Origin of the sequence: Luteibacter sp. 22Crub2.1, from assembly GCF_900167995.1 — a bacterium.
GTDB classification, from domain to species: domain Bacteria; phylum Pseudomonadota; class Gammaproteobacteria; order Xanthomonadales; family Rhodanobacteraceae; genus Luteibacter; species Luteibacter mycovicinus.
The window spans coordinates 1-228,508 of record NZ_FUYT01000002.1; the positions used below are offsets into that span (position 1 = coordinate 1).

Annotated in this window: 208 protein-coding genes, 1 tRNA gene, 1 other RNA gene, 1 pseudogene and 3 riboswitches (1 of these 214 cut by a window edge); of the genes and pseudogenes, 120 read left to right on the forward strand and 91 right to left on the reverse strand. The window is 65.4% G+C overall.

Going from position 1 to position 228,508, the window contains the following annotated elements; all coding sequences use genetic code 11:
- From B5X73_RS01810 to B5X73_RS01825, 4 genes are all read left to right on the forward strand, one after another.
- A partial coding sequence (locus tag B5X73_RS01810) for an integrase core domain-containing protein (RefSeq protein WP_139382622.1) occupies positions 1-290 on the forward strand: 290 nt, incomplete at its 5' end.
- A gap of 301 nt (positions 291-591) precedes the next feature.
- Positions 592-1,029 (forward strand): hypothetical protein, encoded by a 438-nt coding sequence (locus B5X73_RS01815; RefSeq protein WP_254857199.1) that lies wholly within the window; start codon positions 592-594, stop codon positions 1,027-1,029.
- Between the two features lie 26 nt (positions 1,030-1,055).
- Entirely contained in the window at positions 1,056-1,496 is a 441-nt protein-coding gene (locus tag B5X73_RS01820; RefSeq protein WP_079520347.1) for a hypothetical protein, read from the forward strand.
- A 255-nt stretch (positions 1,497-1,751) separates the two neighbouring features.
- Positions 1,752-2,201 (forward strand): hypothetical protein, encoded by a 450-nt coding sequence (locus B5X73_RS01825; protein ID WP_079520348.1) that lies wholly within the window; start codon positions 1,752-1,754, stop codon positions 2,199-2,201.
- Positions 2,202-2,250: 49 nt separating this feature from the next.
- On the opposite strand, the gene B5X73_RS01830 is transcribed toward B5X73_RS01825, so the two are convergent.
- Entirely contained in the window at positions 2,251-3,204 is a 954-nt protein-coding gene (locus B5X73_RS01830; protein WP_176167686.1) for an MASE1 domain-containing protein, read from the reverse strand.
- 182 nt (positions 3,205-3,386) lie between these two features.
- On the opposite strand from B5X73_RS01830, the gene B5X73_RS01835 reads away from it, so the two are divergent.
- The 3 genes from B5X73_RS01835 to pnuC all read left to right on the forward strand — a co-directional run bounded on the left by B5X73_RS01835 (position 3,387) and on the right by pnuC (position 7,449).
- Positions 3,387-4,520, forward strand: a complete 1,134-nt coding sequence (locus tag B5X73_RS01835) for a phosphotransferase enzyme family protein (RefSeq protein ID WP_079520350.1) — start codon at positions 3,387-3,389, stop codon at positions 4,518-4,520.
- Between the two features lie 21 nt (positions 4,521-4,541).
- A riboswitch (TPP riboswitch) is annotated at positions 4,542-4,638 on the forward strand.
- Positions 4,639-4,694: 56 nt separating this feature from the next.
- Positions 4,695-6,878, forward strand: a complete 2,184-nt coding sequence (locus tag B5X73_RS01840) for a TonB-dependent siderophore receptor (protein ID WP_079520351.1) — start codon at positions 4,695-4,697, stop codon at positions 6,876-6,878.
- Position 6,879: 1 nt separating this feature from the next.
- Positions 6,880-7,449: a nicotinamide riboside transporter PnuC gene (gene pnuC, locus B5X73_RS01845; RefSeq protein ID WP_036117052.1), complete on the forward strand. Its 570-nt coding sequence runs from the start codon at positions 6,880-6,882 to the stop codon at positions 7,447-7,449.
- A 21-nt stretch (positions 7,450-7,470) separates the two neighbouring features.
- Here the strand turns inward: pnuC and pssA are convergent, their stop codons facing one another.
- The 7 genes from pssA to B5X73_RS01880 form a co-directional block, all read right to left on the reverse strand.
- Positions 7,471-8,091, reverse strand: a complete 621-nt coding sequence (gene pssA, locus B5X73_RS01850) for a CDP-diacylglycerol--serine O-phosphatidyltransferase (protein ID WP_079520352.1) — start codon at positions 8,089-8,091, stop codon at positions 7,471-7,473.
- A 239-nt stretch (positions 8,092-8,330) separates the two neighbouring features.
- A complete protein-coding gene (locus B5X73_RS01855) occupies positions 8,331-9,251 on the reverse strand; it encodes a hypothetical protein (protein ID WP_079520353.1) in 921 nt (306 codons plus the stop codon).
- A gap of 65 nt (positions 9,252-9,316) precedes the next feature.
- A complete protein-coding gene (locus tag B5X73_RS01860; protein WP_079520354.1) occupies positions 9,317-10,399 on the reverse strand; it encodes a DNA topoisomerase IB in 1,083 nt (360 codons plus the stop codon).
- A 48-nt stretch (positions 10,400-10,447) separates the two neighbouring features.
- The gene (locus B5X73_RS01865; RefSeq protein WP_079520355.1) at positions 10,448-11,617 is read right to left on the reverse strand and encodes a class I SAM-dependent rRNA methyltransferase; all 1,170 of its coding nucleotides are present in this window, start codon (positions 11,615-11,617) and stop codon (positions 10,448-10,450) included.
- Between the two features lie 19 nt (positions 11,618-11,636).
- Positions 11,637-12,080 carry a hypothetical protein gene (locus B5X73_RS01870; protein ID WP_036110047.1) on the reverse strand — a complete coding sequence of 148 codons (444 nt, stop codon included), beginning with the start codon at positions 12,078-12,080 and terminating at the stop codon, positions 11,637-11,639.
- Between the two features lie 32 nt (positions 12,081-12,112).
- Positions 12,113-13,057 (reverse strand): serine/threonine protein kinase, encoded by a 945-nt coding sequence (locus B5X73_RS01875; RefSeq protein ID WP_079520356.1) that lies wholly within the window; start codon positions 13,055-13,057, stop codon positions 12,113-12,115.
- Positions 13,054-13,506, reverse strand: coding sequence for a hotdog fold thioesterase (locus tag B5X73_RS01880; protein ID WP_079520357.1), 453 nt, complete (start codon positions 13,504-13,506; stop codon positions 13,054-13,056). The genes B5X73_RS01875 and B5X73_RS01880 overlap by 4 nt, the downstream gene beginning before the upstream one ends.
- A gap of 15 nt (positions 13,507-13,521) precedes the next feature.
- Between B5X73_RS01880 and B5X73_RS01885 the strand changes: the two genes are divergently transcribed.
- Positions 13,522-14,610, forward strand: a complete 1,089-nt coding sequence (locus B5X73_RS01885) for a 2Fe-2S iron-sulfur cluster-binding protein (RefSeq protein ID WP_079520358.1) — start codon at positions 13,522-13,524, stop codon at positions 14,608-14,610.
- Positions 14,611-14,705: 95 nt separating this feature from the next.
- Here B5X73_RS01885 and B5X73_RS01890 read toward each other — a convergent pair whose 3' ends face one another.
- From B5X73_RS01890 to B5X73_RS01900, 3 genes are read right to left on the reverse strand one after another with little or no spacing between them, the layout of a single operon-like run.
- Positions 14,706-15,152 (reverse strand): rhodanese-like domain-containing protein, encoded by a 447-nt coding sequence (locus B5X73_RS01890; RefSeq protein WP_036110059.1) that lies wholly within the window; start codon positions 15,150-15,152, stop codon positions 14,706-14,708.
- A gap of 47 nt (positions 15,153-15,199) precedes the next feature.
- A complete protein-coding gene (locus tag B5X73_RS01895; protein ID WP_079520359.1) occupies positions 15,200-15,613 on the reverse strand; it encodes a hypothetical protein in 414 nt (137 codons plus the stop codon).
- A 29-nt stretch (positions 15,614-15,642) separates the two neighbouring features.
- Positions 15,643-16,107: a YiiD C-terminal domain-containing protein gene (locus B5X73_RS01900; RefSeq protein WP_079520360.1), complete on the reverse strand. Its 465-nt coding sequence runs from the start codon at positions 16,105-16,107 to the stop codon at positions 15,643-15,645.
- Between the two features lie 121 nt (positions 16,108-16,228).
- Here B5X73_RS01900 and B5X73_RS01905 point away from each other — a divergent pair, with 121 nt between their 5' ends.
- Genes B5X73_RS01905 through B5X73_RS01915 form a run of 3 tightly spaced genes read left to right on the forward strand, consistent with a single transcriptional unit; the run spans position 16,229 to position 19,468 of the window.
- Positions 16,229-16,999 carry a uroporphyrinogen-III synthase gene (locus B5X73_RS01905; protein ID WP_254857200.1) on the forward strand — a complete coding sequence of 257 codons (771 nt, stop codon included), beginning with the start codon at positions 16,229-16,231 and terminating at the stop codon, positions 16,997-16,999.
- Between the two features lie 46 nt (positions 17,000-17,045).
- Positions 17,046-18,218 carry a uroporphyrinogen-III C-methyltransferase gene (locus B5X73_RS01910; protein ID WP_079520541.1) on the forward strand — a complete coding sequence of 391 codons (1,173 nt, stop codon included), beginning with the start codon at positions 17,046-17,048 and terminating at the stop codon, positions 18,216-18,218.
- Positions 18,215-19,468 (forward strand): heme biosynthesis HemY N-terminal domain-containing protein, encoded by a 1,254-nt coding sequence (locus B5X73_RS01915; RefSeq protein WP_079520362.1) that lies wholly within the window; start codon positions 18,215-18,217, stop codon positions 19,466-19,468. The genes B5X73_RS01910 and B5X73_RS01915 overlap by 4 nt, the downstream gene beginning before the upstream one ends.
- Here B5X73_RS01915 and B5X73_RS01920 read toward each other — a convergent pair whose 3' ends face one another.
- The 6 genes from B5X73_RS01920 to polA form a co-directional block, all read right to left on the reverse strand.
- On the reverse strand, positions 19,469-20,614 hold the full coding sequence (locus tag B5X73_RS01920; RefSeq protein ID WP_079520363.1) for a hypothetical protein: 1,146 nt from the start codon (positions 20,612-20,614) through the stop codon (positions 19,469-19,471).
- The gene (locus B5X73_RS01925) at positions 20,611-21,528 is read right to left on the reverse strand and encodes a J domain-containing protein (RefSeq protein ID WP_079520364.1); all 918 of its coding nucleotides are present in this window, start codon (positions 21,526-21,528) and stop codon (positions 20,611-20,613) included. The genes B5X73_RS01920 and B5X73_RS01925 overlap by 4 nt, the downstream gene beginning before the upstream one ends.
- A gap of 5 nt (positions 21,529-21,533) precedes the next feature.
- A complete protein-coding gene (locus B5X73_RS01930) occupies positions 21,534-23,249 on the reverse strand; it encodes a molecular chaperone HscC (RefSeq protein ID WP_079520365.1) in 1,716 nt (571 codons plus the stop codon).
- A 67-nt stretch (positions 23,250-23,316) separates the two neighbouring features.
- Positions 23,317-25,524, reverse strand: a complete 2,208-nt coding sequence (gene uvrD / locus B5X73_RS01935) for a DNA helicase II (RefSeq protein WP_079520366.1) — start codon at positions 25,522-25,524, stop codon at positions 23,317-23,319.
- 46 nt (positions 25,525-25,570) lie between these two features.
- Entirely contained in the window at positions 25,571-25,789 is a 219-nt protein-coding gene (locus tag B5X73_RS01940) for a hypothetical protein (RefSeq protein WP_079520367.1), read from the reverse strand.
- A gap of 400 nt (positions 25,790-26,189) precedes the next feature.
- Entirely contained in the window at positions 26,190-28,940 is a 2,751-nt protein-coding gene (polA, locus tag B5X73_RS01945; RefSeq protein ID WP_079520368.1) for a DNA polymerase I, read from the reverse strand.
- 109 nt (positions 28,941-29,049) lie between these two features.
- Here polA and B5X73_RS01950 point away from each other — a divergent pair, with 109 nt between their 5' ends.
- Complete coding sequence (locus B5X73_RS01950) at positions 29,050-29,583, forward strand: DUF2782 domain-containing protein (protein WP_036110089.1); 534 nt, start codon at positions 29,050-29,052, stop codon at positions 29,581-29,583.
- A gap of 47 nt (positions 29,584-29,630) precedes the next feature.
- Here the strand turns inward: B5X73_RS01950 and B5X73_RS01955 are convergent, their stop codons facing one another.
- The gene (locus B5X73_RS01955) at positions 29,631-30,329 is read right to left on the reverse strand and encodes a glutathione S-transferase (protein WP_079520370.1); all 699 of its coding nucleotides are present in this window, start codon (positions 30,327-30,329) and stop codon (positions 29,631-29,633) included.
- Positions 30,330-30,374: 45 nt separating this feature from the next.
- Complete coding sequence (locus B5X73_RS01960; protein ID WP_079520371.1) at positions 30,375-31,265, reverse strand: LysR family transcriptional regulator; 891 nt, start codon at positions 31,263-31,265, stop codon at positions 30,375-30,377.
- 96 nt (positions 31,266-31,361) lie between these two features.
- Between B5X73_RS01960 and B5X73_RS01965 the strand changes: the two genes are divergently transcribed.
- Positions 31,362-32,351, forward strand: a complete 990-nt coding sequence (locus tag B5X73_RS01965) for a bile acid:sodium symporter family protein (protein WP_079520372.1) — start codon at positions 31,362-31,364, stop codon at positions 32,349-32,351.
- Between the two features lie 45 nt (positions 32,352-32,396).
- Here B5X73_RS01965 and purH read toward each other — a convergent pair whose 3' ends face one another.
- From purH to B5X73_RS01980, 3 genes are all read right to left on the reverse strand, one after another.
- A complete protein-coding gene (gene purH, locus B5X73_RS01970) occupies positions 32,397-33,986 on the reverse strand; it encodes a bifunctional phosphoribosylaminoimidazolecarboxamide formyltransferase/IMP cyclohydrolase (RefSeq protein WP_079520373.1) in 1,590 nt (529 codons plus the stop codon).
- 71 nt (positions 33,987-34,057) lie between these two features.
- Positions 34,058-34,291 (reverse strand): helix-turn-helix domain-containing protein, encoded by a 234-nt coding sequence (locus B5X73_RS01975; protein WP_051943271.1) that lies wholly within the window; start codon positions 34,289-34,291, stop codon positions 34,058-34,060.
- A gap of 223 nt (positions 34,292-34,514) precedes the next feature.
- Positions 34,515-35,321, reverse strand: coding sequence for a zinc-ribbon and DUF3426 domain-containing protein (locus B5X73_RS01980; RefSeq protein ID WP_079520374.1), 807 nt, complete (start codon positions 35,319-35,321; stop codon positions 34,515-34,517).
- A gap of 62 nt (positions 35,322-35,383) precedes the next feature.
- Here B5X73_RS01980 and prmA point away from each other — a divergent pair, with 62 nt between their 5' ends.
- The gene (prmA, locus tag B5X73_RS01985) at positions 35,384-36,283 is read left to right on the forward strand and encodes a 50S ribosomal protein L11 methyltransferase (RefSeq protein WP_036110103.1); all 900 of its coding nucleotides are present in this window, start codon (positions 35,384-35,386) and stop codon (positions 36,281-36,283) included.
- A gap of 96 nt (positions 36,284-36,379) precedes the next feature.
- Here the strand turns inward: prmA and accC are convergent, their stop codons facing one another.
- From accC to B5X73_RS02015, 6 genes are all read right to left on the reverse strand, one after another.
- Positions 36,380-37,744: an acetyl-CoA carboxylase biotin carboxylase subunit gene (gene accC / locus B5X73_RS01990; RefSeq protein ID WP_036110106.1), complete on the reverse strand. Its 1,365-nt coding sequence runs from the start codon at positions 37,742-37,744 to the stop codon at positions 36,380-36,382.
- Positions 37,745-37,754: 10 nt separating this feature from the next.
- Entirely contained in the window at positions 37,755-38,225 is a 471-nt protein-coding gene (gene accB, locus B5X73_RS01995) for an acetyl-CoA carboxylase biotin carboxyl carrier protein (RefSeq protein WP_036110111.1), read from the reverse strand.
- A gap of 61 nt (positions 38,226-38,286) precedes the next feature.
- A complete protein-coding gene (gene aroQ, locus B5X73_RS02000; RefSeq protein WP_036110114.1) occupies positions 38,287-38,736 on the reverse strand; it encodes a type II 3-dehydroquinate dehydratase in 450 nt (149 codons plus the stop codon).
- A 137-nt stretch (positions 38,737-38,873) separates the two neighbouring features.
- Positions 38,874-39,428, reverse strand: a complete 555-nt coding sequence (locus B5X73_RS02005) for a DUF1415 domain-containing protein (protein WP_079520375.1) — start codon at positions 39,426-39,428, stop codon at positions 38,874-38,876.
- 20 nt (positions 39,429-39,448) lie between these two features.
- Entirely contained in the window at positions 39,449-39,982 is a 534-nt protein-coding gene (locus tag B5X73_RS02010; protein WP_079520376.1) for a TlpA family protein disulfide reductase, read from the reverse strand.
- Positions 39,979-42,216: a protein-disulfide reductase DsbD family protein gene (locus tag B5X73_RS02015; RefSeq protein WP_079520377.1), complete on the reverse strand. Its 2,238-nt coding sequence runs from the start codon at positions 42,214-42,216 to the stop codon at positions 39,979-39,981. The genes B5X73_RS02010 and B5X73_RS02015 overlap by 4 nt, the downstream gene beginning before the upstream one ends.
- 242 nt (positions 42,217-42,458) lie before the next feature.
- On the opposite strand from B5X73_RS02015, the gene B5X73_RS02020 reads away from it, so the two are divergent.
- Both B5X73_RS02020 and groL read left to right on the forward strand, forming a co-directional pair.
- Positions 42,459-42,752 carry a co-chaperone GroES gene (locus tag B5X73_RS02020; protein WP_036110126.1) on the forward strand — a complete coding sequence of 98 codons (294 nt, stop codon included), beginning with the start codon at positions 42,459-42,461 and terminating at the stop codon, positions 42,750-42,752.
- Between the two features lie 60 nt (positions 42,753-42,812).
- On the forward strand, positions 42,813-44,456 hold the full coding sequence (groL, locus tag B5X73_RS02025; protein ID WP_036110129.1) for a chaperonin GroEL: 1,644 nt from the start codon (positions 42,813-42,815) through the stop codon (positions 44,454-44,456).
- Positions 44,457-44,545: 89 nt separating this feature from the next.
- Here groL and B5X73_RS21235 read toward each other — a convergent pair whose 3' ends face one another.
- Together B5X73_RS21235 and B5X73_RS02035 are read right to left on the reverse strand one after the other, a co-directional pair.
- Positions 44,546-45,553 carry a hypothetical protein gene (locus B5X73_RS21235; RefSeq protein WP_079520378.1) on the reverse strand — a complete coding sequence of 336 codons (1,008 nt, stop codon included), beginning with the start codon at positions 45,551-45,553 and terminating at the stop codon, positions 44,546-44,548.
- 201 nt (positions 45,554-45,754) lie between these two features.
- Entirely contained in the window at positions 45,755-47,647 is a 1,893-nt protein-coding gene (locus B5X73_RS02035) for an LTA synthase family protein (RefSeq protein ID WP_079520379.1), read from the reverse strand.
- 177 nt (positions 47,648-47,824) lie between these two features.
- Between B5X73_RS02035 and glnE the strand changes: the two genes are divergently transcribed.
- The 4 genes from glnE to B5X73_RS02055 all read left to right on the forward strand — a co-directional run bounded on the left by glnE (position 47,825) and on the right by B5X73_RS02055 (position 53,588).
- Positions 47,825-50,710, forward strand: coding sequence for a bifunctional [glutamate--ammonia ligase]-adenylyl-L-tyrosine phosphorylase/[glutamate--ammonia-ligase] adenylyltransferase (glnE, locus tag B5X73_RS02040; protein WP_079520380.1), 2,886 nt, complete (start codon positions 47,825-47,827; stop codon positions 50,708-50,710).
- Positions 50,711-50,759: 49 nt separating this feature from the next.
- Positions 50,760-51,692: a nucleoside hydrolase gene (locus tag B5X73_RS02045; protein WP_079520381.1), complete on the forward strand. Its 933-nt coding sequence runs from the start codon at positions 50,760-50,762 to the stop codon at positions 51,690-51,692.
- 88 nt (positions 51,693-51,780) lie between these two features.
- Complete coding sequence (locus B5X73_RS02050; protein ID WP_036110142.1) at positions 51,781-52,026, forward strand: type B 50S ribosomal protein L31; 246 nt, start codon at positions 51,781-51,783, stop codon at positions 52,024-52,026.
- A 266-nt stretch (positions 52,027-52,292) separates the two neighbouring features.
- Positions 52,293-53,588 carry a citrate synthase gene (locus tag B5X73_RS02055; RefSeq protein ID WP_036110144.1) on the forward strand — a complete coding sequence of 432 codons (1,296 nt, stop codon included), beginning with the start codon at positions 52,293-52,295 and terminating at the stop codon, positions 53,586-53,588.
- Between the two features lie 129 nt (positions 53,589-53,717).
- On the opposite strand, the gene B5X73_RS02060 is transcribed toward B5X73_RS02055, so the two are convergent.
- Positions 53,718-54,374 carry a hypothetical protein gene (locus tag B5X73_RS02060; RefSeq protein WP_043696081.1) on the reverse strand — a complete coding sequence of 219 codons (657 nt, stop codon included), beginning with the start codon at positions 54,372-54,374 and terminating at the stop codon, positions 53,718-53,720.
- A 34-nt stretch (positions 54,375-54,408) separates the two neighbouring features.
- Positions 54,409-56,985, reverse strand: a complete 2,577-nt coding sequence (locus B5X73_RS02065) for a penicillin-binding protein 1A (protein ID WP_036110149.1) — start codon at positions 56,983-56,985, stop codon at positions 54,409-54,411.
- Between the two features lie 235 nt (positions 56,986-57,220).
- On the opposite strand from B5X73_RS02065, the gene B5X73_RS02070 reads away from it, so the two are divergent.
- The 11 genes from B5X73_RS02070 to B5X73_RS02120 all read left to right on the forward strand — a co-directional run bounded on the left by B5X73_RS02070 (position 57,221) and on the right by B5X73_RS02120 (position 69,630).
- Complete coding sequence (locus B5X73_RS02070; RefSeq protein WP_036110152.1) at positions 57,221-58,279, forward strand: pilus assembly protein PilM; 1,059 nt, start codon at positions 57,221-57,223, stop codon at positions 58,277-58,279.
- Positions 58,279-59,025 carry a PilN domain-containing protein gene (locus B5X73_RS02075; RefSeq protein ID WP_079520382.1) on the forward strand — a complete coding sequence of 249 codons (747 nt, stop codon included), beginning with the start codon at positions 58,279-58,281 and terminating at the stop codon, positions 59,023-59,025. The genes B5X73_RS02070 and B5X73_RS02075 overlap by 1 nt, the downstream gene beginning before the upstream one ends.
- Positions 59,022-59,672: a type IV pilus inner membrane component PilO gene (gene pilO, locus B5X73_RS02080; protein ID WP_036110159.1), complete on the forward strand. Its 651-nt coding sequence runs from the start codon at positions 59,022-59,024 to the stop codon at positions 59,670-59,672. The genes B5X73_RS02075 and pilO overlap by 4 nt, the downstream gene beginning before the upstream one ends.
- On the forward strand, positions 59,672-60,199 hold the full coding sequence (locus B5X73_RS02085) for a pilus assembly protein PilP (RefSeq protein ID WP_036110163.1): 528 nt from the start codon (positions 59,672-59,674) through the stop codon (positions 60,197-60,199). Before pilO ends, B5X73_RS02085 begins: the two co-directional genes overlap by 1 nt.
- 19 nt (positions 60,200-60,218) lie before the next feature.
- Entirely contained in the window at positions 60,219-62,498 is a 2,280-nt protein-coding gene (locus tag B5X73_RS02090) for a type IV pilus secretin PilQ (RefSeq protein ID WP_079520542.1), read from the forward strand.
- A gap of 139 nt (positions 62,499-62,637) precedes the next feature.
- Positions 62,638-63,630 (forward strand): AAA family ATPase, encoded by a 993-nt coding sequence (locus B5X73_RS02095; RefSeq protein WP_036110165.1) that lies wholly within the window; start codon positions 62,638-62,640, stop codon positions 63,628-63,630.
- Positions 63,627-64,547: a DUF58 domain-containing protein gene (locus tag B5X73_RS02100; RefSeq protein ID WP_079520383.1), complete on the forward strand. Its 921-nt coding sequence runs from the start codon at positions 63,627-63,629 to the stop codon at positions 64,545-64,547. The genes B5X73_RS02095 and B5X73_RS02100 overlap by 4 nt, the downstream gene beginning before the upstream one ends.
- Positions 64,548-64,567: 20 nt before the next feature.
- The gene (locus B5X73_RS02105) at positions 64,568-65,056 is read left to right on the forward strand and encodes a DUF4381 domain-containing protein (protein WP_176167687.1); all 489 of its coding nucleotides are present in this window, start codon (positions 64,568-64,570) and stop codon (positions 65,054-65,056) included.
- Complete coding sequence (locus B5X73_RS02110) at positions 65,049-66,029, forward strand: VWA domain-containing protein (protein ID WP_043698355.1); 981 nt, start codon at positions 65,049-65,051, stop codon at positions 66,027-66,029. Before B5X73_RS02105 ends, B5X73_RS02110 begins: the two co-directional genes overlap by 8 nt.
- The gene (locus tag B5X73_RS02115; RefSeq protein WP_079520385.1) at positions 66,026-67,948 is read left to right on the forward strand and encodes a tetratricopeptide repeat protein; all 1,923 of its coding nucleotides are present in this window, start codon (positions 66,026-66,028) and stop codon (positions 67,946-67,948) included. Before B5X73_RS02110 ends, B5X73_RS02115 begins: the two co-directional genes overlap by 4 nt.
- A gap of 2 nt (positions 67,949-67,950) precedes the next feature.
- Complete coding sequence (locus B5X73_RS02120) at positions 67,951-69,630, forward strand: BatD family protein (RefSeq protein ID WP_176167688.1); 1,680 nt, start codon at positions 67,951-67,953, stop codon at positions 69,628-69,630.
- On the opposite strand, the gene B5X73_RS02125 is transcribed toward B5X73_RS02120, so the two are convergent.
- The gene (locus tag B5X73_RS02125) at positions 69,627-70,139 is read right to left on the reverse strand and encodes an O-acetyl-ADP-ribose deacetylase (protein ID WP_079520387.1); all 513 of its coding nucleotides are present in this window, start codon (positions 70,137-70,139) and stop codon (positions 69,627-69,629) included. The genes B5X73_RS02120 and B5X73_RS02125 overlap by 4 nt on opposite strands.
- 77 nt (positions 70,140-70,216) lie before the next feature.
- Between B5X73_RS02125 and B5X73_RS02130 the strand changes: the two genes are divergently transcribed.
- The 3 genes from B5X73_RS02130 to B5X73_RS02140 all read left to right on the forward strand — a co-directional run bounded on the left by B5X73_RS02130 (position 70,217) and on the right by B5X73_RS02140 (position 75,025).
- A complete protein-coding gene (locus B5X73_RS02130; protein ID WP_036110181.1) occupies positions 70,217-70,678 on the forward strand; it encodes a MarR family winged helix-turn-helix transcriptional regulator in 462 nt (153 codons plus the stop codon).
- A gap of 121 nt (positions 70,679-70,799) precedes the next feature.
- Positions 70,800-71,927, forward strand: coding sequence for an efflux RND transporter periplasmic adaptor subunit (locus tag B5X73_RS02135; RefSeq protein ID WP_079520388.1), 1,128 nt, complete (start codon positions 70,800-70,802; stop codon positions 71,925-71,927).
- Positions 71,924-75,025 carry an efflux RND transporter permease subunit gene (locus B5X73_RS02140; protein WP_079520389.1) on the forward strand — a complete coding sequence of 1,034 codons (3,102 nt, stop codon included), beginning with the start codon at positions 71,924-71,926 and terminating at the stop codon, positions 75,023-75,025. Before B5X73_RS02135 ends, B5X73_RS02140 begins: the two co-directional genes overlap by 4 nt.
- Before the next feature lie 33 nt (positions 75,026-75,058).
- On the opposite strand, the gene B5X73_RS02145 is transcribed toward B5X73_RS02140, so the two are convergent.
- The 3 genes from B5X73_RS02145 to B5X73_RS02155 form a co-directional block, all read right to left on the reverse strand.
- Entirely contained in the window at positions 75,059-76,501 is a 1,443-nt protein-coding gene (locus tag B5X73_RS02145; protein ID WP_043696059.1) for a M20/M25/M40 family metallo-hydrolase, read from the reverse strand.
- A gap of 107 nt (positions 76,502-76,608) precedes the next feature.
- The gene (locus B5X73_RS02150; RefSeq protein WP_079520543.1) at positions 76,609-77,979 is read right to left on the reverse strand and encodes an ATP-binding protein; all 1,371 of its coding nucleotides are present in this window, start codon (positions 77,977-77,979) and stop codon (positions 76,609-76,611) included.
- A gap of 44 nt (positions 77,980-78,023) precedes the next feature.
- Positions 78,024-78,737 carry a response regulator gene (locus tag B5X73_RS02155; RefSeq protein WP_036117065.1) on the reverse strand — a complete coding sequence of 238 codons (714 nt, stop codon included), beginning with the start codon at positions 78,735-78,737 and terminating at the stop codon, positions 78,024-78,026.
- Between the two features lie 146 nt (positions 78,738-78,883).
- On the opposite strand from B5X73_RS02155, the gene B5X73_RS02160 reads away from it, so the two are divergent.
- The 3 genes from B5X73_RS02160 (at position 78,884) to B5X73_RS02170 (ending at position 83,377) form a co-directional block, all read left to right on the forward strand.
- Positions 78,884-79,183, forward strand: coding sequence for a hypothetical protein (locus B5X73_RS02160; RefSeq protein ID WP_051943277.1), 300 nt, complete (start codon positions 78,884-78,886; stop codon positions 79,181-79,183).
- A 23-nt stretch (positions 79,184-79,206) separates the two neighbouring features.
- On the forward strand, positions 79,207-80,193 hold the full coding sequence (locus B5X73_RS02165) for a helix-turn-helix domain-containing protein (RefSeq protein ID WP_043696054.1): 987 nt from the start codon (positions 79,207-79,209) through the stop codon (positions 80,191-80,193).
- Between the two features lie 187 nt (positions 80,194-80,380).
- The gene (locus B5X73_RS02170; protein WP_079520391.1) at positions 80,381-83,377 is read left to right on the forward strand and encodes an outer membrane beta-barrel protein; all 2,997 of its coding nucleotides are present in this window, start codon (positions 80,381-80,383) and stop codon (positions 83,375-83,377) included.
- 186 nt (positions 83,378-83,563) lie between these two features.
- On the opposite strand, the gene mscL is transcribed toward B5X73_RS02170, so the two are convergent.
- A complete protein-coding gene (gene mscL, locus B5X73_RS02175) occupies positions 83,564-83,974 on the reverse strand; it encodes a large-conductance mechanosensitive channel protein MscL (RefSeq protein ID WP_036110199.1) in 411 nt (136 codons plus the stop codon).
- Between the two features lie 73 nt (positions 83,975-84,047).
- On the reverse strand, positions 84,048-84,734 hold the full coding sequence (locus B5X73_RS02180) for a fumarylacetoacetate hydrolase family protein (protein WP_036110202.1): 687 nt from the start codon (positions 84,732-84,734) through the stop codon (positions 84,048-84,050).
- A 122-nt stretch (positions 84,735-84,856) separates the two neighbouring features.
- Here B5X73_RS02180 and B5X73_RS02185 point away from each other — a divergent pair, with 122 nt between their 5' ends.
- From B5X73_RS02185 to B5X73_RS02200, 4 genes are read left to right on the forward strand one after another with little or no spacing between them, the layout of a single operon-like run.
- Positions 84,857-86,113 (forward strand): efflux RND transporter periplasmic adaptor subunit, encoded by a 1,257-nt coding sequence (locus B5X73_RS02185; RefSeq protein WP_079520392.1) that lies wholly within the window; start codon positions 84,857-84,859, stop codon positions 86,111-86,113.
- Between the two features lie 20 nt (positions 86,114-86,133).
- Positions 86,134-86,820, forward strand: a complete 687-nt coding sequence (locus B5X73_RS02190; protein ID WP_079520393.1) for an ABC transporter ATP-binding protein — start codon at positions 86,134-86,136, stop codon at positions 86,818-86,820.
- A gap of 14 nt (positions 86,821-86,834) precedes the next feature.
- A complete protein-coding gene (locus B5X73_RS02195; RefSeq protein ID WP_079520394.1) occupies positions 86,835-88,001 on the forward strand; it encodes an ABC transporter permease in 1,167 nt (388 codons plus the stop codon).
- 11 nt (positions 88,002-88,012) lie between these two features.
- Positions 88,013-89,335, forward strand: a complete 1,323-nt coding sequence (locus tag B5X73_RS02200) for an ABC transporter permease (protein ID WP_176167690.1) — start codon at positions 88,013-88,015, stop codon at positions 89,333-89,335.
- 4 nt (positions 89,336-89,339) lie between these two features.
- Here the strand turns inward: B5X73_RS02200 and B5X73_RS02205 are convergent, their stop codons facing one another.
- From B5X73_RS02205 to B5X73_RS02220, 4 genes are all read right to left on the reverse strand, one after another.
- Complete coding sequence (locus B5X73_RS02205; protein ID WP_139382623.1) at positions 89,340-89,609, reverse strand: hypothetical protein; 270 nt, start codon at positions 89,607-89,609, stop codon at positions 89,340-89,342.
- A 122-nt stretch (positions 89,610-89,731) separates the two neighbouring features.
- Entirely contained in the window at positions 89,732-90,646 is a 915-nt protein-coding gene (gene yedA / locus B5X73_RS02210) for a drug/metabolite exporter YedA (RefSeq protein WP_079520396.1), read from the reverse strand.
- Positions 90,647-90,740: 94 nt separating this feature from the next.
- The gene (locus tag B5X73_RS02215) at positions 90,741-91,619 is read right to left on the reverse strand and encodes a methylated-DNA--[protein]-cysteine S-methyltransferase (protein ID WP_079520397.1); all 879 of its coding nucleotides are present in this window, start codon (positions 91,617-91,619) and stop codon (positions 90,741-90,743) included.
- 73 nt (positions 91,620-91,692) lie between these two features.
- Positions 91,693-91,980 carry a hypothetical protein gene (locus B5X73_RS02220; protein ID WP_079520398.1) on the reverse strand — a complete coding sequence of 96 codons (288 nt, stop codon included), beginning with the start codon at positions 91,978-91,980 and terminating at the stop codon, positions 91,693-91,695.
- 79 nt (positions 91,981-92,059) lie between these two features.
- Here B5X73_RS02220 and B5X73_RS02225 point away from each other — a divergent pair, with 79 nt between their 5' ends.
- Complete coding sequence (locus tag B5X73_RS02225) at positions 92,060-92,401, forward strand: Rieske (2Fe-2S) protein (RefSeq protein ID WP_079520399.1); 342 nt, start codon at positions 92,060-92,062, stop codon at positions 92,399-92,401.
- Positions 92,402-92,427: 26 nt separating this feature from the next.
- Here the strand turns inward: B5X73_RS02225 and B5X73_RS02230 are convergent, their stop codons facing one another.
- The 6 genes from B5X73_RS02230 to B5X73_RS02255 all read right to left on the reverse strand — a co-directional run bounded on the left by B5X73_RS02230 (position 92,428) and on the right by B5X73_RS02255 (position 98,707).
- Complete coding sequence (locus B5X73_RS02230) at positions 92,428-94,245, reverse strand: SLC13 family permease (RefSeq protein WP_079520400.1); 1,818 nt, start codon at positions 94,243-94,245, stop codon at positions 92,428-92,430.
- Between the two features lie 196 nt (positions 94,246-94,441).
- Positions 94,442-96,175 carry a ubiquinone-dependent pyruvate dehydrogenase gene (poxB, locus tag B5X73_RS02235; protein WP_079520401.1) on the reverse strand — a complete coding sequence of 578 codons (1,734 nt, stop codon included), beginning with the start codon at positions 96,173-96,175 and terminating at the stop codon, positions 94,442-94,444.
- Between the two features lie 60 nt (positions 96,176-96,235).
- Entirely contained in the window at positions 96,236-96,952 is a 717-nt protein-coding gene (trmB, locus tag B5X73_RS02240) for a tRNA (guanosine(46)-N7)-methyltransferase TrmB (protein ID WP_079520402.1), read from the reverse strand.
- Positions 96,953-96,954: 2 nt separating this feature from the next.
- Positions 96,955-97,755, reverse strand: a complete 801-nt coding sequence (locus B5X73_RS02245; protein ID WP_036110236.1) for a thiazole synthase — start codon at positions 97,753-97,755, stop codon at positions 96,955-96,957.
- Between the two features lie 27 nt (positions 97,756-97,782).
- Complete coding sequence (gene thiS / locus B5X73_RS02250) at positions 97,783-97,983, reverse strand: sulfur carrier protein ThiS (RefSeq protein ID WP_079520403.1); 201 nt, start codon at positions 97,981-97,983, stop codon at positions 97,783-97,785.
- A 19-nt stretch (positions 97,984-98,002) separates the two neighbouring features.
- A complete protein-coding gene (locus tag B5X73_RS02255) occupies positions 98,003-98,707 on the reverse strand; it encodes a hypothetical protein (RefSeq protein WP_079520404.1) in 705 nt (234 codons plus the stop codon).
- Between the two features lie 135 nt (positions 98,708-98,842).
- Between B5X73_RS02255 and B5X73_RS02260 the strand changes: the two genes are divergently transcribed.
- The 3 genes from B5X73_RS02260 (at position 98,843) to B5X73_RS02270 (ending at position 100,581) form a co-directional block, all read left to right on the forward strand.
- Positions 98,843-98,916 (forward strand) — tRNA-Gly (locus B5X73_RS02260).
- Positions 98,917-98,968: 52 nt separating this feature from the next.
- Positions 98,969-100,297: a hypothetical protein gene (locus tag B5X73_RS02265; protein ID WP_079520405.1), complete on the forward strand. Its 1,329-nt coding sequence runs from the start codon at positions 98,969-98,971 to the stop codon at positions 100,295-100,297.
- Positions 100,298-100,341: 44 nt separating this feature from the next.
- Positions 100,342-100,581, forward strand: a complete 240-nt coding sequence (locus B5X73_RS02270; protein WP_139382624.1) for a hypothetical protein — start codon at positions 100,342-100,344, stop codon at positions 100,579-100,581.
- A gap of 3 nt (positions 100,582-100,584) precedes the next feature.
- Here the strand turns inward: B5X73_RS02270 and B5X73_RS02275 are convergent, their stop codons facing one another.
- Entirely contained in the window at positions 100,585-101,304 is a 720-nt protein-coding gene (locus B5X73_RS02275) for a FadR/GntR family transcriptional regulator (RefSeq protein WP_079520407.1), read from the reverse strand.
- Positions 101,305-101,353: 49 nt separating this feature from the next.
- Here B5X73_RS02275 and B5X73_RS02280 point away from each other — a divergent pair, with 49 nt between their 5' ends.
- The gene (locus B5X73_RS02280; RefSeq protein ID WP_217699730.1) at positions 101,354-102,319 is read left to right on the forward strand and encodes a hypothetical protein; all 966 of its coding nucleotides are present in this window, start codon (positions 101,354-101,356) and stop codon (positions 102,317-102,319) included.
- A 48-nt stretch (positions 102,320-102,367) separates the two neighbouring features.
- Here B5X73_RS02280 and B5X73_RS02285 read toward each other — a convergent pair whose 3' ends face one another.
- The 5 genes from B5X73_RS02285 to B5X73_RS02305 all read right to left on the reverse strand — a co-directional run bounded on the left by B5X73_RS02285 (position 102,368) and on the right by B5X73_RS02305 (position 106,181).
- Positions 102,368-103,396, reverse strand: a complete 1,029-nt coding sequence (locus tag B5X73_RS02285) for an aldo/keto reductase (protein ID WP_079520409.1) — start codon at positions 103,394-103,396, stop codon at positions 102,368-102,370.
- Between the two features lie 3 nt (positions 103,397-103,399).
- Positions 103,400-104,023 (reverse strand): hypothetical protein, encoded by a 624-nt coding sequence (locus B5X73_RS02290; RefSeq protein ID WP_079520410.1) that lies wholly within the window; start codon positions 104,021-104,023, stop codon positions 103,400-103,402.
- A 170-nt stretch (positions 104,024-104,193) separates the two neighbouring features.
- A complete protein-coding gene (locus tag B5X73_RS02295; RefSeq protein WP_079520411.1) occupies positions 104,194-104,700 on the reverse strand; it encodes a demethoxyubiquinone hydroxylase family protein in 507 nt (168 codons plus the stop codon).
- A 37-nt stretch (positions 104,701-104,737) separates the two neighbouring features.
- Positions 104,738-105,352 (reverse strand): TetR/AcrR family transcriptional regulator, encoded by a 615-nt coding sequence (locus tag B5X73_RS02300; RefSeq protein ID WP_079520412.1) that lies wholly within the window; start codon positions 105,350-105,352, stop codon positions 104,738-104,740.
- Positions 105,353-105,395: 43 nt separating this feature from the next.
- Positions 105,396-106,181, reverse strand: a complete 786-nt coding sequence (locus B5X73_RS02305; RefSeq protein WP_079520413.1) for an aldo/keto reductase — start codon at positions 106,179-106,181, stop codon at positions 105,396-105,398.
- Between the two features lie 108 nt (positions 106,182-106,289).
- Here B5X73_RS02305 and B5X73_RS02310 point away from each other — a divergent pair, with 108 nt between their 5' ends.
- The 3 genes from B5X73_RS02310 to B5X73_RS02320 are packed head-to-tail and all read left to right on the forward strand — an operon-like array spanning position 106,290 to position 107,762.
- Positions 106,290-106,595 carry a putative quinol monooxygenase gene (locus B5X73_RS02310; protein WP_079520414.1) on the forward strand — a complete coding sequence of 102 codons (306 nt, stop codon included), beginning with the start codon at positions 106,290-106,292 and terminating at the stop codon, positions 106,593-106,595.
- Positions 106,576-107,337 carry an SDR family NAD(P)-dependent oxidoreductase gene (locus B5X73_RS02315; protein WP_217699731.1) on the forward strand — a complete coding sequence of 254 codons (762 nt, stop codon included), beginning with the start codon at positions 106,576-106,578 and terminating at the stop codon, positions 107,335-107,337. The genes B5X73_RS02310 and B5X73_RS02315 overlap by 20 nt, the downstream gene beginning before the upstream one ends.
- A gap of 11 nt (positions 107,338-107,348) precedes the next feature.
- On the forward strand, positions 107,349-107,762 hold the full coding sequence (locus B5X73_RS02320; RefSeq protein WP_079520416.1) for a GlcG/HbpS family heme-binding protein: 414 nt from the start codon (positions 107,349-107,351) through the stop codon (positions 107,760-107,762).
- 17 nt (positions 107,763-107,779) lie between these two features.
- Here B5X73_RS02320 and B5X73_RS02325 read toward each other — a convergent pair whose 3' ends face one another.
- Positions 107,780-108,394: a hypothetical protein gene (locus tag B5X73_RS02325; RefSeq protein ID WP_079520417.1), complete on the reverse strand. Its 615-nt coding sequence runs from the start codon at positions 108,392-108,394 to the stop codon at positions 107,780-107,782.
- A gap of 85 nt (positions 108,395-108,479) precedes the next feature.
- On the opposite strand from B5X73_RS02325, the gene B5X73_RS02330 reads away from it, so the two are divergent.
- Positions 108,480-109,226, forward strand: a complete 747-nt coding sequence (locus B5X73_RS02330) for a siderophore-interacting protein (protein WP_079520418.1) — start codon at positions 108,480-108,482, stop codon at positions 109,224-109,226.
- Here B5X73_RS02330 and B5X73_RS02335 read toward each other — a convergent pair.
- The 4 genes from B5X73_RS02335 to B5X73_RS02350 form a co-directional block, all read right to left on the reverse strand.
- Positions 109,216-109,932, reverse strand: coding sequence for a FadR/GntR family transcriptional regulator (locus B5X73_RS02335; protein WP_090352744.1), 717 nt, complete (start codon positions 109,930-109,932; stop codon positions 109,216-109,218). The genes B5X73_RS02330 and B5X73_RS02335 overlap by 11 nt on opposite strands.
- An 83-nt stretch (positions 109,933-110,015) precedes the next feature.
- Positions 110,016-111,377, reverse strand: coding sequence for a metal-dependent hydrolase family protein (locus tag B5X73_RS02340; protein WP_079520420.1), 1,362 nt, complete (start codon positions 111,375-111,377; stop codon positions 110,016-110,018).
- 18 nt (positions 111,378-111,395) lie between these two features.
- On the reverse strand, positions 111,396-112,175 hold the full coding sequence (locus B5X73_RS02345; RefSeq protein ID WP_079520421.1) for an alpha/beta fold hydrolase: 780 nt from the start codon (positions 112,173-112,175) through the stop codon (positions 111,396-111,398).
- On the reverse strand, positions 112,172-113,245 hold the full coding sequence (locus tag B5X73_RS02350; RefSeq protein WP_254857201.1) for a fumarylacetoacetate hydrolase family protein: 1,074 nt from the start codon (positions 113,243-113,245) through the stop codon (positions 112,172-112,174). Before B5X73_RS02350 ends, B5X73_RS02345 begins: the two co-directional genes overlap by 4 nt.
- 124 nt (positions 113,246-113,369) lie before the next feature.
- On the opposite strand from B5X73_RS02350, the gene B5X73_RS02355 reads away from it, so the two are divergent.
- A complete protein-coding gene (locus B5X73_RS02355; protein WP_176167691.1) occupies positions 113,370-116,072 on the forward strand; it encodes a beta-glucosidase H in 2,703 nt (900 codons plus the stop codon).
- 123 nt (positions 116,073-116,195) lie between these two features.
- Here B5X73_RS02355 and B5X73_RS02360 read toward each other — a convergent pair whose 3' ends face one another.
- Complete coding sequence (locus B5X73_RS02360; RefSeq protein ID WP_079520424.1) at positions 116,196-116,915, reverse strand: SDR family oxidoreductase; 720 nt, start codon at positions 116,913-116,915, stop codon at positions 116,196-116,198.
- 22 nt (positions 116,916-116,937) lie between these two features.
- Positions 116,938-118,206, reverse strand: a complete 1,269-nt coding sequence (locus B5X73_RS02365) for an MFS transporter (RefSeq protein WP_176167692.1) — start codon at positions 118,204-118,206, stop codon at positions 116,938-116,940.
- Between B5X73_RS02365 and B5X73_RS02370 the strand changes: the two genes are divergently transcribed.
- The 3 genes from B5X73_RS02370 (at position 118,205) to B5X73_RS02390 (ending at position 122,097) form a co-directional block, all read left to right on the forward strand.
- On the forward strand, positions 118,205-119,089 hold the full coding sequence (locus B5X73_RS02370; protein WP_176167693.1) for a LysR family transcriptional regulator: 885 nt from the start codon (positions 118,205-118,207) through the stop codon (positions 119,087-119,089). The two genes, B5X73_RS02365 and B5X73_RS02370, sit on opposite strands and share 2 nt — an antisense overlap.
- A 272-nt stretch (positions 119,090-119,361) precedes the next feature.
- Positions 119,362-120,255 (forward strand): alpha/beta hydrolase, encoded by an 894-nt coding sequence (locus B5X73_RS02375; protein ID WP_176167694.1) that lies wholly within the window; start codon positions 119,362-119,364, stop codon positions 120,253-120,255.
- A gap of 1,350 nt (positions 120,256-121,605) precedes the next feature.
- The gene (locus B5X73_RS02390; protein ID WP_079520429.1) at positions 121,606-122,097 is read left to right on the forward strand and encodes a DUF4265 domain-containing protein; all 492 of its coding nucleotides are present in this window, start codon (positions 121,606-121,608) and stop codon (positions 122,095-122,097) included.
- Between the two features lie 70 nt (positions 122,098-122,167).
- Here B5X73_RS02390 and B5X73_RS02395 read toward each other — a convergent pair whose 3' ends face one another.
- Positions 122,168-122,398, reverse strand: coding sequence for an AMP-binding enzyme (locus B5X73_RS02395; RefSeq protein WP_036110247.1), 231 nt, complete (start codon positions 122,396-122,398; stop codon positions 122,168-122,170).
- Positions 122,399-122,496: 98 nt separating this feature from the next.
- On the opposite strand from B5X73_RS02395, the gene B5X73_RS02400 reads away from it, so the two are divergent.
- The 8 genes from B5X73_RS02400 (at position 122,497) to B5X73_RS02435 (ending at position 132,057) form a co-directional block, all read left to right on the forward strand.
- Positions 122,497-122,700: a hypothetical protein gene (locus B5X73_RS02400; protein WP_139382625.1), complete on the forward strand. Its 204-nt coding sequence runs from the start codon at positions 122,497-122,499 to the stop codon at positions 122,698-122,700.
- A 221-nt stretch (positions 122,701-122,921) separates the two neighbouring features.
- On the forward strand, positions 122,922-123,587 hold the full coding sequence (locus tag B5X73_RS02405) for a response regulator (RefSeq protein WP_043695902.1): 666 nt from the start codon (positions 122,922-122,924) through the stop codon (positions 123,585-123,587).
- On the forward strand, positions 123,584-124,996 hold the full coding sequence (locus B5X73_RS02410) for an ATP-binding protein (protein ID WP_079520432.1): 1,413 nt from the start codon (positions 123,584-123,586) through the stop codon (positions 124,994-124,996). Before B5X73_RS02405 ends, B5X73_RS02410 begins: the two co-directional genes overlap by 4 nt.
- A 188-nt stretch (positions 124,997-125,184) precedes the next feature.
- A complete protein-coding gene (locus tag B5X73_RS02415) occupies positions 125,185-128,424 on the forward strand; it encodes an efflux RND transporter permease subunit (protein WP_079520433.1) in 3,240 nt (1,079 codons plus the stop codon).
- Positions 128,414-129,601: an efflux RND transporter periplasmic adaptor subunit gene (locus B5X73_RS02420; protein ID WP_079520434.1), complete on the forward strand. Its 1,188-nt coding sequence runs from the start codon at positions 128,414-128,416 to the stop codon at positions 129,599-129,601. Before B5X73_RS02415 ends, B5X73_RS02420 begins: the two co-directional genes overlap by 11 nt.
- Entirely contained in the window at positions 129,585-131,048 is a 1,464-nt protein-coding gene (locus tag B5X73_RS02425; protein ID WP_079520435.1) for an efflux transporter outer membrane subunit, read from the forward strand. Before B5X73_RS02420 ends, B5X73_RS02425 begins: the two co-directional genes overlap by 17 nt.
- A gap of 74 nt (positions 131,049-131,122) precedes the next feature.
- Positions 131,123-131,632 carry a hypothetical protein gene (locus B5X73_RS02430; protein WP_079520436.1) on the forward strand — a complete coding sequence of 170 codons (510 nt, stop codon included), beginning with the start codon at positions 131,123-131,125 and terminating at the stop codon, positions 131,630-131,632.
- Between the two features lie 122 nt (positions 131,633-131,754).
- Positions 131,755-132,057: a hypothetical protein gene (locus tag B5X73_RS02435; RefSeq protein ID WP_079520437.1), complete on the forward strand. Its 303-nt coding sequence runs from the start codon at positions 131,755-131,757 to the stop codon at positions 132,055-132,057.
- A 212-nt stretch (positions 132,058-132,269) separates the two neighbouring features.
- Here the strand turns inward: B5X73_RS02435 and B5X73_RS02440 are convergent, their stop codons facing one another.
- The 6 genes from B5X73_RS02440 to B5X73_RS02465 all read right to left on the reverse strand — a co-directional run bounded on the left by B5X73_RS02440 (position 132,270) and on the right by B5X73_RS02465 (position 136,592).
- The gene (locus B5X73_RS02440) at positions 132,270-132,578 is read right to left on the reverse strand and encodes a hypothetical protein (RefSeq protein WP_139382626.1); all 309 of its coding nucleotides are present in this window, start codon (positions 132,576-132,578) and stop codon (positions 132,270-132,272) included.
- Between the two features lie 137 nt (positions 132,579-132,715).
- Positions 132,716-132,910 carry a lysozyme inhibitor LprI family protein gene (locus tag B5X73_RS02445; protein WP_079520439.1) on the reverse strand — a complete coding sequence of 65 codons (195 nt, stop codon included), beginning with the start codon at positions 132,908-132,910 and terminating at the stop codon, positions 132,716-132,718.
- Positions 132,911-132,971: 61 nt separating this feature from the next.
- Entirely contained in the window at positions 132,972-133,391 is a 420-nt protein-coding gene (locus B5X73_RS02450) for a DUF6326 family protein (protein ID WP_079520440.1), read from the reverse strand.
- Positions 133,392-133,403: 12 nt separating this feature from the next.
- Positions 133,404-134,123 carry a DUF4386 domain-containing protein gene (locus B5X73_RS02455; RefSeq protein ID WP_079520441.1) on the reverse strand — a complete coding sequence of 240 codons (720 nt, stop codon included), beginning with the start codon at positions 134,121-134,123 and terminating at the stop codon, positions 133,404-133,406.
- A 267-nt stretch (positions 134,124-134,390) separates the two neighbouring features.
- The gene (locus tag B5X73_RS02460) at positions 134,391-135,512 is read right to left on the reverse strand and encodes a fatty acid desaturase family protein (protein WP_079520442.1); all 1,122 of its coding nucleotides are present in this window, start codon (positions 135,510-135,512) and stop codon (positions 134,391-134,393) included.
- Positions 135,513-135,521: 9 nt separating this feature from the next.
- Complete coding sequence (locus tag B5X73_RS02465; RefSeq protein WP_079520443.1) at positions 135,522-136,592, reverse strand: ferredoxin reductase; 1,071 nt, start codon at positions 136,590-136,592, stop codon at positions 135,522-135,524.
- A gap of 93 nt (positions 136,593-136,685) precedes the next feature.
- Between B5X73_RS02465 and fabR the strand changes: the two genes are divergently transcribed.
- From fabR to B5X73_RS02490, 5 genes are all read left to right on the forward strand, one after another.
- Positions 136,686-137,339 (forward strand): HTH-type transcriptional repressor FabR, encoded by a 654-nt coding sequence (gene fabR, locus B5X73_RS02470; RefSeq protein WP_079520444.1) that lies wholly within the window; start codon positions 136,686-136,688, stop codon positions 137,337-137,339.
- A gap of 39 nt (positions 137,340-137,378) precedes the next feature.
- Complete coding sequence (locus B5X73_RS20530; protein ID WP_090352727.1) at positions 137,379-138,185, forward strand: hypothetical protein; 807 nt, start codon at positions 137,379-137,381, stop codon at positions 138,183-138,185.
- Positions 138,186-138,231: 46 nt separating this feature from the next.
- Positions 138,232-138,687 (forward strand): hemerythrin domain-containing protein, encoded by a 456-nt coding sequence (locus B5X73_RS02480; protein ID WP_036110294.1) that lies wholly within the window; start codon positions 138,232-138,234, stop codon positions 138,685-138,687.
- A gap of 111 nt (positions 138,688-138,798) precedes the next feature.
- Positions 138,799-139,995 (forward strand): Na+/H+ antiporter NhaA, encoded by a 1,197-nt coding sequence (gene nhaA, locus B5X73_RS02485; RefSeq protein ID WP_254857203.1) that lies wholly within the window; start codon positions 138,799-138,801, stop codon positions 139,993-139,995.
- A gap of 67 nt (positions 139,996-140,062) precedes the next feature.
- Positions 140,063-140,839, forward strand: a complete 777-nt coding sequence (locus tag B5X73_RS02490) for an HAD-IIA family hydrolase (protein WP_036110295.1) — start codon at positions 140,063-140,065, stop codon at positions 140,837-140,839.
- Positions 140,840-140,844: 5 nt separating this feature from the next.
- Here B5X73_RS02490 and B5X73_RS02495 read toward each other — a convergent pair whose 3' ends face one another.
- Positions 140,845-141,969, reverse strand: coding sequence for a Gfo/Idh/MocA family protein (locus B5X73_RS02495; RefSeq protein ID WP_079520445.1), 1,125 nt, complete (start codon positions 141,967-141,969; stop codon positions 140,845-140,847).
- A gap of 162 nt (positions 141,970-142,131) precedes the next feature.
- On the opposite strand from B5X73_RS02495, the gene B5X73_RS02500 reads away from it, so the two are divergent.
- The 5 genes and pseudogenes from B5X73_RS02500 to B5X73_RS02520 all read left to right on the forward strand — a co-directional run bounded on the left by B5X73_RS02500 (position 142,132) and on the right by B5X73_RS02520 (position 145,564).
- Entirely contained in the window at positions 142,132-143,310 is a 1,179-nt protein-coding gene (locus tag B5X73_RS02500; RefSeq protein ID WP_079520446.1) for a sensor histidine kinase, read from the forward strand.
- Between the two features lie 114 nt (positions 143,311-143,424).
- A pseudogene (locus B5X73_RS02505) lies at positions 143,425-143,628 on the forward strand (alkylphosphonate utilization protein); the annotation flags it as partial.
- A gap of 96 nt (positions 143,629-143,724) precedes the next feature.
- Complete coding sequence (locus B5X73_RS02510) at positions 143,725-144,507, forward strand: CPBP family intramembrane glutamic endopeptidase (protein ID WP_079520447.1); 783 nt, start codon at positions 143,725-143,727, stop codon at positions 144,505-144,507.
- Between the two features lie 176 nt (positions 144,508-144,683).
- Positions 144,684-144,965, forward strand: coding sequence for a hypothetical protein (locus B5X73_RS02515; protein WP_139382627.1), 282 nt, complete (start codon positions 144,684-144,686; stop codon positions 144,963-144,965).
- Entirely contained in the window at positions 144,962-145,564 is a 603-nt protein-coding gene (locus tag B5X73_RS02520) for a hypothetical protein (RefSeq protein WP_079520448.1), read from the forward strand. The genes B5X73_RS02515 and B5X73_RS02520 overlap by 4 nt, the downstream gene beginning before the upstream one ends.
- A gap of 21 nt (positions 145,565-145,585) precedes the next feature.
- Here B5X73_RS02520 and B5X73_RS02525 read toward each other — a convergent pair whose 3' ends face one another.
- A complete protein-coding gene (locus tag B5X73_RS02525; protein WP_079520449.1) occupies positions 145,586-147,454 on the reverse strand; it encodes a DUF1302 domain-containing protein in 1,869 nt (622 codons plus the stop codon).
- Between the two features lie 134 nt (positions 147,455-147,588).
- Between B5X73_RS02525 and B5X73_RS02530 the strand changes: the two genes are divergently transcribed.
- The 10 genes from B5X73_RS02530 to B5X73_RS02575 all read left to right on the forward strand — a co-directional run bounded on the left by B5X73_RS02530 (position 147,589) and on the right by B5X73_RS02575 (position 158,957).
- A complete protein-coding gene (locus tag B5X73_RS02530; protein WP_043695878.1) occupies positions 147,589-148,896 on the forward strand; it encodes an MFS transporter in 1,308 nt (435 codons plus the stop codon).
- A 186-nt stretch (positions 148,897-149,082) separates the two neighbouring features.
- A complete protein-coding gene (locus B5X73_RS02535; RefSeq protein WP_036110314.1) occupies positions 149,083-149,532 on the forward strand; it encodes an ATP-dependent zinc protease family protein in 450 nt (149 codons plus the stop codon).
- On the forward strand, positions 149,529-150,464 hold the full coding sequence (rimK, locus tag B5X73_RS02540; protein ID WP_051943297.1) for a 30S ribosomal protein S6--L-glutamate ligase: 936 nt from the start codon (positions 149,529-149,531) through the stop codon (positions 150,462-150,464). The genes B5X73_RS02535 and rimK overlap by 4 nt, the downstream gene beginning before the upstream one ends.
- 195 nt (positions 150,465-150,659) lie before the next feature.
- Positions 150,660-151,346, forward strand: a complete 687-nt coding sequence (locus B5X73_RS02545; RefSeq protein ID WP_036110317.1) for a response regulator transcription factor — start codon at positions 150,660-150,662, stop codon at positions 151,344-151,346.
- Positions 151,330-152,613: a sensor histidine kinase gene (locus B5X73_RS02550; RefSeq protein WP_036110319.1), complete on the forward strand. Its 1,284-nt coding sequence runs from the start codon at positions 151,330-151,332 to the stop codon at positions 152,611-152,613. Before B5X73_RS02545 ends, B5X73_RS02550 begins: the two co-directional genes overlap by 17 nt.
- Before the next feature lie 287 nt (positions 152,614-152,900).
- Positions 152,901-153,107: a hypothetical protein gene (locus tag B5X73_RS02555; protein ID WP_079520450.1), complete on the forward strand. Its 207-nt coding sequence runs from the start codon at positions 152,901-152,903 to the stop codon at positions 153,105-153,107.
- A gap of 21 nt (positions 153,108-153,128) precedes the next feature.
- Complete coding sequence (locus tag B5X73_RS20535) at positions 153,129-154,025, forward strand: hypothetical protein (RefSeq protein ID WP_139382629.1); 897 nt, start codon at positions 153,129-153,131, stop codon at positions 154,023-154,025.
- Between the two features lie 212 nt (positions 154,026-154,237).
- The gene (locus B5X73_RS02565; RefSeq protein ID WP_079520546.1) at positions 154,238-156,550 is read left to right on the forward strand and encodes a TonB-dependent receptor; all 2,313 of its coding nucleotides are present in this window, start codon (positions 154,238-154,240) and stop codon (positions 156,548-156,550) included.
- Positions 156,550-158,070 (forward strand): esterase-like activity of phytase family protein, encoded by a 1,521-nt coding sequence (locus B5X73_RS02570; RefSeq protein ID WP_139382630.1) that lies wholly within the window; start codon positions 156,550-156,552, stop codon positions 158,068-158,070. The genes B5X73_RS02565 and B5X73_RS02570 overlap by 1 nt, the downstream gene beginning before the upstream one ends.
- Before the next feature lie 11 nt (positions 158,071-158,081).
- On the forward strand, positions 158,082-158,957 hold the full coding sequence (locus tag B5X73_RS02575) for a hypothetical protein (RefSeq protein ID WP_079520452.1): 876 nt from the start codon (positions 158,082-158,084) through the stop codon (positions 158,955-158,957).
- Positions 158,958-159,017: 60 nt separating this feature from the next.
- On the opposite strand, the gene B5X73_RS02580 is transcribed toward B5X73_RS02575, so the two are convergent.
- Positions 159,018-159,935, reverse strand: coding sequence for a branched-chain amino acid transaminase (locus B5X73_RS02580; RefSeq protein WP_036110328.1), 918 nt, complete (start codon positions 159,933-159,935; stop codon positions 159,018-159,020).
- An 85-nt stretch (positions 159,936-160,020) separates the two neighbouring features.
- Positions 160,021-160,539 (reverse strand): DUF4124 domain-containing protein, encoded by a 519-nt coding sequence (locus tag B5X73_RS20875; protein WP_079520453.1) that lies wholly within the window; start codon positions 160,537-160,539, stop codon positions 160,021-160,023.
- Positions 160,540-160,671: 132 nt separating this feature from the next.
- Between B5X73_RS20875 and B5X73_RS02590 the strand changes: the two genes are divergently transcribed.
- Entirely contained in the window at positions 160,672-161,460 is a 789-nt protein-coding gene (locus B5X73_RS02590) for a glycosyltransferase family 2 protein (protein ID WP_139382632.1), read from the forward strand.
- A 3-nt stretch (positions 161,461-161,463) separates the two neighbouring features.
- Here the strand turns inward: B5X73_RS02590 and B5X73_RS02595 are convergent, their stop codons facing one another.
- The 3 genes from B5X73_RS02595 to metF all read right to left on the reverse strand — a co-directional run bounded on the left by B5X73_RS02595 (position 161,464) and on the right by metF (position 163,982).
- Positions 161,464-162,501: a CDP-glycerol glycerophosphotransferase family protein gene (locus B5X73_RS02595; protein WP_079520454.1), complete on the reverse strand. Its 1,038-nt coding sequence runs from the start codon at positions 162,499-162,501 to the stop codon at positions 161,464-161,466.
- Between the two features lie 342 nt (positions 162,502-162,843).
- The gene (locus B5X73_RS21240; protein ID WP_254857204.1) at positions 162,844-163,026 is read right to left on the reverse strand and encodes a hypothetical protein; all 183 of its coding nucleotides are present in this window, start codon (positions 163,024-163,026) and stop codon (positions 162,844-162,846) included.
- 134 nt (positions 163,027-163,160) lie between these two features.
- On the reverse strand, positions 163,161-163,982 hold the full coding sequence (metF, locus tag B5X73_RS02605) for a methylenetetrahydrofolate reductase [NAD(P)H] (RefSeq protein ID WP_079520456.1): 822 nt from the start codon (positions 163,980-163,982) through the stop codon (positions 163,161-163,163).
- 129 nt (positions 163,983-164,111) lie between these two features.
- Between metF and B5X73_RS02610 the strand changes: the two genes are divergently transcribed.
- Positions 164,112-164,603: a DUF4232 domain-containing protein gene (locus tag B5X73_RS02610; RefSeq protein WP_176167699.1), complete on the forward strand. Its 492-nt coding sequence runs from the start codon at positions 164,112-164,114 to the stop codon at positions 164,601-164,603.
- A 52-nt stretch (positions 164,604-164,655) separates the two neighbouring features.
- Here the strand turns inward: B5X73_RS02610 and ahcY are convergent, their stop codons facing one another.
- A complete protein-coding gene (gene ahcY, locus B5X73_RS02615) occupies positions 164,656-166,086 on the reverse strand; it encodes an adenosylhomocysteinase (RefSeq protein WP_079520458.1) in 1,431 nt (476 codons plus the stop codon).
- Positions 166,087-166,105: 19 nt separating this feature from the next.
- Positions 166,106-166,187: riboswitch (S-adenosyl-L-homocysteine riboswitch) on the reverse strand.
- A 95-nt stretch (positions 166,188-166,282) separates the two neighbouring features.
- On the opposite strand from ahcY, the gene ppc reads away from it, so the two are divergent.
- Complete coding sequence (gene ppc, locus B5X73_RS02620) at positions 166,283-168,988, forward strand: phosphoenolpyruvate carboxylase (protein WP_079520459.1); 2,706 nt, start codon at positions 166,283-166,285, stop codon at positions 168,986-168,988.
- A 63-nt stretch (positions 168,989-169,051) separates the two neighbouring features.
- Here ppc and B5X73_RS02625 read toward each other — a convergent pair whose 3' ends face one another.
- The 3 genes from B5X73_RS02625 to B5X73_RS02635 are packed head-to-tail and all read right to left on the reverse strand — an operon-like array spanning position 169,052 to position 173,214.
- Complete coding sequence (locus B5X73_RS02625) at positions 169,052-170,932, reverse strand: ATP-binding cassette domain-containing protein (protein ID WP_079520460.1); 1,881 nt, start codon at positions 170,930-170,932, stop codon at positions 169,052-169,054.
- 35 nt (positions 170,933-170,967) lie between these two features.
- Positions 170,968-172,011 carry an aldose epimerase family protein gene (locus B5X73_RS02630; protein WP_079520461.1) on the reverse strand — a complete coding sequence of 348 codons (1,044 nt, stop codon included), beginning with the start codon at positions 172,009-172,011 and terminating at the stop codon, positions 170,968-170,970.
- A 27-nt stretch (positions 172,012-172,038) separates the two neighbouring features.
- The gene (locus tag B5X73_RS02635) at positions 172,039-173,214 is read right to left on the reverse strand and encodes a XylR family transcriptional regulator (RefSeq protein WP_079520462.1); all 1,176 of its coding nucleotides are present in this window, start codon (positions 173,212-173,214) and stop codon (positions 172,039-172,041) included.
- A gap of 153 nt (positions 173,215-173,367) precedes the next feature.
- On the opposite strand from B5X73_RS02635, the gene xylA reads away from it, so the two are divergent.
- The 6 genes from xylA to B5X73_RS20545 are packed head-to-tail and all read left to right on the forward strand — an operon-like array spanning position 173,368 to position 180,194.
- Positions 173,368-174,684 (forward strand): xylose isomerase, encoded by a 1,317-nt coding sequence (xylA, locus tag B5X73_RS02640; RefSeq protein WP_036110348.1) that lies wholly within the window; start codon positions 173,368-173,370, stop codon positions 174,682-174,684.
- Between the two features lie 16 nt (positions 174,685-174,700).
- Positions 174,701-176,182, forward strand: a complete 1,482-nt coding sequence (gene xylB, locus B5X73_RS02645) for a xylulokinase (protein WP_343124636.1) — start codon at positions 174,701-174,703, stop codon at positions 176,180-176,182.
- Positions 176,183-176,234: 52 nt separating this feature from the next.
- The gene (gene xylF / locus B5X73_RS02650) at positions 176,235-177,248 is read left to right on the forward strand and encodes a D-xylose ABC transporter substrate-binding protein (protein WP_254857205.1); all 1,014 of its coding nucleotides are present in this window, start codon (positions 176,235-176,237) and stop codon (positions 177,246-177,248) included.
- A gap of 51 nt (positions 177,249-177,299) precedes the next feature.
- Positions 177,300-178,847: a xylose ABC transporter ATP-binding protein gene (locus B5X73_RS02655; RefSeq protein WP_036110353.1), complete on the forward strand. Its 1,548-nt coding sequence runs from the start codon at positions 177,300-177,302 to the stop codon at positions 178,845-178,847.
- Positions 178,848-178,887: 40 nt separating this feature from the next.
- Positions 178,888-180,033 (forward strand): sugar ABC transporter permease, encoded by a 1,146-nt coding sequence (locus tag B5X73_RS02660; RefSeq protein ID WP_079520464.1) that lies wholly within the window; start codon positions 178,888-178,890, stop codon positions 180,031-180,033.
- Between the two features lie 11 nt (positions 180,034-180,044).
- Entirely contained in the window at positions 180,045-180,194 is a 150-nt protein-coding gene (locus B5X73_RS20545; protein ID WP_217699732.1) for a hypothetical protein, read from the forward strand.
- A 126-nt stretch (positions 180,195-180,320) separates the two neighbouring features.
- On the opposite strand, the gene B5X73_RS02665 is transcribed toward B5X73_RS20545, so the two are convergent.
- The 3 genes from B5X73_RS02665 to metE form a co-directional block, all read right to left on the reverse strand.
- Positions 180,321-180,863 (reverse strand): DUF4142 domain-containing protein, encoded by a 543-nt coding sequence (locus B5X73_RS02665; protein ID WP_051943305.1) that lies wholly within the window; start codon positions 180,861-180,863, stop codon positions 180,321-180,323.
- Positions 180,864-181,007: 144 nt separating this feature from the next.
- Positions 181,008-182,228, reverse strand: coding sequence for a methionine adenosyltransferase (gene metK, locus B5X73_RS02670; RefSeq protein ID WP_036110358.1), 1,221 nt, complete (start codon positions 182,226-182,228; stop codon positions 181,008-181,010).
- Between the two features lie 275 nt (positions 182,229-182,503).
- Complete coding sequence (metE, locus tag B5X73_RS02675) at positions 182,504-184,795, reverse strand: 5-methyltetrahydropteroyltriglutamate--homocysteine S-methyltransferase (RefSeq protein WP_079520465.1); 2,292 nt, start codon at positions 184,793-184,795, stop codon at positions 182,504-182,506.
- Positions 184,796-184,989: 194 nt separating this feature from the next.
- Positions 184,990-185,207, reverse strand: a riboswitch (cobalamin riboswitch).
- 90 nt (positions 185,208-185,297) lie between these two features.
- Here metE and B5X73_RS02680 point away from each other — a divergent pair.
- On the forward strand, positions 185,298-186,581 hold the full coding sequence (locus B5X73_RS02680) for a glycosyltransferase (protein WP_079520466.1): 1,284 nt from the start codon (positions 185,298-185,300) through the stop codon (positions 186,579-186,581).
- Positions 186,582-186,715: 134 nt separating this feature from the next.
- On the opposite strand, the gene B5X73_RS02685 is transcribed toward B5X73_RS02680, so the two are convergent.
- Positions 186,716-187,696, reverse strand: coding sequence for an aldo/keto reductase (locus tag B5X73_RS02685; RefSeq protein ID WP_043695848.1), 981 nt, complete (start codon positions 187,694-187,696; stop codon positions 186,716-186,718).
- Positions 187,697-187,833: 137 nt separating this feature from the next.
- On the opposite strand from B5X73_RS02685, the gene B5X73_RS02690 reads away from it, so the two are divergent.
- From B5X73_RS02690 to B5X73_RS02710, 5 genes are all read left to right on the forward strand, one after another.
- A complete protein-coding gene (locus B5X73_RS02690) occupies positions 187,834-190,221 on the forward strand; it encodes a membrane-bound PQQ-dependent dehydrogenase, glucose/quinate/shikimate family (RefSeq protein ID WP_079520467.1) in 2,388 nt (795 codons plus the stop codon).
- A 542-nt stretch (positions 190,222-190,763) separates the two neighbouring features.
- Entirely contained in the window at positions 190,764-192,839 is a 2,076-nt protein-coding gene (fusA, locus tag B5X73_RS02695; protein WP_079520468.1) for an elongation factor G, read from the forward strand.
- Between the two features lie 154 nt (positions 192,840-192,993).
- Complete coding sequence (locus tag B5X73_RS02700) at positions 192,994-194,190, forward strand: molybdopterin molybdotransferase MoeA (RefSeq protein ID WP_079520469.1); 1,197 nt, start codon at positions 192,994-192,996, stop codon at positions 194,188-194,190.
- Positions 194,187-194,720 (forward strand): molybdenum cofactor guanylyltransferase, encoded by a 534-nt coding sequence (locus B5X73_RS02705; protein ID WP_254857206.1) that lies wholly within the window; start codon positions 194,187-194,189, stop codon positions 194,718-194,720. Before B5X73_RS02700 ends, B5X73_RS02705 begins: the two co-directional genes overlap by 4 nt.
- Positions 194,717-195,055 (forward strand): hypothetical protein, encoded by a 339-nt coding sequence (locus B5X73_RS02710; protein WP_139382633.1) that lies wholly within the window; start codon positions 194,717-194,719, stop codon positions 195,053-195,055. The genes B5X73_RS02705 and B5X73_RS02710 overlap by 4 nt, the downstream gene beginning before the upstream one ends.
- A 28-nt stretch (positions 195,056-195,083) precedes the next feature.
- On the opposite strand, the gene fdhD is transcribed toward B5X73_RS02710, so the two are convergent.
- Positions 195,084-195,848 (reverse strand): formate dehydrogenase accessory sulfurtransferase FdhD, encoded by a 765-nt coding sequence (gene fdhD, locus B5X73_RS02715; RefSeq protein WP_254857207.1) that lies wholly within the window; start codon positions 195,846-195,848, stop codon positions 195,084-195,086.
- Between the two features lie 34 nt (positions 195,849-195,882).
- Positions 195,883-198,222: an FdhF/YdeP family oxidoreductase gene (locus tag B5X73_RS02720; RefSeq protein ID WP_079520471.1), complete on the reverse strand. Its 2,340-nt coding sequence runs from the start codon at positions 198,220-198,222 to the stop codon at positions 195,883-195,885.
- 159 nt (positions 198,223-198,381) lie between these two features.
- On the opposite strand from B5X73_RS02720, the gene B5X73_RS02725 reads away from it, so the two are divergent.
- The 8 genes from B5X73_RS02725 to B5X73_RS02760 all read left to right on the forward strand — a co-directional run bounded on the left by B5X73_RS02725 (position 198,382) and on the right by B5X73_RS02760 (position 206,716).
- A complete protein-coding gene (locus B5X73_RS02725) occupies positions 198,382-199,386 on the forward strand; it encodes a glycoside hydrolase family 15 protein (protein ID WP_139382634.1) in 1,005 nt (334 codons plus the stop codon).
- A 166-nt stretch (positions 199,387-199,552) separates the two neighbouring features.
- A complete protein-coding gene (locus B5X73_RS02730; protein ID WP_079520473.1) occupies positions 199,553-200,905 on the forward strand; it encodes a carbohydrate porin in 1,353 nt (450 codons plus the stop codon).
- A 46-nt stretch (positions 200,906-200,951) separates the two neighbouring features.
- On the forward strand, positions 200,952-201,878 hold the full coding sequence (locus B5X73_RS02735) for a LysR substrate-binding domain-containing protein (RefSeq protein WP_217699733.1): 927 nt from the start codon (positions 200,952-200,954) through the stop codon (positions 201,876-201,878).
- Positions 201,879-202,015: 137 nt separating this feature from the next.
- On the forward strand, positions 202,016-203,098 hold the full coding sequence (locus B5X73_RS02740) for a 4-oxalomesaconate tautomerase (protein ID WP_079520474.1): 1,083 nt from the start codon (positions 202,016-202,018) through the stop codon (positions 203,096-203,098).
- A 21-nt stretch (positions 203,099-203,119) separates the two neighbouring features.
- Positions 203,120-203,842, forward strand: a complete 723-nt coding sequence (locus tag B5X73_RS02745) for a PIG-L deacetylase family protein (protein WP_303048751.1) — start codon at positions 203,120-203,122, stop codon at positions 203,840-203,842.
- On the forward strand, positions 203,839-204,531 hold the full coding sequence (locus B5X73_RS02750; RefSeq protein ID WP_079520476.1) for a 4-carboxy-4-hydroxy-2-oxoadipate aldolase/oxaloacetate decarboxylase: 693 nt from the start codon (positions 203,839-203,841) through the stop codon (positions 204,529-204,531). The genes B5X73_RS02745 and B5X73_RS02750 overlap by 4 nt, the downstream gene beginning before the upstream one ends.
- A 4-nt stretch (positions 204,532-204,535) precedes the next feature.
- Positions 204,536-205,405 carry an amidohydrolase family protein gene (locus B5X73_RS02755; protein ID WP_079520477.1) on the forward strand — a complete coding sequence of 290 codons (870 nt, stop codon included), beginning with the start codon at positions 204,536-204,538 and terminating at the stop codon, positions 205,403-205,405.
- 18 nt (positions 205,406-205,423) lie between these two features.
- A complete protein-coding gene (locus B5X73_RS02760; RefSeq protein ID WP_079520478.1) occupies positions 205,424-206,716 on the forward strand; it encodes a dicarboxylate/amino acid:cation symporter in 1,293 nt (430 codons plus the stop codon).
- Positions 206,717-206,810: 94 nt separating this feature from the next.
- Here the strand turns inward: B5X73_RS02760 and dusB are convergent, their stop codons facing one another.
- Complete coding sequence (gene dusB / locus B5X73_RS02765) at positions 206,811-207,797, reverse strand: tRNA dihydrouridine synthase DusB (RefSeq protein WP_079520479.1); 987 nt, start codon at positions 207,795-207,797, stop codon at positions 206,811-206,813.
- A gap of 152 nt (positions 207,798-207,949) precedes the next feature.
- Between dusB and B5X73_RS02770 the strand changes: the two genes are divergently transcribed.
- Entirely contained in the window at positions 207,950-208,150 is a 201-nt protein-coding gene (locus B5X73_RS02770; protein ID WP_079520480.1) for a hypothetical protein, read from the forward strand.
- Positions 208,151-208,268: 118 nt separating this feature from the next.
- Positions 208,269-209,495 (forward strand): GGDEF domain-containing protein, encoded by a 1,227-nt coding sequence (locus B5X73_RS02775; protein ID WP_079520481.1) that lies wholly within the window; start codon positions 208,269-208,271, stop codon positions 209,493-209,495.
- 7 nt (positions 209,496-209,502) lie between these two features.
- Here the strand turns inward: B5X73_RS02775 and B5X73_RS02780 are convergent, their stop codons facing one another.
- Complete coding sequence (locus B5X73_RS02780) at positions 209,503-209,778, reverse strand: CsbD family protein (protein WP_079520482.1); 276 nt, start codon at positions 209,776-209,778, stop codon at positions 209,503-209,505.
- 155 nt (positions 209,779-209,933) lie between these two features.
- Between B5X73_RS02780 and B5X73_RS02785 the strand changes: the two genes are divergently transcribed.
- The 5 genes from B5X73_RS02785 to B5X73_RS02805 are packed head-to-tail and all read left to right on the forward strand — an operon-like array spanning position 209,934 to position 216,247.
- Entirely contained in the window at positions 209,934-212,537 is a 2,604-nt protein-coding gene (locus tag B5X73_RS02785) for a glycoside hydrolase family 31 protein (protein WP_079520483.1), read from the forward strand.
- A gap of 2 nt (positions 212,538-212,539) precedes the next feature.
- A complete protein-coding gene (locus B5X73_RS02790; RefSeq protein WP_254857208.1) occupies positions 212,540-213,451 on the forward strand; it encodes a glycine betaine ABC transporter substrate-binding protein in 912 nt (303 codons plus the stop codon).
- Entirely contained in the window at positions 213,448-214,611 is a 1,164-nt protein-coding gene (locus B5X73_RS02795) for an ABC transporter permease (protein WP_079520485.1), read from the forward strand. Before B5X73_RS02790 ends, B5X73_RS02795 begins: the two co-directional genes overlap by 4 nt.
- Entirely contained in the window at positions 214,608-215,537 is a 930-nt protein-coding gene (locus B5X73_RS02800) for an ABC transporter ATP-binding protein (protein ID WP_079520486.1), read from the forward strand. Before B5X73_RS02795 ends, B5X73_RS02800 begins: the two co-directional genes overlap by 4 nt.
- The gene (locus tag B5X73_RS02805) at positions 215,534-216,247 is read left to right on the forward strand and encodes an ABC transporter permease (protein ID WP_079520487.1); all 714 of its coding nucleotides are present in this window, start codon (positions 215,534-215,536) and stop codon (positions 216,245-216,247) included. The genes B5X73_RS02800 and B5X73_RS02805 overlap by 4 nt, the downstream gene beginning before the upstream one ends.
- A gap of 23 nt (positions 216,248-216,270) precedes the next feature.
- On the opposite strand, the gene B5X73_RS02810 is transcribed toward B5X73_RS02805, so the two are convergent.
- Positions 216,271-218,322 (reverse strand): M13 family metallopeptidase, encoded by a 2,052-nt coding sequence (locus B5X73_RS02810; RefSeq protein ID WP_079520488.1) that lies wholly within the window; start codon positions 218,320-218,322, stop codon positions 216,271-216,273.
- Positions 218,323-218,546: 224 nt separating this feature from the next.
- Between B5X73_RS02810 and B5X73_RS02815 the strand changes: the two genes are divergently transcribed.
- The 3 genes from B5X73_RS02815 (at position 218,547) to B5X73_RS02825 (ending at position 222,916) form a co-directional block, all read left to right on the forward strand.
- The gene (locus B5X73_RS02815; RefSeq protein WP_043695798.1) at positions 218,547-219,323 is read left to right on the forward strand and encodes an iron-containing redox enzyme family protein; all 777 of its coding nucleotides are present in this window, start codon (positions 218,547-218,549) and stop codon (positions 219,321-219,323) included.
- Between the two features lie 58 nt (positions 219,324-219,381).
- A complete protein-coding gene (locus tag B5X73_RS02820; protein ID WP_079520489.1) occupies positions 219,382-222,123 on the forward strand; it encodes a putative bifunctional diguanylate cyclase/phosphodiesterase in 2,742 nt (913 codons plus the stop codon).
- Between the two features lie 118 nt (positions 222,124-222,241).
- Positions 222,242-222,916: an HAD family hydrolase gene (locus B5X73_RS02825; RefSeq protein ID WP_139382636.1), complete on the forward strand. Its 675-nt coding sequence runs from the start codon at positions 222,242-222,244 to the stop codon at positions 222,914-222,916.
- A gap of 22 nt (positions 222,917-222,938) precedes the next feature.
- Here B5X73_RS02825 and B5X73_RS02830 read toward each other — a convergent pair whose 3' ends face one another.
- The 3 genes from B5X73_RS02830 to rsmI form a co-directional block, all read right to left on the reverse strand.
- The gene (locus B5X73_RS02830; protein WP_036110437.1) at positions 222,939-223,307 is read right to left on the reverse strand and encodes a YraN family protein; all 369 of its coding nucleotides are present in this window, start codon (positions 223,305-223,307) and stop codon (positions 222,939-222,941) included.
- A gap of 29 nt (positions 223,308-223,336) precedes the next feature.
- Positions 223,337-225,139 (reverse strand): penicillin-binding protein activator, encoded by a 1,803-nt coding sequence (locus tag B5X73_RS02835; RefSeq protein WP_079520491.1) that lies wholly within the window; start codon positions 225,137-225,139, stop codon positions 223,337-223,339.
- Between the two features lie 98 nt (positions 225,140-225,237).
- Complete coding sequence (gene rsmI, locus B5X73_RS02840) at positions 225,238-226,065, reverse strand: 16S rRNA (cytidine(1402)-2'-O)-methyltransferase (RefSeq protein WP_079520492.1); 828 nt, start codon at positions 226,063-226,065, stop codon at positions 225,238-225,240.
- A gap of 62 nt (positions 226,066-226,127) precedes the next feature.
- Here rsmI and rnpB point away from each other — a divergent pair.
- The 5 genes from rnpB to B5X73_RS02865 form a co-directional block, all read left to right on the forward strand.
- Positions 226,128-226,494, forward strand: an RNA gene (gene rnpB / locus B5X73_RS02845) — RNase P RNA component class A.
- A gap of 326 nt (positions 226,495-226,820) precedes the next feature.
- A complete protein-coding gene (mraZ, locus tag B5X73_RS02850) occupies positions 226,821-227,267 on the forward strand; it encodes a division/cell wall cluster transcriptional repressor MraZ (protein WP_036110446.1) in 447 nt (148 codons plus the stop codon).
- A gap of 47 nt (positions 227,268-227,314) precedes the next feature.
- Positions 227,315-228,238 (forward strand): 16S rRNA (cytosine(1402)-N(4))-methyltransferase RsmH, encoded by a 924-nt coding sequence (rsmH, locus tag B5X73_RS02855; RefSeq protein ID WP_043695785.1) that lies wholly within the window; start codon positions 227,315-227,317, stop codon positions 228,236-228,238.
- The gene (ftsL, locus tag B5X73_RS02860) at positions 228,235-228,507 is read left to right on the forward strand and encodes a cell division protein FtsL (protein ID WP_079520493.1); all 273 of its coding nucleotides are present in this window, start codon (positions 228,235-228,237) and stop codon (positions 228,505-228,507) included. The genes rsmH and ftsL overlap by 4 nt, the downstream gene beginning before the upstream one ends.
- Positions 228,504-228,508: the beginning of a peptidoglycan D,D-transpeptidase FtsI family protein gene (locus B5X73_RS02865; RefSeq protein WP_079520494.1), read on the forward strand. 1,804 nt of this gene lie beyond the right edge of the window; 5 of the gene's 1,809 nt are visible here — the first part of the coding sequence; it begins with the start codon at positions 228,504-228,506; its stop codon lies beyond the right edge, outside the window. Before ftsL ends, B5X73_RS02865 begins: the two co-directional genes overlap by 4 nt.

Here is a 228,508-nt window from a genome sequence, read left to right on the forward strand (position 1 = left end):
TCGTCGCCCTCGCACTCGCGGAGTGGGCAGAACGCAACGGCATCAAACCCGACTTTATCGAACCCGGAAGGCCGATGCAGAACGGCTTTATCGAGCGCTTCAACGGCAGCTTCCGGCGTGGCGTTCTGGACATGCATGTCTTCCGAAACCTGAGCGAGGTACGCGAGCAGGCCGAGACTTGGCTTGCCGATTACAACGGTGAGATCCCTCACGACAGTCTCGGTGGCCTGACGCCTGCCGAATTCAGGCAGCAGAACGATCCGGCCGCCTCGGGTTATGGTTGGAACTAATTAACGGGGAGTCGACACTCCCAGCCACCACTGAAAAGCCCTCGAGAAATCGGGGGCTTTTCTTTTTGCGTGCTGCTGTATGGCATTTGGAAATAGTCGCGCTATCATGCGGCGTCGGACGTCAGGGGCAGGGGAGACGTCGACGCGATCGGTCACTGCCAGGCGGTGACCCTACGTTGCGTCGGATATTCCACGGAAGGGCGATGGGGTGATCGTCGCATCCGGATACGAGGTTCCTGACATCGCGACGCCCTCGGGGCGGTGCCGCGAGGGATGCCTTCGTCTTCAAAGGATCTGAATCGTGCGCGCCTTCATTATCGCTATTCCGGCCTTGTGTGGCCTTATGCTTCCCGTGGCGTCGATGGCACAGGCCTACGACAGGGGTTCCTCCGAAGTGGCCGACAGCTGGATCGGCCATGACTCCAGCGAATTGCTGGTGCAGTGGCCGGTGGATAGCGGATTCACGACCTGGGAAGTCTCCGGGACGGACGAAACCGCCTACTCGTACAACTTCGGAACGGAAGCGTATTCGTATAACGATACCACCTGGGCCCCCGTGGGTCAGGTCGGCAACACGCTGGTCATGGGCAGCAATACGACCCACCACGAAGTCGCCGCCCAGCACCATTGCACTATTACGTTCTACGCGAATGCCAAGGGCATCATCAGCCGCTACGAATACGACGGCGTGAAATGCCGGCCGTATGTCAAAAGCTGGGGACGCCCCAAGAACCGTTGATCCGCTCCCGACAAACAAGGTGATTTATGAAATGGATGCTCACCGCCGCACTGGCGGTCACTTCTCTCGCTCCCATCGCTGCCTTGCACGCACAGTCCGTGCGCCTCGGTACGATCGTCGACATGCAGCCGATCGACAATCGTGGCAAGGATGAGAGCGAGACGCACAAGCTCGGTCGTCACTGGGGCGCCACGCTCGGCAACATCGTCGGCATAAAGACGGCGCAGGCGGGCGGTGGCAGTTACGCAGGCAATGCCGCAGCCCAGGTGGCGCCGGCGGTCGGCGACAAGGTGGGTGGCGACCTTGCCGGTGAAGGTCCGGCAGCCCACTACATGGTTAAGCTGCAGATGGACGATGGCAAGGTGGTGTCGACGGTGCAGACCGGTCAGGCGATGCATAGCCTGCATAGCGGTGACAAGGTGGCCGTCAGTGGCAGCGGCGGCAACATGACGCTGTCCGCGGATTAATCGCCTGGCGACGTATGACGAAGACCCGCCCTCGTGGCGGGTTTTTTTGTGCGTGAGATCCTCACCATCGTGAACCAAGGCATGCCGCGAGGTGAGGCGACACGACAGCTGTGAGCGTAATCGGCAGCCGCCCGACAGGGGCCTCTGGCGATGGGCGAAAGTGGATAAATCGGTCATGGCACTGCCCTGACCGAGTCGCAGGATCTGTAGCGCACAGCGCCCAGACTTGCTCCACACAGCCCAGGAGGATCCACCATGCGCAGCTTTGCCCGCTCTACGCTCGCTTGCCTCGTCGTCGCTTCGCTCGGCCTCGGGGCCGCTCACGCACAGACCGCTCTGTCGGGACTGGGTCAGTCCTGGCCGAACACGACCGACGTCAGCGCCAGCCCCAACTACCACGTCTATGTCTTCCAGCGCGGAACGACCCGGTATATCCAGGTCAACGACGCGAGCGGGAAGGTGCGCGGTGCGGTCGCCCGCACGCCTTACGCGCTGGTGGGTACGCCGGTCGGTTCCGACGCGTCCGGCGTCTCCACGCCGGACGAACCGTTGAACACCCCGGCCAGTGGAACGTCGGAGACCGTCTATAACGACGGCACCGTCGAGGTGAAGGCCGCCACGCAGCCGGATGGAACCGTGCGTATTACGGCTCGTCTTGCCGGCGAATGCCCCACGGTGCGTGACTGCAATGGTCACGGTCCGTGATCGAGCACGAGGGAAAGACCGGGGCGTCGTTCCGCCTGGAACCTTTCGGTCAGCGCTGACTGGGTTCCCGGCAGGCGCCTTTCAGTACCACCGGGTGGTTCGCCGCGATGCGGCGAGCCACTCGTACACCGAACAGCAGGGACGTGAAGATCACCAGCGACAGCACGACCTGCGCCTGGATCATCAGCGGCTCCGTCAGGAACGACGATGTCGATGCGAGAGCGATGCTCGCGAGCATGCCGGCCACCGCGCTGCCGTGCCAGCCGTGCCGCCAGGTCAGCAGGATGACGGGAACCGCCATCGCCATGCGTACGCTCTGCAGCGCGGCGGTACCCTCGACGACCTGTGACGCGAGGAAGATCAGGATCGCGAGCGAGGGTACGACGATCAGCAGCGTATCTCGTGCCAGCGGGCTGGACCGCACGGCTTGCCAGGTGACGATGCCACCGGGCAGGGCAGCCATGCGCTCGCGCATCGCCATGATGGTCGGCGTCAGCGTAAGCGCGCCCAGGTATTGACCCAGGAAATAAATCAGGAAGTCCTGGACTTCGACCACGGGATTGGGCGACCCGTCGCCCATCTGCACGATCGACAGCGTAAAGGTGCTGGCACCGCCGCCAATGAGGGCGCAGGCAAGCGTCGCCACCATGATCATGTTCATGTTGATCTGGCCGTCGGCGCGACGCAGGTCCGCATGACGCCGGATCCATATCACCGCCGGCATGCACAGGCCGATCGTCGGGATCGAGACGAGGCAGGCCCAGAGCACGCCGAACGCGTGCGCATGCAGCGCAGCCATTTCAGCGACGGGCAGGGTTTCGCCGACCGCGAGCGCGGGCCAGAAGCGACAGGGAACAAGCAGCAGGCAGGCCAGGCGCAGGCCGGCCGGGAGCATCCAGTGCGAAAATGAAAAGTTGCGCGTGAGCTCGTAGCAGGCGGCATACGCGCCCGCGACGGCGACATAGCGCCCCCAGACCAACGGATCCTTGTTCAGTGCACGCACATTCGACCCCTTTTGCCTCCCGGGTGGCCGATCGGAGCAGTCGGTAGCGACGCTTTCCGCTCTCGGCATGCCTAGTTTGAAGGGTTATCGGCCCGCTCGCCATCGAATAAACGGCGAATTGGTAAATTTGCCGATTTCGCGCGCGGGTGAGACGAGCATGGCGGGTTCGATACACTGGCGGAATGAGCGACGAAGTCCACTTTTCCCACGGCCTCGCGGGCGACCAGCAGGCGCCGGACTGGCCGCCGCTGGCGGAAAACGAGGTGGCGTCGCTGCTCGACGGCTATCCCTCGCTGAAGGGGCCGTACGCCATCGTCTGGCACAGTCCGCGTCCGCTCTCGGCAGCGGCACGCGTCACCACCGCAGGTGGCGAGGTCTTCGTCAAACGGCACCACATGAGCCTGCGCGACGAGCGGACGCTGGCCGAAGAACATCGCTTCGCGGCGCACCTGCGGGCCGGCGGTATCCCCGTGCCGCACATCCTCGCTGACGCGACCGGCCGCTCCTCGGTGTCCAGGGGCGACTGGGTCTACGAAGTGCATCGCTCCGCGACCGGGAACGATGTCTACCGCGATGCGTTTTCGTGGTCGCCCGCGGGCGGCGCCGCGCACGCGCATGCCGCGGGTGCGATGCTCGCGCGGCTGCACCTTGCGGCGGAAGGCTACGACGCGCCGCAGCGGGGGACCCACCTGCTGGTCGCCCGTGCCGAGATGCTCTCGGCGTCCGACCCCCTCTCGGTACTGGCCGGACAGCTGCCCGGACGGCCGGCGCTCGCCGCCTATCTGAGCGAGCGCGACTGGCGCGACGACGTGGGTGCGGTTCTCGGCCCTTGGACGCAGGCTGCGGCCCTGGCCGTAGCGCGACAAACGCCTTTGTGGACTCACGGCGACTGGCACGTTTCCAACCTCTGCTGGAGCGACGCGAGCGATGCGGGACGAATCACCGACGTGCTGGACTTCGGCCTGTCCGCGCGCACGTTCGCACTGTTCGACCTGGCTACGGCGATCGAGCGGAACGCCATCGCGTGGCTCGACATCCAACAGGGCGGGATTGCCCGTATCGATCTGGCTCTCGGCCTGCTCGACGGCTATCGGTCCGTCCGGCCGCTCGCTCCGGCGGACTTGGCCGCGCTTGCCGATGTCCTTCCAGTCGTCCACGTGGATTTCGCCCTCTCCGAAGTGCAGTATTTCGAAGGCATCACGCGGCGCCGCGATCACGCCGACGTGGCCTATCGGACCTTCCTGCTGGGCCATGCCCGCTGGTTCGCCGGGACCGAAGGGCAGGGACTGCTCGACGCCCTCCGTCACGCTCGCTGACATTTCGTGCTTCAATAGGCGTTCTAGAAGCGGGGGTGCCCGGCATACGCCGGGCTGAGAGAGTCCCTTGGAACCTGACCCGGTTAGTACCGGCGTAGGGAGCTTGCAGAACCACAAACGCCCTGTCGGGCGGCGTGGTTCGCCGTCGCTTCGTCCGTGAACCCGAAGACGACGATGACTCTTGCCCGTACCCCGCTCGCCCTGGCCCTGCTCGCCCTTGCTCCGCTGGCCCAGGCCTCGGACGACCATGCCGCCCCGCAGCAGCAGGCCCGCACCCTGCCGACCATCGACGTGCACGCGTCGGCGACCGACGGCTACCACGCCGCGGACTCGCAGCTGGACGCCTTCGGCAGCTTCGGCAGCGCGGCGCTGCACGACACGCCGGCTGCCATCACCGTGATCACCCGCGCACAGATCGACGATCGCCAGCCGCGCACGCTCAGCGAGCTGGTGCGCGGAGACGCGGCGATCAACGACAACTACGCGCCGGCGGGTTACTACCAGGACGTATCCATCCGCGGTTTTCCGCTGGATCTCGCGACAGGCTTTCGCTTCAACGGCATGATGATGTCCGCGGAGCAGCTGCAGGCGCTGGAGGGTAAGGAGCGCGTCGAAGTACTGAAGGGTCTCGGCGGTCTCGAGGCGGGCGTGGTCGAGCCGGGTGGCCTGGTCAATTACGTCAGCAAGCGTCCAGCCGAGGTGCACAACCTCACGCTCGGCACCGACTCGCACGGCTCGAGCTACGAAGCGCTCGACCTTGGCACATGGTTTACCCCGTCGTTCGGCGTGCGGGTGAATGCCGCCAACGAAAAGACGCACGGTGCCATCGAACACACCGACGGGCGTCGCAGCTTTTTGTCGCTCGGCGCGGACTGGAAAATCAACGAACAGGCGACCTTGCTCCTCGACACCGACTATCAGACCAGCGGTGGCAATTCCGCATCGGGTTATCAGCTGCTCGGTGGAACGGCGATTCCGGCGCACCCGAGTCGCACCCGACTGCTCGGCTACCAGCCCTGGCAACGACCGGTAGGTATCCATTCGAGCAACACCTCGCTGCGCTTCAACTACCGCTTCAGCGACACATGGAACGCGCAGGTGTCGGTGGGTCACAGCCATACGGTGATCGACGACAACGTCGCGTTCGCCTATGGGTGCTTCTACGCCGAGTCGTGCGCATCGGGTGCCACACCCGGTTACTTCTTCGCACCGAACGGTGACTACGACGTCTATGACTACCGCAGCCCCGATGACACGCGTCAGAACGACGAGGTGCGTGGCGTGGTCACGGGCAGCTTCGCCACCGGTGCGCTCGATCACGAGATCAACCTCGGCGCCAGCGCGTTCCGTCGCACGGTCGACCAGCGTCCTTACGTCTACGACTATGTCGGCACGGCCAACATCGATGATCGCGTCGTGCCCGTTTTCGACCCGTCGCCGAACCAGCCCGGCGCGTCCGTGCGTCGCCTGACCAGCTGGCAGCGCACGTTGTTCGCGATCGATCGCATCCACATGGGTGAGCAGTGGCAGGTTCTGGCCGGCGCGCGCCTGGTCAAGCTGGACGAGCGCGCTTACGACGACACCGGCGCACTCGAGCGCGACACACGTGAGACGAAGACGCTGCCGCAGGCAGCGGTGCTGTGGCAGCCGACAACGCCGCTGACGACGTACCTGAGTTACGGCGAAGGCATCTCGCTCGGTCGAGAAGCGCCTTACTGGACCTCCAACGGCGGCACGACGCTCGCACCGCTGCATTCGCGCCAGGTCGAGGCGGGTGTGAAATATGCCGTGAGCGATGTGCTCGACCTGCAGGCCGCCTTGTATCGCATCCGTCAGTCGTATCAGTTTGCACGTGCGGATGACACAGCCGAAGGCTTCACCTTTGTCCAGCAGGGACAGGAGGTGCATACGGGCGTCGAGTTGAACGTTGCCGGGCAGGTCACCGACCGGCTGCGTATCACGGCGAGCGCCAATGCGATCCGCGCGCGTGCGGAAAATACCGGCGCGCCGTCTTATGAAGACCACCAGGTAGTCAACGTGCCGCGCTGGCGTACCGCCGTCTATGCCGACTACAGCCTGCCCTTCGTTCAGGGACTCGCCGTGCTGGGCGGCTGGCGTTACGCGAGCAGCAATGTGGCGACGCCGGACGGCGCCACGCGCGTGCCCGGCTACCATGTGTTCGATGCCGGGCTTCGTTACGCGACCACCGTGAGCGGCCATGCGATGACATGGCGTCTGAATGTCGATAACGTCTTCAATCGCTTCTACTGGCGCGACACGGGTACCTCGGGCGGCGACGCCTACCTGTTCCCCGGCATGCCGCGCCTGGCCCGCCTTTCGGTGACCTATGAACTTTGAGCTGTCGTGGTTCGAACTGGCGGCCGCGCTGGTGAGCGCAGCCGCCGTGTGGCTCACGGCGCGACGCAGTCCGTGGTGCTGGCCGGTGGGGCTGGTTTCCGTCATCGCCTACGCGTGGATCTTCGTCGACGCCAGGCTCTATTCCGACACGCTGCTACAGATCGCTTTCGCCCTGTTGATCCTCTACGGCTGGCATCGCTGGCGACGCAATCTGGATGGGAGCGGTCACGTCCGCGTCGCCGATCTGGATGGTCGGAGTGCGTTTACACACCTCGCGGTCGGCGCGGCGGCGGCACTGGCCCTCGGTTACGCGATGCATCGCTGGACCGACGCCTCCCTGCCGTGGCTCGATGCCGGGCTCACCGCGTTCAGCCTCGTCGCGCAATGGTGGCAGGCAAGACGACACGTCGCTGCGTGGTGGCTCTGGATCGTCGTCGACGTGCTCTACGTCGGTGAATACATCTACAAGGCACTGCCGGTCACGGCCGTGTTGTACGCGGGATTCGTGGTGCTGGCGGTGATCGGCCTGCGCGCGTGGCGCCGTCAACCGGCGCGGCCGGTCACGGCCTGAGCAAGGTTGGCGCCTGCCCGCTCAAAGCTTCGGAATGCGGGTGCGGCTGACCATCAGCGCGCCGGAGACCGCGAACATCAGGGCCAGCGGATGCAGGCCCAGCGTGGCGATCTGGACGCTGCCGAGCCACATCCGTTCGTGCAGGGCGCCGGTGGCCGACGCGGCGCAGAGCACCGCGACCAGGACGATCGAGGTCGGAATGGGCGTGCCCTCGAAGTGCGTCACCTTGCCTTCCTCGTTCGCGTGGGCTTCGGCGGTGACGTTGTAGCGGGCCAGGCGGGACACGCCGCAACAGACGAACATCAGCAGGATGGCGCGGTCCAGTCCGCCCTGCATACCGCAGCCGTAGCCGATGACGGCGGGGGCGACGCCGAACGAGATGACGTCCGCCAGCGAGTCCAGTTCGCGACCCATGAGCGACGCGCGCTGGCGCCAGCGCGCGATCCGTCCGTCCAGCACGTCGAAAATCAGTGCCAGCAACACCAGCCCCGATGCCATGTAGAGGTGCCAGACGCCACCTTCCTGCAGGTAGGTCATGGTCGAGAACAGGGCGCCCACGCCGCTGGCGGCGTTGCCCAGCGTGAACCAGTCGGCCAGCGCGAAGTCGCGGATCATGGAAAACGGTCGCGGTTTCGTGGTCATCGGCTCGCTCGGCGGGGTGAAGACGACAGTTTACAAGGCACGACAGTCGGGGCGACGTGGAGAGGCGGTCGCTTGCGATCCGCGCGATTTTTCAGAATTCTTCTATATGCCAAAGCGGCAACGACCGTCATGCTGTCTGTGTCGCCGCCGGTGGCGGGTCGGCTCAAGGATTTGAGAACGACTCGCCACGGTGACCGACAGCGGCCGGGCGTGGGACGCGTCCCGGCCGCTTCTTCCGATCAGTGTCGCGGCGCGGCACCCCAGTCCTCGGGCCCGAAGCGTAAGTGCAGCACCGCGCGCACACTGTCGTCACCCGGCGGCTTGTAGTTGAGTGACGTGCAGCCCGTGGCGAGCTGCCGACGCGCGGCAACCGCCATCGCCCTGGTCATCTGCGTGGCGTACGTGGCACCACCCGCCTTCGACATGCTGATGGCGATGCCGAAACCGTCCGGGCTCACGCTGTCGGTGAAATCCGCCGGGGCGGTCTGCCCGCTCGGCAGCGCCATGATGTCCATCTTCTTGCCGCAGCCGCCCACACTGACGATATCGACGCCGTCGAGCAGGTTGCCGATGAACTTGTCGGCGCGCTCTGCCAGGGAATCGACCGCGTCCACCGTCGTGCTCAGGCGAATCTTGACGAAGTACAGCTTGCGGTAGAACAGGTAGGCGCGCGAGGTCAGCATGTCCTGCTGCGCATCGAATACGATCGGCAGGAACCGCCCCTCGAGTTTCTTCCCACCCGCCAGCGACGCCGTATAGGGAGCCTCGTCTCCCCACCACACGTTGCGGTAGATCTGCTGGCGCTCGGCGAAGTCGACCGATTCGCGGAAGTCGTCCGCGGCCTGTTTCAGCATCTTCGACGAATCGCCTTCGCCGGCGGGGTAGATGAACACGTCGGCGATGATCCAGTCCGCGCCATCGATGTGATAGCGCAGCGAGACGCCGGCGGCGATGTCACCTTCATCCGCGTAGTTCTTCACCGCCGCGAGCGTCGCGCCTGGGAGTCGTTTCGGCGCGACGATCCACGTGTCGTCGACGACGCCACGGTGGCTCTGCGCATCGGGGAGGGCGAAAGGGGGCGCGGCGGGCGCCTCCTGGGCCAGCGCACCGGACACGGTCGCCAGACCGAACATGACGGGAAACACCTTCCACCGCGACATCGTCAAACCAACCTCTGGAAAATGGAACGCGAACCCCGTGTGCGCACTATAGCCATCCGCATGCGTCAGCGGGAGCGGGCGGACGCACGAAGGCGCCGTCGCAGAAAAGCCAGGGTCAGCGCTTCCAACTTGCGCGGTGCATGGAGGCCGGTAGGTGGCACATGCCGATGAAGTTCGCCGACGAGCCACCCCTCGAACACCTCGGGGTGAATGTAAGACGCGCGGCAGACCGCAGGCGTATTGCCGAGCACGGAAGCTACCTGTTTTACGGCACCCGCCAGCGTCGCGCGTAAAGCCGCTTGACCGCCCTTGTCCGGTAACGGCGTTGCCGCCAGCGTGGCGACGGCATGCACGGTACCGCCCCAGGTACGGAAATCCTTCGCGGTGAATTCGCCCCCCGTCACCCTGCGCAGGTAGTCGTTGACCATGCCCGAATCCACAGGCTGGCGGTTGCCCTCGTCGTCGAGGTACTGAAAGACGCGCTGGCCGGGCAGCTCCTGCACGCGGCGCACGATCTTCACCAGCCGACGGTCGTCCAGCTCCACGTCGCGCCACTGGCCGCTCTTGCCGCGGAAGTGGAACTCGATGCGCCCCTTATGGACGGCTACATGTCGCGAGCGAAGGGTGGTCAGGCCGAACGAGTTGTTCTGTTTCGCGTAGGTGTCGTTGCCCACGCGGATCATCGTTTCCTCGAGCAGGCTGACGATCAGGGCCAGCACCTTGTCGCGTGGCAACCCCGGCAGGGCCAGGTCCTTGCTAAGGCGACGTCGCAGGGCCGGAAGTACCTTGCCGAACTCCATGACGCGCTCGAACTTGCCGCGATCGCGGACGTTGCGCCACTTCGCGTGATAACGGTACTGCTTGCGTGCGCGAGCGTCGCGTCCCGTGGCCTGCAGGTGGCCGCGTTCGTTCGGGCAGATCCAGACGCGGGTGTACGCCGGGGGGATGGCCAGGGCACGGATCCTGGCAAGCACGTCCTCGTCGGTGATCCGTTTGCCGTCGGCGTCGAGGTAAGAAAACGCCCGCCCGCGCTTGCATCGGGTGATGCCCGCGTCGGTGTCGCAGACATACACCAGGCCCGCCGCTTTCGCGTGGGCCTGTTCGGCGGTGACGACCACGAGGGCGTCGGTAGGCGGCTTCCTGGACATGGCCCGGAGTGTGGGCCAGCGGGCGATCAAGGCCCGGTGAACGCCTCGTCAGCCCACGCGACAGAACACCGCCTTGAGGTAGCGGTTCTCGGGGACGTTGCTGGCTACGGGATGGTCCGCGCCGGCACCGTCCACGTGAAGGACCTGCAGTTCGCGGCCCGCGTTGAGGGCGACGCGACGGATCATCTCGAGGAAATCGTCCTCGCCGACCAGGCCCGTGCACGAGCAGGTCAGCAGGATGCCGCCCGGCGCGAGCACGTCGAGCGCCGTGCGGTTCATCGCGAAGTACTTCTTCAGCGCGTTGATGACCTGGTTGCGGTCGCGGGTGAGCTTGGGCGGATCGAGCACGATCGCGTCCCAGGTGTCGCCACGGTCGATCGCGGCGCGCAGCCATTCGAAGACGTCGCCCTGCTCGAACGTGGCCTCGACGCCGTTCATGCGCGCGTTTTCACGGGCGACCTCCAGGATGGCGGCGTCCGCGTCCACACCGGTGGCCTCGCGGGCGCCGGCCTTCATCGCGTGCACGGCGAAGCCGCCGGCGTTGCAGCACAGGTCGAGCACGCGGCGGCCACGCGCCAGCTGCGCGAAGCGGCGACGGTTGTCGCGCTGGTCGGCGAAGAAGCCGGTCTTGTGACCCAGGCCCGGCGCCGCATGGAAGGACAGGCCGTGTTCGTGCACATCGACCGCGGCCGGCGCGTCGTTGGAGCGGACGTCGAAGGACTCCTGGCGCTGCACGTGCTGCTCGGCGAACCAGTACAGCGAGGCGCCCGGGAAGTGCTTCTGCAGTTCGGCGTGGATGGCGTCGCGGAAGCGCCACATGCCGGCGGCGAAATATTCGACCACCAGGTGATTGGCGTAACGGTCGACGACGAGGCCGGAAAGGCCGTCGCCTTCGCTGTGCACGACACGCCAGGCGTCGCTGACCTCGTCCAGACGGAGCAGTTCGCGGCGCAGTTCGACGGCGCGCGCGATGCGGGCGGCAATCCAGCCCTCGTCGATCGACTGGTCCGCGTCGGTGGTGAGCAGGCGCAGGGCCACGCGGGCGTGGCCATTCCAGAAACCCCGCCCGATAAAGCGACCCCGGGCATCGTGTACGTCGACGACGGTGCCGGGGGGCAGGCGGTCGTCGGGTTTGACGATCTGGGCCGACCAGACCCACGGATGGCCGGGGACGCGGTCGTTTTTGAGGCGGATGACGGGCAGGGCTGGCGTATTCATCCGCCCATGATACCGGGGCTCAGCGGCCGAAGCGCAGCACCAGCCAGGAAACGAGGGCCAGCAGGTTGATTCCCAGATGCGCGGCAGACGGGCCGCCGAGGGCGAGCAGCCAGCCATGCTCCGCGATCGCCCAGTCGAAACCCAGGTGCGGCGAGCGCTGCAGGGTGACCGAGAGATTGGCGAAGGCGCCGCTGGACAGCGCATAGCTGAACATCGGGGTGGCGATCAGCGGGGCCTGGAGGAACTGGGCCCAGATCGACATCTGCGTGCCGCGACCGTCGTTACTCGCCAGCAGAACGCCGGCGACGAGGATGAAGCCGAAAAGCAGCACGCCCAGTACGGCGACGATGGCATCGACACCGCTGAAGCGTCCGTTGAGCAGACGCTCGAACTGATGGACCAGACCGAACAGGCCGCCGGCGATTTCGAACACGGCGATGATGCGGGTGAAGAAGGAATTCAAAGCGGTCTCCACGAGAAAGCGAAAAGATGTGATTAAAGGTCGTCGGCGATGTCGTGCAGATCGGCGATGTGCTGCTCCCACCAGCGAGGCTCGGCCGCGAAGGGAAACGCGGCGGGGAAAGCCGGGTCGTGCCAGCGCTCGGCGATCCAGCCGGCGTAATGCACCTGGCGCATCGCGCGCAGTGCGGGCACCAGCGCCAGCTCCGTCGGGTCGAAGTCGCGAAACTGGCCGTAGCCTTCGAGCAAGGCATCCATCATGGCGTCGTCGCCCGCCAGCATCCACAGATCCTGCACGGCCGGTCCCATGCGCGCGTCGTCCAGGTCGACGAAGTGCGGGCCGGCGTCGGTCCACAGGACGTTGCCCGGATGGCAGTCGCCGTGCAGGCGGATGCGGTGAACCGGTCCGACCGCTTCGATGCGGTTCGCCACGGCGTCGTCCACGCGCGACGCGGCGTTGCGATACGCATCGAAAAGATGCGCGGGCAGCAGGTCGGAACCCAGCGCGGCGCGCATCGGCGTGTCGATCATCGTCGCCCGGTCGAGCGTGGTACGGGCACGAAACGGCTGGCGCGCACCGATCGCATGCATGCGACCGAGCAACCGCCCCAGCCATTCGAGCTGGTCCGCCGATTCGAGCGATGGCGCGCGGCCACCCCGGCGCGGATACACGGCGTAGCGATAACCCTCATGGCGCAGCATCGTCCGGCCATCGAAGGCGAGAGGCGCGACCATCGGCAGTTCCGCCGCGGCGAGCTCGAGGGCGAACGCGTGCTCTTCCTCGATAGCCGCGTCGGTCCAGCGGCCCGGGCGATAGAACTTGGCCACCACGAAACCACCGTCGTCCAGGCCGACCTGAAACACGCGGTTCTCGTAGCTGTTGAGCGTCAACAGGCGGCCATCGCTCCAGGTGCCGGTGGCGTCCACGGCGGCCAGCACGACATCCGGCGACAGGGCGGCGTACGGCGCGCTTTCGCTCACGGGCGCAGGTTCCCCGGCGCGCCACCCGGCGATGGAATCACCGCCATGGTCAGGCGCGAGAGGCAGACCAGCTTGCCCTGTTCCTCTTCGATGCGGATTTCCCAGACCTGTGTGGTGCGACCCAGATGCAGGGCTTTGGCTGTGCCCGTGACGATGCCGCCGCGCACGCCGCGGATATGGTTGGCATTGATGTCGAGGCCGACGGCGACTTCTTTCTCGACGTCCAGCGTCAGCAGGGCGGCGGAGCTGCCGAGCGTCTCGGCCAGCACGACGGAGGCACCGCCGTGCAGGAGACCGAACGGTTGCTGCGTGCGCTGATCGACAGGCATGGTGCCGCGCAGCCAGTCGTCGCCGAAGTCGGTGAAGCGGATGTCGAGGGTCTCCATCATCGTGCCCCGGCTCCAGCCGTTGACGCGAGCGAGGTCGATGGGGTTTTTCCAGATGGCCATACGTGGGGTCGTCCCATGAGCAAGCCATCATTGTCCTACAATGCGCAGGTGCCCACCGTAACCCTGACATCGTCCGGCAAGCGATTCGATGCCGAGACCGACGAAACCGTACTCGAAGCCGCCCAGCGGGCGGGTATCGCGCTGCCGTACTCCTGCCGTGGCGGTGTGTGCGGCAGCTGCAAGGCCACCCTGGTCGAAGGCGACTGCGCCTACCCGCGCAATCCGCCCATGGCGTTGTCGGCGTCGGAGAGCGAGCACCACGCGATCCTGCTCTGCCAGGCCGTGCCGCAAGGCGACATCGCCATTCGCGCGCGCGAGATCGCCTCCGTCGAGGACATTCCGCATCGTCGTGTCGAAACGGAGGTGGTCGAGCGTCGCCTCCTCGCACCCGATGTCGTAGGCATCTGGCTGCGTCCTCTACAGGGCGACCGGCTGAACTGGCTGCCAGGTCAGTACCTGGATGTGATCCTCGAGGACGGCAAGCATCGCCCGTTCTCGATCGCCAGCGGCCCCCGCCGCGACGGGCTCATCGAACTGCACGTGCGTCACGTCCCCGGCGGCGGCTTCACGTCGTGGGTGTACGAGTCGCTGAGAGTCGGCGATCGCCTCGCGATCGAAGCGCCCCTGGGGACCTTCGTGCCGCGCGAGGATTCCGAGCGCCCCATGCTGTTCATGGCCGGCGGTACGGGCTTCGCGCCCGTGAAGGCCATCGTCGAACACTTCATCGCGCTGGGCACGCGCCGTCCCATGCATATCTACTGGGGCGCGCGGATCGCCGCGGATCTTTACCTGCTCGACCTTGCGCGCTCATGGGCCAGCAAGGTGCCGAACATCACCTTCACGCCGGTGCTGTCCGATCCGGACGAAGCGCAGGCCGGTGGGTTGCGCGAGGGGCTGGTCCACAACGCGTTGCTGGCCGACCATCCGGACCTGACGGGCGTGGAGCTCTACATGAGCGGGCCGCCGGCCATGATCGCGGCGGGCCGGGACTTCTTTGTCGAGGCCGGTCTTCCGGAAGACCGGCTGTATTTCGACTCGTTCGATCTGGCGCCGGATGTGCTCGATGCGATCCTGCGCGGGCGCGCGGGGATCCACGGTCTCTAGCGGTCCCCGGGGGGCTCTAGGGGGGGGGGGGGGGGGGGGGGGCTCCAGGGACTTCCGGCGCTTTCGCAGGTCTGGATCGCGCGCGGCGCGCGCTCCTACCGTTTGCCTTTCGCTGTCGGCAACTGGGCTGCCTGCCAGCCGTAGGTGCCGCCTTCCAGCACGAACACCCTGGCGAAGCCCGCCTTGATCAGGCGGTTGGCCGCCTTGCCGACGCCACGCCCGTCCTTGTCGACCAGCACGACCGGAAGCTCCTTCGCCTTGCTCAGGTCCTTCTGGGTTTCAGGGTCGAACTGGCTCATCGCGACGTTCTTTGCGCCCGGAATGTGGGCCTTCTCGAAGTCGGCGCTGGCCGACAGGTCGACGATGAGCGGGGTGTCGCGGTTGATCAGCTGGGTGAGCCCGGCCGGCGTCAGGCTCTTCCACTTGCGGAACAGCACGCTGACTTCGCCCGCGATCAGGGCGATCAGGATGACCACGAAAAGCGCGACCAGCGCGCCATGGTTGCTCACGAACTGGGGCAACTTCTGCAAAACGTCGTTCATCGGGTCTTCCGCGTGCCAGTAGGGCTAAACGCTCGATTATAGCGGCTTCACTGCGGTGTGAAGTTCGGCAGGCCAGTCATCAGGCGCCACTTCTTCTTTTCGCGGTCGTAGTGCCAGCGCTGGCGGTCGAGGACGGTCCGCTCCGCCTGCGTGTTGATGTTGACCACGCTGATCTGGACCAGCTGGACGACATCGTCCGGGCCGTCGGGCCGCGGGCCGCCGCCCTCGTCGTAGCCGGTCACCCGCAGCTGGGCCAGCCGGCTCATTTCGACCTGGCTGACCGGGTGCTCCTCGGCGTAATCCGGATCGATATAGATCTGCGCGCCGGTGAAATCGCCCCAGCGGATCGAGCCCGCGTAGTTCATCAGGGTGCTGTTGAGCGCCTGGTTACGAATGTCCGTGGCGCAGCCGGTGAGGGTCGCGAGCACGAGCACGAGGGAGGACAGGGCGAGTCGGCGCATGGCAGGGTCCGTTGAGGCGTCGGCGGGCATTATGCCCGGCGTTTCGCCACGAAGCGCGCGTCCATGCTGGCAAGCGGTTTGCCGTTGCCGCCGGGGACGACGCAGGTGAAGTCGGCGCGGGCCCTGCCGCGGCCGTCCAGCATCGCGAAAAAGGAGCTCCAGCGTGCGCCGGGCGCCAGACTGGCCTCCGCGCGCAGGTCGGTCCAGACCGGATCCAGGTAGCGCACCGTCGAATCCGCCACGAAGACATCGCAGTCGCTGCCACGACGGCGCAGCATGGCCTCGACCAGGCTCCAGCAGGCCAGGGTCATCAGGGTGACCAGGCTGCCGCCGAACGCACAGGCCTTGTCGTTGATGTTGGGGGCGAGCGGGGCGGTCATGACGAGGCGTTCGCCATCGAACTCGGCGAGGTGCACCCGCATGGCCTGCGCGAGGGGGATGCCGTCGAGGATGAAGCGCTCGAGGCTGGCGAGATCGTCGGGTATCGAAGTCATAAGCGGTCAAGTCTACGAGGCGAGGTAATCCGTTCGCATCCGTATGGCGCCCCAACCTTCGGCATTGGTGACGCGGCCCTCATCTTTCTATGCTGGCGTATCACTCGCAGGATGCTTTCACGTGAGCCGTACCCACCCGCTTCGCAACGTCACGGTCGTGATTACCCGGCCCGCAGGCACGGCTGGCCCGATGAGCCGTCGTGTACGCAAGCTCGGCGGCATTCCGGTGAGCGTGCCCGGCCTCTCGTTGCGCGCCACGGAGGATGCGAGCGCCGTCGATGCCGATCTGCGCCGTGCGCTCGAGGGCGATATCCTGATTTTCACCAGTCCTGCCGCCGTGCGTTTCGCCGCCGACGTGCTGCCGCTGGCCACGCGCGCCGTGGTGATCGCCGTCGGGCGCGGCACGGCGCGTGCCCTGCGTACCGCGAACCTGCCCGATGCGCGCTTCCCAGAAACGTCTCAGAACAGCGAGGGTGTGCTCGATCTTCCCGAGCTGGCGGACATCCAGGGCCGCTGTGTGGCCCTGATCGGCGCCGCAGGCGGGCGCGGGCTGCTCCGCGAGCAACTCGTGGCACGGGGCGCCCTCCTGGCGGAGATCCACGTCTATCACCGGGTGGCGCCCCGGCTGGATCGTCGGCACATCGACCCGCTCCTCAAGCTCACGCGCCGCTCCGCCGTCCTGCTTTCCAGCGCCGAGGCGCTCGACCATCTGCACCGCGCCCTGATCGCTCCCGCCTGGCGCCGCCTGATCCAGGCGGTGGCCGTCGTCAGCAGTGAGCGGCTGCGCGATATCGCCGTGCAGGTCGGTTTCGAACGCGTGGTGGTGGCCGCCTCGGCGCTACCGGGCGACCTCCTCGCGGCCGCAAGCCAGGTGTCGTTCACGCGCCGTTGAGGGATGTGTTCCATGCGTTGGCGTACGGCCTGTTAGCATGCGGCCCATGACGACCGAGACCCCACCGACCGATTCCGTCCCGGCGCAGCCGGCCCCGGCCGCCGCGCCTCCGACCGCCCGTGCGCAACGGTCGCGCGACCCCGCTCCACGCCGTGGGGGTGGCGCGCTTGCCGTTGCCATCCTGCTCTCGCTGGCCGCGCTCGGCGCGGCGGGTTACACCGGCTGGACCGTCTGGAACATGCGCCAGGATCTGGGCGCGGCGAACGGTCTGCGCGGGCAGGTGGACACGCTGCAGGCCGCCGTCGACGGTCTGCGCGACGACAACGCCAATCTTCGTCGCCGGGTCGGTGACGCCGATGGCGTGAATCGTTCCGCACGCGAAGAGATGCTAGGCGTGTCCGAGCGTACGAAGAACCTCGAGGATGCGGTAGCCAATCTGTCCGAGCGCAGCCTGAGCGGTCATGACGCGATGCTGCTCGACGAAGCCGAATCGCTGCTGCGCATGGCGAAGGAACGCTTCGCCCTGTTCGGCGACGCCAATGGCGCGCTGTCTGCTTACGACCTTGCCGACAAGACGCTGGCGTCGGTTAACGACAGTGCGTTCTCCGCGGTACGGCAGAACGTGGCCGCCGAACGCGAAGCGCTCAACGGCATCGCTCCGCCTGCACGGGCCAGCGATCTGGCGGCACTGGCCGACCTGCGTGCACAGATCCCGACGCTGCCGCTGACGAGCACCGACGCGAAGAACGACACGGCTCAGGATCGCGATTTCTGGCAGCGTGCCGGCGACGCGCTGGGCAGCATCGTCAAGGTCAGTCACGACGACGGCACCCCGCTGGGTCTGGCCGACGACCGCATCGCACGCGAACTGGCCGCGCTGGATGTGGCTCATGCGGAATCGGCCGTGCTTGCCTACGACGACGTCGGTCGCCATGCTGCGCTCAAGCGCGTGGATGCCACGCTGGCCGCCCGCTTCGATCCGGCTTCGCCCGCCGTGCAGGCTGCGCGTTCGCGCATCGCGGCGCTGCTGGCCAGTCAGGCGAAGGGGCAGGAGCCTAAGCTCGGCGCCGCGCTCGCGGAACTGCGCAACCTGCGTTCCGTGCATGCGCTGAAGGGTGGCGACACCAACAGTGGTCCCGCCCATGCGGCCAGCGCGTCCGCGCCTGCGGCACCGGCCGTTCCGTCGAGCGCCGCTCCGGCGCCGAAGGCCACGCCATGAAGCTCTGGCGCTGGATTGTCGGTCTCATTCTCGTCGCGGTGATCGCCGCGTTCGCATGGCACTGGGTCGCCGACGATCCCGGCTATGTACTGATCCACCTGCGCGGCACCAACGTGCAGATGACGGTGGTGACCGCCGTCGTGATCCTGTTGCTGGCATGGGCGGCGATCACCGCGCTCGTGGCGCTGATCCGCTGGCCGTTCGGGGCGATGACGCGTCGTCATCGCAACCTCAGTCGCCGCCGTCTCTCCGATGGCCTCGTCTCGCTGATCGAAGGTCGTCACGGCGAAGCCGAGCGCGACCTCAACCGCGCGGCGCGTTACCCCTCCGTTCGCGGTCCCGCCCTGCTCGCCGCCGCCGAAGCCGCCGAGCGTCACGGCGAGTCGACCCGAGCGCTGGAAACACTCGACCAGGCCGCGCAGGAAACGCCGCGTGCCGCCCGCGTGTTGCGTGCCCGCCTGTTGCGTCGTGCTGGCAAGCCGGCCGACGCCGCCACCTTGCTGGCGCCCGAAGCCAACAGCGGTGCGCTCACGCCCGCGGGCTGGATCGAATTTGCCGAAGCCTCGCTCGCCTCGGGTGACGCACGCGGCGCGGTCCGCGCGATCGAACCCCTGCAGAAGAGCGGCGAGTTCGGCTCGCGTGCCTTTGCCGAACTGGAATCGCGCATCGTCACGGCGTATATCGCCAGCGCGCCGGACGGCGCGGCACTGGCCGCGTTGTGGTCGCAGCTGCCGAAGGGGCAGCGTCGCCTGCCCGCGGCCGTGGACGCGTATGCGCGCCAGGCGGCGCGTCACGGTCAGATCATGGCGGCGATGGACGAGATCGAGACGTCACTGCGTCGCGAATGGTCGCCGACGCTGGTCGCCACCTATGGCGGCATGGGTGCGGAAGATATCGATCAGCGCCTGCGCAAGGCGGAGGCCTGGATCGACACGCATCCGAACGATGCGGCACTGCTTACGGCAGTCGGCCGCATGTGCGTTCGCGTGCGTCTGTGGGGCAAGGCGAAGCCGCTGCTGGAGCGCGCGCTGGCCATCGAGCCCAGCGTCGCCGCCTGGGAAGCGCTTGGCGACGTCTACGTCGGCGAAGAGAATCCCGCCATTGCCCAGCGTTGCTATCGCAACGCGCTGGCACTGGCGCGCGGCGAGGTCACCGAGGCACTGCCCGAGATCCGTACGGGACGTATCGATACGCGTGTCACGGCGGTGGAAGAGCGTGACCAGCACGGGGTGCCGCGTTTGTCGCCGTGATCAGCGACCGGGCGCTGGCGGATGCCAGTGCCCGGCTCTGGCGCAGCGGTCCGCACGTGTCTTGAGGCGTTCCGCCTCCACAGATGCCCTTCCGGCCAACGCGTCAGGCGCATCGAGTTCCAGATAGAGATCGGCACACTGGCGTGGCGTATCCGCCGGTAATGGCGTCGGGTCGTACGGCACGGAAGGTTTGTCTGCGAACCCGTTAAAGACCAGATGTCCGATGCCTACGCACATCGACATGACCAGCACCGCCAGCCACGAGGACGACCTGCCTCGTGCGCGTTCGCGGGCACGGGCGACCCTGGCCGGTAGAAAGGCCGAATCGGGCAACGCCATGCGCCTGTACATGTCCTGGGAGGATGGCGACTGCGCGTCGAACATGGATTGCCATGCTTGCAGCGTGTCATGCGACAGGTGCAGGCCGAGCCACGCCGGATAGCTCTCGCGGAGCCTTGCCACCTCAGGCCAGTGTCGCAGCAGCGATGTGTCCAGCGACGTCTCGGCACGGGCGAAGACCGCGAGCCATCCATGGCGCTGGTCGGTACCCAGCTCGTTCCACGCATCGCGTTCGGACAGCACCTTCTCGACCCACTGGCCCCGTTCGCCCAGCGCGGCAAGATGGCCCACCTCGTGCCAGTGGAACTGCTCTTCCGCCGCCGCGAAGACGTTTACCCGATGGCCGATACGCTGCAGCGCGACCAGATCGATCAGGTGTTCCTCGTACAGGCCCGGCGCATCGATGTATTGCTTGCGCACCTCCGCCAGCGAAGCAGCCAGGAGCGCGGCCACCTGCCCGGCGCCGTGGGTACCGACCCCGGCGGCGAAATCCATGGCCAGCGCCAGCGTGTTGTCCGTCACGGGGGGATGGTCGGGGGATGCCCCGGCGGTCACTTCTTCCGGCTCACGGGCGTCGTACCGGAGCGCCCCGACGTCCGTCGACACGGCGAGGGTCGGCTCGCTTGCTCCCGCCTCGCACCACGCCCGGGCCGCTTCGTACGCTTCGCGCAGCCTGCCGAAACCGGCGGGATCCGTTTCGGGATCGATCTGACGGAGCGCGGCGGCGTACGCGCGACGGACGGCGACCGGGTCCGCATACCCCGGCAACCCGAGCACCTGCAGATGCCACGGGGTTCCCGCGGTCACTTCATCCATCCGAGCTGGCGAAAGATGGCGACGGCGATGCGGACCGCCATGCCGAAGTAGAAGAGCCAGGCAAGTCCGCCAGTGAAACGCTCCCTGATCCAGCTCCACCACGCCGCCGGTGCCGCACCGCGCTCCGCCTTGCGTTCGAGCTTGCGACGACGCGCCGGCGGCAAGGCCGCAAACGCCTCGCGCCAGGCCTCGAGCACCTCGTTCGTGACGCGAAGTGACAGGTAGGTTCGATACGTACCGAGATATCGGGCGATCAGGGGCCATGCGGCGACCACGTGGGGCGCCCGCACGTCGTCCTCGCGTGTGGCGGCGCGAATCGCGTCGAAAACCCGCTCCTGCACGCGTTCCGGCAGTGCCTTCCATCCGGTCTCCTGGACGAGCACGTGTTCGACCCAGCGCCCGTGATCGCCCAGCTCGGCGAGACGGCCGACCTCGTTCCAGTGGAATTCCTGCGTCGCCGCAGCGAAGACTTCATCGCGCCTGGTCAAATCCTGCCCGGCGATCGCGGCGATCAGCAGCACTTCGAACCAGGCCGGCGCATCGACGTGGCCGCGTACGGTCTGCGTCACGCGATACAGAAGCACACGCGCGCCGGTGCCAGGCTCCGCGACAAGGCTGCCCGCAAAGGACGACAAGGCAGCGCTCGCTTCGTCCCGGGGGTCGAGGCTGGCTGTCGCGGGTGTCGGCGGAACATCGTCCGTCACCGCGTGCTGGCGCGGAACGTCGGCGCCCGCGCCGTCGCGATACCACGCCTGCGCCTCTTCATACGCCTCGCGCAGCGTCGCAAAGGCCGCTGGCTCCCGCGCCGGATCGATGGCCTTCAGGCGCGTGGCATACGCGCGCCGGATGGCGCGCTCATCGGCGTCGGGATCGATGCCCAGCACGGCGAAGAAGGATGATTCCATAACGGTCAGACCGCCGGATCCGGCATGAGGTAATGGTCACGTTCGACGCTGTCGATCGCCTCGCGGAACGCGGCCGCGTCGCGTGCGATCAGTCGCGGATCCTGCGTGGCGAGCGTCTGTTCAAAGCGGAGAATGACGTCGCCGAGACGATCGCGCAGATCGCCCAGCGATTGCTCGTACATGCGTTCCGCCCGCGCGAGCAGCGTCCTGTTTTCCAGGGTGTCGCGGGGATGGATCTTCAGCTCGGACAGCGCGGCAAGGCGACGGGCGACTTCGGCGGGTTGCATGTGCGTATCGCCGCTCTCGATCACGAGCTGCTCGACCTTGCCCGTCGCGACGACGGTGACCTCCACCTCGAGCAGGCCGTTGACGTCGTAGGTGAAGCGAACATCCACACCGTCGGCGTGTCCGGGGCCTGGCTCCAGCGGCAAGGTCAGTTCACCCAGTGAGATGTTATCGCGCACCATGCGCGACTCGCCCTGATACACACCGATCCGGATCTGTTTCTGCTGTGGTGTCAGCGGTACGAAACGCTGTACACGACTCACCGGCACCACCGTGTTGCGCTCGATCACCGGCGCATAGAAGCCGGCGGCCTGGGCGCCGTTCTCGATCCGTCGCGACACTTCCGTACCCAGCGTGTACGGGCATACATCGGTCATTACCGTCTCGTCGAGCGCCTTGTCCTTCATTTTCAGGCCCGCCTGCACGGCGGCGCCGAGCACGACCACCTCGTCGGGAGGGTGACCGACCGCGGGGAAACGCCCGAACATGCGTGTCGCCAGCGCACGAATCATCGGCATGCGTGTGGCACCGCCGGCCAGCACCACGTTGTCCAGGTCCGCGGCGCGAATGCGCGCGTCACGCAACGCACGCTCGATCGGGCGCCACAGGCGGTTCAGAAGAGGCTGGGCGAGCTTCTCGAACGCGTCCCCGTCGAGCGCCACGGCTACGGTCTGGTCACGCCAGGCGATCTCGAAGCGCGCCTTTCCCTGCGTACTCAGCTCACGCTTGGCGACTTCCGCCCGTGCCGCGAGGCGCTGCATGAACCTTGCATCGTCGCGTGCGGCTTGCGGAATACCCTCGACGAAAGCGAGATCGGCAATCAGTGTGGCGAAATCCTCGCCACCCAGCATGTTGTCACCCGCGCTGGCGCGCACTTCCATGACACCTTCGAACATCTCCAGAATCGACACGTCGAAGGTGCCGCCGCCCAGGTCGAAGACCAGAAACTGGGTCTCGCCGCCGGCGTCATGCAAGCCATAAGCGAGCGCCGCGGCCGTAGGCTCGTTGAGCAACCGCTCGACCTTCAGCCCGGCGAGTTCACCGGCGACACGCGTGGCTTTGCGCTGTGCATCGGAGAAATACGCCGGCACGGTGATGATGGCCTCGGTGACCGGCTGGCCGAGGAACGCTTCGGCATCCGCTTTCAGTGAACGCAGGACCAGGGCGGAAAGTTCTTCCGGGCGATAGTCGCGATCGGCCAGGCGTACGGTCCGGGCACTGCCCATGTACCGCTTGAAAAGGGATGCCGTGCGCTGCGGGTGGGTCTGCAGGCGTTCGCGTGCCGCCGCGCCGACGAGGACGCTGCCGTCGTCATCGATGCCGACGCACGAAGGCGTCAGCACGCCGCCCAGCGCATTCGGAATGAGGCGCGGCGCGCCATCGATCCACGCGGCGACGAGACTGTTCGTGGTTCCCAGGTCGATCCCGACGATCATGCCTTTCTTCCCTTGCCTGCATGAGCCGCGTAGTCGTCCATGCCAGGCGATCGGCGTTGGAGCCCCCTTACAACGCGGTCAGATTGGCATAAGCGTAAACCAACCACTTGCTCCCGGCATCCTCGAAATTCACCTGGACGCGCATATGCGCACCGGCGCCTTCGGCACTGACGATGGTGCCCTCGCCGAACTTGGGGTGGCTGACCCGCTGTCCCAGGCGAATCGGCGAGGCTTCCTCGAGCGATGAACTGCCGGCGTAACGGTCCGCATACGCCGGGCGGGACACCTGCACCCGCGGGCGCAGCTCATCGATCAGCTCGGGCGGGATCTCGCCAAGGAAGCGCGATGGTCGGGCGAGGATCTCGGTGCCGTGCATGCGGCGCGATTCCGCATGCGACAGGAACAGGCGCTCGCGGGCGCGCGTGATGCCCACATACGCCAGGCGTCGTTCTTCCTCGAGGCGATTTTCTTCCTCCGTGGAGCGCTGGCTCGGGAACAGGCCTTCCTCCATGCCGACGAGGAACACCACCGGGAATTCCAGGCCCTTGGCCGAATGCAGGGTCATCAGCTGGACGCAGTCGTCCCAGGCTTCGCCCTGACCTTCGCCCGCCTCGAGCGCGGCGTGTGACAGGAAGGCGGACAGCTCGTTGAGCCCGGCATCCACATCTTCCGGTGTCATCTCGAAGCGGCTGGCCACGTTGACCAGCTCGTCCAGGTTCTCGACCCGGGCCTCCCCGTTGCCGCGCTTGTCGTTTTCGTAGAAGTCGCGCAGACCGGTATGCAGGATGGCGTGTTCGATCTGCTCAGCGAGGTCGAGCGCGGTGGGGGTGTCGTCGCCGCTGACGTTGTCGTGACCGCCGAAGGTACGAGCCAGGTTATCGATGAGCCCGATGAAGGCCTTCAGTGCGTTTTTCGCCCGGCCCGCCAGCGAACCGATCGAGGCTTCGGTGAGTGTGGATTCCCACATCGAGCTGCCATCGCTGCGGGCGCGGCGGCGCAGTTCGTCGAGCGTGCGGTCGCCGATGCCGCGAGGCGGCGTGTTCACCGCGCGCTCGAAGGCGGCGTCGTCATGACGGTTGGAGGCGAGGCGCAGATAGGCCAGCGCGTCCTTGATTTCGGCGCGCTCAAAGAAGCGCAGGCCGCCATACACGCGGTAAGGCGTATCGCGCTGGATGAGCTGTTCTTCGAAGTTGCGCGACTGCGCGTTGGAGCGGTAGAGAATGGCGCAGTCGCGGGCATTGCCGTGCTCCGCGATGTGCTCGCGGATACGTTCGACCACGAAGCGTGCTTCGTCCTGTTCGTTGTACGCCGCATACAGCGCGATGCGCTCGCCTTCGCCGCCGTCGGTCCACAACTGCTTGCCCAGGCGTCCGCCGTTACGGGCGATCACCGCGTTGGCGGCGTTGAGGATGGTCGAGGTGGAGCGGTAGTTCTGCTCGAGGCGGATGGTCCTGGCGCCCTGAAAATCGCGCAGGAACTGCTGCACGTTTTCCACCTTTGCGCCGCGCCAGCCGTAGATCGCCTGATCGTCGTCGCCGACCACGAAGACCTGCCCCGTGTTGCCGGCGAGCACGCGGATCCACGCGTACTGCAGCGTGTTGGTGTCCTGGAACTCGTCGATCAGCAGGTAGCGCCAGCGATCCTGGTAGTGCTTGAGTACCTGCGGGTCCTTCAGCCAGAGCTCGTGCGCGCGCAGCAGCAACTCGGCGAAGTCGACCAGGCCGGCGCGCTGGCACTGCTGCTCGTACGCCTTGTAGACCTCGACGAACGTGCGCGTGACCGGATGGTCGCGGTGCTCGATGCTGTCCGGACGCTTGCCCTCGTCTTTCCAGTTGTTGATCTGCCAGGCGGCCTGACGCGGCGGGAAACGCGCCTCGTCCAGCCCCATGCCGGCAATCACCCGCTTGATCAGCCGTTGCTGGTCGTCGGAGTCGAGGATCTGAAAGCCCTCGACCAGCCCGGCCTCGCGCCAGTGACGGCGGAGCAGGCGGTGGGCGATGCCGTGGAAGGTGCCGACGGTAAGCCCCTGCGTACCGCCAGGGATGATCCCGTCCAGGCGCGAGCGCATTTCGCCCGCCGCCTTATTGGTGAAGGTGACCGCCAGGATCGCCCAGGGCGGCACGCGTTCGACCTGGGTCAGCCAGCCGATGCGGTTGATCAGGACGCGGGTCTTGCCGGAGCCGGCGCCCGCGAGGATCAGATAATGGCCGGGCGGGGCGCTGACAGCCTCACGCTGGGCGTCGTTCAGATCGTCGAGAAGGTGGGAGACATCCATCCGCCCATTGTAGCGGCTGGGCTCCCACCTTGGCCCGACGGGGCGATCAGCGCTTCTGCGCGATGCCCGCGACAGCGACGATGCCGCCGATCACGATCCCGGCGATGCCCACCCACTGCGGGATGGACTTGTTATGGGTCGCTTCGATCTTGGCCGGTCCCAGCGACGCGACGGTGTCGGTCTTCTGATAGCTGCCGCCGCCGACGGTGATCCAGATACCTGCCGCGACAAGGATAATGCCAACGACAATCAGGCCTGCACGCATGTTTGATTCCTCCCGGTTCGATGTGGGCGGGAGGATGCGTTGACGGATGTGAGGGCGACGTGGGGAGAGCCGGTTTCCGCAAAAAAAACCCCGGAGGCCAGGGGAGCCTCCGGGGCGGGGTGGATGACCGGGCCCAGGGGAAGACCGGGTCGTCCTGAGGTGATCCCAGGGAGGTGGGATCCACCGATGGGACGCCGTTGCGTGCGTCCGAAGATATAGACGCGCGAACGAGGAGAAAGTTGCAACGGATCGCGAAAAAAAGTCAGCCCGTATTTATGGGCTGACTTATCAACGAGTTGCCGTCATTCAATATGAACGACAAAACGGAAATCTTACGTTTGGACGGCCGCGTGATTCCGAAAACGACCAGGAGCGCCGCGGTACGACGCTTGGTACACCCTCAGTGCGCCTCGTCCCAGTTGGCTCCGACGCCGATGTCGACCTGTAACGGCACGCTGAGCGATGCCGCACCGGTCATGTGCTTCTCGATGCCGGCGCGGATCTCGTCAACGGCGTCCTCGCGAACCTCGAAGACCAGTTCATCGTGCACCTGCATCAGCAGGCGGACATCGTCGCGGCCTTCGATCCAGCCCGATACCGCGATCATCGCGCGCTTGATGATGTCGGCGGCGGTTCCCTGCATCGGCGCGTTGATGGCGGCGCGCTCGGCACCGGCGCGAAACGCCTGATTGCGCGAGTTCAGATTGTCCAGGTACAGGCGGCGGCCGAACAACGTCTGCACGTAGCCGTCGCGATGCGCCTGTTCGCGGGTCGTGTCCATGAACGTGCGGACGCCGGGATAGCGCGAGAAGTAGCGACCCATGTAATCGGATGCTTCGCCTCGATCGACGCCGAGCTGCTTCGCGAGCCCGAAAGCGCTCATGCCGTACATCAGGCCGAAGTTGATCGCCTTCGCCGCGCGGCGCTGGTTGGTGGTGACCTCATCGGCCGGTACGCCGAAGACTTCCGCCGCGGTGGCACGGTGGACGTCGCCACCCTCCCGGAATGCGCGAACCAGACCCTCGTCGCTGGACAGGTGCGCCATGATGCGCAGCTCGATCTGGGAGTAGTCGGCCGCGACGATGCGCCATCCCGGCGGCGCGACGAAGGCCTGGCGGATGCGCCGGCCTTCCTCGGTGCGCACCGGAATGTTCTGCAGATTCGGGTCCGACGAGCTGATGCGGCCTGTAGCGACCGCGCCCTGGTGGTAGCTGGTGTGTACGCGGCCCGTACGCGGGTTGACGATGCCGGCGAGCTTGTCGGTGTACGTCGAGCGCAGCTTGGCGAGGCCACGGTACTCGAGGATGATGCGGGGCAGTTCGTGCGTTTCGGCGATCGCTTCGAGCGCTTCCTCGTTGGTCGAGGGCTGGCCGGTCGGCGTCTTCACCTTCGCCGCGAGACCGAGCTCGTCGAACAGTACGGCCTGCAGCTGCTTCGGTGAGTCGAGGTTGAACTCGTGACCGGCCGACGCGTGCGCGACGCTCTGCAATTCAAGCATGCGCTTGCCGAGCTGCTGGCTCTGCAGGCGCAGCACGTGCGCATCGATCAGCACGCCGGTGCGCTCCATCTTCGCCAGTACGGGGACGAGTGGCACCTCGATGTCCTGATAGACGTCACGCAGCGACGGCTCGGCTTCGAGCTTCGGCCACAGCGCATGGTGCAGGCGCAGCGTGATGTCGGCGTCTTCCGCGGCGTAGCGGCAGGCCGTGTCGCAGTCCACCTGCGAAAACGGAATCTGCTTCGCGCCCTTGCCGGCGACCTGTTCGTACTTGATCGTCGTGTAGCCGAGGTAACGCTGGGCCAGCGAGTCCATGTCATGGCGCGTGGCGGTGGCGTTGAAGATGTACGACTCCAGCATGGTGTCGTGCGCCAGGCCCTGCACGTCGATACCGTAGTGCGACAGGACGTTGATGTCGTACTTGCCGTGCTGACCGACCTTGCGGCGCTTCGGATCTTCGAGGACCGGTTTCAGCGCGCTGAGCACATGATCTCTCGGCAGCTGCGTCGGCGCGCCGGGATAATCGTGGGCCAGCGGGATATACGCGGCTTTGCCGGGTTCCACGGCAAGCGACACGCCGACGATCTCCGCCATCATCGCGTCGATGCTGGTGGTCTCGGTATCGAAGGCGATCAGCGTCGCGGTTTCGAGCTTCTCCAGCCATGCGGCGAGGCGGTCTTCGGTGAGGACCAGTTCGTATTCGCCGGGGTGGGACAGCGAGATATCCGGTGCGGCGACCACGGGAGCGGCCGACGTCGCCGGCGCGGCGGAACCCGCCGCGGAAACCGGAGCCCTGGCCGGCGCGTCGGTGCCTGCATCGAGGTCTTTCAGCGCCGCCTTGAAGTCATAGCGAGCATAAAGCTCCCGCAGTGCGTCGACATCGCGATCGCGCATCGACAGGTCGACCGGCGCTAATTCCAGCGGCACATCGGTACGGATCGTCACCAGCTCGCGGGATAGCGGCAGGCGCGGGATGGCCGCGCGCAGGTTCTCGCCGATCTTGCCGCCGATCTTGTCGGCATTCGCAAGCAGCGCATCGAGGTTGCCGTACTCGCCCAGCCATTTCGCCGCCGTCTTCGGGCCGCACTTTTCCACACCCGGAACGTTGTCGATGCTGTCGCCCATGAGGGTGAGATAATCGACGATCTGCTCGGGACGAACGCCGAACTTGGCGAAGACGCCGTCGGCATCCATGGTGGTGTTGGTCATCGTGTTGATCAGCAGCGTGTGCTTGCCGACCATCTGCGCGAAATCCTTGTCGCCGGTGGAGATGATCGTATCGATGCCCTGCTCGGCCGCCTGGCGGGCGAGGGTGCCGATCACGTCGTCGGCTTCGACACCGGTCACGCAAAGGATGGGAAAGCCCAGTGCGCCGACGATTTTCATCATCGGTTCGACCTGCGCGCGCAGGTCGTCCGGCATCGACGGGCGGTTGGCCTTGTACTCCGGGTACAGATCGTCGCGGAAGGTACGTCCCGGTGCGTCGCAGACGAAGGCGACGTAGTCGGAACCGGCCTTCATGGTCGTGCGCAGCATGTTGACGATACCGAACAGCGCGCCCGTGGGCTCGCCGAAAGCATTGGTCAGGGGAGGCAGCGCGTGGAACGCGCGATACAGGTACGAGGACCCGTCGATGAGCGTGAGTGTAGGCATCCCCGGATTCTCTCACGGTCGGTCGCGCAGGGTTCGTCATGGTCGATCGTTCACGTGGAAACAGGGTGGCGCCTTGCTATCCTCGTTCCCCCGCCTGGAGAGATTCCCCATGAACCGCTCGTCTGTCCTCGTCGCCGCGCTCGCCCTCGTCCTGGCGCTGCCCGCCGCCGCGCAAACCGCCACGGATCCGAAGTTCGCCCCCCTTCCGCCGCCACCGGGGCTGAACGATCCGGGCGTCAAGCCGGGTGAAGCGGACCGCTCGGGGCAGAAGCCCGTCGACCGGCCGGTGACCTACGACGAGGCCCAGGACGGCAAGTCGACGCCGGCCACCTCGGACGCCCAGGGCGTTCGCTCGCCGGTCGACCTGCCGACCATGCAGGACAGGGGCGCCGTCGACGCCCGCGGCCAGCAGGCACCTCAGGTGACCGTGCGCAATCAGGACAATGGCGACCGCGTTGAGGAATACCGTACGGGTGGCAAGCTGTTCATGGTCGTCGTGACGCCCAAGAACGGCGTGCCGCAGACGTATATGGCCGACCCGGACGGCAAGCTGCACAACGACCCCAAGAACGGCCCCGTGAACCCGGTTTACTACAAGGTCTACGAGTGGGGCGCCGCGCCGAAGCCCGCCGGTTCGAACTGACGGGTTGAATGGGTGCCCGCCGTGGCAGGCGGGCTCCTGCCCGAAGCTCAGTCATCCAGTTCGGGGTAATGCCGGAAGATGCCGTTGGTGTTGAACGGCACACGGCGTTCCGACGCCAGATAGGCGGCGATATTCGGCCGGTCGGCTACGCGTTTCGCCAGGTCCCTCAGCAGCGGTACTTTCTGCTTCGCCAGCGCTTTGGGAAACGCGTACTCCAGTCCCGCCATAATCTGGAACAGCGACAGGTCCACGTACGAGTGCTCGCGCAGCGGAAACCTGCCGCCGCCGCGTTCGAGCGACTTCTCGAAGTAACCCAGGAATTTCGGGATGCGGTGCTCGCGGAAATCCTTCGCGCGCTTCTTCGCCTCGTCGCGCTGGTCTTCGTAGTACAGCTCGTTGGAAACCGGGTGATGCGTATCGTGCACTTCGGCCACGAAGTCGGTGACGGTCAGTTCCAGCTGGTGCGCATGCAGTCGCTTCGACTCGCCTTCCGGCACCAGCCCATGGCGCGGCCCGAGGTACTGCAGAATGTTGGCGACCTGCGCGATCACGAGGCGCCCGGACTTCAGGAAGGGTGGAGCGAAGGGCAGGGCGCCCTCCCGATCGCCGCTCAGAAACGGCATGATCGCGTCGTCGCCCTCGATGCGCGCGACGTCGGCGTATTCGGCGCCCGCATCCTCGAGACACAGACGAACGAACTCGCCGCGCCCCTGCAGTCCCGTCCAGTAATAAAGCTGGTAGCTCATCGACCGACCTCCTGCCACAAAGCGCGAAGGGTGCGCCCGCCGCGTTCAAGCCAGCGTGAGCGCGATGTCGCGGAACGTTTCCCAGACCGTCTGCGCAGGCGGCGACAACGATCGCGCCCGGCGACGAACCAGCGTGACTTCACGGCTCAGCTCCGGCGTCAGGCGTATCGCCACCAGGCCCGGCCGCAACGCATCCAGCGACAGCCGTGGTGTGACCGTCACACCGAGACCCGCTTCGACCATACGGAACGCGGTATGCGGGTGCCCCACTTCGAGTGTCACGTGCATCGGGATGTCGTGTGAGGTGAACGCGGCATCGATGATCCGCCGGCTGCCGGAGGCATGGTCGAGCAGGATCAGCGGCTGATCTTCGAGGGCCTCCCACGGCACGATCGGCATCGAGGCCATCGGATGATCGCTGCGGCACACGACGTCGAAAGGATCGCGAAGAATCGTCTCCGCGTCGAACTCTTCCACGGTCGCCGGTTCCACCGTCAGGCCGAAGTCGATCTCGCCGCCCCGCACCGCGTCCAGTACCTGGGTCTGGTTCTGGTCGCGCAGAACGATTTCCAGCGACGGGTGCCCGATCGCGCAGCGGGCGATGCATAAGGGCACCAGGCCGGCCGACAGCGTCGGTACCGCCGCGATTCGTACGCGCCCGCGCAGAGGATCCGCCTGGGTGCGGGCATGGGCGAGGACCCCGTCGAGCTCATCGAGGACGCGCGCCAGGGCCTGCTCGAGATAGCGGCCGGCTTCGGTCGGCACGACCTCGCGCGTGCTCCGGTCGAAGAGGCGGACGTCGAGCTCGCCCTCGAGGTCGGCCACGAGGCGGCTGACGGCCGGCTGCGTGAGATGCAGGGTCTCCGCTGCGCGTCGGAAATGCCGGTGGCTGGCGACGGCCAGGAACGCCCGGAGCTGTCGCAGGGAGACATTCATGCGATTAATGTATCACTGAATCAGATAAAACGAATTGCCTTATCAACCGGTTGAAGCTGCAATAGGTGCCATTCCCGCTGCCCCTGTGTCGCCCCCATGCGCCGCTTTCTCCCCGATGGTTTCACCCTTTCGCTGATCGCCACCGTCCTGCTGGCCAGCCTGCTGCCTTGCAGGGGCGAGGCCGCCGCCGTCTTCGAGGTGGTCACCGACCTCGCCATCGCCCTGTTGTTCTTCCTGCACGGCGCGAAGCTGTCGCGTGAGGCCGTGGTCGCCGGGATGACCAACTGGCGGCTGCACCTCACGGTGCTGGCCAGCACCTTCCTGCTGTTCCCGCTGCTCGGCCTGGTATTGAAGCCGGTACTGTCGCCGCTGGTCTCACCCGATCTGTACCTGGGCATCCTGTTTCTGTGCACGCTTCCCTCGACGGTGCAGTCGTCCATCGCATTCACGTCGATCGCGCGCGGCAATGTGCCGGCCGCGATCGTATCGGCGTCGGCATCGAGCCTGCTGGGTATCTTCATCACGCCGTTGCTGGTCGGCCTGATGATCGCGGGTACCGGGCAGGGCGGCCTGTCGTGGCACTCGGTGGGCGCCATCGTCATGCAACTGTTCGTGCCCTTCGTCGCCGGCCAGATCGCGCAGCGCTGGATCGGCGGCTGGGTACGCAAACACGCGAAGCTGCTGACTTATGTCGACCGCGGATCGATCCTGCTCGTGGTGTATACGGCTTTCAGTGCCGCCGTGTTGCAGGGGCTCTGGCATCAGTTGCCGGTGCCGGTGCTCGCCGGCCTGATCGTGGTGAACATCGTGCTGCTGGCCTGCGCGCTGCTGGTCACGCGTTACGGTGCGCGAGCATTGGGCTTTGCGACGGAGGATGAGATCACGATCGTGTTCTGCGGCTCAAAGAAGAGCCTGGCCTCGGGCGTGCCGATGGCGAAGGTGTTGTTCGCCGGGCATCCGCTGGGACTGATCGTATTGCCGATCATGCTGTTTCATCAGATCCAGCTGATGACGTGTGCGGTACTGGCGCGGCGTTATGCGATGCGGCGGGTTGAATCGCCGGCAGGGCTGGCTTCTACAAGGTAACGGGTTCCCTGCAGGAGCCAGCGCTGCTGGCGAAAGCACGCGACCTCAGTGCCTGAAGTGGCGAACGCCGGTAAACACCATCGCCATATCGTGCTCATCCGCCGCGGCGATCACTTCGTTATCGCGCATCGATCCGCCCGGCTGGATCACCGCACGAATACCGGCGGCGGCCGCCGCGTCGATGCCGTCGCGGAACGGGAAGAACGCATCCGACGCCATGGCGCTGCCCGGCACGACGAGGCCTGCTTCTTCGGCCTTAAGGCCTGCGATCTTCGCGCTCACCACGCGGCTCATCTGGCCCGCGCCGATGCCGACCGTGCGGTTGTCCTTCGCGTAGACGATCGCGTTCGACTTGACCATCTTGGCGACGCGCCAGGCGAACAGGAGGTCGTCGAGTTCGGCGGCGCTGGGCTGGCGCTTGCTGACGACCTTGAGTTCGTCGCGCTGCACCTGCCGATGGTCCGCCGTCTGCACCAGCAGGCCGGAGCCCACGCGCTTGATGTCGTGCGTATTGCGACCGTCACCGGGCGGAATTTCCAGCACGCGCACGTTGGCTTTCTTCGTGGCTTCTTCCACCGCGCCCGCATCCACGGACGGTGCAATCAGCACTTCGACGAACTGCCGCTTGAGGATGACCTTCGCGGTCTCCGCGTCGAGCGGGCGGTTGAAGGCGATGATGCCGCCGAACGCCGAGGTCGGGTCGGTCGCGTAGGCGAGTTCGTAGGCGGCGAGCGGGTCCGCCGCGACGGCGACGCCGCAGGGATTGGCATGCTTGACGATGACGCAGGCGGGGGCGTCGAACTGGCGCACGCATTCCCACGCCGCATCGGCGTCGGCGATGTTGTTGAACGAGAGTTCCTTGCCCTGCAACTGGCGGAACGTCGCGAGCGTGCCCGCTGCCGGATACAGGTCGCGATAGAACGCGCCGGCCTGATGGGGATTCTCGCCATAGCGAAGATCCATCACCTTCACGAAGCGTCCGTTGGACTGCTCCGGAAATTCCGCGCGCGAGGAGACCGCGGTGTGCGAGTCGTCAAGCGAAACGCCGGAGAGGTAGTCGCTGATCGCCGCGTCGTAGTTCGATACGCGATTGAACGCGGCGACGGACAGCTTGAATCGTGTGGCGCGCGACAGGCCACCCTTGCCTTCGATTTCCGCGAGCGCATCGTCGTACTGCGCCGGATCGGTCAGTACGCCGACGTGGTTCCAGTTCTTCGCGGCGGCGCGAAGCATGGCCGGTCCGCCGATATCGATATTTTCGATCGCATCGTCCAGCGAGCACGCGGGATCGGCCACGGTGCGCTCGAACGGGTACAGGTTGAGCACGAGAAGATCGATCGGCAGGATGCCATGCTCGGCCATGACGGCGTCGTCGGTACCGCGACGACCCAGCAGCCCGCCATGCACGCGCGGGTGGAGCGTCTTCACGCGGCCGGCCATGATTTCGGGGAAGCCGGTGAGGTCGCCGACGTCCCGCACGGGGATGCCCGCGTCGCGCAGCGCCTTCGCCGAGCCGCCGGTGGAAAGGATTTCGATGTTCGCGGCCGCGAGGCGGCGGGCGAGTTCCGTCAGGCCCTGCTTGTCGGAAACGCTGACGAGCGCGCGGCGGACGGGAACGAGGTCGGGCGTGGACATGGGCACTTCCGGGGCGGAAAGCGCTCCATTATAGCCGCCCGGACGTCCGTGCGGCCCCGGGACGGATTGCCTCAGGAAATGCCGTGGGCGGCCAGCTTCTTGCGCAGGGTGGCACGGTTGATGCCGAGAGCGACCGCGGCACGGCTCTGGTTGCCATCGTGGAAGGCGAGCACTTCGCGCAGGAGGGGGCCTTCGACTTCACGGATGACCAGGGCGTGGAGGCCTTCGCCGCCTTCGGTGTCACCGATGTCGGCGAGATAGCGACGAACCGTACGGCTGACACATTCGCTGAGGGCACTCTGCATGGAGGTCTCGTTGGCGGCCTCACCAGCAGCAAGTCTCACAGCGTTCAAGGCATTCCCCTCTCACAGGCCGGGACGCAGGGCCCCGGTCGGTTCTTATTCGGTATGGTCGCTTGGAATGCGACTTGGACACGCCGTGAACGGGGTCTGGAGTCGCGAAGGGAACCGAGTGTACTCGTCCCGGACCGGGAAGTGCAGGCTTGCAAAAAGAAATTTTTTCGCACGCTCATTCGAACGAGAAGGCGAAAGCGACCGCCCGCTGGCCCGGGTCTTGCACCTCGAAGACCATGGCGGTGGTCGCGCCGCCCGGCAGGCCCCGCTCGCGCACGCCCGTGTCGCCGACATAGTCCTCGGGCTGGAAACGCCGCATCGCCAGGCGCTGCCCGTCAGCGTCGGACAGTACGATGGTGACCACGGGGTAGGGCTGCGCGAACGACGCATCGTTGCGCACGCTGGCGGTGATCAGGAGGCCGTCGCGTACGGAGGGATGCTGCTCCACATCGCGCGCCATCAGGCGCAGCTGTGACGGCGCCGGGACCAGCGGCAGGTGACAGCCGACCATGGCGCAGCCGGCGGCAACCACCGGGCCTACGGTGGGATCGGCGATCAGGGAGTCGCGCTTCGCCCAGGCCAGCTGCGCGCCCAGGCCGAGCAGCAAGGCTACGCACACCACGGTCCACGCGGCCGTGTGCCAGGAGCGCCGGCGCTTCCTCGCGAACCCGGGGGTGAAGGTGAGCTTCGAAAAATCTTCGGCGGCCCCGGAGTCATCGCCGACGGGCGCGTCGTCTTCCACAGGAGGTTCGTCGATAACCGGACGCGGACGGAAGACCGCCACCTCGGCCAGCGGCGGCGTCTGGTCGAGCGCGTGCTCCGCAAGGCGGGTGAACGGCTCGGGCGGGAGCTGCGCGGCGAGGGTACCCAGCGCGTTGAAAACCGTGTCGCAGTGGCTGCAACGCACGCAGCCGCACGCCGGGACGAGCGTCTCGGCTTCCAGCTTGTAGACAGTCAGGCACTCGGGACACTGCGTATACATCGTTCGATCATAACGTGCGCGCCCGGTAGAATTGTCCTCCCGACCAACGATCTGGCCCTCCGATGCCCTGGCTCGAACTCTCCCTGACGATCCGCGCCGCCGAACAGCCGCGTGTCGAAGCCGCGCTCGAAGACCTCGGCGCGCTGTCGATCACTCTGCAGGACGCCGATGCCGAAACTCCCGACGAAGAAGCGATCTTCGAGCCGGGCGTCGGTGAGCTTCCGCTGTGGAACCAGATCGTGCTCAACGCGCTGTTCGACGCGGAAGCCGATCGCCGCGGTCTCACCGCCGCCATTGCCGACGACCTCCCCTTCATCGAACCCGCGCAGATCGTGTGGCGCGACGTGGGCGATCAGGACTGGACGCGTGTCTGGATGGATGACTTCAAGCCGATGCCGTTCGGCCGCCGCCTGTGGGTCTATCCGTCGAACATCGATCCGCCCGCCGACGGCGACATCGTGGTCGTTCGCCTCGATCCAGGCCTCGCCTTCGGCACCGGTACACATCCGACGACGGCGATGTGTCTGGAGTGGCTGGACGGCCAGCAGATGGCCGGCAAGCTGGTGCTCGACTATGGCTGCGGCTCGGGCATTCTCGCCATTGCCGCGCTGAAGCTTGGCGCGGCGCGCGCGGTCGGTATCGACAACGACCCGCAGGCGATCGTGTCGTCGCACGACAACGCGGAACGTAACGAGGTGCGCGACGATCTGGCCGTCTATCTCCCGGGTGAGGCGCCAGCCGAACTCGCCGATGTGCTGGTGGCGAATATCCTCGCCGGTCCGCTCGGCGAGCTGGCGCCGGTCTTTGCCGCCGCCGTGAAGCCGGGTGCGCCGTTCGCGCTGTCGGGCATCCTGATCGGGCAGCACGAGGAACTGCTCACGCGTTACGCGGAGTGGTTCGACGATCTCGACGTGCGCACGCTGGAGGACTGGGTACGGATCAGTGGGCGACGCAAGGCGTAAGCGCCGGAACGCCGCTTTGTGAGATCGGACCGCTGGTCTGAGCGGGGCGCGATGCCTCATTAAAAAAAACCCCGCTTCGAGGCGGGGTTCTTTTTTTTACGCGGCTGGCGGCGTTTCTTTCTGTTCCGCCATGCGTTTTTCCAGGTAGTGGATGTTCTGTCCGCCCTGCTGGAAGCCGATGTCGGCCATGATCCGCTGCTGCAGCGGGATGTTGCACTTCACGCCCTCGATCACCGTCTCGTTCAGCGCCATGCGCATACGTGCGATGGCGGTGGCACGGTCCGGACCGTGCACGATGATCTTGCCGATCATCGAGTCGTAGTTCGGCGGGATGCGGTAGCCGTCGTACAGGTGAGTGTCCACGCGCACGCCGGGGCCACCCGGGGCCTCGAAACGCTTCACCGTGCCGGGGCTCGGCATGAAGGTGTCGGGATCTTCCGCGTTCACACGGCACTCGATGGCGTGGCCGGTGAGCACGATGTCTTCCTGACGGATCGAGAGCTTCTCACCGCCGGCGATCAGCAGCTGTTCGCGGACCAGGTCGATGCCGGTCACCAGTTCCGTCACCGGATGCTCCACCTGGATACGGGTGTTCATCTCGATGAAGTAGAAGCGGCCGTTCTCGAACAGGAACTCGAACGTACCCGCGCCGCGGTAACCGATGCGGAGGCAGGCGTCGACGCAGACCTTGCCGATCTCGGCGCGCATCTCCGGCGTGATGCCCGGTGCCGGCGCCTCTTCCACGACCTTCTGGTGACGGCGCTGCATGGAGCAGTCGCGTTCGCCGAGGTGGATGGCGTTGCCCTGGCCATCGGCGAGTACCTGGATTTCCACGTGGCGCGGATTTTCCAGGAACTTCTCCATGTAGACCTGATCGTTGCTGAAAGCCGCCTTGGCTTCCTGCTTGGTCATCACGATGGAGCTGGCAAGGTGCGGTTCGGTGCGCACGACGCGCATGCCGCGACCGCCGCCGCCGCCGGCCGCCTTGATGATGACGGGATAGCCGATCTCACGGGCGATGCGGATGTTTTCTTCGACATCGTCGCCCAGCGGGCCGCCCGAACCGGGCACGCACGGCACGCCGGCGGCCTTCATGGCACGGATCGCCTCGACCTTGTCACCCATCAGGCGGATGACGTCGGCCGTGGGGCCGATGAAGACGAAACCGGACTCCTCGACCTGCTCGGCGAAATTCGCGTTCTCCGAGAGGAAGCCGTAACCCGGGTGGATCGCGGCGGCGTCGGTGATCTCGGCCGCGGCGATGATGCGCGGGATGTTGAGGTAGCTGTCGACCGAGGGACCCGGGCCGATGCACACCGATTCGTCGGCCAGGCCGACGTGCTTCAGATTGCGGTCCACGGTGGAGTGCACCGCGACCGTCTTGATGCCGAGCGCGTGGCATGCGCGCAGCACGCGCAGCGCGATTTCGCCGCGGTTAGCGATGACGACCTTCTCGAGCATGGGTCTGGCCTCAGGCGATGACGAACATCGGTTCGTCGAATTCGACCGGCTGACCGTTCTCGATCAGCACGGCGACGACGGTACCGGCCACATCGGCCTCGATCTGGTTGAACATCTTCATGGCTTCGATGATGCCGAGCGTCTCACCGGCCTTGACCTGCTGGCCGACGACGGCGAACGCCGGTGCGCCCGGGGTCGAAGCGGAGTAGAACGTGCCGACCATCGGCGCCTTCACCACGTGACCGGCCGGAAGGCCGGACTCGGCGGGCGCCGCCGCGGGTGCCGAGGCAGCCGCGGCCGGTGCCGCTGCCGCGGGAGCGGCGGCCGCCGGAGCCGGCGCCGCATACATCGGCTGAGCGACCGCGGTGCCCTTCGGCACGCGGGACAGACGGACGACTTCTTCGCCTTCCTTGATTTCCAGCTCGGCGAGGTTGGATTCCTCGAGCAGGTCGATGAGCTTCTTGATCTTGCGCAGGTCCATGGGGCAACCCTTAGTCGGTGGTGGAGGTGCGGGCGCCGTCTGGCGCGCCGCGAAGGGGAATTCAGGCGGCGGGCACGGCCAGCCGGAGAAGTGCGGCTTCGAGCGCCAGGCGGTAGCTGTCGCCGCCGAAACCGCAGATCACGCCCGCGGCGATGTCGGACACATAGGAGTGGTGCCGGAACGCTTCACGCGCGTGCGGATTGGACAGGTGGATCTCGATGAACGGGATTGCCACGCCGGCCAGCGCGTCGCGCAGGGCGATCGAGGTATGCGTGAAGGCGGCGGGGTTGATCAGGATCCAGGCCACGCCTTCGTCGCGGGCCTGATGCACCCGGGCGATCAGCTCATGCTCGGCATTGGACTGGAACCAGCTCAGGTCGTGCCCGGCCGCCTGTGCGCGGCCCTGCAGCGAGCTGTTGATGTCGGCGAGCGTCTCGCGCCCGTAGACCGACGGCTCGCGAACGCCGAGGAGATTGAGGTTGGGTCCATGAAGGACAAGGATCCTGGCCACGCTTCACCTGTGCCGTAGGTCCGGAAATCCGGAACGCCGCGCAGTGTGCGCCTGTCCCCCGGACTTGTCCAGTTCGGTGAAGATCGACGCAGTTCGCTGGAGATCGCGACTTTCCACACGCTCCCGTATGGTCTTGGCTAGGGCTCGGGGAACAATGCCCGCCATCCGTCGTGCCCCAGCTTGTCCAGTGTGGCCATGTTGGCCTCGAAAATACTGGCCGCCTCCGGAAACGCGGCGACCGCCCGGTCGATGCTGGCTTCGCGCAGCAGGTGCAGGGTCGGGAACGGCGACCGGTTGGTGTAATTGGTGATGTCGTCCGGTGCGGTGCCCTCGAACTGAAAGTCCGGATGAAAGCTGGCCACCTGGATCTCGCCATCCAGCGAGAGCTCGGCGACCGTTTCGTCGGCGATCTCCAGGAATTCGTTGAAGTCCATGAAGTCGCCGAGGACGCGCGGGTGAATCAACAGCGTGGTGTCGATCGTCTCCGGATCGCTGTCCCGCAGGCGTTTGAGTTCCCGCACCAGATCGTCATGCAGTTGCAGGGGCTGCTCCGCCTCGCTGACGACGAAGCGGATCTGGCCCTTCCTGTGCACGGCCTTGGCGAACGGGCACAGATTGAGGCCGATGACGGCACGTTCGAGCCAGCGACGGGTCGCATCGATCGCCTGGTCGTCTGAAAGCGGGGCATCCATGGTGAAGTTCTCCGGGAGATCTAAGGCGCGAGCCATTCGTCGATCTCGGCCGCGCTGAAGCCGCCGAGTTTGCGCCGCAGGATACGCCCGTCGTCGCCGATGAGGATGCTGTAGGGCAGAACCCGCCGCGTATTGCCGAAGGAGAGCGAGCTGCCGGGGGCGTCGCTGTCGACCAGCAGCACGGGGTAGTTCACCGGGCGCCCGGCGAGATAGCGTGCCGCGTCGGCGTCGGTGTCCTCGGCCACGCCCAGAATGGCGACCGTGCGACCGTGGTCGCGGTCCGAGGCGGCGCTCAGGAGTGGCATCTCACGCCGGCAAGGGGCGCACCACGAAGCCCAGAAGTTGATCAGCACGCGCCTGCCTCGCCATTCGGACAGGCGATGGGGCGTGCCATCGATAGCGACGTAGGTGACGTCGGGCGCCACATCGCCCACCTCGGCCACCGTCATCCCGTCCGGGGGCGACGGATTGGCGCGGCGGTGCTCGACATACAGGCCGGCCGTGGCCCCGGCGATCGCCAGGGCCACGATCCAGAAGGTCGGGCCGCGTGTCACGAGCCGGGCGCGGTATCGAGCGCCTTCGCCACGCCGTCGTAGGTCAGGACGGTGGACAGCTTCCTGCCGTCGCCGCCACCCTTCGGATAGACGACGTACAACGGCACGCCTACCGAGTGGAACTGCTCCAGATACGCGGCGATGGGCGCATTGACGTCGGTCCAGTCACCCTTCATGTAGACGGTGCCCGTGCGCTTGAGCAGGTCTCTGAACGCGTCGGTGTCCAGCACGGCCTTTTCGTTGGCCTTGCAGGTGATGCACCAGTCGGCGGTCATGTCGACCAGTACCGGCGTGCCCGCGGCACGAAGTTCCGCGAGCTTGGCGGCCGAGTAAGGCACCGAGCCGTCGCTGGCCGTGGCGGTGGTCGTTGCGGCGGGAAGTCCATGCACCGTCCACAGCGCGGCCATGGCGCCGACAGCCAGTACGGCGGTGAAGACCCATGAGAGCGCGCTACGACGGCTGCGGCCGTACCACCACAGCGCCATCGCCAGCAGTACGCCGCCTGCCAGCACCAGCGCCGTCGCGTCGGCACCACGCTGCTTGGTGAGTACCCACAACAGCCACACCGCGGTGAGGTACATCGGGAAGGCCAGTGCCTGCTTCAGCGTTTCCATCCAGCGGCCGGGGCGCGGCAACAGGCGGGCGACGGCCGGCACGAAGCCGATGAGCAGGAAGGGCAGGGCAAGGCCCAGGCCGAGTGCCAGGAAGATCAGGAAGGCGATCGCCACCGGTGCCGCGAAGGCGAAGGCGATAGCCGAACCCATGAACGGCGCGGTGCACGGGCTGGCGACCACCACGGCCAGCACGCCCGTGAAGAAATCGCCCGAGGCGCCGGAGCGCGAGGCGAGGCCGCTGCCGATGTTGCCCAGCGAACCGCCGATCTCGAACACGCCCGACATCGACAGGCCCACGGCGAGCATGACGTAGACCAGCAGGCCGATGGCGACCGGCTGCTGGAACTGGGCGCCCCACTGGATCCCGTGGCCGGCGGCACGGATGCCGACGATGATCACGCCGAGCGCGGCGAAGGCGACGAGCACGCCGGCGGTGTACCAGAGCGCGTGCTTGCGCGCGGCAGCGGGGCTTTCGCCACTCTCCAGCACCGTGATCGCCTTCAGCGACAGCACGGGCAGGACGCAGGGCATGAGGTTGAGCACCAGGCCGCCCAGCAGGGCGAGTCCGATCGCGGCGATGAAGCCGACCGGCGCATCGGAGGCGGCGGGCGTCAGGCCGGCTGGCGGCGGGGTGGGCGCCACCTCGGCCGGGGCGCTGGCCGGAGGCGCCTCGGTGGCGCCGCCGATCGTGGCCGCGTGGGTGGCGAGATCGATGCTCACCCGGCGGGTCATTACCGGGTAGCAGATGCCGTTCTCGAGGCAACCCTGATAGGCCACGTCGACATCGACCTTGCCGCTCTTGCCCGCGCCGGTGAGCGGCACCGGCACTTCGACCTGGTCGAAATAGACGATGGTGTCGCCGAAGTGCTCATCGTGATGGGCGGTGCCACTCGGCCAGTCGGGCTCGCCCGCGCTGACGCCGGCAGGCGAGACCACCTTGATTTCGGTCTTGTCGCGGTAGAGGTAATAGTCCTTCGGCATCGTCCAGCGCAGCAGCAGGCTGTCGCCGCCCTTGACCAGCGCCTCGAAACGGAAGGCCTGGTCGGCGGGCAGTGCCTGGGCTTCGGTACCCGGCAGCGAAGCCGGCGCCCCCAGCAGCGAAGCGCCGCCGGCAGCGGCTGGCGGCGCGCTGGCGGGTGCCGCGGCCGGGATGGTCGACGGGCCACCGATCGTGAGCTTCAGGTGCTCGGTGTTCGGCGGGTAGCAGATCTTCGGCTCGACCTCGTGGCAGCCCTGGTACTGGACGTCGAGCGCGAGCGTCTTCGTCGCGGCGTCGGCGAGCGTATAGGGCACGGTCGCCTCGATCTCGCCGTGGTAGATCTCCACGTCGCCGAGGTATTCGTCGTGCTTTTTGAGGCCGTCCGGGAGGGTCGGCTGGCCCAGCGTGGCGCCGGCGTCCGCCGCCTTGATCCTGATCCGGCCGCGGTAGAGGTAATAGTCGGGCGCGATGGTCCAGTGCAGCCTGACCGAACCGGGCTGGCTCGCGTCGGAGGTGAGATGGAAGGCCTGGGTGACCGGCAGCAGGTCGTCTTCGGGATCCTGCGCGAAGGCCGGGGAAACGGCGAGCAACAGGCCGAGGGAGGCGACGAGGTTCCGCGCGAGGCGGGATAGCGGCGACATGGGGCTCTCCAGTAAGGCGTTGGTCATTATGACCGGGCAAACTCCAGCTGGCTTGCATCGGCGCCGGATGCTTTTTTGCACCGCGGCCCTTGAACGGTCCGCCGCCGCCGCCATCTGTCGACCATCCAGATAGTTCTTCCGATCCCGGGGCTGTTCTGGCTAAAATTCTGGCACTCACCCTGGGCAAGTGCTAACAGGGTGGCCTAAATTCCTTTCCCGTCAAACACATGTTTGGAGAAGTCATGAGCAAACTGCGCCCGCTGCACGATCGCGTCATCGTCAAGCGTCTCGAAGAAGAGCGCGTCTCGGCCGGTGGCATCGTCATCCCCGACAGCGCCACCGAGAAGCCCACCCGCGGCAAGGTCATCGCCGCCGGTACCGGCCTGCTGCTCGCCAGCGGCCAGCTCCGCCCCATGGGCGTGAAGGAAGGCGACGTGGTCCTGTTCGGCAAGTACGCCGGTCAGGAAATCAAGGTCGACGGCGAAGAGCTGGTCTTCCTGAAGGAAGACGACATCGTGGCGGTTCTGGAAGGCTGAGCCCCGGCTCGCCCCGTTCTCCCGACTTTCTCTACCTAACTATTCAAGGATTCAACGATCATGGCATCTAAAGAAGTCCGCTTCGGCGAAGACGTCCGCGCCCGCATGCTGAAGGGTGTCAACACCCTCGCCAACGCGGTGAAGGTCACCCTGGGTCCGAAGGGCCGCAACGTCGTGCTCGAGAAGAGCTTCGGCGTCCCGACCGTCACCAAGGACGGCGTCTCGGTCGCGAAGGAAATCGAGCTCGCCGACAAGTACGAGAACATCGGCGCGCAGATCGTGAAGGAAGCCGCCTCGAAGACCTCCGACGTGGCCGGTGACGGCACCACGACCGCGACCGTCCTCGCCCAGGCGTTCATCCAGGAAGGCCTCAAGGCCGTTGCCGCCGGCATCAACCCGATGGACCTCAAGCGCGGTATCGACCAGGCCGTCTCGGCCGCCGTCGGCGAGCTGAAGAAGCTGTCCAACCCGACCGCCGACGACAAGGCGATCGCCCAGGTCGGTACGATCTCGGCCAACTCCGATGCCAACATCGGTGACATCATCGCCACGGCGATGGGCAAGGTCGGCAAGGAAGGCGTGATCACGGTCGAAGAAGGTTCGGGCCTCGAGAACGAACTCGACGTCGTCGAAGGCATGCAGTTCGATCGCGGCTACCTGTCGCCGTACTTCATCAACAACCAGCAGTCGCAGCAGGTTGAGCTGGACGACCCGTTCATCCTCATCCACGACAAGAAGATCTCGAACGTCCGTGAGCTGCTCCCGGTGCTCGAGGCTGTCGCCAAGGCCGCCAAGCCGCTGCTGATCGTCGCCGAGGAAGTCGAGGGCGAAGCCCTGGCCACGCTCGTCGTCAACACGATCCGTGGCATCGTCAAGGTCGCCGCCGTCAAGGCGCCGGGTTTCGGCGATCGTCGCAAGGCCATCCTGGAAGACATCGCCCAGCTGACGGGCGGCACGGTCATCTCCGAGGAAGTGGGTCTGGCTCTGGACAAGGCCACCATCAACGACCTGGGTCGCGCCAAGCGCGTCGTGATCACGAAGGAAAACACCACGATCATCGACGGTGCCGGCGATGCCGAAGGCATCCAGTCGCGCATCAAGCAGATCAAGGCGCAGATCGAAGAGACCTCGTCGGATTATGACCGTGAGAAGCTGCAGGAGCGCGTTGCCAAGCTTGCCGGCGGTGTTGCCGTCATCAAGGTCGGCGCGGCGACGGAAGTCGAGATGAAGGAAAAGAAGGCCCGCGTCGAAGACGCCCTGCACGCCACGCGCGCAGCCGTCGAAGAAGGCGTGGTCCCGGGCGGCGGCGTCGCCCTGATCCGTGCACTCAAGGCGCTCGAAGGCCTCAAGGGCAAGAACACGGACCAGGATCTCGGCATCGCGATCACCCGTCGCACGCTCGAGGCTCCGCTGCGCGCCATCGTCACCAACGCCGGTGAAGAAGCGTCGGTCATCGTCAACCAGGTCAAGGCCGGTGAAGGTAACTTCGGTTACAACGCCGCCACCGGTGAGTTCGGTGACATGATCGCCTTCGGCATCCTGGACCCGACCAAGGTCACGCGTTCGGCCCTGCAGTTCGCGGCCTCGGTCGCCGGCTCGATCATCACGACCGAAGCGGCCGTGACCGAAGTGCCGAAGAAGGACGACGGCGCCGGCCACGGTGCCCCGGGTGGCATGGGCGGCATGGGTGGCATGGACTTCTAAGTCCCCGCCTTCCGGCTCGCTGTACGAAAGAGGCCCCGCTTGCGGGGCCTCTTTTTTTTGCTTCGATGTGAGTCAGCGCCGTTGGCGGTTCAGTACGCGATGGTCGCCGATGTCGGCGTCGTGCTCAGTCCGTAATTGCACTGCGGATCGATGCCCGACGTATCGCTACCCTGCCACGGCGGTGACGCTACGCGCTGGTTGTTGCGGTCGTAGACCTCGATGTCATGGAAGGTGATCGGTCCTCCGGGATACTGCCCGCACGTCGCGACGCTGTACACCTCGAGCACACCACCAAAGACCCAGGTCAGATCCGCATACGGATTGGTCGTCAGCGAGCTGGTCTGGCCCGTGGTCGTGTTGCGCGAGTCGATCTTCCACGTCGAACAGGCTTCGCCCGCCGCGCATGTGGAGTACGTATCGCCCACGACGTTGTCACCCGCGCTTGCCGGTATCGGATCGCTGTGGAACGTCGTGCCGTCGACACAGCAGTTCCAGCTCGCCAGCGTCCACGCCTTGTCGCCGTAACCGTTCCAGCCAAGCACGGGCTGAAGGATGGACTGCACGTTGGGCAACTGTTCCAGGCCAGGGAAGAAATAGATCACCTGGTCGCTCTGCGTCGTCGGCGCACCGGGCACCGTCCACGTGGCCACGATGCGACCGATGGGCGTGCTGCTCGCGTAGTTTGCCGACTGCACCCAGCCGCTCTGCGCCGGTGGCGGCGTCGCCGCGGACCGTAGCGTATGGCGGCCGTCCGCTTCGACGCGTTCGCCCTGCAACGTGAAATTGGCCTTGCCGCAGGTAGCGGCTTTCTCCGTCATGCCCGAGGCACGTTTAATCAGACCGTTTTTCTGAAGCTGATCGCCTGCATGCACGGTGGCGACGCAGTCGGGTGAGAAATAACCATTGGGTGTGACGACGTAATCGTCCGGAACGCCCGCGGGCTTCGCGGTGGCCGGCATGGCGCCGACGCGGGTGAGTTGAAGCGTAGGCGCTGCCTGCGACGTATCCGCCGCGCTGGCGCTCAGCGTTACGGAGAACATGGCCGCGATGATGCCCGCGCGCGCCACAACCCTGCCGATTGAAGCGAACCTCTTCATGCGTACGACTCCTGCGTTGGAAGGATATCGTCCATGTGCCGCCGACCGGATGATCGACGTGCGTCCCCCAGGCTCCTTTGCACTACGACGAGTGCAGAGCCACGCTAACAGTGCGGTGACAGGTATTTTGTGACGCAGGCGCTATTTGAATGACAAATAGCTACGTATGCCATTTTTGCGCACGAAACCTTCAGCGGCGGCCTATTGTCCCGCGCCGGACGCCGCGGCTTCTTCGGCTTCACCGGCCTGACGAGCGACCAGGTTCGGATCGGGCTGCGCGTATTTCGCCACCAGGGGGTCGAGTTTCCGCTTCATGCGCAGCAACGCGACGTTGCGCATCGAGGTGTCGGTGAATTTCAGGCCGGCGTCTTCAGGCGCTTCCCTCGCATCGGGTGCGTGTGTCAGGGCCGCCAGTTGTCCACCGACGACCTGCGTCAGCGCAAAGTACGCATCGTCATGCACGCCAGCCTGTTCCAGCAGTTTCCCCGGCAGCATCCACGATGCCAGATCGGTCTTTACCGGAGCGGGGCCGTCCTCGTGTGCGTCGATCAGAATGTACGGCACGGTCTGAGTCAGCATGTCGCGACCGTTCGTGAAGCCGGCCTTGGCGTAAGTCTCGGTCAATGCGGGCAGGTGGTCGCCGTAAAACAGCAGGAGCGTCGGACGCTCGCGCTGCTTCAGGAGCTCGGCGAGGCGTCCGAGCTCGGCGTCCGCGTGACGCATGTGATAGATGTAATTGCGCAGCTGCAGCTTGGCATCATCGCTGATGCCATCCGGCACGGGAATGGCGTCGCGCTCCTTCGTGTCGATGTTCACCGATTTGTCGTAGGGCCCATGCGCCTCCATACTGATGGCGAAGACGAACCGGGGCGGCCCGTCGTTCTTCAGCTGGCTCATGATTTCGTCGGTCATGGCGCTGTCGGCCATGTATTCGCCGTCCTTGCGGAAGCCCTTCGGGAAATCGGGCTGCGAAACGAAGCGATCGAAACCCAGCGATCTGAAGGCGGCCGTGCGGTTCCAGAAGCCGGCGTCGTTGCCATGCACGGCGATGGTTTCGTAGCCGTGCGAGCGCAGTACGCGAACCATGCCCGGCATGACACCGGCCTGCATCTGCAGATACGGGAATTGCATGGTCGGGAAGTAGCGCAGCGACAAGCCGGTCAGGACTTCGAATTCGGTGCGGATGGTGCCGCCGCCAAAGGTCGGTACGTGCAGCTGGCCCGTGCTGGCATGCTCGGCCAGGCGATGCAGGTTGGGCGCGAAGTCCTCCTGCTCGATGCCCCTGATGACGCTGGGGTCAAAGAAGGACTCGCTCTGCACGATCACGATATCAGGCGTTTGTCGGCCATTGGTGGCGGCCTCCGCCATGTGCTGGCGCAGGTCGCCGCCGGTCGCGGCGATGAATTGCTCGGCCTCGGCGGGATCCGCTTTCTCCTTCTTGCCCGCGTTCTGCAGGCGGAACTGCATGATCGTGGTCACGACGCCGTTGTAGCCCGCGTTGGACGCGGCCGACCACGGCTGCATGCCAAGCCGGTCCTTGTTGTACATCTTCGACCACGCGGGAACGCCCGCGAGTAGCGTGCCGATCAATGCAAAAAGGGTAAGCCCGGTGATCAGTCGACGCCCGTGCGTGCGGCGCGCGAACAGCGCCGGCTCGAACCGGGCGACGATCGCGATGAGGCCGATGGTGCCGAGGATCGCGAGATACGGCAGGGGGCTCGAGGGCAGGTAACCGCCGAGCAGGTGCAGGCCACCATTCTTCAGCTGACCCACCATGCGGAAATCCGCAGGTAACAATGGCGAGCCGAGATTCTTCATCTTGATGGCGCTCACCGCGAGCACGGCGCCCTGCACCATGAACGCGACGCCGAACGACAGCCACGCCCGTCGGGTCAGCACCAGAAGCAGAAAGGCGAGCATGAGCCCCGGCAAGGCGTTGGCGAACAGGTGCCACGGGCGGTCGGCCCAGGCGCTGCTGGCGACGCCGGGATTCCCATCGAGGAACCCGGTATAGAGGACGAACGCGACCGCGAGCAGGAGCGGCAAGGCGACCCGTCCGGCGATGTCACGCCAACGCGTTGAATTGACAGTCATAACGTCCTCTTGTCACGCCCCTGTCAGCGAGGGGGTAGGGACTGTAACGCAACGGACATGAACCGGTTGTCAGGCGGATGCGCCATGTCGCGACGAAAAAGGTCATGATTCGTAAGAAAAATCTGAATCCTCTCACCCGGCCGCCACAGGCCTCGTCTCGGGCACAATGACCGCCTCATGAATGCTTCCACGCCAACACCGCGCGAAAGTCCCGAGCTCCGCGCCCTGATCGACCACCGTTACGCCGACGTGATGGCGGCGTGTCGTGCCGCGCGCATCCCCTTGCACGATGACGCGGGCGTCGCCGAGCGTATCCGCCGCACGCTTCTCGCCTCGGACTTCGCTTTCGATGTCCTGCGACGTCAGCCCGAGTTGCTTGCGCCAGCGGGACTGGAGCGACTGCGCGGCAATGCCGATGCGAGCACGCGCGCCACCTCGCTCGATCTGCCCGCCGACGAAGATCTCTGTATGGCGATGCTGCGCCGTTTCCGGCACGCGGAGGCGCTGCGTATCGTGTTTCGCGACGTCAACGGGCTCGACGATGTCGATGACACTTTGTCGTCGACGAGCGCGCTGTATGAAACGCTGCTTTCGGCCGCCCTGCGCTGGTCGGAGCACTCGTTGCACGCGCGCTTCGGCCGCCCACGCGATGCGGCCGGTGTCGAACAGCGCATGGTCGTGATCGGCTTCGGCAAGCTGGGCGGCAACGAACTCAATTTCTCCTCGGATATCGACCTCGTGCTCGCCTACGCGTCCGGAGGTGAGACCGACGGCTCGCGTCCACTCGACAATGGCGAGTATTTCATTCGGGAAACGCGACAGCTCGTACGGCTGCTGGCCGAGCCGACGATCGACGGCATCTGTGCCCGTGTCGACCTGCGATTGCGTCCGTTCGGCAACGCCGGGCGGCTGGCGTTGCCTTTCGCCGCCATGGAGCAGTACTACCAGCGCGAAGGCCGTGACTGGGAACGCTACGCGTGGATCAAGGCGCGACCGGTGGCGGGCGATCGCACGGCCGGTCGCGAATTGCAGGACATGCTGCGGCCGTTCGTTTACCGGCGCTATCTCGACTACACGGCGTTCGCCGGGCTGCGCGAGATGAAGTCGCTGATCGATGCGGAGGTGGCGCGAAAAGACCTTGCCGGCAACCTGAAGCTGGGGCCCGGTGGTATTCGCGAAATCGAATTCGTGGTGCAGCTCACCCAGATGATTCGCGGCGGTCGCGACCCGGCCCTTCGCGTGCGGGGACTGCTTCCCGCCCTGCGGGCGTGCGAGGCGAAGGGCTATATCCCCAAGGCGCGCGCGAAGCTCTTGCGCGAGGCTTATCTCTTCCTGCGCCTTCTGGAGAATCGTGTGCAGATGTTGCGCGACGCGCAGACGCACGATATTCCGGACGACGAGCTGTCGCGCGAGCGCCTGGCGCTGGGTCTGAACTACCCGTCGTGGGATGCGCTGGCCGAAGTCCTGACTCGTCACCGCGACGCGGTCTCGGCGGAATTCGCCGCGGTGCTGGTGCCGCAGGCAGGCGGAAAAGCCGTCGCGCCCGCCGCCGACGTGGAGTTGTGGGAGGCCGCGCGGGACGAATCGCTGGTGGCGGCGACAATGGAAGCCTCCGGTTTCCGGCCCGGACAGGACGTGGCGTCGGAGCTGATCAAGTTGCCTCGTGCGGCATCGGTGCGGTCGATGTCGGCACGTTCGTCCGAGCGCCTGCAGCGGCTCATGCCGCAGCTGATCGGTGCCGCCCGCAGCAGTGCGTCGCCGGCATCGAGTCTGTTGCGCATGCTGCGCCTGGTGCAGGCCGTTGCGCGCCGTTCGTCGTATCTCGCGCTGCTCGACGAGCAGCCCAGTGCGCGCCGTCGTGTCGCCACAGTCTTTGCGGACAGCGCGTTCCTTGCCGAGCGGGTGATTGCGCAGCCGCTGTTGCTCGACGACGTGCTCGATCCGCGCATCGATCAGCTGCCGCTGAAGCGCGCGGACATCGCAGTGGAGATGGCCCGCTCGCTGGGCACGCTCGACGAGCGCGACGCCGAGCACGAACTCGAGCGCATCAATGAATTCCGGTCCAGTATCGCCTTCCGGCTGGGTCTCGCTTTCAACGACGGTCGTGCCGACGCGACCGCCACGGCGCGTCGTCTCGCCGGACTGGCCGAGGCGGTGGTCGCCGCGGTGCTGGCGCTCGCCACGCGCGAACTGACCGCTCAGCACGGGCGCCTGCCCGGGGAGGGCAGCGGCTTCGCCGTGCTCGGCTACGGCAGCCTGGGCGGTGAAGAGCTGGGCTTCGCCTCCGATCTCGATCTTGTCTTCGTCTATGACGGCAAGCGCGCCAATGCGATGAGCGATGGCCCGCGTCCGGTCGACGGCACCCGGTGGTATCAGCGTCTCGCCCAGCGTGTCATGCACTGGCTGAGCGCGCAGACGCATGCCGGCAAACTCTACGATGTCGACACGCGTCTTCGGCCCGATGGCTCGAAGGGGTTGCTGGTCGCCAGCGTGGATGCCTTCGAGGCCTATCAGCGCGATCGCGCCTGGACCTGGGAGCATCAGGCGCTCCTGAGGGCTCGTCCGGTTGCCGGCGACGCCCGTGTGGGCGGCCAGCTGGCGGAGATCCGCCGGGAGATTCTTGCGACGCAGCGGGACGGTGTGCGGGTGTTCGCTGAAGTCAGCGCCATGCGGACTCGCTGGCGCGGCGAGCGCGACCGGTCGGATGCCGAGCAGGTGGACCTGAAGCAGGGCGTGGGTGCACTGATCGACATCGAGTTCATCCTGCAGGGCATGGTGCTTGCGCACGCCGCCAGCTGTCCGCCCATTCTGGATACGCCGGCCAGCAGCAGCCTGATCGACGTGCTGCGCGAGCAGGGGCTGTTGACCCAGTCGCAGGCGGATACGCTGCACCTGGCCCATGCGGATCTGCTCCAGGCGGGACTTACCTGCACGCTCGATCTTCGTTCGCGCATCGCGACCCGTACCCCGTCGCTCAGGCGGGTGCTCGCTGGCGTGAGCCAGGTCGCGTCGGAGCTCGGCTTCGAGTTCGGCACGGCCGAGATCGCGTCGCAGGCTGTCTGAAGGGCCCGGCCGGCGGTATGCTGTCCGGCCGTCCACGGACCGATAACCGATGACCCGACTTCCGTTGCTGATCGACACCGACCCCGGCGTGGATGACGCGCTGGCGATCCTCATGGCGCACGCGCATACCGATGTCGCCGCCCTGACGGTTGCCGCGGGCAACGTAGGCCTCGGTCATACGGTGCGTAACGCCCGTACGCTGGTCGAACTGATCGGAGCGACGACGCCCGTGTTCGGCGGATGCCCGTCCCCGCTGGTGCGTGCGCCCGATGAGGACGCCGCGTTCGTCCACGGCGCGGATGGCTTTGGCGATGTCGGCTTTCCTGAGCCCCAGCATGCCGCGGAGGCCGAGCACGCCGCGCTCGCGCTGATCCGCCTGACCCGCGAACGTCCGGACGAGCTCACGCTCGTCGCACTGGGTCCCCTGACGAACCTGGCCCTGGCCGTGCGTCTGGACCCGACGCTGCCTGCGCGCGTGAAGCGCCTGGTCATCATGGGCGGCGCCGTCACCGGTCACGGCAACACGGGGAAGATTCCCGCCGAGTTCAATATCGGATTCGATCCCGAGGCGGCGCACGTCGTCTTCGAGGCATTCGAGCACTTCGATCTGGTGGACTGGGAGGCGACCGTCCGTCACGCCTTCCCCGACGAGGTCTACGAGCGCTGGGTCGCCTCCGGCGATAAGCGCGCCTCGTTCTTCGAGAAGATCTTCGCGACGGCCCGCCGCTTCAACGCCGAGCACGAGCGTACCGGGTTCATCGCGGCCGACGCGCTGGCCATGGCCGTGGCGCTGGATCCCGCCATGATCGTGCGCGCCGAAACCCGCCACGTCGCCATCGAGCTCGACGGGCGCCTCACGCGTGGCGCTACCGTGGTCGACTGGCATGGCCGTCTCGGCGGCAAGCCGAACGCCCGCATCGTGCTCGAGGTCGACCAGGCCCGCTTCGGCGAGCTGATCGCGGGCGCACTGGGCGCCGTCTGAGATCCCGCCCGTGGTGCCGGCTTGCACGACCCCGGACCCCGGGCTACAATGCCGCTCTTTTCACCCCGCTATTTCTCAGGTTCAAGCCATGAAAGAGAACATTCATCCGAAGTACCAGTCGGTGGTCTTCCAGGACCTTTCGTCCGATTTCGCGTTCCTGACGCGTTCGACGATGTCCTCCAAGGAGACCGTCAAGTGGGAAGACGGTAACGAGTACCCGGTCATCAAGCTCGATATCTCGAGCCACTCGCACCCGTTCTACACCGGTAAGCAGAAGACGCTGGACATCGGCGGTCGCGTCGACAAGTTCCGTCAGCGCTACGGTCAGAAGTAAGACCGCACCATCCGCGCGCCGCCTGCGGGGTGGCGTGTCGCGAGGATAGAGGACACGGGGCGAGCCCATGGCTTGCCCCGTGTCTTTTTGCGTGTGCGATTTACACGCGGGCCTAACGGACGTTTGAATCGTCGCTGTGTGATAATGGGGAACTTCGGTCGCGGGTTGCGGCCGGTACGGGACCTTCCCCAGGGTGCCGTTATTCCAACCATTGCTACGTCGTTCCATTGCGTGGAGCGGCGGGAACAAGCACAGAGGAGCTCGCCGTGTCCGACGCCAAAACCGTCAAATTGGTCGATGAATCCAACAAGCCCGTGAGCGAACTGCCGGTCATCGGCGGCACGCTCGGCGCCGAGTGCGTCGACATCGGCACGCTGTACAAGGACACCGGTTACTTCACGTACGATCCGGGTTACGGCAGCACCGCCAGCACCAAGAGCGCCATCACGTACATCGACGGCGACAAGGGTGTCCTGTTGTACCGCGGCTACCCGATCGAGCAGCTGGCCGAGAAGTCCACCTTCCTCGAGACCTCGTACCTGCTGCTCAACGGCGAACTGCCGACGAAGCCGGAGTTCGAGAAGTTCTCCGGTGAGGTCACGCATCACTCGATGATGCACGAGAACCTTAAGGACTTCCTCAAGGGTTTCCATCACAACGCGCATCCGATGGCCATGCTGGCCGCGTCGATCGCTTCGCTGTCGGCGTTCTATCACGACAAGCTCGATGTCGATAACCCGGAAGACCGCAAGCTCGCCGCCATCCGTCTGATCGCCAAGATGCCGACCATTTCGGCCGCTATCTACCGTCATTCGATCGGCTGGCCGACGCGCTACCCGCGCAACAACCTCGAGTACGTCACCCGCTTCCTGCACACCATGTTCGAAGTGCCGAGCGAGCCGCTCGAACTGAACCCGGTGGTCGCCAAGGCGCTCGACCTGCTCTTCATCCTGCACGCCGATCACGAGCAGAACGCGTCGACCTCGACGGTCCGTCTGGTCGGTTCGACCGGTGCCAACCCGTACGCGTCCGTTGCCGCCGGCATCACCGCGCTCTGGGGTCCGGCGCACGGTGGCGCCAACGAAGCCGTGCTCAAGCAGCTCGAAGAAATCGGTACCGCCGACAAGGTCGAGACCGCGGTCAAGCGCGCGAAGGACAAGAACGACTCCTTCCGTCTGATGGGCTTCGGTCACCGCGTTTACAAGAACTTCGATCCGCGCGCCAAGATCATCCGCGAGATGTGCCACAAGGTGCTGGAGGAGCTCGGCGTCAACGATCCGCTGCTCGACGTCGCCATGAAGCTGGAAGAAGCCGCGCTGAAGGACGACTACTTCGTGGAGCGCAAGCTCTATCCGAACGTCGACTTCTACTCGGGCATCATCTACAAGGCGCTGGGCATCCCGACCGAGATGTTCACCGTGATGTTCGCCATCGCGCGTACGTCGGGCTGGATCTCCCACTGGATCGAGCAGCACGAAACCCCGGGGGCGCGCATCGGCCGCCCGCGTCAGATCTACACCGGTGCCGACGTTCGCGATTACATCCCGAACGACAAGCGCTAAAAAGAAACCCCGCGAAAGCGGGGTTTTTTTTAGCGCGGTAGGAGCGCGCCCCGCGCGCGAAAAGCCAACGGAGCGATGAAGCGGTACCCCGTCACCGCCCTGTTGGCTTTTCGCGCGCGGGGCGCGCTCCTACATGGCCGCGTTGTAAGCGGCTACGTCCTCTTCCGCCAGCAGGTTCTGCACCATCGACGCGGTGGCCCGGCGCATCGGGCGTTCGTCGACACGGTCCAGCGGCGCCTGGCGCAGCGCGTCCAGTGGCAGCACGGTCAGGTCGAACGGGATACCGTCCGCACCGAACAGCAGTACCGGATGTTCGCTCTGTTCGTTGTTGGACCAGCGCAGCCGGCGGGTCTGGGTCTCCAGCGGAATGCCTTGTTCCTGCAGGAACAACACAGGCGCTTCAGGGTCATCGCTGAACAGGTGCAGGCAGACGGCCGAGTGCTCGTCCGCCGTGCCTTCGAGCACCGCGCCGACCAGTCGTGCGTCGAACCCGCGCAGAAACCGCATCGCCTCGATGGCTGCCTCGCGACGTGCCCGCAAGGCCTGTGGCTGCGTATCGGCCTGGAAGATGCGCTGGTGTTCGCGCAACGCGTCTTCGATCTCGTTGTTGCGCGGAAGGGCCTGGGTGTCGACGATACCGAGCCGCTCCGCCGCCTTCAGCTTCGCGTGGTGGAAGTCACGAATGCCATGCTCGCTCATCAGGCGCGCCGCCTCCTGGGCGACGAGGACGCGATGCCGCTGCGTCCGGTCCTGCGCATGGATCTTGTGGTGCTCGCCTCGTGCCATGACTCACCCCCGTGTGGTGTGTAATGTGGACGTATCAGAAGATGTCGTAGGCGTGTTCCTGCTGATCCTCCTGCTGTTTCTGCGCCGCCTGTTCGCGAAGACGATCGACATCCTCGACCTTCATGATTTCGTTCATGCCGCCCGGTGAGGGCAGGCCGGAGCCCGGATCGATCTGCACCGTGGCGATGCCCGGAGGCATGGCCAGCGTATGCGACGGCTTGTCCTTGAGTACGGCGCCCATGTAGTCCATCCAGATGGGCAAGGCCGCCTTGGCGCCGAACTCGCCGCGACCCAGGGAGCCGAAGTCGTCGAAGCCGACCCAGACGGCGGTGGAGACATCGCCGTTGAAGCCGACGAACCACGCGTCGCGGTGATCGTTGGTCGAGCCCGTCTTACCGGCGATATCGTCGCGACCGAGCGCGCGCGCCGCCGAGCCCGTGCCGCGCTTGACCACGTCCTGCATCAGCGAGGTCACCAGGTAATCGTTGCGCACGTCGATCACGTGCGGCGCCAGCTTGGGCGCCTGAGCGGTATTGTCGTGGGCGTCGGCAGGCAACACCGCATCGCCGGTACCGCTACCGGCGGCCGTGCTCGCGGCGGCTGGCTTGGCCGGGATCAGCGCCGTCGATGGCTGGGTCGGCGGGCCGGCGGGCGTCGGATTGAGCAGGCGCTCCTGGCAATCCGAGCACGCGCGCTCGGGGTTCGCCACGTAAACCGGCTTGCCGTCGCGATCGTCGATGCGCGAGATGAAGTAGGGCGTGATGAGGTACCCGCCGTTGGCGAACACCGCATAGCCGCGCGCCATGCTCATCGGCGAGACCGAGGCGGTACCCAGCGCCAGCGAGAGGTTCTGGGGCAGGGCGTCCGGCGTGAAGCCGAAGCGCGTCATGTAATCGCGGGCGAAGCGCAGGCCGATCGCGTCCAGCAGGCGGACGGAGACCAGATTCTTCGACTGCACGAGCGCCTCGCGAAGGCGCATGGGACCGGCGAACTTTCCGTCGTCGTTCGCGGGCGTCCACATGCCGTCGGGGCGCGACGGGTCGGGGAAGGCCACCGGCGCGTCGTTGACGATGGATGCGGGTGTGAACCCACGCTCGAACGCGGCCGAGTAGAGATAGGGCTTGAAGCTCGAACCCGGCTGCCGTGCGGCCATGACCGCGCGGTTGAACTTGGACCGTACGAAGCTGAAACCGCCGACCAGTGCGCGGACCGCGCCGTCTTCCGGGTCCAGCGACACGAGGGCGGCCTGCACGGCCGGAATCTGGGTCAGGCGCCACGGCCCCCTGGCCGGCTCGGGATGGGACTCGGTGCTGACCTTGGCGGTGTCGGCGGCGCTGGCGTTTTCGGACAGGTCGTCCTTCTCGCTGCGGATCAGGCGGACGATGTCGCCACGCTTGAGCACCGTGTCGACGCGTGTCGGAGCGGCTCCCGCACGCCCTTCGTTGACGTAGGGCCGGGCCCAGGCGATCGACTCGAGGCTGATGGTGGCGGTTTCCTTGGCGGACAGGTACACCGTGGCCTCCTTCGCGCCGGTCGCGGTCACGATGCCGGGCATCATGCCGGCCACGCTCGTGTAGCCCGCGAGAACGCGGTCGTAGTCCTCGGGGCCAGCCTGCGCGGGCAGTTCCTCGTGACCCTCGGGGCCACGATAGCCATGGCGGCGGTCATAGGCGGACAGGCGTCCGCGCAGCGCGTCGTTGGCGGCGGCCTGACTGTCGCTCGGCACGGTGGTGCGCACGACATAACCTTCGGTCAGGGCGTCGTTGCCCAGCTTCTCCAGCACCTGCTGGCGGACCATCTCGGCGAGGTACGGCGCATCGACTTCGATCTGCTGCTCGTGCGGGAAAGCGTCGTTGGGCTCCTTCACGGCCTCGTCGTATTCGGCCTTGGTGATGAACCGGTTCGACAGCATCTGGCCCAGCACCCAGTTGCGCCGGGTGACCAGTCGCGCCTGGTTGTTCAGCGGATTGACCACCGATGGCAACTGGAACGTGGACGCCAGCGACGCGCATTCGGCCACCGTCAGCTGGTCGAGGGTCTTGCCGTAGTAATACGAGGCCGCGGCGGCCAGTCCGTAGGACCGGTGGCCCAGGAACATCTTGTTGATGTAGAGCTCGAGGATCTGGTCCTTGGTCAGCTCGTTCTCCATGCGCAGCGCGATGAAGACTTCCGTCAGCTTGCGCGAATAGAGCTTCTCGGGGCTGAGGAAGAAGTTGCGCGCCACCTGCTGGGTGATGGTCGAGCCGCCGGGTCCCTTGTCACCGCCGGAAACGATCACGTGGATGCCCGCGCGGGCGATGCCGTGCCAGTCGACACCCGGGTGGCTATAGAAATCCCCGTCCTCGGCCGATAAGACAGCATTCTTGAGGCGTGCCGGAACGTCGGCGATGTGGACCGGGACGCGGCGGGTTTCACCGAAGGAGGCGATCAGGCGTCCATCCGAGCTCAGGACTCGTAAGGGAACCTGCATGTGATAGTCGCGCAGGACCGCCACGGAAGGCAGGCGTGGCGCCAGGAGCCAGTAGGCGACGCCGATGGCGCCCGCCACGAAAAGGATGCCGGCCAGGGCGAGATACAGCGCGATGCGCAGCAGACGCTTGAGAATTCGCATGGAAGAGAGGGGGTCACCGGCGGATGGGTCGTCGCGGAGTATAGAGCCTCGCCGGGGGGTGGGGCGGGTGACCCGGGTTCGACGGGGTGTGAGAGGGTTTCGCTAACCCAGTGACAGGATTTGTGAATTAGTGCCGGTAAGGGCTGAAACGGCCCGTTGCCAATCCGTTAAGTTTTAGATCTAATGCCTTCGCGCCGAAGACCAATTCCGACAAGGCGCGGGGAAGGGGGACAACGTGGGGCTCTTTACACCCAAAGCGGCGCCGCTCATCGGCGTCGATATCAGTTCGACCGCAGTAAAGCTGCTGCAGCTCAGTCAGGCAGGTGGACGCTACCGCGTCGAGCACTACGCCGTTGAGCCGTTGCCGCCAAATGCCGTCGTTGAAAAGAACATCGTCGAGGTCGAGGCGGTAGGCGAAGCCATTCGCCGCGCCCTGGCCCGGTCCGGATCCAAGCTCAAGCACGCGGCGGCAGCCGTGGCGGGTTCGGCCGTGATCACCCGCATCATTCCCATGTCCGCCGATCTCTCCGAGGACGACCTCGAGGGGCAGATCCAGGTCGAAGCGAACCAGTACATCCCCTACCCGATCGAGGAAGTCAGCCTCGATTTCGAGGTCATGGGGCCGGTTCGTGACAACCCGGAAATGAATAACGTGCTTCTGGCGGCCTCCCGCACCGAAAACGTGGACATGCGCATCGCCGCGCTCGACCTGGGCGGTCTGACCGCCCGCGTGGTCGACGTCGAGGCCTTCGCCATGGAGAACGCCTTCGGGATGGTCGCCGACCAGCTCGCGGTGTCGCGCGACGCCCTGGTGGCGGTGGTCGACATCGGCGCGACCATGACCACGCTGGCGGTACTGAAGAACCAACGGACCATCTACTCGCGCGAGCAGGTCTTCGGCGGCAAGCAGCTGACCGACGAAATCATGCGTCGCTACGGCCTTTCCTATGAGGAAGCCGGTCGTGCCAAGCGCAAGGGCGGCCTGCCCGAGTCGTACGAGATGGAGGCACTGGAGCCGTTCAAGGAGTCGCTGGTCCAGCAGGTCAGCCGCCTGCTCCAGTTCTTCTTCGCCGGTAGCGAATACAGCCGCGTCGACCAGGTGGTTCTCGCCGGCGGTTGCGCCGCGATCGACGGCATCACCGAGTTGCTCGAGCAGCAGCTGGGTGTGCCGTGCGTCGTCGCCAACCCGCTGGCGCGCATGTCGCTGTCCAGCCGCGTGCAGGCACAGACCCTGGCCCAGGACGCCCCCGCGCTGATGATTGCCGTCGGCCTCGCCATGAGGAGCTTCGACTGATGGCACGGATCAACCTACTTCCCTGGCGTGCCGAGCGCCGTAAACAGCGCGAGCGGGAGTTCTACATCCAGCTCGGTCTGGCCTTTGGCGCCGCCCTCGTGGTGCTGATCGGCTGGTCGCTGTGGATGGACGCCCGGATCGACAACCAGAACGAGCGAAACGACTACCTGACCACCGAGATCAAGCAGCTCGACGATCGCATCGCGAAGATCAAGGATCTGGAGAAGGTCAGGGCCGATCTGCTCCAGCGTAAGCAGATCATCGAACAGCTGCAGGCCAACCGGTCGCAGATGGTCCACCTGTTCGACGAACTGGTGAAGACGATCCCGGCATCGGCTCGCCTGGCCGGCATGAAGCAGTCGGGTGACTCGATGTCGCTCGATGGCGTCGCCCAGTCGAACTCCAGCGTGGCCGAGTACATGCGCAACGTCGAGGCGTCGCCCTGGATGGGCCATGCCGACCTGCGCAAGACCGAGAACACGCATGACGCCTCGCGCATGCCGTATGCCTTCGGTCTCGACGTCCACCTGAAGAGCCCGGGCGACAATCCGCAGGACGGCGCCCCCGCCGGTGCCTCCACGGTCGCCCCGCCGGCCGCCGCGGTGCCCGCGCCGCTGGTCAACGCCGCCAATGCCGTTACGGCCAGCCCGGGTGCTCCCGCACCCGCCGCGGCGCCGGCTACGCCTGCCACTCCGCCGGCGGCCACGCCTGCGGCTGCCGCCGCTCCGGCAGGAGTCAAACAATGAAATTCTTTGACGATCTGCGCAATCTCGATCGGCACAACGTCGGTGGCTGGCCGAAGCCCATCAAGATGTTTTTCACCGGCCTGGTCTTCGTGATCGTGGTGCTGGCTGGCTGGTACTTCCAGATCAGCAGCCAGCAGGACGACCTGGCCAGCGCCGAGTCCAAGGAAACCAGTCTCAAGTCCGAGTTCTCGCAGAAGCAGGCCAAGTCCGCCAATCTCGAGGCCCTGGAGCAGCAGCTTTCCGACATGCAGGACATGTTGCGGACCCTGCTGCGCCAGTTGCCGAGCAAGACGGAAATGCCCGAGCTGCTGATCGACATCTCGCAGACGGCGTTGGCCGCGGGCATCGAGACCGAGCTGTTCCAGCCCGGTCCGGAAACGCCGAAGGACTTCTACGCCGAGAAGCCGATCACGCTGCGCATGGTCGGTACTTACCACCAGTTCGGCACCTTCATCAGTGGCGTGGCCTCGTTGCCCCGCGTCGTGATTCTGACGCTGCACGACGTCTCGCTGAGCCCGAAGAGCACCGACAAGAAGGCGGCCGGCAACGGCCAGCTGGTTCTCCAGGGCACCGTGAAGACCTACCGCTACCTCGAGGACGACGAGACGCCGCAGGCGAAGAGCAAGCTGCAGAAGGGGAATAAGTGATGAATCGCCATTACTCCCTCGCCCGCCCGCTGGCCGTCGCGCTGTTCGGTGTCATTTCGCTCGCCGGTTGCACCAAGGGCACGTCCGACCTGCGCGAGTGGGTCGACGCCGAAAAACACAAGAAAGGCGAGCCGATCCCGCCGTTGCCGGTGATCCGCACGTTCGAGACGTTCGCTTACCAGGACCAGGGCGCGCGCGATCCCTTCAGCCCGAGCACGGCTGAAATGGACAGCAACGTCGCCAGTGGTCCCCGTCCGGACGAAAACCGTCCGAAGGAACCCCTGGAAATGTTCGGCCTCGACGCTCTCAAGATGGTTGGCACGGTTGGTGCTGGTGCAAACCTGGAGGCGCTTGTGAAGGATCCCGGTGGGGTGATCCATCGTGTCCATCGCAATGAGTACATGGGGCAGGCCTACGGACGCATCACGGCCGTTGGCGAGGATCGGATCGATCTGGTCGAACTGGTGCCGAATGGCTCGGGCGGCTGGATGGAGCGTCCGGCAAGCATCGCGGTCGGCGAAAAATAAGAACTCGGGGATGACGCACATGACGACCAAACTGAATCATCTGCCGGGTAGCGCGCGTCTTCGCACGCGCCGCTGGATCCTCGGCACCGCGCTGGCCTTCGCCGGCGGTTTCGCCAGTGCCGCGTCGGCGGAGAACACGTTGCAGAACGTGAGCTACGACGCGCAGCCCGGCGGCCGCATCGAACTCCGGCTGGCTTTCTCGGAAAAGGCACCGGATCCGAAGGTCTTCACGACCAACAATCCGCCGCGTATCGCGATCGACCTTCCGGACACCACCAACAGCTACAGCACCCGCCATCTCGATATCGGCAAGGGCTCGACATCGGGCGTGTCGGTGGTCTCCGCCGGTGGCAAGACCCGCGTCACGGTCGAGCTTTTCCGTGAGTCGGCATACCGCACGCGCGTCGATGGCAAGAACCTCGTCGTCACCGTGAACAACGGTCCAACGGGTGCCACGACGACGACGGCGACCGTTTCCGATCCGACCAAGGCGTTGCCTTCGTCAGCCGGCACGCCGGTATCGAACATCGACTTCCGTCGCGGGCCGAACGGCGAAGGCCGCGTGCTGGTCACGCTGGGCAGCTCGGCCACGACGCCGGAAATGCACCGCGAAGGCGACCACGTGATCGTCAGCCTGTCGGGTTCGTCGCTGCCGCCCAAGCTCGCTCAGCGTCTCGACGTGCTCGACTTCGCCACGCCGGTGCAGTCGATCGAATCGAAGTCGGCTCCCGGCGGTGCCCGCCTGGATGTCCGCACCAAGGGCGATGTCGAAGTCTCGGCCTATCAGAGCGGCAGCGATTATGTCGTCGAGGTGGCGCCGAAGAAGGCCGCCGCACCGACGGGCAAGGCCGCGAAGGGTCAGGATCCGACGTATTCGGGTTCGCGTCTGACCTTCAATTTCCAGGATATCCCGGTGCGTTCGGCCCTCCAGCTGATCGCGGACGAAGCCAAGCTCAATCTGGTCGCCTCCGACAGCGTCGGCGGCAGCGTCACCCTGCGACTGGTCAACACGCCGTGGGATCAGGCGCTGGACGTGATCCTGCGGGCCAAGGGTCTGGACAAGCGTCGCAGCGGCAACGTCGTCTGGATCGCTCCGCAGGCCGAGCTTGCCAGCTACGAGCAGAGCCTCGCCGACGCTCGTCAGAAGGCCCAGGATTCCGCGGAGCTGGTGTCCGATTACATCCCGATCAGCTACGGCAAGGCGGAAGACATCGCCAAGCTGCTAACCCAGGGCAGCATGCAGGGCGGCGGTGGCAGCAGCGGCTCCAATACGACGCGTGGCTTCCTTTCCCCGCGTGGCAGCGTCTCGTTCGACGACCGCACCAACACGCTGCTGATCAACGACACGCCCGACAAGATCCGTGACCTGCGCGAGCTGATCGGTACCCTTGATCGTCCGGTGCAGCAGGTGCTGATCGAGTCGCGCATCGTGGTGGCGACCGATACCTTCACCCGCGAGTTGGGTGTGCGCTGGGGCGTCCAGGGATACAACCACAACAACGCCAACCAGGTCGTCGGTACGTCGCCGGATCTGAGCAGCGGCTCCACCGGTACCACGGCCGGCGGCACGGGCGGTCTGGTTACCAGCGTCCACAACAGCGATGTCGGCTATACCAACGCGGTGAACCAGTACAACGCCAACGGCGGCACGGGGACGATCCCGACGCCTGCCGCGGTCAGCCTGCCGGGTGGCTACAACGTCAACCTGCCGGTCGCGAACCCCTCGGGCAGCATCGGCCTGGCGATCCTGGGTGCGAACTATCTGGTCGACCTCGAGCTTTCGGCGGCGCAGACCGAGGGTCGCAGCGAGCTGATCTCGAGCCCGCGTGTGATCACGGCCAACCAGCAGGAAGCGGTCATCAAGCAGGGTCAGCAGATCGGTTATGTGACCTACCAGGCCTCGAGCTCCGGCGGCGGCGCGCAGAACGCCACGGTCCAGTTCAAGGATGCCGTGCTCGAGCTGCGTGTGACACCGACGATCACCGCCGACAGCCGCGTGTACCTGAAGATCAACGTGAAGAAGGACGCGCTGGCCCAGTTCGTCGCCAGCCCGGGCGGCGGTTCGGTCCCGCAGATCGACACCCGCGAAATCAACACCTCGGTGCTCGTCGACAACGGTCAGACCGTCGTCCTCGGTGGCATCTACGAGATCACCAAGACGAACACGACCAAAAAGGTCCCGGGTCTTGGCGATATCCCCGGTCTGGGCGTGCTGTTCCGCAATACTTCGCGGACCAACGACAAGGCCGAGCTGCTGATCTTCGTCACGCCGCGGATCCTGTCCGACACGCTGCAGTAAGCGCGTCGCCAGGACAACGGAGAAAGGCGGCCCGCGTGGCCGCCTTTTTCGTTTCGTGACCCGTGAACGACATCCGGGCCTAAACTTCCCGGCCTCGCTGTGGTCTCATCGGGGACTTCCACCGACACGAGAGCCCCCGATGTCCGAGACGCCAGCCGCCACGACCCCGCTCCAGGAGGCCTTCGTCCGCCTGCGCGAGGAACTGACCCGGGGCATCATCGGGCAACCTCACCTGGTCGAATGCCTGCTCATCGCCCTGCTGGCCGACGGGCACCTGCTGGTCGAAGGCGCGCCCGGTCTGGCCAAGACGACGGCCATCAAGGCGCTGGCGACGCGCGTGGAAGCCGACTTCCACCGCATCCAGTTCACGCCCGACCTGTTGCCCGCCGACCTGACCGGCACCGATATCTTCCGGTCGCAGACCGGCACGTTCGAATTCGAACGCGGGCCGCTGTTCCATAACATCGTGCTTGCCGACGAGATCAATCGCGCGCCGGCGAAAGTCCAGTCCGCGCTGCTCGAGGCGATGGCCGAACGGCAGATCACCATCGGCCGCCGCACCTGGCCGCTGCCTGATCTGTTCATGGTGATGGCCACTCAGAACCCGATCGAGCAGGAGGGAACGTTCGCACTGCCCGAAGCCCAGCTCGACCGTTTCCTGATGCACGTGACCATCGGCTATCCGGACGCCGAGGCGGAACTCGCCATTCTCCGTCTTGCTCGGCAGCAGGCCCGCGAGGTCATGCACCCGGCGCCGCCACCGGCACACATGCTGCGCCCGGCGGACGTCTTCGCGGCGCGCGACGCGGTGCTCTCGGTACACATGGCGGCGCCGCTGGAGCTCTACATCACGCAGCTGGTCGTCGCCACGCGCGAGGCCGGCAAATACGGTGCGGAACTGGCGCGATGGATAGCCTGGGGTGCCAGCCCGCGTGCCACCATCGCGCTGGACCGCTGTGCGCGCGCGCACGCGTGGCTCGCCGGTCGCGATTATGTCCTCCCGGAGGATATCCATGCGATCGCCCACGAGGTGCTTCGCCATCGCGTGTTGCCGAGCTACGAGGCCGAAGCGGAAGGCGTGCGCGTGGATACAGTGATCGATCGCCTGCTGGACCTCGTGCCGCTGCCGTGAATGCCGCTGTCACCGACGTCGAAGGGCGCGTCCACGTCTCGCTCCCGGAACTGATCGCCCTGCGCTCCCGCGTCGCGCGTGCACCTGCTCCCCCGGTCGTATCGCGCGCTCCGCGACATGGCCAGCGCCCGGCGCGGCTGCATGGCCGGGGCATGGACTACGCCGAATCCCGCGTCTACCAGGCCGGTGACGATGTGCGCCGCATGGACTGGCGCCTGACGGCGCGAAGCGGTGTCGCGCATACCAAACTCTTTCAGGAAGAGCGCGAGGGACGCCTGCTGATCCTGCTGGACATGAACGCAAGCATGCGTTTTGGAACGCGCACGCGCTTCAAGTCCGTGCAGGCCGCGCGAGCGGCGGCGACAGCCGCCTGGTACGCACTGCGCGGCACGGAGCGCGTGGGCGTGCTTGCCTTTGGCGGACAACGTCAGGTCGTCAGGCCTCAGGGCGGAGCGCGTGGCGCGCTGACGGTGCTCGGTGCGATCGCCGCATGGGATGCGCTCCCCGCGGATGGCGATGAGTCGCTGTCTTCCGCGCTGCAGCGGGCGGGACGATTGATGCACGGTGCGTCACGCGTTCTGTTGATCAGCGACGGATTCGCCGTGGACGAGGCCGCACGTGGCCGCATGCTCGGGCTGGTCGGCAGGGCTGAAGTCTCGGTGCTGGGCGTCGCCGATCCGCTGGAGCTCAGCGAACCGCCCGCCGGTCGCTACCCCTTCGCTTACCGCGGTACGCATTACGACATCGCGCTTCAGGGCGATCGACAGCGCGAAGAGTTCGCCCGCGGCCTCGGCGAAGGGCAGCGCAGACTGACCGCGCTGGCGGGCGGTCTTGGCCTGCGCGTGCGCACGATCAATACCACCGACGATCCGCTCGACGCGGTCACCGCGTTGCTGGGTACGAGGAGGGCGCGCTGATGCCGGATCAGGGACCCCGCTTGCGCGATGTTCACGTGCCGCACGTCTCGGCGTGGTGGCCATTGGCACCGGGCTGGTGGGTGCTGGCCGCGCTGCTGCTGATCGTGGTGGCGGTGCTGATGCTGGCCTGGCGCAGACGTGCCGCGTGGCATCGGTACGTCGACGGCACGTTGCAGGAACTGCGTGACGCATCGCGGCGGCATGCGCAGGACGGCGACGCCGCGGCGTTCGCGACGACGGTCAGTCAGCTGATCAGGCGCGTGGCGCGCACGCGCGATCCACGAAGCGTGACCCTGCGCGGCGCCGCGTGGCGTGATGCGCTGGCGTCGATGGCGCCCCGGCAGGATGTCACGCGCATCGCCGAGCTCGATGTCGCCTTGTACCGCCCCGCGGTATCGCTCGACGCATCCGTCGTGGCTCGCGACGCCGAGGCCTGGGTCCGCCAGGCGATGCGTCGCGACGCGCAGCGTCCGCATGCGGGGAGGGCGAAGACGCATGTCGGTGCCTGATTTCGCGTGGCCCTGGGTGTTCCTCGCGCTGCCACTGCCGTGGCTCCTGCGTCGCGTCCTGCGACCGGTGAAGCCAGCGCAGGCAATGAATCTTCCACAGCCCGGCCTGACGTTGATGCAGGCGGCCCGGATGCGTGCGCCATTCGCATCGACGTTGTTGCTGGCGCTGGCGTGGCTCTGTCTCGTCACCGCGGCGGCACGGCCGCAGCGACTCGGCCCGCCGGAGCCGCAGCAGCGCAGCGGGCGTGCGACGATGCTCGCCGTCGATCTCTCGGGCAGCATGGCGCTCGACGACATGCGCCTGGCAGGACGCACGGTGACGCGCTTCGCCGCGGTCGAAGCGATCGCGGGCGATTTCATCGACCGACGTGCGGGCGATGAGCTGGGGCTCATCCTGTTCGGATCGCAGGCGTACCTGGTGACGCCGCTGACGTACGATCTCGACGCGGTTCGCGCGCAGTTGCATGGCGCCGTCGTCGGCCTGCCGGGACGGGAAACCGCCATCGGCGATGCGCTGGCTGTCGCCGTAAAGCGTCTCGCCGACATGCCCGAGCAGGCGCGCGTCGTCGTCCTGCTGACGGATGGCGTGAACAACGCGGGGTCGATCGCGCCGCGCGAAGCGGCACGCGCGGCGAAGGCCGCAGGGGTTCGTGTCTATACGATCGGCATCGGTGCCACCGCGATGCGCGTGCCCGACTTTTTCGGTAGCCGCACGGTCAATCCGTCGGCCGATCTGGACGTCGGCATGCTGACCGACATCGCCAACCAGACCGGTGGGCGGTTCTTCCGCGCGACGGATACGGATGAACTGGCTAACGCCTATCGTGCCATCGACGCGCTCGAGCCGGTGCCGCAGCAGGGCGCCGCCCTGCGTCCGCATGTCGAACTGTTTCGCTGGCCTCTCGTCGTCGCGCTGGGTTTGCTCGCGTTGGCCGCGCTGCCTCGTTATCTGGGTGGGAGAGTGCGCGCATGAGCACCTGGATCGCCGACTTTCATTTCCTCGAACCACGCTGGCTGTGGTTGCTGATCCTCGTGCCCGTCATCGGGTGGATCGTGGGGCGTCGCTCGGGAGAGTCCCGCGCCTTGTCCCGGATCGCGGACCCCGCCTTGCTTCCGTATCTGCTCGACGGCAAGCCCGCGGCATCGCGCGCGCCGGTCGCGGCGGTGGTCGCGGCATCGTCGCTCGCCGTGCTCGCGCTGGCGGGGCCCACATGGGATCGCCAGTCGCAGCCGCTGTTCGCGGAGCGAGCCGGGCAGGTCGTCGTGGTATCGATGTCACCGGACATGCTCGCGAAGGATATCGTTCCGGATCGCCTCAGCCGCGTGCGTTACAAGATCCGCGAACTGTATGCCGCGAACAAGGACGGCATGAACGCGCTGATCGCGTACACGGGCGAGGCATTCATCGTGGCGCCGCTGACCACGGATGCGCACAGCGTGGACGATCTGCTCACGGCGTTGTCGCCCGACACCATGCCGGTGACCGGCGATGATCCGGGCAAGGCGATCGACATGGCGGCGGACCTCATCCGTCACGCGGATCTGCGTGGCGGGTCGATCGTTCTCGTCACGGATCGCGCCGATGCATCCGCCGCGTCGGCAGCGCGCCGCGCGCGCGCGGCCGGCGCAACCGTGTCGGTGCTCGGCGTCGGTACGACGCGTGGCGGTCCCGTGCCGACCGGGGACGGGGGTTTCCTGAAGGACGATCGCGGCGATATCGCGCTGGCTGCCCGTGACGACGCGTCCCTGTCCGCCGTGGCATCCGCCGGCGGCGGCCGCTTCGTTCCCGTGGCGGATGGCGGCTCCGACGTCGCGGCGCTCCGGGCCTTTCTCAGCGGCGATGGTGACGGGAAGGCCGTCTCCGGCGCGAAGGCAGGTGAGTGGCAGGATCGCGGACCGTGGCTGCTCCTGCCCGTGCTTCTGCTGGTGGCGCTGGCGTTCCGTCGTGGCTGGTTGCTCGTTCTGGCGATGGCCTGTCTGCCATGGTCGCCGCCCGCGCATGCGGATGGCGTCGCCGATGCCTTCCGCACGCGCGATCAGCAGGCGGCGCAGGCCCTGCGCGAAGGCGATGCAAAGCGCGCACAGGCGCTTGCACGCGATCCTGCCCTGCGTGGTGTGGCGGCATACAAGGCCGGGGATTTCGCGGCGGCGGAGGCGGCGCTCAAGTCAGGCAAGGACGGCGATTCGCAGTACAACCTCGGCAACGCGCTGGCGAAACAGCAGCGCTACGAGGATGCGATTGCCGCCTACGACCGTGCGCTGCGCATCGATCCGCATGACGAGGACGCGATCGCCAATCGCAAGGCGGTCGCGGATTATCTGAAGCAGCAGAAAGACGGTTCGAAGCAGCAGCAGGACAAGGGCGGCAAGCAGGACGCGAAGAACGGGGACAAGGATCAGCACGGCCAGTCGGGGCAGCAGGACAAGGGCCAGTCGTCCGGGCAGCAGGACGGCAAAGATAAACAGGACGGCCAGAGCGGGCAGCCGTCGGGCGCCGATGGAAAAGGCGAGGATGCGTCCGACAAGGGCGCGCAGGACAAGGCAGGCGAAGGCGAGGGCGGCGACAAGGCGAAGGACGACGGCAAGGGGCAGGCGCCGCAGGGCGACGCCACAGCCAAGTCCGCCGCCGAGCAGGCGCAGGCCGATCGCGCCAAGGCGGCGCTCAAGGAAAAGATGGATCAGGCGCTCGCCGGTAAGGCGGGGCAGCCGGATGCGAAGGACGACGGCAAGGGGCACGATCTGGGCGCATTGTCCGCCAGCGATGCCGCGTCGAAATTGCCGCCCGACGTGCAGCGCGCGCTGCTTCGCGTGCCGGACGATCCGGGCGGTTTGTTGCGGAGAAAGTTCATGCTCGAGTATCAGCGTCGTCATGGGACGGAGCCGGAGGAATGACGATGCGTCGCGTAATCCTCGCCTTCCTTCTGATGTGCGTGCCCGTCGTCGTCCTGGCACAAGCCAGCGGGCCAACGGCCTCGCTCGACCGAACGACGATCGGCGCGGGCGAAACCGTCACCCTGAACATCGAAGTCGCCGACGACGCCGACCCGTCGCCGGACCTCGCGCCACTGATGCAGGACTTCGTGGTTCTCGGCACGTCCACCAGCCATAACCTCAGCATCATCAACGGGCGCCGTGAGGCGCATACCGTGCTTGGCGTCGCGTTGCGGCCGCGTCGCGAAGGTCGTCTGACCATCCCGTCGCTGGTCATCGGGGGGCAGCGGACACAGCCTCTCTCGGTGGAGGTCAGCGCCTCCGCCGATAACGGTGCGTTACCGACGGAGAAGTCCGTCGTTCTCGAGGGCAAGGCGGATCCCGCGCAGGTGTATGTCGGTCAGCAGATCGATTACACGCTGCGCCTGTACTTCGCCGTCAATCTGGCGGATGGACAGCTCGGCGATCCGTCGGCGGAAGGGGCCGAGGTCCGCCGTGTGGGGCAGGATGCGAACTTCCAGACCGTTCGCGGGGGCCGGCGGTTCAACGTGGTCGAGCGTCACTACGCCATTTTTCCCCAGCGCGCCGGGGCGCTGTCCATCCAGCCGCCAGCCTTTCAGGGCACGGCGGTGGATCCCACGGACGCCAATGCATTCTTCGGCGCGGGTTCGCCCGTCAATGCCGTGGCCGAGCCCAGCGGCATCCAGGTGCGCGCGCGTCCGACCGCTGCGGCCAGCGGTGCGTGGATACCCGCCCGCGAACTCAAACTCGCCCTCGACGGTGTGCCACCCGATGGCAAGGCCCGCGTCGGTCAACCGCTGACGCTGACCATGCGGCTCGATGCGACGGGCATGCCGTTCGAGGCGCTGCCGGCGCTGTCGCTGCCGACGCTCGACGGCGCGGACGTCTATCCCGACAAGGCGGTTACCGGTGGCGGCGTCAGCGGGCCGTGGATCACGGGCCACCGGCAGCAGGGCTTCGCCGTGGTGCCAACGCGTCCGGGGACGCTGCATATCCCGGAGACGACGCTGCACTGGTGGAACGTGGTGACTGATAAGGCCGAAGTGGCGACCTTGACGGCACGCGACATCGAGGTCGCACCCGCCAGCGGCGCGGCGGTGGCCGGCGCCGGAACCACGCCGGTCGCGCAAACGGTCCGGCCGGACGCTTCGTCAGCGGCGGGCTCCGCGGTTGTCGAAGCCGGCTTACCGTGGCGATGGCTGTTCTTCGGTGCGCTCGCCTTGTGGCTGGTTACCGTCGGTATCTGGGTGATCCTGCGCCGACGCGGTGGGGTCATCGCGGCCGCGAGACCGGCGGAGGCGACAGCACCGGCGACCCGCGAAGGTCCGGCGCGTGAGGTTTTTCTCAAGAGTGTCGACGCCGACGAGCCTGCCGCCATCGAGCGCAACCTGCTTATCTGGGCGCGCGCGGTGCAGCCATCGATACGATCACTGGGTGCGCTGTCGACCGCTCTGGCCCCGGGTTCGCAGCCGGTCGCGATCGCCGGTCTGCAGCGCGCACGCTTCGCTGGCGGCACGCTCGACCGGAGCGCCTTGCGGACGGCGTTCGCCAAGGGCTTCGTCTGGAAATCCGTCGGCGGCGCCGGTGACACGCCGGGCCTGCCGCCGCTCTACCCTCGCTAGGGGTTGAGCGCCGTCTCGTACGCGCGCGTCATCGCGGCACCGAACGTGCAGAAGATCACCTGTGCCGGCCTCCACGGCGCGCCGCGCAGGGTGTCGACGGCGACCCGGGCGGCCGCCTCGGGCGGGTAACCGTAGACCCCCGCGCTGATGGCGGGGAAGGCGATGGAGTCGATGCCGTGCTCCTTCGCCAGGGCCAGGCTGGCGCGGTAGCAGGCCGCCAGCAGCCCGGCTTCGCCGCGTGTGCCGCCGTGCCAGACCGGTCCCACGGTATGAATCACGAAGCGCGCGGGCAGGTCGAACCCCGGCGTGATCCGTGCTTCGCCGGTGGGGCAGCGAACGCCTCGCGGGCTTTCGGGGAGCGCACGGCAGGCCGCCAGCAATCGCGGCCCCGCGCCACGGTGGATCGCACCGTCCACGCCCCCTCCGCCCAGGAGGGATTCGTTCGCCGCGTTGACGATGGCGTCGACGGCCAGCGTCGTGATGTCGCCCTCGCGAATCGTGAAGCTCATGGCTCAACTCCTTGTGACGGCACGCCCGCAATTGGCTACGATGGCGCCTTGTCAGTTCTGTATTGTTTCAGAAGGTTATGGCCGACTCGCTCAAAGTTGAAGACATCTCGTTCGCCTATCTCATCAACGACGTGACCTTGCTCTTCCGCAAGCACTTCGATCGGCGGGCCGTGCGCTTTGGGCTGACGCGCGCGCAGTGGCGTGCCCTGAAGGCGCTTCATCGCCGGCCAGGCATGCGCCAGAACGAACTGGCGGAGCAGCTCGATATGGAGCCGATCGCCGTGGGCAGGGTCATCGACCGCCTTCAGGCCGCCGGTTTCGTGGAGCGTCGCGCCGACCCCAAGGATCGCCGCGCCTGGCGCCTGCACGATACGGAGCAGGCCCGCGGGGTGATCGACGACATGGAAGACATCGCACGCGGCCTGCGCCGGGATGCGACGCAGGGCATCTCGCCCGACGACCTCCAGGTCATGCTGGCCGTCATGGACCGCATGAAGGAAAACCTCCAGGGCCTCGATGGTCCCGGCGAGGAACTCTGAGCGCCGGGTCAACCTCGGTGCCGGATATGCGTTAGCTTTTACGGATAGCCCACCCGAAAAAAACCATGTCCGCGTCATCGAGCGCGGCGACCGGAGCCTGAGGGTTCCGGCCGGAGTCCTCATGCAGCGATCCCCAGGGAAGAAACTCGTTCTCATCATCGGCCTGGTGGCCCTCGCCGCGGCCGGTGTGGGCGTATGGCGTCACGAGACGGGCGGCAAGGAGGCCCCGAAATCGCTCAACGGCAAGCAGGCATCGGCGGGTACGCCGGTCACCACAGCCGTCGCGCAGCGCGGTGAGATCGATCTGTCGCTCAAGATCATCGGCAGGGCTGAGGCGTATTCGACGGTCAACGTGCGTTCCCGCGTCAGCGGTCAGCTCGATACGCTGGCTTTCACTCCCGGCACCCACGTGAAAAAGGGCGATCTCCTTGCCCGGGTCGATCCGCGTCCGCTCAAGGCCGCGCTCGACGAGGCCCAGGGCAAGGTGGCCAGCGACGAAGCTCAGCTGGCCAAGGCCGAGGCGGACCTCGGGCGTTACCAGAACATGCTCGGCAAAGGCTTCGTCAGTCGCGCCGATTTCGATCTGTACAAGGCCAACCTCGGCGTGGCCCGCGCCGCCCTCGTCAGCGATCGTGCCGCGGCGCGTGCCGCGCAGACGCAGCTCGACTTCACCACGATCTCCGCGCCCTTCGATGGTGTCACCGGTGCGCCTCTGGCCTATCCGGGGGCGACGCTTACCGCCGACACGACCGATATCGTGGTGCTCAATCAGGTCGATCCCATCCGTATCGCCTTCGCGATTCCCGAGGACAGTCTGGCCGCGGTGCGCAACAACGCGCGTCGCGGCGCGCTCCCCGTCCAGGCGAAAATCCCCGGCGACACCGGTGGACCGCTGAAGGGCGAACTGGAGTTCATCGACAACGCCGTCGATGTCACGACCGGCACGATCGTCCTGAAAGCGCGTTTCGCGAATGCGGACGGCCGCCTCACCGCGGGCCAGTTCGCTGAAGTGACCCTGCCGACGACGCGGCTGACCGATGCCGTCAGCATCCCGGTGATCGCGTTGCAGAGTTCATCCGCAGGCACCTTCGTCTTCGTGGTCAAGGCCGACAAGGCCGTGGAACAGAGGCCCATCACGACGGGTGCGGCGACCGCCGACCGGGTCGTCGTGGACAAGGGCCTGCAGGCGGGCGAACGCGTCGTCACCGAAGGTCAGCTGTTGCTCGTCGACGGTGCGCGCGTGCGATGAACCTGCCGGAGCTCTGTATCCGTCGTCCCGTCATGACCACGCTGCTGATGGCGGCGCTTGTGATCTTCGGCATCGTCGCGTACCCGAAGCTGCCGGTGAACGAACTGCCGAACGTCGACTTCCCGACGATCAATATCAGCGCGAGCCTGCCGGGCGCGTCGCCCGAGACAATGGCCTCGTCCGTCGCGACACCGCTGGAGGCGCAGCTGTCCACGGTCGCCGGCATCGACTCGATGAGCTCGTCCAGTTCGCTGGGCTCGACCACGATCACCGTGACCTTCGCCCTCGATCGCAGCATCGACGGCGCGGCTCAGGACGTGCAGGCGGCGATCTCCGCGGCGCAGCGCCAGTTGCCGCAGGACATGCCGACGCCACCCACCTACCGCAAGGTGAATCCGGCCGACGCGCCCATTCTGTTCCTCACCATGCAGTCGTCGACCTTGCCGCTGTCGACGGTCGACGACTATGCGGAGACCGAACTCGCGCAGCGCCTGTCGATGGTCGACGGCGTGGCCCAGGTCAACGTCTACGGTTCGCAGAAGTACGCGGTGCGCATCGCCGTCGATCCCGATCGTCTGGCGGCCACCGGTATCGGCGTCGATCAGATGTCCACCGCCATCGCCGCGGCCAACGTCAACAAGGCCACCGGCTCGCTCAACGGAAGTCGCCAGTTGCTGTCCATTCGTTCGGACGGCCAGTTGATGCGTGCCGCCGACTACGGGCAGATCGTGGTCGCTTACCGTAACGGTGCGCCCGTACGGCTTTCCGATATCGCCGTGCCACGCGACAGCGTGCAGGACGACCAGAAGGCCAGCTGGTTCAACGGCGTCCGTGCGATCACGCTGGCGATCCAGCGGCAACCGGGCGCGAATACCGTCGAAACGGTCGACCGGATTCTCGCGCTGCTGCCCGGCTTCTCCGAGACGCTGCCGCCGTCGGTCAAGCTCGACGTGATGTACGACCGCTCGGTGTCGATCCGCGACTCCGTGCACGACGTGCAGTTCACGCTGGTGCTGGCGGGCATTCTCGTGGTGCTGGTGATCTACCTGTTCCTCGGCAATGCGTCGGCGACCCTGATTCCGGCGGTCGCGCTGCCCATCTCCGTACTGGGCACGTTCGGCGCGATGTTCGCGCTGGGCTACAGTCTCGACAATCTCTCGTTGCTGGCGCTGACGCTGGCCGTCGGCTTCGTCGTCGATGACGCCATCGTGATGCTCGAAAACATCATGCGTCACATCGAACTCGGCGAGACGCCCTACGAAGCGGCGATCAAAGGCGCGACCGAAATCGGCTTCACCATTTTCTCGATGACGCTGTCGCTGGTGGCGGTCTTCATCCCGGTGATGTTCATGGGCGGCATCGTGGGGCGTCTTTTCCACGAGTTCGCCGTGGTCATCAGCGTATCGATCCTGATTTCCGGATTCGTCTCGATCACGCTGACGCCCATGCTGTGCAGCCGTTTCGTCAAGGCGCACGACCACGACAAGCGCAGTGTCATCGTGGTCTGGTTCGACAAGGGCTTCAGCGCCGTGACCGATGGCTACACGCGCACGCTCGCCTGGTGCATGCGCCATCCGCGCACGGTGCTGGCGGTCTTCGCGCTCAGCCTCGTCGCCACCGGCGTCCTGTTCGTCGTCACGCCGAAGGACTTCATTCCGGCGGGCGACAGCGGTCAGTTACGTGTCACCACGGAGGGGCCGACGGATATTTCGTTCGCGGCGATGTCCGCGCGACAGAAAGTGCTGGCGCAGCTTGCGCAGGACGATCCGAATATCCAGGGCGTGATGTCGAGCGTCGGCGCCGGCGGTGCGCGCGCCACGGTGAACTCCGGCTCGCTGCTTCTGCGACTGAAGGATCCCGGCGACCGCGGGCATACGACGCCGGACGAGATCATTCAGGCGCTTCGGCACAAGTTCGCCGACGTGCCGGGTATCCGTACCTACATCCAGAATCCTCCGGCGATCCAGGTCGGTGGGCGCCAGTCGAAGGCACAGTACCAGTACACCGTGCAGTCGACCGATCTGAACGCGCTGTACGCGTGGTCCGGAAAGCTGGTCTCGGCGTTTCAGAAGCTGCCTGGTTTCCAGGATGTCACCACCGATCTGGACCTCAATAGTCCGTCGATGGTGGTGACCGTCAATCGCGACAAGCTGGGTCCGCTCGGCCTGACGATGGATCAGGTGCAGTCCGCCCTGGGCGATGCATTCGGTGAGAACCAGATCTCCACCATTTACGGCACGGCCACGCAGTACTGGGTGATCCTGCAGGTGGAGCGACGCATGCAGGACGACCCGGCGGTACTGTCGAAGCTTTACGTTACCTCGGACACCGGCAAGCTCGTGCCGCTGAATACCGTCGCGCAATTCGTGCGCAAGCCGCAGGTGCTGACCGTGAACCACCAGGGCCAGCTGCCCGCGGTCACGGTGTCGTTCAATCTCGCACCGGGTGTGTCGCTGAGCGACGCGGTGCAGAGCATTCAGCGCGCGACGGCTCAGATGAATCTTCCCGGCACGCTCAGCGGCAGCATCCAGGGCACGGCGCAAGCCTTCCAGGATTCGGTCAAGGGCATGGGATTGCTCCTGCTGCTGGCGGTGTTCGTGATCTATCTCGTGCTGGGCATCCTGTATGAGAGTTTCATCCATCCGCTGACGATTCTCTCGGGTCTTCCCGCCGCCGCGGTCGGCGCGTTGCTCACGCTGGTGCTTTTCGGCGCGTCACTGGATTTGTTCGCCTTCGTGGGCATCGTGATGCTGGTGGGCATCGTGAAGAAAAACGCGATCATGATGATCGACTTCGCGCTCGAACGTCAGCGCGAGAGAGGCGTGGCTCCGCATGAAGCGATCTTCGAGGCCTGCCGCGTGCGTTTTCGTCCGATCATGATGACCACGATGGCGGCATTCGCGGGAACGCTGCCGATCGCGCTGGGGATCGGTGCGGGCGCGGAGACGCGCCGTCCTCTCGGACTGGCCGTCGTCGGCGGCCTGGTGGTGTCGCAGATCCTGACGTTGTACCTCACGCCGGTGATCTATCTGTACATGAACCGGTTGCAGGATGGGCTGGCGTCGCGGAAGCCGGCGCGACAAGCGCCGACTGTGTAGGAGCGCGCCTGGCGCGCTCCTACATGGTCCTATTTAGTCGTGCGCGCCGTCTTTTGCGAACGCACCAGCCGCCGAACCGAAATTTCCATCCGCCTGCGCAGCCAGATACGCAAAGGTCGCGTACACCGCCACGTTCTGCGCGAGCGCCTTCGGATCGATCTTGTCCAGCGTGTCGTTGGCGTTGTGGTGGTAATCGAAGTAGTCGGTGCCGTCCTGCGTCAGCGAGAGCGCGGCCATGCCCTTGGCATGCATCTGCGACAGGTCGGATCCACCACCGCCGGGCCGGGCCGCGTCGTACGTCACGCCGATCGGCTCGATCACCCTGGCGATCTGCTCGATCGCGCCGCGCGCTTCGGGCTTCACGCTGGCGCTCATGCGCCAGATGCGGCCGGCGCCGAAATCGGATTCGGTACCCAGCTGAAACTTCGCCACGTCTTTCGCATGCGCTTCGGCATAGGCGCGTCCACCCCACAGACCCATTTCCTCGTTGGCGAAGGCGATGACGCGGATCGTGCGATCAGGGCGCTGCGGCATGTCCTTGATCAGCTTCGCCGCGGCGGCGGCGATCGCCACACCCGCGCCGTCATCGATGGCGCCGGTGCCCAGGTCCCACGAATCCAGATGTCCGCCGATGGCGACGACCTGGTCCGGGTGCTTGCGACCGGTGACTTCAGCGATGACGTTGGAGCCTTCGTACGTACCCGCAAAGCCGACATCGAGGTCGAGCTTCAGCGTGACCGGCTTGCCTTCCTTCAGAATGCGCTCAAGCTGATCGGCATCGGGCAGGGAAAGCGCGGCAGCCGGGATCGCGTCCTTCGGATCCTTGAAGCCGGTGACGCCCGTGTGCGGCGTACGGCTGTGCGGATCGGTGCCCGCCGAGCGCAGCAGGAACGCGGCGGCGCCCATCTTCGCGGCCAGGACAGGGCCGCCCGTGCGCGTGGCTGAGCCCTTGCCGTAGTCGTGGCCGTCCTTCTGCTGCTGCATGTGCGTCGAGACGTAGACGATCTTGCCCTTCACGCTGGCCGGGTCGGCGTTCCTGAACGCATCGAGGTCGTCGAAGCCGACGACTTCGGCCGTAAGGCCACCCTGCGGCGTACCGGCGGAGTAGCCCAGCGCGGTCAGAGCGAGCGGCTGCGGAAAGGGCGACACGACCGCTGCGTGCTCGCTGCGGCGCTGCCAGAGCGGATAGCTGACTTTCTCGGTGTAGACCTTGTCGAAACCCATGGCCTTGAACTTCGCGACGGTCCAGGCGACGGCGCGCGCGTCGGCGGCGCTGCCGGCCACGCGGGGACCCACTTCCGTGGTCAGGCCGGTCACGAATTCGTAGCCGGTGTCGTCGCTCATCGCGCGATCGCGCAAGGCGGTGGCGGCGGCGATCGCCTTGTCCGGAATGGTCGTCGCCTTGTCGGCGGCATGGGCGGTGAAAGCGAGCGCAAGGCACGCGGCCAGCGTGTGCAGGCGGAAGATATGACGCATGGTGACCCCCGGGACGGTAAAGGTCGATTATGACCATGGCGCGGGGTGCGGCCGCGTAGGTCGAAAGTCATGGTCCAGCCGTCCGGACGGCTGGACGGCTCCCGAAGTTACGGTTGTGGCAGGCTCACCACCACGCGCAGACCGCCTTCCTTGCGGTTGCGCAGCACGATGCTGCCGCCGTGATCGAGCACGATGGCGCGGACGGTGGCGAGGCCGAGGCCGATGCCGCCGGTGTCGCGGTTTCGCGAGGATTCCAGACGGAAGAACGGCGCGAAGACCTGTTGCTGCATGGCCTCGGGAATGCCCGGGCCGTCGTCATCGATTTCGAGCAGGCATTCGCCACGGACGGTGCGCAAGCGCATGCGCACCCTTTGCCCGTACTTGATCCCGTTTTCGACGAGGTTGACGACAGCGCGGCGCAGCGCCACCGGATCGCCGTCGAGCGTCACGGGCGGCCCGGAAAACACCGCCACGTCATGCCCCACGTCAACCAGGTCGTCGCTCACGCTCTCGACCAGCAGCCGGAAATCCAGCGGCTGGCGTTGCGTGCCCAGCGAGCGGTCGCGCATGAAATCGAGCGCGGCGGAGATCATCGTCTTCATCTCCTGGAGGTCGCCGTCCACCTTGGCGCCGAGCGGGCCGGGCAGGCCGTCGAGCCGGAACGACAGGCGCGTCAGCGGCGTGCGCAGGTCGTGCGCGATCGCGGCGATCATGTGCGTGCGCTCGTGGAGCAGACGATTCACGCGCCCCTGCATGCCGTTGAAGGCATCGACCGCGCGACGCATCTCGGGCGGTCCCTCACGCGGCACCGGCGGCGCGCTGGTGTCCGCACCCAGACGCTGTGCCGCCTCGGCGAAACGATGGATCGGTGCCGACAGCGCCCGGGCGAACCACCAGGCGAAGGGGAGCAGCACCAGCACGCTCACGCCGAACAGCAGGAACAGCTCCTGCTGAAGCATGGAAGGAAAGGGCTCCACGGGCACCGAGGCGACCCGCCATCGGCCATCCGCCTGTCGCCACCCGACCAGCGACCCCGCGCCCATGCTGACGCGCATCGCGCCGGGGTGGCGGTCCATGCCGCTGTCCACCGCATAGACGCGAAGGTCATCCTGCGCGACTCGCAGAAGGCCCGCCAGCCGCGGAAGGAGGTGTGCCGACAGGCGACTGTCGGAACCGTCCGGGGGCGTGGGCGCGTCGGCCTGGGTGCGCACATCGAGGTCGGCGGGGTTGGGCGGCATGAAGTCCATGCCGGGCGGGCCGCGGCGGTCGTCGCCGGGCAGCATGGCGGCGGCCTGGCCGTCGCGTGGCGCGGAGCCGGGCGGCCTCCGGTCGTCGAAGTCGCGCTGGCCGAACGGCGCTCCGTCGTTCCGCAGGGCGGCCGCCACGTCGAAGAGGCTCGCCATGGGCGGCAGCGTCGGCGGACGGAGGACGAGTACGCCCACCCCGATGCCGGAGGCGATCAGCAGCGCGCACACCATCAGCAGAAAGCTGCGGGCGAAGATCGACAGGCCGGAACGTCGCGTCACAGGCGGGTGACCTTCGGTAGGAGCATGTAGCCCTCGTTGCGCACGGTACGGATCATTTCGTCCTGCGCGCGGTCATTCAGTTTGCGCCGCAGCCGGCTGATCTGCGTGTCGATGGCGCGGTCGAACACGTCCGCGCGGCCCCGGTGAACGAGGTCGAGCAGCTGATCGCGGCTCAGGATGCGTTGCGGGTGTTCGACGAAGGCGCGGAGCAGGGCGAACTCGCCATCGGAAAGATTGATGAAGATGCCGGTCGGATCGCGCAGGTCGCGCCGCGTCAGATCGAGGCGCCAGCCGGCAAAACCGTAAGGACGGATCTCCTCGGCGGGTGAAGGCGCGTCCTGGCTGCTGCGCCGCAGGACGGCACGCACGCGGGCCAGCAGCTCGCGTGGGTTGCAGGGCTTGGCCAGGTAGTCGTCGGCACCGACTTCCAGCCCGATGATCCGGTCGGTATCGCTGCCGAGCGCACTCAGGATGATGACCGGGGGACCCTTCTCGGCGGCGAGGCGCCGCGCCGCGCTCAGGCCGTCCTCGCCCGGCATCATCACGTCGAGCACGATGAGGTCCGGTCGCTCGCGTTCGATGGAAAGCGACATCTGGGCGACGTTTTCGGCTGCATGCACACGGTATCCGTGACCGCCGAGGAAATCGGTGATCAGCCCGCGCAGTTCGGGATCGTCATCCACGACGAGGATGAGTGACTGAAGGTCCATGGTCATGCTGCTTTAAATACCAGACCAGTCTACGAGGCGTTTGTCCCCGCGGCAAAACAGCCGACACAAAGCGGACACAAAAGGACATTCCCTCGTGACGGAAGCCACTTAGCGTGTGCAGACACCGCACACCACTAAGGATGGCCATGAAACCGTTCAACGCGCTGCCTTCGCTGCTCTTCTCCTTCGGGATCGCCCTGGCCGCCGCGGCGGTCGCCCAGGATCGGCCGCCCGGTCCCCCGGACGGTCGCCAGGCGCACCGCGACCCGAAGGTCGAGGCGGCGCTGGACGATTGCTGGAACGAACTCGGTGGCGAAGAGGACGACCCGGTGCCGCCGGACCTCATGGCTCAGTGCATGGATGAGAAGGGATTCAAGCGGCCTGTCGGGCCGCCCCCCGGCCCGGACGGCGCGCCTCCGCCGCCTCCGCCTCCCCCCGCCTCATAACCGGAATGACCGCCTTGTCGTCCATGTCGTATGCATTTCCTCCGCTGTCGCGCTCCGATGACGGTATCGAAAACAACCGGCTGCTTGCCCGGCGTTTCTGGCAGGCCTTTGTCGAGCGGGCACCCAGCCGCTTCGAAACCAGCACGCTCGTGGACGGCTACGCTGGCGATCGCCTGCGCCTGGGCGCGTTCCGGCACACGCCGCACGTACTGACCGAGGCGGCGCTTCCGCGCGAGCATCGTCAGGCGGTGCTGCTGACCTTGCAGCTCGACGGACGGGCGCGTGTCGAGCAGCACGGGCGCCACAGCGACCTGGCCGGGGGCGATTTCTGCCTGATCGACCTGTCCCAGCCGTTCCGGCTGGAACTGGGGCGTTGCAGCGTCCAGTCGATCCATCTTCCGCTGTCGGTCCTGCGCGACGCCATCCCACGCCTGGACGATGTGGCGGCGGTCGGCCTGCCCGGGCACCTGGGTCCCGTGGGATATCTGCGTGTCCTCTTCCAGGAAATGTTCGCGCATCCGGCGGGCCTGACCGAACCGGTAGCCGACCGGCTGGCCGATGCGATTCCCCATATGCTTGCCGCCGCGCTGGAATCCGTGGACGCGAGTGAATCGTCCCCCTCGCGCCTGCGGCAGTACCACAAGCGTCAGGTGCGTCAGTTCGCCCGCGAGCACCTCGCCGATCCCGAGCTGTGCATCGACATGATCGCGAAGGGTGTCGGTCTTTCGGCCAGTCATCTGTTCGAACTGTTTTCCGACGAAGACCTGACCCTCATGCGCTGGGTTCGACTCGAGCGCCTCGCACGGTGCCAGCGCGAACTGTCCGATCCCCGCCTTCGTCATCGCGGCATCGCGCAGATCGCCCACGCCTGGGGCTTCGGCGACATGACCAATTTCAGTCGTTGCTTCCGCGACCATGTCGGTACGTCACCGCGTCGTTTCCGTCAGGCCGCAATGGTCGGGACGTTGCCGCCGGTGGACCGTTCGGACGTCCAAACGTCCGACGAATGACCGAATGATGCGGCAGTTTCCGCCGTATGGATGCAGGTTCTTAACACTAAATTGAAGTCGTGGCCCCGTCGGCCACGCATCGACGAAGTCATAAAACGAATCACACGTCACGGGCAGTTGGGGAAGGCGCCTTGCCAGGGTGCCGGCCTCGTGGCGTCGCGCATCCTAAATTTCGGGGAGTTTCCTAGTGAAGAATTCGACATCCATCCGCCTGAGCCGGATCAGCCTCGCGCTGGCCCTGGCGCTGGGCAGCACCGTGGCCATCGCGCAGTCGACCACCGGCAGCATCTTCGGTCAGGCGCCCGTCGCCGAGGGCGAGTCGGTCCAGGTCAAGAGCACCTCGGGCGTGACGCGTGAAGTCGCCGTGGGCAGCGACGGCCGTTACACGGTGGGTTCGCTGCCGCTCGGCAGCTATACCGTATCGCTCATGCAGGGCGGCAAGGTCGTCGACACGCGCAGCGACGTCGGCCTTCGTGTCGGCTCCGGTACGGAAGTGTCCTTTGCCGCGGCCTCGGGCGATGCGACGAGCCTGAGCTCGGTCACCGTGTCGGCCAACGCGCTCCCAGCCATCGACGTGTCCAGCGTCGACGCACGCACCGTCATCACCTCCCAGCAGCTGGCGAAGCTGCCGCTGGCGCGCAGCGCCGAAGCGATCGCGCTGCTCGCGCCGGGCGTCGTTCCGGGTTACAGCGGCTTCAAGAGCGGTACCACGGGTGGCTCGCTCGTTTCGTTCGCCGGCTCGTCGGTCACCGAGAACGCCTATTACCTCAACGGCTTCAACACCACCGACCCGCTCAGCGGCTTCGGCGGCATCAGCCTGCCCTATGGCGCGATCGATCAGCAGGAAATCCTCAGCGGCGGCTACGGTGCGGCTTACGGTCGCTCGGACGGCGGCGTGATCAGTCAGAGCGGCAAGCGCGGTACCAACGAATGGCACTTCGGTGCGCAGGTTCAGTGGGCACCCGCGTTCGCGCAGGGCGTGAGCCCGAGCTCGTATTACGTGACCGGTGCCAACGCGGGCAATCTCTACCGTCGTTATTCCGACAACAAGTCCTGGGAAACCACCGAGAGCGCGTATGTCGGCGGCCCGCTGATCAAGGACAAGCTGTTCTTCTTCGCGGCGGTCGAAGGCGACAAGAAGGCCGGTAACAGTGTCGGTCCCGCGACGTCGTCGTACAACACCGATTACGAGTACAACAATCCGAAGTGGTACACCAAGCTCGACTGGAACATCAACGACAACAATATCCTCGAGCTGACCGGCGCGTCGACGAAGACGTCGTACAAGGGTAACGAGTACGACTACGACTACGCGACGAACCAGACGGGCGATCTGAACAGCTTCGACACCTCGACCAAGAACAGCGCCCGGGTCTCGATCGCCAAGTACACGAGCTACATCACCGACGATCTCACGCTGACCGCCATGTACGGCAAGCAGAAGATGACGTACTTCAGCCAGACCCCGGGTTACGACCCGTCGCTGGAGTACATCAGTGGTTCCGAGTTCGAGAACCCGGCGATCACCGGCGGCAATTCCATCGTCAATTCTCAGACGGTGCTGACCGCGAACGATCCGAACCACCGCGCCACCAGCAGCAACCTGCGCGTCGACCTGGCGTGGAAGATCGGCGATCACACGATCACCGGTGGTATCGACAACCTCAACTCGCACGACGTCGACGATGGCGAGACCGGCTCGGCCTGGATCTACGGTTACGGCGATCCGGCGACCAACATCAGCGACAGTCCGTACGTCGCCGCGCCGAGCACGGGTGCGGGCGGTCAGGACGGCTACTACGTATCGAAGTACCTCTACAGCACCTCGGCGTCGGTGCGCGTGAAGCAGCGCGCCCAGTACATCGAAGACAGCTGGCAGGTGGACGATCGCTGGCTGGTGAAGATCGGCCTGCGCAACGACCAGTTCACCAACTACAACCCGAGCGGTGAAGCCTTCCTGCGCATGACCAAGCCGCAGTGGGCGCCGCGCCTGGGCTTCAGCTGGGACGTGAACGGCGACTCGTCGCTGAAGGTCTATGCGAACGCCGGTCGTTACTACCTCGCCATGCCGGCGTCCGTCGCGCTGCGCGCCGCCGCCGGCTCGCTGTACACCAACGAGTACTACACCTACACGGGCATCGACGCTAACGGCAATCCCACCGGCCTGACCCAGCTGGCCTCGTCCACGGGTGGCGCGGTGTCGGCCAATAACGAGTACGGCACACCGCCGGACGCGAAGACCGTGGCCTCCAGCAACATCAAGTCCGAGTACCAGGATGAATACATGCTGGGCTTCACCCAGCAGATCAACGCGGACTACGTCTGGGGCATGAAGGGCCAGGTGCGCAAGCTGCGTAACATCCTGGACGACATCTGCGACACCACCACGATCGCGAGCAAGGCGCAGTCGCTCGGTTACGACGTCGACGCCTCCACGCTCAACGGTTGCTACCTGTCCAATCCGGGCCGCAGCAACACATACCGCATCGTCAACCCGGCCGGCGGTTACTACAGCGTCTCGGTCTCCGCGGCCGACTTCGGCATGCCGAGCGCCAAGCGTAGCTACTACGGTCTGGAGACCTTCCTCGAGCATCCGTTCGATGGCAAGTGGCAGGCCAAGATCGACTACGTCTACTCGAAGAGCTACGGCAATACGGAAGGCCAGGTGCGCTCGGACATCGGTCAGACCGACGTGTCGGCGACGGTCGACTGGGACTTCGGCAAGCTGATGGAAAACTCCAACGGTCTGCTCTCCAACGACCGCACCCACCAGCTGAAGATCTACGGTTCCTGGCAGGCGGCACCGGAGTGGATGCTCTCGGGCAACATCGCGCTGATGTCGGGCACACCCAAGACCTGTATCGGTTACTACGGCGCGGATGAGAGCAACCCGGTCGGCTACGGCAGCTACTACCACTACTGCGGTGGCGTCGCCTCGGCACCGGGCGACGCGGGTCGCCAGCCGTGGCAGCACATCATCTCGGTCTCGGCGGAATATCGCCCGATGTGGGCCGACCAGAAACTTGGCTTCAATGTCATGGTCTATAACCTGCTGAACGAGTCGGTGCCGACTTCGACGTATGCGATCTATGGCAGCAGCAAGGCGCTGAACACCAACTACGACCGCATCAACTACTTCAGCACGCCGCGCTACGTCCGCTTCGGTATCAATTACGACTTCTGATCGACCGATCCAAAACCATTCCAACAATAAGCGCCGCGAGTCTCCCGACTCATCTCCCGCGGCGCAACGTTCTCCCCGGATCAGGCCGCCGAGCTCCCACTCGGCGGCCTCTTTTTTTTCCAGACAGCAAAAAGGGACGAGGCAAGCCGGACATGCCGGTCACCTCGTCCCTCCGAAAGCGCGGAATCAGACGCGCGGCGGCTGCTGCCTGAGCAGGTCGCGGATTTCCGTCAGCAGCACCACGTCGGCGGCCGGTGCGGCCGGCTTGGCCTCTTCGCGATGCGTCAGGCGGTTGATCGCCTTGACCACCATGAAGATGGCGAACGCGATGATGACGAACTGGATCAGCACGTTGATGAACACGCCGTACTGGATCGCCACTTCGGCGGTCTTGGTCGCGGCGTCGGCGGGTTTGAGCACCCACTTCCAGTCTGAAAAGTCGATGCCGCCGATCAGCCAGCCGATGGGGGGCATGATGATGTTGTCCACCAGCGAGGTGACAATCTTGCTGAACGCCGCACCGACCACAACACCGACCGCGAGGTCGATGACGTTGCCGCGTAGTGCGAACTTCTTGAATTCCGCGACGATGCTCATCGTGGGTTTCTCCTTCTGGGTCTGGGCGTCGAACGTGAAAAACTAACGTTCCGGATGTCAGGACTTTGCGAAGTCAGACCACGCGACCTTCGAGCGTGGCGACGCCTTCGAGGGTCGCACGGAAACGATCGCCGCGCAGCAATGCCGACACACCGGCCGGTGTACCCGTGTAGACGATGTCGCCCGCCTTGAGCTCGAACAGCTTCGACAGCGCCGAGAGGATCGCCGGGACATCGAGCAGCATGTCGCCGAGGGTGGCCGCCTGCCGGGTCTCCCCGTTGATCTCCAGCGAGATCCGCGTCGCGGCGGTCGGCGTGACCTCCGAGGCGGGAACCAGGGCGGAGACCGGTGCCGAATGGTCGAAGGCCTTGGCGACGTCCCACGGCGAGCCCTTGGCCTTGGCCTGGGCCTGCAGGTCGCGGCGGGTCAGGTCCAGACCCACACCGTAGCCCCAGACCGTGGCGGCGGCCTGCTCGAGGGTCAGGTCCGTACCGCCCGATCCCAGCGCCACGACCATCTCCACTTCGTGGTGCAGATCGTGGGTGACGGAAGGGTAGGGCACGTCGGCTCCGTCGGTGACGAGGGCATCGGCGGGCTTGGTGAAGAACATCGGATTGGCCGTGTCGACCGACGCGCCCATCTCTTTGGCGTGGTCGGCGTAGTTACGGCCGATGCAGAAGACGCGACGGACCGGGAAACGCTCGCTGCGCCCGGCGACGGGGATGCTCGGCTGGGCCGGCGAAGGGATGACGGTATTCATGGGCGCCAAGACTATCAGGTGACACCTGTCACGGCAGATGACTGATGGGCGGAAGTGGCGCACGGTCCGCCCGGATCGCATGATCTTGCCGACGATCCGTATCGCCAGGGGACCACGGGGACATGAACTCGAACGCCGAACTGCTGCGGCAGCTGAAGATCGACAAGTCGCACAGGGAATCCCCAAGGGGTGGGAACGGCGGCGCCACGAAGATGGCGCTGATCGTGCTTGCCGTTCTCATCGTTCTGCTCGCCCTGGGCGGAGCGGCCTGGGCTTGGCTGGTGCATCGGCCCGTCGAGGTGACGGTAGCGACCGCGATCGCGCCGGCCGGTGCCGCGGAAGCCGGGGCGGTGCTGCAGGCCACGGGCTATGTCACCGCGCGGCGCCAGGCCACGGTCTCCGCGCAGATCACCGGCACGCTCACGGAGGTGCTGATCGAGGAAGGCGACCGGGTGAAGAAAGGCCAGGTGCTGGCGCGCCTGGAAGACAACGCCCTGCGCGCCGGCCTCGACGCCAACCGGGCGAACGCGGCGGCGGCGCGCGCCAGCGTGGTGCAAAGCCAGACCCAGCTCGAGCAGGCACTGCGCGACGCCGATCGGCAGGAGGCGCTGGTCGGCCGGGGCCTGGTCTCCAGACAGATCGCCGAGCAGGGACGTACGCAGGCCAACACCTATCGCGCCCAGCTCAACACGGCGCGTCGCCAGGCCGACGCCGCGGACGCTCAGGTCAGTGTCGGCCAGGTCAACCTCGACTACACGGTGGTCCGTGCGCCGTTCGACGGCGTGATCACCGACAAGGCGGCGCAGGTCGGCGAGATCGTGTCGCCGCTTTCGGCGGGCGGCGGTTTCACCCGTACCGGTGTCGGCACCATCGTCGACATGGATTCGCTGGAGATCGACGTCGACGTCAACGAGGCCTATATCGGCCGGGTCAAAGCCGATATGCCCGCCGAGGCGTTGCTCGACGCCTACCCGGACTGGAAGATCGGCGCGCATGTCATCGCCATCGTGCCCGCGGCGGATCGCGGCAAGGCCACGGTGAAGGTACGCGTCGCCCTGGAATCGAAGGACGCGCGGATCGTTCCCGACATGGGCGTGCGCGTGTCGTTCCTCGAACGCCGGGCGGAGCCGGTGGCCGACGCACCCAAAGGCGTGCTCGTCCCGGCCGGCGCGCTGGCGCGTCGCGACAACCGCGATGTCGTCTTCGTCGTCGCGAGCGACAAGGCGATGCGTCACGACGTCACGCTCGCCGCACGCAACGACGGCGAGCAGCGTCTGGTGACGCAGGGCCTCGCCCCCGGTGACAGCGTCATCGTGACTCCGCCCGACTCGCTCACCGATGGTGCCGCCGTCCGCGTCGCCACCCGCCCTTCGCCCTGATACGCAAGGAGACACGTCCCATGGCTACCCTGATCGACATCCAGGATCTTTCCAAGGTCTATGAGCGCGGCCGGCAGAAGGTCGAGGTACTGCATGGCGTGAACCTGAAGATCGAGGAAGGCGACTTCCTCGCGCTGATGGGACCGTCGGGCTCCGGCAAAACCACGTTGCTCAATCTCATCGGCGGTCTCGACACACCGTCAGGTGGCAGCATCGCGGTGGCCGGGGACCGCATCGACCGGCTGGGTGCCGGTGCGCTGGCGCGCTGGCGCGCGGCGCACGTGGGCTTCGTTTTCCAGTTCTACAACCTGATGCCGATGCTGACCGCGCAGCGCAACGTGGAACTGCCGCTGCTGCTGACCCGACTTTCCGCCGCGCAGCGCAGGCAGAACGCGTCGATCGCGCTGCAGCTGGTCGGTCTCGCGGATCGTTCGTCACACAAGCCGTCCGAACTCTCCGGCGGTCAGCAACAGCGCGTCGCGATCGCACGCGCGATCGTTTCCGATCCCACGCTGCTGGTCTGCGACGAGCCGACCGGCGATCTGGATCGCCAGTCGGCCGAGGAGATCCTCGGTCTTCTGCGCGAACTCAATCGCGAGCACGGCAAAACGATCGTGATGGTGACGCACGACCCGAAGGCGGCCGAGTACGCCAACCATACCCTGCATCTCGACAAGGGCAGCCTTGTCGGACAAGCCATGGCCTGACCGAGGACGCCCGCATGAAATACATGCATCTGATCTGGGCCGCGTTGTTCCGGCGCAAGACGCGTACCTTCTTCACCCTGGTGTCGATCCTGGCGGCATTCCTGCTGTTCGGCATGCTGGACGCGACACGTGCCGCGTTCGCCTCGGGCGACAGCGTCGTCGGCGTGGATCGCCTCATCACCACGTCGAAGTATTCGATCATCCAGTCGCTGCCGGCGAGCCTGTCCACACGCATACAGGCGATTCCCGGGGTGAAGGCCGTGGCCGCCGCCAACTGGTTCGGCGGCATCTATCAGGATCCGAAGAATTTCGTGCTGAGCTTTGCCGTCAGCGAGAATTACCTCGACATCTATCGTGAGATCGAACTGCCCGCGGACCAGCGCAAGGTCTACGAAAACACGCGTACCGGCGCGGTGGTCGGTGAAGCGCTGGCGAAACGCTTCGGTTGGAAGATCGGCGACAAGGTGCCGCTGCAGTCGACGATCTTCCCGCAGCGTAACGGCGACAAGACCTGGCCTTTCGATATCGTCGGCATCTACAAGCCGGCCAAGGGCGCGGCGAACGGTACGGACCAGCAGTTCTTCTTCCATCACAAGTATTTCGAAGACGCCAACGCATTCCAGAGCGTCGGTACGACGGCAGGCTGGTACGCGGTGCAGCTGACCTCGGCGGACAAGGCGGACAGCGTCGCCAGGGCCATCGACGCGCTCTCCGCCAATTCCGACCACGAGACCAAGACGCAGACCGAGCAGGCGTTCAACGCATCGTTCGCCAAACAGCTCGGCGATATCGGGCTGATCGTGTCGGCGATCATGGGCGCGGTGTTCTTTACGCTGATCCTGCTTACCGGCAACACGATGGCGCAGGCCGTGCGCGAGCGGACCCATGAGCTGGCCGTCCTGAAGACCATCGGCTTCTCCAGCCACAGCGTCCTCGGCATGGTGCTGGCGGAAGGCATCCTGTTGCTGGTGCTCGGCGGCGTGCTGGGTCTGGCACTGGCCGGCATCGTGGTCCCCATCGTGGCCAAGGGCAGCGGCGGCATGCTCAATCTGCCACCCATCGGTACCCAGACCTGGATTCTCGGCCTCGTGCTGATGGTGGTGATCGGCGCCCTCGTCGGTGCCTTGCCCGCCCTCCGTGCCATGCGCCTCAACATCGTCGACGCGCTCGCCGGGCGCTGAAGGAACTCACCATGAAACGCATGAAGAAGTTCGGGTTCGGCCTGCTGACCCTGCTGATCGTCGCCGCGTTCCTCGTCGTCTGGATCGCGTTGCCCTGGCAGGGCATCGTCGCCATCGCCGTCGTATTCGCGCTGTGGATGGCGCTGACCCGTCGCGGACGACAGACCTGGCAGGTGACTCGCGTGGGACTCGCCACGGTGGTTCAGCGGCTCGGCTCGACATCGGTGGTGGTGGTGGGCATCGCGGGCGTGGTCGGTGTACTCGTCGCCATGCTGGCGATGAGCGATGGTTTCGCCGAAACCCTGCGCTCCACGGGTAACGACCGGACGGCCATCGTATTGCGCGGCGGCTCGCAGGCGGAGCTCAATTCCATCCTCGATCGTGACAGCGCCAACGTGGTGATGCAGGCGCCCGGTGTGAAGAAAGATGCCCAGGGCCGGCCGATCGCCTCGGGCGAACTCGTCGTCGTCGCCAACCTGCCACGCAAGAGCGACCCCGGCAGCGATTCCAATGTGCCCATCCGTGGCGTCAGCGCGGACGTGTGGTCGCTACGCGATCAGGTGAAGATCGTCGAGGGGCGCAAGTTCACTCCGGGGCTGCGTGAGCTCATCGTCGGCAAGGGCGCGCGGGGGCAGTTCGCGGGCCTCGATGTCGGCAGAAGCATCCGCCTCGCGGGACAGACCTGGACCGTGGTGGGCGAGTTCGTGTCGAACGACGTGCTGGAATCGGAACTGTGGGGCGATACGCAGAGCGTCGCATCGGCCTACCGGCGTGGCAGCAGCGTGCAGTCGGTGACGGTCATGCTGGATTCGCCCGCGGCATTCGACACCTTCAAAGCGTCGCTGGCTGGCGATCCGCGCCTGAAGGTCGACGTCAGCACGACGCAGGAATACTTCAGCAAGCAGTCCGAAGGCCTGACCAGGGTGCTGCGCGCCGTCGGTATCACGGTGGGCATCATCATGGCGATCGGTGCCGTGTTCGGTGCGCTCAATACGATGTTCGCCGCGATCCAGGCCCGGGCTCGCGAGATCGCCACGTTACGTGCGATCGGCTTTCGCGGGATACCGGTCGTGGTATCGGTGATGCTGGAGACGATGTTGCTGGCGTTGCTCGGCGGCGTGATCGGTGCGGGCATCGTGTGGATCGTCTTCAATGGCTACACGGCGTCGACGCTCGGGGCGAACTTCAGCCAGGTGGTGTTCCGGTTCCACGTGAGTGCCGCGCTCCTGTGGACGGGGATCAAATGGGCGTTGGCGATCGGCTTTATCGGCGGCCTGTTCCCCGCCTTGCGTGCCGCCCGGGTGCCCGTGACCACCGCGTTGCGCGAGCTCTGATTTCTCACGGCACATCCGATGGAAGCGCGTCGTCGGTCAGTTGCGGGTGGTCCGCCAGGACGACGTCGATCGCGCAGCGAGCGCGGTCGGCGTCCCAGCGGCCGCCCCGTTCCTCGCAGGTGTCGAGATCGGCGTACATCGATTCGGTGTCGGCCCGGAAGCGCTGGCATGACGCGATGGCGGCCACGCCGATGCCCAGAACCGTCGCGCCGCGCGCCATGCATAGCCGCCGCCGATGGGTTCGTTGTGTCGGATTGGTCAGACTGCCCGTCATACCGCGCTCCCAACTAAGAGAAAAGCAGCCTAGGTGGGCTTGAGATTCGCGGACATCGAATAATTCTCAAAAATCGGCGCGCAGGCCCGGGACGAGACCTGCGTCACACTTGCCGGGGCGCCTCAGGCCTTGCGGGTCCGCATCATGGTGATGATGCCGACACCGACGAGGATGATCGCCATGCCCGCCAGGTCGAACGTGCCCACGTGCTCACCGGCGATGGCGACGCCGAACAGCACCGCCACGGGCGGGTTCACGTAGGCATAGCTGGTGGCCAGGGCGGGGCGAACGGTCTTCAGTACGTAGAGATACGCGCTGAACGCGATGATCGAGCCGAACACGATCAGATAACCAAGCGCGAGGGTGGCGCCCAGCTGCGGGTGCGCGGGGAAGCGCTCGCCATGCAGCATCGCGAGGATCGCCAGCGAGACGCTGGCACAGAGCATCTGCGCGGCGGTGTTCATGGGGCCGGCCGGCATGTCCTGACGCTTGGACCACACCGAGCCGAAGGCCCAGGCCATGGCGGCGCAGATCAACGCGATCGCGCCGATCGGCGAGCCAGACAACCCGGCGCCAAGGTTGAGCACGACCACCCCGACAAAGCCCAGCAGCAGACCGACGGTTTCACCGCGCGTGGGCCATTCACGATAGAGGCCGCCGAAGACCGCGGCGAACAGCGGCATGCTGGCCACCGCGACGGCGGCGATGCCCGAGCTGACCGACTGTTCGGCGAAACAGACCAGCCCGTTACCGCCGGCGAGCAACAGCGTGCCGACGATGGCGGCGTTCCGCCACTGTCGCGGGGTCGGCAAGGCGACACCGCGCACGCGCAGGACGGTGAACATCAGCACGCCGGCGATGGCGAAACGGATCGCCGCCATCAGGAACGGCGGATAGCTGACCAGCGCATAGCGGATGCCCAGATAGGTGGAACCCCAGATCAGGTACATCGACATCAGCGACAGCGGCACCAGCCAGCGCGCGGCGGTCAGCGTGGTGGCGGGGACTTTTTTTTCGGTACACACGGCGTCGGACATGGGGAACCCGGGGGCAGGCACGCGTCGCAAGATGCGGCGCGAATCACGAACGATATCGCCGCCGTCGTGGCCTTGGTAGCGAAACCTTCGAGGGTCAGCCTTGAGCGGCGCTCATGGCACGTTCGGTGGCGAGCAACTGCTGCTTGATCTCCATTCCCCAGCGCCACCCGCCGAGGCTGCCGTCTTCGCGGATGATGCGATGGCAGGGCACCAGCAGCGCCAGCTTGTTGCTGCCGCAGGCGCGTCCGATCGCACGTGCCGCCTTCGGCACGCCAAGTCTGGCGGCGAGCTCGCCGTAGCTGAGGGTCTCGCCGAGCGGTATCCGGGTCAGCGCTTCCCAGACGCGCCACTGAAAGGCGGTCGCGGCGATATCGAGTGGCGGCATGTCGGGGGCGGCGCCCCTTTCCCAGCCCAGCTCGCGGGTGACCCGGCCGATCACGGCGTCCAGCCATTCGTCGCGTCCCTCGTCGACGCGTTCCCGGTCGGCGAGCGGGAATTCCCCGGCCAGTCGCGTTTCCAGCGCCTCATCGTCGGCACCGAGCGTCACGGCGCAGATGCCCTTCGCCGTGGTGGCGACGAGCAGCCGGCCGAGCGGGGTACCCGTCGTGGTGTAGCGAATCGAGGCGCCCGCACCGCCGGCCCGGTAGCTCGCCGGGGTCATGCCGAGCCGGCGGTCGCTTTCCTCGTAGACGCGGCTGCCCGAGCCGAAACCGGCCTGGTAGACCGCATCGGTCACGGCCGATCCTTCGCGAAGGGCGTCGCGGAGCTGGCCGAAACGGCGGGCGCGGGCGTACTCGGCCGGGCTGACGCCAAACCGGCGCCGGAAGGCGCGTTGCAGATGCGTGGGGCTGAGCCCGGCGATCGTCGCCAGGCTGGCCAGATCGCTGGGCGCGTCATCTCGCTCCAGCGCGGCACGGACGCGGTCGAGCGGATCGTCGGCGGCGGGGCGGATGGTCTGGACCAGGGCTTTCATCGGGGCCTCCTGTCGTTGAAGGCCAGCGTAGGCGGATGCGACGACCGTCACCATCCGCTTCTTGCGCAGGGGCTCAGTGGTGAACCGGATCGCCCTGACGGATCACGACGAACTCGCCTTCGAGCACGTTCGGATCGTGCGTGGCGCGCGCCGCGGCCGGCCGCGGCGCCGGGCGAACGCCGTCACGGGCCAGCTTCCACTGGCGGACCGCCAGGAACACCAGGCCGCCGGCCAGCAGCACGCCGAGGACGACCACACCGAACACGAGCAGCACCCCGAGCACGGCCAGACCGGCCACGACGGACAGGGCGCGGACCAGCGGGTTGCGAGAGCGGCGGATGGGCGGAAGGACGAAGCGCATTGGTTAAAAATCCGTGTGGCACAATGACATGCGTTGTTCCCCTTTACCTTGGGGCAACCCATCCCCACAGACAAGTGCCATGACTCCTACCGCCGACACCGCTCCCCTCTGCCTGCTGGCGGACATTCCCGATGGCAACGCCGTCGAAACCGAGGCCGTCATCCAGGGCGAGGTCGAGTCCCTGCTGATCTACCGCTCGGGGGAGGAGGCCCGCGCCTACCTCAACGTCTGTCCTCATGCGGGTCGGCGACTGGACTATGCGCCGGGCAAGTTCCTGGTGCGCAATGGCACGATCATCTGCGCGGCGCACGGGGCGACGTTTACGGCGGAGAGTGGTGACTGCACCAACGGGCCCTGCCGCGAAGATCGCCTGCGCGCGGTACCGGTGTCGGTCGTCGACGGGGAAGTCCGGCTGGCCTGAGAAATGCCGTAATCGCGGTGCGTCGCTCAGCGATACATCAGGTTGACGACCACCAGCGTAATCGCCAGAACCAGGAACGTCAGCGGCAGCCCGACCCGCAAAAAGTCCTTCGAACGATAACCGCCCGGCCCCGCGACCATCATCAACGCCGGATGCCCCGAAGGCAGCAGGAACGTATTGGACGACGACACGGCGACGATCAACGCGTAAGCCGAAGGATTTCCCCCCGTGCTCACCGCCACGCTGATCGCCAGCGGCACCATCATCACGGTGGCGCCCACGTTCGACATGACCTGAGAGAACATCAGCGTCAGCACCGCGATGCACAGCTGCAGCGTCCATTGCGGCGCCCCGCCCATGATCGCCAGGACTTCCTGCGCCAGCCACGACGCGGTGCCCGTGGAATCCATCGACCAGCCGAGGGGAATCAGGCAGGCGGTAACGAAGATCGTCTTCCAGTTGATGGCCTTGTAGGCCTCGTCCATGTTCAGCACGCCGGTGAGCAGCATGCCGACCGCGCCGGTCATCATCGCTACCGACAGGTCGAGGTGGGTGAACAGGGCCAGGCACTTGGCCAGCACGAAGAAACCCACCGCCTGCCAGATCTTGCCGGGGCGCTGCTCTTCCTTGGGGATGTCGGTGACCACGACGAAGTCGCGGTCTTCCTCGGCCAGCATCAGGTCGCGCCACTTGCTGTGCAGCACGAGGGTGTCACCGGCGCGCAGGCTGACCGCGCGCACGTCCTCGCGGTACACCTCGTCGCCACGGTTGACCGCCAGCACGGAGATGCCGAAGCGCTTGCGCAGGCGCAGATCGCCCACGGTCTGCTTGATGAAGCGCGAGCCGGGCGGCACGACGGCCTCGGAAATACCCGCACGCGTGGTGTTGAACTGTTCGCCCAGCTGGCGCATGCGCATGGAGACGCGGCACAGCTGGTTATTGGCGAATGCCAGGATGGCGTCCTTTGGCGCGAGCACGCCGAGCACCGTACCGACCCAGATCATCTGGTCCGATGGGGGGGCGACGCGGCTCTCGTTGCCGTTCTTGATCGCCAGGATCAGCGGGGCACCGTGCAGCTGCTCCGCCTCACCGATGCTCATGCCGACCAGCGGGCTCTCCGCCGTGACCGTAAGCTCGGCGGTCTCGCCGGCGATGCCGTAGGTATCGGCGAAGTAGCTCTCGGTGCGGCCGGGGGTGACTTTCAGGCGCTCGTCTTCGCGCTCGGGCAGCAGCTTGCGGGTGAAGAAATAGAAGAACAGCACGCCGACCAGGGCCAGCACGAGGCCCACGGGGGTGACGCTGAACAGGCCGAATCGGGGGATCGTGTGCGCGCCGGGCGGCAGATTGCTGTTGGCGCTGGCGATCAGGTCGTTCAGCACGATCAGCGGCGAGTTGGCGATCAGCGTGGTGTTGGTGGCCGTCAGGATGCAGAAGGCCATCGGCAGCAGCAGACGCGAGATCGGCACGCCGGTACGCGCGGAGAGGCGGCTGGTCACGGGAATCATCAGGGCGGCCAGGGCCTGGCTGGGGATCACGGCGCTGAACAGGCTGGTGACGCTGTTGATCACGACGCCGAGGCGGGACTCGACACCGCGCGCCATGCGCATGACGAAGGCCGCGGTGAGGTTGAGCACGCCGGCGCGGTCGAGGCCGGCCCCCATGATCATGATCGCGATGATGGCGATCACCGCGTTACCGGCAAAGCCGTTGAAGACCTGGTCGCCGGGGATCAGGCCGGTGAGGCCGATCGTGACCACGACGAGCAGGGCGACCATGTCGGCCCGGATCCACTCCAGAACGAGCATGAGCATGGTGAAGCCCACCAGGCCCAGCACGAGGATCATTTCAGGAGTGAGGGTCAGTGCCACTGGCCGGCGGTTCCGATCCGGTCGTTGGAGACGTGCGGTGGCATGCTCTTGCCAGGCGGCTATCGTTGCCGCAGGAGTATACGCGCTGGGGGTGGCTCCCGGCTGAAGAAAAGCGCACGAATGGGTTGCGCCAGCGCACGCTCCCGCGCGGAGCGTGCGCTGACGGGTCCGATCAGCGGCTGAGGTTGCTCAGCGCGAGGTCGACGATCGAGTCGCCGCGCCCGCTCATCACCGCCTTCAGCGCGTACAGGCTGAAGCCCTTGACCTGCTCGCCGCTGATCTTCGGCGGCATCGACAGCTCGAGCCGGTTGCTGACCACATCGAGCAATGCGGGGCCGTCGTGCGACAGCACCTCCGCGATGGCCGAGGGCAGGTCGCTGGCGCGGGCGACGCGTCGTCCATGAATGCCCATCGCGTTGGCCATGGCCGCGAAATCCGGATTCTTCAGCTCGACGCCCGTTTCGAGCAGCCCCGCCGCCTTCATCTCCAGCTCGACGAAGCCCAGGGTGCCGTTGTTGAGCACGATGACCTTCACCGGCAGGCCCTGCTGGGCCAGCGTGATGAAGTCGCCCATCAGCATCGTGAAGCCGCCATCGCCCGACAGCGAGATCACCTGCCGTCCCGGGTGGGAGGCCTGCGCGCCGATCGCCTGCGGCATGGCATTGGCCATGGAGCCATGGACGAAGGAGCCGAGCAGGCGGCGCTTGCCGTTCATCGTCAGGTAGCGCGCGGCCCATACCGTGGGCGTGCCGACGTCGCAGGTAAAGATCGCATCGTCCTCGGCCAGCTCGCTGACCAGGCGGGTGACCTGCTGCGGATGGATGAGGTCGTGGCCGGGTTCGATGCGGGCGAGCTGGTCGAGGTCGTCGCGGGCCCGCGCATAGTGAGCGAGGCAGCGGTCCAGGTGGCCGCGCAACCGCTTGGGCTCGATCCGCGGCAGCAGGGCGCGGATCGTTTCACCCACATCGCCGACCACACCGAGTTCGACACGGCAGCGACGACCGATGTTGCCGGGGCGGATGTCGACCTGCGCGATCTTTGCGTCCTCGGGGTAGAACTGACGGTACGGAAAATCGGTGCCCAGCATCAGCAGCGTGTCGCAGTCCTCCATCGCGTAGTAGCCGGAGCTGAAGCCGATCAGGCCGGTCATGCCCACGTCGAAGGGGTTGTCGTATTCCACATACTCCTTGCCACCCAGCGCATGCACGATCGGCGACTGCAGCGCATCGGCCAGGGCGATCAGGTCGTCATGGGCGCCGGCCGTGCCGCGGCCGCAGAGCAGGGTGACGCGTTTGCCCGCGTTGAGCAGCTCAGCCAGGGCGTCCAGCTCACGCTCGGCGGGGATGACCTTCGGCAAAGGCGGCAGCAGCCCGGCCGCGGGCGTCACCTTCTTCACCGGCGACTTGCGCATGGCCACGTCGCCGGGAATCACCACCACGGCCACGCCGCGTTGGCCCACGGCCGCGCGGATGGCCGAATCCAGCACGTGGGGCATCTGCGACGCATCGGAAACCATCTCGCAGTACACGCTGCACTCGCGAAACAGCTCGGTCGGATGCGTTTCCTGAAAATAACCGCTGCCGATTTCGGCGCTGGGAATATGCGCGGCGATCGCCAGCACGGGCGTGCGCGAGCGGTTGCAGTCGAACAGGCCGTTGATCAGATGCAGGTTGCCGGGTCCGCAGCTTCCCGCGCAGACGGCGAGCGCACCGGTGAGCTGCGCTTCCGCGCCGGCGGCAAACGCGCCGGCTTCTTCGTTACGGACATGGACCCAGTCGATGCGCTGGCGCTCGCGCAGCGAATCGGTGATCGCATTGAGGCTGTCGCCCACCAGACCGTAGATCCGGCGAACGCCGGCTTCTTCGAGGGTTTCGGCGATCAGGTCGGCAAGGCTGGCGATGGACATGGGCAACTCCGTGAACACGAATCCCCAAGTTATGCGCCGCCCGCGGTCAACGGATTGTCGTTATCGACCCTGCCATTCGTACAGATAATCCCAGACACCGTGGCCAAGGCGCGTGCCGCGGCGTTCGAAATGGGTCTCGATGCGCCACGCGGGACGCTCCGCCGACTCGCCCGGACCGACACGGTTACGCCAGCCCGGGGCGGCTTCCATCGTCTCGCGCATGTGCTCGGCGTAGGCTTCCCAGTCGGTGGCCAGATGCAGCAAGCCGCCCGGCGCCATGCGCGACGCCAGCAATTCGACGAACGCCGGCTGCACGATACGACGCTTGTTATGGCGCTTCTTGTGCCACGGATCGGGGAACCAGATGCGTACTTCGGACAGGCTGGCCGGGGGGATCTCGTTTTCCAGTACTTCGACGGCGTCGTGCTTGTAGAGGCGAACGTTCCGCGCATCGCGTGCGGCCAGCGCGTTCATCAGGCGGCCGACACCCGGGCTATGCACTTCGACGCCGATGTAATCGCGCGACTGATCGTGCTCGCTGGCCCAGGCCAGTGCTTCACCGTTGCCGAAGCCGATCTCCAGCACGCGTGGCGCGCGATGACCGAAGGTGGCGTCGAGGTCGCGCCCGGTGCCGTGGTAATCGAGGCCGAAGCGAGACCAGTGATTGTCGAACGCACGTTGCTGCGCGGGCGTCATCCGGCCTTCGCGCAGCACGAAGCTGCGGATGCGGCGGTGGAACGGCGCGTCGCCGGCGTTGTTGTCGTCATCGGTGGTCATGCTCAGCCCACCAGTCCGTCGACCGGGCTCGAGGCCGAGGCGAAGCGCTTGCGCGGAATACGACCGGCGCGGAACGCCGCGCGGCCCGCTTCGACCGCGAGCTTCATCGCATGCGCCATCAGGACCGGATCCTTTGCGCCGGCGATCGCGGTGTTCATCAGCACGCCATCGCAGCCGAGCTCCATCGCGATGGCGGCATCGGACGCGGTGCCGACGCCGGCATCGACGATCACCGGGACCTTTGCGTTCTCGACGATCTCGAGCAGGTTGTAGCGATTCTGGATGCCCAGACCCGAGCCGATCGGCGCGGCCAGCGGCATGATCGCGGCGCAGCCGATCTCTTCGAGACGGCGCGCCAGGATCGGGTCGTCCGACGTGTAGACCATGACGTCGAAGCCATCGGCCACGAGCTTCTCGGCGGCGACCAGCGTCTGCACCACATCCGGGTAGAGCGTGCGCTCGTCGCCGAGGACTTCGAGCTTCACGAGGTTGTGGCCGTCGAGCAGCTCGCGCGCGAGGCGACAGGTGCGCACGGCATCGTCGGCCGTGTAGCAACCCGCCGTATTCGGCAGCAGGGTGAAGCGATCCGGCGGCAGCGCGTCGAGCAGGTTGGGCTGGCTCGCGTCCTGGCCGATGTTCACCCGGCGAATGGCGAGGGTGACGATCTGCGCGCCGGCGGCCTCGGTGGCGCGACGCGTTTCGTCGAAATCCTTGTACTTGCCGGTGCCCGTGAGCAGCCGCGAGTGAAACGTGCGACCCGCGACGGTCAGGACGTCATCGGCGGCAGGGGAGAAGTGGTTCATGCGGGCGATTTCCTGGAGGGGTGCGGCTCAGCCGCCACCGATGGCATGGACGATCTCGACACGGTCGCCTTCGGCGAGCACGTGCGTCGCGTGCGCGCTGCGCGGCACGATCTCGAGGTTGACCTCGACCGCCACGCGCTTGCCGCCGTAACCGGCAGCGTCGAGCAGCGCAAGAACCGAGGTGCCGGGCGCGCAATGGCGCGCGTCGCCGTTTAGAGTGATTTGCATCCGCCCATTGTAACGGGGCTCAGCGGCCGTTCCACCCATTGCCGCCGCGGACCGGTGTGCCGATGCCGGGCTGGGTCACGCGGTTGGTCACGCCAGAGCGGGGTTGCGTGGGGGTGCGGCTGCCGAAGCCATCGTTCCAGCCGTTCTCGCCGCGGTTGTTGCCGCTGTCGCGTGGACCGCGCGGGCCGTTGCGGTCCGGGGCGAGGTTCATGGCCGGGCCTGTGGCGCCGGCATGGGCCGAGCCGGGCGACTGGGCGACGGTGGTCGAGTTTCCGGGTGGGCGTCGGTCGTGGTCGCGGCCGCGACCGCCGTTGCCGGGCTGGCCGTGATCGTGATCGTGGTCCCGGACGCCGCGACCGTAGCCATAGCCGTCATCCCGGCCGTAGCCATAGCCGCCGCCGTTACCGCCACCGTAGTAACCGCTGCCGTAGTAACCGCCGTTGTTATAGCTGCCGTTTTCCGGGGGGTAGTTGCCGCTGTCATACCCGTCCTGCCTGGACGAGGCGCCCGTGCCGCCCTGACCGCCCGCGTACAGCCGTGCCGGCTGGGGCAGGGTGCCCGTACTCACGGTTTCCTTGCGGACCGGGGTCGAGGGGCCGGCGATATAGCTGACTCCCGGCTTCGGCATATTGGCCGTGGATACCGTGCGCGACTGCGCCAGCGTAGCGCCGGTTGCGCATAGCGCGAGCCCGGTAAAGATGGAAAGCGAAAGCGCACGACGCATGTTCCGGCCCTCGTAGGGATGCCCCGGCAAGATTATGCGCCTGCGACTGACCCGCCGCGCGGTGGGTGGCCGGCGCGTTCAGCCGGCCGCCACCTTTCGCCGGTGGGCGATCTCGTATTACCATCCGGGGCCTATGCGGGTGTAGCTCAATGGTAGAGCTGTAGCTTCCCAAGCTACTGACGAGGGTTCGATTCCCTTCACCCGCTCCAGCTTTCTTTCGTCGTTGCGTAACTTGTTGACGATGTTGAAGAAGCTGGCACGATGCCGAAGCACGAGACCGTTCCCTTGGGTATCGTTTCGGGTATCGTTTCCATGGCTAAGGCCCTCTTGCTCGACCGTCCTTCTGGCACTTTTGCGCGCTTTTTGGTGCCGCAGGATTTGCGTGCGAGCGTGGGGCGGCGCTACCTCGTCAGACGGCTTCCACCCAGCGACCGCGACCGCAGCCGACTCATCGGCGCGTGCATGAGGTACGCTTTGGGTAAAGCGTTTCTGAAGCTGCGGAAGGACCCCGTGAGCGACCCAAAAAAATTGATCGACGATGTGCTCAAGGCCGCGCAAGAAGGCCGTGTGCAGGAGTACATCATCCAAGGCCCCAACGGTTTCATGCTCAAGGTCGATGACGCCGCCGACCACGCGCGGGCAATGGAAGCCTTGCCGGTCATCCTGGAGAGTCTAGCGCCCGCCTCCGCGAGCACCAATGCATCGCCAGCGCAGAGTGCGCCTGCGAAACCGGCGCCGATGTTGCACGCCTCTATCGCCCTTTTCCTGACGCAATTCGCTGAAAAGAACCCGGCGGCTGCAACGCTGCTGGAGACCCGCCACAGTGTGGAACTCTTCCGTGACCTGACCCGGGACAAGCCGCTGGCTGAGGTCGGGGTCGAGGAGTGCGATGCCTTCCGTGCCGCGCTCTCACTTTGGCCCGCTCGGGCAAGGGTGCTGCCGGATTACAAAGGCCTGACCCCGCGCGCGATCATCGCCAAGGCCAAGAAGCTCAAGCCGCCTGGCCTCAATGTGCGCACTAAAGAAAAACACTTGGACCGGCTCCGGGTGTTCTTTAACTGGGCCGTGCAGCGCAGGTGGATGAGCACCAATCCGTTGACGGGCGTGCGATTGCAATCCAAGGCGCAGAAGTATGCGCCAAAACGCCGTGGTTTCACTCGCGATGAGCTGAAGCGTTTGTTTGACCCAGCGTTGCGCCGCGAGCATTGCCTCACGGAGCCTTCCAAGTTCTGGCTTCCCTTGCTGGCAATCTATACCGGCGCACGCTTGCGTGAATTGGCGCAACTCCGGGTGGTCGACGTTCGGCAAATCGCGAACGTATGGGGCATTGATATCACCGCGGACGCCGGCTCACTCAAGAATGCGGCGAGCCAGCGGTTTGTACCCCTGCCCGATGCGATCTTCAACGCGGGCCTGTTGGACTACGTCCAAGCACTTACAGAGAGAAGCTTTGATCGTCTGTTCCCCGACGGGTCGTGGGACGCCAAGAACGGCCCGGGCGACCGCACCAGCGGGCGCGCACTCTTGCCTGGTGCGATCGCTACCATCGAACATCGGACGCGCATCAAACGTCACCGATTTGGGCTCTGAAGGGCTCACGAACCTGCCCATTGCGGAGCGAGATGATCGCGCCCATGCTGCAGCTGATCGCATCCGTAACGATCAGCGCAGGGCTGCGATTCGATTCATCCCGTGTCGAACTCTATATCCGCGAAATAAACCAAGCAGCGAGCAGCTATTCTTTTCTCATTGAGCAAGCTAGGGAGAAAACGAGATCCAGCGTGATTGATGGCGTGCACGCGCATCTTCTGCGGCGGCTCATTTGCGGCGCATTGGTCCGTCGATGTTCGAGCCGCCAGGATGTACTCGATTAATGCCTAGCTCCCAGTCATGCCTGCTTTGACTTCGAGCAGGTGATCGCGCACCGCCTGGCTCGCCGCAGAGGCGTCGCGCTCCAGGAGGGCTTTTACGATCGCGCGATGCTGCGCCATGTATCGTGCCTTGCGATCCGGGGTGAGGCTACGCTGCTTCAAGGCTTCCCATTCGGGCTGCTTGCGCACCCCGTTGATCGCCTCGTAGAGATCGATCAAGAGATGATTGTGCGATGACGCGAGGATGGCGTGGTGAAGCATCCCATCCCAATGCTCGAAGTCGAGCACGGTGTCGGCACGTTCGCTTTGTTCGAGGCAGTGCACGATCTGCTGTAAGTCTCGGCCGGTGGCGCGCGTGGCTGCGTTCTCGACAAAGGGCGGTTCGAGCACGAGCCGAAGCTCCATCACATCTGCCGGACTCGCCCCATAGATTCGCGCCAGCAGGCTTTCCGCAGCCGACTCGTCGGCCGGCTGGGAGGGCAACCGGGCGATGAAGGTGCCGCGGCCCACGTGCTTGACGATGACCCCATCCTCTTCAAGCTGGATCAGAGCTTTCCTGAGCGTGTTGCGGGCCATGCCAAACATGCCTACCAACTCACGCTCAGGCGGGAGCCGGTGCCCCACGGGCCAGCTGCCATCGTCCATCCGCTTACGGATGTGCTGCAGCAGCGCTGCGCTCGCGTGCTGGGCACGAATGCGCCTGTTTGGATTTGACCCGTCACCCATTGCGCCTCCTTTGTGATCCAATTCTAGTCCATTTGAGCGTCGTTTGACAATGGCACAGCTGCGCGCTTGTGCAGCGCAGAATGACACTGTCAGCCAATTCACTATATTGGTTCACGTAGGGGCACTATTGGATCATGAGTGGATCACCATTGGCGGCGACCCGACGGGCGCGGCACGGGATCGGTTTGACCTTTTTCGGGCGGCGACGCCTATCACGCGGGGTGGATACATGCGCATGGGACGTTTGGCAACGCTCGCAGCGACAGCAGCTCTGGCCGGGCTGGGGGCATCGACGGCCGTGGCACAAAATTTTGCCTTGAATAATTTCAATCTGATGGTGACCAACCAGGCAAAGCCCGATCCCGTCTTTGGCTACGGCACGCCGGATCGGGATCTACAGATGTTTCAGTTCGAGCACTTCAGCACTCATGACTGGGGTGATGTGTATTTCGACGCAGAGCTGTATCACGGGCGCGACGTCGGAGCGCCGTTCGAGCTAGGCAACGACACGCAGAACTTGTTCGTGCTCAATCCGCGGTTGAGCATCGGCAAGCTCGCCGACACCCCCATCCATTGGGGGCCATTGAGCGATCTTTCGGTCATCGCCCGCTGGGAATCGGGAAGTTACCCGTCGAACGACCGGTTTCATTCCCAGAATTACGGCCTATCGGCCAACTTCGATGTCGGCGGATTCGCATGGTTCGAGTCGGGGCTGCTGTATCGGCACACGAACTTTGATCGCCGCACTTGGCTTTGGCGCTCCGTGCTCCTGTCCAAGCCCATCAACATCGGTGGCCAGGCGTTCCACTTCAACCTCCTGTCGCTCGTCAACGGCAGTGACCACCAAGGCACCGAGGTGCTCGAGCGCGCGGATGTGCTGTGGGAAGCAGGACACCATTCCGAAGTCCAGTTGGGTCTTCGCCTCGAATACGCGCGTTACGACCACAATCCGGTGGCGAGCGGTGGGGAATATCATCGCTTCACGCCATTTCTGATGCTGAAGTTGACCCCCTGACTTCCAAGGTAGCGCGGGAAGAGCCCACGCTGCCTTGGATGGCGCCTATCAGACCGGGCCGGGATTTCGCTCAGCGAAGCCGGCCTGGTGCCAGTAGGGGTAGGCGGGCTGGCGCTTGCTCGCCTTGTCCAAGCGTGCCACCTGTTCGGGCGAGAGATTCCAGCCGACCGCGCCGAGGTTGTCGAGAAGCTGGCTCTCGGTGCGCGCACCGATGACCACACTTGCCACCGTTGGCCTCTGCAGCAGCCAATTGAGGGCCACCTGGGGGACCGACTTGCCCACCTCATCCGCCACGCCGATCAGTGCATCGACGACGTCATACAGATATTCCTCAGGGACTTGCGGCCCCATGTCAGCAGTCGCGTGCAGCCGACTGCCCTCCGGTAGCGGCTGGCCGCGACGAATCTTGCCGGTCAACCGCCCCCACCCCAGCGGACTCCAGACGATCGCGCCCACGCCTTGATCGACGCCCAACGGCATCAACTCGCTTTCATAGTCGCGGCCGACGAGCGAGTAATAGGCTTGATGGGCGACATAACGCGCATAGCCGTACCGTTCGGCGACCGCCAGGGACTTCATGAGGTGCCAGCCGGAGAAGTTCGAGCAACCGATGTATCGGATCTTTCCGGCGCGCACCAGGGTGTCGAGCGTTGAAAGGGTCTCCTCCACGGGTGTCAGTGCGTCGAAGCCATGCAGCTGGAACAGGTCGATGTAATCCGTCCCGAGGCGCTGAAGCGCTGCGTCCACGGCATTGACCAAGTGATACCTCGAGGAGCCCACGGCGTTTGGCGCATCAGAAAAGCGGAATGTCGCCTTGGTGGAAATGATCAGGCTATCTCGAGGTCTGCCCTTCAGAGCAGCGCCCAAAATTTCCTCGGCGGCGCCGGAGGAGTAGACATCGGCGCTGTCGAACATGTTCACCCCGTGCTCGAGGCACACGTCGATCATCCGTCGGGCCCCGTCAACGTCGGTGGAGCCCCACGCGCCGAAAAATTCTCCCTTTCCGCCAAAGGTGGCGGTGCCGAAACTGAGCGCCGGCACGGTGAAACCGGAATGACCGAGTCTGCGAAAGTCCATGGGTTATCTCCTGCAGTTGGGAAAGGATGAAGTATCGGCAACGGCGGCACTGACGACTTGCGCAATGACCTTGGCTTTGCGCTCGCGCAGCGCTCGCGGTCTGCTTTCCGATTCGGACGGCCATGTTGCGGTGAGCACCGCCGAATGGTGCCGTTCGTTCGTAGGCAGCGAAGCGTAGGTGGCAGCCAGCTCGCTCAATGCGTGCTGGGCGGCTCGTTCGACGCCCACCTGCCACGCACCTCGAGCGCACAGGTGGATAGTGCGACCCGGTGTCTCCGAAACCATCCACGCCGCGGCATTCTGTGCAATCGCTGAGGTCTGGGTGAGTAGCGCCATGAGTTCGCTCGAACGATGAGTCAAGACAGGAATTTCGTCCATCGCACGCACGTGGACGACGATCGTCGGACGATCCACCCGACTCACCGCGCGCTCGAAGACATCATCAATGGACCGCTCGTCGCCGGGTTGGAAGGAGAAGCTTGCAAGGCGGCGTGTCACAGTGCGAAGAAGCGCCACGAGGGGAGCAGCCGCCATGTCCTTGGGGTGGATCAGCACGACACTTTGAGCACGCCTTGCGACCTGCATGGCGATGGTCGAGCCTGTCACGCTTCCATCGATAAACACCATTGCGACATGCGAATTTTCACGCGGCGGAGGGGCCTGGGTGACCTCGACGGCGCGCCGAAGCCAAGCGCCGAAGTCCCAGGGAAACACCCCAAAGGGGTCGTCCCACGGTGTATCAAGGGGTGGTTGTCTATGGGGGACAGTCATGTCGGATCAACTTGATCGAGGGTGCGCTACAGCCGTTCGCTGAGCCAGATGGCCGCGCGGCACAGGCGGCTGACCCCACCGTAGATCACCGCGTAGCCCAACGCGCCGCGTGAGCCGGACGATATCGCCCAGTCGCGGTGCTCCAGTTCGTCGTTGCGAACGGTCGTTACGGCGGCCCTGAGCGATGCGTCGCTCGGAGGAATCCATGCCAGCTGACCCGCATAGTGGCGCTCGACGACATCTTCCACTGCTTCGGTGCATGCCATCGCCGCTGCGTTGCTCCATCGAGCGGTCAGCACGCCCAGCGCGTAGGCACCCACGTGCCAAAAGGGCAACAGCACGGTGGGCCGTACGGCACGCTCCTGCAAGGCGTGCGTGAAGTAAGTCAGGTGCTCGACTTCCTGCGCACGCATCCGGCGCAGCATCAATGCGCTGGGGCTTCGTCCCAGCACAGCAAGCTGCCCTTCATAAATGCGGACGGCACCATACTCGCCGGCGTGATTGACACGAATGGCCCGATCGATGCGGCTCATGATGCATCTCCGCCCAGAGCCTCAGGGACGCTTCGCGTTAATCCGAGCCGTACTGTGCGAGAAACATGTCGACGGCCGCAGTCACCGCTGCATCGCGCTGCCGTACGGTGGGTGCATTCTCCACGCCGATCACACGAGCCCATAAGAGCGGCTCGTTGATCAGGCCGAGAAACTGGCGTGTGGCCAAGTTGCGGTCGTCGATATGCCGAAGTCCCTTGCCTTCCAGCTGCTTCAGGAAGTCGGCAACCGCCCGCAAGGTCGGGGATTTGCCGGCTGCAAAGAAGCGCTTGGCCAGATCCGGGAAGCGCTGCCCTTCGCTGATGACCATGCGCATGAGCGACACCGTCTCCGCGGGCGTCCAGAAATCGGCGACGGCCTGACCCAGCACCATCAGTCCAGCGCGTGCCCCCCTGGCGGCCGCCTCCCGACCGGTGATGGCGGGAACCTCCATGCGTTCCCAGAGTGCTTCCACCGTGGCTTCGAAGAGCGCCTCCTTGCTCTCGAAGAGGTTGTAAATCGTGCGGCGCGCGGCCCCCGCGCTGCTGGCGATCGTTTCCAGCTTCGTCCCTTCGTAGCCGTCGGCAAGAAAGGCCTGGGTTGCGGCGGCGATAATGGCTTGGCGCTTGGATTGCGCGGGCTTGACGGAGCGCATGAGGACTACGGTGCGATGGGAGGCTCATTACATCACACCTTCTTCACTGCCGCAGCTTCAGTCGCGACAACGCCAGTCGATCCTCGTCGTCCAGGTGGATGTCGTAGATGGAGAAATTGGCCAGCAAGCGGTCAGGTGAGGACGCCTTGGGAACGACCGCGACGCCCTGGCACACCACCAGATAATGCAACGCAATCTGCGCGGCACTGACGCCATGCTTGGCTGCGATCCGCTTTACGGCGGACTGATTGTTCACTGCGCCTTTGGCTAGCGGCGAATAAGCGGTAATGGAGCAACCCACGCCGCGTGCCGTTGTGACCACGTCGGGCAAAGAAGCGCCAACGTGGTATTCGATCTGGTTGTTCGCGATGGTTTGGGTCGTGAGGGAGGCCGCTTGCGAGAGCAGCTGGGAGCCGAAGTTGGACACCCCGATGTGCCGTGCCAGACCCTCGGCTTTGGCCGCGTCGAGCGCTCCCATGGTTTCCTTCAATTCCACCGAGGCATTCGGCCAATGCAAGAGCAGAAGGTCGATGTAGGGCGTCTTTAGATCGCGCAGCGATTTTTCAACGGAAGATCTTAGGTCGCGCCGACGAAAATTCGAAGGCCAGACCTTTGTCGTGATGAACACCTCCTCCCGAGGGACACCGCTTGCCAGCACGGCAGAACCGACCTCGCGCTCGTTGCCATACATCTGCGCGGTATCGATATGACGGTAACCGATCGCCAGTGCTTCGGTTACCGCCCGGACGCAAGCGGCTCCGGAGAGCTGCCAGGTTCCGAGACCTACAGCGGGAAGGCCAGCGTGATCGGGTAGCGCAATCTCAAACACGGTCGTCGCCTAAAGTGGGGCGCCGTGTGTGCATCCGGTGTTGAATGCACACACGAGTGCAATGTAGGATGTCGGCATCCTACTCCCCATGCCAAAGGTCCACAAGCGATGGCCGAACCTCTGATCATCTTCGCGTTCCCGACCGTTGCGCTCGAATGGCGCGAGCGCTTCCTGGATGTGTTCAAAACCCTCACCGCCGCCACGCGCGACGAGGAGGGTTGCCTGGGCTTCCAATTGCACGCGCACGCGACGGATCAATCGCGCTTTGCGGTTTATGAGGTGTTTGAGAACCAGGCAGCCTTCGATGCCCACGTCGCCGCGCCGCACACCAAGGCGTTCCTTGAGTTTGTGACCCAGAGCGGCACACGCCTCGAGCACGAGCCGTGGACCCCCGTTGACTTTGCATCCCGCTGAGGAGCTTCCGATGTCCATCCAAGATCGCATTGCCCTGGTGACGGGCAGTTCCCGAGGGCTCGGCCTTGAAATCGCACGCGGCCTGGCCCGGTCAGGCTGTGCCGTCGCCATCAACTACGTTCGAAGCAAGGATGAGGCGGAGCAGGCGGCGGAAGCCATTCGAAACGAGTTCGGCACCCGTGCGATCGTCGTCGGCGCCGACGTGTCGATTGCCGACGAGGTCGAGCGACTCGTGGCGACCATCGAGCGGGAGTTGGGGTCAGTCGATATTCTCGTCAACAATGCAGGCATCAACCCGCCGGCATCCCTGGATGCGGTGACCAGCGAGTTGTGGGCAAAGACCCTAGCCGCCAACCTCACCTCGGCGTTTCTCGTGACACAGCGCGTCCTGCCGGGGATGCGCGCCAAGCAGTTCGGCCGCATCGTGATGATGTCGTCGGTCGCCGCCCAGCTGGGCGGGGTCATCGGCCCGCATTATTCGGCGAGCAAGGCCGGCATGCTGGGCCTGATGCACAGCTATGCCAGCCAGCTGGCGAGCGAGGGCATCACCGCCAACGCCATTGCGCCGGCGTTGATCGAAACCGACATGATCAAAGGCAACCCGAACATCCGGGCCGACCTGCTGCCGGTCAAGCGCTTCGGCAAGCCTTGGGAGGTGAGCGATGTCGCCGTCATGCTCGCCGCGAACGGCTTTCTCACCGGCCAGACGATCAACATCAACGGCGGCTGGTACCAGTCATAAGGAGTACGAACATGCGACAGCAATGGCATGTCGATTTTTCAGAGGCCACGGCGATTCTTCAAGCGGCCGTAGCGCACGCCAACACGTTGGGCGTGCCGGTCAGCGTCGTTGTGCTCGATGGCGGTGGCCATCTGGTTGCCGCGTCGCGGCTGGACGGGGCCTCGTTTCAAGTCTTCGAGGTTGCCTCAGCAAAAGCGCTGGGTTCAGTGATGATGCGTGCGCCGAGCAAGGCGCTGGAGGACGCAGCGCTGGCTCGCCCGACGTTGGCAACGTTCAACGACGGTCGGCTTCCCATCCAAGGCGCGGTGCCTTTGATGGTGGAAGGCCAGTGCATTGGCGCTGTCGGTGTATCGGGGGGCACGCCCGACCAGGACGAAGCCTGCGCCAAGGCGGGTGCCGCCGCGCTGCCGGCTAGCTCTCCCTAGGCCTACCCGCATCCCACTCACGCTGGGTGGGATGCCCGCGCTGGATCGTCGACCGCTCCGAGGACGCCCGCAATGGCGTCCTCGCTCCATTGGTGCGTGCGAAGAATCATTCCGAGTCGAACCTGCACAGACTGATTCAGTGCGCCGTGCGCCAGGTCCGCCGCTTTCATCACGCGGCGCGACGCCGCGCCCGGGCGCAGGGCTTCGGGGTGCGCTTGGGTGCCGAGTGTCGTGCCAGCGAGCTGGGCCAAGGCGCCGGCCATCAGGACGCTGTCGGGGCCGGGCTCGCTTTGCAGCAGCTCGTCCACCACGACGGCCTCGCGCAAGGCCAGCCGTTCGCCCCGGATATCCCCGCGGCTTAGGCGGCGAAGCAAGGCGCGCAGTAGGTCGTTGGGGCGAAAGGTGCAAGCGAAGGGGGGCAGCCGACGGGCGGCTTCGATGGACAGCCGCACGGGCACTGCCCGCGGCGTCCGATGCATGGCGATTAGCGCGAGCGGACGCGGAATCCAGGCCACATAGCCAGGCGGCACCACCAGCCAGTGGTCGCCTTGGCGAAATTCTAGGACGGAATCTAGCAGCCACAGTTCACGCCCTCGACCCATCCGCACCTGACTGGCGAGTGATTTTTGCACGGCAACTCCTTCGGCTTTACATCCTATCATCCTACCTATTAGTATTTGCGAATGCGATAGATTCGCAATAAACACAGGTGACGCCATGCACATGTTCGATGCCCCCGGAGAGCCGCGCTTCCCGCCCTATGCCTATCGGGACCTCGAAGTAGTCTCAGTTCGTAAGCATCGAGGCTTGATTCGCGTGGTGCTGGGGGGCAAAGCGCTCGCCGACCTCACGGTGCCGCTCCCTGCCGCTTGGGTAAAAGTGTTTCTACCTGGGCCTTCGGGCGACGTTGGGCGGGCCTACACCGTGCGGCGTTTCGATCCAGTTCGCCAACTCCTAGAAATTGATGTGGTGCGCCGCCGTCAGGGAGGAGCCCTGTCCAACTGGATTTATGAGCGCCTTGCCGTCGGCGACCATCTGCACGTCGCCGGGCCCCGGGGAGGCGTGGAGCCCACGGCGCAGGCGGACTGGCACCTGCTCCTCGGCGACGAAACCGCGCTGCCGGCGATCGCCAGCATGGTAGAGGCCGGCCTTCCGGGACGTTCGATCGCTTTGGTGGAAGTGCCCTTTCCAGACGATGCCTACGACGAGAATCCGTTGATCCAGTTCCTGTTCCGGGGCCGTGCCGCAAACGACGAGCCGTCCTACCTGGAGACGGCACTGGACTCACTGCCGACGCTGCCCGGCCGGGGAAGGGTCTGGATCGCCGGCGAGGCCGCGGTCGTCAAGCGCTTGAAGCGTGCAGCAGTCGACCGATGGGGACCATCCGGCGTCACCGTTCATGCCGCGGGCTACTGGAAGATGGGGCAGACTGACTACAAGGATGACGCGCTGGTCACCGGCTGAGCCGTCGCGCGGCTGGTCGCGTTCGCGTGGACTCACCAGAGGCGGTGGTCAGCATCATGGTGGTGATGGCCTTGGCTACCTTGACGGCAGCCTTGGAATCCTGGGCGCGGACAGCATCGACCAAGGCCCGATGCAGCGCTTCGGCAGGGGCGTGGGCCTCGACCGCGGAAACGTGCTCGGCGAGTTGGGTGCGCACCGATCGCGCGAACAGGCCGTAAAGCTCCTCCAGCGCGACATTGTGCGACGCGCGCGCCAGAGCTAAGTGGAAGGCAAGGTCGTCTGCAGTGAATTTCGCGTGGCCTGGGGCGGGAGCGGCCGCGTTCCGCTTGCGAAGGGAAGCATCCAACTGCTTCAGATCCGCATCCGTGCGTCGCTCGGCGGCGCACCGCGCCACTTCGGCCTCGAGTAGCGCGAGCAGCTCCACGTGATCGCTCCATCCCGCCATTTCAATCCGGCGAAGCACGGCCGAGGAATCTTCGCGACTCCGGACGATGGTGCCGTGGCCTTGCCGCACCTCCAGCATCCCAGCATGGATTAGCACCTTGATCGCCTCTCGGAGCGTATTTCGACCCGTGCCAAAAATGGCGCAAAGCTCAGCTTCGATCGGAATTTTTTCCCCGACCGCCCAGGTGCCATCGACGATCGCCTCACGCAGCGCTTCCAGCACACTATCGACGAGCGACGTACGGCGTATCGGGGCAGGCATGGCAGGATCTCGGTTAGATATGCCGCGAGATCCTACCATGGGATGTTTCTTTCCGAACCACGGCGTGGTCGACGGCCCTGAGCTTAGCGCGCCGTACTTGAGTTCATCGCGGGCTTGGGCTTGACTCGTTTTACTCCAGCGTCAACGAGTGGGTCGCCGCCGCTGACGGAGCGGATGACGCCGCGCTCCGGCAGGATCGTGCGGGTGTTCTTGTGGATCTCGCCGTCCTTCATCACCAGCAGGATTTTCTCGGGATCCTGAAGCACCGACAGATCCTCCAACGGGCTGGATTCGACCAGCACCAAATCGGCGAAGCACCCTTCGCGCACCTCGCCGATCTTTCCTTCCATCATCATGATATCGGCTCCGCCGCGGGTGGCGGACATGAGCGCTTCCTTGGGGGTCATGCCGATGTATTTGACGAAGTACTCGAGGTCGCGCGAGTTGGTCCCGTGCGGCATCCACGCGAAGCCGTAATCGCCACCGGGAAGAATGCGGATGCCGCGCTTGTGCATCTTGGCAAGCGTCTCGGAAGCGACTTCCAGCTCACGGAAGTACCCCATCTTCTCGGCGACATCGCGGGTGATGCCGTACTCTTCCGCGTTGTAGCAGGTGTTGACGAGCCAGCCGATCCCAGGCGCCACGATGTGTTTATCCTTGGCGGCCTCGAGCATGTCGAGCGCTTCGGAGTCCGCGAAGCTGGCGTGGAACACCAGCTCCAAACCGTGTCGAACGCACTGCTTCACGGATTCGCTGGACCGGGCGTGGGCCGCTACGCGCTTACCGAAGCGCTTGGCTTCCGCTGCAAGCATCGCCACTTCTTCCTCGGAGAATGGCGTCAGTTCCGCATCCATGCCGGCGATGTACTCGCCCGACAAGTTGATCTTCAGGTGGTCCACGCCATACTTGATGAACATGCGTGCCGCCTTGCGCACCTCCTCCGGGCCGGACACCACTTGGCCAAAGTTGAGTTCGGGGTAGGGCAGGTGCGGGAGGGTGTTGTCGCCCAGACCGCCGGCCGTGGTGATCTCCTGACTCCCGGCGAGGTAGCGGGGGCCCGGAAAAGCGCCGGCGTTGATGACATTGCGCAAGACCACGTCCAACCGCGCCTTGGCCGCCGCGGCGCCGAGCGCTGAGGTCCACCCCATTTCCAGATACCGCTTGGCCACGCGCACGCACCACAGGATGTGTTCTTCGGGCGGCATGAACTGAATGGCGGCCAGGCTGGGCTGGTCGTTCCACGAGAAATGGGTGTGCGCCTCGGTCATTCCTGGCATGAGGAACGCCCCATTGCCGTCGATGTGTTGCGCGCCGTCGCCGTTCACCTGCGCTCCATCGCGGGCCACCGACACGATGCGGTTCGCCTTGACCAGGACCTCCCCCGGGTAAGGGTCGGCACCGGATCCATCGAAAATTACAACATTCGAAATAACCAACTTAGTCATATGACCTCCACCGGGGCATCAGTGCGCGTAAAAGCCCCGCAGCGCGTCGATGCATTCAAAGGGCTTTTCGAGCGGCGTCCAGTGGCCGCAATCGTTCACGATGACCAACTGGGCACGGCTGAACCGGGCGGCCAAGGCCTTGTTGCCGTCGGGTGATCCGACGCCGTCTTCCGAACCGGTAACCAACAGCACCGGCGCTTCGACGTTCTCGATGGCGGCGGGAGTCGCTTCTGCCAGGGCCTCGCAACTTTGCGCGTAGCCTTCCGGAGGCTGGCGCATCACCATCTCGCGGATGGCAGCAATCACCGCAGGTGATTGCGACTTGGTCGCAGCACTCGTAGCGGCCTTCGTTATGGCATCCGCGATGTCCTGCATCGCCGCGATTCCCTGGCGAGCGGCTTCCGCGCGCGCCCGGGTCGCCACCTTCGCCGCATCCGGTTGAGCTGCCAGTGCGCCGAACAACGCGAGGCTCAGCACACGATCAGGATGAGCGACTGCGAGGTGCTGGGCCACGATGGTCCCCATGGAATGGGCGGCCACGTGCACCGACGGGAGATGAAGCGCATCCAGGACGGAAACGACCGACGCGACGAATTTCTTGATCGACAGCGGTGACGACAATAGATCAGATCGTGCGCTGCCTGGCAGGTCGATGCGCACGATTCGCTTGCCATCGAACGCGGGGATCAGAGGGGTCCACAGATTCGAGCTTCCGCCCAAGCCATGGATGCACAGAATCGTTTCGTCGCCTTCGCCATTGAGTTCGACCGCAAGCCCGTGAATCACCTGCGTGCTCATGCACCCACCTCGTTTTCCAGCACGCCAATCTCAGAAATCTCGATGCGCATGCGGTCGCCGACCTTCAAGAACCGTGGCGGATTGAATCCGATGCCCACGCCCTCGGGCGTGCCGGTCGCGATGATGTCGCCCGGATGCAAGGTGATCCCCGCGGAAATCGTTTCGATCAGCGTGGGAATGTCGAAAATGAGATCGCGGGTATTGGCTTCCTGGCGAAGTTCCCCGTTGATCCAGCAGCGCACATCGAGGTTTGCCGCATCGATGTCGTCTGCCGTGACGAGCACAGGACCCATGGGCGCAAAAGTGTCGAATGACTTGCCGAGGAACCACTGCTTGTGGCGCTTTTGCCAGTCTCGCGCCGTAACGTCGTTGAGGATGGTGTAGCCGAAGACGTGCTTGAGCGCGTCCGCCTTGGAGATCCCACGCCCCCCCTTGCCGATGACCACCGCCAGTTCGGCCTCGTAGTCCAGGGCCTCTGTCACCCCCTCCGCTGCCCATACCGGCTCGCCGTCGGCGATCACCGTCTCAGGAGATTTCGTGAACACGATCGGTGATTCAGGAATGGCGTCGGCGGGGTTGGCATGCCCCGCATCGAAGCCGCTCTTGGTGAATTCCTGTGCGTGGTTGATGTAGTTCTTTCCAACGCAAAAGATGTTTCTTGACGGACGAGGGATCGGCGCGAGGAGACGCACGTCCGTGAGGGCCACCGGCTCACCCAAGGCCAAGCTCGCGGTTGCCTCACCCGAACGAATCAACGCAAGCACATCGGTTACGGGAGTCCCGCCCTGCGTCAGCGGGGCCAGGGAGGCGCCGTCTGCGCTCAGCGCTCCGACGCCTTGCTGATGGTTGTGAATGAAAGTTGCCAGTTTCATGAGTGCTCCATTTGTAATCCAATCGCGGATTATTATGAACCAATATAAACCGCCGTGAGCCAATGTCACCTTGCGATGCACAAAAATCGATACAGTCAACGTTCGGCGGAATAGCATTGGTTCAATTGGTTGGCGCGTGCGGCGGTCGACATCGTTGATCTCGCCCCAGTCCTCGGCTCCTTGAACTGCGATCGGCATCTCACTTCGCGCATTCCGTAGATGGGCCAAGGCCACGACGCCTTCCTCACAACTGCATATGGGATCATCCTATGAATTCGGGCGACAGGGGTTGCCCATCGTTGAAACGTTGCGGAGGTCATCCATGAATCGGTATTTGATGGCTGCGGCGATTGCCGCAGCGCTTACGTGCAGCATCGCTGAGCCCATCCATGCGCAGGCCGCTGCAGCGGCCAATAACGCCGCTGGCGTCGGGGGCGCGGTCAGGGGCGGTGTGATGGCGGGCAGGGGTGGCGCGGCGTTTCGCACACTCCGTGGCCAGAACGCGGTGCGCGGGCATGCGCCTGACTTTCTTCGGGAGTGGATTGCGGACAACGCAGCCGACCAAATCGTTCGGCGCATGACGCTTTCGGAAAAACTGAACTACATCGGCGGAACGGGCGCATGGGACATCAAGCCCCTGGACCGGTTCAACCTGCCGCAGATCTACGCCACCGACGCCTCCCTCGGCGTACGTCTTTCCAGTCCCGCTGGCGTGAGCTATCCCGCAGGTCAGGCGCTGGCTTCGACGTGGAACACTGCGCTTGCGAGAGACTTCGGTGCGTCGCTCGGTCGCGATACCCGCGAACTCGGCTTCCAGAATGTCCTCGGACCTGGGTTCAACATGTATCGGACCCCGTATGCGGGGCGTGCATTCGAATATATGTCCGGGGAGGACCCGTATCTTGGCGCCGCGCTCGCACCTGACATCATCGACGGCATCCAACAGCAGGGCGTCTGGGCAACGCTCAAGCATCTGGTCGCCAACGACGAGGAAGAAAATCGTCTGAAGATCAACGTCAAGGTCGACGAACGGACGCTGCGGGAACTGTACCTCGTGCCGTTCGAGTCGGCGGTCAAGATTGCCAAGCCGGCGAATATCATGTGCTCGTTCAACCACATCAATGGCGACCAGGCCTGCGAAAGCGCCCACGTCGAGAGCGACATCGTGAAGAAGCAATGGGGTTACAGCGGCTTCATCGAGTCCGACTACAACGCGATCATCGACGGTAAGAAGGCTGCATTGGCAGGCACGGACATCGACATGCCCCAGGGCATTGGGATGAATGAAGCGAACCTGCGCCCATTGGTCGAGAATGGGACGATCCCACAGTCTGTCATCGACGACAAGGTCCACCGCATCGTCAAACAGCTCCTGCTGTTCGGGTTCACCGAAGGCAAGACGTCGACGGATAACACGCAGACTGCGGACGAGCGGCTGCGCAGCGAGGGGATCGCTCAGAAGGTGGCAGAAGAGGGCATCGTGCTCCTCAAGAACGCCGACAGTAACCTTCCGCTGTCGAGCCGGCCGCTGCGCATCGGCGTCATCGGGCAGCGCTCGGTGAGTGCACCGCCCGCAGGATTCGGCAGCGCCAACATCGACCCGTATGAATACGTCAACGACATCGACGGCATCCGGGCGGCCGCTCCCTCCGGGTCAACGATCACCTACATTGACCGGATGTCGCTCGATCCGGGCTTGACGCCAAGCGTCTCGGGGTTCACGGGCGCCTATTCGTATGCCGGCAACACGGTCACCCGCGACGACAGCCTCATCAACCTCAACTGGAATCAGGGCGCCTCACCGTTTGGCGGCAATTTCCCGGATGCTGCCGTATGGTCCGGGCAGATTCGGCCGACGGTCAGCGGCGACCATGTGTTCAAGATTCGCGCGGACGGTGCCGTTCGGGTGCAGATTAATGGAAAGGAAATCATCAACAACGGGGCCGGGACGGTCATCACCCCGACGATTCCGCCGACGCTGCCCGTGAGCGGCACCATCTCGCTCAAAGCAGGACAGGTGTACGACGTCAGCATCCAGTACGAGCGCAAGCCCGACTACTTCAGCACCCTCGGTGGCTTCCAGGGCGTGCAATTCAGCTGGGCCCAGCTTGTTCCCACGCCCGACCTGGCAAGCTATGACGCGGTGGTCGTGGTCGGTGGCCTGGGCTCCGAATACGAGGGGGAGGGCTTCGACCGCCCCTTCAAGCTGCCCGAAGCACAAGACGAACTCATTGCGAATATCGCAGCGGCCAATCCCCATACGACGGTGGTGATGCACGCCGGCGGCGGCGTCAGCATGCGGCCGTGGGTCGATAAGGTGGCCTCGGTGCTCTATGCGTGGTATCCCGGGGAAATGGGTGGCAAGGCGCTTGGCAACATCCTGTTCGGTGCCGTCAACCCATCGGGAAAGTTGCCGATCACAATCGAGAAGTACGAGTCGGATAACCCGACGTTCGCCAACTATCCGTTGCCGCAGAACAGCCTGCAAAGCACCGATATCGACTATAGCGAAGGACTGCTCACCGGTTATCGCGGGTTCGAAGCCAAGGGCATCGTTCCGGAGTTCGCCTTTGGCCACGGCCTGTCCTATTCTACCTTCAACTACGGCAACGTACGCGTCACTATGGGGAACATCCCCTTCCTTGACGACCGCAATATCGTGGGCACCGTTCGTTTCCGGATCACTAATACCAGCAAGCGTGAAGGTGCGGAGGTCGCGCAGGTCTACGTTGGCGAGAATTCGCCCTCCGTGACGCGGCCGAAGAAGGAACTGAAAGGCTTCGTCAAGGTTGACCTGAAGCCGGGCGAGAGCCGTGAGGTGGCCGTCCCGCTGAACGCTCGCGCATTTGCCTGGTTCGATACCTCGGCTACCGCGTGGCGCGTCGACCGCGGCGCCTACACGGTGTCCGTCGGGGCGGCGTCTGATGCCATCAAGGGTTCGGATCAGGTGTTCCTACCGAGGGGCCAAACCCTGTCGGTGCACGACAGCCTGCCGATCGTGATGCCGGACTGGGCGCGGCGTTAATGCCGACTTGGGGGAGCCCGACGGAAGTCGTGGCTCCCCCGTTTTTGCGGATTGGAAACCGCGTGCAAAACAATGGCCCAGGTCGCTTGACGGCGACCTGGGCCATTGCTGTGGCTCGAGCCTTTATGCGATGCGTCCGCCTCCGTCGACGTGAATCACCGTCGCATTGATAAACCCGTTGGTCATCACGGACAACACGGCTTCAGCAATGTCGTTAGCCTGGCCTACCCGGCCCACGGGAAGCTGGCTCGCCATCGAGTCGAACATCGCCTGCCGATCTTTGGCCGACAGGAAGTCCCACGTTGGAGTGTCGATGACGCCGGGGGACACCACATTTACGCGCACCGGCTTCAGCTCGAGTGCAAGGCCCATCGCCATCCCTTCCAACGCCGCGTTGAGCGCAGCCACGATGGTGGCGCCCGGCCCCGGGCGATAGGCAGCCAGACCAGAAAGAAACGTAATGCTGCCCCCGGCGCGCAGCAACGGTGCGGCGTGTTTCGCGGCGAACAGCGGGCCCCAGAACTTGGAGGCAAGCATGTCCTGGATTTGCGCCGTGCTCACCTTGTCGATGGGTGCGAAGGTCAGGCTTGCCGCGGTGCTGACCACATGATCGACGCCATCGAGGGTGCTGAACGCACGACGGACCGAGTCCTCGTCGCCGATGTCCACCGATTTCCAGGAGGCTTGCCCTGGGATGGTCTCCGCGGCTTGCTTCAGTTTTGTCTCGTTGCGTCCCAGCAGCACGACCTCGGAACCCGCTGACGCGGCCTGGCGTGCCACTTCGAGACCCATGCCGGATCCGCCCCCGATCACGACGACCTTCTTCTTCGATAATGCGTTCATGCGTGTACTCCTGCTGTAAACATCATGGAATCAACCTGCGTATCTGGCGCTTGCTCAGAATGAGGGGGATGAAAGCGAGAACGGCCCATGCTCCGGCGACGGGCGCCAGCCACGCGAGTCCCGCGTGCGCAATGACCGACCCGCCAGTGAACGAGCCCAGCACGATACCGAGATTGAACGCAGCAATATTGAGCCCCGAAGCCACTTCGGCCAGATCGGCCGCGACGTGACCGGCCACATCGATGATTCGCGACTGGAACACGGAAACGGCAGCGAAGGCCGCAAACCCGAGCGTGGCAACGACCGCGTAGGCAAACCACGAATGTCCGGTCCATGCTGCTGTGCCGAGCAGCGCGAGGATGAGGATGGCAAGCACCATCAAGGAGGCGCGGTAGGCACCCAGTCGGTCGCGGAGAATGCCGCCTGTACCGTTGCCAATCACAGCCGCGGCTCCGAATGCCAGAAGTGCTGCGCTGATCTCGTCGCCGGACATGTCGACCGTCGCCTTCAGCAGGCTCGCGATGTACGTATAGACCGTGAACAACGCGGCATAAGTCGCGGCGGTGACGGCTGCGGTCAGCACGATGGGGGAGGACGCGAGTGCCCGCTCCAGCGGCGTGAAGGCTGGTCCGGTAGACGCAGGTGCGTCTTCGTGCGCGAGCTGGGATCGAAGCGCTGCCCATCCGGCGCCAGCCAACACGGCGATGGCCAGCAAGAGGGCGCGCCAACCCGTCAGCCCGTCCAAGAACGTGCCAAGAGGCACGCCGAGAACAAGCGCCACAGTCAGTCCGCTGAAGACCAGTGCAACCGCTCGCCCGCCTTTTGCGGGCCCGGCGGCCGTGGCTGCAGCACTGGACGCGACGGCGAGGAAGAGGCCGTGCGCCAGGCCGCCGGCGAATCGGGTCAGCACCACCAGCCAGAGCGTTGGCGAGACCGCCATGGCAAGGTGAGCCATGGTGAACAGAGCAAGGCTCGCCAGGAGCCGGCGGCGACGGGTCCAGGATGAGAGCCAGCCGGTCAAGAGTGCGCCGCCCACGCAAACGCCGAGCGCATAGGCCGTCACGGTGGTGCCCACCTCGGGGATCGTCACGCGGAACGACGCAGCCATCGATGGCGCAAGACCGATGACGATGAATTCGCTCAGGCCCAATGCGAAGGTCGAAAGCGCAAAGGCATAGATGACAAAAGGCACGGCGTATTCGCTTTTAAAAGCCTCAAGGGCAGAGGTTTTATCGTAGGGACGACCCTTGGTTGCTACTATGGTTAAAACAGCAAGGCGGCTTTTCACCATGGCAAAGCTCCCCCCGTTCGAGGGCATGCTGGAATTCGTCGCAGCGGTCGATGCCGAAAGCCTTTCTGCAGCCGCTGAGTCGCTGGGGGTTTCCGTCGCCCACGTCAGTCGCAAGGTGTCGGCCCTGGAGCGAGACCTGGGACAGCAGTTGCTTTTACGCACTCCTCGGGGCTGCGTTCCGACGGATGCGGGACGCTCGTTCCATGCGCAAGGCAAGGTATTGCTCGCGGGTCTGGAGGAAGCGCGCGATGCTGTGCGTTCCGGCGGCGCGACCGTCAGCGGCTTGATCCGGATCAGCATCGGTGGCTATTTCGCCGAGCGGCAGATCTTGCCGTTGCTCACCCGGTTTGCGGCCGCTCATCCCGCGGTCGACCTCGATATCGGGGTGGTGACGCGCAATGTGGATCTGGTGGCCGAGGGATACGATCTCGTCATCCGAGCTGGCCCGCTCGCCGACTCCCGGATGCGCGCGAGCAAGATTGCCGTCTTCCAGGGACACACGCTCGCAGCCCCCGCCTACTTGGCATCCCATGGCACGCCTGCGCATCCTCAGGAACTCCATCCATCACAATGTTTGGTCTTGGGGCACCGCGAGTGGGTGTTCATGCGCGGAGACACGCGGGTAGCCTTCGCGCCAGCAGGCCGCGTGCGCGGCGACAGCGGCCTGACGATGCTGACTGCTGCGCGCGCCGGTCTCGGGATCGCGCAGGTGCCCAGCTATTACGGTGAGGAAGACCTGGCCCAGGGGACGCTTGTGCGGCTTTTCGATGGCTGGCAGAGCGCCGGTGTCTTCGAGTTCTTTGCCGTGCTTCCCCCTGCCAGCTATACGCCCGGTCGCGTCCGTCAGTTGGTCGACTTTTTGCACGCCGAGCTGTCGCTCTGACGGGCAAGCGCAATGTGCGCATCGCAATCCGCGATGCGCGGGCCGCCGTCGGCGACACCTAGACGGAAAATCGTCGGCGACTGCGCATCCTCACGACCGGGCGTAGCCGATGCGGAATGACCGCGCAGCCACGCAGCGCGACCACATCCTGTTCCTGAAGGTTTTGCGTCATTCGTGATGCCGCGGATGCGACACCGTTCGGTGCTTCACGATCATTGCACTCGTGTGTGCATAATTTCCCCTCCGTGGCTTTCAAAGACCGGAGAAGCTCAGTGACTACCGAAACGATCCAATTCATCAGCGAAGGCATTCCCTGCGCGGGGACCCTGTATCGGCCGGTCGGGGACGGCCCGTTCCCGGCTGTGGTGCTCTCGCACGGGTTTGGCGCAGTAAGAGGGATGCGCAACATTCCTGAACTTGGCACCGCATTGGCAGAGAGCGGTGTCATCGCACTCGCCATCGACTACCGCTATCTGGGCGACAGTGGGGGCACGCCTCGACAGCAGGTCATCCCGCACGCGCAGCGGCAGGACTTGGTCAATGCCCTGTCTTACCTTGAGACCCGCAAGGATGTGGATGCCGCGCGTTTGGGGCTGTGGGGAACCTCGTTCAGCGGTGGCCAGTCGATCCAGGTGGCAGCGTTCGATCGCCGCGTGAAGGCACTTGTGGTGCAGGTCCCGGCGACGGACCTCTATCGACAGATCCAGTTCGAAGCGCCGTCAGAGCAGCGGGATCTGATCAACAGCACGATCGCGTCCGAGCGCCCGCGTCACTTTGCGGGGGAGGAGCCGGCCACGATGAAACTCGCAGACACTGCGGAAAACCCGTCCGTGTTTGGTCCTGAATCGTTGGACTGGGCAACACGCAATGAGCAGGAACACGCCCAGTTTCATAATTACGTGACGGTGACGTCGCTGGAGCAGGCTGTCCAGACCGCTCCTGGGGATTACATCGCGTCGGTATCGCCGACACCGCTTTTGCTGATCCTCGCCGAGCCGGATAAGACCGTTGTCACGAAGCTGACGCGCCAGGCATTCGAGCGTGCGCGTGAGCCCAAGCAAATGCTGGTCGTCGAGGGGCTTCACTACGACGCCTACGATGTGCCGGAAACGCTCGCCAAGGTCACGGCAGCCGCGCGGGACTGGTTCGTGTCCCACCTTCGCTGACCCATTCACGCCCGGCCAAGCCCGCGGATCAGCCCAGCAGGGCTCCGGCTGGTCGGGCATGACTTTGGCAGCACCCGCTGGCCCCATGGAGCGCCGTGCTGACCCAATCGCCCGGCGAGCCAGCCCGATCGGGGCAAATTGCCGGTTCGTCCCTGCCTTCAATGAGCCATCTCCACAGTAGCGCCTGGGGACCGAGTGATGTATCGTTCAAATGCTAGTCGTCCGCCACAAACGTGATCTAAAACAACGTGTTGTGACCGGCTGACGTGGTCTCCCTTCACCCGCTCCACTCAGTGCCATCATTGCGCTAAGTGCCTTTTCTGCAATGTTTTTATCGGCTTCGTCAGCGGACCCGGGCGACCTCCCCCGAGGTATCGTCTGAGGTATCGTTTTGTGCCCAAGCCTTTGCTGTTGTCCCGACGCAGCGGTTTCTATGTCCGCTTTCTGGTCCCCGAGTCGCTGCGCCCGGCTATTGGTTCGCGGTTCTTGGTGCGGCCATTGCATGGGATGACTAAAGAGGCGGTCCGGCTGGCTGCGGCGCTCTTAGATGTGGCTCTCTCGCAAGCGTGTTTCAGACCAGCCATTGCGCGTCGCGGCTTTCGTCGGCAGGGCTCGATGTCGGGCACGTGGAGAGTGTCGTAGGAAAGAAGTCAGTGGGACACTGAGGAGTGCCTCTGAAGGTACTACGGTTGGCCCCTTCAGCGGCAGATTAAACGTGAACGAAGTACCCCTCGAATTCCGTGCATTTCCACTTCAGGACGGAAAGGTAAATGTCGGAACAATCTTTCCATTGCAGTAGGCGCCAAGATGCGAAAATTGACGCAGTCCGAATCGTCTGTAGTCCGAACGCTCGGAAATCTGATTACAGATGACGTGCTTCGGAGTCAGTTCCTACTAGATATCAATGAAGTTGAGGTCACGGACGAATCGCCAGACGGATCTCGGTTGCTCTTTCACCTGCCCGATGTGCAGCTCCCACCTTATCGAGGTCAAGATAGCTTCCGCGGTCGCGACGGATTTCCCGTCGAAGGAAAATTGTTGGATGCAGATGGCGAGTTCATTGACGTCTATTTTTACCATGTGAATGGACGGATGTTCGAACTCGAACTTCTGCGGCCAGATGGTCAATCTATTTTGAATCCCAATTGGACATCGTTCACCGCGAAGTAAAGAGCGTGTTGCATCGAGATATCACGGGGCGGCCAATCAGGCCGTCCTCCGTGTTCATTGCGAGACTATATTCAATACCGGGTGTCGCAAAGAGTGAACGCGGCGTTACTCCGCCCGGAAATGAGGTTAATGTGGACCACGTTATCCCAAGGTCCAAGGGCGGAGACGGATCGTTAAACAATGGTCAACCTGCCTGCCGAAACTGTAACCTCGATAAGAGCGACAAAATCAATGCCTGGATTGGTGAAGGTATTCTTTTCTATCCAACCGGACGAGGACGGCTATCCAGACGTTGGCAGTGAGTCGGTCTGGGCAAGACCAGCAGGATCGCCAGATACCTACACCATCGATAACATCCCGTTCTTTGCGCGCCAGGCCGGCCTCGGCGATACCGTCCGCGCACCTCTTCAGGATGGCGTTCGATGGTTCGACCGAGTGCTGGTGGAATCGCCGAACTCTTTATTTCGCGTGGTCTGCTTCGATGAGAACAGTGTCGATGCCGTTGCCGATGCGCTCCGGTCCTTGGGCTGTGTGACGGAATACTTTAAAGCGCGCAACCTGTTGGCGGTCAGCGTGCCTGGCGGCGATGTGCTGGAGGCGGCAGAGGCATATCTCAACCGGCAGGAAGGCGCGGGAGTGCTCGACTTTGAGGGTGCGATTTATCGCGAATAAAGCGCCTCGTTCGGAATGCTAGGGCTGGCCGTGAGCGCGTTGACCAAGCTGCCGGTTGGGAGTGTCGGTATCACGTGGATATGGGCAGGGACATATACCCTTGAAAAGGCGTCGTACGCATATTGCCGTAGGGCGCCGACTTCAATCGTATGGCCCCTCGGGCGACAACAAATGCCACAGGTACCTCGCCCAGGTCGGTGTCGTCGATTCCGACCACGCAGCATTCTTTGACGGCGCGATGTCTCTCAAGGTAGCTCTCGATCAGGCCGGGTGAGAGGTCTTCGCCACGGCGGATGATCACATCCTCGATCCCTACACCAACACCTATGCGACCGACCCGCTCTACACCACCTCGATGCGGCGCGGCCTCGTCGAACAGAACGGGGCGGAATGGCCCTCATGAATATTCTCCACCATGCGCGCAATGCGCTGGAGCGGGAGGGCGATGTCGGGGTCCGCGGGCACCCGATAGACCAGGTCCCCAACTCGCACTGGAGGGCGGCGATGGCGATCGAGCGCAGCCAAGGGTCGTCATTGCGCGCAACAGCCTCGATGGCGTGGTTCAGGGTGGTGAGCAAGGCGGGCAGGGGGTTGGTCATGTGAATCCGCAGCGGTCGATCGATGGAGAGCCCAATCGGCCGGTCAGGGCGGGGCAAGCGTGGCCCGGGGGGCTGCGGTCCAGACGGAGTTCGGGCTCCTGCAAGAGCCTGTTGAGACCAGACATCGCGTCACTGCCCTGGCGTAGACTGGATGCCAGGGCACAAAAGGTTGGCAAAAGACTCTCCGGCGATCATGGTCGCTTTCGTTCCTCGAGCCCGTACCGCATGCACATCTTGCTACTTGAAGACGACATCGAGTTGGGCGAGGCCATCAAGCATGCGCTTGAGCACCAGTCTTACGCGGTAACGTGGCTGACCGACGGCAGGCAAGGCGCGGCGTCGTTGTCTGACACGGGCATCGACTTGATCTTGCTCGACCTGGGCCTGCCTGGGAAAGACGGCTTGGAAGTGCTGCTTGAAGCACGCCGCGCGGGGGTGAAAACGCCCATCCTGGTAATGACCGCGCGGGATGCGACAGAGTCGCGCATCAAGGGCTTGGACCTGGGCGCAGACGATTACTTGGTCAAGCCGTTTGACCTGGGGGAACTGGCGGCACGTATTCGCTCGCTGACCCGCCGCGCGCAGGGCCTGGTGGACAATCGAGTGGAGGTGGGCAGTCTGGTGCTGGACCTGGCTACGAATGGCGTTACCTTTCGAGGTGAAATGGTAACCTTGACCCGGCGGGAGTTCGCGGTGCTGCGCATCCTGACCGAGCGCGCCGGCCGCATCGTTCGCCGCGAAACGCTCGAAGGGTCGGTCTACGGATATGACACAGTGGTGGATCGCAACGCCATCGAAGTGCATGTGCACTGGCTGCGCCGGAAGTTGAGTCCCGAGGTCATCCACACGGTGCGCGGCATTGGCTACATGATGCCCCGGGAACCCAAGTGACCTCCAGCAGCCTGCGCGCGCGACTCACCTGGCTCATCATCCTTGTCCAGGTGGCCGTGCTCATTCCGCTGGGGACCATCAGCTACCAGCGCGAACTCCACGAGATGAATCAGTTGCTCGATGGGCGTTTGGCCCAGGCCGGGCGAACGCTGGGCACCTTGATTGCCTACGGGCATGGCAACTACGGAGTACAGGATCCGGCGAAGACGCTGCAGCTCGCGACCGAGGCGCAAAAGGGTACCGTCGTCGTATCGGTCCATCCACGCAACTACGAGCCCGAAGTCGGCTTTCAGGCGTATGACCCCCAGCGCAAACTGGTCGCGGCAACCGCCAATCTGGCGGACCTGCCCCCACCGGCTCCTGGGGAACGCGGGTTTCATGAAGCCGAATATAACGGGGTCAAATGGCGACTGTTCACCCTCACCAACCGCTTCGACCTGACGGTGCGGATTGGGGAGCGGGCAGATAACCGGTCGGACATCACCCGCGGTCTCATCCTTGAGCACGCGTTGCCGCTCATCATCGGGCTGCCTCTGCTCGCCGTGTTGGCAGGACTCGCGGTCAAACAGGGACTCAAGCCTCTGGGTGTGCTGACTGCAGTGCTCGCGCAGCGCGAACCGGGCAGTCGCAAGCTCATCTCCATCGACCGCTCTCCCGACGAGATCAAGCCACTGATCGAGACGCTCAATCAGCAACTCGAGCGGTTGGAAGATGCGGTCGAACGAGAGCACCGATTTGCTGGCGATGTGGCGCATGAGCTGCGCACACCGCTGGCAGCCACCATGATTCACATGGAAAGCGCGCTCATTGCCGACGACCCGGCCGAGGTTCAATACACCGTCGGCAACGCGCGGCGAAGCCTGGTCCGCCTGGGACGCCGCATCGAGCAAATTCTTGCGATCGCGCGTTTGGAAGCCGGGGCCGCCTCACAACACCGCGTCCCTCTGGACCTGGTCATGGTGGCCACCGAGGTCATCGAAGAGTTGGCCCCCGTCATCGCGGAGAAAGACATCTCCCTGAGCCTCAACCACGAAGAGCCCGAATTGTGGGTGTCGGGCCATGAGGTCGCACTCACGGCGATGTTTCGCAACCTGATTGAAAACGCACTCCGTTACACCCCGGAGCGTGGCCAGGTCGATGTGGCTGTGTGCCGCCTGGACGGCAAGATCCTGATTGCGGTCTCCGACGACGGCCCCGGCATTCCCAAGGACCGCAGGGAGGCTGCCTTTCAACGTGGCTACCGTGGTGCGGACATGAAAGAGCCGGGCTACGGCCTTGGGCTCAGCATCGTCCAGCGCGCGGTAGAGCTGCACGACGGGTCCATCGCGCTTCTGGAGGCCCCGTCGGGCAATGGACTTCTGGTGCACATCCTGATGGATCCGCTGACCGACGACGCCAGTAAACGCTGAGCGCCGAGCGCCAGCTTCGAAACACAAAAGATTCCCACAAGAATCGGTTCGGATAATGACCCAGGGCACTTCTGCCCGGGTCAGATCCGAGCGATACCGCTGATGAAACCTTCCGCGCCACGGCGCCATGCGCAGCGACCCGTCCGCGTCATGATGCCGCCATCTCTATTGGCTCAGGGGCTCGCCGCATGCTAGCCCTCGTTCGCATCGCCCTCTCGCGCCCATACACCTTCATCGTGCTGGCGCTGTTGATCCTCATCGCCGGTCCGCTGGCTGCCTTGCGCACACCGACGGACATCTTTCCGAATATCGGCATCCCCGTCATCAGCGTGGTGTGGACCTATAACGGCCTGCCGCCGGACCAAATGTCGGGCCGCGTGATCTATTACTACGAACGCCAGTTGACCACCTCGGTCAACGACATCGAGCACATCGAGTCGCAGTCGTTGCCGGGCGTTGGCATTGTCAAGATTTTCTTCCAGCCGGGCGTGGACATTCGCACAGCCACGGCTCAGGTGACCTCCATCTCGCAAACGGTGGTCAAGCAGATGCCGCCAGGCATCACACCGCCGCTCATCCTCAATTACAACGCCTCGACGGTGCCGGTGCTGCAGATGGCCCTGTCGAGCCCGGTCTTGTCGGAAGCCACCATTCGCGACATCGCGCAGAACTTCATGCGCCCGACGCTGATTTCCGTGCCCGGCGTGGCCATTCCGACGCCTTATGGCGGAAAACAAAAGCAAGTAACGCTGGACTTGAATCCGCGCTCGCTGGCGGCCAAAGGCCTTTCGGCGCAGGACGTGGGCAACGCGTTGGCCGCACAGAACCAGATTATCCCCGTGGGCACGGCCAAGATTGGGACTTACGAGTATCACGTCCAACTCAATAACAGCCCAACGGCCATCGATGAGCTAAACAACCTGCCCATCAAGACCGTCAACGGCGCGACGATCACCATCGGCGATGTGGCCCATGTGCGCGACGGTGCGCCGCCGCAAAACAATGTGGTCCGCGTGGACGGCAAACGCGCCGTGCTGATGCCCGCGTTGAAGAACGGCAATGCGTCCACCCTGGATGTGGTGGCCGGCATCAAGAAGCTGTTGCCGCTCATTGCCGAGACCCAACCCAAGTCGCTGCAGATGCATCTGCTGAGCGATCAGTCCATCTTTGTCAAAGCCGCCGTGGCCTCGGTGGCTCGCGAGGGCGTCATCGCAGCTCTTCTGACTTCCGTGATGATTCTGCTGTTCCTCGGCAGCTGGCGCTCGACGGTCATCATCGCGTTGTCCATCCCGCTGTCCATCCTGTCGGCCATTGCCTTGCTGTCGCTGTTAGGACAGACCTTGAATGTGATGACCCTGGGCGGCCTGGCGTTGGCGGTGGGCATTCTGGTCGACGACGCCACGGTGACCATCGAGAACATCAACTGGCATCTGGAGCAAGGCAAGGGCGTGATGGACGCCATCATGGACGGCGCCAGGCAGATCGTGACGCCGGCCTTCGTGTCGCTGCTGTGCATCTGCATTGTCTTCGTGCCGATGTTCATGCTCGACGGTATCGCCGGCTTCCTGTTCCGCCCGATGGCTTTGGCGGTGATCTTCGCCATGGTGTCCTCCTTCATTCTGTCCCGCACGCTGGTGCCGACGCTCGCGATGTTCTTGCTCAAGCCTCACCATGTGGAAGGCGGCGAGGGTGCGCATCCCGAGGACGCCTATCTCAATCATCACGAGGGCGATCAGCACGGTCGCAAGCGCCGCAGTGCCGTAGTGCGCGGGCTGCTGCGGTTTCAGATGGGCTTTGAGCAGCGCTTCACGCAGGTCCGCGACGGCTACTACGGCTTGCTGGCGGTGGCTCTCGACAGCCGGAAGCGCTTTGTCGTCGGCTTCCTCGGGTTCGTCGTGGTGTCCTTTGCGCTGATTCCTGCATTGGGTCGGGATTTCTTCCCGACCGTGGATTCGGAATCGATCTCGATGCATGTGCGCGCGCCCATGGGCACCCGGGTCGAAGAGACGGCGGCCGAGTTCGATCACATCGAACGCGCCATCCGCGCCGTCATTCCGCCCGATCAGCTCGACACCATCATCGACAACATCGGCCTTCCGCTGAGCGGCGTGAACCTGGTTTACAGCAGCAGCGGTACCATCGGCTCGCAGGACGGCGATATCCAGATCGCCTTGAAGGAAGGCCATCGGCCGGCGGCCGATTTCATGAAGCAATTGCGCGAAAAGCTTCCGCGCGAATTCCCCGGCACCCAGTTCGCGTTCCTGCCGGCCGACATGACCAGTCAGATCCTTAACTTTGGTTCGCCTTCGCCGCTGGATGTCTCCATCGCCGGACGTGATCGCGTGGCCAACGAAGCCTACTCAGAAAGAATTATGAAGGAGCTGCGCAAGGTGGATGGCATCGTCGATGTCCGCTTGCAGCAAAGCTCGAGCTACCCGCAGTTGAACGTCAAAGTGGACCGGGTACGGGCGGATGGGTTCGGCATCACCGAGCGGGATGTCACCAATAGCATGGTGGCGTCTCTGGCAGGCAGCTCGCAGGTCGCCCCGGCCTTCTGGCTCAATCCGAAAAACGGCGTGTCCTACGCCATCGTGGCTTCCACGCCGCAATACCTCATGGACTCGATGTCGGATCTCAAGGCGCTGCCGGTGACCTCCTCAGGCAACGGTGCCACGCAAATTCTGGGTGGTCTGGCGAGCTTCACCCGTGGGCCCAGCGATGCGGTGGTGTCTCACTACAACATCATGCCGTCTTATGACATCTATGCGTCCATCCAAGGCCGGGATTTGGGGGGCGTGGCCAGTGATGTGGAAAAGGTTCTGGCGCAGTTTGCAAGTCAACGGCCAAAGGGCACCCTGGTCAGCCTGCACGGGCAGGTCGGCACGATGAACGAAGCCTTCAGCGGTCTGTTGTTCGGTCTGGTCGGGGCTGTGGTCCTCATCTACCTGCTCATCGTGGTCAATTTCCAATCGTGGATGGACCCGTTCGTCATCATCACCGCCCTCCCGGCAGCGCTTGCCGGCATCGTCTGGATGCTGTTTCTCACGCACACCAGTTTGTCCGTGCCCGCGCTCACCGGGGCCATCATGTGCATGGGCGTGGCCACTGCGAACGCGATCCTGGTGGTGACCTTCTGCCGCGAGCGGCTGGCCGAGCATGGGGACCCGGTCAAGGCGGCGCTCGAGGCCGGCTTTACCCGCTTCCGTCCGGTGTGCATGACGGCGCTGGCGATGATCATCGGCATGCTGCCCATGGCGCTCAGTCAGGAACAGAACTCCCCGCTGGGTCGCGCGGTCATCGGTGGCCTCATGTTCGCCACGCTTGCCACCTTGCTGTTTGTGCCGGTCATCTTCGCAATCGTCCACGGCCGGCCCGCTCCCGCCCCTTCCAAACAGCCGCTTATCGGAGATCACTCCCATGTCGCATGAAGCCATCGCCGCGATACCCGGGCGGCCTCCCCGTGTCCGTTTGATTCTGGCCATCGGCTTAGGCCTGGCCTCCGTTGGGGTGATTGCGGGTCTGTCTCTGCGGTCCGTGGAGTCCCACGAGCTGACGACGTGGACCCAGGCGCAACTTACGCCGAGCGTGCAGGTCATTTCTGCCTCTGCGCTCAGCGCCAACCAGGGTCTGACGCTGCCGGGTCACCTCGATGCATGGATTGCCACCCCCATCCACGCACGGGTCGGAGGGTATCTGAAGCAGTGGAATGTCGACATCGGCGAAAAAGTCAAAGCCGGCCAGGTTCTGGCGCTCATCGACACGCCGGAACTGGATCAGCAGTTCGAACAGGCCAAAGCCGAACTGGTGCGCGCCCAAGCCAATGTGCGCCTGGCCGACACCACCGCCAGGCGCTGGCAGAACCTGCTCGCGTCGCATTCGGTGTCCAAGCAGGAGTCGGATGAAAAGTCGAGCGAAGCGGAGACGGCGCGCGCCAATCAGCTGGGCGCCCAGGCCGATGTAGACCGCCTGGCCGCGTTGGAATCATTCAAACGCATCGTCGCGCCGTTCGACGGGACGGTGACGGCGCGTAACACGGACATCGGCGACCTCATCACGGCGAACACCAGCGGGGGCGAGCCGCTCTTTTCCATTGCCGATACCAGCAAAATGCGCCTGTACACGCAGGTGCCGCAAAGTTACGCGTCCTCCATCGTCCCCGGAATGAAGGTGAAGTTGCTCGTGCTGGGCCATGGCGGCGAGACGGTCGACGGCACGCTCATCGGGACGTCCCGGGCCATCAACCGGGCCTCCGGCACGTTGCTGGCGCAGTTCAAGGTCGACAATCCGCGCCAGGATCTGTTGCCGGGCGACTTTGCCGAGGTGCAACTCTCCACACACGCAGACGCCCACACGGTGACCGTTCCGGCCACGACCCTCCTGTTTCGCGCGCAGGGGCCGCAGATCGCGGTGCTCGGCAAGGACCACCATGTGGTGCTGCGCGATGTACACATCGCGATGGACCTGGGCGACAAGCTGGAGATCGACCAGGGCCTTCAGCCGGACGACCGCATCATCGATCATCCTACCGATTCGCTGAGCCAAGGCGATCTGGTCCAGTTGGCCCCCGCTGCCACCGACGAGAGCCACCATGCCAAGAAAGCATGATCTTGCCATCCGTGGCGGAGCATTGGTCTTGTTCATGGCGCTGGGCGGCTGCTCGCTGGCGCCGGACTACGTGAAGCCCAACGCCGGTGCCCTGCCGGAGGCCTTTAAGGGCGCCGCTAATCCTGAAGGTTGGACGCAGGCCGACCCCAAAGATGCCACCGCGCGCGGTCCGTGGTGGAAAGTCTACGGCGATCCCACTCTCGATGGCCTCGAATCCAAACTGGACGCCAACAACCCCGACATCGGCGTAGCCCTGGCTCGTCTGGATGCATCGCGGGCCTATCTCCAGGAGCTTGGGGCACAACAGTCGCCCCACGCAGGCATCGACGCCACACCGACCAACGCGCGGCAGTCCGATAACCGGCCGCTTCGGGGCTCCAACCAGCCCAACGAGTACGACACGCGGACGGTCGCCTTCAGTGCTAGCTACGAGCTGGATTTATGGGGTCGGATTCGCAATGAGGTGGCCGAAGGCAAGGCGCGTAGCGTTGCGGCGGAGGCGGACCTGGCCTCCGCCCGCCTGAGCCTCCAGGGGCGCCTTGCGGACTTGTACATCGCATTGCGGGGGGATGACGTGGAGCTGCGCATCGTCCAGGACTCGTTGGCCGCGTTCGGCAAGGGCCAGTCGATCACGCAAAGGCGCATGGATGGGGGTGTGTCGTCGGGGCTGGATCTTGCCCGCGCGAACGCGCAATACGCCGATGCCCAGGCCCAGGAAACGGAGCTGCGTGTGCAGCGGGCACTCACCGAGCACGCCATCGCGGCGTTGGTCGGCGAATCCCCGTCGACCTTTTTGCTGCCCGCCCAGACCACGGCTCTGACCCTGCCAAGCATTCCGCTGGGTGTGCCTTCGACCTTGTTGGAGCGCCGGCCCGATATTGCTGCCGCCGAACGCCGTGCGTTCGCCGCCAACGCTGGCATTGGGGTCACGCGCGCGGCGTTCTACCCGACCATCAGCCTGGGTGCCGCCTTGGGCTGGCAGGACGTGGGTCACGGCAATCTCCTGGCGGCCAGCAACCAGTTTTGGAGCCTTGGGCCGTTGGCCTCGCTCGAGCTATTGGACGGCGGCGCGCGGCGCGGCCGCGAGGCGGAAGCCAAAGCGGAGTTTGCTGCGGCCTCAGCGCAGTACCGCGGCCTGGTGCTGCACGCATTCCAGCAGGTCGAAGACAACCTGTCCTTGCTCCAGGAGCTAGGCCGGGAAGGCCAGCAGGAGACGGCAGCGGCCGACGCCGCCAAGCAGTCCGAGACCTTGGCGACCAACCGATACAACGAGGGCGTCGTCAGCTACCTAGAGGTGGTCACGGCGCAGACCGCGGCGCTCAAGGCCGAACGCACGGCTGAGTTGGTGCGCACGCGACAGCTGCAGGCGAGCGTGGATCTGATCCGTGCTCTGGGTGGCGGATGGCGCGCCGCTGCTCAAGACGAACCGCAGGTCAGCGCACGCTGACCCGAGGCGCTTATCACTGTTTAGCGTGATGTTCTGACGGGCTCGCGCATCGTCCATCCGAGGAGATCTATCCGATGCAATTCAGACTCACGACTGTGCGCAGTGCTCTGGCTGTGTTCTTGGTGATGAGTGTCCTGACCGGCTGTGCTGCAGTCACCGAGACCAGCACGGTCAAGGAAAAAGACACCTACGACCTGTGGGACAAGCGGATGGACCACATTCCGTTCGTGTTTCACGATGCCGACGGCGCCGTGACCGCCTTTGACAACCGCGGCGACATCTTCAGCAAGGCCGCAACGGCTGTCGAGGCCGAGCGCGGGCGCCGCGTGGAAATTTGGGTGGGGCATTTCAGCGGCCCGCTCAAGACCTTGTGCTCAGGTGCCCCCGCGTCGGTGCCCGACGCAAAGGGTCCAACGGTCGTGTCCGCGCTGTGTGATCGCGATCGATCCGTCGTCTCATTCGCTGATCGTGCGCGGGAGCGCGTGATTGCCACACGACCGGTTTACATCGCTCGTGCACGCAAACTGCTGCTCAACGGCATTTGGGAAAGCGTTGCGCAAGAGCCAGATCCGCTGCCGTACTGAAGCGGTAGCGGCAGGTGCAAGACCTATGGCCGGAGCGCTCGCGCTCTACCTGGTCGTGCTGGCGCCGTCATCTGTTCCGCTGCCGCTGGAGAGAGAAACCATCGTCTTAGGAGATTCCTTGTATGCGCCTCACGCTAAGCACGCTGCTCCGCCCCATTGGGTTAGCGGCGATCGCTGTGGCCCTTGCTGGCTGCGCCACCCGTACTGAGATGCAAATGGTGCGGGACGAAGATACCTATAACGTTTGGTCGTCTCGCATCCAGCATCTGCCTTTCGTGGTCCATCAACCGGATGGACGGTTTGAAGCTTACGATGGGACAGGGGCTCCGTTTCCTAAAGCGGCTGCGATGGTGGAGGCCGAGCACGACGACCGTGTCGAAATCTACATTGGTCGCTTTGATGGGCCCGATAAGACGCTCTGCTAAAGCACGCCTGATGCGTCCGAGCGCCCGAACGGGCCGAATGTGCTGGCCGCCTTGTGTGATCACGAGCGTTCCGTCGTTTCGTTGAGCGACCATTTGCAGCACCGACCCGGAGCGTCGGCAGTCCGGCTCAGTCTATCGATGCGCGCACTTCGTGGAGCCAACCCTCGGCAGATCGAGGGCGTACCCCCAGCTCCGCGCGATGATGGCGAGGGTTAGGGAGACGGAAACAGCAGCTTCGTCGGCTTGGCCGTCTCTGAGGTGTCTGTTGATGGCTCCCGCGGGCAGGCCTGGGTCGCGACCACCATCTTGGCATCGATAATCCAGGTGTTCACTGGGTCGGTTTTCTGACGCACGTAATACTGGGTATCGGTCGGAAAGACGAAATTGAACGGCACCGTCTGCGTGCCGCCCGGCATCGCCAACAGATTGGAAAGGACAGGATCTTTCTCTGCGTCGCGGATCTGGTCCTCATGGGACGCTCTGGGCTTTTCTCCTGCACGGCAGGATGCGACGTGCTTCATCTGCCTCAGGAATGGACGTTCCATCGGGACCCATGAACCAGCCTGGCGTCATTTTCCTGTACGCATCTTTCGCTCACGCCGCCACCGCCAGCCGTCGGCACCGGTATGCCGAGAAGCAAATCGACCGGCGTCCCCGATTAGCAATTCTTGTCGAGCCGGGCTATCCATGCACGTTCTTCGTCACGCAGCGATGTGCGCTGATCAGGACTTAAGCCCTTGCGCAGGCGTTGATACGCGGAGTTCAACCGTTTGTGCTGGTAATCGTGCTCGTTACCGATACAGTTGTTGAGCGCGAGGGTGACGCCGCGCGTTCCAACAATCCAGCGCGTCATGCGAGGAAAATCCTGTGCGATGTTTGTTTGCTCGACCCTTGCCCCGGTCACTGTGAAATAGCTAAACAGTCGACGCAACTCGAGGCCAGCGCCAAGCGAGCCCCACAGTGATTAACGAGATCGTCATTTCGATCACGCCCATGGCTTTATAAAACCACCAGGCGTCCGTCATGGTGGCCGCCATGACAAGTGTGTAAAAGATTCCAAGAATGATGGTCACTATGCGGCATGCCCTGACCGGTAAAAGCAGTGACAATGCGATCATCAAGGCGGGCGCAGCCAGGAGCATCGACGCGCCAACGAGTGTGCCTTGGCTTGTCGGACCTATGGGCCCATCACCGTTGAGGACACCTTGTAGCTTCCCTGGGACGTACAGGCCAAAGTAGTCGCCATAGATGTAACACGACATCAGCGATGTCCATAACGCGGCCAGCTTCAATCGTACGGGAACCGGAGGGTCTTCGAATGAAGGTAATGCCATTGCGGTTTTCTCCTACTCAATCGACACGGTCGGATCGGGCGTAGGGGCACGTTCGAGCGATGCTCCAAAGACGAGCAACCATAAACAAGTGCCTATCTCGCCGAGGGCGGCTGGAACAGTCGCGTAGTCCGAAAACATCGAGCGGCTGTAGTCAGGTAACAACAGTTGCCCAAACACGTCGACGACATAGCCAGCGCTTCCCAGCATCAGCAGATAGCCGAACAGCCGTGGAATAGTCCGCGACACGGTGATGAGATAGCCCATCGGTGCGAGCCACAGCCCCCAAAACAGGCTGGCAATGAGCAACGTGTGGTCCCAGCTGTAGAGGGCCATGCGCGCCAGCGCATGGCCGTACATACCGGCTTCACCGGCCGATAGCTTCGTATTCGTCAGCCAATTGACGGCATCGACACGCTCGACAACGCCGACGAGTGCTACCGGGACGCTGGCAAGTGCCAGAACCGCCATCACACTGGCGGCCCACCGGCCGGCGTGATGCAGCAGTCGGTAGAATAAGATTGGCAGCACACAAAAGGCGGCTTGCTCGATAAGAAACGCTGCCGTCCCTGCATTGTAGAGTCCCGGGTTTGCTAACAGTTGCTCGACCCGGCTCTGTGGCGCGCCGCTGCCTGACAGTGCGGCAGGAACATACATCAGGCTGAATAGCCCTGTGCCCACGACGACGAGATAGGTCAATCCTGTCAAGCGGCCCAGCGATTTATGCCCGTCCATATGCCTCCCCCCTGCTGACAACGCTAGTGCGCGAGTATGGGAGGTGTCGAAGTTCGATAAAAGCATGCCAGAAGTATCGAATCTTACTTATGGGCCGTTATCGTCCAGGACACCATTCCATCCGGCCTCCCACCGCCAGCCCGTTGCTTTCGCCGGGTGCCGCCATGCCTCCTGCCGTCGGGCTCTTCACGCTCGTGCGGCCGCTGGCTGCCTCGCGCCCGTGGGTGACGTCCATGTCTCCGGCGGAAGGACAGCTTTCCCTACTGCTCAGCCGCCCTGAAGCGCCTTCTCGGACATCCGCGGCATACGTACGCGGCTGGGAAAGGCGTGACGCACGATCCGCCAGATGACCTGACCGAACTGCCTGGGCAACGAGCCCGTGTTGTAGTGCTGGCCGTAACGGGCGCAGATCTGCTTCACCTCGACCGCCATTGCCGCGTAGCGATTCGCCGGCAGATCCGGGTAGAAGTGATGCTCGATCTGATGGCTCAGGTTGCCCGACAGCACGTTGAGCAGCTTGCCGCCGGCGATGTTGGACGAGCCGCGCAGCTGGCGCAGGTACCAGTGGCCGCGCGTCTCGTCGCGAATGGTTTCCTTCGGGAACACTTCGGCATCGGCGGTGAAGTGGCCGCAGAAGATGATGACGAAGGTCCAGATGTTGCGCATGCCGTTGGCGACGAGGTTGCCCAGCAGCACCGGCAGGAAGAACGGGCCGGCCAGCAGCGGAAACACGATGTAGTCCTTGATCAGCTGACGCGCCATCTTGCGACCGACCGGACGGAAGTTGCGACGCAGTTCCGCCGTCTTCATCTTGCCCGCGAACCAGCGGCCGATGCGCAGATCCTGGATGGCCACACCCCACTGGAACAGCAGCATGAAGAACACCGCGATGACGGGCTGCATCAGATAGAACGGACGCCAGCGCTGCTCGGGGAAGATGCGCAGCAGGCCGTAGCCGATGTCGTCGTCCATGCCGCGCACGTTGGTGTACGTGTGGTGCTGGAAATTGTGCGTTTTGCGCCAGGCATCGCCGGTGGCGACGATATCCCATTCGTAGGTCTGGCCATGCAGCTTGGGGTCGCCCATCCAGTCGTACTGGCCGTGCATGACGTTGTGGCCGAGCTCCATGTTGTCGAGGATCTTCGACAGGGCCAGGCAGATCGTGCCGACGATCCAGGCGGGGACGAGCACGCTGTGCACGAACGCGCCGAGGAAGAGCAGCGCGCGGCCGGTCACGCCGGTCCAGCGCACGGCGGCGACGATGCGACGGATATAGCGGGCGTCGCGTGCGCCGACGTCGGCAGCGACGCGGGCGCGCAGGGCGTCGAGCTCGTCGCCGAAGGACTGCAGCTCGGCGGCGGAAAGAATGCGGTTCTTGATGCGGGCCATGTGAATTCCTTAGAGGTCCAGGACCAGATCGGTGCTCGGCGCACTGACGCACAGTCGTACCGGGGTCGACGGCTCGCTGTCGCGGTCGCCGGTCAGCGTGTGACGTACGGTGCCCGAGGCGCGGCCGCAGGCGCAGGTGTTGCAGATGCCCATGCGGCAGCCATGACGCGGGCGAAGGCCCTGGGCTTCGAGACCTTCCAGCAACGAGGTGCCGCGGGCGAGGGTCAGCGTGCGCCCGCTGCGAGCGAGGTGTACCTGTACCTCGCCGGCTTCGCCCTCGACGGTGGCCGGCGTGCTGAAGGCTTCCGCGTTGAAGTGCGCGACGTAGCCCTGAAGGCGCCCGCGTGCCGCCTCGACGAATCCGCCCGGGCCGCAGGCGAGCACACGGCGTGCCTGCAGGTCCTCGATCGACTCCAGCGACACGTCGTCGACGCGACGCTCGGGCTCGACCCCGGCACGCGTGAGCAAGGTGCGCACACGCAGCCGCGGGTGGGTAGCGGCCAGCTGGTTGAGTTCGTCCACGAAGCAAAGGTCGGCGCGATCGCGCGCCCAGTACAACAGGTCGACCTTGACCGGCATGCCGCGTGCGGCGAGCGAGCGCACCAGGGCACGCATCGGCGTGATGCCGCTGCCGGCAGCCAGCAGGAGCAGGTCGTCGGTGTCGGAAGGCAGGGTCATCTCGCCGAAGGCCTGACCGAGGGTCACCACGTCGCCTATCCGGGCGGCTTTCGCCAGATGACCGCTGACCACGCCGCCGGGCATCGCCTTGACGGTGATCGCCAGCGTGCCGTCGTCCAGTGGCGTCGGGCTGTAGCTGCGCACCAGCCGGCGACCCTCGATTTCCACGCCGATATTGACGTGCTGGCCGGGGAGCATGCCCTGCCAATGCCGATTGGGGCGGAGCACGAGGGTCACGGCGTCGCGGCTCGCCGCCGTGCGCGAGACCAGGCGCGCCAACGGCTGCTCCAGGGTCCACAACGGGTTGAGGCGGGTCGCCCAGAAGTCGAACACCGCCGGTGAGACGGCGCGGCGCACGGCGCGCTGGCGCCAGGAGGTTTTCGGAACGGGAATGGCGTTCATGGAGTCACTATACGCGCATCCGCACAGCTGTGTATACAGTTGTGCATTCACGACTGGGGGTATGATTCTGGCCTAGTCCGTTATCAGCGCCTCATGACCTCGATCATTCTCACTCCGTCCCCGGATTTCCCGACGCCGCCGCGCAAGGTGGGGATCGCCCGTGAGGACCTGCTGGCCGCCGCGCTCAAGCTGATCGGTCCCAACCGCAGCCTGTCCACGGTAAGCCTGCGCGAGGTGGCGCGCGAAGCCGGCATCGCGCCCAACAGCTTCTATCGTCAGTTCCGCGACATGGACGAGCTGGCCATCGCCCTGATCGACCTGGCGGGGCGCTCGCTGCGTATCATCATCGGCTCGGCGCGGGAGCGTGCCACCTCGACCGATCGCAGCGTGATCCGTGTTTCGGTCGAGACCTTCATGGAGCAGCTGCGCGCGGACGACAAACTCCTGCATGTGCTGCTGCGCGAAGGCGCGGTAGGGTCGGACGCTTTCAAGCAGGCGGTCGAGCGCGAGCTGATGTACTTCGAGGACGAGCTCCGCGTCGACCTGATCCGCCTCGCCGCCGCCGAGCGCGCGACGCTGCACGAACCGGCGCTGGTATCCAAGGCGATCACCCGCCTCGTTTTCGCGATGGGTGCCGGCGCCATGGATCAGCCGCCTGAGCGCGACCCCGAGGTGATCGAGCAGATCTCGACGATGTTGCGGATGATCATCACTGGCTCCCGCGTACTGGAGCAGTCCAAAGGCTGACTCCCGGCGCTATAGTTCGCTCCTCACCGGGGGAGTGACATGGTCGATAACGGGATGGGCTTTGCAAGATCCGGCGGGTGGCGCGTCGTTCGTTTCGCTGTCCTGACGTTCGTACTCACCATCGTCGCCCACGCGGTGGCCTACCTGGCCCATGAATACAGCCACTCGATGGCCGCGTGGGCGTTTGGCTGGATGAAGTCGCCTTTCGACATCGATTACGGCTCGGCTACCCCCGGCAACATCCTCCTGCTGGGCGACGTTTCCGACAACGTGGAATACGCGCCGATCATCGCGAGTGGCGCCGGGTGGCAGGCCTCTCTCATCGCACTGGCCGGCCCGTTCGTCGGCAACGGCGTGCTCTTTTTCATCCTGGACGCCGTGTCGCGCATGGACGCGGTGCGGTCGCGGCGGGGGCTGCAGTCCTTCGTGTACTGGCTGTGCCTGATGTGCGCGGGCAACGTGTGGAGCTATGTGCCCATCAGGGCACTCTCCACGCATGCGGATATCGCGCTGTCCGCCCAGGGCTTCGGCATCCCGGTGTGGCTGCAGTTCCCGTTTCTGATGGCGGTGTCGGGCTATATCGCCTGGCACTTCTTCAGGAAGACGTTTCCGGGTGTCTGTCAGAACGTGACCCACGGTGACCCGGCCCGATGGCTGCTGATGGCGGTAGTGACCGCTTGCTGGTTCTTCCTGTTCTTCGGTGCGGGCGGGATGTCCGGTTCGTACGGCACGATCGCGTGGATATTCTCGGTCGTCTCCTGCTTCCTGTTGTTCCCGCTGTGTGCGGTCTGGCTATGGAGCACCTGTGGCCTGGCAGACGCTTCGTCGACATCCGCATCGGGATGATCGTGGCACCCGCCCACCCGGGCCGTCCCATGACAGAGCCGACGCCATGTCCGAAACCATCTTCGAAGCCCTCCGCGAAAGCCACGCCACGCAGCGCTCACTCGTCCGCAAGCTGCAGCGCTCGGAGCCGGGTCCTCACCGGGTCGAGTTGTTCACCGCGTTACGGATCGAACTCGCGGCGCATGAGGCGGCCGAGGAGCGTTACCTCTACGTGCCGATGCTGATGGACGATCGCGGCTTGCACTCCTCGCGCGATGCGCTGGCCGACCATCACAAGATGGATGACCTGATCGAGGAAATGCAGACGCGGAACCATGCGGGTCGCAGCTGGACGGCGAACCTTGCCAAGCTTTCCGAAGAGCTGCACGATCATCTGCGCGAGGAGGAGAAAATCTTCTTTCAGCTGGCCGGCAAGATCCTGACGGCGCCCCAGAAGACAGGGCTGGCAAAGAAATATCGGAAGGACTTCGCCGCGCATGAGAAGAGGCTGCGTGCGGAGTGACACCGTAATGCCGTGATGGGGGCGTCGTTCCGGCCATGCGTCTTTCGCCCCGTTTGCCCTCGGCGACGGGTGGTGTGACCATCACGGACTTACCAGGGACAGGAGAGTCCGTTGCTCAAGACACTGATATGGCGTCCGCTCCAGCGGCTGGCCGACTTCGCCGCCGGATCGGCCGTGGGCGGCCTCGTGCTGATGGGTGCCGCGGCGCTCGCGATGATCGTGGCCAATTCGCCGCTCGCCTCCGTGTATTTCGACGCGCTGCAGGCGCACGTCGGCCCGCTGAGCGTGCTGCACTGGATCAACGACGGTCTCATGGCGGTGTTCTTTCTGCTGGTGGGCCTCGAGATCAAGCGCGAGTTCATCGACGGGGAGCTGGCCTCCAACCGTCTGCGCGTCCTGCCGGGTCTGGCGGCGCTGGGCGGCATGGTCGTGCCGGCGGCCATCTTCCTGCTGGTCAACCGGGGCAACGCGGAATCGATGCGTGGCTGGGCCATTCCCTCGGCGACCGATATCGCCTTCGCGCTCGGTGTGGCCGCCTTGCTCGGCAGCCGGGTGCCCACGTCCCTCAAGGCGTTTCTCGCGGCCCTGGCGATCATCGACGACCTCGGTGCGGTCATCATCATCGCGCTGTTCTACACCCCCGATCTGTCGCTTGCCTATCTCGGCCTGGCACTGCTTGCCGTTGCCACGATGGCCCTGATGAACCGCTTCGGCGTCAGCCGCCTGTGGCCTTATCTGCTCATCGGTGTCGTTCTCTGGGTGCTGGTGCTGAAGTCCGGCGTCCATGCGACGCTCGCGGGCGTGGCGACCGCGTTGTGCATCCCGCTTAGCGACAGTGAAGGGCGCCTGCCGTCCGACGGCGACTGCACCCATTCGCCTCTGCTGAGGCTCGAGCACGCGCTCCATCGACTGGTCCCCATCACGGTGCTGCCCTTGTTCGGCTTCGCCAACGCCGGCATCTCGTTCGCCGGTGTTGGGCTGGCGCAATGGCTCGCCGCGACCACGGTCGGCGTGGGCCTCGGCCTGCTCGTGGGCAAACTCATCGGTGTGTTCGGTGCCGCATGGCTCGCCATCCGCTTCGGCTGGGCGGAGATGCCGCGCGGCGCCTCGCGCGGGCAGCTGTTCGGCACGGCGCTGCTGTGCGGCATCGGTTTCACGATGAGCCTGTTCATCGGGATGCTCGCCTTCCCGGATCATCCCGAGCTACGCGACGAGGTGAAGCTGGGCATCCTTGCAGGCTCCGTCCTTGCGGGTCTCGCCGGCTGGGCCGTCCTTCGTGTGACCGCACGCACGCCGGCGATGCCTTGAGCCAATCCTTGCCTGCGCGGCGCGCTATCCTCGTCGACGACCCCGCTTCCCCTCCGAAGGACACCCTGTGGCTGACCGTAAAGACATCGAGTGCTGGCTGACCGACATGGACGGTGTGCTCGTCCACGAGAACAAAGCCCTGCCGGGCGCTCCCGAGCTGATCCGCCAGTGGCGTGACCAGGGCAAGCCCTTCCTCGTGCTTACCAATAATTCGATCTTCACGCCGCGCGACCTGAGTGCGCGCCTGCGGACGTCGGGTATCGACGTGCCCGAGGAGCAGCTGTGGACATCGGCGCTGGCGACCGCGGCATTCCTCAAGGACCAGTCGCCCGGCGGCTCGGCGTTCGTCATCGGCGAGGCGGGCCTGACCACCGCGCTGCACGAGGCGGGCTTCATCATGACCGACACCGCGCCCGACTACGTCGTGCTCGGCGAGACCCGTACCTACTCGTTCGAAGCCATCACCAAGGCGATCCGTCTGATCGGCGCGGGCGCGCGATTCATCGCCACCAATCCGGACGTCACCAGCCCCAGTGCGGAGGGTCCGCTGCCGGCGACAGGCGCCGTGGCCGCGCTCATCACCAAGGCCACCGGGCGTCAGGCTTATATGGTCGGCAAGCCCAACCCGATGATGTTCCGCTCGGCGATGAACAAGCTCGGCGCGCATTCGCACAACACCGGCATGATAGGCGACCGCATGGATACCGACGTCGTCGCCGGTATCGAAGCGGGTCTGCATACGGTGCTTGTGCTCAGCGGTATCGCCGACCGCGCGGAGGTGGATCGCTACCCGTTCCGCCCGGCGGAAATCCTTTCCTCCGTGGCGGATCTGCTCGACGACTGACCGGATTACTTCGACGGTTTGGCGGCGTCGACCGGTTCCGGCGCTTCCACCTTGGGCAGATTCATTTTCTGTCGTGTCGTATCGATCCGGCGCTTGCGCTCGGGCAGGTCCAGCTTCTGCGGCTTGCCCGAAGCCAGCGCCTCCATGATGCCTTCGACGATCAGCACGTCGATCAGGCCTTCCTGGCCATCCGGCTCCGGATCTTCGTTGTCGAGCAGGCATGCGGAGAAATATTTCAGCTCACCGCCGAACTGGTCGGTCGCCGGGGCGGAAATCTTCCGCTCCTTGTCGCCCACGGTGATGGTCTGTTCGAAGGGCGTGCCGTAGGTGAAGCACGGGCGCATGTGCACACTGCCCTTGGTCCCCGCTACATAGAACGCATCGACGGCATTGCCGTAGTAGGACACGGTGAAGAGGGCCACGCGGTTTCCGGGAAAGCGCAGGGTCACGGCCACGGTGTGGTCGAAATCGTCGCCAAGTCCCGACTCCGGATGGCGCAGGCCCACAGCCGACACCACCTCGATCGGGTCGGCATCGAAGACGTAACGTGCCGCGTTGATCGGGTAGGGCGCCATGTCGAAGACCGGTCCGGCCTTGGCACCGTTGGTCGCCCGGTGGTTCTTCGGGTCGACCATCTGCGCGAACGTCGCGCTGAAGGTATGCACCTGGCCCAGCTCGCCGGCGCGAATGCGGTCGATGAGGGACAGCGTGGCGGGCTCGAAATGAAGCCGGTAGGCCACCATCAGCTTCGCCGTCGACGCGGCGGCCGTCGCAAGGATCTCGCGACTGGCGGCGTGGGTGATCTCGAGCGGTTTCTCCACCAGCACATGGATCCCGGCCTTCAGGGCGGGGATCACGAACTCGGCGTGGCGCCAGTTCGGCGTCGCAATATAAAGTGCATCGATGCTGCCGGAGGCCAGCAGCTCGTCGAACTGGTCGTAGCTGTAGACGCTGCCGATGCCGTAGCGCTCGGCCACCTTGGCCGCCTTGTCCGTATCGCTGCTGACCAGGGCGGTGACGACCGAGTTTCCGGTGTGCGCGACCCCGGGCAGCATGGCTTCCTGGGTGATGTCACCGAGGGCGACAAAGCCGTAGCGGATCTTGCGCGAGGTGTTGGTCGAGTCGGACATCGGATACTCCTTCAGGCAGAACCCCGAGTCTGGGCACCGACGTGTTCATGAGGCGTCGTAAGCAGGCGAACGAAATCGTGACGACGCCTGCCTGAAGGCGAGCATGGACTGACATTGCGTCCACGCGCCGACCTGCCAGAATGCGTCGTCCCGGAGAACCCGATGCCCCACGCGCCCGCCCCCAAACTGCCTGCCGTTTCCGAGGCTCGCCGCCTTGCGGCGCTGTCGTCGTTCGATATTCTGGACACGGAGAAGGAAAGCGCATACGAAGACATCGTGCGGATCGCCTCGTATGTCTGCCGTGCCCCTATCTCGGTGGTCAACCTGATCGACGCCGACCGGCAGTGGTTCAAGGCGGAAGTCGGCCTGGGTGTGCGGGAAACGCCGCTCGACACCTCCATCTGCGCGCACGCGATTCTCGAACACGACCTGCTGGTCATACCCGATACCACCCAGGACCCCCGTTTTGCCGCCAATCCGCTGGTGACCGGTGAACCCGGCCTGCGTTTTTATGCGGGCGCGCTGCTGAAAACCGCCGATGGCTTGCCGTTGGGCACGGTCTGCGTGCTCGACACCCAGCCGCGGACGCTGGATGACGACCAGATCGACACCCTGCGCCGCCTGGCGCGCCAGGTCATGGCGCAGATGGAACTCCGCCGTATGCTGCGCCAGTCGCAGCGCCGCGGCGATCACCTCTCGCGGCTGCTCGCGACTGCGGGGCACGACCTGAAGGCGCCGCTGCGCTCGGCGCTGTACGCCATGTCGAAGGTGCGCAGCGGCGTGTCCGGCGAGCACGCCGCGCGTCTGGACGACGCGAGGACCGATCTTCTCAGCGCCGACCAGCAGCTCAGCCGGCTGCTCGCTTCGACGCATGCCGACATCGCGGGCGGAGATGCCGAGCTCGGCCCCGTCGTTCTGCATGAGGTGTTCGACGCTCTGTCGTCGACCTGGACGAGGGCGGCGCAGCGCAAGCGCGTCGCACTGACCATCGGGCGCACCGGCGCCATCGTGCGAGGGCATCCGTTGCTTCTGGAAACTGTGCTCGGCAACGCGCTTTCGAACGCCGTGAAATATACGCCCGGTGGTGGTGCGGTCACCATGCTGGCGCGATCCGGCGATGGAAAGATAACGATCGACATCCAGGATAACGGTTGCGGTATTCCTGCGGAAAAGGTCGAAGAATTGTTCAGCGCGTTTCGCCAGGCCGATCCGCAGGCCGAAGGGCTTGGTCTTGGCCTGTGGCTGATCCGGCAGAGCGCCGCCGCGATGCATGCGGAGGTGGAAATACATCCCGGTGCCACTGGCGGAACGATCTTCCGGCTGAGCCTCGACGCCGCCTGACCACGCCCCGGGTGCCCGGCCATCCTGGCTGAGCCGTAATGGCGCACCCGCCTGACGGATGGGTGACCGGTGGTAATCTGTCGCCCCCGAAATCAGGTGTGAGCACTCATGGCGGTACGCGATTCCAACGGCAACGAGCTGGTCGAGGGCGATGCCGTCACGGTCATCAAGGACCTCAAGGTCAAGGGTTCGTCGATCACCCTCAAGCGCGGCAAGCAGTTCAAGAGCATCCACCTCACCGATGACGAAGACGCCATCGAGGTCCGTGAGGGTAAGAGCGTGCTCGTGCTGAAAACGGAGTTTCTCAAGAAGGCGTGATGTGAGTCGCGGTCGTGGCGTTGACTTGGACCGTCCGCCTCCCGATGCTTGTCTGGCCATCGGCCACAGGGGTCATGGCGTCCGCAGGAGACTAGGATGGTCGTGCACACCGGCGACATTTCGAGAGATCGTTCGAAGCCCGGGCCTTCGCTCCAGGGTGCCCCGTTCGTAAAGCCGAGGCGCATTGCATCGTTATGGCACCTCGCCGGTTACGTACTCATCGTCCTTTCGATCACGGCGTGGGGTATTTTCTCGTCGTTCGGCCACGCAGCCGCCGGGCCCGTCGCTGAGGGGGCACAGGTGCTGCGAGCGTCACCCTGGCCTTTTTACACGTTGTCCGTGCTGGGCAACGTCGGTGTTCTTTACTACTGCTGGGTCGGCGTCCATCGCGAAGGTGGCACGCTGGCAACGCTCACGGGCGGCCGCTGGACGTCGCTGCGTGGGGTGATCAGGGACGTCGCCATCGCGGCGGTCTTCTGGCTGGTCTGGGAAGGCGTCGCCTGGGCCGCCTGGCAACTCGTGCCAGCGGTGGCCGGGGAGGGGGTTCCTTCGATGTTGCCGCAGACGCCCGTCGAAGCGGCTGGCTGGATGATCGTCTCCGTCGTCGCAGGTTTCGCTGAGGAGATTCAGAGCCGCGGCTACTTCCAGCAGCAGCTGTTCTGGCTGACCGAGAGCACCGCCCTGGCCGTCATCGGTCAGGCGGTTTTCTTCGGTATGGCGCATAGCTATCAGGGCTGGAACCACGCCCTCGTCATCGCGATCCTCGGCGTGCTCTACGGCGCCCTCGCTGTCTGGCGCCGCAACCTGCGAGCGAACATGCTGGCGCATGGCTGGTCGGACATCTGGGAAGGCTGGCTGAAGTTTGTCGTCTTTCGCTGATTCGCAGATCCGACAGCATGCCAGGCCTTTTCCTTACGTGCCTCGCGCGCGCCCGCCGGCCGCGTCGCCTTGGTCGGCGCACTAGCGTGTCGAAGGCGATAACGGGGCCTTAAAACGACCTTGATCATACGAAACCTTTCGTATACTCTGGGGCGTGTGCAGTGGGATACAAGGACGTGAAACGGCAGGTGTTGCTTGCGTTGATCGAGGGCCGATATCGCATCGCCCATCGTGCCTCCCTTGACTCGAAAAATGTCTTCTATACGGGCGAGCTCGATCTCGAAGACCTGCTTCTGATCCTCATGGGGTCCCGGGGCACCGAGCATCGGGTGACACCGCACCATCGGCAACCCGACATCGACGTGCACGTGATCGTCAGCGGCGGTTGGTACATCAAGTTCTATTTCTTCGAAGGAGCAGTCGATCTGCTCAGTGTGCACAGGACGGAGAAGTCATGAAAATTCTTCATCAGGGCGATACCGAGCCGGCCCTCTGTGATCTCGATGGCCGAGTGACGGTGACCTACCGTTACCGGGATGTTCCTTTTTCCGATGGCTCAGGCATGGCTCGTAACGTGCTGGCGGGAATCTGCGACGTTTGCAGCGAAGTCCTGTTGGTTCCGCCGCAATCGGTTCCCGCTATAGCGGCATCACGCCGTCGCTCGACGGGGCCGCTCGAAGCAAGTCTTCCCGCATCCTATGTGGACACGCTCGACGCCGCCGTATCCCTCGTCGATACCGAGGCAAGCAAGGAATTCCGCAAGCGACTGCTCATGTACTACCTTCACCGCTACGCGCGGGGAGATGAAGCCATGGCTGAACTGGTCGGGCTGGCGGGAGGCGCCGAGCAGTCTGCGTCCGGTCCGAACCGGCGACTCTCGTTCAAGCTCTCCGAGCAAGCGAACGCAAATGTCGACTACGTCATGAACGAAACAGGCTTGTCGAAGACCCAGCTGGTCAAGGCGCTCATCGGCAAGATCGCCGCGGACCTCGTCCGTCGGACGAAAGCGCGTCGCCTCCAAGAGCTGATCGCGCTTTGCGAAGTCATGAAGGCCTGATAGTCCGATGGATCGCGCCGCTCAGAAATTCGCTCCGATCGACAACGTAGCGAAGTCATGGTCGGCCAGCGTGTCGTACGTGGGATGTCCCAGGTAGTTCGTATACGTCAGGTTGGCGAACCAGGTCTTGTCGAGCGTGGCGCCCAGGCCGAGCGTCGCCTGCTTGCGTCCACCGACCAGCTGCCCGTCGACCGAGTAGCCATGCACGTCCTGACCGATGCCCAGGCTTGGCGACAGCACCCAGCCATGCGCGACCGGATAGGTGAGCGCGCCCTTGACGCGATAACCCCATGCGGACCGCGTGTAATACCCGCCGTTATGGCACCCCGCGGGGTTCACGATGGCCGTGCAGGTGTTGACGAAGCCTTCGCTGGAGAAGCCCCAGTGGAAGCCACGCCCGTAGCGCACATCGGTCAGGCTCGGCAGGTCGGTATGGCTATAGGCAAGCTCGGCCGCGAGGGTGGCGCCGCTCGCGCCCAGCACGCCGGTAAACGCGCGCGTCGTGTTCAACAGCAGCTGCGTGCGGTCGTAGCGGTCGTAGCCGAGCAGCGTCCCGCCCGGAGGAATCAGCGTGTTGCGCACACCGATCGGTCCGCCGCTGCGGGTCAGTGCCGCGAACATGTCCGCGGTATTGATCTGTACGGGCAGGTCCTTCGTGTAGCTGGCCTCACCGGCCACCTTCCACTTCCCGAGCATGGTGCTGCCGGAAAGGCCCCAGAGACGGATGTCGTCCGGGTATTCCCACAACACATGAATAGAGGACAGGCGTGCGGACAACTGCGCGTCGGCGAGCGGTGCGCCCGCGGCGACCAGTAGCGGAATCACCCCGTTGTTCTGTTGCGAGGCGTCGATGGTGGTCGCATCGAGAATGGGGTTGCGTGAGTTGTAACGCAGGTAATACGCGGCGATGTTCGTCGCCGGACGATCGAAGGTGTAGCGCAGCGTGGCACCGTACTGACCGTGGTCGCGACCGTCGAGCGTACTGGCACGCGGCAGCACGCCACCGACGGAATTCTGGTAGCCGTCGCTGAGCCACTGGCCAGCACCGGGGCTATACGCATTGAGCGGGTAGTACGCGTTGCTCTCGATGCCGCCGCAGCCCGGATCGATGCCGAGGTCGGTGCCCGAGAAGAAGGTGCCGCAGGGATCGAGTTCGGAGGGGCGCCACTTCCATTGGTAGAAGCCTTCGACACTCCAGTGCGGATCGATCGTGAGCTTGCCCCAGAGCATTTCGACCGGCAGCTGCGCTTCGGTGGCGGGATCCGTCCCCGGGCGGTGCAGCGTCGTGTAGTCGGTCGGATTGATCTGGTTGACGCCCTGCATGAACAGGCCCTCGCCCCACTTGACCGTCTGCTTGCCGAGGCGCAGGTCCAGTGCGCTTTCGTCGTCCAGTGCGAAGTGGCCGTAGACATACGCGTTGAGCCACATGAAGCCGGAGAAGCGGTTGGACTTCGACAGTCCATGATCGTCCAGCGGCCGATCGGCGGCGAACGCGCTGGCGCCGCTGCCCTGGGGTACGTCGTGGTTTTCCTGTGTGTTGTCGTACCAGGCCCGGGCGCTGGCGACGATACCGACGTTCTTGTATTTCAGGTCCAGCGCGCTGGTAACCTTGAACAGGCTCGAGTAGATATCGCCCTTGCCGTAGTTGAGGTTGCCGTCGTCAGCCGTGTCCGCACCATCGCCGCCCTTCGGCTTGCCGTCGGAGCGGAAGCCTTTGCCGACGAGATGCTTCGACGGGTCATTCAGGCGCTCGCCGGCGCCGGCGACCACCCGCGTTTTGAGTGTCCCCTGGACCTCCCCATCGGCGAGTCGGAAATCGGTCGCGTGCAGTGCGGAGGCGGAGAGGGCCGTGAGCGACGCCACGGCGAAGATCCATCGACGTGGATGCATCGGCTATTCCGTTAAAAACTTGACGGCATTCTAGACATGGCAGCTATATTGCACGCAAGACGTCTGGACGTCCGTCGTGTGCGACTTTCGTCGCACATCGCCTTTTTCTCCCGCGGGACGATCGAAAACCACTCATGAGCGCAACACTTTCAGATGAAACCATCGACCGCCGTCCACTCGACCGCGGCGATGCCAAGACGCTGATTCTCTCCGCGCTCGGTGGCGCGCTCGAGTTCTACGACTTCGTGATCTTCGTGTACTTCGCGAAGACCATCGGGCATCTTTTCTTCCCGCCGGGCGGCTCCGACTGGCTGGCGCAGCTTCAGGCCTTCAGCCTGTTTGCCGTCGCCTATCTCGCACGCCCGCTCGGCGGCATCGTGATGGCTCACTTCGGTGACCGTATCGGCCGCAAGCGCATGTTCACGCTCAGCGTGTTCCTGATGGCGGTACCGACCCTGCTCATCGGTGCGCTGCCGACCTATGCCAGCATCGGTGTTCTCGCCCCCGTGTTGCTGACCCTGCTGCGTGTCGTCCAGGGCATCGCGATCGGTGGCGAAGTGCCGGGTGCCTGGGTGTTCGTCTCCGAGCACGTGCCCGCGCATCGCAAGGGTCTTGCGGTGGCGAGCCTGTCGGCCGGCCTGACCTTCGGCATTCTCATCGGCTCGTTGCTCGCGGCCTACCTCAACGCTCACATGACGCCCGAAGCGCTGATGGACCACGGGTGGCGCATCGCCTTCGTGCTGGGTGGCGTGTTCGGCTTCGTCGCCGTCTACCTCCGCCGCTGGCTCAGCGAAACACCGGTCTTCGCGCGGATGCGCGAGCGCAAGCAGCTGTCGGAAGAACTGCCGGCATGGGTGGTCGTACGTGACCATCTGCCGGGCGTGCTGCTGTCGATGGCGGTTACCTGGGTGCTCACCGCCGCCATCGTGGTCGTCATCCTGCTGACCCCGACCCTCATGCAGACGGCCTTCCATATCGACCCGGCGCGCGCCTTCACCGGCGGCAGCATCGGTGCGTTCACGCTCTGCGTCGGGTGCATCGGCGGCGGTCTGCTGGTCGACTGGCTTGGCCGCGGTACAGCCATGCTGATCGCCTCGCTGGGTCTCATGCTGAGCACCTATGCGCTGTATTTCGATCTCCAGGCGGGTGGCGCGCATCTCTACCCGCTCTACGCCATTGCCGGTGCCTTCGCCGGTGTCGCCGGCATCGTGCCCGCGGTCCTCGTGGCGTCGTTCCCCGCGCCGATCCGTTTCTCGGGCATTTCGGTGTCCTACAACGTCGCCTACGCCATTGCCGGCGCCGCCACGCCCGTGCTGGTCGGCTATCTGGCCAAAGGCGTCGGCGGCATCGGGCCTGCGCATTACGTCGCCATCGTGTCCTTGGTCGGGGTAGCGGCGTCGATCTACATGATCGCCGGACAGCGCGGCATCCGCGCCGACTGACGACGGCGCGGACGGAGGCCTTCACGTCGATTTCATGGCGGTGACGGCGGCGTCTCTCCACGCAGACGCCGTCACAGTTGCGCGCGGGTTCGGGGTTCGGCATGCTTTCGCTATCGCGACATGTCGTCGCGGCAGTCCGGATCGTTCCCCCGGTCCCGTCGTCCCCCATACCGTCGCTCCAGACCCATGACTGATGTCATCACCCTTGGCTGGCGCGAACGGCTCGCACTTCCGTCGCTCGGCGTCTCCGTCCTCAAGGCCAAACTCGACACGGGCGCGCGTACCTCGTCGCTGCACGTGGAGTGGCTTGAGGAAGAGGAGCGCGCGGACGGTTCGTGGCTGCGTTTTCAGGTCCGTACCACCCGCCGCGGCGGTTTGTCGGAGCCTTGCGAGGCCAAAGCCACCGGGCGGCGTACGGTCACCGACTCCGGCGGTCATCGGACCACGCGCTGGTTCATCGAGGCCGAGATCGAACTGGCCGGCCAGCGCTTCGTCGCGGAGGTCAATCTGACCGACCGCCGACACATGCTGTTTCCTCTTCTGCTCGGCCGGACCGCGCTCTTCGGGCGCTTTCTGGTCGATCCCGCGCTTTCCTATTCGCAGACGCCGCGCCGCGTCGTCCGGGACCATCCATGAAGCTCACCATCCTGTCGCGCAACGCGCGGCTGTACTCGACGCAGCGGCTCGTGGAGGCCGCGCGCAAACGCCGCCATACGGTGCGCGTGATCGATCCCCTGCGCTGCTACATGAGCATTTCGCCGGGGTCGTTCGCCATTCACTTCAAGGGCAAGCCGCTGGGGCCCGTGGACTGCGTGATCCCGCGGATCGGCGCTTCCAGCACCTTCTACGGTACGGCGGTGCTGCGCCAGCTTGAGCTCATGGGCGTGTACTCGCCGAACCCGTCGGACGCCGTGCTGCGCGCGCGCGACAAGTTGCGCAGCCTGCAGCTGCTGGCCTCCCGCGGCATCGACATGCCGCTGACCGCCTTCGGCGACAACCCGGACGATACCTCCGACCTGCTGGCGATGCTGGGTGACCCCCCGCACATCATCAAGCTCAACGAAGGCACGCAGGGCGCCGGCGTGGTGCTCGCCGAGAAGCGCTCGGCCTCGCAGAGCGTGATCGAGGCCTTCCGTGGCCTCTACGCCAACTTCCTGGTCCAGGAGTTCATCCGCGAGGCCAACGGCAGCGACCTGCGCTGCTTCGTCGTCGGTAACGAAGTGGTGGCGTCGATGCAGCGCTCCTCGGCACCGGGTGAGTTCCGGGCCAATCTGCACCGGGGCGGCTCGGCCGCCCAGGTCGAGCTGTCCGACGATGAGCGACGGGTGGCGATCGAGGCGGCGTCGGCCCTGGGCCTGGAGGTGGCGGGCGTCGATCTGCTGCGCTCGTCCCGTGGTCCGCTCCTGCTGGAGGTCAACGCTTCGCCCGGCCTCGAAGGCATCGAGGGCAGCACCGGCGTGGACGTGGCCGGTGCGATCATCGCCCACTGCGAGCAGCGCCTGGCCTCGCGTCCGGTCACGCCCAAAGCTCGCAAGCCCAAGGCGCCCAAGGGATTAACAGCGATTTAAACGCCGGTCCCCTATAAAGGTCCCACTGTGATTCCGCGACGCGGGGTGACGGTATCGGGGCAGTAGTTCTTTCGGCCCGGGCGGTTTTTCCGCCCGGGCCTCTCTTTTAGTGCTGTCCGCTTCACGGAATCCCCGTTAAGCTTGCTGTCGCAATAATCATAAGATTCCAAAAGCGACCGCCCAACGGAGTGCCGCATGCGCGTCCTGGTCATCGAAGACAACACCGACATCGCGACGAACATCGGGGATTACCTCGAAGACCGCGGCCATGTGGTCGATTTCGCCGGCGACGGCGTGACCGGCCTGCATCTCGCCGTGGTCCACGACTTCGACGTCATCGTGCTGGATCTCACCCTGCCGGGCATGGATGGCCTGGATGTCGCCAAGAAATTGCGCCACGAGGCGCACAAGCAGACCCCGGTCCTGATGCTGACCGCACGCGACTCGCTGGAGCACAAGCTCACCGGCTTCGAGTCCGGCGCGGACGACTACATGACCAAGCCGTTCGCCTTGCAGGAACTGGCGGCACGCCTTGAGGTCCTGGCCCGTCGCGGCAAGGGTCCGCAGAGTCGCGTCCTCAAGGTCGGCGGCCTGACGTACAACCTCGACACCCTCACGGTCAGTCGTGAAGGCAAGTCGATCCAGCTCAACCCGATCGGCCTCAAGCTTTTGCAGGCGTTGATGGAGGCCAGCCCGTCCGTGGTGACGCGCCAGGATCTCGAACAGCGCGTGTGGGGCGAAGAACTCCCCGATTCCGATTCCCTGCGTGTGCACATCCATGGCCTGCGTGCGGCGATCGACAAACCCTTCGAAAAACCGTTGATCCACACGCGTCACGGTATTGGCTATCGCATGGTCGATCCGGATGCGGTCCAGACGTAAGCTTCGTTTCCGCCTGGTAGTCACCTTCACGCTGTTCGGTCTTGGGCTGAGCGCTCTTTTCGCGTACGCGGCGATCAACATCCGTACGCGCGTCGAGGAGCAGCTGATCAACTCCGCCTTGCAGGACGAGGTCGATTCGCTCAATGCCAAGGTGCGAGCGAATCCGGACAAGCGTCCCGAGATCGAAATCGTCAAGGCCGCTACGTACAGCGACCGGACGATCTACAAGGCTCCTCTGACCTGGCAGCCTCTGGAAACCGGCGTGCACGATCTCTATGAGACCGGCCCTGACGGTAAGCCGCGGCATTACAAGGTCGGCGTCCGTCACGAGCAGGGCATCATCAGCTTCGTGCAGTTCGACGTGTCGCGTGACGAGCTGGGCAAGCGGCAGCTCGTGATCAGCGTGATCGCCGCGGTGTTTCTGTTCGGCCTGTTCTCGCTCGTGCTCGGCGTGTGGTTGTCCTCGCGCGTGTTGCGCCCCGTGACCGATCTGGCGAAGCGTTTGCGTGATTTCCGTCGTGTCGGCAAAGCCGAGGCGCTGGCGCCGCATTTCGCCGACGACGAAGTCGGTGAGCTGGCCGTCGCGCTCGATGAATACGCCATGCGTCTGACCTCGGTGGTCGAGCGCGATCGTGAGTTCAACTCCGACGTCAGTCATGAGCTGCGCACGCCGCTTGCCGTGATTGCCAGCACCACCGAGCTATTGCAGGGCTCGCCGGACATGACCGACAAGTTGCGCGAGCGCCTCAAGCGCATCGAGCGCGCCTCGCGTCAGGCGACGGAACTGATCGAGGCCTTGTTGCTCCTGTCGCGCGCAGAGCGCCGGGGCCCCACGCGTGGCGAGACCACCGACGTGGCCAGGGTTGCGTCCGATGTGATCGAGAGCCAGCGCCCGCAGATGGGCGGCAAGCCGATCGAGATCGAGCTGGTGTCCGACGGCAGCGTCACGGTGAATGCGCCGGCCTCGGTCCTCTCGGTCGCACTCACCAACCTGATCGGCAACGCGATCAAGTACACGATGGAAGGCAAGGTCACGGTGCGCGTGCTCGACGGCCGCGTCGATGTGATCGATACGGGCCCGGGCATCAAGCCGGAGGACGCCGAGAAGCTGTTCCAGCGCGGTATCCGCGGCGAGAGCGCGACGGGCGGCGGTGCGGGCCTTGGCCTGGCCATCGTGCGTCGTCTGTGCGAACTCTACGGCTGGGACGTCTCGTTGCGTCCGCGCCCCGACATGGCGGGCGCCATCTCGACGATCGATTTCCGCTAAGTTGCACAACGGTCACGATTCCGTCTAGGGGCGACAGTCAATGAAGAAGTTAGCACTTTTTTAACAGAATCTTTTTGAGCCCGCGCCTGACGTGATGTCGGCCTGTGATGACTCGATAGTTACGCAAGCCCGTCGAGTACTGTCGTGCGTAGGGACTTCAGTAAAGAGGCCGATATAGATACGCTGCCTTTCGCTGACCGATACGCGGCTACGGTATCTTCTGTTTCGGCCGATTGAGCGTAGACTTTAAGCCGTGGTAGCAGCGCTGCAATTTGAGGAGGCACCCGATGACGGCCACTAAAAAGAACCTCGAAGGTAAGGGATACTTCGTGTCGACGAAGAATTCATACGTCCGATTCGAGGGCAATGGCATGTCGGTCGACATGGAGAAATTTCTCAAGACAAAGGAGGGGCTTGAGCGGTTCCGCGAGTTGACGAACTCCGCGTTTGCGCAAAAAAAGGCTGCGTCCCGTCTGGTTCGGGCAAAAAAATAGCGTAGGAACAGGCAGGAAGCCATGCCATTCAATCAGTTGATCTTGCCGCTCTTGGGCGGCTATATTTTCGTCAATCACACCTATCTTTGCTGCTACTGGGCGTCGCGGCATCCGAAAGAACACATGTTGTTTCTGTCGGCGGTGGCGGGAGCTTTTCTTCTAGTAGTTGCCCGCGTCATATCGTATTTTGTCGCACTTACCGATATCGGCCGTCGTTCTTCGATCGTCTTGCATGACGTGATTCCTTTCCCTGGAATCGGCACGGCCATACTTGCCTTTTTTTTGGGTTTCGTTTTCCGATCTTGGTTCAATCGAACTTGGACAAAGGCGCGGGCACCTTTATGGCTTTACGCGGCAGGACAATTCAACAAGCTTGAGGAAGTCCTCTTCCACAGTGCGTATCCAGTGAGTCCCAGCGACAGAGAACGCCGCCACCCATGGAGGCAACTGATCTTGGGGCTGTTTGCCTGGCATAAAGTTCAGAAGTTGGTATCCAAAGCTCTTCCAGGCGTTGTTTCCGAATCAACTAACTACGCTGTGAATACAGATCGCGCCGATCCTGAGCCGGTAATGCTTTGCTTGAAGAATCGTAAGGTTTACGTCGGTTATATTCAGTTCGCGCTGCCTATGCGGGCAGAAGTGAAATCGTATCTCACCATGCTTCCTGCCTGGAGCGGGTACAGAGACAAGGACACACTGGGCGTCGTACCAACGACAAATTATCAAGCGACCTACGACTACATTGATGGCTCGACCAATGGCGGTTATCGCTTGGATCTCAATCGGTTTATCAAAACAGTATGCATCGATGATGTGGAATCGGCAAATCTGTTCGATGAGGATGCGTTTGCATCATTCTCGATTCCCGACGACGCACCGTCCGAGGCTCCCAAGGGTGAAGACAACGACTTGTCGTGAACTTCCAATAGGTGTTTGCTACGTATCAGTTTTGATACAGAGTGAGTGCTGTAACCAAAGCTGTCACTAAGCTTTCATTTTTCTGTCCGAGTATCCATGGCTTCACGGCACGTGATGGGCGGCCCTCAGGGGAGGTGCTTGCCGCAGCGTGCCCGCGCAAGTAAGGATGCCGTCCCTTGTTCAAGCACACCGTTCTGGCCGTCGCCCTCGGCATGGCCTTCGCTTCCGCTGCTTACGCGTCGGATACCGATACCACGTCATCGACCGATACGACTGGCACCGCCAGCAAACGTGAGAAGGCACAGGACCTCGATACCGTATCCGTCATCGGTACCGGTGAGACACGCCAGGTGCAGCGCTTGCGCACGGCCGATCAGAAGGCGCTGCCGCCTGGCACCAGCCTGCAAAAGGTGCTGAACACGCTGCCAGGCGTGAATGCGCAGTCGGCCGATGCCCTGGGTACGAACGAGCAGTCGATGACGCTGAGCCTGCGAGGCTTCAGCGGCACGCGCCTCGGCTACACGCTGGATGGCCTGCCCCTCGGTGACAGTGCCTACAACAACTACAACGGTCTCTCGATCAACCGCGCGCTGATCTCCGAGAACTTCGCCGGTGCCGAACTCTCCGAAGGTATCGGCAATCTCGGCACGCCGTCGACGAGCAATCTGGGCGGTACCATCGCTTACAGCTCGAACGATCCGCTGAAGACGATGGGCGGCCGCGTGTCGCAGACCATCGGCAGTGACGCCAACCGCCGTACGTACGCGCGCTTCGACACGGGCGAATACAACGGATTCTCGATGTACCTCTCGGGCGCGCGCACCACGTCGGACCTCTGGAACAACCAGAGCGCGTACAACGGGTCGACGACGAAGCAGTTCAACGGCAAGGCGGTGTGGGACTTCGACTGGGCACGCTTCACCGGCTTCGCCGATACGTCGCGCACCTCGCAGGCGGACTACTTCTACCTGTCGAAGAGCGAGCTGGCGCGTGGCCTCGGCTACGACTGGGGCGGCTCGGCCCCGAACTGGCAGCGTGCGCTCGGCAAGGCCTACTGCAACGCCGCCACGTTCAACGCCAGCCGTTGCGACCGCAGCGGCGCGGATACGGATGCGGACGGCGCGTTTACGGCGGGCCAGATCCTGCGTAGCGACGACCTCTATTACCTCGCCGGCGATTTCTTTCCCAGCGACTCCGTGACCATCCATGCGCAGGTCTATCACCACGAGGATGCGGGTGAGGGGCATAACTGGAACAGCGGTACGTACTCGTATCCGGGCACAGCACGGCAGTTGCCGATCATCTTCCGCAACACGCTGTACACCATCAACCGCTCGGGGGCGATTCTTTCCGCCGCGTGGGACTTCGCCAACCATCACCTCGAAGGCGGTGTCTGGTACGAGCACAATGTCTCCAGCGCGTCGCGCTACAGCAGCTACGTGACGGGCCCGCGCGACCTCAGCGCACCTGTCGATACACAGCCCGACCTGGGTGTGTTCGACCAGCGGACCGTGTGGAATACGCGTCAGGCCTTCCTGCAGGACACGATGCGCTTCCTCGACGATGCTCTGACCGTCGACGTCGGCGTAAAAAGCCCCCACGTCACGTCGGACGCGCACGCACTTCCGGGCGAGGCGAAAACGCCGATCAACCCAGCGTCGAACAATCAGTTCGCCACGGGCAAGCTCAGTGCGAGCAAGGCGTTGCTGCCGCAGTTCGGTGCGCGCTACAAGCTGACAGAGGGCCAGGAAGTGTTCGCCAGCTTCTCGAAGAACATCGCCATGTTCCAGGGTGGCTTCAAGCTGGGCCCGCAGGCGGTCAGTCAGTCGATCTGGAACAGTCAGGGCGATCTGAAGCCCGAGAAGTCGCGCAGCCTGGAGGCGGGCTACCGCCTGGAGCGCGACGATTTCGCCGCGTCGCTGGCGGCGTACAACGTGCGTTTCGACAATCGTCTCCTTCAGTACAATCCGTGCGACTCGCGTCAGCCGGTCGGTCCCAGCTGCGGTAACCGCTTCTACAACGTGGGCGGGGTGAACAGCCGCGGTGTCGAAGCCACCTTTGTCTGGCAGCCGACCAGCAACCTGCGCTGGTACAACTCCGCGTCGTACAACCGCTCGACCTACGCCGGCGACTACACGCAGGCGGGCGTCGTGCAGCACACCCGCGGCAAGATCCAGACCGATACGCCGACCAAGCTCTTCGCGACGCAGATCGACTGGAATCAGGGCCCCTGGTTCGCCTCGCTGCGTGGCAAGTACACCGGTGAGCGCTTCTACACCTATACCAACGATCAGGGCTTCGGTGGCTTCACCACGTGGGACGTCTCAGCCGGTTACGACTTTGGCGCGTTCTCGGTGGCGAAAGACATTCGCCTGACGCTCAACGTGACCAACCTGACCGACAAGCGCTACGCGAGCAACCTGGATTCGAGCGCCTTCGTGTCCAGCGACCCGGCCGGTACGGCCTACGTGTTCCACGCTTCGGCGCCCCGCCAGCTCTTCGCGACGCTGGACGTGCGCTTCTGATGCGTCGTCTGATCGCCGGAATCGTTGCCACGGCTCTGTACGGCGGGGCGCTGGCACAAACCCTCGAAGTGCGTGTGCCCGACCTGGCCTCGACGCCACTGCCTCGCAGCGTCGACGTCGGCGGCACGACTTACGTCGATCGGGGGCTGGCCGCCGCCGGGTCGCTTCCGGCGGGGACGATCGATTTCCTCGGCGACACGCTGGGGTCGTTCTCGTCGCTCTCGATCGAGCCAGGCACATGGAAGCGGGAAGGCGATACGTACACCGGCGTGCTGTGGACCTTGCCCGACCGAGGGCGTAACGACCCCGAGCACAACGTCTTCTTCGATTATCGCGGGCGCCTGCATCGGTTCCGCTTCACGATGACGCTCCCGTCGACCGACGGCGCCGACCCCGGGACGGGCACGGTCTCCTTCGCCGTCGATGGCGGTCGCGAGTTGCGCGATTTCACTGGCAAGCCGTTCACGGGTGCCGAGCCTGCCGGGGGCCTGCGCAAGGAGCACGGCATCGTGTTGCCGTCGCCGGAGAAAGGGATCGGCGCCGGGAAAATCTCGCTCGATGCGGAATCGTTGCAGTTCACCCGCGACGGCGGCTTCTACATCGGCGACGAATACGCGGCCAACGTCTACCGCTTCGACAGGCAGGGCAAGCTGACGGGGATCATCGTGCCGCCGAAGGCGGTGCGTCCGCTCGATGTGCAGGGTCGGCCCGATTTCACGTCGCTGATGCCGCCGGCCTCGGGGCGGCGCAACAATCAGGGTGTCGAGGGCATGGCACTGTCACCGGATGGCACGCGCCTCTTCGTCGTCTTGCAGAGTGCCCTCGTGCAGGACAGCGCGCCCGGCGATGCTTCCGGGCGCACGCTGACCCGCGTACTCGTTTATGACGTCAGCCACTCGGCGGTACCGAAATCACCCGTCGGCCACTATGTCGTTCGCCTGCCTTCCTACGACGACACCGGGCATGGAGGGGCTCCCAACCGGACGGCCGCGCAGAGCGAGATCCGTGTGCTGGACGATCACCGCTTCCTGATGCTCGCGCGCGACGGCAGTGGGTACGGTGCGGACGGCGGCAGGCCCATCGTCTTCAAGAGCGTGCTGCTGGTCGATACAACGGGTGCCAGTAACCTCGCCGGCACCCTCTACGAGACGGGCACGGCTTCCGTGCTGGGCGAGGGCGGTGTGTTGCGTGCCGACATTCGCGCGCTCACGTGGAAGCCATTCATCAACCTGCTCGATCCGGCGGACCTCGCACGCTTCGGTCTGGGCATCCATGCCGGCGAGTCGGGCAAGGCGCAGATCTCGGAGAAGTGGGAAGCGATGGACCTCGTTCCCGCGCTCGACGCGTCGCATCCGGACGACTGGTTCCTGCTGGTCGGCAACGATAACGACTTCATCGCGAAGCACTGCGTCATGGATGGCCAGCGCTGCGATTCCGACATCGATAACGACAATCGCATCCTCGTGTATCGGCTGACGTTGCCGGGCATGCGTTCCAACACCGCTCCTCACCACAAGTAAGGGTCACGCGCATGATGAAACGTACGGTTCTCTCGCTGCTCTCGGCGAGCCTCCTGCTGGGCTCCGTCGCCAGCCACGCCAATACCCCGGCCTACGTCGACAGCAAGGAGTACAAGGTGCTGATCGACCCCTCGCGCTTCGCGAGCAATCCATCGACGGCTGCGGCGACGCTGCTGCAGAACCTCTCGACGCGTCTCAGTGCGCTCGGCTTCGATAAGACCGTCACCGGAAACTTCAGCGCCGGCGACCGCGATACGCTGGCTTATTACGACACGGCGAAAAGCTGTTCGCTGATGAAGGCCGGCTACTCGGTCCGTACGCGCGCCGGCGACCACTCGGATATCCAGTTCAAGTTCCGTCACCCGGACGAAGAGCTCTCCTACTGGACCGACGTCTCCGGCGCGGGCAAGAACAAGTCGACGAAGCTGGAAACCGATGTGACACCCGGTAGCCTGGTGCTCGCGCATTCGACCAAGCAGGACGCGACGACGACGCCGGCGACGGTGGCGGATCTCATCAAACAGTTCCCTGGTGCCTCGGCACTGTCGTCGCTTTCGTCGTCGACGCTGTCGAAGGTGGCCGGCGTCACGGTGACGCAGCAGGAATACGACGGTCCGGAATCGGATCTCGGACAGTCGAAGGCGGAGTTCGCACTGACCCTGTGGTACATCGACGGTGCGGCGACGCCCGCACTGGCCGAGCTGTCGTTCCGCGTCGAAGCGGACGAGGACAAGTACTTCACCACGCCGGTGTTGCAGCGCTCGCAGGTGCTGAACACCGCACTGGGTTCGATCGGCAACAACTGGAACATCGCCAACGATGGCGGCAAGACGAGCTGGCTGTACGCCTATCGCTCGTCCTCGTTCCCGAACGGCTTCTGCAACTAAAAGAAATCGCGCGCAGGGCGCGCTCCTACAGGGGTAGGAGCGCGCCTTGCGCGCGACGCATCAAAGCTTCTCGAGCCAGCCCCAGCGATCGGCGGTCTTGCCGCTGAAGAGGCCGAAGAAGAGCTCCTGCAGACGACGCGTGACCGGGCCGGCCTTGCCGGTGCCGATCTTCTTGCCGTCGACCGAGCGGATCGGCGTGACTTCGGCGGCGGTACCGCACATGAGGATCTCGTCGGCGAGGTACAGGTACTCGCGCGGCAGGTCCCGTTCGATCACGTCGATGCCTTCCTCACGTGCGAGGGTCATCAGCGTGTGGCGGGTGATACCGGTGAGGATGGAGGCACTGGCGGGCGTCGTATGCAGCGCACCGTCGAACACCAGGAACAGGTTCTCACCGGCGCCTTCGCTGAGCAGGCCCGACGAGGCGAGCGCGATGCCTTCGCCGAAGCCGAGGCGACGCGCTTCACGCGCGATCAGCTGACCCGACAGATAGTTGCCGCCGGCTTTGGCGCCTGCCGGAATCGTGTTGGGTGCGAAACGCTGCCAGCTGGAAACGCAGGCGTCGATGCCGTTTTCGAGCGCCTCGGGTCCGAGGTAGGGGCCCATCGGCCAGGTCGCCACGGCGACGTCGGTCGGGCAGTCGGCGGACAGCCCGAAACCACCCAGGCCGCGGAAGGCCACCGGACGGAGGTAGGCGGCGCGAAGATCGTTCTTCTTGACGACGTCGCGGCAGGCGGCGGCCAGTTCGTCGATCGGGTACGGAATCTCGATATCGTAGATTTTCGCCGAGAGATACAGGCGCTTGAGATGATCCGTAAGGCGGAAGATGGCCGCGCCATCCGGCGTCTCATAGCTGCGGATACCCTCGAACACCGAGGATCCGTAGTGCAGCGCGTGGGCCATGACATGGACAGTGGCATCGCGCCAGGGCTTGATCTGCCCGTTCTGCCAGATCCATTCGGGGTAGTTCTGCGACATGTGAGCGCTCCGGAGGGGACCGCTCATGATAGCGGGTGGCGGCCCTGGTCACATGGCGCGTTGCGTCAGTACGCGCCCGGAGGGCTCAGGCGGGTGGCCGCAGCCACAGGCAACCCGCGTCGCGCACCACGTCGAAATGTGCCCGGCGGGTGGATGCGTGGGCCCCGGGCGATGAGGTCACGGCGTCGATGCCGCTGGCTTCGTTGCCCTCGAGTGCGACCAGCGGTTGCCGGATGAGCGACTCGATCCCGCGGATGCCATCGACGGCGCCCTGGCTCGAACCATTCCAGAGAATCAGGCCGCCGATGCGGTTGGCATTGCGGGTCGCAAACGCCTGACTTATCCCCTGGCGCAGGTCCGCCAGGTTTTTCGCGCAGAGCAGCCCGGCCGACGGGCCGGACGGGCCGGCCGCCGAATCGCCCGCGGTCGAGGCGAAGGCAGGGGCATTGGCAGGCGGCAGCACGGATGTCGCGCCGATGCTCGCGCAGGGCTGGTCACTGAACGCGGGACGCCCGTCGGCGCCGACGCAACGGTGAATCTCCGTCTGCGCCGAAGCGGGGAGGGCGATCGGAAGCAGGGCCAGCAGAAGGAGGGCGCGGATCACGGCAGGCACGCATGGTCGGGGTGCGCCATCATCGGTGACGGCGACTCCACGGAGGGTGACGGCGAGCACGCTATCGGGAGCCGCCGCCCCGGTTTGGTAGAGTAGGCGCTTCTCAAGCCCCCCACCGAGTCCATGGCCCAGCGCTCCCCCGACGCCACGCGTCTGCCGATTTCCGTCTGCGTCATCGCGCAGAATGAAGCCGATCGCATCGTCGCCTGCCTGACCTCGGCGTCGTTCTGCGACGATCTGGTCGTGGTGGATGGCGGCTCGACCGACGACACGGTGGCCCTCGCGGAGTCCGCGGGGGCCCGGGTGATTCATCGCCCCTTCGACGGGTTTCGCACGCAGAAGGACTTTGCCGTCGCTGCCGCCCGGCACGAATGGGTCCTGTGCCTGGATGCCGACGAGTGCGTCGACCTTGGCCTGCGTGCGGCCATGGAGAAACGTTTTGCCGAGGGCTTCGGCGATACGGCCGCCTTTCGCATCGTTCGCCGCAACCGCTTCCTCGGCAAGGTGATGAAGTACGGCAATGCGGGCTCGGATCGTGTCGTGCGCCTTTTCGACCGCCGTAAGGCCGGCTGGCACGGCGCGCGGGAGATTCACGAATCCGTCGTCGTCAGGGGCGAGACGCGCGCCATCGACGGTTGGCTGGATCACGATCCATACCGCTCGCTGTCGGCGATGCTTGCCAAGCAGGAACGCTACGCGCACCTGATGGCGGAAGAAGCCTTCGCGAAAAACAAGCGCACCGGGCTCGCGCAGATCGTGTTGAGTCCGATGTTCCGTTTCCTCAAAGGCTACGTCTTCCGCGGCGGCTTTCTCGACGGGTGGCGCGGTCTTGTCTACGCGCTGCTTCGTGTCGAGTACGTGCGCCGCAAATATCTCAAGCAGTATCTGCTGCAGAAAGGTTTCAAGCCCTGAGGATCAGGCCGGGAACAGCGACGCACGGTCGCGCCACGCCTTGTAACGTCTGACCAGATTGAGCGGCTTGCGGTGCAGTTTCGCCTTGCCGGCGGCGATCATCGCATCCGTCGCGTCGAGCACGCGTTCGCTGGAGCGGCCATCGCGGTAGGGATGGATGTCGTCACCATGGGCCTGGATCGCCGCCATCAGTGTCGGCGGCTTCGAAAGCGCGAGATCGATGGCCGCGTCCACGTCGTCGGGGGTGGCAACGTCAAGCATGAAAGGCTCGGGCCGACGGTTGGCGATGGTGACGACGGGTTTGTTCTGTACCGCGAATTCGTGGATCACCGACGACGTGTCGCACACGAGCATGTCGGCGGCGCGCTCCATATCGACCAGGCGTTCCGAGTCCATGAAGCGCGCATTGGAGGCCTCGAGCGCCTGGTAGGCACGGATCAGCCCGGGATCCGACTTGGGGTGAAGCGTCAGCAACCACTGGCGGTCGTTACGCGCGATGAGTGTGCGCAGCGTGTCGAGCATCGCCGGTGCGCAGCTCAGTCGGTGGCTGAACGTCGAAGCGAACATGATGAGTGGCCGTGCGTCGCGCTCGATCGGATCGGCCACGTTCCCGGCGAACAAGGGATCGAGTTTGGGCCAGCCGGTTTCGACCACTGCGAAATGGCCGTGTTCTCTGGCGAGCGCTTCGAACGGAAGCGTGGTCGCCGGGCCTTGCGTCGTATACAGGTCGAAAAACCCACGAATGGCGAAATGCCCGCGGTCGGGCTCACGCTTGTTGGCGTTGAAACCGTGGAATACCTGGACCTTGAGACCGGGGACACCGGGGGGCGCCCAGTTCGCCGCGCAGAATGTCGCATCCGGCGAAAAGGCGCGTATGTCGGCCATGTTGCGCAGGCGCTGCTCATCGACGGTCAGTCGCTGCGCCACCGCGTCGGTCACCAGCCAGCGAACCTGGACGCCACGCGCCACCGCCGCCGCAGCCAGTGGCCTCAGGATCGGCAAGGCATAGGTTTCGGTGGCGAACATGACGCATGCGCGCATGTCTGGGCTCCTGGAGGGGTCGGCGTTTTGGCGGATGACGAGTATAGAAGACAGCGCTAAGTGATGAGCCAGGCGTTCCGTGGGCGAAATCCTACATGTCGCGGTGCATTGACTCTGCGTTAGGCTTCGCGCACCATTTCGGCACCCCCCCGTCGGTTTCGGTCGCCGGGTCGCACGCCACCCATCGAGGTGGCGTTGCCTTTTCTAAGGAATGGAAATTGCGGACTGCGATCTACGTGGACGGGTTTAACCTGTTCCACCGCCTGCTCGAGGGCAAGGCAAATGTGAAGTGGCTCGATTTGTTCGCGTTGGCGCGTGCCTGCCTTCGCAACGAGAACGACGTTACGCGTTAATCTCGCGGTGCACATGTTGCACGATGCCTGGAACGATGAGTACGACTGTGCTGTCGTACTCTCGAATGACTCCGATCTGGCGGAAGCCCTGCGCCTGGTGCGTTCGCTGGGAAAGGTCGTCGGCATCTTGTGCCCGGTGGCGGGCGGACCTGCAAAAGATCTGCAGATGCATGCGGATTTTGTCCGCCCCATTCGTTCAGTGCATTTGCTCAGGTCACAGTTTCCGAGTGCCATCCGACTGCCCGGCGGCAGCGAAATTCGCTGTCCCTCACGGTGGTATTCGAGTCCGGCGGCGCAGGCGACGACTTAAAGGCGATCGAGTACCGACGTCGTCGCGCGCGCGCGGTTGATCGTGTAGAAGTGCAAACCCGGCGCGCCGCCTTCGAGCAGTCGACGGCAAAGCTCCGCGACCACATCGGCGCCGAGCTCGCGCACCGCGGCGGCATCGTCGCCATGCGCCTGCATGCGCTTGACGATCCAGCGGGGAATCTCCGCGCCGCACTGCTCCGAGAACCGACGCAGCTGGCTGAAGTTCGCGATCGGCATGATGCCCGGAACGACCGGCACCTTGACGCCGAGGCGGGTCACGTCGTCGACGAAACGAAAGTACGCGTCGGCATTGAAGAAGTACTGCGTGATGGCGCCGTCCGCGCCTGCGTCCACCTTGGTCTTGAAATGGCGAAGGTCGGCCAGGGCGTTCTCGGCCTGGGGATGGGTTTCGGGGTAGGCGGCGACTTCGATGTGGAAATGATCGCCGCTGTGTTCGCGGATGAAGCCGACCAGTTCCGCCGCGTAGCGAAAGTCGCCGGGCGTCGCCATGCCTGAGGGCAGGTCGCCGCGCAGCGCAACGATGCGACGGCAGCCTGATGCCTTGTACGTATCCAGCAGCGCGCCGATTTCCGCCTTCGTCCCGCCCATGCAGGAGAGGTGAGGGGCCACCGAGAGCCCGTGATCCGCACGCAGTCGCTTCACCGTGTCGTCGGTGTAGCTGAGCGTCGAGCCGCCCGCGCCGAACGTCACGGACACGTAGTCCGGCCCGCGTCCCTTGAGACGGCTGACCGCGGCGTCGAGCTGCTCGCGCTGTTCGTCGGTCTTGGGCGGGAAAAACTCGAAGCTGATGGCCGGCATGGACGCGGATCCCTGAAAGGTGTTCCGAGTATATATCTTTCCATCCAGATGGAAAGATGGCTAAATCGCCGTTGCAGCCGCGTTCAAGCGTTTCCTCCTACAAGGGAGCCTCCCCCAAGGAGGCAACCCATGCTCGCATTGCTCGCGATGACCGCCCTCGCCGCCGTTCCCGCAACCGTCCCTGCATCCCCCTGCCGCGCGGAATCGCTGGCGCTGAGAACGGACGGTGAGAACGGCAACTTCAACGGCATGTCGCACGGTGGCACCCGTCTGATCGTGCGCAATACGGGCTCCTCCGACTGCCTGCTTCCGGGACTGCCGACGGTGATCTTCCTGGACGCCGACGGAAAGACCCTCGCCACGGAGCGTAAGGCGCCGGCTGGGATGCATCCCGGTCCGGTGGTACTGCCGGTACGGCTGGCGCCCGGCGCGGAAGCCTCGACGCCATTGCGTTGGGTCAGTGGCGAGGTCTACGACGACAGCCGCTGTGTGTCGATCGCCCGGGTGCGCGTGCGCTACGGTGCGAAGGCGCTCGTGGAGGGCCTGGCGAGTGGTCGCATCTGTGCGCCGGGGGACGCGCCGGCGGCGGTCGAGCAGCCGCCCCTGTCGCTGACGAAATAAAAAAAAGGCGCCCCTCGCGGGGCGCCTTCGTCGTTTGCGATAACGCAGCCGATCAGTAGCGGTAGTGATCCGGCTTGTACGGACCTTCGACCGGCACACCGATGTAATCGGCCTGGTCCTGAGTCAGCACGGTCAGCTTCACACCGATCTGCGCAAGGTGCAGGCGGGCGACTTCCTCGTCGAGCTTCTTGGGCAGGCGATACACCGTCTTCTCGTAGGTGTCCTTGTTCTTCCACAGGTCGATCTGCGCCAGCGTCTGATTGGAGAAGCTGTTCGACATGACGAAGCTCGGATGGCCGTGGGCGCAACCGAGGTTGACCAGGCGGCCTTCGGCCAGCATGTAGATGCTGTTGCCCTTGGCGAAGGTGTAGCGGTCGACCTGCGGCTTGATCGTCTCGCGGGTGACGTCCTTCGCGCCGTTCAGGCGATCCATCTGGATCTCGTTGTCGAAGTGGCCGATGTTGCAGACCAGGGCGTTGTTCTTCATCGCCGCCATGTGCTCGAGCGTGATGATGTCCTTGTTGCCCGTGGTGGTGACATAGATGTCGCCGAGGCCGAGGGTGTCTTCGATCGTGGTGACCTGAAAACCTTCCATCGCGGCCTGGAGGGCGTTGATCGGATCGATTTCGGTCACGATGACGCGAGCGCCGAAGCCCTTCAGCGAGTGCGCGCAGCCCTTGCCCACGTCACCGTAGCCGCAGACGACCGCGACCTTGCCGGCGACCATCAGGTCGGTGGCGCGCTTGATGCCATCGGCCAGCGACTCGCGGCAACCGTAGAGGTTGTCGAACTTGCTCTTGGTGACCGAGTCGTTGACGTTGATGGCCGGGACCAGCAGCTTGCCGGCTTCGGCCAGCTGGTACAGGCGATGCACGCCGGTGGTGGTCTCTTCGGAGACACCGCGCCATTCGGCGGCGACCTTCTTGAACCAGCCCGGACGCGCGGCGGCGGTCTTCTTGACCAGGTCCTTGATGACCTGCTCTTCGTGGTTGCCGCTCGGGGTGTTGACCCAGTCGCTGCCGTCTTCGAGCTCGACGCCCTTGTGGATGAAGAGCGTGGCGTCGCCACCGTCGTCGACGATGAGCTGCGGGCCGAGCTCACCCGGGTGGGTCAGCATGTCGAGAGTGCACTCCCAGTACTCTTCCAGCGACTCGCCCTTCCAGGCGAACACCGGCATGCCGCCGTCGGCAAGGGCCGCGGCGACGTCGTCCTGGGTCGAGAAGATGTTGCAGGAGGCCCAGCGCACCGAGGCGCCGAGTTCGCGCAGGGTCTCGGCGAGGACGGCGGTTTCCTTGGTGACATGCAGCGAGCCCGAAAGGCGGACGCCCTTGAGCGGCTTCTCGCTGGCGTAGCGGGCGCGGATCTGCATCAGGCCCGGCATTTCCTCTTCGGCCATGCGGATGCGACGGCGGCCGAGGGCGGCCTGCGAGATATCGCGGACCTTGAAGTCGTCGGCATCGTTGATCTTGGTAACGGCGTTCATCTGGCGTAGCTCCGGAAGTTTCACGGGGGCGCCGTTTGGTGGGACGCCGCGCCGAGCCTGGCCTATGGGTCGGACCCATGGTCGCAGCGCCCCTCGGCGGGCAAAACGGTTTCCCGATTATATCGCGGAATCCGAATGCAGGGATGAACACATCTTTTTAGGTACTCTCAGGGTTTCGACCCCACGTGAGACTCCGATGGAAGCTGCGCGCGATCCGGAATTCCTGCCCCACGACGACCCCCTCCGCGAGGACGTGCGCCGACTGGGCGTCCTCGTCGGTCAGATGCTGGCGGAGCAGGGCGGCCAGCCCTTCTTCGACCGCGTCGAGCACGTGCGCACCACCGCGATCCACCGCCGCCGCAGCGGCGCCGCGGTGGATGCCCTGGCCGACCCGTTGACGGGCCTCGACCCGGCCGATGCCGAATCCCTGGCGCGCGCCTTCGCCACCTACTTCCAGGCGGTCAATACCGCCGAGCGCGTGCACCGTATCCGCCGCCGCCGCGACTATCAGCGCGAAGGCGGTGCGCCCCAGCCCGAATCGCTTGCCGCCGTGCTGGCCCGCCTGAAAGAGGATGGCGTGAGTCGCGACGAACTGCGTGCCTTGCTGGACCGTCTCGATGTCGAGCCGGTATTCACCGCCCACCCGACGGAAGCGGTGCGCCGTTCGCTGCTCGAGAAGGAGCAGGAGATCGTCCGTGCGCTGGTCGACGAGTTCGATCCCACGCGTACCCCGCAGGAACGACGCGATGACGATGCGCGCATCCTGATGGCGTTGTCGTCGGGCTGGCAGACGGCGGAAGCGTCGCCGGTCCGCCCCAGCGTGCAGGACGAGTTCGATCATGTCGGCTTCTACATCGCGCGGCCGATATACCGCGTGCTGCCGGCCCTGTACGAATCGCTCCAGCAGGCGATCGACGAGACCTACGGCGAAGGTGTGACCCTTCCACGCGTGCTTCGCTTCGCCACCTGGGTAGGCGGCGACATGGACGGCAATCCCAACGTCAACGCCGAGACCATCGCCGCGACGCTGTCCGCGCAGCGCGCGCTGGTCCTCGAGCGCTATCTGGAGGACGTGGCGGCGCTCGGTCGCCTGCTCAGCCAGACCGACGATCGCGTGACGCTCGACGATACGCTGGTGCGTCGTCTGGAGACATATCGCGAGGACCTGCCCGAGGCCGCGGCGAGGATCCGTCCGCGCCACGCGGATATGCCGTATCGCACCTTTCTCGCCTTCGTCGCGGCGCGACTCGAAGCGACGCTGCACGAACAGGCGCAGTCGTACCCCGATGCGGACGCCTTCATCGACGATATCGCGCTGATCGAAAAGAGCCTGGTTCAGCACGACGGCAGGCACGCGGGTGCGTATGCCGTCGGCCGCCTGCTCTGGCGTGCGCGGACGTTCGGTTTCCATCTCGCGCGTCTGGATGTGCGCCAGGACGCGCGCGTGCATGACGAAGCCCTGTCGGCTCTGCTCGACGATGCGGACTGGTCGGGTCGCGATACCGATGCGCGGGTGAAAGCCCTGCGTCCGTACGCGGCGGGTGAGCGCAGCTTCGTCGCCGGCGAGGACCATGAAGCCGCGGGCATGCTGCGTGACGTGTTTGCGACGCTGGCCGATTCGCGCACGCGCTACGGTACCGAAGCGACCGGCCTGTACATCATCAGCATGGCCGAAACCGCGGCGGACGTACTTGCCGTACTCGCGCTGGCACGCCGTGGTGGCCTGCTCGAAGACGGTCGCGTGCCGCTCGACGTCGCACCCCTGTTCGAGACCATCGACGACCTCGCCGGTGGCGCGACCACGTTGCAGGCACTGCTGGACGATCCCGTCTATCGTGCCCATCTGAAGGCACGCGGCGATCGCCAGTGGGTGATGCTCGGTTACTCCGACAGCGGCAAGGACGGCGGTACGGTCGCCTCCAAGTGGAGCCTGCAGCGTGCGCAGGTCGAACTGCTCGACGTCGCCGCGAGGGCGGGTATCCGGATCGGGTTTTTCCACGGTCGTGGCGGTTCGGCCAGCCGGGGTGGGTCGCGCATCACGCCCGCTCTGATGGCGTCCCCTCGCGGCTCGGTCGGTGGCGTGTTGCGCGTTACCGAGCAGGGCGAGGTCATCCACCGCAAGTACGGCATTCGCGCGCTCGCGGTGCGCAATCTCGAGCAGACGCTCGGTGCGGTCATGCGTGCCTCGCTGCGGCCGCGTGAGACCGAAGCGCGCGAGGCCGGGTGGAAGGACGTCATGGCCCGTCTGTCGGACGAGAGCCGTAAGGCGTACCGCGCCTTCGTGGACACGGAGGGCTTCGTCGATTACTTCCGCGGTGCCACGCCCATCGACGTCATCGAGCGCATGACGCTCGGGTCGCGTCCGGCGCGTCGTCGCAGCATGAAGGGCGTGGAGGATCTGCGCGCCATTCCCTGGGTCTTTTCGTGGACGCAGTGCCGTGCGGTGCTCACCGGCTGGTATGGCCTCGGTGGCGCGCTCGATGTGGTGGCGAAGGAGTGCGGCGAAGAGGCGCTGGTCCACATGGCCCGCGAGTGGCCGTTTTTCTCGACCATGCTGGACGACGTCGAGATGGTGCTGGCCAAGGCCGACATCGACATCGCCGAAGCGTTCTCGCAGCTGGCCGGGCCGCTCCACGAACGGTTCTTCCCCATGATCCGCGCCGAGTTCGAGCGGACCGTGGCCTGGGTGCTGAAGCTCAAGGGCGCCTCGGAGTTGCTGGCCGGCGATCCCCGTCTGGCGACCTCGATCCGTCTGCGCAACCCGTACGTGGACCCCATGAGCCTCCTGCAGGTCGACCTGCTGCGACGTTGGCGTGCCACCGAAGGCAAGGACGATGCGTTGCTCAACGCACTCGTGGCCTGCGTCAACGGCGTGTCGCAGGGTCTGCAGAACACGGGTTGATTCACAGCGCCGGTAGCTGACCGGTCGAGAACCGGCAGCTATACGGCGGGAGCCGGGCTCTGCTCAGCCTTCGAGTTCTTCCCAGCGCGCGAAGGCCGCATCCAGCTCGGCCTGCACCTTCGCCAGTTCGTCGTTCGCCCGCGTGATCGCGGCCGCATCCTGCTGGTAGTACTTCGGGTCGTTCATCGCCTCGGTGCGCTTCGCGATCTCCGTCTCGAGTTCTTCGAGCTTCGCCGGCAGCAGGTCCAGCTCGCGCTGTTCCTTGAAGGACAGCTTTTTCTTCGGTGCGGCGACGGGAGCGGCTGCCGGTGCCGCGGCGGGTGCCGCTGGCTTCGCGCTGGCGGCGTTGGCGGCCTTCGCCGCCTCGATCGCGGGCTTCTGTCGCAGCCAGTCGCTGTAACCGCCGATGTACTCGCCGACGTCGCCGCCGCCTTCGAGCACGAGCGTGCTGGTCACGACGTTGTCGATGAAGTCACGATCGTGAGACACGAGCAGCAGGGTGCCGGTGTATTCGTTGAGCAGTTCTTCGAGCAGTTCCAGCGTCTCGACATCGAGGTCGTTGGTCGGTTCATCCATCACCAGCAGGTTGGACGGCTGCGCGAACAGCTTGGCCAGCAGCAGGCGGTTGCGCTCGCCGCCGGACAGGCGGGTGATCGGCGCGCGTGCACGCTCCGGCGAGAACAGGAAGTCCTGCAGGTAGCCGATGATGTGCTTGCGCTGCCCGTTGAGCTCGATGTATTCACGGCCTTCGGCCACGTTGTCCAGCGCGTTCATGCTGTCGTCCAGCGTGGAGCGGTGCTGGTCGAAGTAGGCGATCTGCAGGCTGGTGCCGAGCGTGGATTCGCCCGTCTGCGGTTTGAGTTCGCCCAGCAGGATCTTCAGCAGCGTGGATTTGCCCGCGCCGTTGGGACCCATGATGCCGACACGGTCGCCGCGCATGATCGTGGTGGAAAGGTCTTTCAGCAGCGTGCGCCCGCCGTAGCCGTGGGTGACGTGCTTGACGTCGACCACCTTGCGCCCGGACGACTGCGCATTGCCCAGCGTGATCTTGGCGGTGCCCGTCTGCTCGCGACGTTCGCCACGTTCGCGACGCAGTGCCTTGAGGGCGCGAACGCGCCCTTCGTTACGCGTGCGGCGTGCCTTGATGCCCTGCCGAATCCAGACTTCTTCCTGGGCCAGCTTGCGGTCGAAGTGCGCGGTGGCCTGGGCTTCGGCGTGCAGGCGCTCTTCGCGGCGGCGCAGGTAGTTGTCGTAGTCGCCCGGCCAGCTGGTGACGCTGCCGCGGTCGATCTCGACGATGCGGGTCGCCAGCGCGCGCAGGAAGCTGCGGTCATGGGTGATGAAGACGATGCTGCCGGTGAAGCTCTTGAGGAAACCTTCGAGCCACGCGATCGCCTCGATATCGAGGTGGTTGGTCGGCTCGTCGAGCAGCAGGAGGTTCGGGTCGCGAACCAGGGCCTGGCCCAGGAGCACACGACGCTTCATGCCGCCGGAGAGGTCGGCGAAGTCGGTGCCCGCGGGAAGCTCGAGGCGCTCGATCACCTGCTGGACGCGCGAGTCCAGATCCCAGGCGTTATGGGCCTCGATCTGCGTCTGCACGTCGCCGAGGGCATCCATGTCGCCCTCTTCGAGCAGGTGGTGATAGCGCGCGAGCAGATGACCGAGTTCCCCAAGGCCGTCGGCCACCACGTCGAACACGCTGCCGGTGGTGTCCTGCGGGACCTCCTGCGTCAGGCGCGCGATACGCGTGCCGCCCTGCAGGCGGATCTCACCGTCTTCGGCGTGAATCTCGCCGGCGATCAGCTTGAGCAGGGTGGACTTGCCCGCGCCATTGCGCCCGACGACGCAGACGCGCTCGCCGGCGTCGAGGGAGAGATTCACCTGTTCGAGCAGGAGCGGGCCGCCGACGCTGTAGTCGACATTGAGGAGTTGGATAAGAGACATCCCCCATTGTACCCGGCGGGAGCCAGCGCTGCCCTTCAGTCCGTATCGACGGTGTACCAGGTGTGCTGGCGCCAGGTGACGCCGGGCCGGAGGATCGCACCCTCGGCCTCGCTGCCGTTGACCTGGTCCGGAAAGGCCTGGGCCTCGAGCGCGAAGCCGGCAAACGGGCCGTAGGCGTCCCCGTGACGGCCCGGCTGGCCGGCCAGTTTCTGGCCGCTGTAGAACTGCAGCCCCGGCCGGTCGGTCCTCACCGTGAGCCGCCGTCCGCTGGACGGCTCGCTGACCACGGCGACGACGCGGCCCGCCTCGCTCGGACGGGCGTGCGGGATATAGCAGTGATCGAAGCCCCCCACCAGCTGCAGCTGGGGGTCCGGCCAATGCAGCCGCGATCCGATCGGCGCCGGTTCACGGAAGTCGAAGGCCGTACCGGCGACGTGCTGGCGGCCCACCGGGATCGCGCCCGCATCGATGGCCAGAAACTCATCCGCGTCGATACGGATGACGTGGTCGCGGATATCCGGGCGGCGGTCGTTGAGGTTGAAGTACGGGTGCGCCGTGAGGCTGAGCGGCGTGGGGGCATCGCTTTCCGCCTCATAGCGGAGGTCGAGGCTGCCATCGTCCTCCAGCTGCACGCGCAGCGTCACCCGCACCTCGCCCGGAAAGCCACCGTCTCCCTCGGGCGAGACGAGGCGCAGCAGCAAGGCGTCGCCGTCCGGCTCGACGTCCCAGCGCTGCAGGTGAAAACCGTCGTGGCCGCCGTGCAGGTGGTTGCCGCCGTCGTTGCGGTCCACCCGGTAGTCGATGCCGTCGACGCTGAAGCGTCCCCCGCGTATGCGGTTGGCCCAGCGTCCGACGATGGCGCCCATATACGCCGTGGAGGCGAGGTACTGCTGCGCGTCGGCGTGACCGAGCAGAATGTCGCCGACGCGTCCCTGCCGGTCCGGCGCCTGCCACGAGAGCAGGGTGCCGCCGAGGTCGGTGATGTCGATCTGCGCGTCGCGGGCGTTGCGCAGGGTCCAGCGGTGGAGCGGGCGGCCGTCGGGGAGCTGTCCCCAGGCGGTGGCGTTCGATACGGGCATGGGTAGAGCGTTCCCTGCGGACGGCGATCAGGTCGTCGTCTTGCGATGGAGGTCGAGGTACTGGCGCGGCGTGCAGTCGTACTCACGACGGAATACCGCATACATGTATTGCAGCGACGTGAAGCCGCAACGCAGCGCGATGTCCGCGAGCGGCACGTCGGAGTTGGCGATGAGGTCGCAGGCCGTGTCGAGCTTGTGCTTCAGGATCACCTGATGGACGGTCTGCTTGAGCTCGCGCTTGAAATGCTCCTCGAGCACGGTCCGCGACACGCCCACGTAGTCGGCGACCTGTTCGGTCTTGATGCCGAGACAGCCGTACTGGCGGATGTAGTGGCTGGCGCGCATGACGTGCGGGCTGCGCATCGGCTGGAACCGGCTCGACACCTGCACGTTGATGCCCACCGGTGGCACGAGGATGCGCGAGCTCGAGCAATCCACGCCCCGCAGCATCTGGTGCAGCAGGTGCGCCGCGGTGCGCCCCATCTCCTCGGCACCCTGAATCACCGACGTCAGCGGGATGCGTGTCAGCAGCTGGGCCATCGGGTCGTTGTCGATACCGACGATCGCGATCTGCTCCGGTACCGCGAAGCCACCCATGACGCAGGCCTGCAGGAGCTGGCGCGCACGGGCGTCGGTCACGGCGATGATGCCGATGGGCTTGGGCAGCTCGGCCAGCCACGTGATCAGTTCCTCCACCGCGTGGCCCCAGCCACCTGCACTGGTGGGGGAGCCTTCGTAGACGACGCCGTCGATGGATTCCTCGCGAACGATGGCCTCGAAGGCGTGTTCGCGCTCCTGCGCCCAGCGGCTGCCCGGGCTCGGGGGGATGCCGTAGAAGGCGAAGCGCGTGAGGCCCTGCTCGATCAGGTGGTCATAGGCCAGCCGCACGAGGCGCGCATTGTCGGTGGCGATATAGGGAACGCCCGCCGGATAGGCGGAAGCGTCGTGGTAGGAGCCGCCGACGGCGACCACGGGGATGTGCAGGTCGCGCAACGCATCCGGGGCGTCGGGGTCGTCGAAGTCGGCGATGACGCCGTCGCCCTGGAAGTCGTGGATGTCGCGCATCCGGCTGCGGAAGTCCTCTTCCATGAAGAGGTCCCACTCTACCCGCGTGCTGTTGAGGTAATGCCCAATCCCGGCGATGACCTGACGGTCATACACCTTGTTGGCATTGAAAAGCAGGGCGATGCGGTGCGGTGCCATGGCGGCGAAAACTAGCAGGAATCCGCGCTCCCGGCCATGACGCACCGCGGCAAAGAAAAGTACCGGGGTGGCGACTGAAATCGCAATTGCGCGCTATGCCCCCGGATCGTCAGCATCGACGGAATTCGCCCCCCTGTTTGTCAAGGATTTGTTATGTCGTACTTTTCGCACATTCCGAAGATCGCCTACGAAGGTCCGCAGTCGGACAATCCGCTCGCCTTCCATCACTACGATGCGAAGAAGCAGATCCTGGGCAAGAGCATGGCCGAGCACCTGCGTCTCGCCGTCTGCTACTGGCACACCTTCGTGTGGCCGGGCTCGGACGTCTTCGGTGCCGGCACGTTCGAGCGTCCCTGGCAGACCGCGGGCGACCCGCTGGAGAAGGCGCGTGAGAAAGCCGACGCTGCCTTCGACTTCTTCTCCCGCCTCGGCACGCCGTTCTACACGTTCCACGACACCGACGTGGCACCGGAAGGCGCGAACCTCGCCGAATACAGGAACAACTTCGCCGCGATGGTCGACGTGCTCGAGAAGAAGCAGGCCGAAACCGGCGTGAAGCTGCTCTGGGGCACGGCCAACGTGTTCAGCAACCCGCGCTACGCCGCCGGTGCCGCGACCAATCCGCAGCCGGAAGTGTTCGCCTACGCCGCGACGCAGGTCCGTCACGCCATGGAAGCCACGCATCGCCTCGGCGGTGAGAACTACGTGCTGTGGGGCGGCCGCGAAGGCTACGAGACCCTGCTCAACACCGACCTCAAGCGCGAGCGCGCGCAGCTGGGCCGGTTCTTCCAGATGGTCGTCGAACACAAGCACAAGCTCGGCTTCAAGGGCACGATCCTGATCGAGCCGAAGCCGCAGGAGCCCACCAAGCACCAGTACGACTACGACAGCGCCACGGTGTACGGCTTCCTCAAGGACTTCGGTCTGGAGAACGAGGTCAAGACCAACCTCGAAGCGAACCACGCCACGCTGGCCGGCCATTCGTTCCAGCACGAGGTCGCCACGTCCATCGCGCTGGGTCTGTTCGGCTCGATCGACGCCAACCGCGGCGATCCGCAGAACGGCTGGGACACCGACCAGTTCCCGAACAGTGTCGAAGAGCTCACCCTGGTGACCTATGAGATCCTCAAGGCCGGCGGCTTCACCACGGGCGGTTACAACTTCGACACGAAGGTGCGTCGCCAGAGCAGCGCGGCGGAGGATCTCTTCCACGGTCACATCGGTGGTATCGACGCGCTGGCGCTGAGCCTCGAGCGTGCGGCGAAACTGATCGAGCGCGACGCCCTCGCCGACTTCAAGGCGAAGCGCTACGCTGGCTGGGATGCCGAGCTGGGTGCCAAGATCCTCAACGGTGGTTTCACGCTCGCTTCCCTGTCGGACGAGGCGATTGCTCGCGACATCCACCCGAAGCACGTCTCCGGCGGTCAGGAATTGCTCGAAAATATCGTCAACCGTTATATCTACGGCTGATAGGGAGTTCGTTTTGATGGAAGCACAGGAACGCATGTACCTCGGTATCGACCTCGGCACCTCGTCGGTGAAGGCGGTGCTGATCGACGACACGGGGGCGGTGCGGGCCAGTGCGTCCAGCCCGCTCGAGGTGTCCCATCCCAGGCCGCGCTGGTCCGAGCAGGATCCCGCGGCCTGGTGGGCGGCCACCGAGGTGGCGGTCACGGATGTCCTCAAGGGTGCCGATGCCCGCCGCGTGGCGGCCATCGGTCTCTCGGGCCAGATGCACGGCGCGACCCTTCTCGATAAGTCAGACAAAATCCTGCGCCCCGCGATTCTCTGGAACGACACCCGGTCCGACATCGAGGGTGCCGAACTGGAAAAGGTGCCGGGCTTCCGCTCGATCACCGGCAACGTGGCGTTTCCGGGCTTCACGGCGCCCAAGCTCGCCTGGGTCCGCAAGCACGAGCCCGAGATCTTCGCGCAGGTCGCCAGGGTGCTGCTGCCCAAGGACTACCTGCGGCTGAAGCTCACCGGTGAGTACATGACCGATGCCTCCGACGCGGCCGGCACGCTCTGGCTCGATGTCGAGAAGCGTCAGTGGAGCGATGCGATGCTCGCCGCGACCGGCCTGGATCGCTCGCACATGCCCGATGTCTTCGAAGGCAGCCAGCCGGCGGGTCGGCTGAGCCGGGAGCTGGCGGATCGCTGGGGCATGGATACCGTGCCCGTCGCCGCCGGTGGTGGCGACAACGCGGCGGGTGCCGTCGGCGTGGGTATCGTCCGCAGCGGTCAGGCGATGCTCTCGCTGGGCACCTCGGGCGTGTACTTCGCGGTGTCCGATGGTTTCCGTGCCAGCCCCGAGCAGGCCGTGCACAGCTTCTGCCATGCCTTGCCTGACACGTGGCACCTGATGTCGGTGATGCTCAACGCGGCCAGCTGCCTGGACTTCACCGCCCGCCTCACGGGCTTCAAGGATGTCCCGGCACTGCTGGCGGAGGCCGAAGCCGCCGGCCTGAAACCCGACGGCCCGGTGTTCCTGCCTTACCTCACGGGTGAGCGCACGCCGCACAACGATGCTCATGCACGCGGCTCATTCACCAACCTGGGTCCGGGCACGCTGCGCGCGGATCTCGCCAACGCCACGCTCGAGGGCGTCGGCCTGGGTCTGCTCGACGGCTTGCTGGCGGTCGAGTCGACCGGCCTGGTGGCCGACGAGATCACGGTCATCGGCGGCGGCTCGCGTAGTGCCTACTGGACTCAGATGCTGGCCGACATTCTGGGCAAGAAGCTGGTGTTGCGCGCCGGTGGCGAAGTCGGCCCGGCGCTCGGCGCGGCCCGTCTCGCACGCCTGGCGGTAGACCCGCAAGCCACGCTGGATGAGGTCTGTCCGATGCCGGAGGTTACCGCCGTCCGCGAGCCCGATGCAGCGCGTCATGCATATTTTCTTCAAACACGTCACCCTCTGTTCCGCCGCTCGTACGAGCGTTTGAAGCCGCTGTATTCCGACGCCGCCTGAGGCGACGAATTTCCGCCCTGAAGAGGGTGAACCCAGAAGCATGGAGATGAGCATGAAGCACAAGGCCCTATACACGTTGCTCGCCGTATCGATGGCCGGCGCCGGCATTTTCGCGGCGCCGCAGGCCCACGCCAGCAAGGAAAAGCCGGTTATCGGCTTCTCCATCGACGACCTGCGCGTCGAGCGCTGGACCAAGGACCGCGATTATTTCAAGGCCGCCGCTGAAGCCAAGGGCGCCACGGTCTCGGTGCAGTCCGCCGATGCCAACGAGCAGAAGCAGATCCAGCAGATCGAGAACCTGATCTCGCGCAAGGTCGACGTCATCGTCATCGTGCCGTTCAACGCCAAGACTCTGACGACCGTCGTGGCCGAAGCGAAGAAGGCTGGCATCAAGGTCATCTCCTACGACCGCCTGATCCTCAACGCCGACGTCGACGCCTACATCTCGTTCGACAACGACAAGGTCGGTCAGATGCAGGCCCAGGGCGTGGTCAATGCCGCACCCAAGGGCAACTACTTCCTGCTCGGCGGCGCGCCCACCGACAACAACGCCAAGATCCTCCGCGAAGGCCAGATGAAGGTGCTCAAGCCGCTGGTCGACAAGGGCGACATCAAGATCGTCGGTCAGCAGTGGACCAACGAGTGGCTGGCCTCTAACGCGCAGTCGATCATCGAAAACGCGCTGACCGCCAACAAGAACAACATCCAGGGCATCGTCGCTTCGAACGACGGCACCGCGGGTGGTGCCATCGCCGCGCTGAACGGCCAGAAGCTCGCCGGCAAGGTCGCCGTGTCGGGTCAGGATGCCGATCTCGCCGCGATCAAGCGGATCAAGGCCGGTACGCAGACCATGACGGTCTACAAGCCGATCAAGACCATCGCCACGGATGCCGCCAACCTGGCGGTCGACCTCGCCCAGGGCAAGGCGCCGAACTTCACCTCCAAGATGAACAACGGCAAGGGCGACATCAACACTATCCTGCTGACCCCGACCCTGCTGACAAAGCAGAACGTCGATCTCGTGGTCAAGGACGGCTTCTATACCCAGGCCCAGGTGGGTCAGTAAGATCGGGGGCGCCCCGCTTCGTGCGGGGCGCCACCTTGAGTGAGGAAGACCGTGAGCGAATACCTGTTCGAGATGCGCCAGATCGTCAAGGAATTCTCCGGCGTGCGTGCGCTCAATGGCATCGACCTGGCCGTGCGGCCCGGTGAATGCGTGGGCCTGTGCGGAGAAAACGGCGCAGGCAAGTCCACCCTGATGAAAGTCCTCTCCGGCGTGTATCCCTATGGCACGTGGGAAGGCGAGATCCTGTTCGACGGCAAGCCGCTGCGGGCGCACTCGGTGCGTGACAGCGAAGCGGCCGGCATCGTCATCATCCACCAGGAGCTGATGCTGGTACCGCAGCTCTCCGTCGCCGAGAACATCTTCCTCGGCAACGAGATCCGCAAATTCGGCGGTGTGATGGATTACGACGCCATGTATGCGAAGGCCGAGGCGCTGCTCGCCCGGCTCAAGCTCAAGGACGTCAACGTAGCGGCCCCTGTAATGAACTACGGCGGCGGCTACCAGCAGTTGTTCGAGATCGCCAAGGCGCTGGCGAAAAACGCGCGCCTGCTGATCCTCGACGAGCCCTCGTCGTCGCTGACCTCCTCCGAGACCGACACGCTGTTGTCGATCATCGAGGACCTCAAGCGCGACGGTGTGGCCTGCGTTTACATCTCGCACAAGCTCGACGAAGTGGCACGCGTGTGCGACACGGTCACGGTCATCCGCGACGGCAAGCACATCGTCACGAAGCCGATGAGCGAGATGACCACGCATACGATCATCACCGCGATGGTTGGGCGCGAGATCGAAAATCTGTTCCCGAAGATGGACCACGACATCGGCGAGGTGATCTTCGAGGCGAAGCACGTCACCTGCTGGGACGTGGCCAACCCGAACCGCAAGCGCGTCGACGACATCTCGTTCGAAGTGCGTCGCGGCGAGATCGTCGGTATCGCCGGGCTCGTGGGCGCGGGTCGTACCGAACTGGTCTCGGCGATCTTCGGCGCCTATCCCGGCCGCTATGAGGCCGAGCTGGTGCTCGAGGGCAAGTCGATCAAGATCCGTTCGCCCGAGCAGGCGATCAAGGCCGGTCTGTCGCTGGTGCCGGAAGACCGTAAACGTCAGGGTATCGTGCCGCTGCTGGGTGTGGGCGACAACATCACGCTCGCCACGCTGGCGCATTATGCGCACGCCGGGCAGATCGACCGTCAGGCCGAGCTGCAGGTGGTCGACACCGAGATCAAGCGGCTGCGCGTCAAGACGGCCAGTCCCGAACTGGCGATCGTCGGGTTGTCCGGCGGCAACCAGCAGAAGGCGGTCCTGACCAAGATGCTGTTGCCCGGCCCCAAGGTGCTTATCCTCGACGAGCCGACCCGCGGCGTCGACGTCGGCTCCAAGTACGACATCTACAAGCTGATGTTCGAACTGGCCGCCAAGGGCGTCGCCATCATCATGGTCTCCTCGGAGATGCCCGAGGTGCTCGGCGTGAGCGATCGCGTTCTCGTCGTCGGCGAGGGCAAGCTTCGCGGCGACTTCAAGAACGTCGGTCTGACGCAGGAGCAGGTGCTCGCCGCCGCGATTTCACACGCCGCCGAGGGGCCCGCACACGCGGCCTGATCCTTCGAACCCATCCACGCGCCACCACGGAAGCTCCTCCATGCAGGCCCAGCAAATCCAGCAACTGTTCGTCCGCTACAAGATCCTCGCGCTGCTCATCGCCGTCGCGCTCATCTGGGTGTTTTTTCACGTAAAGACCGACCAGGCCTTCATCACGCCCGGCAACCTGTCCAACCTGTTCCGGCAGATGGCCATCACCGGCATGCTTGCCTGCGGCATGGTGTTCGTCATCATCGCGGGCGAGATCGATCTGTCGATCGGCTCGCAGCTCGGCCTGCTGGGTGGTGTGGTCGCCATCCTGACGGTCAACCAGGGCTGGGGCACGTGGACGTCCATCGGCGCCGTGCTGGTGCTCGGCCTGCTTATCGGTGCGTTCAACGGCTTCGTGGTCACCAAGATGCGCGTACCGTCGTTCATCGTCGGTCTCGGCGGCATGCTGGCTTTCCGCGGCATCGTGCTTTACATCACCGGCAGCTCCACCATCGCGCCGGCGCCGGATGACCTCATCCAGCTCGGCCAGGGCTTCGTCCCGGTGGCGATGTCGCGCTGGATCGGCGCCATCATCTTCCTTGCCATGGTCGCGCTGACCGTCCGCCGGCGCATGCGTCGGGGCAAGCTCGGTCTGCAGCAGGGCGCGGTCTGGGTCGATGCGGTCAAGCTGGTCGCCATCGGCGCGGTCATCTTCGGCTTCGTGCGCACGCTCAACGACGCCAACGGCATTCCCATTCCGGTGATGATCCTGCTCGGCCTGCTGGCCGTGTTCACCTACGTTTCGACCCAGACCGTGTTCGGTCGCCATATCTACGCGGTCGGCGGCAACATGGAAGCGACGCGCCTCTCGGGCGTCAACGTCGCCCGGGTCAAGCTGGTCGTGTTCGCGCTGATGGGCCTGATGTGCGCCTTCGCCGGCATCATCACCGTGGCTCGCACCGGTTCGGGTTCGCCCTCCGCCGGTACCGGCGGCGAGCTGGACGCCATCTCCGCCTGTTTCATCGGCGGCACGTCGATGCGCGGCGGTTCCGGCACGGTCTACGGCGCGCTGATCGGCGCCCTCGTGATGGCCAGCCTCGACAGCGGCATGCAGCTGATGGACGTCGACAACTCCTGGCAGATGATCATCAAGGGCGCGATCCTTGTGCTCGCCGTGTGGGTGGACGTGCTGTCGGGTTCGAACCGTAACGGCTGAGCATGAAAATCATGGACGATTTCGACACCCTCCAGGGTCAGTGGCGCCAGGTTCGGTTCGAAGATAACGGCATCATCGACCCGCCGGATGACCACGGCGGGCATGGCGCGCCGATGAAGGTATGGCCCAGCCGACGGCATTCGTCACGTCCCCGGGCCTGACGTTGCGCGGCTTCGTCCGGCATCGCCCCTAAAAATGTAGGAGCGCGCCTGCGCGCGACGCTCTTGCGCTGACGGTCGTGCGTCAGGCGTTAAGGGCATCGCGCGCGAGGCGCGCTCCTACAGGTCTTACTTTCCGCTGTTCAGCGCCCGAGCCATCTTCAGATGTTGCTTCAGCGTCGGCAGGGTCTTCTTAGCGAAGGCCTGCAGTTCCTTGTTCGAGCCCTTTTCGGCCTCGACCTCGAAGATGGCGATGGCCTTCTCGTGATCGGCGACGGCGACCTTCGCGTATTCCTTGTCGAACGCCGCGCCATTGAGGCGCTTCAGCGCGTCGATGTCTTTCTGGTTCGCGGGCGGCGGGCTCTCGGCGGTGGCATAGCCGCGGTCTCCGCTCGCAAGATTCTTCAGCTCCTCGCCCGACTTGGTGTGGTCGTCGACCATGTGCTGGCCGAACGACTTCACCCTGGCCGATCCGCCGTTGGTCACGGCGATCTTGCCCAGCTCCACTTCGGCCAGGCCTGCGCCGCTGGCATTGGTGACGAAGCCGGCATCGGTCGGGGTACCGCCCTTGGAATCGGTCTGCTTGGCGTCGTCCTGCGCATGGGCGGCGAAAGGAACGGCGGCCACGAGTAGCGCGGTCGCGATGAGGCGGGGCAGGGTGCGTGACATCATGGATTCTCCGGTAGCACGGTAACGGCTCTCAGATGTCTCATTCCAGCCATGAAAGCATTGTGACCCCGGCGGCAACTTTCTGAGGTTCCTGAACGAAAACGGGCGCCCGAAGGCGCCCGTTTTCTATCGCATGTCGCACAAAACTTACTTGCGGCGAGCAACCGTCGCGCCGAGGCCGGCGGCGTCGCGCAGGACGTCAGCCTTGTCGGTCTTCTCCCAGGAGAACGCCGTGAACGTGTTGCCGTTCTTGTCGGTGACGTCGTACGGCTTGCGGCCGAAGTGACCGTTGGAGGCGGTCGGCTGGTACATCGGGTGGACCAGATCGAGCATCTGGATGATGCCGTACGGGCGCAGGTCGAAATGCTTGCGAATCAGCTTCTCGATCTTCTCGTCGGGAATCTTGCCGGTGCCGAAGGTCGTCACCGAGATCGAGGTCGGCTCGGCGACGCCGATGGCGTAGCTGACCTGGATTTCGCAACGGTCGGCGAGGCCGGCCGCGACGATGTTCTTGGCGACGTAGCGCGCGGCATAGGCAGCCGAACGGTCGACCTTGGACGGATCCTTGCCCGAGAACGCGCCACCACCGTGACGGGCCCAGCCACCGTAGGTGTCGACGATGATCTTACGGCCGGTCAGGCCGCAGTCGCCCACCGGTCCGCCGATGACGAACTTGCCGGTCGGGTTGATGTGGAACTTGGTGCCCTTGTGCAGGAGCTTCGCCGGCAGCACGGGCTTGAGGATCAGCTCGCGCACGCCTTCGATCAGGTCCTTCTGCTTGACGTCGGGATCGTGCTGGGTCGAGAGCACGACGGCGTCGATGGCGACGGCTTCGCCGTTCTCGTAGCGCAGGGTGACCTGGCTCTTGGCATCCGGGCGAAGCCACGGCAGCGGCGAGTTCTTCTTCTTGCGGACCTTGGTCTGCTGCTCGACGAGACGATGCGCGTAGTGGATCGCCGCGGGCATGTACTCGGTGGTTTCGTTGGTCGCATAGCCGAACATCAGGCCCTGGTCGCCAGCGCCCTGTTCTTCCGGCTTCTTGCGGTCCACGCCCTGGTTGATGTCAGGCGACTGCTTGCCGATCAGGTTGAGAACGCCGCAGGTCTCGCCGTCGAACCCGACTTCCGAGGAGTCGTAGCCGATGTCGAGGATGACCTTACGGGTCAGCGCTTCCAGATCGATCCAGGCGCTGGTGGTGATCTCACCCGCGACGATGGCGACACCGGTCTTCACCAGCGTCTCGCAGGCCACGCGCGCACGCGGGTCCTGGGCCAGGATGGCGTCCAGAACGGCGTCGGAGATCTGGTCGGCGATTTTGTCCGGATGGCCTTCGGAGACCGACTCGGAGGTGAAGAGGAAATTGCTCATCGAGGGTATATATCCTTCTTTACGGATAAAGAGATAAATGGGGCGCGCCATGATACACGCCCCGTCGCCGGTTTGCAGCGGCAAGGGTACCCCCGGCGGGTGACGATTGCATGGATGTTCAGCGGGGGAAGGGGTAGGAGGGGGGTTGGGAGGGGGTTGCCGCCCGCTCTGTTGGCCTTTCGCGCGCGGGGCGCGCTCCTACGGCAGCCGCCGTATGGGAGCGCGCCCCGCGCGCGAAAGGCCAACAGCGCGGGGACACGGTGCCCCTTTTTCCGTCAGGCCACCTCCGCCAGCCGTTCGCGGGCCGCCCGGGCCACGGCCACCATCCCGGTCAGGGCCTCAGCTACCTCGGGCCAGCCGCGGGTCTTCAGGCCGCAATCGGGATTGACCCAGAGCTGGTCCGGACGAAGCACCTGGAGCGCCCGGGACAGCAGATCGGCCATTTCCTCCTTGCCGGGCACGCGCGGGGAGTGAATGTCGTAGACGCCGGGTCCGATGCCGTTCGGGTAACGGAACCGTGTGAAGGCGTCCAGCAGCTCCATCCGCGAGCGGCTGGTCTCGATCGAGATCACGTCCGCGTCCATCGCGGCGACCGCCTCGATGATGTCGTTGAACTCCGAGTAGCACATGTGGGTATGGATCTGAGTCGAGTCGCTGACGCCACCCGCGGTAATCCGGAACGCGTCGACCGCCCAGTCCAGATAGGTGGCCCAGTCACCCCGGCGGAGGGGAAGGCCTTCGCGCAGCGCCGGCTCGTCGATCTGCACGATGCCGATGCCGGCTTTCTCGAGATCGTGGACCTCGTCACGCAAAGCCAGGGCGATCTGTCGGCACACCTCGGCACGCGGGAGATCGTCACGTACGAACGACCACTGCAGCATCGTCACCGGACCGGTAAGCATGCCCTTCATCGGCCTGGCGGTCAGGGACTGGGCGTATGCGGACCAGGCGACGGTCATCGCGGCGGGACGCGCCACGTCACCGAAGACGATCGGCGGCTTGACGCAGCGCGAGCCGTAACTCTGCACCCAGCCCAGAGACGTGAACGCGTAGCCTTGCAGCTGTTCGCCGAAGTACTCGACCATGTCGTTGCGCTCGGGCTCGCCGTGCACGAGGACATCGAGCCCCGCTTCTTCCTGAAACGCCACGGCGCGCCGCACCTCCTCGCGAAGCACGGCCGTATAAGCCTCGTCGTCGAGCTTGCCCGAGCGATGCGCGGCACGCGCAAGGCGTAGTTCCGTGGTCTGCGGAAACGAGCCGATGGTGGTGGTCGGCAGGTCGGGCAGGCCAAAGCGCTGCTTCTGCACATTTGCGCGAAACGCGTAGGCCGAGCGGCGCTGTCCGAACTGGGGCGTCAGTCCACGTACGCGCGCCCGCACGTCGGCGCGCAGCACGTCGGGAGAAAGCAGTCGCGCCTCCACTGTCGCTTGCTGACGCGAGAGCGCGAGCTGCGCCGTGTCGTCGCCGACGACGGCGTCGGCATAGCGTCGCAGTTCGACGATCTTCTGCCGCGCGAACGACAGCCAGTCACCGATCGAACCCGGCAGGTGCTTTTCTTCCGACGCATCGATCGGCACGTGCAGCAGCGAGCACGACGTCGACAGCCAGAGACGCCCGTCGCCGAGGCGCTCGCGTGCGCTGGCGATGCGCGGCGCGATGGCGGACGGGTCGCTCAGCCAGATGTTGCGGCCGTCGAGCACGCCGGCGGACAGCACACGACCGGCGGGAAGCGCGTCGAGCACGGCATCCAGTTGCCCGGGCGCGCGCGCGAGATCGACATGCAGGCCGGCGACGGGCAACGACGCCGCCAGTTCGAGGTTGCCGCCGAGCTCGCCGAAATAGGTCGCGAGCAGGATGCGGCCGCGCGACCGTTCACCGATGGCGGCATAAGCGCCGCGATAGGCCGCCTGCCAGTCCGGCTCGAGATCGAGCACGAGGGCCGGTTCGTCGACCTGGATCCAGTCGGCACCCGCGTCCGCGAGCGCATCGAGCAAACCGCTCCACGCCGGCAGCAACGCGTCGAGCAGCGCCAGAGGATCGCTGCCGTCGACGGTCTTGGCCAAACGGAGGAAGGTCAACGGACCGAGGAGTACGGGGCGCGCCGCATGGCCGAGGGTGACGGCTTCACGATATTCCGCGACGACCTTGTCGGCACGCGTGGCAAACGACTGGCCCGCCTGCAGCTCGGGGACGATGTAGTGGTAGTTGGTGTCGAACCACTTGGTCATCTCCAGCGCGTGCAGGTCGACTTCGCCGTCCTGACGGCCGCGTGCCATGGCGAAATAGCCGGCCAGCGGATCGCGCTGATGGAGTGCACGGTAGCGCGGGGGAATGGCGTCGACCGCGACGGCGGCATCGAGCACATGGTCGTAAAGCGAGAAGTCGTTGACGGGAACGCTGTCGGCTCCCGCGTCGCGCGCGAGGCGCCAGTGGCGTTCGCGGAGCTGACGGGCGACGGTGAGCAGGTCGTCGGCGCTGGTTTCGCCCCTCCAGTGACTTTCGAGCGCGCGCTTCAGTTCGCGGCGTCGGCCGATGCGGGGAAAACCGGGGTAGGTAACGTGTGGCATGTGGATGATTCCTCTTCGTGGCAAAGAGGAGGGAAGGGCGGTTCGTCGCGGACGCACGTGCACTGCCACACGGAAGGTGCGGCAGCGTGAAGGCGTCATGCGGCTTGCCGTCGACCTTCGCCCCCGCGGGCGAACCGGACCCTCGCGCGAACGCGACGGCCCAGGTCGGGCAGGGCACACGCACCCATGACGGCACGCGCGCCCAGGCCGGCGGCAGGTCTTCGGGCTCGTGGATGTGGCACCTGGGTGCCGCCTTGCGTGTCGCTTCCCGGATCGCCATCGATCCAGTGCTGATGACGCGCTCGTCTCCACATACCGCTGCGGGGCAGCGCCGGATTCTCACCGGCTTCCCTCTTAGCTTTTATCCTTCTATTCGAATAGAGAGATAAAGACCGCTGGCGGCCCAGAGGTTAGCCCTACGGACGGGGCAGGTCAACGAGCCAGGCATGCATCGCGTCGACATGTCGCCCGCGACGATGCGCCAGGTCATCGGGAGTAAGGCATGGCGGCAAGGCACATCGTGATGGCGACGGTGGGATCGCAGGGTGACCTGTTTCCGTTCCTGTCCGTGGGGCGGGAGCTGGCGGCGCGGGGCCATCGGGTCACCATCGGTGCCCATGCGATTCATCGCGAGGCGGTGGCGGAGGCCGGGCTGAGGTTCGTCCTTGCCAGCGGGATCGCGGAGCCCGAGGACAAGGCCGCCTTCGCTGCCCGGGCGTTCCATCCGCTGCGCGGTCCGCGCTTCGTCGTACGTGACCTGGCTGCGGAGGATGTCGCGGCGAGCTACCGCGCGCTGGCGCCAGTATGTCTGGAGGCCGATGCGATCGTCACCTCGACGCTCGCCTTCGCCGGCCAGATTCTGGGCGAGACGACACGCGTGGCGTGGTTGTCCGCCGTCCTGTCGCCCGCGGTGTTCCTTTCCGCTTTCGATCCGCCGGCGACGGGCATGGCGCGACTCGACCGTTTCTTACGTGCGTCGCCGCGTCGTGGCGCCTGGGTGCGCCGGATCGGTGAGCGGGTGACCGCACCGTGGACACGTGCCGTGCGCAGCTTCCGGCAGTCGCTGGGTCTGGCGCCGGTGTCGGTGTGGGGCGATCCGTTTCATCGCGGACAGCACGCGCGCGATGGTGTGCTGGCGATGTATTCGCCGCTGTTGGGGCATGCGCCGCTGGATGCCCCGGCGCACAGCGTGGTCACTGGCTATTGCCGTTACTCGCCCTTCAACGAAACCCTTCCCCCGGAGCTGTCGGCGTTTCTCGACGCGGGTGACGCGCCGATCGTGTTTACGCTGGGATCGGCGGCGGTGCACGCGGGCGAGGCCTTCCTTCGCGAGAGCATGGCGGCGGCAGGGGCGCTCGGATGTCGTGCCGTCTTGCTCACCGGCTCGCCCGAGATGCGCGCGCGCTTGCCCGACACGTTGCCAGCCGGGGTGATGGCTGTGGAATATGCGTCACACGGCGCGTTGTTCCCGCGCGCTTCCGCGGTGGTACATCACGGGGGTGTCGGCACGACGCAGGAGAGTTTGCGCGCGGGGTGTCCGGCGCTCGTGGTGCCACATGGCTTCGATCAGCCTGACAACGCGGCGCGTGTGCTTCGGCTGGGTGTGGGCGATGTGTTGCCGGCATCGCGTTACCGCGCCGACCGGGCGGCGGCGAAGCTGCGCGTCCTCCTGACTGACGAAGGCGTGGCCTTGCGTGCCCAGCGCGCCGCGGGCGTCATCCGGGCCGAGCGAGGTGCGTCGCTGGCCGCGGACGTGATCGAACAGGCGATGGCGCGGCGGGGTTGAATCGCCGGCAGGGCCGGCTCCTACCAGAAGCGCGATGCGTTGCTCTGGTAGGAGCCAGCCCCGCTGGCGATCCGCGCGCAGCGCGGCGAGACCGCCGTATGACAACAACATAGCCGAACTGCCGCAAGCAACGCTTACTCGAACCCTGCGATCGCCCGCGGCGTATAAGCCTCCTCCAAAGCTGCCGTCTCTTCCTCGGTCAGCTCCAGATCGATCGCCGCCACCGCATCATCGAGATGCTGCGGCTTCGACGCCCCGACGATCGGCGCGGTGACGCCGTCACGATGCGCCACCCACGACAATGCCACCTGCGCACGAGGCACGCCACGCGCATCGGCCACCTTCTTCACCGCCGCGACGATGGCGCGATCCGAATCTTCCGTGGCGTTGTAAAGCGTTCCGCCGAAGACATCGCTCTTCTGCCGGTCGCTGCCTTCGTCCCAGTCGCGCGTCAGCCGTCCGCGTGCCAGCGGGCTCCAAGGCAACACCGCGATGTGCTCGTCGATGCAGAACGGAATCATCTCGCGCTCTTCCTCACGCTGCAGCAGGTTGTAGTGATCCTGCATGCTGACGAACTCGGTCCAGCCGTGCATCCGCGAGGTGTAAACCATCTGCGCGAACTGCCACGCATACATCGACGAGGCGCCGAGGTAGCGGACCTTGCCGGCCTTCACCACGTCATGCAGCGCCTCGAGCGTTTCTTCGATGGGCGTGGTCTGGTCGTAGCGATGGATCTGCAACAGGTCGATGTAGTCGGTGCCGAGGCGGGCCAGTGAGTCGTCCACCGAATGGAAGATCGCCTTGCGCGACAGGCCGCCGCCGTTCGGACCCTTGCGCCAGTGGAAGAAGGTCTTGGTGGCGATCACCACCTCGTCGCGTTTCGCAAAATCTTTCAGGGCGCGTCCGACGATCTCCTCGGACGTGCCATCGGAGTAGGCGTTGGCCGTGTCGAAGAAGTTGATGCCAAGGTCCAGCGCCTTGCGAATGAAGGGGCGGCTCTGCTCTTCGTCCAGCGTCCAGGCGTGGTTTCCGCGGTCGGGAACGCCGTAAGTCATGCAACCGAGCACCAGCGGCGAGATATCCAGGCCGGTACGGCCGAGCTTGATGTAGCGCATGCGAAGACTCCATCGGGGGATGCTCCATTGTGACCGGCCGGATGTAGACGCTGCATATACCTGCCATGGCTATGATTTGCGCGAACCGCGGCTTCGACGCGACGCGCCCCTGCCGCGTCACCCACCGGAGTCATGAAATGCCGTCCACTCTTTATTCACGCAGGCCGCCCCGTATCACGGGCGTGGTCATAGCGCTTCTAGGTCTCTTTCTCGTGGGAGGCGGAGCGTGGCTCGCGGCTCTCGGAGGCTCGTTCTACTACCTCATCGCTGGCGCCGCGGTCGTAGCGACCGGCATCCTGCTCGCGCGCGGTTCGGCCAGCGCACTCTGGCTCTATGCCGTGGTGCTGCTCGGGACGGCCATCTGGGCGTTCACCGAGGTCGGGCTCGTGGGCTGGCAGCTGGAACCGCGACTGCTGGTTCCGGTGGTGCTCGGTATTTATCTCGTCATGCCCTGGGTACGTCGCAAGCTCACTCCCTCGGGCGGTGGCGCCTTCGCGGTGATCGTAGCCGTTATCGTCAGCGTCGGTCTCGGCGTGGCGGGTTTCATGCAGCCCGTCGGCACGCAGGGCGAAGCGGTCATCCGAAACATGGCGGATGGCCACGACGCCTCGGTGCCGGACAGCGACTGGCAGTTCTACGGCCGCACACCCAGGGGCGATCGCTTCTCGCCGCTTGACCAGATCAACGCGACCAACGTCAGGGACCTCAAGGTCGCCTGGACGGCGCGGACGGGCGACACCATGCGTCCGGGTGAGGATCAGGGCGGTACCGACGCGGGTCACGAGTTCAACTTCGAAAACACCCCGATCAAGATCGGCGACACGCTTTACGTGTGTACGGGCCATAGCTGGGTGGTCGCCTTCGACGCCGCCACGGGTGCGAAGAAGTGGAGCTTCGATCCCAAAGCCAATACCGATGCGGACGTCTATCTGGCCTGCCGCGGCGTGGCGTATTACGAAGCGCCGCAGGGCACGCAGACCGATTGTCCGCGTCGCATCATCGCGCCGGTACTCGATGCCCGCGTGCTCGCGCTCAACGCCGACACCGGCAAGCCCTGCGAGGATTTCGGCGAGCACGGCTTCGTTTCGCTGACGCAGTATCTCGGCCATGTGCCGGCCGGCTTCCACTTCGTGACGTCGCCGCCCATGGTGCTGAAGGATCGCGTGATCCTCGGTGGCTGGGTATACGACAATCAGGCGGAAGGCGAGCCGTCGGGTGCCGTGCGCGCGTTCGATCCGCTCTCCGGCAAGCTGGTCTGGGCGTGGGACGTCGGGCACGATCCGCAGAACTGGACGCCGGGTCCGAACGATCAGCTGACACGCGGCACGCCTAACGCGTGGGGCGTGTACACCGCCGATCCGGATCTGGGCATGGTCTACCTGCCGATGGGTAACGCCACGCCGGATTACTTCGGCGGCCATCGTCGTCCGTTCGACGAGAAGGTGTCGAGTTCGACGGTCGCGCTGGATATCGAAACCGGCGAGCCGAAGTGGACCTACCAGAACACGCATCACGACCTGTGGGACATGGACGTACCGACGGGTCCTTCGCTGGTCGACTTGCCCGGTCCCGATGGCGGCACGATTCCCGCCCTGGTACAGACGACCAAACGCGGCGAGTTCTTCGTACTCGATCGCCGCACCGGCAAGCCGGTGACCGAAGTTGCCGAGAAGAAGGTGCCGACCGATACGGTGCCGGGCGACTTCGCATCGCCCACCCAGCCGTACTCGGTGGGTATGCCGTCGCTGACACCGAAGGATCTCACGGAGCAATCGCTGTGGGGCGCGACGCCGGTCGATCAGCTGATGTGCCGCATCGAGTTCCGCAAGGCGGCGTACGAGGGCCAGTTCACGCCGCCGCAGCTGAAGGACACGATCGTCTATCCGGCTTTCGATGGTGTGATCGACTGGCACGGTGCCTCGATCGATCCGTATAACAAGCTGATCATCGCCAACGCGAACTACATCCCCTTCATCGTCAGCCTTGCGCCGCGCCAGCCGGCGGAACAGAAGGGCTACGTGAAACCGTGGGACGGCACCGGTGACGAGCCAAAGGTCGGCGGCGGTCTGGCTCCGCAGTACGGCACGCCTTATGTCGGCAAGGTGCATCCGTGGCTGAACCCGCTCGGCGTGCCGTGCAATCCGCCGCCGTGGGGCACACTGGCCGCGATCGATCTGGTCACGCACAAGCTGGTCTGGGAGCATCCGCTCGGCACGACGCGCGACACCGGTCCGTTCGGCACGCATACGAACGCGCCGCTGCCCACCGGCATCTTCAACATCGGTGGCAACATGACCACCAAGGGCGGCCTGGTGTTCATCGGCGCCACGGCGGATAACTACATCCGTGCGATGGACGAGCGGACGGGCAAGGTCCTCTGGCAGGCACGTCTGCCGGCGGGTGGGCAGGCGAATCCGATGTCGTACTCGGTCGGCGGAAAGCAGTACGTGGTGATCGCCGCCGGCGGGCACAGCGGGCTGGGGACCAAGTCGGGTGATTACGTGGTGGCTTACGCGCTGCCCTGAAGAGCGTCGCCGGCAGGGCCGGCTCCGGCCTCTCTGCGGGATCCGACCGGGTCGCCGCAGACAGGTAGGAGCCGGCCCTGCCGGCGATTCCCGCGCAAGGCGATTCCCGCGCAGCAAGGCCTTGAAACCTCACCAATCACCCCTACCTAGTGCGCAGAACGCCGACGAGGCGTAAGATCCGCCCCTCACCACGAGAGCCACACCATGTTCCGCTGCAAGCACGATTTGATGCTCGACCTACCGATCGCCCCTGGGGCGCGTCGCGGGTGCGCGCGCTCCGTGCAAGGTGGAACGCTGTCGTAAGACGGCGCCCGGCCTCGAAGATTCGAAAGCACCCGCAAGGGTGCTTTTTTTTGTTTCGCATTCGACCAAACCCGCCGTTTCCAGGCCTTTACCGGAGTCTCCGTGTCATGAAGAACAGCCGCGACCCCCGATCCTGACCCGTCCTGCTCTGCCAGGGGCGGCGGTCGTCGGATCGGGGAGTGCCTCGCTCGGAACCGCTTCTTCGAGCCCCTGGCGATCCCATCAGGACATCGTTAGCCATGAGTACCACCACTCGCGAAACCACCATTCCCGTCGGCCGCTGGCGCAACCTCGGCATCATCGCGCACGTCGACGCGGGCAAGACCACGCTCACCGAGCGGCTTCTCTACAAGACCGGCACGATCCATCGCACCGGTGAGGTGCACGACGGCGCGACCACCACCGACCATATGGAGCTCGAGCGCGAGCGTGGCATCACGATCGGCGCCGCGGCCGTGCGCGCGAACTGGACTCCGCAAGGTGACCAGCCGCATCGGCTGACCCTCATCGATACGCCCGGGCACATCGACTTCGCGATCGAGGTCGAACGTTCGCTGCGCGTGCTCGACGGTGCGGTGACCGTGTTCTCGGGCGTCGCCGGCGTGCAGCCGCAATCGGAAACCGTATGGCGCCAGGCGCGCCGGCACGGCGTACCGTTGATGGCCTTCGTCAACAAGATGGACCGCCCGGGCGCGGATTTCGATGCGGTGGTCGCACAGATGCGCGACAAACTCGGTGCCAATCCGTGGGTCGTCGCGCGTCCGGTGATCGAGGGCGAGCACATGACCGGTCTCGTCGATCTCGTCGGCGAACGCACATGGCGTTTCGATGACGACGGCACGCCGAGCGTGCACGGCTGGGACGGGACGGAACGTGCCGCCCATGCCGACGCACGCGCCGAACTCGTGGCCGCCGTGGCGGACCGTGACGAAACGCTTGCCGAACTCTGGCTGGCGGAAGAGCCGATCGATGCCGACGTCCTCACGGCGGCGCTGCGTCGTGGCACGCTGGCGGGCCTCGGCTCGCCGGTATTGCCGGGGTCCGCGTTCCGCAATGTCGGTATCGAGCCGTTGCTCGATGCGTTCGTCGCGTACCTGCCGTCGCCCCTGGATCGACCGTCCGTCGTCGCGCACACCGATAACGGTGACGTCTCGCTGGCCCCCGACGCGAACGCACCGCTGGCTGCGCTCGTCTTCAAGGTGGTCAACCAGGCACATGGTCCGCTGGCCTTCGTGCGCGTGTATTCGGGTCGCCTGCACGTCGGCGATGCCGTGTGGCGCAGCGGCACCGATCGCGTGCAGCGGGTCGGCCGCCTGGCGGTCGTGCGTGCGGAAGATACCGAGGCGGTGGACGCCGCCGAGGCGGGAGACATCGTCGCGATTGCCGGCTGGAAAGACGTCGCGACAGGCGAAACCTTGTCGGACTCGCATCGCCATGTGCGGCTGGAAACGATCCAGGCGCAGCCGGCGGTATTGTCCTGGCGACTGTCTCCCGAACGCTCGGCCGATCTGCTCAAGCTCGGGAATGGCCTGGCACGCCTCGCGCAGGAGGATCCTTCCTTCCGCGTGAGCACCGATCCTGAAACCGGCGAGACGCTGGTCTGGGGTATGGGCGAGCTGCACCTCGAAGTGATGGTCGAGCGGCTGCGTCGCGAGTGGGGTGTGCAGGTGCGCACCGGTTCACCGCGCGTGGCGTACGAGGAAACCCCCGCGAAGGCCTCGGGCCCGGTCGAGGGCAAACTGGCCAAGCAGACGGGCGGCAGCGGGCAGTACGCACGCGTGGTGCTGTCTCTGGCGCCGACCGGCGAGGATGCCAACCGGTTTGTCGACAAGACGACCGGCGGCGTCATCCCGAAGCAGTTCCAGTCGGCGGTGGAGAAGGGCGCGCATTCGGCCCTGCTCGAAGGTCCGCGTGGTTACCCGGTGGTCGGTGCGGAAGTGATCGTGCTCGACGGTCAGGCCCATGCGGTGGACTCGAACGAAGCCGCGTTCCATCGAGCGGCCCAGATCGCGGTGAAGTCGGCGCTGGAAGCGACCGGTACGGTGTTGCTGGAACCGGTGATGCGCGTGTCGGTGTCGACGCCGGGCGCGGCGGTCGGTGACGTACTGGGCGACCTGCAGCGTCGCGGTGGGCAGATCGTCCACCTCGCCGATACGCAGGAGCGAACCGAGATCGAAGCCGATGTGCCGCTGGCGCAGCTCGACGGCTACAGCACCGCGTTGCGTTCGCTGAGCCAGGGGCGCGCGTCGGCGACGGTGGCTTTCGAGGCGTATCGACCGGCGACGGTGCAGGAGGCGTCGCGCCGTTCGGCATGAATGGTGGGCGGGCCTGCTGGCGGAGCATCGCCAGCAGGCTGGCTCCCAACGGATTTGGGATCGACCGAGGCACGCTCCCCCAGATCGCCGCCTTCTGGTGGGAGCCAACCCTGTCACCGATGCTCTCCGTCCCACGAAGGGTTACCCTTCTCCCATGATTTCCTACCCCGACGCACTCGACCTCCTTCTCGCCGAATCCCGCCAGCTGGAGAGCGAGCGCGTCACGGTCGACACGGCGGCAGGACGCATTCTCGCCGCCGACATCGTCAGCCCGATGTCCCTCCCAGGCTTCGATAACGCCGCCATGGACGGGTACGCACTACGCGCACCGCGTGAGACGATCGCCGCGGGTGCGACTTATGCGATCGCGGCGATGCACGCGGCAGGCGACGGCGCCGAAGGTTATCCGGATGCCGAGTGCTGCGAAATCGCCACCGGCGCACGGATGCCGGCCGGGTTCGACACCGTCGTCCCTGTCGAGCGGTGTGAGCGCAGCGGAGGTATCGTTCGCTTCACCATCGACGAACGCCGCGGGCAGAACGTGCGTGCGGCCGGTAGCGACATCGAGGCAGGTAGCCTCGCGTTGGGTATCGGGCGGCGCATCGATGCGGCGGCCATCATGTTGCTGGCGGCACTGGGTATCGAAACGATCGACGTCGCCCGTCGGCCGCGTGTGGCCATCATCACCACTGGCAGCGAACTGCATCCCGTCGGGCCCTTGCCGCCCGGTGGCATCCACGATTCCAACGGTCCGTTTCTCGCGGCAAGCCTCGTTCGCTGGGGCGCCGAGCTCCTGTTCCGTCGTCGCGTCCCGGATATCGGCGACGCATTCCACGAGGCGGTGCGCGATGCTCTCCAGGCAGGGGCGGATCTCATCGTCACGACGGGAGCGGTGTCCGCGGGACGCTTCGACTTCGTTCCCTCGGCGCTGGCTTCGCTGGGCGCGACGACGCTTTTTCACAAAGTGGCCATGCGCCCGGGTAAGCCGTTGCTTGCCGCGCGTTTCGATCGCGGGACGATGGTCGTCAGCTTGCCCGGCAATCCGATCGCGGTGGCCGTCGGCTATCGTTTCTTCGTCGCTCCGGTACTTCGTGCCATGGCGGGCCTCGGCGCCGAGCGGTCGCAGCGGGTTCGCATGAGCGAGAGCGTCGGTATGCGCGAGGGCATGCATCATTTTGCCCTTGGCCAACGCGTCAGCGATGTCGATGGGCTCGAAGCGATTCGCCTGATGCAGGCGCAAGCGGCCTATCGCATCGTGCCATTTACTCAGGCGGATGTGTGGTTGAGCGCCGCCGACGCATTCGGCGATACGACTGACGCCTGGCCGCTCGACCCGGCGGATGCGCCGTGATCGTCGGGCTCATCCTGGCGGGTGGCTTGTCCTCGCGCATGGGGGCCGACAAGGCGTCGCTGATCATCGAAGGGCGCACGTTATTGCAACGGACGGCCACGGCGCTGCGCGCCGTCGGTGCGACGATCGTGGCGGTGAGCGGCGACCGGCCCGGCGGCATACCTGACCGGTGGCCGCGCAGCGGGCCCGTCGGCGGCATCGCCAGCGCGGTGGAATATCTGCCGGATGGCGAGCTGCTGGTCGTTCCGGTAGATATGCCCCGGCTGAGTAATGCCTTGCTGGAACCGCTGATTGCTGCGCGCTCCGAGCGCACGACAGTGTGGCACGGCTACCCGTTGCCCATGCGCATGACGCTCGACGGCGCCTCTCGCACGGCGCTGGCCGAACTCATGACGCAGCTTGGCAGGACCTGCTCCGTATCGGCCCTGCAGTCTCGCCTGGGTGCGGCCCGACTCGCGATCGACACCCTGGACACGCGCCTGCTGGTCAACTGCAACACCCCCGACGAATGGCGTGAGGCGAACGCATGAGAGTGCAACTGGAGAACGACACGATCCGCGTGCGCATCGACGAGGACGAACTGAGCGAACTGTTGCAGGACGTCGCGTTGCTCGGTTCGACGGCTTTCGGCACGGTATTCACCATGCGCTACGCCGTCGACGCGACCGACGCCGTGGTGTGTGGGCTGTCGGGCAATGCACACGAGTGGCGGATGGAAGTACCGCGGCTGGCGCTTGAAGACTTGCAGTCGCGTCTGCCCAGCAAGGACGGTCTGGTCTTCGACATCCCTGGATACGATACGGTCGCGACGACGGTGCGTTTCGATGTGGACGTGAAAGACAGCCTGCGTCGACGACGGGGCTGATCCATCGCGCGTCACGCGTCGGTGCTGATTACACGATGCGCTGGGGGTGTGTGTAGACGTTGAAACGTCCCGGTCGTGCGAAGCCCACCAGGGTGACGCCGCAATCCGCGGCGAGGTGGACCGCCAGCGCGGTGGGCGCGGAGATGGCGACCACCACGGTGATGCCCGCGACCGCCGCCTTGGTCACCATTTCGTAGCTGGCCCGGCTGGTGATCGCGACGAAACCCTTGTTCGTATCCACGCGAGACGTCAGCAGGACGCCGATGAGTTTGTCGAGCGCATTGTGCCGTCCGACGTCCTCGCGAACGTGGATCAGCGTGCCGTCGGGGAGGGCCCAGGCAGCGGCGTGAACGGAGCCGGTGAAGGCGTTGATGGGTTGCGAGGCGCGGAGTAGTTCGAGAGCGTGTTCGATGGCGGCGGGGGTGACCGTGGGGCCTGAACCGACGGGGCCCGGGTGGCGGACCACGTCCTCGAGTTCGCGGCTGCCGCAGATGCCGCAGCCGCTGCGCCCGGGGAGTTCACCGCGGCGCGTATCGCCGGCACGGGTGGCTCCCACCGTCCGCACATCCACCGTGATCCCCTCGAGCACCTCACTCACCTCGACGGAGACGATGTCGTCGATCGAAGCGACCCGGCCTTCCGTCAACGCGAACCCCCGCGCGAAATCCTCCAGATCGCACGGCGTCGCCATCATCACCGCGAACGGCTGCCCGTCGAAATGCATGGCGACCGGCACTTCTTCGGCAAGCCGGTCGTCATCTTCCGTCGCCTGGCCGCGCTCGTAACGGAGCACGGGCCGCGTCGCGCATCCCGCAGGCGGCGGGCGATCAGGCGACCGCATGCGATGCCTTGCGTTTGTCGCGCGGATCCGCCGGCAGGGTGGAAGCCACGATACGCACCGGTACCGACTTGTACGCCGGTGTGCCCGAGCGGCGATCGTGACTCTCGAGCGCGATCAGTGCATTTCCTTCGGGGTAATACATCGCCACCGAACCCTCGGCGATGTCGAAGGCCACGGCCGTGAAGCCGCGTACGGCGCGCTCCTTACCATCGGCCACGTTGACCCCTGTGGCGAAGACATCGATGCGATCGCCCTGCCTGAGCCCGCGCGCGGCGAGATCTTTCTCGTGCATGAAGATGACGTCGCGTCGGCCGGTCACGCCGCGGTAGCGGTCGTTGAGGCCGTAGATCGTCGTGTTGTACTGGTCGTGCGAGCGGATCGTCGTGAGCATCAGGTCGTCGTCGCCCAGCGGCTCGTCTTCGTCCAGACCGCGCGCGATCAGGAACTGCGCACGCTTGTCCGGTGTATCCCAGGCGCGCTCGCTGGCGGCGACGCGAAGACGAAAGCCGCCCGGCACGTTCACGCGCTTGTTGAAGTCGTAGAAGATCGGAAAGACCTTCTCGATGTCATCGCGGATGAGGTTGTAATCGCCGACGAGGCGGTCCCAGTCGACCTTCGTATCGGGCAGTGTCGCGTTGGCGATACCACGCACGATCCAGGGCTCGGAGCGCAGATGCTCCGAGGCGGGCGTGAGCGTTCCCGCCGACGCATGCACCATGGACATCGAATCTTCCACGGTGACCGCCTGCGGCCCCGTGGCCTGCTCGTCGAGTTCCGTACGGCCGAGGCAGGGCAGGATCAGCGACTCCTTCGCAATGATCAGGTGCGATCGATTGAGCTTGGTCGCGATATGCACGGCGAGGTCGAGGCCGCGCATCGCGGCGAAGGTTTCTTCCGTGTCAGGCATGGCGACGGCCAGGTTGCCGCCGAGTGCGACCAGCGCCTTCGAACGCCCTTCGCGGATAGCGATGACGGCCGCGACCGCATCATGGCCGTGTTCGACCGGCGGTTCGAAACCGTAGGTCTTACGGATGCCCTCATTGAGGGCCGCGTTAGGCTTCTCGGTGATGCCCACCGTGCGATCGCCCTGCACGTTGCTATGCCCACGCAGCGGACAGATGCCCGCGCCCTCCCGGCCGATGTTGCCGCGCATGAGCAGCAGGTTGGCGATCTGCTGGACATTCTCGGTGCCGTGGGCGTGCTGCGTGATGCCCATGCCGTAGCAGACGATGACCTTGCTGGCCCTGGCGTAGATCCCGGCGGCGTGTTCGATCTCCGCGCGGGTCAGGCCCGACTTGCGTTCGATCGCATGCCATTCGGTGGCTTCCACATCGGCGACCAGCGCGTCGAAACCGCTGGTGTTCGCCTCGATGAAGTCGTGATCGACGACGCCAGGCATGCCTTCCGCCAGCGCCTTCGCGTCCTCGACCAGGAGGTACTTCATCATGCCCTTGAGCACGGCCACATCGCCGCCGATCTTCAGCTTGTAATAGGTCGAGGCGATGCGCACCGAACGGTTGGTGATCATCTCGACCGGATGCTGCGGTGAGGTGAATCGCTCCAGGCCGCGCTCGGGTAGGGGATTGAGCACGACGATGGGCACACCGCGTAGCGACGCCTCGCGCAGCGTGGACAGCATGCGCGGATGGTTGGTGCCCGGGTTGTGGCCGATGCAGAAGATGGCGTCACAGTGTTCGAAGTCGTCGAGCGTCACCGTGCCCTTGCCCGACCCCAGCGACTGCGGCAGGCCCACGCTGGTGGCTTCGTGGCACATGTTCGAGCAGTCGGGGAAATTGTTGGTGCCGAACTCACGGACGAACAGCTGGTACAGAAATGCCGCTTCGTTGGACGCGCGCCCGGAGGTGTAGAACTCGGCCATGTCCGGGTCAGGCAGCGCACGCAGCGCCGCGCCGATACGCTCAAACGCGGCGTCCCACCCGATCGGCTGGTAGGTGTCGCTGGCGTGGTCGTAAACGAGGGGATGGGTCAGCCGACCCAGCCCCTCGAGGGTGTAGTCGGTGAGATTCCACAGATCGGCGACCTTGTTCGTCGCAAAGAATTCCGGCTTCACGCGCTTGGCCGTCGCTTCCCACGACACGGCCTTGGCGCCGTTCTCGCAGAACTCGAACGACGAGGTTTCCTTCGGATCGGGCCATGCGCAGCCCGGACAATCGAAACCCTGGGGCTGGTTGACCTTGTGCAAGGCGATGGATTCGCGCGCGATCGCCATCTGGCCGCTTAGCGCACGGGCTACGGCACCCAGGGCGCCCCATCCGCCTGCCGGGCCGTCGTAGGGCTCGAAACCCGGAACGTCTTTGTCACTCATGCCTGTCACCTGTTGGGTACCCACGCCTTTTCTCATTCTACGCCCCGCTGCGTCCGGCGAAATTGAACGAAGGTACGGCGTGTTCACGTCGCCTTGCCGGTCGCTGGCCCAACCTCCGCGCCGCTCGGCGTCCCTCCCCAGGCGCCAGGAAGAACCGACGTGCAAGCACAACAGCCGGCCACCATGCTGCATGAGGGCCTGACACCTTCGGGCGGCCTCCCCATCGGCGACTTGCGTGGGTTCGGGCGCGTGCGCGCCGACGCCGCCCTGGCGTGCCTGTCGCTCGATCGCTCGAAGCCCGCGCTGGCGTCGTCACGGGTCGACCGGTCCCTGCTGGTGCTCGACGTGGACGGCGACGTCGTCTGGGACCAGGCGTACGTGCCGGGTACCAACGTCATCGAGTCCACGGGGCGCATTGGCGGTGCCGAGCTCCGCGTCGTCGACTTCATGGCGCTGGCCGAGGGGCGGCCGGGGCAGGGAGACGCCGTCGCCGCGGGCCGTTTCGTCCGTATCGTGACCTGCACCGAGGGCGAGGTGACGTTCCGCCTCACGTGCGGGCTCGCCGTGGATGCCGCTCCGGGTCTCGAAGGGCGCACCGTCGACGGCGCCTACGTGGCGTGCTCGCACCTTCTGGATTTCAGCGACGAGTGCGCTTCGGCGTCCGTGCACCTCCGCGCGGGGCAGAGTGCGGCGCTGGTCATCGCCGCCGCGCCGCTGGACGGCGGTCCGGCGCTGATCGCGGACACGCTGCACGGTCTCGGTGACACCATTCATTACTGGACCTGGTGGAGCGACCGGTGCCGCTACAAGGGTGAGGATTTCGACGAGCGCCTCCGCGACGTCCTCGCGCTGAAGCTCGCATGCGCGACGGGCGCCGGGATGATCTGCGAGCGCCCCGGCGCGCATGGCTATGCGCCGGCTCCGCTGGGCGAGTGCTCCCGCGCCGCCGCGCGTTTCCTCGCGCTGGGCTACCGCCAGGAATGTGTCGACCTCCTGAGCCACGTCCACGTGCAGTCGGTGGACGTGGATGCCGCTTCATGGGGAGCCGACGAGGCCTTCGTTTCGACGCTCGCGCACTACACCGAGCGATACGGCGATGCCGGATTGCCGCCGCCGCTTCGTCATGCGGCACTGCCGCAGACCGACCCTTTGCGCGCGGTGTGACCGCAGAATTCTGTTGATGCGTTGCATCAAAGTCATGGCGTCATGCAAGGCATGAGTTTTACGCATAGCTGATAGGCGCGCCCGGGCGTTGTTCGCCTGCCGCCGCACAGCCAGCATCGCTCCCGCCCAGCCGGTGTCCCGGCTGTCTGAAGGGGGTCTGCCGCTCATGACGTTCCACCGCATCGCCATCGTCCTGCTCGCTATCGTTGCCCCGGGCGTCGTGGACGCGCAGGCGACAACTGCTATACCGGAGCCGGGGCAGACGGCGCCGGCAACGGCGAAGGACACCCGCGGTCCCGTCGATAAACTGCGCGACCAGGGTGTCTCGCTGCGTTTTGTCTGGGACAACGACTGGTTGGCCAGCGTGCGCGGCGGCGAGCGGCTCGGCGCAACCAACGGCGGCGGCGTGGTGGGCGGTGCCGATCTCGACATGGCCAGGCTGGCGGGGATCGCAGGCGCCAAAGTGCATGTCACCTTCACCCGTTATTACGGGCACAGCCTTGCCGCCGAGGATATCGGCGTGATTCAGAAGGTTCAGGGCTATTGGTATCCGAAGCGCCAATGGCAGCTGGCAACCCTGACATGGGAGCAACAGTTCGCAGGCAGCCACCTCAACGTGCTCGCCGGACGGATGAACGCGACCTGGCAGTTCGCGCGGTCGACGTATGGCTGTCGCTTCGTCTCGGCACCGGACTGCCCGTTTCAGCTGACCAATACGTCGGGTGGTTTCAGCGGTTTCCCGTACGTGAACTGGGGCGCCCGCGTTAAGTACCAGCCGGATGCGCGATATGTGTCGATCGGCGCGTTCGAGATCAACCCTGAGCGCAGGAACAACAACGGCCTCAACCTCGGCCTGAATGACTCCACCGGTGTGATGATCCCGGTCGAAACAGGCTACGAGACCAGCTTCGCCAACGATCCCTACCCGAGGCATCTGAAAATCGGCGGCTGGTACAACTCGGCGGACTTCACCGATCCGGAGCTGAATACCCGGGGGCAGCATCGCGCACTGTCGGGTGGCACGGCGCGAACCTACGACGGTGGCCGCTACGGACTTTACGTGCTCGCGGACAAAGTGATCTGGAAGCCCGACCCGACGACCGATACTCGCCATCTCGCGATCTTCGGCTCGCTGACCGGTCCGCTGGACAATGCGGAAAACTACACGCTGCAGTCGACATTCGGCGCGCTGTGGACTGGCCTTGCGGCCGGGCGTCCCAACGACTCGCTGGGATTCCAGGCGACGCTCTTCCGGTTCAGTCGCAAAGCCGTGGCCTACGAAGACGACCTCATCCACAGAAACAGCGGTACCGACGCGCGGTTCGATCGTAATGAATGGATGACCGAACTCAACTACAGCTACAAGCTCCTCCCGGTGGTGAGTCTGGTTCCCAATCTGCAGTACATCGTGCATCCGGACATTCTCGGCAACACCGTAGGCGTCAGGCGCGTTCCGGCGAATGCCATCGTTGTCGGACTTCGCGTGATGGTCAACCTGGGCGGCATCGGCAGCCCGTGAGGCAGCCTGCACGCATCTGCGCACATAATCGGGTCCCGATCACGACATGGCGCGCGAACCGACCGTGGACCTGAAACACCTGCAGAGCTTCATCCGCATCGTCGAATTCGGCAGCCTCACGCGTGCGGCCGCCACGCTCGACGTTTCACAGTCCCTGCTCAGTCGACAGGTCCGTCAGCTCGAGATCGAGCTGGGCACGCACCTGCTCGAGCGCAACGGACGCGGCGTCGTGGCCACCGATGCGGGGCGCGAACTGGTAGAACACGGTCGCGGCATCCTCCGTCAGGTGGAGGTCGCGCGCATGCAGCTCGGACAGGCTCGCGGCGTGTTCGGCGGCAAGATCGCCATCGGTCTGCCGCCCAGTGTGGGCAGCCTGCTCACCGTGGATCTGGTGATGCGTTTTCGTGAACGCTATCCCGCCGCGCAGATCAGCGTGGTGGAGGCACTGAGCGCCAGCCTGCTGGAATGGCTGCAGCTCGGCCGCCTCGATTGCGCCTTGCTGTACAACCCGTCGGTCAATGCGAACATGCGTTTCCGACATGTGCATTCCGAAGAGCTCTACCTGATCGGCAGCCGGAAAGACGGGCATTCGATGCCCGAGAATGTCCCCCTTGCCACGCTGGGTCAGTACCCGCTGGTCATCCCTTCGCCGCTGCATTCCGTCCGTCAGCTGATCGAGGCGGACGCGGCGCGTTACGGCGTTTCGCTGGACGTAAGGCTGGAAATCGACTCGGTGCGCTCGCTGCTCGATCTGGTCGAACGCGGGGTGGGCTACGGCGTGCTTTCGCGTAATGCGGTGCTGTCGCGGCGTGGGCCGCATGACCTGCATGCCGTGCCGATCGTGATGCCCAATATCGTGACCCGGCTGGTGGTCGCGACACCCACGCAGCGACCGATGAGTCCGATCACGGAACGCGCGCTGCTGCTGGTCGACGAACTGATAGCCGAAGGCAAGCTGGATCCGCCGACCTGATGCTGCAATGCACAATGCGCAAGACTTGAGCCGTGATATGCGAATAACGCATATCAGATAGGCGGGGCATCGCGTTGTTCACGGGGCCTCGCGGGACGACCATCGTCGCTGTTATTCCCGAACGGCGTCCCGCATCGATGGCTCACGAGATTCCCTGCTGGTACCTGCGCGGCGGCACGTCCAAGGGTCCGTTCTTCCTGGCCCGCGACCTCCCCGACGATACGGCCACACGCGATGCGGTCATTCTTGCGGTCATGGGCTCGCCCGATGAGCGCCAGATCGACGGTCTGGGCGGCGCCAGGACGCTGACCAGCAAGGCCGGCATTCTTTCGATTCCTGCCGACGGCGCCGCCGACCTCGACTTCCTGTTCGCTCAGGTCGGCATCGCCGACGCGCGCGTCGACACCACGCCCAACTGCGGCAACATGCTGGCAGCCGCGTTGCCGGCGGCTGTCGAGGCCGGGCTGATCGCCGCCGACGCGGGGACGACGACGCGCCGCGTGCGCACGGTGAACACCGGCGTCATCGCCGAAATCACCATCGTCACGCCCGACGGCGTTCCGATGTACGACGGTGACGCCCGTATCGATGGCGTGCCGCGCCCGGCCGCGCCGGTGACCTGTCGCTTCCTCGATACGGAAGGCTCGCTCACCGGCAGCCTGCTGCCCACCGGCAACGTACGCGACACGGTGGACGGCATCGAGATGACCCTGATCGACAACGGCATGCCGGTCATGATCATCGCGGCGGCCGATCTGGGCGTCCGCGGTGACGAGACCCCAGCCGAGCTCGATGCGAACGACACGCTGAAGGCTCGCATCGAGGCGCTGCGCCTGAAGGCCGCGCCGCTGATGAACCTCGGCGACGTCAGCACGAAGCCGGTGCCCAAGATCACTCTCGTTTCGGCGCCCCGCGCCGGTGGAACGCTCGGCACGCGCACCTTCATCCCGCACGACTGCCACACGTCGATCGGCGTGCTGGGCGCGGTCACCGTCGCCACGGCCGCGGTGCTGCCGGGCTCGGTCGCGTTCGACCTGGCGACGCAGAGCGAAGGCGACACACGCACGCTCTCCATCGAACACCCCACCGGCGAATTCAGCGTCGAGGTCGGCCTCGAAGGTCACCGCGTCGTACGCGCCGCGCTACTTCGTACGGCCCGCCTGCTGATGCGCGGCACCGTTCCCGTCTCACCTTCGATCTGGCGCGGCCCTGCCGCCTGATCCTTCCCCCTGGAGTCCATGATGTCCGACCAGAAGACCGCTCTCATCGTCAGCGCCCACTCCGCCGACTTCGTCTGGCGCGCCGGCGGCGCCATCGCGCTGCACGCCGCACAGGGGTGGAAAGTGCATATCGTCTGCCTGTCCTTCGGCGAGCGCGGCGAGTCCGCCAAGCTGTGGCGGCAGGCCGGTATGACGATGGAGAAGGTAAAGACCGACCGTCGCGCGGAAGCACAGGAAGCGGCCGACATCCTCGGCGCCAGCGTCGAGTTCATGGACATCGGCGACTACCCGATGCGCGCCGATCTCGACGTCGTGTTCCATCTGGCCAAGGTCTACCGCGAACTGCGTCCGTCCTTCGTGCTCAGCCACTCGCTGAAAGATCCGTATAACTTCGACCACCCGCTGGCGACCCACGTGGCGCAGGAGGCGCGCGTCGTCGCGCAGGCCCACGGCCATGAGCCGCAGGTGCCGGTGATCGGCGCGCCGCCCGTGTTTCTCTTCGAGCCGCATCAGCCGGAACAGTGCGAGTGGAAGCCCGAGCTGTTCCTGGACATCACCCCGGTGTGGGAAAAGAAAAAGGCCGCATTCGAGACGATGCGCGCGCAGGAGCATCTGTGGGAGTACTACACCCGCGTCGGTCTGCAACGCGGTGCCCAGGCGTCGCGTAACTCGGAGTTCAAGATCACCTACGCCGAAGCCTTCCAGCGCGTGTTCCCGCACGTCACGCAAGGGACCCTGGCATGATCGGTATCGTCGTCCGCAATCGCCCTTCGATCACGAAAGAGCAGGCCGAATCGCTCGCTTCGATGGGCGTGGCCACCGTGCACGAAGCGCAGGGTCGTATCGGTCTGTTTCAGCCACCCATCGCGCCGATCCAGCACGACGCGTCCATCGCCGGCTCGGCGGTCACTGTGCTCGCACAGCCTGGCGACAACTGGATGCTGCACGTGGCGGTGGAGCAGTGTCGCCCCGGCGACATCCTCGTCGTCGCCTGTACGACCGAGAACACGGATGGCATGTTCGGCGACCTGCTCGCCACGTCGTTGCAGGCGCGTGGGGTTGCCGGCCTGGTCATCGACGCCGGTGTGCGCGACAGTGCCGAGCTGCGTCGCATGGGTTTCCCGGTCTGGGCGCGCGCCGTGCATGCGCGCGGCACGGTCAAGGCCACGCTCGGCTCGGTCAACGTGCCGGTGGTCATCGGCGGCCAGCTGGTCAGGCCCGGTGACGCGATCGTGGCCGACGACGATGGTGTCGTCGTCGTCACCCATGCGACGGTCGAGAAAGCCATCGCGGCCTCGCGCAAGCGCGTGATGAACGAAGCATCGAAGCGCGAGCGTCTCGCCGCCGGCGAACTCGGGCTGGACCTCTATGACATGCGACCGAAACTGGCCGAAGCCGGTCTGCGCTATGTGGACGATCTCCCGAATGAATGATCCCTTGAAATCCTGCCTTCCCCCCGATCCGAACCCGACCCGACCTGCGCGGGCGCTCCCTGCGGGGTCCTGCGACGCGCACTGCCACGTCTTCGGTCCGGCGAATCGTTTTCCGTACGCCGCGGACCGCAGCTACACCCCTCCCGACGCACCGTACGAACACCTGGTCGCGCTGCATGACTTTCTCGGTTTCGACCGTGGCGTCATCGTCCAGGCCAGCTGCCACGGCACCGACAACACCGCGATGCTCGACGCCATCGCGCGCGGCGAGGGTCGTTATCGTGGCGTCGCCATCGTCGATGACGGCATCGACGAGAAGGGTCTGGTGGCGCTCAACGACGGCGGCGTGCGCGGCGTGCGCTTCAACTTCGTCCAGCATCTCGGCGGACGCCCGGACATGAAGGTGTTCTGGCGGGTCCTCGACCGCGTCGCGGAGATGGGCTGGCACGTGGTGCTGCACCTGGACGCGAACGACATCGTCGAGCTCCAGGACACCCTGTCGAAGATCCGTATTCCATTCGTCATCGACCACATGGGCCGCGTGCAGGCCGCCAGAGGCGTTGAGCAGGAACCGTTCCGCCTGCTGGTCGAGCTGATGCGCGACAATCCGCTGGCGTGGGTGAAGGTCTGCGGTGCCGAGCGCGTCTCCGTCGGCAAAAAGCCGTTCGACGACGCCATCCCGTTCGCCAGCACGCTGATCGACACGGCACCGGACCGCGTGCTGTGGGGTACGGACTTCCCGCATCCGAACATCTCCAAAGACATGCCCAATGATGGCGGTCTGGTCGACCTGATGTTCCGTTTCTGCCCGGATGAAGACCTGCGCAAGCGGTTGCTCATCGACAATCCTGCGCGCCTGTACGACTTCGCCTGATCGAACGCCGAGAACTCCATGTCCGAGAGCACCGCAACGACCCTCCCGCCACCGAAGCCGCGCAAGCCTTTCTACCGGCAGCTGTACATACAGGTCCTCATCGCGGTCGTGATCGGCGTGGCGCTCGGTTACCTTTCCCCGGAGTACGCGCAGAAGATGAAGCCGCTGGGCGACGGCTTCATCGCCCTGATCAAGATGGTGATCGGTCCGATCATCTTCTGCACGGTGGTCACGGGCATCGCCGGCATGCGCGACATGCGCAAGGTGGGTCGTGTCGGCGGCAAGGCGTTGCTCTATTTCGAGATGATCTCGACGGTCGCCCTGTTTTTCGGCCTCGTCGCGGGCCATGTGTTTCATCCCGGCAGCAGCTTCAACGTCGATCCCTCCACGCTGAAGGCTTCAGAGGTCGGCAACTACGTCGCGCAGGGTCACAACATCGAGTCGGTCGACTTTCTGCTGTCGATCATTCCGACGACCTTCGTCAACGCGTTCGCGAAGGGCGATGTGCTCTCGATCCTGTTGATCTCGGTGCTGTTCGGCTGCGCGCTGGCGGCGATCGGTGAGCGCGGCAAGCCGGTGTACGACGTGATCGAGGCGGGTGCGCAGGTGTTCTTCAAGATCGTGCATTACATCACCGCGGTGTCGTCGATCGGTGCGTTCGGCGCGATGGCTTTCACCATCGGCAAGTACGGCGTCGTCTCGCTGGTCCCGCTCATGGAGCTGATCGGAAGCTTCTATCTGGTCTGCGTGATCTTCGTCGTGCTGATGCTGGGGCTCGTCGCGCGTATCGCGGGCTTCAGCATCATTCGTTTCTGCGCGTACATCCGCGAAGAGTTGCTCATCGTTCTGGGCACGAGCTCCTCGGAAGTGGTGCTGGCGCCGCTGATGCGCAAGATGGAAGACCTCGGCTGCCCGAAGGAAACCGTGGGTCTGGTGGTGCCGACGGGCTATTCGTTCAACCTCGACGGCACCAATATCTACCTGACGATGGCGATCCTGTTCATCGCGCAGGCACTGAACATCGAGCTCACCATCCAGCAGCAGATCACGGTGGCCATCGTGGGCATGCTGACGTCGAAGGGCGCGAGCGGCGTCGCAGGAGCCGCGCTGGTGATGCTGGCATCCACGCTGAGCGTCGTGCCGGTCGTGCCGGTTGCTGGCATGGTGTTGATCCTTGGCATTCACCGGTTCCTCGGCACGGGGCTGGCGATGACCAACCTCGTCGGCAATGGGGTGGCTGCGATTGTCGTGTGTGCGTGGGAGAAGGAGCTCGACCGGTCGAAGCTGCAGGCGGTGCTGAAGGCGGCGTAATCGGGTAGCCGCTTCGCGACACGTGGTCTGGCGGCATCCGCCGCCTCCGTCGTGTTGCTCGGCTGAGGCCGTGGGCAGGCTGGAACCCTGGACCTCAGGCGGCGAGCGAAACCCCAGCCGCCAGCGCATCGAAATACTCGCGTGTAAGGCGAAGCTGCGTAGCGGCATCCTCGGCTTGATTGACCACATGTCGAAACGCAGCATTTTCCGGCCGGTCCTTCGCATACCAGCCCAGGTGCTTGCGCGCGATACGCACGCCCATCTTCTCGCCGTAGAACGCATACAGCTGCTCGAGATGCCCGGAGAGGATGTCGCGCACCTCGGTGGGCGTCGGTTCCGCGAGGAAGCCGCCGGTTTCGAGGTGGTGGGCGATCTCGCGGAAGATCCACGGGCGGCCCTGTGCGCCGCGTCCCACCATGATCGCGTCGGCGCCCGTGGCCGCTAGTACCTCGCGTGCCTTTTCCGGCGTCACCACATCGCCGTTGGCCATCACCGGAATGCGCACGCTCGCCTTCACGGCGGCGATAGTGGCGTACTCGGCGTCGCCTTCGTACTTGTCCGCGCGGGTTCGCCCGTGCACCGCGAGCGCAGCGATGCCCGCGTCTTCGGCGATCCTCGCGATGGTCAGCGCGTTGCGGTGCTCACGGTCCCAGCCGGTGCGGATCTTCAGCGTGACCGGGACGTCCACGGCCTTCACGACGGCCTGGAGGATGCGCGCGACGAGCGGTTCGTCCTGGAGCAGGGCGGAGCCGGCCCAGACGTTGCAGACCTTCTTCGCCGGACAGCCCATATTGATATCGACGATCTGGGCGCCGTTGTCGGCGTTGTACTTCGCGGCCTCGGCGAGCATGCCCGGGTCGTAGCCCGCGATCTGAACACTGACCGGCTCGGGTTCGCCGTCGTGGTCCATGCGGCGGAGCGACTTGGTGGTGTTCCAGAGGCGCGGGTCGGAGGCGGTCATCTCGGACACGGCGAGGCCGGCCCCCATGCGCTTGCACAGGAGACGGAACGGTTTGTCGGTCACGCCGGCCATGGGCGCGAGCACCACGCCGGGCGCGATGGAGTAGGGGCCGATGCGCATGCCGGCGATTTTAGCAAACCGTCGCGTCCTGCGGTTTTCACGCCCGCGGGCCATCTGGGCATCTTCGGCAAGGATCGCCCGGCGACCGTTCGGACTATTGTTCCGTCGCGCCAGACGGCCTAACGTCGGAGGTGACGACGGGGGGGGAAGTCATGCGAATCAAGACGAGTGCGATCGCCATCGGCGCGGGGTTTCTGCTCGCGGTGGCCTGTGGCTCCGCCGGCGGAGCCGGACGCCCCTCGTTCGACAGCCTCGCGGCGCATCGTGCCGGCGACCCCGCCAGCACCGACCCCTGCGGTCCACGCCGGCCGATCGTGGGTATCTGCCGGATGCTGCGCCCCGTCCGGGGCTGAGCGGTCGGAGCAGGGCCGTCGGAGCCGGACCGTCAAGAAAGGCGGTCGCCGGCCGTTATGCTTCCCATGACCGGCGCCGTTTCGCCGGTACGATGCCGACAGGGGCGTAAGCCAGACCATGGGGACCGGGGTGGAGCAGGACATCTGGGAGCGCAAATACCATCTCGCGCTGGAGCGGATGGAGCGCGACGAGCGCGATTTCCGCGATCTCGAAGAAGGCCTGCGCCGGCTCGCCGTCCGTCTGACAGCGCTGGCGCGCGGGCAGGGCACGGATGTCGACCGTCTGCTCGACCGGCTCAACGAGGCTCTGCGCGACTCACCGAATCCGGCCGTGCTGGACGCCTTGCTGGACTCGCTGACCGAAGCGGTGGCCGGCCTGGATCGCCTGCCGCCCGCCGTCAACGATGACGCCCCGGTGGCGACGCTCGTCGCTACGGAGGCATTGCCCGATGCGCCCGTTGACGACGACATGGTCGGGTCGCTGCGCGCGGACATCGCCCGCCTGCAGGACCTGCTTGCCGCGGTGAGCGCGCGCCTGGGTGACATGACGCGATATCTTGCGGCGGAGCTGGACCACGGCGACGCCACCGACGGCAGCCGGCAGCTGGATGCCACCGTGCGCGAGGAGATGAAGGCGCTCGGCGAAAGCACGCTCGCCGCCACCGATCTGGGCACCTTGCAGGCGGAGGTCAACTCCCGCCTGTCCCTGATCGACAGCCACTTCAGGGAATACCGGGAGCGGGAGGACGCCCGCATGGCCGCCTATCGTGACCGTGCCGAGCGCATGCGCGACCGCGTGGCCGAACTGGAGACACAGACCACCTCGCTGCAGGATTCTCTTCGACGCGAGCACGTGCTGGCCGTCACCGACCCACTCACGGGCCTGCCCAACCGGCTGGCTTACGAGCGGCACATGGAAGGCATCGAGCAGGATGTGCGGAACACGGCTCGCGCCGTATGCGTGGCCGCCTTCGACATCGACCACTTCAAGACGATCAACGACAGCTTCGGCCACGCGGCAGGCGATGCCGTCCTGCGTATCGTCGGTCAGACATTTACGCGTGAGTTACCGGAAGACGCTTTCGTCGCGCGCTACGGCGGGGAAGAGTTCGTCGTCGTGTTCGGCGGCGCGTCGCCGGAGCAGGCGAGACTGAAAGCCGAGGGCCTGTGCGCCATGGTGGCGCGGCTGGCCTTCCATGCGAGCGGCAAGCCCGTGACGGTCACCATGTCGGGCGGCATCACGCAATTCGGCCCGGAAGATACCCCTGCAAGGGCATTCGACCGGGCCGATCGCGCGCTTTATGCAGCGAAACGTCTGGGACGCAATCGCTGCGAAGTGGCGTGAAGCCGACTCAGTCGCGACGAGCCAGCAGCATGCCGACGAGGATACCGACGCCGAAGCCACTCAGGATCGCACCGAGCGGACGATGGGCGACCACGTCGCGGACGCTGTCGACGGCATCGCCGGCGGCTGCCTGCACGCGTCCGGCGGCTGCCTGCACGCGTCCGGCGGTCTCGCGGATCGCGCCTTCGCCTTCGAGCGAGTGATCGCCGACGAGGGCACCGGCGGCGCGCTGCACGCGTCCACCGACGGTATTGGCGGCGCCGCGGATCTGGTCTTCATTCATGGTTGTTTCCTCCCGTTGAGTTCGATGAGACCAGAAGGTGCCTTGGCGTAAGTGCACGAAGCGGCAAGGCGCCGTCAATCGCATGCTTTCACCGGTTCCATGCCGCGACGCGTCATAATGGTCCACCTCCGGTTCGACAAGGGGTGCACCCACCCATGGAAGCGAAGTCAGACAGCCGACCCGAGGGCGGCGCCGCGGCGCGTCCCGAGGCCATCATCGAGCGTGGCGAGGTCCGCTTTACGGTCCTCACGCCGCGCCTGATCCGTATGGAATGGAGTGCCGACCGCCGGTTTCGCGATGGACGGACCCAGGTGGTCGTCCACCGCGCGCTCGACGCGCCGCCGTTCCAGATCGTCGAAGACGACGTGGCCATCCAGATCGAAACGGACCGGCTGCAGCTGCATTACGAGAAAGACAGCGGCCGCTTCGTCCCCGGCAACCTCCGGATCCGCGTCCGGCGTAAACCGGGCGACGAGGTCGAATGGCGTCCCGGCGATGTCCAGCAGGCCAACCTCGGCGGAACCTTCCGCACACTCGACCGCTACGACGGCGACACCTGGCAGGACGGCAGCAAGCTGCCGCTGGAAGAAGGGCTGATCGCGCGCGACGGCTGGCATGTGGTCGACGATACCGACGGTTTCGGCATCGATGACGAGGGCTGGGTGACCGGGCGTCCGTGCGGCGACCGCCAGGACCTCTACTTCTTCGGCTACGGGCACGACTACCCGGCGGCCCTGGCCGATTTCGCGGCCATCGCCGGTCCGCAACCGATGCCACCGCGGTTCGTCTTCGGCTACTGGTGGTCGCGCTACTGGAATTATTCCGATCAGGAACTGCGCATTCTCGGCGCCCGCTTCGTGAAGGAGCGCATCCCGCTCGACGTGCTCGTGCTGGACATGGACTGGCATACGACCCCGGGGCTGTCACTGCGTCCCGGTCACGAGCACAAGGACGTTTTCGGTGAGCCGTCGGGCTGGACCGGCTATACCTTCAATCGCAGTCTGTTTCCCGATCCGGCGGCCTTCATGCGCTGGGCGCGTGGACAGAAGCTCCGCATAACGCTCAACCTGCATCCGGCTTCGGGCGTGCTGCCGCACGAAGAAAAATACGAGGCGATGGCCAAGGCTCTGTCCTGGGATACCTCGACCCGGGCGCCCATCCCGTTCGAGGGCACCTCCCGCACCTACATGCGCGCCCTGTTCGATACCGTGCTGGGCCCGCTGGAGCGCGAGGGCGTCGACTTCTGGTGGCTCGACTGGCAGCAGTGGCCGGAGTCGAAGGCGCATCCGGGGCTGTCGAACACGTGGTGGCTCAACCATGCGTTCTTTACCGAGATGCAGCGTCAGGGCGATCGTCGCGGCCTGATCTATCACCGCTGGGGCGGGCTCGGTAACCATCGCTATCCGATCGGTTTTTCCGGCGACAGCGTGATCTCATGGACGTCGCTGGCGTACCAGCCGCACTTCACGGCGATGGCGTCCAACGTGTTGTATGGCTACTGGAGCCACGACATCGGTGGGCATACCTTCCACAAGCACATCCCGCGTCCGGAGCGGCATCTGGAGCCGGAGTTGTACGCGCGCTGGATGCAGCTGGGCGTCTTCAGCCCCGTGTTGCGTACGCACTCCGCGAAGGAAGCCAGTCTGCACAAGGAGCCCTGGCATTTCGGGCCACCTTACGGGGACGCGATCTTCGCGGCGATCCGCCTGCGTTATCAGCTCGCGCCGTATATCTACGCTGCCGCGCGACACGCTTACGATACGGGCCTGTCCATCGTGCGGCCGATGTACTACCACTGGCCCGAATGCGACGAAGCCTACGCGTATCCGTCGCAGTACATGTTCGGTAACGACCTTCTGGTCGCCCCGGTGACCGTGCCGGTCGGTGATGACGGCACGGCGTCGTTCCCGGTCTGGCTGCCGCCCGGTGTGTGGTACAGCCGCGATGGCGCGGAGTCGTTCGAAGGAGGACGGGTGCTGGAACGCTCTTACACGCTCGAGGAGATACCCATCTTCGTGCGCCCGGGCAGCGTGGTACCGCTTTATCCGGAAGGCATGCGGGATCTGGCCAACGTACCCGACGAACTCATTCTTCAGGTCTTTCCGGGCGACGAAGGCACGACGGAACTCTACGACGACGACGGCGAGAGCCAGGGCTATCAGCGAGGTGAATGCTCCCGCATCCGCGTGCGCAGCCGACGGGGCGACCGTGCTCATCGCGTGCACATCGATCGCAGTGAGGGAACCTTCGATGGCAAGCACGCGATGCGCTCCTACATCGTCCAGTTCCTCGATGCCGGGATTCCTGAGAGCGTCGAGGTCAACGGCGAGGCACTGCCTTATAGCGCGGAGCCGAAGCCCGGTACATGGTTGTTCGATACCGCATGGCTGTGCATTCGCGTCGATCTCGGCCCGGTGAGCATGGACGAGGCTCACGATGTCGTCGCGCGTTTCCTGCCCGAGCACACGCCGCCACCAGGACTGCTGCATCGCATGCGGCGCGCGGAAGAGGCCGTGCTTTATCTCAAGCAGGTCTGGGGCGATATCTCCGCGCTTCCCGACGAGGTCGACCTCGCGGGGCAGGCGGCGCGCGTACTCGCCTACGCCGTCGATCAGGGGGGCGACGCAGGCCGGGGCGACCGTTTCATGGACGGCGTGCGCGCCTTCGAGGCACGATTCATCGCGCTCCCTGAAAGCGTCAACGCCACGCCCATCGACGAAGCGCTCAAGCGCGGCTTCGTCGACGTGCTCGGGCGCTGAGCTTGCGTCGCCGTCTCTGCCTCCTGCTCGTCGTTCTCGCCGCTTTCGCGTGTGCCGCGCGGGCAGAGGACGCGGTGCGGGTGGGCTCCAAGGCGGACAATGAGGGCGCCCTGCTGGGCCAGATCGTGCTGCAGGTGCTGAAGCACGCGGGCATCCCCGTCGTCGATCGCACGCAGCTGGGTCCGACGTCCATCGTGCGCAGGGCACTCATCAACGGCGATCTGGACGTCTATCCGGAATACACGGGTAACGCCGCCTTTTTCTTCCACAGGGAAAGCGATCCGGCGTTTCGCGATGCGGACAAGGCTTGGGCGCTGGCCGCCTCGCTCGATGGAGCGGCCAACCATCTGGTCTGGTTGCGTCCCGCCCCCGCGGACAACCACTGGGCGATAGGCGTCCGTCCCGATATCGCCCGGCGGCACCGACTGCGTACGCTGGACGATTTTTCACGCTGGGTGCGTGCGGGTGGCGACGTCTACCTGGCAGGCTCGGCCGAGTTCGTCGAAAGCGACGCGGCGCTGCCCGCCTTTCAGTCCGCTTACGGATTCGCGCTGCGCGGCGATCAGCTGCTGGTGCTTGCGGGCGGCGATACGTCGGCGACGATCAAGGCGGCGGCCGAGGGCACCTCCGGCGTCAACGCCACCATGGTGTATTCGACCGACGGCGCGCTCGCGGTGACGGGGCTGGTGGTGCTCGACGACCCGAAGCACGTCGAGATGGTTTACCAGCCGGCCGCCGTGGTGCGCGACGCCGTGCTGCGTCGTTACCCGGGCATGCGCGGGTCGCTCGAAGCGGCGTTCAGGCCGCTCACCGTGGACGTACTTCGCCAGCTCAACGCACGCACGCAGATCGATGGGGAGGACGCTTCCGTCGTCGCCGCGGATTACCTTCGCAAGCAGGGGATGCTGCCTTGAGCCAAGGTGGACTTCCGAAGGACGCACGGCGTGTCGCCGACGACTCCCCGCTTCCGGTGATCGTCCTGACCGCTTTCGGTCTTCTCGCGACGCTCTTCGGCGCTTTCCTGCGCATCGCGCCGAATCGGCTTCTCAGCGGCCACGCGTACAGTCCGCATGCATGGGTGCTGGCGGCGATCTGGGGCATCGCGCTGGCCGGCGCGATCGTACGGTGGCCGGGCCGGCGGATCGTAGTCGGCCTACTCGCCTGGCTGGCGATGACGGGGCTTCCGCTGTTAGCGGGCATCGATGCCCACGCGTGGCTGATGCGCGCCGCGGCGAGCACACGCGTCCAGCTCGGTGCCGGCTTCTGGTTGGCGTGGCTGGCGGCCGCGCTGCTACTGCTGGATCGGTTGCGGCCTGCGCGTCGCGTGGTACAGGTCGTCGCGTGGTTCGCTGCGCTGGTCGCCATCGCGATCATGGCGGCCGCCGGCGCACTCGACGGTCTCGCGCTTGTCCGTGAGTACGCTGCGCAACGCGCCCCGTTCGCCGATGCCTTGCTTACCCATGTCGCGATCGCCGTCGTCACGCTGGCCGTCGCCTTGCTGATCGGTGCGCCGCTCGGAGGATGGGCCTGGCGCGCGAAGCGCGGAGGCGGCGCACTGGTCGGGTTGCTGACCTTCCTGCAGACCGTGCCTTCGCTGGCGCTGTTCGCGTTGTTGATCGGTCCCTTCGCGTGGCTGGCGAACGCATGGCCGGCGCTGGGTGCGATCGGCTTCGGCGGTACGGGCGCGGCGCCCGCCGTCTTCGCTCTCGTTCTGTATGCGCTGCTTCCCGTGGTCCGCTACACGGTCGCCGGACTCGACGCGGTGGCACCAGAGGCGCTGGAGGCCGCGCATGGCCTTGGCATGAGCCGCTGGCAGGTGCTGGCGCGCGTGCAGTTGCCGCTGGGCTGGCCCGTACTGCTCGCCGGCCTGCGCATCGTCGCGGTGCAGACCATTGGGCTCGCGGCGGTGGCCGCGCTCATCGGCGCGGGCGGCCTGGGCCGTTTCGTCTTCCTCGGCATCGGCCAGGGTGCCTCGGACATGGTGTTGCTCGGTACGCTCGCGATCATCGGTCTTGCACTGGCGGCCGATGTTCTTTTTCAGTGTCTGCTCGCGTTGACGGAGACTCCCGCATGATCGAGTTCGATCGCGTCCACAAACGTTACGGCGATCACGTCGTCATCGATGACCTCTCCCTGCGCATCGAGGATGGCGAATTCTTCGTCCTGGTCGGTCCGTCGGGATCGGGCAAGTCCACGCTGCTGCGCACGGTCAACCGGCTCGAACCGGTCGATCGCGGCACCGTGCACGTCGACGGTGAAGACGTGGCGACGCGCGACGTCGAGGCCCTGCGTCGGGGGATCGGCTACGCGATTCAGTCGGTCGGTCTGTTTCCACATCGTACGGTGGCCGAGAACATCGCCACGGTGCCGCGTCTCCTCGGATGGGCCGACGCGGCGATCCGTGCGCGCGTGGCCGAGCTGATCGACCTGTTGCGACTCGACGAGCCCGGAATCGCGGATCGCTGTCCGGCCACGTTATCCGGCGGACAGCAGCAACGTGTCGGCGTGGCGCGCGCGTTGGCGGCGCGGCCGCGCATCGTGCTGATGGACGAACCGTTCGGCGCACTCGATCCGCTGACGCGCGAGTCGCTGCAGCAAAGTCTCAAGACCATTCAGCGCGACAGCGGTACGACGATCCTGTTCGTCACCCACGATATGGACGAGGCCTTCAGCCTTGGCGATCGCGTGGCGCTGATGCTCGACGGCAAGATCGCGCAGGTCGGCACACCGCTCCAGCTCATCCGCGAGCCCGCCGACCAACGCGTGCACGAATTCGTGGGCGGTACGCGCACCCGCCTGCGCGAACTGGCCGTGCGTTCGGTGCGCGAAAGCGCGCGTCCCGGCGAGCAGGCCGACGGTGATGCACTCGATATCGCCGCCTCGTTGCAGGACGCACTGGCGTCGATGCTCGCGCAGGGGCGCGACCGCTTACCGGTGGAAGAGCATGGGCGGCCCTTCGGCGTCATTCGCCTCGTCGATCTGGTGGCGCCGCGGCCGTGAGAGCGATCCTTCCCGCCGTGGCGCTGCTGGCCTTACTGCTGGTGCTGCCGTTTTCCGCGCCCGTTTTCCATGCCGGGTGGCCGGCGCTGAGCCACCCCCTATACACGCGCACCTCGTTCCTCACGTTGACGGCCGCACATCTTTCGCTGGTGTTCGTCGCTACCCTGGTGGCGGTCGCCGTGGGCCTGTCACTCGGAGTGCTGGCGACACGTCCCGGCGGGCGCTCACTGTTGCCGACGGTGCGCGCGGTAGCCGTGATCGGGCAGACGTTTCCACCCGTGGCCGTGCTGGCCATCGCCGTCCCCTTGCTCGGCTTCGGCGCCGCGCCGACCCTGCTTGCGCTGGCGCTGTACGGGGTCCTTCCGGTGCTGGGCCAGACGATCGCGGGGCTCGACAACGTGCCGTCCGCGGCGCTGCATGCGGCGGACGGCATGGGCTACGGACGCTGGCGCCGCTTATGGGAAGTGGAGTTGCCGCTCGCCGCGGGCCCGATCATGGGTGGCGTGCGTCTCTCGGCCATTGTCGGTGTGGGCACGGCGACGATCGGGTCGGCGGTCGGTGCGACGACGCTGGGTTCGCCGGTGGTGGAGGGGCTGGTGGGCAACAACACCGCGTATGTGATCCAGGGCGCGCTGCTGGTGGGGGCACTGGCGTTGACGATCGACGGAGCGCTGGGTGCCCTGGAGCGCCGGATTCGTCGTTTGCCTTGACGGATCCGGCGAGCCTTATCGCCTTACCAGATCTTCACCCGCTGCTTCGGGTCCAGATACAGCTTCTGCCCCGGTTTCGGCTGGAACGCGTCGTACCAGGGATCGAGGTTACGCACCGTCTGTGCACGGAACTCACCCGGCGCATGACCGTCGCCGATCACCTGGGCACGAAGCGCCGCGTCACGGGTCTTGGTCCGCCACGACTGCGCGAAGGCCAGGAAGAATCGCTGGTCGCCGCTGAGGCCGTCGATGACCGGTGCGGGTTTACCACCCAGGCTTTCCTTGTATGCCGCATAGGCAATGGTCAGGCCTGAAAGGTCGGCGATGTTCTCACCCAGCGTCTGCTGGCCGTTGATATGCAGGCCCGGCAGCGGTTCGTACTGGTTGAACTGCTCGACGAGGCGCTGACCGGCATCCTTGAAATGCTTCTGGTCGGCATCGGTCCACCAGTTGGTCAGGCGTCCCTGTGCGTCGAACTCGGCGCCGGTGTTGTCGAAACTGTGGCTGATCTCGTGACCGATCACGGCGCCGATCGAACCGTAATTGGACGCGGGGTCGGCCTTCGGATCGAAGAACGGGGCTTCGAGAATGGCGGCCGGGAAGTTCAGCGAGTTCTGCAACGGCAGGTTGACCGCGTTGACCGTCTGCGGGGTCATCCACCACTCGGCACGATCCACCGGTTGGTGCAGCTTGGCGACCTGATGGCGGTACTCCGCCAGCGTCGCGCGCTGATGGTTGCCCAGCGCGTCGTCGGGACGAATCTCCAGCTTCGAATAATCGCGCCAGGTATCGGGGTAGCCGACGCCGACCTTGATCGTCGCGATCTTGGCCTTGGCCTTTTGTCGTGTGGCCGGCGACATCCATTCCAGCGTATCCACGCGGGCATCGAACGCCTTCAGGATGTTCTTCACCATGTCCTCGACCTCGGCACGCGAGGAAGCGGGGAAATAGCGTTTGACGTAGACCTGACCCACGGCGTCGCCGAGATCGACATTGACCCGGCCCACGCCCCGCTTCCAGCGGTCCCGCTGTTTCGGTGTGCCGGTCAGCACCTTGCCGTAGAAGCCGAAGGCGAGGTCGTCATAGGCTTTCGGCAACAGGCCGGAGGCATTTTCGTTGATGGTGTGGAAGCGCAGCCACGCCTTCCACGTGTCCAGCGGTTCACTGGCGACCAACGCCGCGAACTTCGTCACGGTGGCCGGCTGCCAGACGATGAAGGTCGGCTGGTCGTCGAGGCCGGCCGCCTTGAAATAGGCGTCCCAGTCGATACCTGGCGCCCGGGACGCGAACGCGCTGCGCGGCCAGGGATTGTTCGCCTTGTGGATGTCCTCGCTGTCGACGATGGATTCCTGGGCCTGTGCGATCTTCGTTTCCAGTGCGACGATGGCTTTCGCCTTGCCGGCGGCATCGGGCGTGCCGGCCTGCCGCAGCAGCGCTTCGACGTACGCGGCGTACTTCGCGCGCGCGTCCACCATGTCCTTGTCATTCTTGAGGTAGTAATCGCGGTTGGGCATGCCCAGTCCGCCCTGCAGCAGGTACGGCATGTTCTTCGAAGGATCCTCGAGGCCCTGTGCGACGAACAGGCCGAGCAGATGGCCGGTGTCGAGGTTTGTCGCGTTGATCGGGTCGACGTCCGCGCGCAACTGCGCGCCCAGCGCCGTCGACAGGGCGGCTTTGTCCCCGATGGCGTCGATCGCACCGAGCGCGGGCTGCAAAGGCGCCAGGCCGGCTTTCTCGATCGCCGCCTCGTCCATGTAGGCCTTGTAGTAGTCGGCGATCAGCCGCTGGTTGCTGCCAGCGGCGGGGCTGCCTTCGCCCGCGGCCTTGATCAGTTCCGCATTGCGCTTCTCGGCCTTCTGGAAAACTTCGAGGAACACACCCGTGCTGGCGCGGTCGGCGGGAATGACCGCGGTTTTCTTCCACGCGCCGCTGGCATATCCGTCGAAGTCGTCACCGGGCTGTACCGTGTGATCGATGCCTTTCAGGTCGATGCCTGACGGATCGGCCGCCAGGGCCGCCGACGAGGCGAGTCCGCAGGAAATCGCGGTCGCAAGAATCCGGTGAATCGTAGCCATGGGGCGCGTCCATTGAAGAGGGGAGGCCACGATAGCCCCCGCGCCATCACTTGTGTCCATGACCGATGGACTAGGCGTGGCCGTGGCGTCACGCCCCACGAAGGCTGCCGGGGGATATGCCCTAATGACTGTCCGGCCCCGCAACGGGGTCGGCATGGGTGGGCCGCGGGTCGCCCGGGCTCGCCCGGACCTTCAATTGGCAGCAGATCTTTAGGGAGATCTATATGAACGCACGTTTCGAACTCACCGGCTCGCAGACCGACATCGCCAGCTATCCGCTCTGGGCACAGGACATGGTGTCGTCCTGTGAGGATGCGCGGCGGCAGATCGTCAGCCATCCCATGTGGGATGCGATGAAGACGGCCACGCTCGACCCGGTGACCACGCGCAACTTCATGATCGGTGTCTGGCCGGTCATCGAGCGCTTCCCGGGGTACATGTCGCACAGCCTGCTGAAGACCCGCTACGGCCGCAGCCCGGGCGACGATCTCGCCCGTCGCTGGCTGGTGCGGAACATCCGCGTGGAACAGAACCACGCCGAGTACTGGCTGAACTGGGCGGAGTCGGCGGGCGTGTCCCGCGAGGACGTCCTGACGGCGGAACCCCCGAAGGGCAGTCAGGCGCTGGCCAACTGGTGCGAAGAGGTCAGCCGCGACGACTCGCTGGCCGCCAGCATCGCCGCGACCAACTATGCGGTGGAGGGGGCGACCGGCGACTGGTCGCAGATTATCTATGACAGCCAGGCCTATGCGGAAAGCCTGCCGATTTCGGGCCGCAAAGCCGGCCTGCGTTGGCTTCAGCTTCACGCTGCGTATGACGATACCCATCCGTGGGAGGCGCTCGAAATCGTCTGCACCATCCTGGGCACCAATCCACCGGTGGATCAGATCGAGCACATCAAGGAATGTGTCCGTCGCAGCTATATCGGCATGAGCATCACGCTCGACCGGTGCATGGACGCCCCGGCTCTCGTCCGCACGTTGAACGAGGTTGCCGCGTAACTCGCATGTTGGGCATCTTCTGGCGCAATATCACGTAAGTACGAGATCCGAGGAAGCGATGCGTCGCGTTGAGACCATTCACCCACAACCGTTGTCGAGACGCCTCAGGCCCCTGGCCTATGCGCTCGTCGCGGTCGTGGGCCTCGTTCTCGCATTGACGTGGGTTGCCCTGCAGACCCAGGTGACTCTCGCCGGTTTTCTCAACGGCGAGAGTCTTTGGGCAAAGGCTCAGAAACAGGCGGTAATCGACCTCGACGGGTACGCGGCGCATGGCCGCCCCGACGATCTGGCCGCTTACCGGCGAAATTTCGCCGTCCTGATGGCCGACCGCAGTTCCCGCGACGCCATCGCCAGCCGCCGCTACGAACAGGCCGTCGTCGAAGACGGGTTTGCCCGCGGTGGGGTCATCCCCGAGGCCATTCCCGGCATGGTCTTCATCTTTCGCTACTTCGACGGCATGCCCTACGTCCGCGAAGCGATCGCCGAGTGGCGTTCGGTGGACGCCAGTCTTGCCGAAATCGACGAGATCGCCGGTCGCCTCGAGCGTGCCTACGCGTCGGGCACACCGTCCCCGTCCCTGCTCGACGAGGAGCGCGGCCGTATCGCTGCGCTCAACACTTACGTCGAGCCGCGCACCAAGGCGTTCTCCCTCTATATCGCCAACGGCGCCTCCTGGCTCGGCAGGGTGTTGTTCTTCACCGTGCTGGCCGTGGCCACGCTGGCTTCGCTGCTGTGGCTGCGCATGGCCCAGCGCATCCTCGTCGGCATCCGCGGCACGGAGGAGCGCTACAGCCTCCTGTTCGACAGCGCCGCCGATGCCATTTTCATGGTGGACGAGGAAACCGGCAGGATCCTCGACGCCAACCACCGCGCCGCCGCGTGGGCGGGACGCCCGTCGGGCGAACTGATCGGCATCCAGCTGGCCAGCCTGTTCGTCGATGTCTCACCCCATGCCGGCGCCGGTACGCTGCGCAACGGCGACGGCAGCGTGCGTCCCGTGGAGACCCAGAGCAGCCTTGTGGTCTGGGGCTCACGCCGGGTTTCTCAGGCCATCGTGCGTGATATCTCCGACCGCGTGGCGATGGAGCAGGAGCGCAGGATCGCTTCCGAAGCGCTGGCCAGCATCGCCGAGGGCGTCATCATCGCCGACGCCGATCGCCGCGTGACCTCGGCGAACGCCGCGCACACCAAGCTCACCGGCATACCGGTGCAGACGCTGCGACGCACGCGCTTCGATGCCACCCGTACGTTGCCCGACGGCAGGCCGTTGCCGCAGACCCTGTGGGACGACATCGACGCCGGCGACAACTGGCTGGGCGAGGTGGAAAGCCGCCGTGCGGACGGCACGACGTATCCGGAGCTGATGAGCATCAGCACCATCCGCGACAGCGAAGGCCGGCCGCAGCACTACGTGGCCGTGGTCTCCGATATCACGGCACGCAAGGCCGACCGGCAGCGTCTGCAGCACATGGCGACCCACGATCCGCTGACCGGCCTGGTCACCCGCTCCGAGTTCGAGCGCCGCTGCGCGGAGGCCATCACCCGCGCCGCCCACGAACGCGGTGCGGTCGCCGTACTGTTCGTCGACCTCGATGCCTTCAAGGTCATCAACGACAGCTACAGTCATGCGACCGGCGACGCGCTGCTGATGCGCGTGGCCGAGCGCATTCGCGCCCAGCTGGCGCCGCATGACGTGGCCGGTCGCATCGGCGGCGACGAATTCACGGTGCTGATCGCCGACCTGCGTTCGCGCGAGGAGGCGCTCGCCGTCGCCGAGGCCGTGCTGGCGGCGCTGGCCAAGCCCTTCGATCTGGGCGACTACGAGCTGTTCGTCAGCGCGAGCATCGGCATCGCCGGCTATCCGCTGGACGGCAACGACGCGGTCACCCTGATCGCCAACGCCGACGCCGCGATGTACGTGGCCAAGACCGAAGAGCGCAATGCCTTGCGGCTCTACACGCCCAAGATGCACGCGGACGCGCGGCGCCGGCTCAAGCTGGCTTCCGAGCTACGCCAGGCACTGGTCCGCAAGGAGTTCACACTGGCCTTCCAGCCCAGTGTCGAGATGAAGACCGGCCGTATCGTGGCCGTCGAAGCGCTGATCCGCTGGCGCCATCCGGAACGCGGCAACGTGCCGCCGGACGAATTCATCCCGATCGCCGAGAGCCTCGGCCTGATCCGGCAGATCGATCAGTGGGTGCTGGAAACCGCGTGCGCGCAGCTGAAGCACTGGGACGACGCGAAACTGCCGCCGCTGCGCATGGCGGTCAATGTGTCGGCAAGTTCCTTCGGCCATCCGGACTTCCTGCCCGGTGTGAGCCAGGCGCTCCTCGAGACGGGAATCGCGCCCCAGCGCCTGCTCATCGAACTGACCGAGAGCGCGATTCTGCGGCTGGGCGAAGACACCGAGCGTTCCATGCAGTCGCTGCACAGCCTTGGCGTCGGCGTGGCGATCGACGATTTCGGCACGGGGTATTCGTCGCTGGCCTACCTCAAGCTGCCGGCGGTCGCCTATCTGAAGATCGACCGCTCGTTCGTCACCGGCCTGCCGGCCAACGGCAACGATGTGGCGATTACCGAAGCCATGGTGGCGATCGCGCGCAGCCTCGACCTGCACACGATCGCCGAGGGCATCGAGACCGAAGCCCAGCACGAGTTCCTGCTGCGCGCGGGGTGCCAGGAAGGGCAGGGCTTCCTCTACTCGCGCCCGCTGCCGCCTGACGAGATCGAGCGTTTGCTGGCGCCGCACAAAGCCTCGGGAGCGAAAAAACTTTCGCTGGTGCCGCCGCGTCGGGCCTGAGGGCCTGGCTTGCGCTACCGTTCCCGCAAAAGCACACCAGGCCAATCGCACGGCCCGGCCTTCGCATCACAATGACCGTCCCCATATAGCGGACAACGTACCCGTGCAAGGATCCACCGTGTCCACCCACGATTCCCTCGTCTTCCTCTTCGACGTCGATAACACCCTGATCGACAACGACCGTTTCGGCGCGGATCTCGCCGCGCGCCTCGAAGAACGTCTCGGGGCCGAAGGCCGCGATCGTTACAACGCGATCGACAAGGAGATCCGCAAGCAGGTCGGTTACGCGGACTACCTCGGTGCGCTGCAGCGCCTGCGCGGACAGGACAGCGACATGGCCTATATGGATCTGTCGTTCTTCCTGCTCGACTACCCCTTCGAAGCACGTCGTTTTCCCGGCGTGCTCGAGGCGATCGATCACCTGCGAACGATCGGTCGCCCGGTGATCATGTCCGACGGCGACACCGTGTTTCAGCCGCGCAAGATCCGCCGCGCGGGATTGTGGGAAGCGTTCCGCGAGGACGTGCTGATCTACATCCACAAAGAAGAGATGCTCGACGACATGCAGCGGCGCTATCCGGCGGACCACTACGTGATGGTGGACGACAAGCCGCGCATCCTTGTGGCGCTCAAGAAGCTGCTGGGCGACAAGGTCACCACGGTGTTCGTCAGGCAGGGGCATTACGCGGCCGCGGCCGGTGCGGATCTCGAGGAGACGCCGCCGGATATGACGATCGACTCGGTGGCGGAGCTGGCGACGATGGGGCGTGAGGCGTTCCGCGTGACGGCCTGAGGCCGGTCCGGTCAGCGATGCGTCAAAGCTCGAAGGCGTTCGGAATCCACTCGATCCCGTCGCCCTCGAAGGCCAGCACGTCGAACCGGCATGGCCTGCGGGCATCGTGCGGATGCCAGGCGAGCCAGAGGTGTGCGGCGCTGATCAGCTTGCGCCGCTTGGCTGCCGTCACCGAACCGACGGCGCCGCCGAAGGCGGCGCTGCGCCGATAGCGCACCTCGACGAAAACGAGGGTCTCGCCGTCGCGCATGACGAGGTCGATCTCGCCGTGACGGCAGAGAAAGTTGGAGCGGACCAGCCGTAGTCCGCGCTCCCGCAGAAACGACAACGCCGCGCCTTCGAAACGATCTCCGGTGGCGCGGCGCTCGGTGGTCTTCTTCGTCGTGGTCACGCGAACCTCCCTGTTCGCGCCGGTGGGGATCAGCCCCCGCCGCTTTCGACGTTCGGGGCCGTGGCCGGCGCTTCGAGTTCGAGGCTACCCGCGACCGGGCGGGCAACGCCGTCGGCGAAGCGCGCCCAGATGAGTACGCGACGGACGCGACCGAACTCATCCGCGACCAGCTGGCCGGTCGCGCCGGGCAGGTAGCTGCCCGGATGACCACGCATCCAGTCGATGTAGGGCACCAGTCCCCAGGCATCCATGCCGAAGGCGAACAGGCGGGCGGTGACACCGCGCGTCGCGGGCACGGCCGCATTCAGTTCGCTGCGACGGGCGAGGCCCGGCTGGGCGTCGAACAGCCACGGCGCGTCGCAGAACTCCACGCCTTCCAGGTCGCGATCGGCGGCGGGGTCGTCGCTGCCGCCGTACACGTGCGAGGTCGCGAAGACGGGCAGGTTGTTCTTCGCCAGACGCAGCTGCGGGATCAGCAGACGCGCCTGCTGCGGTTTCATGCTGATGAAGACGCCGCTGGTGGCCGGATCCTGGCCAACCGGTTCGGACAACTGCGACGCGAAATCGATGCTGCCGGAGTCCAGCGTGATCTGGCCGGCCAGGGTGCCGCCACGCGCCTGCCACTCGGCGCGGAAGGCGTTGCCGGCGCGGCGTGCGAAATCGTCGGTGGAGACGATCGACGTAGCGGTCTTCATGCCGCGGTCGGCCATGTGGTCGGCTACCTGCGCGCCCTCGGTTTCAGGCAGCAGGCCGAACTCGTTGGCACCCGACGGCGGCAGGTTCTTGTTGTCGCTCGGGTAGTTCAGCGTGAGCATCGGTGCGGGCAGGGCGCCCTTGGCGAAGATGGCCGACACGCCTTCGCGATTGAGCGGGCCGACGACGAAGCGAGCGCCCTCGGCGACCGCCTTGTCGTAGGCGGCGACGGCATGCGCCGCATCGTTGCCCGAATCGTAGACCGCGACGTCCGGACGCGTCGCACCCGTGCGGCTCGCATCGACGTAATTGGTAAAGAAGCCGTCGCGGATGGCGGCGCCCGCACCGGCGAGCGGGCCACTGAGGGGCAGCAGCAGCGCGACCTTGGTCGGCACCTTATAGCCTTCGCGTACGCCCTTGTCGCCACTGACCGTACCGACGGCCTGGTCGAGCACCGCCGGTGAGCGGTCGACGCTGCCGAGCTGGGACTGCGCCTCCGACACCCAGGGTTTCATCGGATCGTTCGCCGGCAATGCCGCGGCACGCTCGGCGAGGGGCTGGGTACCGAGGCCGGTGAGCAGGGTGAGGATCTGCTGGCGGTTCTGTTCCCGGTCGATGCCGTGCAGCTGGCCGTCGAGCTCGACACGGGTCTGCGCCGCGCTCCACGGATCGTTCGACGCGGCCTGAGCCCGCGCGCGCAATTCGGCCAGGCGTTGCGAGACCTGTGGCGAGACGTGCGACGACGGCTTGCCGGTCAGCGACAGCGCAGTCGTCGGATCGTTGTTCTTCAGTGCGATCTCCGCGCGTAACGCATCGAAGCGCAGCGAGTCTTCGCCCTCGAGACGGGAACGGCGGATGTCCGTGACGATCGGTGCGGCGCGATCGAGGGCGCCTTCCTGACGGTACGACTCGGCGGCCAGCAGCTTGTAATAGTCGCGGTGATCGCTGTCCTGCGCAGCCAGCGCGAGGTAAGCCTGCGCGGCCTGATCGAACTGTCCCTTGATGTAAAGGGCCTGCGCCGCCTGCGTCGCCTCGCCGGTGGGCGCGGTCGTGTGTTGCTGGACGCCGCCCTGGGTCACGCAGCCGGCGAGGCCGGCGCTGAGCAGGAGGCCAAGGGTCGAGGCACGGATCGGTCGCATCGCAAATAATTCCTTGATAGGCACGTCGGCGCCCTCCGGCGCTGAAACGCTCGGATCATAGCCCATCGTTTCGCGAGGCCGGCGTGAGGCGCGTCCGGTCAGGCGCCGTAGAGGGCCTTGCGCGGGGCGCCGGTGATCGCGGCCGCCAGCTTCGCCGCCCTGGCCGGAGGCAGTTCGTCCTTGAGGATCGCAAACACGCGAAGTCCCTCGCTGAGGCGTTCGTCCTCGCCGGCTTCCCGCCCGGCGACCATCACCACGAACTCGCCCTTCTGCTGGTTGGGATCGGCTGACACGCGCTCGACCAGCGCCGAGAGCGGGTCACCCAGCACGGTCTCGAACATCTTGGTCAGCTCCCGGGCCACCACGGCCTCGCGATCCGCGCCGAACGCTTCGCGCATGTCTTCGAGCGACTCGACGATGCGGTGCGACGACTCATAGAAGATCAGCGTGCGCGATTCGCCGGCCAGTTCCGCCAGGCGCGAGCGGCGGGCGCCCGCTTTCGCGGAGAGAAATCCCTCGAAGACAAAGCGGTCGCTGGGCAGGCCGGCGACCGACAAGGCGGCGATGACCGCGCTGGGGCCCGGGACCGGACTGACCCGGAGGCCGGCGATGCGGGCGGCACGCACAAGACGGAACCCCGGATCGCTGATCAGCGGCGTCCCGGCATCCGAGACCAGGGCGACATCGTCGCCGCCGCGCATGCGCTCCACCAGGCCATCCACTGCCGTGCGCTCATTGTGGTCGTGCAGCGCGACCAGTGGCGTATCGATATTGAGGTGCTGCAGCAGCGGCCGGGTGTGGCGGGTGTCCTCGGCGGCGATGACCCTGGCCCGGCGCAGCGTTTCGATGGCGCGCGCGCTGATGTCGTCGCGATGACCGATCGGGGTGGCGACGACATGAAGCGTACCGGGACGGGGCTGGGACATCGGTGCATCCGGTGAGCAGGGCCGGACATTGTAACCGTCCCGTTCCGGCTATAATCGGAAGTGGAGTCGGCCGGACAGTCGCGTCGCGCCTTCGGGCGTATCGAGGAAAGTCCGGGCTCCATAGGGCAGGGTGCCAGGTAACCCCTGGGCAGCGTGAGCTGACGGCCAGTGCAACAGAGAGCAGACCGCCGATGGCCCCGCAAGGGGATCAGGTAAGGGTGAAAGGGTGCGGTAAGAGCGCACCGCGTGCGGGGACAACGTCGCATGGCACGGTAAACCCCACCCGGAGCAAGACCAAATAAGGGGACTATGACGTTGCCCGCGTCGTCCCCGGGTAGGTTGCTGGAGCCTGGCGGTGACGCCAGGCCGAGAAGAATGACTGTCACGTCGCAAGACGCACAGAACCCGGCTTACAGGCCGACTCCTTCTCTTCTTGAGCGGTGTGGGAGCGACGAATGTCGCTCCCACCTGTCTTTGCGACCTCGTCACGGACGTCGACGGCGAGTTCGGTGAACGTGAGTTCAGCCCCACCTCCGATTTCACATTTCGCAGACGTCTGAAATCCCGGACTCATTCGCAAAAAACCTCAACGATTCAACCACCTCCCGCCCCTTCCTCAGAAACGGCTGGAATTGGTGATGAACGTGAGCTTTCTCCTTGATTCACAAGAAAAATTTCCTTGACAGTCTCAGGGCCCGAGACTATCGTGGGACCCAGTGTGAAATCGTGGGATTCGGTGGGGCGGACTGCAGACAATGTTCCAAGGTGAGACAGCCATCACGATTGACGACAAGGGTCGTCTGACGATCCCGACCTCGTATCGGGATCTGGTGGCCGACGCCTGCGCGAACCGTCTGGTGATCGCTTACAACCCTTTCGATACCGGTTGCCTCTGGATCTTTCCGTACGCGGAGTGGGAGAAGGTGCGCGACCAGGTCAATGCGCTCCCCAGCGTCAAGGCCGTCCATCGCGCATTGCAGATGAAACTGGTGGGTGCCGCGGCCATCGTCGAGCCCGACGGAGCGGCCCGCATCCTCCTTCCATCGAGCCAACGCGCGGCGGCCGGACTGGAGAAAAAAGCCATCCTGCTGGGAATGGGCAACAAGTTCGAGCTTTGGAGCGAACAGGCCCACCTCGCGAAGATCCGCCAGACCATCGGCGAGGACGACATCAGCGACGACATGGCGGAACTGCAGTTGTGACGACGAACTAATTCGAGGTGCTGGTGAAACGGGAGCGGGATGTGGCGATGGCGGGGGTCGATGTACACATCCCGGTGATGCTCGACGAAGCGGTGGAGGGCCTCGCCTTGCGCGAGAACGGGCGCTATCTGGATGGGACGTTCGGTCGTGGGGGTCATGCCTCGGCGATCCTTGCCCGTCTCTCGGATGAAGGCCGCCTGTTCCTCATGGATCGCGATCCCTCGGCCATCGCCGTCGCCGAAGCCGGTCTCGCCACCGACCCGCGTGTCACCCTGCGCCACGACAACTTCGCCACGATGGGTGAGTGGCCCGCGCTCGAAGGCGGCCTCGACGGTATCCTGCTCGATCTCGGCGTGTCCTCGCCGCAGCTGGACGATCGCAGCCGCGGCTTCAGTTTCATGGCCGACGCGCCGCTCGACATGCGCATGGACACCACGCGCGGTATCAGTGCCGCCGAGTTCCTGGCCGACGCCGACGAAGCCGAGATCGCCGACGTGCTCTGGCGCTTCGGCGAAGAGCGCTTCAGCCGCCGCATCGCCAGGACCATCGTCGAGCGCCGCGTGACCGCGCCGATCACCCGCACCGCGGAGCTGGCCGACCTCGTCGCCGGTTGCGTCGGTCGCCGCGAGCCAGGCAAGAACCCCGCCACGCGCACGTTTCAGGCGCTGCGCATCCGCGTGAACGCGGAACTCGAATCCGTCGAGCGTGGCCTGGACGCCGCGCTCGACCTGCTCAACGTGGGCGGCCGCCTCGCCGTGATCAGCTTCCATTCGCTGGAAGATCGCACGGTGAAGCAGTTCATTCGTGCCCACGAAGGTCGCGTGCAGGGCAGTCGTCGCGGACCGCCCGCGGCAGCGAAGCTGGCCCGCCTCAAGCCGGTGGGCAAGGCGATTTTTCCGTCCGACGCCGAGGTCGCCGCGAACCCGCGTTCGCGCTCCGCCGTGCTGCGCGTCGCGGAGAAGCTCGCATGAAGGTCTTCGGCGCGATCTGCCTCTCGATCCTGCTGCTAGCGGTCATCGCCAGCGCGATCGGGGTGGTGTGGACGCGCCACGAGAGCCGCGTGCTCTTCGTCGAACTGTCCCGTCTGCAGACCCAGAAGGATGACCTTGGCGTGGAATACGGTCGGCTCGAACTCGAGCAGGCCACCTACGCCGAACCCAGCCGCATCGATGCGGACGCCCGCGGCAAGCTCGGCATGTTCACGCCGAAGCCGCAGGACATCCAGCTGGTGCGCCGATGAA

Bases quoted from the DNA above. Each gene is read 5' to 3' on its own strand.
- pssA (WP_079520352.1), bottom strand. From the start codon at position 8,091: ATGACCACGAAACCGCGACCGTTTTCCATGATCCGCGACTTCGCGCTG.
- B5X73_RS01825 (WP_079520348.1), top strand. From the start codon at position 1,752: ATGCGCAGCTTTGCCCGCTCTACGCTCGCTTGCCTCGTCGTCGCTTCG.
- B5X73_RS01885 (WP_079520358.1), top strand. From the start codon at position 13,522: ATGAGCAAGCCATCATTGTCCTACAATGCGCAGGTGCCCACCGTAACC.
- B5X73_RS02445 (WP_079520439.1), bottom strand. From the start codon at position 132,910: ATGACGCGCTGGATTGTTGGAACGCGCGGCGTCACCCTCGCGCTCAAC.
- B5X73_RS02035 (WP_079520379.1), bottom strand. From the start codon at position 47,647: ATGACTGTCAATTCAACGCGTTGGCGTGACATCGCCGGACGGGTCGCC.
- accB (WP_036110111.1), bottom strand. From the start codon at position 38,225: ATGGACCTGCGCAAGATCAAGAAGCTCATCGACCTGCTCGAGGAATCC.
- B5X73_RS02775 (WP_079520481.1), top strand. From the start codon at position 208,269: ATGGGGACCGGGGTGGAGCAGGACATCTGGGAGCGCAAATACCATCTC.
- B5X73_RS02015 (WP_079520377.1), bottom strand. From the start codon at position 42,216: ATGTCGCCGCTATCCCGCCTCGCGCGGAACCTCGTCGCCTCCCTCGGC.
- trmB (WP_079520402.1), bottom strand. From the start codon at position 96,952: ATGACCACCGATGACGACAACAACGCCGGCGACGCGCCGTTCCACCGC.
- B5X73_RS02420 (WP_079520434.1), top strand. From the start codon at position 128,414: ATGTCGCATGAAGCCATCGCCGCGATACCCGGGCGGCCTCCCCGTGTC.
- B5X73_RS02590 (WP_139382632.1), top strand. From the start codon at position 160,672: ATGGCCCAGCGCTCCCCCGACGCCACGCGTCTGCCGATTTCCGTCTGC.
- mscL (WP_036110199.1), bottom strand. From the start codon at position 83,974: ATGAGCATCGTCGCGGAATTCAAGAAGTTCGCACTACGCGGCAACGTC.
- B5X73_RS02340 (WP_079520420.1), bottom strand. From the start codon at position 111,377: ATGACTAAGTTGGTTATTTCGAATGTTGTAATTTTCGATGGATCCGGT.
- B5X73_RS02630 (WP_079520461.1), bottom strand. From the start codon at position 172,011: ATGCCCGTATCGAACGCCACCGCCTGGGGACAGCTCCCCGACGGCCGC.
- B5X73_RS02180 (WP_036110202.1), bottom strand. From the start codon at position 84,734: ATGAATACCGTCATCCCTTCGCCGGCCCAGCCGAGCATCCCCGTCGCC.
- B5X73_RS01955 (WP_079520370.1), bottom strand. From the start codon at position 30,329: ATGAGCTACCAGCTTTATTACTGGACGGGACTGCAGGGGCGCGGCGAG.
- prmA (WP_036110103.1), top strand. From the start codon at position 35,384: ATGCCCTGGCTCGAACTCTCCCTGACGATCCGCGCCGCCGAACAGCCG.
- B5X73_RS02205 (WP_139382623.1), bottom strand. From the start codon at position 89,609: ATGACGGGCAGTCTGACCAATCCGACACAACGAACCCATCGGCGGCGG.
- B5X73_RS02460 (WP_079520442.1), bottom strand. From the start codon at position 135,512: ATGGCCCGCATCAAGAACCGCATTCTTTCCGCCGCCGAGCTGCAGTCC.
- B5X73_RS02550 (WP_036110319.1), top strand. From the start codon at position 151,330: ATGCGGTCCAGACGTAAGCTTCGTTTCCGCCTGGTAGTCACCTTCACG.
- B5X73_RS01930 (WP_079520365.1), bottom strand. From the start codon at position 23,249: ATGATCGTCGGGATCGACCTGGGAACCACGAACAGTCTCGTCGCCGCG.
- B5X73_RS02295 (WP_079520411.1), bottom strand. From the start codon at position 104,700: ATGAGCCGCATCGATCGGGCCATTCGTGTCAATCACGCCGGCGAGTAT.
- B5X73_RS02135 (WP_079520388.1), top strand. From the start codon at position 70,800: ATGCAGCGATCCCCAGGGAAGAAACTCGTTCTCATCATCGGCCTGGTG.
- B5X73_RS01980 (WP_079520374.1), bottom strand. From the start codon at position 35,321: ATGTATACGCAGTGTCCCGAGTGCCTGACTGTCTACAAGCTGGAAGCC.
- B5X73_RS02140 (WP_079520389.1), top strand. From the start codon at position 71,924: ATGAACCTGCCGGAGCTCTGTATCCGTCGTCCCGTCATGACCACGCTG.
- B5X73_RS02160 (WP_051943277.1), top strand. From the start codon at position 78,884: ATGAAACCGTTCAACGCGCTGCCTTCGCTGCTCTTCTCCTTCGGGATC.
- B5X73_RS02050 (WP_036110142.1), top strand. From the start codon at position 51,781: ATGAAAGAGAACATTCATCCGAAGTACCAGTCGGTGGTCTTCCAGGAC.
- B5X73_RS02300 (WP_079520412.1), bottom strand. From the start codon at position 105,352: ATGCGCTCCGTCAAGCCCGCGCAATCCAAGCGCCAAGCCATTATCGCC.
- B5X73_RS02405 (WP_043695902.1), top strand. From the start codon at position 122,922: ATGCACATCTTGCTACTTGAAGACGACATCGAGTTGGGCGAGGCCATC.
- metE (WP_079520465.1), bottom strand. From the start codon at position 184,795: ATGCCACACGTTACCTACCCCGGTTTTCCCCGCATCGGCCGACGCCGC.
- B5X73_RS02525 (WP_079520449.1), bottom strand. From the start codon at position 147,454: ATGCATCCACGTCGATGGATCTTCGCCGTGGCGTCGCTCACGGCCCTC.
- xylA (WP_036110348.1), top strand. From the start codon at position 173,368: ATGTCGTACTTTTCGCACATTCCGAAGATCGCCTACGAAGGTCCGCAG.
- B5X73_RS02580 (WP_036110328.1), bottom strand. From the start codon at position 159,935: ATGTCGCAGAACTACCCCGAATGGATCTGGCAGAACGGGCAGATCAAG.
- B5X73_RS02230 (WP_079520400.1), bottom strand. From the start codon at position 94,245: ATGATCCTCGTGCTGGGCCTGGTGGGCTTCACCATGCTCATGCTCGTT.
- B5X73_RS02520 (WP_079520448.1), top strand. From the start codon at position 144,962: ATGAAAATTCTTCATCAGGGCGATACCGAGCCGGCCCTCTGTGATCTC.
- B5X73_RS01915 (WP_079520362.1), top strand. From the start codon at position 18,215: ATGAAGCTCTGGCGCTGGATTGTCGGTCTCATTCTCGTCGCGGTGATC.
- poxB (WP_079520401.1), bottom strand. From the start codon at position 96,175: ATGTCCATCGCCAGCCTTGCCGACCTGATCGCCGAAACCCTCGAAGAA.
- B5X73_RS01860 (WP_079520354.1), bottom strand. From the start codon at position 10,399: ATGTCCAGGAAGCCGCCTACCGACGCCCTCGTGGTCGTCACCGCCGAA.
- B5X73_RS02495 (WP_079520445.1), bottom strand. From the start codon at position 141,969: ATGTCCGACTCGACCAACACCTCGCGCAAGATCCGCTACGGCTTTGTC.
- B5X73_RS02120 (WP_176167688.1), top strand. From the start codon at position 67,951: ATGCGTCGCGTAATCCTCGCCTTCCTTCTGATGTGCGTGCCCGTCGTC.
- purH (WP_079520373.1), bottom strand. From the start codon at position 33,986: ATGTCCACGCCCGACCTCGTTCCCGTCCGCCGCGCGCTCGTCAGCGTT.
- B5X73_RS02785 (WP_079520483.1), top strand. From the start codon at position 209,934: ATGGAAGCGAAGTCAGACAGCCGACCCGAGGGCGGCGCCGCGGCGCGT.
- glnE (WP_079520380.1), top strand. From the start codon at position 47,825: ATGAATGCTTCCACGCCAACACCGCGCGAAAGTCCCGAGCTCCGCGCC.
- B5X73_RS02415 (WP_079520433.1), top strand. From the start codon at position 125,185: ATGCTAGCCCTCGTTCGCATCGCCCTCTCGCGCCCATACACCTTCATC.
- B5X73_RS02225 (WP_079520399.1), top strand. From the start codon at position 92,060: ATGACTCCTACCGCCGACACCGCTCCCCTCTGCCTGCTGGCGGACATT.
- B5X73_RS02700 (WP_079520469.1), top strand. From the start codon at position 192,994: ATGATTTCCTACCCCGACGCACTCGACCTCCTTCTCGCCGAATCCCGC.
- pilO (WP_036110159.1), top strand. From the start codon at position 59,022: ATGAAATTCTTTGACGATCTGCGCAATCTCGATCGGCACAACGTCGGT.
- B5X73_RS01900 (WP_079520360.1), bottom strand. From the start codon at position 16,107: ATGACTTCGATACCCGACGATCTCGCCAGCCTCGAGCGCTTCATCCTC.
- B5X73_RS02090 (WP_079520542.1), top strand. From the start codon at position 60,219: ATGACGACCAAACTGAATCATCTGCCGGGTAGCGCGCGTCTTCGCACG.
- B5X73_RS01865 (WP_079520355.1), bottom strand. From the start codon at position 11,617: ATGAATACGCCAGCCCTGCCCGTCATCCGCCTCAAAAACGACCGCGTC.
- B5X73_RS02365 (WP_176167692.1), bottom strand. From the start codon at position 118,206: ATGGTGAAAAGCCGCCTTGCTGTTTTAACCATAGTAGCAACCAAGGGT.
- fabR (WP_079520444.1), top strand. From the start codon at position 136,686: ATGACCTCGATCATTCTCACTCCGTCCCCGGATTTCCCGACGCCGCCG.
- B5X73_RS02005 (WP_079520375.1), bottom strand. From the start codon at position 39,428: ATGGATGCCCCGCTTTCAGACGACCAGGCGATCGATGCGACCCGTCGC.
- B5X73_RS02660 (WP_079520464.1), top strand. From the start codon at position 178,888: ATGCAGGCCCAGCAAATCCAGCAACTGTTCGTCCGCTACAAGATCCTC.
- B5X73_RS02200 (WP_176167690.1), top strand. From the start codon at position 88,013: ATGAAACGCATGAAGAAGTTCGGGTTCGGCCTGCTGACCCTGCTGATC.
- B5X73_RS02535 (WP_036110314.1), top strand. From the start codon at position 149,083: ATGACTGATGTCATCACCCTTGGCTGGCGCGAACGGCTCGCACTTCCG.
- B5X73_RS02800 (WP_079520486.1), top strand. From the start codon at position 214,608: ATGATCGAGTTCGATCGCGTCCACAAACGTTACGGCGATCACGTCGTC.
- B5X73_RS02635 (WP_079520462.1), bottom strand. From the start codon at position 173,214: ATGGCACCGCACCGCATCGCCCTGCTTTTCAATGCCAACAAGGTGTAT.
- B5X73_RS02565 (WP_079520546.1), top strand. From the start codon at position 154,238: ATGGCCTTCGCTTCCGCTGCTTACGCGTCGGATACCGATACCACGTCA.
- B5X73_RS02265 (WP_079520405.1), top strand. From the start codon at position 98,969: ATGCCGAAGCACGAGACCGTTCCCTTGGGTATCGTTTCGGGTATCGTT.
- B5X73_RS01890 (WP_036110059.1), bottom strand. From the start codon at position 15,152: ATGAACGACGTTTTGCAGAAGTTGCCCCAGTTCGTGAGCAACCATGGC.
- B5X73_RS01940 (WP_079520367.1), bottom strand. From the start codon at position 25,789: ATGCGTGCAGGCCTGATTGTCGTTGGCATTATCCTTGTCGCGGCAGGT.
- B5X73_RS02220 (WP_079520398.1), bottom strand. From the start codon at position 91,980: ATGCGCTTCGTCCTTCCGCCCATCCGCCGCTCTCGCAACCCGCTGGTC.
- B5X73_RS01925 (WP_079520364.1), bottom strand. From the start codon at position 21,528: ATGGAATCATCCTTCTTCGCCGTGCTGGGCATCGATCCCGACGCCGAT.
- B5X73_RS02310 (WP_079520414.1), top strand. From the start codon at position 106,290: ATGGCCGAACCTCTGATCATCTTCGCGTTCCCGACCGTTGCGCTCGAA.
- B5X73_RS02780 (WP_079520482.1), bottom strand. From the start codon at position 209,778: ATGAATGAAGACCAGATCCGCGGCGCCGCCAATACCGTCGGTGGACGC.
- B5X73_RS02095 (WP_036110165.1), top strand. From the start codon at position 62,638: ATGTCCGAGACGCCAGCCGCCACGACCCCGCTCCAGGAGGCCTTCGTC.
- B5X73_RS02370 (WP_176167693.1), top strand. From the start codon at position 118,205: ATGGCAAAGCTCCCCCCGTTCGAGGGCATGCTGGAATTCGTCGCAGCG.
- B5X73_RS02350 (WP_254857201.1), bottom strand. From the start codon at position 113,245: ATGCCGATCGCAGTTCAAGGAGCCGAGGACTGGGGCGAGATCAACGAT.
- B5X73_RS02770 (WP_079520480.1), top strand. From the start codon at position 207,950: ATGCGAATCAAGACGAGTGCGATCGCCATCGGCGCGGGGTTTCTGCTC.
- B5X73_RS02045 (WP_079520381.1), top strand. From the start codon at position 50,760: ATGACCCGACTTCCGTTGCTGATCGACACCGACCCCGGCGTGGATGAC.
- B5X73_RS02190 (WP_079520393.1), top strand. From the start codon at position 86,134: ATGGCTACCCTGATCGACATCCAGGATCTTTCCAAGGTCTATGAGCGC.
- B5X73_RS02820 (WP_079520489.1), top strand. From the start codon at position 219,382: ATGCGTCGCGTTGAGACCATTCACCCACAACCGTTGTCGAGACGCCTC.
- mraZ (WP_036110446.1), top strand. From the start codon at position 226,821: ATGTTCCAAGGTGAGACAGCCATCACGATTGACGACAAGGGTCGTCTG.
- B5X73_RS02320 (WP_079520416.1), top strand. From the start codon at position 107,349: ATGCGACAGCAATGGCATGTCGATTTTTCAGAGGCCACGGCGATTCTT.
- B5X73_RS02450 (WP_079520440.1), bottom strand. From the start codon at position 133,391: ATGGCATTACCTTCATTCGAAGACCCTCCGGTTCCCGTACGATTGAAG.
- B5X73_RS02065 (WP_036110149.1), bottom strand. From the start codon at position 56,985: ATGCGAATTCTCAAGCGTCTGCTGCGCATCGCGCTGTATCTCGCCCTG.
- B5X73_RS02115 (WP_079520385.1), top strand. From the start codon at position 66,026: ATGAGCACCTGGATCGCCGACTTTCATTTCCTCGAACCACGCTGGCTG.
- B5X73_RS02130 (WP_036110181.1), top strand. From the start codon at position 70,217: ATGGCCGACTCGCTCAAAGTTGAAGACATCTCGTTCGCCTATCTCATC.
- B5X73_RS01880 (WP_079520357.1), bottom strand. From the start codon at position 13,506: ATGGCCATCTGGAAAAACCCCATCGACCTCGCTCGCGTCAACGGCTGG.
- B5X73_RS02730 (WP_079520473.1), top strand. From the start codon at position 199,553: ATGACGTTCCACCGCATCGCCATCGTCCTGCTCGCTATCGTTGCCCCG.
- B5X73_RS02435 (WP_079520437.1), top strand. From the start codon at position 131,755: ATGCGCCTCACGCTAAGCACGCTGCTCCGCCCCATTGGGTTAGCGGCG.
- B5X73_RS02665 (WP_051943305.1), bottom strand. From the start codon at position 180,863: ATGATGTCACGCACCCTGCCCCGCCTCATCGCGACCGCGCTACTCGTG.
- B5X73_RS02270 (WP_139382624.1), top strand. From the start codon at position 100,342: ATGCTGCAGCTGATCGCATCCGTAACGATCAGCGCAGGGCTGCGATTC.
- B5X73_RS02150 (WP_079520543.1), bottom strand. From the start codon at position 77,979: ATGGTGTGCGCGCTGCTGATCGCCTCCGGCATCGGGGTGGGCGTACTC.
- B5X73_RS02480 (WP_036110294.1), top strand. From the start codon at position 138,232: ATGTCCGAAACCATCTTCGAAGCCCTCCGCGAAAGCCACGCCACGCAG.
- B5X73_RS02060 (WP_043696081.1), bottom strand. From the start codon at position 54,374: ATGGCACGAGGCGAGCACCACAAGATCCATGCGCAGGACCGGACGCAG.
- B5X73_RS02735 (WP_217699733.1), top strand. From the start codon at position 200,952: ATGGCGCGCGAACCGACCGTGGACCTGAAACACCTGCAGAGCTTCATC.
- B5X73_RS02595 (WP_079520454.1), bottom strand. From the start codon at position 162,501: ATGCGCGCATGCGTCATGTTCGCCACCGAAACCTATGCCTTGCCGATC.
- B5X73_RS02530 (WP_043695878.1), top strand. From the start codon at position 147,589: ATGAGCGCAACACTTTCAGATGAAACCATCGACCGCCGTCCACTCGAC.
- B5X73_RS02690 (WP_079520467.1), top strand. From the start codon at position 187,834: ATGCCGTCCACTCTTTATTCACGCAGGCCGCCCCGTATCACGGGCGTG.
- xylB (WP_343124636.1), top strand. From the start codon at position 174,701: ATGGAAGCACAGGAACGCATGTACCTCGGTATCGACCTCGGCACCTCG.
- B5X73_RS02625 (WP_079520460.1), bottom strand. From the start codon at position 170,932: ATGTCTCTTATCCAACTCCTCAATGTCGACTACAGCGTCGGCGGCCCG.
- B5X73_RS02815 (WP_043695798.1), top strand. From the start codon at position 218,547: ATGAACGCACGTTTCGAACTCACCGGCTCGCAGACCGACATCGCCAGC.
- B5X73_RS02330 (WP_079520418.1), top strand. From the start codon at position 108,480: ATGCACATGTTCGATGCCCCCGGAGAGCCGCGCTTCCCGCCCTATGCC.
- B5X73_RS02425 (WP_079520435.1), top strand. From the start codon at position 129,585: ATGCCAAGAAAGCATGATCTTGCCATCCGTGGCGGAGCATTGGTCTTG.
- B5X73_RS02720 (WP_079520471.1), bottom strand. From the start codon at position 198,222: ATGAGTGACAAAGACGTTCCGGGTTTCGAGCCCTACGACGGCCCGGCA.
- B5X73_RS02345 (WP_079520421.1), bottom strand. From the start codon at position 112,175: ATGAGCACGCAGGTGATTCACGGGCTTGCGGTCGAACTCAATGGCGAA.
- B5X73_RS01840 (WP_079520351.1), top strand. From the start codon at position 4,695: ATGACTCTTGCCCGTACCCCGCTCGCCCTGGCCCTGCTCGCCCTTGCT.
- ftsL (WP_079520493.1), top strand. From the start codon at position 228,235: ATGAAGGTCTTCGGCGCGATCTGCCTCTCGATCCTGCTGCTAGCGGTC.
- accC (WP_036110106.1), bottom strand. From the start codon at position 37,744: ATGCTCGAGAAGGTCGTCATCGCTAACCGCGGCGAAATCGCGCTGCGC.
- B5X73_RS02290 (WP_079520410.1), bottom strand. From the start codon at position 104,023: ATGGTGTTTATCGATGGAAGCGTGACAGGCTCGACCATCGCCATGCAG.
- B5X73_RS02510 (WP_079520447.1), top strand. From the start codon at position 143,725: ATGGTCGTGCACACCGGCGACATTTCGAGAGATCGTTCGAAGCCCGGG.
- B5X73_RS02400 (WP_139382625.1), top strand. From the start codon at position 122,497: ATGAATATTCTCCACCATGCGCGCAATGCGCTGGAGCGGGAGGGCGAT.
- B5X73_RS02280 (WP_217699730.1), top strand. From the start codon at position 101,354: ATGGCACAGCTGCGCGCTTGTGCAGCGCAGAATGACACTGTCAGCCAA.
- B5X73_RS02145 (WP_043696059.1), bottom strand. From the start codon at position 76,501: ATGCGTCATATCTTCCGCCTGCACACGCTGGCCGCGTGCCTTGCGCTC.
- groL (WP_036110129.1), top strand. From the start codon at position 42,813: ATGGCATCTAAAGAAGTCCGCTTCGGCGAAGACGTCCGCGCCCGCATG.
- B5X73_RS02740 (WP_079520474.1), top strand. From the start codon at position 202,016: ATGGCTCACGAGATTCCCTGCTGGTACCTGCGCGGCGGCACGTCCAAG.
- B5X73_RS02020 (WP_036110126.1), top strand. From the start codon at position 42,459: ATGAGCAAACTGCGCCCGCTGCACGATCGCGTCATCGTCAAGCGTCTC.
- B5X73_RS02570 (WP_139382630.1), top strand. From the start codon at position 156,550: ATGCGTCGTCTGATCGCCGGAATCGTTGCCACGGCTCTGTACGGCGGG.
- yedA (WP_079520396.1), bottom strand. From the start codon at position 90,646: ATGTCCGACGCCGTGTGTACCGAAAAAAAAGTCCCCGCCACCACGCTG.
- B5X73_RS02195 (WP_079520394.1), top strand. From the start codon at position 86,835: ATGAAATACATGCATCTGATCTGGGCCGCGTTGTTCCGGCGCAAGACG.
- B5X73_RS02125 (WP_079520387.1), bottom strand. From the start codon at position 70,139: ATGAGCTTCACGATTCGCGAGGGCGACATCACGACGCTGGCCGTCGAC.
- B5X73_RS02075 (WP_079520382.1), top strand. From the start codon at position 58,279: ATGGCACGGATCAACCTACTTCCCTGGCGTGCCGAGCGCCGTAAACAG.
- rsmH (WP_043695785.1), top strand. From the start codon at position 227,315: ATGGCGGGGGTCGATGTACACATCCCGGTGATGCTCGACGAAGCGGTG.
- B5X73_RS02835 (WP_079520491.1), bottom strand. From the start codon at position 225,139: ATGCGACCGATCCGTGCCTCGACCCTTGGCCTCCTGCTCAGCGCCGGC.
- dusB (WP_079520479.1), bottom strand. From the start codon at position 207,797: ATGCGCATCGGCCCCTACTCCATCGCGCCCGGCGTGGTGCTCGCGCCC.
- B5X73_RS02750 (WP_079520476.1), top strand. From the start codon at position 203,839: ATGATCGGTATCGTCGTCCGCAATCGCCCTTCGATCACGAAAGAGCAG.
- B5X73_RS20545 (WP_217699732.1), top strand. From the start codon at position 180,045: ATGGACGATTTCGACACCCTCCAGGGTCAGTGGCGCCAGGTTCGGTTC.
- rsmI (WP_079520492.1), bottom strand. From the start codon at position 226,065: ATGTCCCAGCCCCGTCCCGGTACGCTTCATGTCGTCGCCACCCCGATC.
- B5X73_RS02335 (WP_090352744.1), bottom strand. From the start codon at position 109,932: ATGCCTGCCCCGATACGCCGTACGTCGCTCGTCGATAGTGTGCTGGAA.
- rimK (WP_051943297.1), top strand. From the start codon at position 149,529: ATGAAGCTCACCATCCTGTCGCGCAACGCGCGGCTGTACTCGACGCAG.
- polA (WP_079520368.1), bottom strand. From the start codon at position 28,940: ATGCCTACACTCACGCTCATCGACGGGTCCTCGTACCTGTATCGCGCG.
- metF (WP_079520456.1), bottom strand. From the start codon at position 163,982: ATGCCGGCCATCAGCTTCGAGTTTTTCCCGCCCAAGACCGACGAACAG.
- B5X73_RS02255 (WP_079520404.1), bottom strand. From the start codon at position 98,707: ATGCGTCGTGCGCTTTCGCTTTCCATCTTTACCGGGCTCGCGCTATGC.
- B5X73_RS21235 (WP_079520378.1), bottom strand. From the start codon at position 45,553: ATGAAGAGGTTCGCTTCAATCGGCAGGGTTGTGGCGCGCGCGGGCATC.
- B5X73_RS02500 (WP_079520446.1), top strand. From the start codon at position 142,132: ATGCCCCACGCGCCCGCCCCCAAACTGCCTGCCGTTTCCGAGGCTCGC.
- B5X73_RS02085 (WP_036110163.1), top strand. From the start codon at position 59,672: ATGAATCGCCATTACTCCCTCGCCCGCCCGCTGGCCGTCGCGCTGTTC.
- B5X73_RS02555 (WP_079520450.1), top strand. From the start codon at position 152,901: ATGACGGCCACTAAAAAGAACCTCGAAGGTAAGGGATACTTCGTGTCG.
- B5X73_RS02275 (WP_079520407.1), bottom strand. From the start codon at position 101,304: ATGGGTGACGGGTCAAATCCAAACAGGCGCATTCGTGCCCAGCACGCG.
- B5X73_RS02745 (WP_303048751.1), top strand. From the start codon at position 203,120: ATGTCCGACCAGAAGACCGCTCTCATCGTCAGCGCCCACTCCGCCGAC.
- B5X73_RS01950 (WP_036110089.1), top strand. From the start codon at position 29,050: ATGAACCGCTCGTCTGTCCTCGTCGCCGCGCTCGCCCTCGTCCTGGCG.
- xylF (WP_254857205.1), top strand. From the start codon at position 176,235: ATGAAGCACAAGGCCCTATACACGTTGCTCGCCGTATCGATGGCCGGC.
- B5X73_RS01965 (WP_079520372.1), top strand. From the start codon at position 31,362: ATGCGCCGCTTTCTCCCCGATGGTTTCACCCTTTCGCTGATCGCCACC.
- B5X73_RS02390 (WP_079520429.1), top strand. From the start codon at position 121,606: ATGGTCAACCTGCCTGCCGAAACTGTAACCTCGATAAGAGCGACAAAA.
- B5X73_RS02685 (WP_043695848.1), bottom strand. From the start codon at position 187,696: ATGCGCTACATCAAGCTCGGCCGTACCGGCCTGGATATCTCGCCGCTG.
- B5X73_RS01895 (WP_079520359.1), bottom strand. From the start codon at position 15,613: ATGCGCCGACTCGCCCTGTCCTCCCTCGTGCTCGTGCTCGCGACCCTC.
- B5X73_RS02440 (WP_139382626.1), bottom strand. From the start codon at position 132,578: ATGAAGCACGTCGCATCCTGCCGTGCAGGAGAAAAGCCCAGAGCGTCC.
- thiS (WP_079520403.1), bottom strand. From the start codon at position 97,983: ATGCAAATCACTCTAAACGGCGACGCGCGCCATTGCGCGCCCGGCACC.
- B5X73_RS02610 (WP_176167699.1), top strand. From the start codon at position 164,112: ATGCTCGCATTGCTCGCGATGACCGCCCTCGCCGCCGTTCCCGCAACC.
- B5X73_RS02215 (WP_079520397.1), bottom strand. From the start codon at position 91,619: ATGAAAGCCCTGGTCCAGACCATCCGCCCCGCCGCCGACGATCCGCTC.
- B5X73_RS20535 (WP_139382629.1), top strand. From the start codon at position 153,129: ATGCCATTCAATCAGTTGATCTTGCCGCTCTTGGGCGGCTATATTTTC.
- B5X73_RS02760 (WP_079520478.1), top strand. From the start codon at position 205,424: ATGTCCGAGAGCACCGCAACGACCCTCCCGCCACCGAAGCCGCGCAAG.
- B5X73_RS02165 (WP_043696054.1), top strand. From the start codon at position 79,207: ATGTCGTATGCATTTCCTCCGCTGTCGCGCTCCGATGACGGTATCGAA.
- B5X73_RS01820 (WP_079520347.1), top strand. From the start codon at position 1,056: ATGAAATGGATGCTCACCGCCGCACTGGCGGTCACTTCTCTCGCTCCC.
- B5X73_RS20530 (WP_090352727.1), top strand. From the start codon at position 137,379: ATGGTCGATAACGGGATGGGCTTTGCAAGATCCGGCGGGTGGCGCGTC.
- B5X73_RS02465 (WP_079520443.1), bottom strand. From the start codon at position 136,592: ATGAACGCCATTCCCGTTCCGAAAACCTCCTGGCGCCAGCGCGCCGTG.
- B5X73_RS02810 (WP_079520488.1), bottom strand. From the start codon at position 218,322: ATGGCTACGATTCACCGGATTCTTGCGACCGCGATTTCCTGCGGACTC.
- B5X73_RS01855 (WP_079520353.1), bottom strand. From the start codon at position 9,251: ATGTCGCGGTGGAAGGTGTTTCCCGTCATGTTCGGTCTGGCGACCGTG.
- B5X73_RS02355 (WP_176167691.1), top strand. From the start codon at position 113,370: ATGAATCGGTATTTGATGGCTGCGGCGATTGCCGCAGCGCTTACGTGC.
- B5X73_RS02680 (WP_079520466.1), top strand. From the start codon at position 185,298: ATGGCGGCAAGGCACATCGTGATGGCGACGGTGGGATCGCAGGGTGAC.
- B5X73_RS02575 (WP_079520452.1), top strand. From the start codon at position 158,082: ATGATGAAACGTACGGTTCTCTCGCTGCTCTCGGCGAGCCTCCTGCTG.
- B5X73_RS01835 (WP_079520350.1), top strand. From the start codon at position 3,387: ATGAGCGACGAAGTCCACTTTTCCCACGGCCTCGCGGGCGACCAGCAG.
- ahcY (WP_079520458.1), bottom strand. From the start codon at position 166,086: ATGAACGCCGTTACCAAGATCAACGATGCCGACGACTTCAAGGTCCGC.
- B5X73_RS01960 (WP_079520371.1), bottom strand. From the start codon at position 31,265: ATGAATGTCTCCCTGCGACAGCTCCGGGCGTTCCTGGCCGTCGCCAGC.
- uvrD (WP_079520366.1), bottom strand. From the start codon at position 25,524: ATGGATGTCTCCCACCTTCTCGACGATCTGAACGACGCCCAGCGTGAG.
- B5X73_RS02360 (WP_079520424.1), bottom strand. From the start codon at position 116,915: ATGAACGCATTATCGAAGAAGAAGGTCGTCGTGATCGGGGGCGGATCC.
- B5X73_RS02710 (WP_139382633.1), top strand. From the start codon at position 194,717: ATGAGAGTGCAACTGGAGAACGACACGATCCGCGTGCGCATCGACGAG.
- B5X73_RS02185 (WP_079520392.1), top strand. From the start codon at position 84,857: ATGAACTCGAACGCCGAACTGCTGCGGCAGCTGAAGATCGACAAGTCG.
- B5X73_RS02545 (WP_036110317.1), top strand. From the start codon at position 150,660: ATGCGCGTCCTGGTCATCGAAGACAACACCGACATCGCGACGAACATC.
- B5X73_RS21240 (WP_254857204.1), bottom strand. From the start codon at position 163,026: ATGCATCTGCAGATCTTTTGCAGGTCCGCCCGCCACCGGGCACAAGAT.
- B5X73_RS01975 (WP_051943271.1), bottom strand. From the start codon at position 34,291: ATGCAGAGTGCCCTCAGCGAATGTGTCAGCCGTACGGTTCGTCGCTAT.
- B5X73_RS01910 (WP_079520541.1), top strand. From the start codon at position 17,046: ATGACGACCGAGACCCCACCGACCGATTCCGTCCCGGCGCAGCCGGCC.
- B5X73_RS02455 (WP_079520441.1), bottom strand. From the start codon at position 134,123: ATGGACGGGCATAAATCGCTGGGCCGCTTGACAGGATTGACCTATCTC.
- B5X73_RS02285 (WP_079520409.1), bottom strand. From the start codon at position 103,396: ATGGACTTTCGCAGACTCGGTCATTCCGGTTTCACCGTGCCGGCGCTC.
- ppc (WP_079520459.1), top strand. From the start codon at position 166,283: ATGGAAGCTGCGCGCGATCCGGAATTCCTGCCCCACGACGACCCCCTC.
- metK (WP_036110358.1), bottom strand. From the start codon at position 182,228: ATGAGCAATTTCCTCTTCACCTCCGAGTCGGTCTCCGAAGGCCATCCG.
- B5X73_RS02430 (WP_079520436.1), top strand. From the start codon at position 131,123: ATGCAATTCAGACTCACGACTGTGCGCAGTGCTCTGGCTGTGTTCTTG.
- B5X73_RS02155 (WP_036117065.1), bottom strand. From the start codon at position 78,737: ATGGACCTTCAGTCACTCATCCTCGTCGTGGATGACGATCCCGAACTG.
- B5X73_RS02245 (WP_036110236.1), bottom strand. From the start codon at position 97,755: ATGAACCACTTCTCCCCTGCCGCCGATGACGTCCTGACCGTCGCGGGT.
- fusA (WP_079520468.1), top strand. From the start codon at position 190,764: ATGAGTACCACCACTCGCGAAACCACCATTCCCGTCGGCCGCTGGCGC.